The organism is Pseudomonadota bacterium, assembly GCA_039024915.1.
In the GTDB taxonomy this organism is placed as follows: domain Bacteria; phylum Pseudomonadota; class Alphaproteobacteria; order Rhizobiales; family MH13; genus MH13.
The window spans coordinates 346,029-576,714 of the sequence record JBCCPK010000002.1 but is presented as its reverse complement, the minus strand read 5'-3'; the positions used below and the strand labels follow the sequence as shown (position 1 = coordinate 576,714).

Genomic DNA, 230,686 nt, shown 5'->3' with positions numbered 1-230,686 from the left:
ACCGTCGATTATTCGGGCTCTGCGGCTGGGGTCACCGTCACCGTGGGTGGCGCTAACACCGGTGGTGATGCCCAAGGTGACACGCTGACCAATATCCAAAATGTGCGCGGTTCGTCATCGGTCGATACGCTGACGGGCGATGCCCAGGTCAATGAGCTGTTTGGCGGGGGCGGCAACGATACTCTGGCAGGTCTTGCGGGTTCGGACGTTCTCGACGGTGGCGGGGGTATAGACACGGCCAATTACAGCGCGTCGACCGCCGTGCAGATTGACCTTGAAACGGATACGACCGCTGGCGGTGATGCCGCTGGCGATACCCTTGTCAGCATTGAACGCATTCTCGGTTCTGACACCGAAGGCGACACCCTGGAAGGAGACGACGACGCCAATCAGCTTTTTGGCCAGCAAGGCGATGACACGCTGCGTGGCCGCGGTGGTGCCGATATCCTTGATGGCGGTGCGGGCACCGATACAGTCACCTATTCGGATTCCGTCCAAGGGGTAACGGTCGATCTCGAGGGCGGGTCGGCCGCAGGTGGTGACGCGGCCGGCGACACGCTTTTGGGCATCGAGAACCTGACCGGTTCAAATGCCGCTGACACCCTGACGGGCGATGACAATGCTAACGTATTGCTTGGTGGCGACCAAAACGATGTCCTGGATGGCGCGTTGGGTGCTGACACGCTCAATGGCGGCGACGGCATTGATACAGCTGATTATCGCAACTCCGATCTTGCGGTGCAGGTTTCGCTGCAAACAAACACCGGAACCGGTGGTGACGCTGCGGGCGACACGCTGGTGTCGATCGAGACGGTCCGTGGTTCAGCCTTTGGCGACACACTGACCGGAGCTGCGACCAACGAAAATCTCTTTGGTGAAGGCGGTGCTGATACGCTTGTCAGTTCGCTCGGCAACGACCAACTCGACGGCGGTGCGGGCACCGATACGGTCGATTATTCCGGCTCGGCAGCAGCTGTGATTGTCAACCTTGATGATGGCTCGACATCAGGCGGTGACGCGGCAGGCGACGTTCTGACAAGCATCGAGAATCTCATCGGAACAGGCCTGGCTGACCAATTGACCGGGAACGCTATTGCCAACCAGATCGACGGTGGCGATGACAACGATACCCTGGTGGGTCTGGGCGGTGACGACACGCTCAATGGCGACGGCGGTAACGATATCCTGATCGGCGGTCAGGGTGCCGATGCATTTGACGGCGGAACTGGGAACAACACAGTCAGCTATGCCAGCTCGGCAACAGGCGTCCTTGCTTCGCTCCTTGATAATGTTGGAACCGCTGGTGATGCGATCGGTGACAGCTTTACCAATATCCAAAATCTCACGGGTTCGGCCCAGATCGATACCCTCGTTGGTGATGCCAATGGGAACATCCTCAACGGGGGTGCCGGCAATGACACGCTTGACGGCCAGGCGGGCGCTGACCGTTTGGTCGGTGGTGGCGGCTCCGATACCGCCACCTACGTTGCCTCCGATTCTCTGGTGACCATTGATCTGGCCGCTGGTACGGGTCTTGGCGGGCATGCCCAAGGCGATGAACTGATCAACATCTCCAACGTTATCGGGTCGAACTTCAGCGACAGTCTGACGGGCGATGCGAACGCGAACAGCCTGTTTGGCGGAGCGCTCAACGATACGCTTGATGGTGGAGCCGGTGCTGATGTGCTGAATGGCGAAGCTGGCAACGATACCGTCAGCTACCAAGCGTCAATCGGCGGCGTTACGGTCGATCTAGCGAACGGATCGGGCGTTGGTGGTGATGCCCAAGGCGATACGCTCATCGACATCGAAAACGTGATTGGGTCAAACCTTGGTGACACAATCAACGGGACAACCGTCGCCAACGTGCTTGAAGGGCGCGGCGGAAATGATGTGCTCTCTGGTGGCCTGGGCGCGGATACGCTCGATGGCGGCACGGAAACCGACACGGCCGACTACAGCGATTCCAATGCCGCGATCACCATCGATCTGACCAACCAGGCCAATAACGCCGGCGGGCACGCCGCTGGTGATACTCTTACCAGCATCGAGGCTGTGGTTGGGTCGGCGTTCGCGGATACGTTGACCGGCAATGCTGACGGCCAAGAACTGCGCGGTGGTGCCAACAACGACCTGTTGATCGGTTTGGGCGGCGCGGATGTGCTCGATGGCGATGCCGGGTTCGACACCGTCGACTACAGTGCCAGCGTCGATGCGGTCACCGTATCACTTGATACCGGGACTGGTGTCGGCGGCGATGCCGACGGCGACACACTCAATGGGATTGAACGGGTTATCGGCAGCAACGCGGCCGCTGGTGACACCATTTTCGGCAACGAGGTTGCCAACACGCTCGAAGGTCGGGCTGGTGATGATACGTTACGCGGCGGACTGGGCGGCGACGCCCTGTTCGGTGGCAGTGGAGATGACCTGATCTACGGGGGTGGGGGAGCCGATGTCATCAATGGTGGCGCCGATACCGACACGGCATCTTACGATGATTCCGGTACGGGCCTTACCGCCAGCCTGACAACCAATACCGGTACGGGTGGTGATGCAGAAGGTGATACGTTCGTCGGCATCGAGAACCTGACGGGCTCCCAAGGTGCGGACACGCTCGAGGGCGACGGCCTCGTGAACCGGCTCGATGGCCAGGGTGACAACGATCTGCTGCGTGGGCGCGGCGGTGCGGACGTCATTGTCGGGGGTGGAGGCGTCGATACCGTCGACTACAGCCTGTCGACCGCTGTCACAGTGAACCTGACCACCAACGTCAACACCGGCGGTGAAGCGCAGGGCGATGACATCAGCCAGGTTGAGAACATTCTTGGCTCTGCCGAAGCAGACACGCTCACGGGCGATGCCGTTGCGAACATTCTGACCGGTGGAGACCAGAACGATACCCTTGCTGGCCTAGGGGGCAGTGACCAGTTGTTCGGTGGGGACGGCATCGATACCGCCGACTATTCGGCGTCTATCGCCCGTGTCCAGGTCAATCTGCTGAGCGGAGCCGGGCTTGATGGCGATGCCACCGGCGACATTCTCAATAGTATTGAAAACCTCATTGGCTCGGACGGCGACGATATCTTGACCGGCAACGCCGTCGTCAACGTTCTGACTGGCGGTCTCGGTGCGGATACCCTTGAAGGCGGCGTCGGCGCCGACACGCTCGACGGCGGGGCGGGCAACTTTGACTGGGCGCAGTACCTTGGCTCGAACGCTGGCGTCACGGTGAACCTGACCACCGGAGTGAACACGGGTGGCCATGCTGACGGCGATACCCTTATCGGCATTGAACGCGTTCGAGGTTCGCTGTTTGTCGATGATATCACTGGCGATGGCGTTGCCAATGAAATCGAAGGGCGTGGTGGTGACGATACGCTGCGCGGTCTTGCCGGAAACGACACGCTGTTCGGGCAGGATAATGATGACACGCTGATCGGTGGCGACGGCGCGGATATCCTGATCGGCGGCTCGGGCACCGACACTGCGGACTACTCCGATAACAATGTGGCCGTTCAGGTGCGCACGGACGGCATCGCTTCAACCGGTGGCCATGCAGCAGGCGACACGCTCAACAGTATCGAAGTTGTTATAGGCACCAATCAGAATGATGCTTTCACGGGCTCTGATGTCGCCACTGAGGCGTTCTTCGGTGGTGATGGCGACGATTTCTTCGAAGGCATGGGTGGCGCGGACGCCTTCGATGGAGGGGGCGGCACGGCCGACGAGGTAACGTATGTCTCGTCTGGTGGAGGCGTTACTGTCTTCATGGACGGTACTGCGGGGATCGGTAACGACGCGGAAGGCGATACCCTTACCAATATTGAAGTTGTCACGGGCTCCGGCTTTGCCGACAACATCACAGGGACCAACAACGATGACACTATCAATGGGTCCAACGATAACGACGTCCTGACTGGTCTCGACGGTATTGATACGCTCGATGGTGGTGGTGGAAACGACGTTATCGATGGTGGTGATGGCGACGATCAAATTCAGGGCGGTCTCAACGACGACATCCTTACTGGCGGGCAAGGCATCGACACTATTCGTGGTGGTGCCAACAATGACAGCCTATCCGGTGGCACCGAGAACGATGTCCTCTTCGGCGATGGCAATGATGACGTCCTGTTGGGCGGTGAAGGCGATGATCAGCTGTTTGGTGGCGATGGGAGCTGGGATCGCTTGCAAGGTGGCGTGGGTGCCGACCTGAACGATGGTGGTACCGGTTCCCGTGACCGGGTCGATTACACGACGTCTGATGCTGGCGTAACGGTTGACATTTCCACACCGACGGTTGGCGTCGGCGGACACGCGCAAGGCGACACGTTTGTCGGTATTGAGGGCATCATCGGCTCGAACTTTGACGATGACCTGCGCGGGTCATGGATTGTTGCGGGCAGCGGCAATGACATTGTTCGCGCAACGGCCGGCCAGGTGCAGGCTGTCTCCGGAGAAGCTGGCGATGACCTCTTCTTCTCCGACGCGGCAGAACATGACATCAATGGCGGCGCGGATATCGACACCGTCGACTATTCCGCAGCAACCAGCGTGATGACCCTTCGCCTTGATGGTCTCAATAGCATCGGGACAATCGCTGACGGCGATAACCTGATCAGCATTGAGCGGGTTATTGGCGGTTCGGACAATGACATTTTCTACGGACACACGGCCGCAGAGGAGTGGTTCGAAGGCCGCGATGGTGCCGACACCTTTTTCTCCAGCGCTGGTGCCGACAATTATGACGGCGGTGACGGCACTGGCGGCGGGAACGGCTGGGCGGATCGCGTAACCTACAGCGGCACGGTCGGTATCACCATTAACATGCTCGATGGTTCGCTCGGTACGGGCGACGCGGCAGGCGATACCTTCGTCAATATAGAAACCATCATTGGCACCGAGGGCGGCGACATCATGATCGCCGACAACACCGGCATGCGTCTGGTTGGCGATTTGGGCAACGATGTCATCACCGGTGGGACAGGCAATGACATCCTGATCGGCTGGAACGGCGATGATACGATTGATGGTGGCAACGGGGACGATACCATCTACGGTCAGGGTGGCGCTGACGACATGGATGGCGGCGCCGGCATTGATACGCTTCACTTCTCCCTGAACCAGGAGGGTGGCGCCGGGCCCAATGACGCGATCAACGTCAACCTCCTGACCGGAGCGATGTCTGGAGGCTGGGCACAAGGCGATACGATTGCCAACTTTGAGAACGTCATTGCTGGTGCGAACGACGACGTCATTACCGGTAACAACGTCGACAACGTTCTCACGGGGCGTGCAGGCGACGATGTTCTCGCCGGTCTTGTGGGTGCCGATACGCTGAATGGTGAGGGTGGTAGCGATACCGCGGACTATTCGGCGTCCAATGCTGCGGTGGATCTCAATCTGGCCACCAATACATTCTCGGGCGGTCACGCGGACGGTGACACACTGTTGGGCATCGAGAACCTGACCGGTTCCAACTTCAACGATACGCTGGTGGGGACCGGGGCCGCCAACACGCTTGATGGCGGCCAGGGCATCGACACAATCGATGGCGGCGCTGGGGCTGACGAAATCAGCGGCGGCGCAGGCAATGACGTCATCACCGGTGGTGCCGGTGCCGATGAAATTAACGGCAACGGTGGCTTTGATACCGTTCAGTATCTCCTGTCTGGCGCTGGCGTCACGATCGATCTGAACAATGGCACCGGCATAGGCGGTGACGCCGAAGGCGACACACTCGCCGGAGTTGAGGCCGTCGAGGGCTCGGCCAACGATGACACTCTTATCGGTAATGGCCAGATCAATACGCTTATCGGCAACGATGGTGACGATACGATCGAAGGTGGGGCGCTTGGCGACACCTTGTCAGGTGGCGGCAACACAACGGTCGGTGACACGCTTTCCTACAGCAATTCCGACACTGCGGTGGATGTCAATCTTGGCACCGGTGCAGTGAGTGGCGGACACGCGGTCGGTGATGTCATCTCCGGTTTCGAAAACCTGCGCGGTTCGGTCCACGATGACATACTGACGGGTACGGGCGGCGTCAATGTCCTTACGGGCGGAGACGGGAATGACACGCTTGCCGGACTTGGTGGTGCCGATGTCCTGGATGGCGGTAACAATGATGACACGGTGGACTACTCGGCGTCTGCCGGCGGTGTGACGGTCGATCTGGGCGGCGGACCGGGTGCTGGTGGCGATGCCCAGGGTGATACCTACACGTCTATCGAAAACATCATCGGTTCTGGCCAGACGGACAATCTGACCGGTGATGGCAACGCCAACGTGATCGATGGTGGGGGCGGTGCCGACGTTATCGATGGCGCTGGCGGCGACGACTTCATCACCGGTGGTTTGGGCGGCGACCAGATCGATGGTGGGTCGGGCACTGATACCGTTAGCTTTGAAGATGAAGCGGCCATCACGCTCGATCTGACGACACCGGGCAACAATACTGGTGCGGCCGCGGGTGATACCTTCACTGAAGTTGAAATCTTCATCGGATCTGATGGTGGCGCTGATCAGATGACCGGTGACGCCTCAAACAATGAGCTGCGCGGTCTGGGCGGCACGGATTTCCTCTTCGGCCTGGGCGGTGAAGATACTCTGCAGGGTGGCGAAGATAATGACACGCTGCGCGGTGGTGCTGACAACGATACCCTTCAAGGTGGCGAGGATAACGATACGCTTATCGGTGGCGCGGGGGCCGACGTTCTGGAAGGCGGAAGCGGCACCGACACCGCCAGCTACTTGGACTCCGGCATCGGCCTGACCGTCGATCTGTCGAACACCGCCAACAGCACGGGTGACGCTTTCGGCGACACCTATGACGCCATCGAGGTCATCGTCGGCTCGAACTTCAATGATACGCTCATCGGCACAACGGGCGTCGATAATCTCGACGGTGGCGCTGGTGATGATACGGTTCGTGGCGGCGCTGGCGCCGATACACTTGCTGGCGGCCTCAATGGGGGCGCTGGTGACACCGTCGACTACACCGGCGACACCGCTGGTGTCTCGGTCGACCTGGGTACCAACGCGGTGTCCGGTGGTCACGCTCAGGGCGATACGATTTCCGGCTTTGAGAATGCGACCGGTGGTGGCGGTAATGATGTGCTGACCGGTGATGCATTCGCCAACACCCTCTCCGGTGCGGGTGGCGCAGACAGCCTCGCTGGCGGCGGTGGTGCCGATACGCTGCAGGGTGGCGGCGGCAATGATACTCTCGATGGTGGTGCCGGTGCAGACGCATTCGAGGGCGGAGGTGATACGGACACGGCAACCTATGCAAGCTCGACGGCGGGTGTCGTTGTCGACCTGTTCAACGCGGCCAACAGTACCGGTGACGCGGTCGGTGATACGTTTGCAGATATCGAACGCATCGTGGGCTCAGCACAGAACGATACGCTGCGGGCGTCTGCCGCAGGCGGCCTTGAGCTGGATGGCGGCGACGGTGACGATGTCATACGCGGGAACGCCGGTACCGATGTTCTGCGCGGGGGCGCCAATACAGACACGCTGACCTATTCGGCCGATACGGTGGGTGTGACCGTCGATATCGGTGGCAACACAGCGTCCGGCGGCCATGCGCAGGGTGACACCATTTCAGGGTTCGAGAACCTTATCGGCGGCGCTGGCGTTGACGCGCTCACCGGCTCGGGCGCTGCAAACCTCATCCGAGGACAAGGCGGAGGCGACACCATCATCGGTCTTGGTGGTGCCGATGATCTTCAGGGCGAAGCGGGCGCCGATATCATTGATGGCGGCGCTCAGAACGACACCATCGATGGCGGCAGTGAAAATGACACGCTCACCGGTGGAGCTGGCGACGACAATCTCGATGGGGGCACGGACACGGACACCGCAGTCTACGCCGCAAATCTCACGCAGGTCTCTTTTAGCATCCAGGATGACGGCAGCAACTTCCAAGCTCTTGCCGGCGCAGTGGGACTTGGCACGGACACACTGGTGAATATCGAGATCATCGATCTGACCGATACCGATCTTGATATTCAGCTCGGCACAGCCATCGGAAACGTTCTAACTGGAACTGGAACTGGCGACCTCCTGATGGGTGCCGGTGGCAACGATACGCTGACCGGCAATGCCGGGATTGATTATCTCGACGGCGGCACCGGTAACGACCTCATCGAGGGCGGCGTCGGTGGCGATGTCCTCATTGGCGGTGCCAACACCGATACGCTGTCCTACAGCCTCGATACGACCGGCGTGAACGTCAATCTCAACACCGGCGTTGTGAGCGGTGGTGATGCGGCAGGTGACACGATTTCCGGCTTTGAGAACCTCACAGGTGGCTCAGGCGCTGATACGTTGACGGGTACGGGCGGAGCGAACACCGTTCGCGGCGGTGTGCAAAACGATAGCATCGCTGGTCTCGGCGGGAACGATGCGCTGTTCGGTGAGGCCAATGACGATATTATTACCGGTGGTGCTGGCAATGATGACTTGGACGGCGGTAGCGGAACGGATACGGCCGCTTATATCGGCACGCGCGACCAGATAGACGCAACGACAGATGGTACAACGCTGACGATCAATGCCACGGCGTCGGGTGAAGGTACGGACACCCTTACCGACGTCGAGCAGATCGAAATCAATGCGGTTACCCATGCGCTCCAAACTGGAGACAATAGCGCTAACGTTTTAGGGGGTGCAGGTAGCGCAGACTTCATTGTTGGCGGCGATGGAAACGATACGCTGACCGGCGGTGCAGGTGACGATGTTCTGTTCGGCAACGATGCTGACGATCTCATCACCGGCGGCGGCGGAGCGGACCGCATGGTCGGTGGTGCCGGCACGGATACCGTCTCTTACGCCGGTACAGCCAGCGCCGTGACCATCAATCTTGCGTCGCAAACCGTGTCTGGTGCCGGTGCCACTGGCGATACGATCAGCGGCTTTGAAAACGCCATTGGCGGTGATGTTGCCGACACCATCACCGGTTCGGGCGCAGCAAACGATCTGCAGGGCGGTGCCGGTGGTGATACCATTGATGGCGGCGGCGGCGCGGATGCGATTGACGGCGGCGACGGGAACGACCTGCTAACAGGCGGCGCTGGCGATGACGATATTGATGGCGGCGGGAACACCGACAGAGCGATCTACAGCGCAAGCGTTACCCAAGTTGGCTTCACCGCAGCCAGTGATGGTTCTTCAGTTACCTTCAACGCAACAGCCACGGGCGAAGGCACCGATACGCTGACGTCGATTGAGGAGCTGAGTCTCGGCGGCACGATTTTCACCCTCGGCGTGGGTGACGCCGGAAACAACGTTATCACGGGCACGGCTGGCAACGACATTCGTCTTGGTGCTGACGGCAACGATACATTCACCGATACCGCTGGGATCGACATCTATGTCGGCGGTATCGGCAATGACGTCTTCAACGAGGCGACCGGCGATGCCGTCGACGCTTTCATTGGCGATGGTGGGACCGATACGATCGTTGTGACGTCAGCGACCGCCAGCACTGTCAACCTTGCGACCAATAGCTGGACCTACATAGGCGGTGCAGGCTCGAACACCATCGAGTCCATCGAAAACGTCGATGCATCGGCTGTCTCGGCCAGCATGAACATCACCGGTTCTTCGGTTGCGAACGTTTTGACCGGTGGGTCCAGTACTGACACGATTAACGGCGGCGGCGGCGACGATACCGTCGACGGTGGCGCCAGCAGCGCTGATATCCTCAATGGTGGCGAGGGCTCCGATACCTATCTGATGCGCGGTGACGGCATCTTGGACACCGTGAGCGATAGCGGCAGCTCCGGTACTGACACGATGCAGCTGCAAAATGGGACTGGTCTCAACTTCGATATTGCGAACAATTTCTCGCTGGCCAACAACGGGATCGAAGTCATTGATGGTGCGGCGGTGACGGGTGAGAGCCTTGTCGCGGCATCGTCTGGCGTCGCAGTGAATTGGAGTTTCACAGGCATTACCTTGAATGGCGTAGACGCCATCACAGGCTCCGAGCAGGGCGACATCATCGGCGGTTCTGCCGGCAACGACACAATCAATGGCAATGACGGCGCTGACACCATTGTCGGCGGTCTGGGCGGCGATACGATCAATGGGGACGGCGGCGACGATCAGCTCGCTGGCGGGGCTGGTAACGACGCAATCGACGGTGGAGCTGGCGCAAACGACACCGCGGTGTTCAGCGGTAACCGAGCCAATTACACCGCCACCGATCTTGGCGGCGGCATCACACGGGTCGTCGATAATCGTGGTGGCTCGCCCGATGGTACCGATACCTTCGAGAATGTGGAGTTCTTCGAGTTTGCGGACATGGTCGTCAACCTGCCCGAACTGCTCAGCGGCGCGATCAACGGCGATGCCAACGACAACACACTGAACGGTACATCTGGCGATGACATCATCAACGGTCTTGGGGGCAATGACACCATCACCGGTGGTGGTGGCAATGATGATCTCGATGGTGGCACTGGCTCGTCCGATGTCGCTGTCTACGATGGCGACGCCGAAGAATTTTCGGTCGATGCATCGGGCAGCACCATCACTGTCGTCGACAATCAGCCTGGTCTGAACGGCGACGAAGGGACCGACACGCTGGATGGGTTCGAGATCATCCGGTTTAACGGCGTCGACTACAATGTCGGGAGTTTTGTTACCTCTGGCACATCGGCCGCCGAGACACTCATTGGAACCTCTGGCAACGATGCTTTGAACGGCGGCTCTGGTCCCGACGTTATGTTCGGCGGCCGGGGTGCCGACACGCTGGAAGGTGACTCGTTTAACGATACGCTTTTTGGCGGCTCGGGTAACGATGATCTTCGCGGTGATGCCGGCTCGGACAACCTGTATGGTGGGACTGGAGACGACACGCTCGATGGCGGCGCTGGCACCGATTTTCTTGACGGCGGTACCGGGACCGATACCGTCAACTACTTCAGCTCGAGTGCTGCGGTGACCGTCAACCTTTCGACGGGTATTGGCTCTGGTGGGTTTGCAGCAGGGGACACCTACAACAGTATTGAGAACATCCAGGGCTCAGACAGTTTTGGTGGTGACGTCCTAACCGGCAATGGCGGCGCAAACGTCATCACCGGCAATGGTGGCGATAACACCATGTCTGGCTTGGGTGGCAACGACACGCTGGTCGGCAGCACCGCTAATGACCGAATGGAAGGTGGTGCCGGCAACGACACGCTCGATGGTGGCCCTTCCGGCAACGACACCGCCGTCTACAGTGGCAACCTCGCTGACTATACGGCCACCGATATCGGTGGCGGTCAGATCCAGATCGTTGACGACCGCGGCGGGTCACCGGACGGTACAGACATCGTTGAAAACGTCGACTTCTTTGAATTTGCCGATCAAACCATCAGTACCGCTGATCTGCTCAGCGGCGCGATCAACGGCGACGCGAACAACAACACGCTCAATGGTACATCCGGTGATGACACCATCAATGGCCTTGGGGGTAATGACACCATAACCGGTGGTGGTGGCAATGATGATATTGATGGTGGGACTGGCACCTCGGACGTTGCGGTCTACGCGGGCGATGAGGAAGAGTTTTCCGTTGACGCTTCCGGCGGCACCATCACCGTCATTGATAACCAGCCGGGACTGAATGGCGATGAAGGCACTGACACGCTCGATGGATTTGAAATCATCCGCTTCAACGGCGAAGATTTCGACGTCTCCAGCTTCGACACGTCCGGGAACGGATCGACCCAAACCATCATCGGTACCAGTGGCTCCGACTCGATCACGACCAATGGCGGGGACGATATTGTCTTCACGGGTCGCGGCAACGATACCATCGACATGAACACAAACGACAGTGTTCGGATTTACGCGGGATCGGGCGACGATGTCATCATCAACTCCTGGGATACCGGCGCCAGCTATCTACCCACCTTTGACGGCGGTACCGGAACAGACACGTTCCGTTACAATGGTGGGACGGCGCCAGATCCTCGCGTTTGGGATCTGAGTACCGGCGAAATTACCTATCGAGGCGATCCGCGCGGCACGATCTCGAACGTTGAGAACGTGGAGATCCTCACCGACGGCGGCACGGTTATCGGTGACGGGAATGACAACGTCCTCACCGGCGGCAGCGGGAACTTTGTGCATACCTTTACCGGTGGCGGCGGCAACGACACGCTCGACGGCGGCGGCGGTTCAAACGACGTTGCTGTATTCGCTGGAGATCGTACCGAGTTTTCGGTGGATGCCGCGGGCGGGACCATAACGGTCACCGATGACCAAACTGGTCTGAACGGGAATGAGGGTAGCGACACGCTCACCAACATTGAGCGACTTCTGTTTGACGGCATCAACTACACCGTCGGTGGTTTCATTCAAACCAATGGTGGGGCCGGAAACGATACAATTATCGCGACGAGCGGGAACGACACCCGAAGCGGTAACGACGGAAACGATATCATATTTGGTGGTCGCGGCGCCGACACGCTTTCCGGCAACGGGGACACGGATGTCATTTTCGGTGGTTCCGGAAGTGATATTTTGAACGGTGGCAATCAAAACGACAGTCTGTTTGGTGGTGCCGGGGACGATACTCTACGTGGCGGCAACAACGACGATTTCTTGCGCGGTGGCGCGGGAGATGACGATCTTTACGGCGATACTGGCAATAATAACCTTGATGGTGAGGACGGCTCGGACGACTACTTCGTGAGCGAACGGAACACCACCGGCGACGTCAACATCAACGACACTGGCGCCTCCGGTACCGACCGCATCGTCCTGCTGGATACAAACGGCAACGATCGCTACAACCTCGGCAACAATTTCTCAGCCGCTACCGGTATTGAAGAGATCGTTGGCTCTGGTGTTGCAAATATCCTTGAAGGAGACGGCGGGGTTCCAATGAATTGGGACCTGACCGGTATCACGCTCACTGATGTTGGTCTGATTGAAGGCACCAACAACAACGACACGATCGTGGGCTCAGCAGGTGCCGACGCAATCGATGGCGACTTTGGCAACGACATCATCACTGGTGGTGCTGGCAACGATATCCTCGATGGCGAGCAGGACATCGACGTGGCCAATTTCGCTGGTGATGCCAGCGAGTTTTCCGTCGATGCATCGGGTTCCACAATTACGGTTGTCGATGACCAGGGATCTGTGAACGGCAATGAAGGCACTGACACGCTCGATAACTTTGAAACCTTGCGCTTCAACGGCGTGGACTACGATGTTTCGACGTTTGTGACGACTGGCGGAATCGATAACGACACCGTCATAAATGATAGCGCCGGCAGCAATGGCATCAGCGGTTTCGCCGGCAATGACGTTGTGTTCGGCGGGCGAGGCGACGACATCAATCTGAATGGTGGCACCGGCAACGATACCGTTTTTGGCGGCTCGGGCAATGACAGTGTCTTCGGCGGCGGGGACAATGATACTCTGTACGGCGGCACCGGCAACGACTTCATCGATGGTCAAGGGGGCGACAACACCATCTTTGGCGGCGCAGGCGATGACACCATCGATTTTGGTGGCGCTTCTGGCGATACCGATGTTGCGTTTGCCGGAGCGGGTAACGACACCTTCCTTATAGACGAAGATCACTTCATCAACCTGGCCGCCGATAGCGCGAATGGTGGAGCCGGTACCGATACCGTTGAAATACAATCGTCGGGATCGCTGGACGAAGCTGCGATGGTGAACGTCCTGAGCAACATCGAAGTCATCGACTTTACAAATGCGGGCGTCGACGTCTCGATCGATCTCGATGCCAGCGAGATACAAGCGATGACCGATGGCTCCAACGTCCTGAGGATCGAAGCGAACATTGGAAGCGGCGACAGCGTAGGCGCACAGACCGGCAGCGGTGCCGCATCCATCGGCATCAGCAGCGCCGGCAGCGAGACCACTTACACCTACTGGTCGGGCGCCGGCGAGACCGGTTCGATCATAGCGCAGTTGATCGTCAACGATGTGGCGTAACCGGTAGGACACGTGAAACCAAATGGCGGTGTTTGGGCCGCCATTTGGTTTGGACCTCGTGCCGGTTGCGCTGTTCTTGCTCTTGAGGGGGCCTTAGTGGCCTTGGACCGCGATTGAACCGCTATTGCCGAAGCGCGTTGTCTGAAATGCGCTGGACGGGTGTCAGGATGGTCGACAACACCGTCTTTTCACCGGTGATGATATCAACATCCGCCGTCATGCCTGGGACAACTGGCAGGTCTGGCCCGAAGCCCCCGGCCTCGGCCTCAAGGCGCACGCGGAAATAGGGTTCGCCATTTTCGTCGGTCAGAACGTCCGGCGAAATATCGGTGATGCGGCCGTCTAGCCCCCCGTAAACTGAGAACTCATAGGCCGTGATCTTGATGACGGCTGGCAGGCCCGGCCAGATTTCCGCGCGGTCGGCGGGCGATAAACGCGCCTCCACCACCACAGCTGCATCGGCGGGCACCAGTTCCACCAGCGGCTCTCCGGTACGCACCACGCCACCGACGGTCGTCAGGAACAGCTTGTTGACGATGCCGTCTATCGGCGCCGTCACTTCCGATCGGGCGGACCGGTCCTGCATAGCGTTGGCCGCTTCTTCCAGCTGGGCCAACTCAAACTCGGCCTTCACCAGATCTTCCTGCGCTTCCTGGCGTATGCGGGCGTCGGCCTCGGCGATGCGCTGACGTATCTCTTCAAGGGCCGCTTCCGCCCGGGGTACGGCAAACAGGAGGTCGGACAGGCGTGTCTCGATCTGTTGCAGGATGCGTTCATCCTGAAGCAGCGCATTGTTCGAGACGGCGCCACGTTGCGCCAGCCGCCTCAAGCTTTCCACGCGTTCGCGAACCAGCTCGCGTTCGCGCTGGGTGTTCTGCCAGCGTGTTTCGAGCTCGGACAGTTCAAGCTCTTTCTGTTCAAGCTGAGCCTGCAGGATCTGCATTTCCGCAGCGCGCTCCTGGCGTCGCGTTTCAAACAGTTCACGCTCCTGTGCGACGATTGCTGGGATGACCGCTTGAAGCCCCTGTTCGAATGTCACGCTATCAAGACCAGCGACTTCCGCCCGCAAACGTTGGGCCCGCGCGCGGATCGATGTGATCTCAAGGCGGGTCTGGGATAGCTCGGCTGTGGAGAAGGAGTTCTCGACGCGCATCAGCACATCTCCCGCCTGCACCATCTGCCCCTCTCGCACGAGTATGGCGGAGATGATGCCACCCTCGAGATGCTGAATAAGCTGGTTCTGAACTTGCGGGACGACGCGCCCACCGCCGCGGGTTACCTGGTCGACCGATGTCAGGCTCGCCCACAGCAAGATGGCGGTGAAGGCTCCGGTTAAGGCATACAGCAGTGTCGTATCGGCCTTACGCGCCAGGCTATCGCAGCGGCGCGGGTAGGGTAACGGGGTGTCGCCGTCAGTGGATGGTTCAAAAGCAAGGGACATGGTTTGGGCCCGGATGGAAAAGCCTAGGGAACCACTTTGCCCCGCAGGCGGTTCATGAAGTCTTAAGCATACTGGCGCATCCGTTGGTTGGGCGTGCTGAGAGCTTGATGACGGGCTCAACCTGAACCAGGGAAGGTGGCCGCCTGTTTTGTGTCGTTCGCGCTCTCCGGTTTGCGCGACCATATGTCGGGCTGCGCATGAACGTCGATCGCATTCAGCAGGTGCTTAGGCGGCCGATGGCCGGCTCGCAGGATCGGACCGAACCCGCCATCCATTCAGACGCCCGTGCTGGCTGTTTCCCGCCCGAAGAGCACCTGCTGGCAGCGATTGATCGCGTGGCGCGCCAATGGTCAGGGCCCAACGCCAGCGCGCCAGAGGGTACCCATGATGGCAAACCGGTACCCACTGCCCAGGAACTGAGGGCACACGCGCAGGCGCATGATCTCGCCCTGCGGTACGAAAGCCGCGTTCTGGGAAGCTTGTCCCAGGATGACTTTCCCTGCTTGGCGCTGCTTGCGAGCGGCCGGTGCGTCCTGCTCGTCGCTCGTGATGATCATGGTCAGTTTCGTGTCGACCGCTCGCGCGATGTCGCTATCTGGGTGGACGGCGCCCAGCTTCAAGCGCGTTATTCCGGTACGATCTTTTTCCTTAAGCCCAAGGTCCGGGTGGCGACATCCCAGGCCGCGACGGCCCGCATCGGTGCGGGCGGTGCTGATGTGGCATCGCAAGGCGGGCCGACTGCCGAAGAGGCTTTATCGGATGCCAAAGGTCTGTACCGCAGGGTTTTCGACTTGTGTCTTCACGATGAGCGGCAGGCGCTTGGGAAGCTCGGTCTGGCCGCTGGCCTTTCCAACCTCCTGGTTCTCGCGCTGCCATTCTTCACCATGGCTGTCTATGACCGTGTGATCCCGCATGGTGCCATGGAGACGCTTTGGGCGCTCTCCATAGGTGTGTTTATTGCGCTTGCCGTCGATCTCACCTTGCGGATTGTGCGGTCGCGTTTTGCGGATGCGGTATCGTTGAAGATTGGCCTTGATCTTCAGGCCTCCCTTTATGACAGGCTGATGGGGGCAAAACTGAGCGAGGCGCCCCGCTCCCCCGGGGGCTTGTCGCGGCTGGCGCAGGAGGTTGACGTCATCACGCAGGCGGTACCGCAATTCTTCATTTCACTTGCCGTGGATGTGCCTTTCTTCCTAATCCTGCTATTGCTTTTATATTCGCTTGGTGGACCTGTTGTTGTCGCGCCGCTTTTGGGCGTTTGCGCGCTCCTTGCCGTCCATATTTATGCCCATGTGCGGGCGCGCCCGTCGATTGAAGCGGCGGCGGAGTTCAACAGGCAGCAATCCAACCAGTTGGTCGAGACATTGGCCTCACTGCCGACTGTCAAAGCGGCCGGCGCATCAGGTGAGTTGCTGCGATCATGGGAGCGGACGGGCGATGATGCCGGTTATGAGGGGCATCGCACGCGACTGTGGCTCAACATGACCCACTCCTCTCAGATCATCATCACACAGTTCGTTGTGGTGCTGACAATGATCATCGGCGCTTATCTTGTTGCCGGCGGTGCGATGACGGTTGGCGCACTGGCGGCCTCGACGCTGTTGGTCGGGCGGTCTCTGTCGCCGGTTGGCCAACTGGTTGGCCATGGCGTTCGTCTCCTGCACATGGTGCCAAGCGCTGATGTGATTGCCCGTTTGATGGATAGTGAGCAGGAAGTAGGTGGAGAGAGCAGAGCGGCCCGGCGTCGTGCCCTCAGCGGTGCGATCGAAGTCTCCGGATTGTCGTTTGTCCACCCTGGGGCCTCTCGCTCGACGCTTGAAGGATTGAGCTTCTCCATTCAGGCGGGGGAGCGCGTGGCGGTCATTGGTCGCATTGGTTCGGGCAAATCAACATTGCTGCACACGCTTTTGAGGCTGCATGAGCCCAGCGTTGGCTCGGTTCTGTTCGATGGTGCGGATGCGCGCCAGTTTGCGCCTGACCATATCCGTCGACACTTCGGCTACATGGCCCAAGACAGCATCTTGTTCGACATGAGCCTGCGCGAGGCGATCACGGTCGGTCTGGGTTCCGTCTCGGACAAAGCTTTTGAGCGTGCCGTCCAGCTATCGGGTGTCGCAAGCTTTGCATCGACGCTATCGCAAGGCTACGCAACGCCGGTCGGACCACGCGGCAGTTTCCTGTCTGGTGGTGAACGTCAGGCCGTCGCCTTGGCTCGTGTCTTGGCGATGGAGCCGGCAGCATTGCTGCTTGATGAGCCCACAGCGTCGATGGACAATACGCTTGAGCTTCAGCTGATCGATAATCTCAGGCGTTACATCGATGGCAGAACATTGATCCTCGCGACGCACCGAGCAGCACTTTTGGCACTGGTGGATCGGGTTATCTGGCTTGATCGCGGACGTATTCTCGCAGACGGCCCACGCGATGAGGTCCTTGCTAAGATAAATCGGCCCAGTGGACCGGCGGCAAACGATACGACGTCACTTGGCGAACGCCGATCGGGCTCACGCCGGCAAAGCGACGGACAGCGTGATCCCGCGCAACCCGCGATAGCTGAGCAGCGTTCGCTCTGACCTGTCTGGCCAGCCAAACTTAACGCTCGCCTAACGTCTCCAGCCTATTGTCTGCCAACGCCCGCTTGCGCAGAACGGTTCCCACAGCATGGCTGACGATCCCCAGGAAGAAGAGAACTATTGGCCTGGTTATGTCGACGCGCTGTCGACGATGACCATGGTTCTCACCTTTGTGATGATGATCCTCGTCATCGTGGTTTTCATGCTGATCCAATACACATCTCGCTCCGTCGTCGATGACCTGGTTGCAGAGGCAAACGTCGGTACGGGTGGCGGCACCCAGCAGGTGGAACGTTTGGCTGATACCGATGCCGATACGACGACAACCGCCCGCAACACCGGTTCGCCGCCGATTGTCACAAGCTTGGATGACCGGCAGCAGGAAACAACCGTTCAAAGTGTGGCTGTGGAGGTCGAAGTTGAGGCTGAATCGCAAGAGCAAGCCGAAGTGCGCGATACGGGCAGCCAGGACGCGGTTACTGTGTCGCAAGCCGGATTGGTCGTCACGTTCCTCGGCAACAACACAACCCTCGACGACCCTGCCATGGACGTGATCCGCGATTTCGGTGCCAATAGCGAGCTGGGTCAGTCGGAACGCACCCTTGAGTTGATCGGTTACGCCAACACGACCCAAGGCAACGCGACCGATCTGCGGCGCATCGCTTACTATCGTGCCATGATGATCCGAAACGAATTGCTCAGTTCGGGGATACCGCCGGACAGGATCTCGGTTGGCGTGCGCGACGTGACCACCGAAGAAGAAGGGCAGGAAGTCAAGGTCTTCGGCCGGTAAGGTTTCGAGCGTTTCTGACGACGCGCAATAAATGTGACTTAACGCAATTTTATGACCTGCCGTTCACTTTAAGGCGTGTGCGGCCGGTGTGCGCGTCGGTCGTGGGTAAAAGGTTTTGTGTTCCCGTGATGCGCCAGCTCATTCAGCGTCAGATATGGAAGATGCTCGCCATAACGGTTGGCACCGTCGCCCTGGTCGCTTGGCGGTGGGAGTTCGTGTGGACGGGTATCACATCCAACATCTATCTCAATGTTACGATTATAACGCTCTTCTTGTTTGGGCTGACGCTGGCTTTTTCAAGCGCGATGCGTCTGAAGAACGAAGAGCTGGCGTTTGTGGCGCTGCAGGAAGCGTATGACGATATCCGCTTTGCCGACGAACGCGCGAAGTCTGCGCCGTTTTGGCGTCACTATCGATGCCTTGAGCCCGGCATCACCTTTGCAAAACCGCGGCTGCTGAGCCACGTTTTCGATCTGACCTACGAGAAGATGATGCGAACTCGGGAGATCACAATCTCCATCGGGACGATGCAGAGCTTGGTCTCTGAGTTCAAAACCAAGATCAACGAAGACCGTGCGATGCTCACCTACCTGACGGGCATCCTGGTCTTTCTCGGTCTGATCGGTACGTTCATCGGCCTGATGGACATGGTTGGCTCGGTCGGCGGGATCATCGGTTCGATCGCCAACATGGATATGAGTGATCCGACGGCTGCCTTCACCAAGCTCATCAACGATCTTCAAGCGCCCCTGGTTGGCATGGCCACCGGTTTCTCGTCATCTCTGTTTGGCCTGTTCGGATCGCTGCTGTTGGGGCTTCAGGGCCGGTTTCTGACTGAAGCAACCGGAATCTTGCGCGGTGGCCTGGAGACTTTCCTGTCGAGCATGGCCGATCTTGATGGTGACAAGGACGATACCGAGGAAGAGCAGCGCGAGGCTATGCTCGATCTGTTGGATACCCAGGCCACGCATCTTGAAGGGTTGCAAACGGCCGTTCAAAAACTCACCCAGGTCACAGCGCAGGGCGCGCTGGCGCAGCGAGAAGGCCTCGAAATCCTTCGCGAGATTGCCGACGGGCAGAAACGGCAAGCGATGGGGAGCGCAGGCGGCGCACCAAATGAAAGCCCAACCTCCTACCAGTCCAGTGCGGTCGACTATGAGGCAGTTGAGCGGCTCAACGAGACGCTTGAGGTTGCGATGGCCGGCGGCATGTCGGACATGTCGCAAGCCATAGAGACCGCGTTTGTGGGCTACGCTGAGCTCTTGCGACAATCGATGGCACTGTACCGGACGCAGGCGATCCGAACTGATGAAGACCGGCTTGATGCGCAACTGGAGGCAACGGGCCCATGACCCCTGAAGAAGCAGCGCGCTTGGGCGGATTGCCTCCCAGCCATGAGGTCTACCGTCGCAGTGCAAAGTTCTCGTTCAAGTCGCTGCTGCCAAAGCTCGGCAAGAAGCAGAGCTTCTCGCGTCGGCACCGCCGATTTCCGTGTTGCGTTATCGCCTCGATGGACATCGTAGACAGGGCTTACTCGCTGGATGGCACGGTGTTGGAAATGAGCCAGGGCGGGCTAATGTTTCGCGCGGCCTCCAACTACGTTCTCGACAGAACGGGCGAAAAAGTCGTTGTGCATATCGATGGGGTCGAGCTGCCAGCTCAGATTATGGCATCAAGGCCAGAAGGATACGGCCTGAGGTTGTTTGAGGACCTCGACCTGACGACCGTCTCTTCTCTCGTGGAAGAATTTGGCTATGACGAGCTCTCGAGCGCTGACGAGACCGCTGCCGACGAGGACTAGCCTTGTCATGTTGCGGACGCGCCGACTGCGTTTGCAAGGCGCGTGACAGGTCTGTGTTTTCATGTTGCTTTGGCCGGTAAGCCGCTCCACTTTGGTGTGGCGACAGGGTAAAGCGGATCATCCATGCGTGGACTAACAGCGCCCGGTTCGGTGCAGGCCAACCGCCGGTTGACGACCGTCGACTGCTCGGAGCGGCAGAAGTTGTTCGTCCTGATCGTGGCCATCCTGGGGTCCGCGCTCGGTTTCATGGATGGTTCCATTGTTTCGATCATCGCTCCGGACATCCGAGGCGAGTTTTACGCGTCACTCGCTTCCATAAGTTGGTTGGTCAACGGCTATACGCTTGTTCTCACCGCCTTCATCCTCATCGGCGGCGCAGCGGGCGACGCCTATGGCAAACGGCGCATCTTTGCTTGGGGCATTGGTATCTTCGCTGCCGCATCGCTCGTTTGCGCGGTGGCTCCTTCCATCGGAGCGTTAATCGCGGCGCGGATCGTGCAAGGCTTCGGCGCGGCGTTGATGGTGCCGCTGTCGATGGCTCTGATTGCCACCTATTACCCGCGTGAGGAGCGGGGGCGCGCGGTTGGTATCTGGGCTGCGGCGTCCGCGGTCTCTGCTGCGCTTGGACCTTTGGTTGGCGGTGTGATGGTCGACTCGCTGGGCTGGCGGAGCACCTTTTATATCAACCTGCCGCTCGCCGCGGTGACCTTGTGGCTTCTGTTGGCGCGCGTGCCGGACGATTCCCACACGTGTCGTCCCAGGTCGCTTGATTGGACGGGCGGGCTGCTGGCGAGCGCATCGCTGGGGTTGATTGCGCTGTCGTTGACGGTCCTTACCGACATGTTGACGGGCGATGGTATAACGAGCGCTGCGGTCTTTTTGGTCGGCGGTAGTCTGGCGCTCGGCCTGATCATGGGTGCCGCGTTCATTTGGGTGGAGGCGCGCGCCGAGCATCCCATGATGCCCCTCGGACTGTTCCGCTTGAACGGTTTCGCCGCCGTCAACCTCGCAACCTTCTTTCTGTATGCGGCTCTTGGTGGGCTGTTGTTCTTCCTGCCCGTGACTTTCATCTCCGCGTTTGATGCACCGGCAGTATCTGTTGCCGCGCTGTTTGTTCCCTTCACCGTGATCATGGCGCTTCTCACGCCACGTGTTGGCACTCTTGTGGACCGCATTGGCGTCAGATGGCCTTTGGCTGGCGGCTCGTTGATCGCTGCATGCGCCTTCGTGGCATCTTGGCCTGCGGTCGCGAGCGGGTCGCTTTGGGCGGTTGGCTTGACGATGGCGTTGCTTGGGCTTGGCATGGCGTTGTGCATTCCGCCTCTGTCCACGGCCGTGCTCAATGCGGTCGATGACAGCCAGACCGGCGTCGCGTCGGGCATCAACAATGCGGTTTCGCGGGCGGGTGGTCTGGTCGCAGTGGCGGTGTTCGCGCCGCTGGGCGCGTTGAGCTATGGCGCGGCTGACGCTTTACCCGGTTTCGGGGCAAGCGCCTCCGGTGACGCATCTGCGGCTGTCATTGAGGCGCATAAACAGGCGAGTTTCGCAGGTTATGGGGCTTTGTCGCTTGCCGCGACGGCCCTGGCGGTGCTTGCCGCATTCATCATTCTCGTGAAAATTCCCGCGGCCAAGGCGGATCAGGTGCCTTGAAGCATCGCTAGCCTTGTGTAACGGGAATTTGCTTGGCAGAAGAGGCGCCCGATGTCGGCGCTTTGATCACGACCGACATGCAATGTGGCCCTCCCATGAGGGATCGCAAATAAACCGAGGCCGGACTGCGGCCCAACAGGGAGAGAATTAAATGAAATTGTCTGCATATTTGGCGGCTGGCACGGCCCTTACGCTGCTTGTCATGGGCGGCGCAGCCGTTGCACAGGACGATCGCGAAGGTTGGCCGGAGAGCTTCACTGTGGGCACCGCGTCGCAGGGCGGTACCTACTTCGCCTATGGTTCGGGCTGGGCAAACCTTGTTGCTGAAGAACTCGGTTTGTCGGGCGGCGGTGAAGTCACCGGTGGTCCGATGCAAAACATGGCGCTGGTCCATACCGGCGATGCCCAGTTCGGCATGACGACGATGGGCCCAGCAGCGGAGTCGCTCGCGGGTACCAACCCCATCGCACCGGGCCTTCAGATGGACAATGCGTGTGCGATGTTCCCGATGTACCAGACCCCGTTCTCGGTGACGGCCCTGTCCTCCTCAGGTATCAGCTCCATCGCTGATATTCCCGAAGGTGCGCGCATCGGTTTCGGTCCGGCGGGTTCGACGTCCGATACCTACTTCCCCCGGATGATGGAAACGCTTGGGGTCGAGTTTGACCGCCGCAACGGTGGCTGGTCCGACCTCGGATCACAGCTTCAGGACGGCCTTCTGGACGTCATTGCCTTCGCTGCTGGTGTGCCGGTTCCGGCGGTCTCTCAGCTTGAGGTGCAGACGGACGTGAACATCATTGAGTTCACCGAAGAGGAGCAGGGTACCATTCTCGAGGCTTTCCCGGTGTCCGAGTTCGCAATCTCGGCTGATACCTACACCACGCTTGAGGCGGACGCGCGCTCGGTATCGATGTGGAACTTCGCGATTGCCAATTGCGATCTGCCGGCAAGCTTCGTCAAAGCGGTTGTCGACGTCGTCATGAGCGACAACGAGCGGATGGTGAACATCCACCGCGCTGCGCGGTCAACCTTGCCTGAGAACTGGGACAAGAACGGCGTTCTTATGTGGCATCCCGGTGCTGCAGAATGGTTTGCGGAAAACGCTGGCGCCGACATTCCTGCCGACATGATCCACTCGGGCATGTGATGCGTCTTGCGAGGCTTTAGGTCTCGGTGACTATGGGCCGCCCTTTGTATGAGGGGCGGCCCGTTTTTTTTGTGCATGCGATATGTCATTTTCGACGCATGCAAACCGGGCCATGAAGACCCGAGCGATAAAGCGAGACTTGGGGGTCGACCGGGATGGCGAATGACGACAAGCAGGAACACCCGCAAAGGGTGTCCGATGAGGCCATCCGCGAAGGCTCGATGGTCCATCAGCCCGTGATGGACGACCCGGTCGTCATCGCCGAAGGCGTTGATGAAGAGCCGATTGAAGGAAATCGGCGTTTGTTTGAAGGCGCCGGGCTGACGATTATCGCAATCGTTTCCGCCGTCTATGCGGGCTTCCACATGGCCGCTTTGAACGGTGTTTCGATTTCGGCATGGACCGGGATCGACATACCGTTTTTGCCGGAATTCCCGATGGAAACCTGGAACTTCCGCATCGTGCACATCGCCGGTGCGCTGATCCTTGGTTTCCTCCTCTACGCAGGTGGCTCGTTTGCGAGCGATGACAGAAAGCCCACGACCTTTGTGGGCTATCTGGCTTATGGGCTCGCGCTTCCAGCTTTGTACGCACTGTTCACCGCAATCACGTTCGCCAACGATATCGCGGGCGGGGTGATGTGGAACGGTATCGATGAGGGGATCAGAAGCCGCGAGATCTATCATTTCGGGCTTCCGCTGATCGTCGCGACAGTAGGTGGCATCGTCCTTGGGTGGGTTCACCGTCTGCCGCGCCACCATTTTTCGGCGCCAGATGCGGTTCTGGTCATCTGCGGGATCGCGGTGGCCGTGTACCTGGTGACGATTTACGGCACCCCCATGCGCAATTCGACCGGTACGCCGTTTGCGCCGATCGGTATGTCGATTGCCGCCGTCGCGGGCACGCTGCTCATCATGGAGCTTACGCGCCGCGTGGCCGGGCTGACGCTCATCGTGATCGCGGTGATATTCTTGATCTACGTCTTTGTTGGCGATCAGCTACCGGGCTTCCTTAACGCGCCAGATATCAGCTGGCAGCGCTTCTTCAGCCAAGTCTACACCGATGCTGGTATCCTCGGTCCGACGACCGCGGTCTCGTCGACGTACATCATTCTGTTCATCATCTTCGCGGCCTTCTTGCAGGCGTCGAAAGTCGGCGACTATTTTGTCAACTTCGCCTTCGCTGCCGCAGGGCGTGCGAGGGGTGGTCCCGCCAAGGTCGCCATTTTTGCGTCCGGTCTGATGGGCATGATCAATGGCACATCGGCTGGTAATGTCGTGGCCACGGGTTCGCTCACGATCCCGCTCATGAAGAAGATCGGCTATCCGCCGAAATCAGCGGGAGCCATTGAGGCAGGCGCATCGACAGGCGGCCAGATCATGCCGCCGATCATGGGTGCTGGTGCCTTCATCATGGCTGAGATCACCGGTATTCCCTATACCGAGATCGCACTGGCCGCCGTGATCCCCGCCATCCTGTATTTTGGCTCGATCTTCTTCATGGTCGATTTCGAAGCCCGCAAGCTTGGGATGCGGGGCATGCGCGAGGATGAGCTGCCCAAGTTCGCGCAGCTCGCCAAGCAGGTCTACCTCTTCATTCCGATCATCATTCTCATCGTGGCTCTGTTCATGGGCTACTCGGTGATCCGTGCGGGCACGCTGGCGACCGCGGCCGCAGCCGTTGTCTCGTGGATGCCGGCGATCGTCGCCAAGCTTTTCGGCGTAAGCGCTGCCGGTGGCACGAAGGAAGGGTCCTTCAATGGGATGGGGCCGCGCTCGATCTTCAAGGCCTTTGATCTCGCAGGGGTCATGGCGATCCAGATCATCGCCGTCTGCGCCTGCGCGGGTATTATCGTGGGTGTCATTTCTCTGACCGGGGTCGGCGCGCGGTTCTCGGCGCTTTTGTTGGGGCTAGCCGATACGAGCCAGATTTTGGCGCTGTTCTTTGCCATGTGCATCGCCATCCTTTTGGGCATGGGCATGCCAACGACTGCCGCTTATGCGGTCGCTGCCTCTGTGGTTGCACCCGGCCTTATCCAGCTCGGAATCCAACCTCTCACGGCCCATTTCTTTGTGTTCTACTACGCTGTGGTTTCGGCGATCACGCCGCCCGTTGCGCTCGCCAGTTATGCGGCCGCAGGCATCTCGGGTGCGAACCCAATGGGCACATCGGTAACCTCGTTCAAGATCGGGTTGGCCGCGTTCATTGTGCCGTTCATGTTCTTTTACAATCCGGCCCTTCTGGGCGAGGGAAGTTGGTTTGAGATCACACGTGCCTTGGTGACCGCGTCCATAGGTGTGTGCCTGTTGTCCGGTGGCGTGCAAGGCTTCTTTTTCACCGGTCGCTTGCCGCAAGTTGCCCGGATCATGCTTCTCATTGCCGCCCTTTTCCTCATTGAAGGCAGCCTGATTTCCGATGTGGTTGGAGCCATTTTGACCGCCGGCGGTCTGTCCCTTGCCAGGATGGCTGACGGCAAGCAGGAGACGAAACCGGCGGAGTAGCGCCTGCAACGCGATGTGCTAGGGGTGGCCCGCAATGCCCTTGTGGATCCCCATCACCATCGCTGCCGCCTTCCTGCAAAACGTGCGGTCGCTCTTGCAGAAGAACCTGACCGGCCGGTTGTCGGTGGGTGGGGCGACGTTCGCACGGTTCGTCTTTGCTTTCCCACTCGCGCTCACCTACGCCTTGGCGGTTACCATGGCCACGGGGTCGGAGGTACCGCCTGCCAATTGGCCTTTTTTGGGTTTCCTGATCCTCGGGGCCGTCGCGCAGATTTTGGCAACCTATGCGTTGCTTGCGAGCTTCCAGCACGGCTCCTTTGCCGTGGGGAACAGCTATGCGAGTACCGAGGCCCTGCAGGCTGCGGTCCTGGCTTCTATCCTTCTCGCTGAGTGGCTTTCCCTGTTAGGCCTCGTTGCCGTCCTTCTTGGCTTTGCCGGTGTTGTGTTGACCCGCTTGGGACACGTCGATGCGTCGCGCGCGGCCGAGGCGGTCAGGTTCGGACCCGCCGTCTGGTGGGGCGTGGCAGCTGGCACACTGTTCGCTTTCGCTTCCGTAGGCTATCGCGGTGCGTCGCTGAGCCTGGGTGTTGACTCAGTTTTTGTCAGCGCAGGCTGGAGCCTCGCCGCAGCGACGCTGCTGCAGACGGTTCTGATGGCGGTCTACCTGTCTTGGCGAGAACCGGGCACGGTCACCGCCACACTGAAGCAATGGCGCCAATCGGGGCTGATCGCGCTGGTTGGTGTTTCGGCGTCCATCGGTTGGTTTACCGCTCTGACCTTGCAGACTGCGGCACTTGTGAAAGCGCTGGCGCAGATCGAGCTGGCCTTCTCCACGCTGACAAGTTGGCTGTATTTCAAGGAACCGATCTCGGCGAGCGAGCTGGTGGGCATCGTGCTGATCGGTCTTTCGGTGGTGATGATCGTGCTCGTCGCTTAGTTTTAATGTGTCCCGCAGAGCCGGCTGGTTGGCGGGCGATTGTGCGTCTCGGGCAGGCCGTGCTACCCAAAGGGTCTTCTCCACATTGGTGACGCGATGGCCGGTCCTCGGCGCCAACCGCTGCATAAAGATATTGGTTTTGTGTTCATCCTCGTCCTGTCGGGCGGGGCGGCCGTTGGCGTCTATGTGCGCGACGGCCTGAGCCGCTTTCAGGAGATTCTATGGGACGATATACTACTTTGGCTGACGATCCTTCCCAAGGTCATCGGCGGTGTGCTGGTAGCGGCCTTTCTGCGGGTCCTGTTGCCCAAGGAGGTGGTGGCGCGCTGGATCGGAGAAAGATCCGGCCTCAAGGGGTTGGTGGTGGCGACGCTTGCGGGCGCAACGATCCCCGGCGGCCCCTTCACGATCTTTCCAATCGCCACATCGCTTTACCTTTCGGGAGCTGACCGCGGCTCGACGATCGCCTTTATCACCGCGTGGTTGACGGTTGGCATCAATCGGGCGATCGTCTGGGAATTGTCCTTCTTCGGAACCGAGTTTGTCATCGTCCGAACGCTGGTATCGCTTCCGGTCCCCATCCTGTGCGGGGTTGCTGCGCGTCTCTTGCCAGGGCGAACGGATGATGAGCGTGATGCCGATAGCCGTAAGCCTAAGCCGGAGATCGATGAATGATCGTTCTTGGCTTCGCGCTGTTTCTCTACGTGCTTGCGGCGGGCATGATCGTAGCCGCAGCGCGGCGTGACCGCGTTCTGGTTAGGGAAGGCTTTGCGGAAGCGCTCGACCAGTTCATTCGTATCCTGCCTCAGCTTACTGTCGGGATCCTGGGCGCGGGCTTCATCGCTGCCCTCGTTCCGTCCGAACTTGCGCAAACCTACCTTGGCGAAGGCGCCGGCGTGAGTGGATACGCGATCGCCTACATCATTGGTGTTTTGGTGCCCGGCGGTCCAGTCGTTGGCTTCGCCCTAGGCGCCGCTGCGATCAAGGCGGGTGCGTCGGTGCCTATTATTGGTGTGTTCGTTACCGCTTGGGCGTTGGTCAGCCTGCAGCGCACTCTGATCTGGGAGATCGCTATTGTCCCTCGGCGGGTTACCGCGATGCGGCTGCTTGTATCGGCGCCCATACCCATCCTGACCGGTTTGGCGATGACGCCGTTCTTTTAAGCAACGCGCCGCTTAGCGACTGAGGAAGCCCTGCATGCGATCCAAGGCCTCTTCGATCTGCTCCGCAGAAGCCGCATAGGACAGGCGCACGAAACCCTCCCCAAGGGTGCCAAAGTCCGGACCTCCAACCAAAGCAACGCCTTCTCGCTCCAGTAGTTCGGAGGCGAGCGCCTTCGCCTTGAAGCCGGTGTGCTTTACGTTTGCAAAGGCGTAAAAGGCGCCTTCGGGCTCGATGCAGGATACACCGGGCAGCGCATTGAGACCGTCGATCACAAGCCGCCGGCGCTTGGCGAACGCTGCCATCATGTCGTCCACGGGGTCAGTAGGACCCTCAAGCGCTGCCAGACCCGCCCATTGGCTGGGGGCATTCACGCAACTCCAGCAATTAACCGCAAGTTTGCGGGCCTTATCGATCAGCGCGTCGGGCCAGATTGACCACCCCATTCGCCAGCCTGTCATGGCCCACGTTTTTGACCAGCCGTTCAGGACGATCAGCCGGTCGCGAATGGATGGATAGCTCAGCAGGCTGATGTGCCTATCAGCGGGCTCATCGCCATCGTAGGTCATGCGATCGTAGATTTCGTCCGAGAGGATCGCCACATCCGGGTGTGCCTCGAGCCCCCGTACCAGCGCATCGATCTCAGCCTTTGGGGTCACGCCACCGGTCGGATTGGCCGGCGAGTTGATGATAACCAACGTCGTGGCGGGGGTGATCGCCTCCAGCACGTCCTGGGCCCTGAAGGCAAACCCGTTTGCTTCGGTGATGGGAAGCGGAACGGCGGTGGCGCCGGTAAACTCGATCATCGACCGGTAGATCGGAAACCCCGGATCGGGATAGATGATCTGCTTGCCCGGTCCGCCCATCATGAGGATCGCAGCGAACATTGTAACCTTGCCGCCCGGCACGATGAGAACGTTATCCGGCGGGACATCGGTTCCCGTTCGAGCATGGGTATAGGCCGCCACTCCCTCACGAACCTTTGGGATACCGCGCGCATCGGTGTAGCCGTGATGGCCGTCTCGCAGGGCCTTTATCGCTGCGTCGACGATAAAGGTTGGCGTCGCGAAGTCCGGCTGTCCGATGCCTAGATTGATGACAGCTTTGCCATCGACGCCGCCCGAGGCGGCCAGCGCTTGCGCCCGCGCCAGAACGGCAAAAGCGTTCTCTTCGCCAATGCGATCAAAGGCGGAATTTGTATCAATCATGACGAAATCTCTTTGGAGGCGTTGGAGGCTGGTGGCCTGCGCCCAACGATGGTTTCGCGATAAAGAATGTACAAGCCCGATCCAATGATAATCGCCGCGCCAATCAGCGTCCAAGATGTTGGGATGTCGCCGAACCACAACCAGCCAAGGCCGATCATCCAAACGATCTGGGTGTAGATGAACGGCGAGAGGGTGGATGCGTCGGCACGCTGATGTGCCTTGACGAGAAGCCAATGCCCGACGCCGCCGACCAAGCCTGTGCTGAGAAGGATAAGCCAGGTAAGACCATCGGTCGGCCAGACCCAGACAAAGATGCCGATTGGCATGATGACGATTGCAGGAACAGCCGCCGAGTAAAACACGAGCGATGCCGCATCTTGACCAGTCGCAAGCAGGCGTGTGGTCAGCGAATAGAAGGCAAAGCAGGTCATCGATGCCACGGCAATAAGCGCAGGCCAGCCCAGGCCATCGAGGCCTGGCCGCGTGACAATCAAGACCCCGATGAAACCCACCGCAATCGCTGCCCAGCGGCGCACGCCGACATGCTCGCCGAGCAACGGAACCGCCAGCGCAGCGACCACAATCGGCGCACTGAACATGATGGACGCGGTCTCGGCGAGCTGGAGATGCTGGAGCGCAAAGAAATTGAAGACGGTGGTGCCAAGCAGCAGCAGCCCACGCGTGATCTGAAGCCAAGGGCGGTCGGTTTTGAGTCGACCGGGGTGACGCCAAAGCTGCAGGAATGCGAAACAGAACAGCAGATGCGTTGCAAACCGCACCCAGGCAACCTGCAAGATAGGTAGCGATGCACCCAGATGCTTTCCCATCGCATCGAGCAGAGAAAACAGTGCCACGGCCATGATCATCAAGCTGATCGATAGCATTGTGGCTGCTGATGAGGGTCCTGTGGGCTTGGCTTGCGCGAGCGGCATGGCCTGCGCCCTATCATTGCGGGCGCAGGCCGTCCATTGAACGCTCGGTTTTGGCTAAGTTAGCCCGTGGCGAGTCGGCTTGGCGCCGTGTCGTCCCTGCCGCCGCGATCAGCGTTAGGCTGCCCATTGGTTCGACCGAGAAGGTTGTCCTCGACCTTGCGCAGAAGTGTTCTAAGCTTATCGCTCTCGCGCGGATCAATATCGGTCAGAGCCTCATTCTCCAACGTTGCGAGCGCACCGTCCAGCTCACTGATAAGTGCACGCCCATCGTCCGTCAGAAAGACACGTGCCGCCCGCGCATCGGAAACAGACTGCCGTCGCTCCACGAGGTTTTGTGCGCTCAAACGCGCCACCATTTTCGTGATCGTTGGTGGTTGGACCGAAAGCGTCAGCGCCAATGCGGTCATTGACTGACCATCCTCCTCAGCAAGCGCTTTGAGGATCTGATCCTGCCCAGGATAAATTTTCAATTGGCCAAGCACCGACGCTGCGCGATGGCGGTGAGCCTTCGCAGCTTGGGCGAGATGGTACGTGACCGACTTGCGTAGATTGTAGCTCATGTTGCCCCACTGAAGTTGTGACGCTGTCTTACAACAAGCCGGTTAAAAATCGATTCGAAAGCACTTCTATAGTTATCTTTCTAGATTAACGCGAGCTTTCATCGAACAAGCTCTGCAATTTTAACCCCTACATCCGACTAAAACCCCGCTTTCTTCGGAATCGTAAACTCGATTACTGAATGAAGATGGATAATCTATATTTCAATTTTTCGCTAAATATTGATTTTTATTCGATTTATATTTGAATTTATATTATATCAAATTCGATTGAAATGCTGGCATTTCGGTTTTCGAGCGGAGCGAGCCGGGTTTTTCTCCGCGTTCGGAAATGATGCGTGCGATGGTTTGGTTGGGTCTTGGCGCGCTTGGCTTGGGTGCGGAGGCGCTCTAAACAGCGAAGCCTGCACCATGAGGCGGCGAGACCTCGTCATGGGTCCGGCAGTTTCGATGCATAGGGATCAACGGGTGAGCCAAGGCAGCGTCAGCTTTTGGTCAGATCTTAGGGCGAGCGACTTTGAGCGTTCTCGGTTGGGAGAAGCTGTCGCTGTTCTTCCTCTGGGTGCGATCGAACAGCATGGCCCGCATCTGCCTGTTGGCACCGATGCGCAAATCAGCCAGGGAATGATCGCAGCGCTTCGAGGCGCGCCTTTGCAGTCTGCCGATGTGCTTGTCTTGCCTGCAATGCAGATCGCCAACTCAGTCGAACACGTCGATGCGCCCGGCACCGTGTCACTGGGGCGCGAATTGACGATTGAAATGGTCTTTGCGGTTGCTGCCAGTGTTCACCGCGCGGGTGTGCGCAAGCTTGTCCTTATCAACGCCCATGGCGGCAATGTCGGGGTGATGGTCGATGCAAGCCACGCGATCCGGCAAGAGTTCGGCATGCTGTGTGTTGCCACCAACTGGATGCGACTGGGGCTTCCCGGAGGCATCATCGCCGAGACCGCGCGTGCTGTTGATGTGCATGGTGGCCACCTTGAGACCGCTCTGATGCTGGCCTTGCGACCCGACTATGTTGCGATGGGCGAAGCAAGATCCTTTCCCAGTCTGCAGGGAGACCTCGCCGAGCGCTATCATCTCTTGCGTGCTTATGGGCCAATCGGGTTCGGTTGGATGGGCCGGGACCTGAACGCCGCCGGGGTTGTCGGTAGCGCTGCCGCGGCCACCGCAGAACAGGGGCAGCGCATCATTGCCCATCAGGTTGAGCAATTTGCCCTGCTGCTTGATGAGGTGGCTGACTTTACGCCCGGCTGGTTTGCCCAATGATGTCAGAAGATATCGAAAGATAGACGCTCGCCTCTTTTACAGGCGGTGCTCAAAAGCAGGGCATTGAGTATCGTTGTTGTGGGTGACAAATCCCTTGGGTTGCGATTAACTCGCGCAATCATCGCAAGCCAATCGCCCGCGTGGGTCAAAAGCCGGCAGCGATGCAACAGGGAGTCCACTTTATGAAATCCACACTTATCCGCACCGCCGCCGTCCTTATGGGGGCGACCATGCTGGCCGGTGCCGCCAACGCTGAAACGCTCCGCTGGGCGCGCGTTGGCGACTCGTTGACGCTCGATCCTCACGCGCAGAACGAGGGGCCGACCCATACGCTCGCGCACCAGATTTACGAGGGGCTCTTGCAGCGCGACATGGCCGGGCAGATCATTCCCGCGCTTGCCACCGACTGGGCACCGCATACCGATGATCCGACCGTTTGGGTTTTCACTCTGCGCGAGGGCGTGACCTTCCATGATGGCGCCGAGTTCAACGCCGATGATGTCGTATTCTCGCTTAACCGGGCGATGAGCGAGACGTCGGCGATGAAAGAGCTTCTGGCTTCCGTTGCAGAGGTCACCAAGGTTGACGATCTTACCGTCCACATCCGCACCGAAGGACCCAATCCGCTGTTCCCCAGCAACCTCACCAACCTGTTCATGATGGATGAGGGGTGGGCAGAAGCGAACGACACGGTCAATGTGCAGGACATCGCAAACGGCGAAACCAACTTCGCCACGCGGAACGCCAACGGAACGGGCGCCTTCCAACTCGTTAGCCGCGAGCCGGAAGTGCGGACGGTCCTTTCAGCAAACCCCAACTATTGGGGTATCGGCGAATTTCCGCTTGAGGTGACGGAGATCATTTACACGCCGATCCAGAACCAGGCGACGCGCGTTGCTGCGCTTTTGTCGGGCGAAGTTGACATCATCCAGGACATTCCGGTGCAGGACCTTGGGCGCGTGGCCGAAACCGACGGTTTGAAGGTGGTCACAGCGGCGCAGAACCGGGTCATCTTCCTGGGCATGCAGCAAGGGGAAGAAGACCTTGACACCGACAGCGTCGATGGCGCCAACCCGTTCGCCGACGTGCGCGTGCGCCAGGCGGTGAACATGGCGGTCAACCGCGATGCTATCCAGACAGTCGTGATGCGTGGTCAGTCAGCGCCGACCGGCGTTATCATGCCGCCCTTCGTCAACGGGTGGACCGAAGAACTCGACATGATCCCCGAAGGCGACATGGATACCGCCCGGACGCTCATGGAAGAGGCGGGCTACGGCGATGGTTTCGAGATCATCTTTAACTGCCCCAATGACCGTTACATCAATGATGAGGCGATCTGTCAGGCCGTTGTAGGGATGCTGGCGCAAATCGGCATTACGGCAAATCTTGAGGCACAAACCCGCGCCAACCATTTCCCGCTGATCCAGAACCAGGAAACCGAGTTCTATCTGCTGGGCTGGGGCGTGCCGACGTTCGACAGCGAGTACATTTTCAACTTCCTGGTCCATTCAACGACGGATGAGTATGGCTCGTGGAACAACACAGGCTACTCGAACCCTGAAGTTGATGAGATGATCGTCTCGCTGGCGTCTGAAACTGACCTCGATGTGCGCAATGCGACCATTTCCGATATCTGGGCCCAGGTTCAGGAAGATGTTCTGTACATCCCGATCCACAATCAGGTTCTCAATTGGGGCATGAAAGAAGGGATCGACTTCCCCGTGCAGCCGGAAGACCAGCCGCACTTCAAGTTCCTCCAGTTCACCGGGATGTGATTGGGCTTGCAAAGCCAATCCAATAAGCTGTTGGGGCGAGCAACACGGTTGCTTGCCCCTTCGGCGGACCAGGTGTCAGTCGGATCAGGACAAGCGGGCGCCGACGCTGACGCTTTCATATTGTGCGCGACGCGATCCCCAGCATCGCGCCATCAACCAGGGTAGGAAACTCATGGCCCTCAGACGCAAGTCTTCACACTCTTCCCGCAGATCATCTCTCGTTCTTTCGCTCTCCGCATTGGCGCTCGCGACAGCTTTCACGGCTACCCCGGCCAGCGCTGAAACCTTCCGCTGGGCGACAACGTCTGACCCAAACACGATGGATCCGCATGCCGCCTCGTCGGCGCCGGTTTTGGGCTTTCTCAACAATGTTTACGAAGGCCTGGTGCGCCGCGACCGCTCGATGGCGATCGAGCCGGCTCTTGCCGAGCGCTGGGAAGCGTTGGGCGGCGAAGGCTGGCGCTTCCATTTGCGCCAAGGGGTTACCTTCCACAATGGCAATGCGCTGACAGCAGACGATGTGCTCTTTTCCTATGAGCGTGCTTCCGGCGAGACGTCTGATGTTCGTTCCTGGTTCGCACCCGTGACCGAGGTTGTTGTCGTCGATGATTTCACCATCGACTTCATGACGTCTGCACCCAACCCGATCTTCCCCGGCTCCATTGCCAACTTCATGATCATGGACAGGCAGTGGACCGAGGAAAACGGTGCCGCGACGCCCGCGACCGATGAAGAGCGTTTCACGACCCTCAACACGAACGGCACCGGTGCTTTCCAGATGGTCGAGCGGTCGCCCGGTGTGCGTACGGTGCTTGAGCCCTTCGATGGCTGGTGGGGCGAGGTCGAGCACACTATCACCCAAGGCGTTTACACGCCGATCCAGTCGGACGCGACGGCGCTGGCGGCGCTCATTGCGGGCGATGTCGACTTCATCAACCCGGTGCCGATCCAGAATGTCGCCCGGCTGCAAGAGACCGATGGCATCGACGTCATCGTCGGCGAGGAAGCCCGCGTCATGATGCTTGGCTTCAAGCATGACGCCGACACATTGGTCTTTGATGGCTCGCCCAACCCCTTCCAGGATTCCCGCGTCCGGCAGGCGGTCTATCACGCCATCAATGTTGATGCGATCAACACGACGATCATGCGCGGTGCGGTCGAGCCGGTTTCGCAGCTTGTAACGCCCGATATGCGCGGCTTCTCAGAAGGGCTCGGCGATCGGCTTGAGTACAACCCCGATGGCGCTCGCGCCCTGCTTGCCGAGGCCGGCTACGAGGACGGCTTCACTTTCTCGCTGGTCTGCCCCAACGACCGTTACATAAATGACGCGGCGGTCTGCCAGGCAGTTGTCGGCATGTTGGCGCAGATTGGCATCACCGCCGATCTGACAACCATGCCCGTCGCCAACTACTGGCCAGAACTGCGTGCCGATCAGTTCGATATGTACCTGCTGGGCTGGTCGCCGGGTACGTTTGACCATGAGCACCCGATCCGGTTCCTTGTTTCCACGCCCAATGAGGAGGCGCGGCTGGGGTCGTGGAACTTCGGTGCCTACTCGAATGTCCGCGTCGATGAGCTTCTGCCCGCTGTTCAATCCGAAGTGGACGAGGCCACACGGCAGGCCATGCTTGATGAGATCACTGCTCTCTATCAGGAGGAGGTGGCTTATGTGCCGATGTATTCCCAACCCATTCTATGGGGCGTTCGAGAGGGCGTATCGCTATCGCCGCGCTCGGATAACTTTTTCATCCTGCGTTGGGTCACGGTCGAGTGAATACTGAAACTGACCACGGGCGGCGTCTTAAAGCGCCGCCCTTTCTTTATCGATTGAAGGAGCGGCACGTTTGCTGACAACCATCTCCGCTCTCGCCTTGTGCGTGCAAGTCGCCGACTACGCGGCGTTTCACCTGAGCTATCATCCGGCGCGGGAGGAGCAGTCCGATAGATTGTACGACCAAAGCGATGAGTGGGCGCGGCAACTCAGCGAAATGGTATCTGATGACGAGGTTTTCATTGCAGCGCTGCACGACGCAACGCGCGCGGCGAACGAACTGTCCGGTGACGCCTTGAATGCGGAACTGGCTCGCTGCCAGCAGGCTGATACCGCTCAACCTTCGCGGAAAGGGTAGGAGCGCACAAATGTTGGGCTACATCATCCGCCGCGTTCTTCAGTCTTTCCTCGTCCTGCTGGTCGTTGGGCTGATCGCGTTCCTGATGTTCCGTTATGTCGGCGATCCCATCGAGAGCCTTCTGGGGCAGGAACGCACGGTTGAGGATATCGCCAATCTGCGCGAGCGCCTTGGCCTCAATGACCCCTTCATCGTGCAGTATTTCAACTTTCTTGTCGGCGCTTTGCGCGGCGAGTTTGGTATTTCCTATCGCGCGGGCGTGCCGGTCTCGCAACTGATTGCTGAGCGGCTGCCGGCCACCCTAGAGCTTGCGTTCGTTTCCGGTCTTTTTGCGCTGGTGGGCGGGCTCGCATTGGGGGTCTACACCGCTTTGCGGCGCAAGGGCGTGATGGCGACAACCATCATGACGGTGTCGTTGATTGGTGTGTCGCTGCCGACGTTCCTGATCGGGATCACGCTGATCTGGATTTTTGCAGTCGAACTGCAATGGCTGCCCTCCAACGGGCGTGGGGAGGTGGTCGCTCTTGGCGGCTGGACCACCGGCTTCCTCACCGAATCCGGTCGCGCATCGCTTATCCTGCCGGCCATCACCCTTGGCCTCTACCAGCTTACGCTGATCATGCGGCTCGTCCGATCCGAGATGCTCGAAGTGCTGCGCACCGATTATATCAAGTTTGCCCGTGCACGTGGGCTGTCATCTAGGGCCGTGAACTTTGGGCATGCGCTGAAAAACACTTTGATACCTGTGATCACGATAACCGGTCTTCAGCTTGGCTCTATCGTCGCGTTCGCGATCATCACCGAGACAGTTTTCCAATGGCCGGGCGTCGGCCTGATGTTCATCAACGCCATCAACTTCGTCGATATCCCGGTGATGGCGACGTATCTGATGCTGATCGCGGTGTTCTTCGTGATCGTCAATCTGGTTGTCGACCTTCTCTATTTCGCGGTCGATCCAAGGCTGCGCGTCGAGCGGTCATCGAGCAAATAGGATGGGTGGGTAATCATGACGGACGCGCCGATCGAAACCAAACCGACACCCGTTTCCGTTGAGCCGGAAGCCATCGTTGGCGATCCCCCGTCCTTGTGGGCACGCATTGCCGCGTCTGATGTCTGGTACTCGTTCACCCGCTCGCCTGTGGCCATCGTCGCAGCCATTGTGGTGCTCGTCATTGTCCTTGCCTCTCTTCTCGCGCCGCTGATCTCGCCGCAAGACCCGTTCAACCCTGCGGAGCTCAATCTGATGGACGGCTTCACGCCGCCCATGGAAGCCAACCAGTTCACAAGCAACGTTTACTGGCTTGGCACGGATGATCAGGGCCGCGATATCTTTTCAACCATCCTGTACGGTTCCCGGATATCCCTGTTTGTTGGGGTGTCGGCGGTACTCCTCGCCATGGTGATCGGTATTCTACTCGGGTTGCTCGCTGGCTATCGGGGCGGCTGGACCGATACCATCATCATGCGGATCGCCGACGTTCAGCTCACCTTCCCCTCCATTCTTATTGCGCTTCTGGTCTTCGGCATCGTCCGAGGGTTGGTCCCTCCAGACATGCGCAACGATGTGGCGGTCTGGATTTTGATCGTATCGATCGCCTTGTCAGACTGGGTGCAATACGCACGGACGGTGCGCGGCGCGACCCTTGTGGAGCGCAACAAGGAATATGTTCAGGCGGCGCGCGTAATCGGCGTTCGACCTTTCACTATCATGATCAAGCATGTGCTGCCCAATGTGATGGGTCCGGTGCTCGTGATCGCGACCATCGGCCTTGCCCTTGCGATCATCGCTGAGGCGACCTTGTCGTTCCTTGGTGTGGGCATGCCCAAGACCACCCCGTCCCTGGGCACTTTGATCAACACGGGACAGGATTTCCTGTTCTCTGGCGAGTGGTGGATTCTGTTCTTTCCCGCTGTTGCGCTGCTGGCGCTCGCCTTGTCGGTGAACCTGCTTGGTGACTGGCTGCGCGATGTCCTCAACCCGAAGCTGAGGTAGCGCACGATGGCACTTCTCGATATTCAAGGGCTGACCGTCACCTACCCGACGCGCCATGGTGTGTTCACCGCAGTCGATACAGCCAACGTGACCATCAACCCTGGTGAGATCGTCGGTATCGTCGGGGAGTCCGGGGCCGGAAAGTCCACCATTGGCAATGCGATCATGGGCCTTCTGGAGCCGCCTGGCCAAATCTCCGCCGGGACTATTGAGCTGCAGGGCAAGCGTATCGATGCGCTGGATCGCGACGCGATGCAGGCGCTTCGCGGGCGCGCGGTGTCCATCATCATGCAGGACCCGCTGACCGCGCTGAACCCGCTTTACACGATAGAGCACCAGCTTGTTGAGACGATTGAGCATCATCGGACGGCGGGCGGTACGTCTGCGCAAAACAGAGCGGTTGAGCTGCTGGACGCTGTGGGTATTCCCGACCCGGAGATCCGGATCAAACACTATCCGCACCAGTTTTCCGGCGGCATGCGCCAGCGTGTCGTGATCGCGCTGGCGCTGTCGACCGAACCCAGCCTGATCATTGCCGATGAGCCGACGACGGCGCTTGATGTGTCCATCCAGGCGCAGATCCTTGAACTCATCAAGAAGCTGGCGCGTGAGCGCGATGTCGGCGTCATGCTGATCACCCACGATATGGGCGTGATTGCGGAAACGACCGACAAGGTCGTCGTCATGAAAGACGGCAAGATCGTCGAGCAGGGACCGACCACGCAGGTTCTCGGATCACCCGATCATCCGTACTCGCGGAGCCTGATTGCGTCGGTGCCGCGTGCTGATGCGCGGTTGCACCGGTTTCCCAACCTCCAGGGCGAGGGGGACGCATCGTCGAAGCTGCCGACCATTGACGTGTCCACCCACTGGTTGGGCCAAAGCGGCAACCAGAACCTGCAAGGGAGCGGTGAGCCTGTGATAGCGGTGCGGGACCTGCTGATGGAGTTTCAGACGGTCTCCTCTTTTTTCAAAAGCAAGCGCCGCTTCATGACCGCTGTCGATCATGTCTCGTTCGACATCAAGCCGGGTGAAGTCTTCGGGATTGTGGGGGAATCCGGTTCGGGCAAATCAACTGTCGCGAAGATCATCGCCGGATTGCTGTCCCCGTCGGGAGGGTCGGTGCTGCTTGATGGGCAAGACCTCAAGGCGCCTGCGAATTCTGAGGTTCGTAATCAGCAGCGGCAGGCGATCCAGATGGTTTTTCAGGACCCGTATTCTTCGCTTAATCCGCGGATGCGCGTTGATGATATCGTCGCCGAGCCGATCAGACTGCACAATCTGACTGCCTCTGCCGCCGAGACGTCACGGATTGTCACGGAGCTTTTGGGTCTCGTTGGGCTGCCGCCCGAGGCTGGCAAGCGCTACCCGCATGCGTTCTCTGGTGGGCAGCGTCAACGGATCTCGATTGCGCGAGCGCTCGCGACGCGTCCGCGCTTCCTGATTTGTGACGAACCAACCTCCGCCCTCGACGTTTCGATCCAGGCGCAGGTGCTCAACCTGTTGAAAGACCTGCAGGAAACGCTTGATCTGACCTTGCTATTCATCAGTCACGACCTGCCGGTCATGCGCCAGATGTGCGACCGTATTGGCGTGATGTACCATGGCGAAATGGTCGAGCTTGCGGACACCGACAGCCTGTTCAACCGGCCACAGCACCCGCACACACAAGAGCTTATGGCCTTGATGCCAAAGCTCGACATGCTCTCACGCGACGGCATCGAGATCGCTGCCTGAGTGCGGTCCTCGCCGCCGTCAATTGAGATCGGCGCGGGCCAGTAGCTTGGGAATGGCTTTTTTCAGCTTGAAAAACCCGGCGGTGGCGCGCGGGAACGCGTGCACATCCCAGGACCTTTGAACCGGATGAAGTTCCAAGCCGGAATTGGCCGGAATTGTCCGGTCTTTTGTCGCGACAAAGGCCGCCGATGGCCCTGCCATAGCCATCGGATGGCACAGACATGACAGCCCATGGTCGGCGCAGGCTTGGTTGATGGCGTCCCAGTCGGGCGCCAACGCGACATGCTGGGTACCGTCTCCGTTCGAGACGATCCGATCGGCTGCCTCAGCGAGCGCCGAACGGGTAAAGGCGGTCGCCTTATCCCCGCCGTTGAGCTCCGCTTCAAGCGGTAGCTGCCCGACAGTGATGATCAGTTTGGGCGGGTTGGCTTGCCAGCCGGGCCAGCTCTCGGGATTGAGATCATCGGTGGTCAGCAGCAGCGCATAGTCCCCATCGGGAACGCGGGTCCGGCCTTCGGGCGGAGGAAGCGGTGCTGGGTGCTCCAGGTCTTCGTCAAGTGGCTCGGCGAACGCGGCCAAGTCGGTCGGACGAAAGCGGCCATTGCTGAACTTGGCGATGTTATCGGGGCGGGCGAGGTAGGTCTTACCGCGGGTGTGAAGCCCGCCAACCCAGCGCCAGGACAGCGTATTGCTCGCGGGGTCAGCGTCGACGAGGTGCTGGTAAAAGAAATCCGCACCAAGCGCCCAAGGCAGACGCAGGGTGAAGATCCAGATCGACGCGAACCACATGCGGGCGTGGTTGTGTAGCCACCCCGTTTCGACCAGTTCTTGCGCCCAATCGTCGAACCCCTCAATTCCGGTCTCGCCTGCGATCGCAGCTTCGTAGTCGCGTCGGAGCGCACCATCCTTTTCAAGATCGCGAAACCCGTTCTGTCGCTCGATGAGATAACGATCCCAGACGCTTGGCCGCATCTCGAGCCAGCCTTTGAAGTAGGCGCGCCAAAACACCTCCTGGATGAACTTCTCTGCCGCTTCCAGGCTATGGTGTTTGAGCACTTCGGCGACGACTTCGCGCTCGGTGATCATGCGGCGGCGCAGATAGGGCGAGAGCATCGAGACCGCTTGCGGCTTGCCTGGCCCCGGATCGGTATTGCGGCCTGATGCATAGGCGCGGCCCGCCTGAGGTGCATAAGCGGTGAGGCGTTCTCGTGCCGCCGCGCGGCTGGGCGGGAAGTCATGCAAGGGATTATGCAGCATCGTTACGCGGTGCTTGCTTGGGCGCGGCTATCAGCTTTTTCAGCGTGGGTCTTAGGGGCAGAAACAGCCGATAAGCACCCTCTGCAATCCACGGGATCGGTGGCACACTCAACAAGCTGCCCAACCAGCGCAACCGTGGAAGAGTTTTCATGACCTCAAAGAAACCACGCGCGCCAGAGACCAGGGATCCATCGGCTCGCCGGACATGAAACCTGGCCATCGCATCGGCCGTTTCGAGGTCGCTTGCTCCTGTGCCGGTCACCGACACGTCGTGCCACCGGATCGCGTCCGATCCCTCCATTGACTGATACAGAGCAATTTCGCGCTGGCAAAGAGGGCAGGCCCCGTCATAGTAGACGGTGCAGGCGGCTTCGTTCGTTTGGTGACCGGTGGTATCGATTTCGGATCGATGTGTCTGAGATAAATCTGCCATAAGCTGCCATATAAACAGTAGCCTTTGGCTGACGAGTGTTTGGAGTGAATTGAGGATGGCGCTTGATGTCGCAGTGATTGGTGCGGGCATGGCGGGGCTGGCAGCGGCGCGGACCCTGGCTAGCGCCGGGCATGCGGTTGCTGTCTTTGATAAGGGGCGCGGGATCGGTGGACGCCTTTCGACGCGGCGCACCGAATGGGGGGCGTTTGACCATGGCGCTCAATTTGCCACCGTGCGTGATCCCGCATTCTCCGCCTACATTGCAGACCTGCATACAGCAGGCATCGTCGAAGTCTGGGACCCAGCGGGCCATCTTCGGGAAGACGGTGCGATGATCGGCAAGCCGGGTATGGCTGAGCTGGTCAAAGCCGGGTTTGCCGATGCGCAAGGTGTGACAGTCACGACCAGCTTCGAAGTTGCGCATATCGGCAAGGTCGCTGAAGGCTATGTCCTTTCGGACAAGGATGGTGCCCACTCGGTGCCCTTCGACAAGGTGATCGTGACCGCACCAGCGCCCCAGGCCGCCCATTTGCTCGACGCATTCGGTGGGCCCTTCGGGGCGCTCAATGATGTCGCCTATGCCCCTTGCTACACATTGTTGGCCGCTTTCGATGGCTATCTGGGCGCGAAAGACGTACCAGACCTCGCCAAAGGTGGTCCTCTTGGTTTCGCCTGCCGTCAGGCGTCACGCGGAGCGGACCGGCAAACCGACAAGGACCTTTGGGTGGTGCAGGCGTCGGCTGACTTTTCCACCGAGCATATTGAGCGAGAGCGCCCCGAGATGGTGCCGGTGCTGTTGCGCGCGTTTCAGGAGGCGTTGGGTATTCCCGTGCCTCAGCCCGTTTACGCTGCCGGCCATCGCTGGCGCTACGCTAAGGTGACCAACGCCCATGGCGAACCGTTTATTCTCTCAGCAGATGGCACTTTGGGCGTTGCGGGCGACGGCATGCTCGGGCCACGCGTCGAGCTTGCTTTCCTCTCAGGCGTTCGGCTTGGCGAAGCAATGACCTGATTGCCAGCGTGCCTTTCGCCGCTGAAAAGCGAGATCAGAACCTGAAGGTGGTGCGGATCGTGCCAACATACGTCCAGCTGTCTGGACCATCCAGTCTACCAACGCTGGGCAGTGCCCCAGCACCGTTTGAGTCGGGACGGAGGATGGTCGGGTTCGCGTATTTGCCATAGTCGGCTTCAGCACCGAGCATGATCGTCAAGCCATTACCGAACGACAGCCCGACGCCAGCGTTGGCGCCGACGCTGAAACGCCACTCATCGTCATCCAAGTCCGTGGTGACAGACGAGTTCAAAATGCCCAGGCCGAAATCGAAGCGATCAAGCGAGTCCGTTCCATCGAGCGTGGAATAGTTGAGACCAACCTCACCGCCTAGAATGCCGAAAAGGACGCTGTCTCCAAGGACCGGCTGGCCGTAGGCAAGTTGGACGTTGGCGAAAGCGCCATAGGTGTAGGTGTCGAGGTTCGTATTGTAGTTGAACTCGGCAAAGCTGCCGGGATCGGCGCTGAAAGCAATCCGCCCGTCGAAATCCTCGTCGTACGTTTCCCCGATGAAACGCGTACCGGTGTTCAGCTGGATCGCGAAGTTGTCGCTGAGAGACTGTTGTAGCCAGTTCTTTTCCAACTCGAGCTGATAGCTTTCATACTCTATATTGTAGCGAGAGGTGAAAAGGTCTGCCGACCGGAAAATAGGCGGTTGCGCATTCCCTCCGACATAAAAACCGGGATCAAGGCCCACACCGGGGATCCCGAGTCCATCGGGAAAAGCGACCGCATCGTAACGCTCATCTCCGTCGGCTTGGGTGTAGTTGAAGCGGATCGAAAGCGAATTGGGAAATCCGTCACCAAAACCCAAGTCATCAAGGCCAAATCCCGCTTCGATCCCATAGGTCCAACCATTAACGTCGGTGTCCTGATTGATCGCGGTGACCAGCGACGGGACGGCATCCTCTGTGACCAGGAGGTTTCGATCGAGGTTGCTGAAGAAAGCGCCGATCTCCGCGGAGGCATAGAAATCTGCAATTCCTGCTGCAGGCGCATCTGTCCTGGTCGTCCCTTGGTTGAACGTCTCTGGCGTAATCAGGTCGTCATCGAAGGGCGACTCACCAAAAAAGATGTTGGAGAAGAAAATACCAAAATGAGCTTCGTTGGCCTGCACTGTCTGTGGCGCCATAATCGTGGCCGTCAGGGCTGTGCCTGCCAGACCGAAAACCGTCGTCCGTAAAAAGTTGTGCCACTTCATAATCGCACCCCACCATGTGCCTAAAGGCTGCCCGCCCGATCAAAATGTAAACGCACGTTAACGAATTCGCGAAACACCGCCAGATTGCGAAAGACAAAACTGTGTCTAATTGGCATCAGGCCTGTGGCTGCGGCGCCATTAGATGGCGGGAGTCGCAAAATGATCACAGCTTGAGTGGGTTTGTTGTGGCGGTCGCGGGGCTGCGCGCGGCCTATCAAATAGTGTGTATCTGAGCTTTAGGGCCTTGGTCGCCCAAAGCGTCGCCGCAAAACACGAAGAGCCGATGAGGACAATTGCCGCCGTGCGTGGGGAAGGATCGCATCCGCTCTGACAACAGATTGCGGAGGCTGTTTTGGGGTTTCATGCGCCCCACGGTTGGCGAGCCGAGGGGCGCATGACTGTGCGCTGGTCAGACGACCTGTACGACGCCGTCGCTGATCAGCCCGCCGAGCGACAGATCATCGCTGAACGCAACGCCATCGACCTCAATGGTACCGCCGGGGTGGGTTACAAGCAGATCGCCGTCCGACGATGCGCTCAGACCCCAGCCTGTCTCCGCGTTCAGATCATCGAGACCGAAGACTCCATCGTCACCAAGGTTGCCTTTGAGCGAGTCAATGATGTCCTGGCCGGCAAGAACGATGCTGTCGCCAGCCCCGAAATCGCGGATGACGTCGTCGCCTAGCCTGCGATCAGACGGGTCAAACACGAACTGATCGGCCCCATCGCCTCCGAAGAGCTGATCGTTCCCGCGCCCCCCTTCGAGCACGTCGTCACCTTGTCCACCGCGCAAAATGTCCGCGCCGTTGTCGCCGGACAGCTTATCATTGCCCTTACCACCGTTCAGGATGTCGGTCCCGTTGCCGCCAGACAGCGCATCGTTACCCTTACCGCCGCGCAGGAGGTCTGTTCCGTTGCCGCCGGACAGGTCGTCGTCGCCTTTGCCGCCACGCAAGATATCTGAGCCACGTCCGCCGATGAGGATGTCGTTGCCGCTTCCGCCCGCAAGGCTGTCGCTGCCTTGACCGCCGAACAGCAGATCGTCTCCTGCGCGCCCGATCAGGACGTCTGATCCCGTTTCACCAGCCAGCGCATCGGAACCGGAACGGCCCAACAGCACATCGGTTCCCTCAAATCCGACGATGACGTTGAACGGGTTGGCGGCGTCGGCGGTGAGGACATCGGTGCCGCGGCCGCCCGCCTGAACGGTCGGGGCAAAATCGGCGTTCAGCGCGCCGACCAATGCCTGCGCGGCTTCGCTGGTGAATGGATCAACGCCAGCGTCAATCGCTTCGGCAATGACCAGACTATCGGCGAGAAACTGGTCGATCTGGCTTTGAGTTGGATGGCTCATGGTGGGCTTTCTCCTTGTGTTTGTGGGAACACCAAGCTTGCGTGTTTAAACAGATCATTTCGGCCAGGTGTCGGATATCAGGCGGGTCAAAACTGAGGACCGCCTCAGGATCGGGATGACGGTTGGTCAGGTTTCCCGAAAGGTTCGGCCGACCGCGAACAGCAGCGGTTCGAGCAGATAGGTCAGAAGCGTTCGATCTTCGGTCCGAAGGAACACATCGGCGGGCATGCCGGTGACCAGATTAAGGTCGTCGACGATGGAGGCATCGTCCGCGATCTCCACCAGGACCCGGAAGAACGGGGCGCTGGTTGCGGGATCGGTGTATGTGTCCGGTGAGATGCTGCGTACGGAGCCTTCAAGCCGGGGCGTTGAGCGTTGGGGCAGGGCGGAAAGCGCGATCATCGCTTCCTGGCCGACCGTAACAAGATCGATATCCTGTGGCCGGATTGCAGCTTCGATGACCAGGGCCTCTTCGGTTGGAACGAGGTCAAAAAGCGGATCGCCCTGGGCGATTACAGCGCCTTCGGTCACATCTCTGAGATTGCTGACCTGCCCGGTGACCGGAGCGCGAATGATCGCGCGCTCGACGGCATCGGTCTGAATGGCGAGCTCCTGTTCGAGTTGAAATCGACGGCTTTGCGCCTGTGCAAGTTCGCCATCCAACTCGCGTGCCCGCTCATCCTGCACGGCGGCCAGCTCCAGCTGAGACGCACCGATGGCTTCGCGGACTTCCGCGATCCGCGCGTTAAGCAGCCCGATTTGACCGCCAAAAGAACTCAGCCGACGCTGCAAATCGTAAATGCGGGTTGCGCGAACCAGACCACGTTCGAACAGGGGAGTGAGCATGCGCTCTTCTTCGGTGGTGATACGTGCCTGTTCCTCAAGGCTTATGATCTGCCGCGCGAGACCTTCGATCTGGTCTTCCTGCTGCTCAACGCTGTGGCGCAAAAGCGCCAGCCGGGTGCGGATGGCGGTCCGGTTCGATTGGAAGCGTTCCCTTTCGGCAGCGACAATAGCCAACAGGTCCGGCGCATTGCCGAAGCGGTCTTCCACCGGTGAAAAGTCCGGTGCGTCGCTGCCCAACCGTTCCGCCCGCAGCCGAATCTCTTGGGCCATGACTTCGATCAGGCTGCTTTGCGCGGCGTTGAACGATGCCTGCGACAGCGCGTTGGAGATCGTGACCACGGTCGATCCCGCCGCCACGAGATCCCCCTCGGTGATACCGAGACTTGCCAGCCGCCCAGGGCCCGGTGCTTCGACGGTCCGTGTTTGACCGGCAGGGCTTATGCTGCCGGTTGCGATGACAGCGCCAGAGATTGGCACCGCGACAAGGAACGCTCCAGCGACGGCAAGGGTCCCCAGCAATGTTCGGTTCGCCGAACGCAATGGGACTGCCAGTTTGCCACGCAGGCCGGCATTGTCGTTGGACGCGCCCGGCGCTTGTCCAGTAGAACCCAGAAGCTCACGAAATTGTTTCATGCTTCTTGTCCTTTCAGGCGTTTCAAAGGCGTCTGGTCGGGCTGGCTGTTGGCCGAAGCGCTACGCTGACTTGCCTCGGCAAGCCGTCTCCAGGCGTCGCGCGCCGCGAGCAGCTCGCGCAGCCCGCCAATCATCTGTTCGAACGGCGCGACCGCGCGCGCGAACAACAACAGTGCCGCGATCAGACCGCCTGCGCTCAACGCGCCACGCGTCACAAGCCACGCGCCCGTAGCCAGCAGGAGCAATTGAAAGCCCAGGCGGATCCCTTTGACCGTTGCCGTAACGCTCCCCGTCATCTCAAGACTGGTCGAGAGCAGCGTCATTGCGTTGCCGCGCAGGCCGATCGAGGCATCGAGCGAACGCTGTGTTGGCTGGGCGGCATGAATTTGCAGCGCAACGTTGCCCTGGTCGAGAACGAGGCGCGATGCGGCCACGTTTCGCCCATCGCGCCGGTCCAGCCATAAGGCTGCCCCTGTCAGCAGGGCTGCGAGGATCAAGGCGTAGAGCGCAAACAGGGGGTGTAAAAGCGCCAGAGGCACAAGAAAGATCGGTGTCCACGGGCCATCAAGCAGCATGGTACCGCCCCGCCCGCATATCCCCGCCCGCAACAGGCTCGCATCCTGGCATGTTCTTTTGGCCTGGTCGGGCGGCAGTGTCTTGAGCAGCGACGCGGTCAGCGTGCCGTCGATCCACTGCGATGATCGCACAAGGATCGCGTTGCGTGTCGCCTCAAGCCGGGCGCTAGCGAACAGGGCCAGCAGCGCGATACCGGTCAGCGCGATCAGCGTTTCCATCGACCCTGTCGACAGGATGCGGTCAAAGACCTGAAGCATGTAGATCGGCAAGGTCAAAGCCAAGAGACCGATGACCAAGCTGATCAGCAAAAGCGTGATGAGATGGGGACGGATGGTGGCCATGACGGCGTCTGTCGGGTGCATCTCGAAACCTCTGGTCAACGCATGATCAAAAGTTTGAGGGAAAATTTCCCACAAAACAAGACGTGTATTGATTCTTGTCTGTATTTTTTCTGACTTCTTCTCTTATCTATATGATTTTAAATGATAAAAAATTTATATGACTGGCAGCGTTTTCAGGGTAACCCGAATTTTTTTGTACCCTTTGTATCGATAAAATCGTGCGAATTCAGCCCGAGCCGCCTTGCAACGCAGGGTCGTTGATTCAACCAAATCAGTCGTAAAGAGCGGCGGGGCCGCACACACACCGCTGATCTTGGGATAGGCGTCTTAAAAGTGCTGGCGAGGCGCTAGCGGCTCGCCAAGGCGACCGCAATCTGTGCTGCAATTTTTGCATTGTTACGAACAAGTGCAATGTTGCTGCGCAGGCTCCGACCTCCTGTGATCTCGACCAAGCGGCCGAGCAGGAATGGCGTGACGTCCTTACCGGTGATCCCCTCCTGTTCGAGGTCCGCCTGAGCCCTGTCGATGAAGCCCATCATTTCGGCCTGGGGTATCTCGGCGTCCGAGGAAATTGGATTTGCCACCAACATGCCGCCCGGGCCGTTGTCTCGCTCCCCGAGCATGGCGGCCAGCGCTTCCCGCTTGCGCTGAAAGTTGGCAATCTCGCGCGCGTTGTCGGCGCGTAACGGAGCGGCAAGTCCAGACGTTCGTGACCAGAAGGCGGGCATATCGTCGGTCTGAAAACCGATAACGGGCACCCCGTTGGTTTCCAGCATTTCGAGCGTTTTTGGAATGTCGAGAATGGCCTTTGCGCCGGCTGCCACGACGATGACATTGGTGCGAGCCAGCTCGATCAGGTCTGCCGATATGTCGAAGCTTTGCTCAGCACCCTTGTGAACACCGCCAATGCCGCCTGTCGCAAATACCTTGATGCCGACCATTGCGGCGATCATCATCGTGGCCGCAACCGTCGTGCCGGCAGTTTCGCCGCGGGCGATTGCGTAGGCCAAATCGGCCCGAGATACTTTGCGTGCGCCTTTGGTTTTGGCCAAGTCTGCACGATCATCGTCACTGAGGCCAACCTTGATGCGCCCCTCCAGAACCGCCAGTGTCGCTGGTGTTGCGCCTTCATTGCGGATGACGGTTTCGACACCCGATGCCATGTTGAAGTTCTGCGGGTAGGGCATCCCATGCGTGATGATGGTGCTCTCAAGGGCGACCACCGGTTCGGCGGCTGCGAGTGCCCGCCCAACATCGGGCAGAATATCGATTGGCAAGTCGGCGGTCATGACTGTCTGGGATCGTTGTCTTTGGCGGCAAGCATACCAAGGGAAAGGCCGGGAACGACATCCTGATCCGACGCAATGGTCAATGCGGCAAGACAGGCGCCGGTTTTTGACGCAGTCGCCAGATCGTGTCCTCCGACAAGACCGTGCAACGTTCCGGCGATCATGGCGTCACCTGCTCCGGTTACGTCGACAACCTCGGTTTCGAGCGCCGTCATATCGGTCATTTCATCAGCTGTTAACACGCAATGCCCCTCCGCGCCCCGGCTAAGGACAATGTTCTTGGCCCCGCGCTTGCGGAGAGCGGCGATCAGATCAACGTCCCGTGCAACCTCCAGTCCCGTCAATGCGTGCGCTTCGCCACGGTTTGTGAACAACACCTCGACCCCTGACAGGTCGGCCGGGAGGCGCTGTGCCTTGGCCTGCGAGACGGTGTCGATGACCAGTTTGGCGGGCTGTGCCATGAGCATGGAGAGCGCGTCTGCGGGAAGGTTGCAATCAGCGAACACCCACTGCGACGGACCGGTGGCGAGGCCCGCGAGCGCTTGTGACGTGAGGCTATCGAAGATCGCCATCGATGCAACGCCTGTTACCAGTTCGCCGCTTGGTTCAAGGATTGCCGTGTAGTCAGCGGTTGGCGTCGCGGGATCAACCATTGCGTGCTTGAGGCTCACCCCCGCCGCTTCGGTGACGGCGCGAAGTGCTTCGCCGCCCGCGTCGTCACCAAGTCGCGTGATCAGGCTAACCGTGTGCCCCAATCGCGCCAGCGTTTCCGCAACGTTGCGTGCAACCCCGCCGAAGCTCGTGGTCAGCGTCGCGGGGTTGGACGTACCCCGGCGATGGGGTTCCTTCAGAGTGTATTTGCGGTTGATGACCGCGCCACCAACGCAGGTTATCACAGCGGATTTTTGGACGGTCACCGTCGACATGCCTGTATCTATCCGGCCGATGGGTTGAGCGACAATGCCGCTTTCAAGACGGAATTTGCAACCGCTTGCAAAAATGCTGATGGTGCGCGCACAGGGCGTGACAAACGAGCTTTCATGTGTCCTATTGCCCGCAAGCCCGGCTCGGGCTTGAAGCAAGACGCGGTGTGAAACCGCGCGAGCAAGGTTCTTAGGGAGACCACAATGACCAAATCTTTGAAACGCGCCCTGTTGGGCACGGCCGCCGCAGCTATGCTCGCAGGCGGCGCCTTCACGGCGGCGCAAGCGGACCACCACGTGGTGACCGAATTGCATTTCCTTATTCCTGGCGGTGCCGGTGGTGGTTGGGATGGTACAGCCCGCGGCACAGGCGAGGCTCTGACTGGCGCAGGACTGCTGGAGTCGGCGTCCTATGAAAACATGTCCGGTGGCGGCGGCGGTGTCGCAATCGCGCACCTGATCGAAACCGCTGATCAGCAAGCCGGTACGTTGATGGTCAACTCAACGCCCATCGTCATCCGGTCCCTGCAAGGTGTATTCCCGCAATCCTTCCGCGACTTGACGCCCGTTGCCGGTACGATCGGGGACTATGCTGCGATCGTGGTGAACACCGACAGTGATATCCAGTCGATGGAAGAGCTTATCGCCGCGTACCAGGCTGACCCGCGTTCGGTTGGTATTGCTGGCGGTTCGGTTGCAGGTGGGATGGACCACCTTGTTGCGGCGCTGGTGATGAAGGCTGCCGGCGCAAACCCGACTGAAGTGAAATACATTCCTTATGATGCCGGTGGTGACGCCATGGCAGGTCTTCTTTCGGGCGAAGCCCAGGCCCTGTCGACCGGTTTCTCGGAAGCCGTGGAGATGGCCCGTCAGGATCAAGTCCGAATCTTGTGCGTGACTTCTCTTGAGCCCGTTGCAGCTGCTCCCGACGCTCCGACCTGCGACAGCGCAGGTGCTCCAGGTGCCGAATTCGTCAACTGGCGTGGTTTCTTCGGTGCACCCGACCTCGATCCAGCGCTGTCTGCGGCCTATCAGAACAAGCTTGCCGCGATGTACGACACCGAGGAATGGGAAACCGTGCGTGCGCGCAACGGTTGGGTTGAAATCTTCAACCCGGGTGACGAATTCACCGGCTTCCTCGAAGAACAGGAACAGGTGATCGGCGATCTGATGCGGGAATTGGGTTTCCTGTGATCGTATGAGCGAAAAGCGGCGCTGGGGGATCCCGGCGCCGTTTTTCGATAGCAGGGAGGGGTTCATGTCGCGGGATCGGGTCGGCGGGCTGCTGCTGCTGGTGTTCTTTTGCGCTTATGGCTATCTGAGCACCAAAATCACGCTGCTGCCGTTTCAGCTCAATCAAGCCTTTCATGCGCGCACGGCGCCGCAATTTCTGACCTTCGCCGGCGTTGTGCTTGCGTTGGTTCTGGTGCTGAAACCCGGCGACAAGCGACCAATCGACACCACCGGGATGACCTTTACGCGCGTTGCGGTCCTGTGCGGTCTGATGGTCTTCTACGGGCTCACCGTCCGGACGCTCGGCTTCATCATTTCCACCAGCATCTTTCTAGCCGGTGGGTTTTTCATCATGGGCGAGCGGCGCCCGTTGATCCTCGTTGGCGCATCGGTCCCGATTGTGATCGGCTTCTGGCTCCTGATGACCCAGGTGCTCGACGTGTTCGTTGCGCCCTGGCCGGACTTTTTAAGGTAGGCGGTTATGCTGGAAGGTATTCTCTCTGGCGTCAGCGTCGCCGCTCAACCAATCAATCTGCTGATGGTGATGGTGGGGTGCTTTGCGGGCACCTTTATCGGGATGCTGCCGGGGCTCGGCCCGATCTCGGCCATCGCGCTTATGATTCCCATCACCTATGGCTTTGACCCATCGACGGGCCTGATCCTGATGGCGGGCGTTTACTACGGTGCGATCTTCGGCGGCTCGACGTCCTCGATCCTGATCAATGCACCGGGTGTCGCGGGCACCGTGGCCTCATCATTCGACGGCTATCCGCTGGCCAAGTCAGGGCAGGCGGGAAAAGCGCTGGCAATCGCGGCGTATTCGTCGTTTTCGGGCGGTACCATCGCCGCCATCTTCCTGTTGATTGCCGCACCCGCGCTGGCGCGGGTTTCGCTGTCGTTCCAGTCGACCGACTATTTCGCTCTTATGGTTCTGGGGCTTACGGCGGTCGCGGCCTTTGCCGGTAAGGGCAACTTGATCAAGGCGCTGTTGATGACGATCCTTGGCCTGATGCTGTCGACGGTTGGGACTGATCAGGCGCAGGGCGTTCCGCGCTTTACCATGGGGATGCTCGACCTGATCGACGGAATTTCCTTCCTTTTGCTCGCCATGGCGACCTTTGCGCTGTCCGAAGCGCTGACGGCGGTGCTGAAGCCGAAGTCCAAGGAGGATCAGGCCAAGGAACTGGAAGCGCAGAAGAATCTCGGCTCGATGAAGCTCTCCCGCGAGGAGGTCAAAGAGATCGCGCCTGTTGTCGGTCGGACATCGGTCCTTGGGTTCTTCATCGGCGTGCTGCCTGGCGCCGGCGCGACGATCTCTTCGTTCCTCGCCTACGGCATCGAGCAGCGCCTCGCGGGTCCGGAAAAAGGCAAGGAGTTCGGCAAGGGTTCAATCCGCGGTCTTGCAGCGCCCGAGACAGCGAACAACGCAGCCTGTTCCGGTTCGTTTGTGCCGCTGCTGACGCTGGGTATTCCCGGCTCGGGCACGACCGCGATCATGCTCGGCGCGCTTTTGTCTTACGGCATTCAACCCGGCCCGCGTCTGTTCATCGACAACCCCGAAGTGTTCTGGTCGGTGATCATCTCGATGTATATCGGCAACATCGTGCTGCTGATCCTGAACCTGCCGCTGATCCCCTACATCGCGCGGGTGCTGGCGCTGCCGACCGCCGTGCTGATCCCCTACATCCTGTTCTTCTCGTTGATCGGCGTCTATTTCGTCTCGTTCAACACCTTCGATATTCATCTGATGGTGTTGTTTGCCGTCGGCGCGCTTGCCTTGAGGCTGATGGATTTTCCCATGGCACCGATGCTCCTGGGGTTCATTCTTGGCGGGATGATGGAAGAGAATTTGCGCCGCGCGCTGATCATCTCCGACGATAGCTGGGCCTTCCTTTGGGAGCGGCCGTTGACCGCGTCCATTCTCGCAATCGCGCTGGTAATCCTGTTGGTGCCGATCATCACCCCGCATTTGGCGAAGATGAAGAAGAAGGTCTACGACAAGGCCGCCGAGGGCGGTTGAGCGGGAAGCAACCATGTTTGATGTGATCGCAGACACAGCCTGAGACGTTTCGTCGTGATCCTTAAGGTCAACTGCCCGTTGACCTTAAGGAACCACGATCATGTATCTCCAACTTGTCGCCACCTCTAAATTCGCCATGCCGTTCTGGACCCCGAACATCATCTACGGGACGGCGTCCGATGACCGCATCCGCACCACCGATGACGGCGACATCGTCTACGCGGGCGATGGTGACGACATCATCATGGGCAGCGAAGGCGGCGACGCGATACACGGTGGCGATGGCAACGACACCGTCATGTATAACCGATCAGACCACGCCGTTGTTGTGAACCTTGAGGCAGGCGTCGGCGCACGGGGTGTCACAGGCGGTGGTGATGCTTTTGGCGACACATACACCAGCATCGAAAACGCCGTTGGGTCGCGCTTCAGTGATCGGCTCTACGGCAATGACGGCGACAACATGCTGGCTGGTGGCGCCGGAAATGACCAGCTGAGTGGCGGAGCAGGCAACGACTTTCTCATGGGTGAGGATGGCGACGATTACATCTGGGGCGACGCGGACAACGATATTCTGATCGGCGGCGCAGGTGCCGATGAGCTTAACGGCGGCGATGGTGTGGATCTGGTTGCCTACATCAGCAGCGCCGACATCATAGAAATGCTCATGTTCCAGGATGAGAAAAAATCGAAGCACATGATTGACGGCGTCTCAGTCAACCTCACAACCGGTCGGGGCGAGGGTGGCGACGCGGCGGGAGACCTCTTTCGACAGGTTGAAGACGTCAGCGGGACTTTTGGCGACGACACCCTGATCGGTGATTCAAACGATAACGCGCTGTATGGAAGCGTCGGCGCGGACGTCATCAACGGCATGGGTGGCGACGATGATCTGTACGGCGACGCCATGGCCGGCGTGGATGATTTCTTCGAGATGTTCGACAACGTGGCCTTTGAAGGCGAAAACGACAGTGACACCTTCGTGTTCATCAACGAGAGGATCCCCGGCCCGAACAACGACGTGTCGCACGGCAATGACACCATCCATGATTTCGACGTCGATGCAGACATCATCGATCTGTCGCAAACCGAGGTGCGCAACTTTGGCGATCTGTTCAACCGTGGTGATCGGTACATGGAAGATGACGGTTTCGGTAACACAGTCATCTACACCATTGACGGCGATGACGGAGATTCCATCACGCTCTTGGGTGTCGCTATGAACACGCTGACGGAAGACAACTTTCTGTTTTGATCTTCGCGCTCAGACCTGTTTCCACTGGGCCCGCCCCCGAGGCGGGCCCTTTCATGTTTTGGCTCACTCCAAACCCTGCTAGATATATGCGCCGGACAGCCTTCTGATGCACGCCATGAGTGAAGTCGTCGTTCTGTTGTCATCCCTCCTTCTGGCCGACCTTCAGGCCGGATCGCCTGAGACGCGCGCGGGCGTGGCGGTCTTGCAGGAAGTGCAGGCGGCCAAGGCCGATGTGATGTACGACACAGCCTTCCCCGACCCCGATGATCCAAACTTAATCCACCTAACCATTTTCGTTGAAGATGGGGCGGAGCAACTCGCCTTGGCCCTGCGCGGGCTTTCGGGCGTGCATGCAAGCTATGTGAAACCGGCGGCTGACCTGCCCTGACAGGCCATCGCCTGACCAGAAAATAGGGGAATACGTCATGCCAGATACCATCAACGGCGCCGAAGGCGCTGAGTTCGAACTCATTGCAGTCGCCAAGCCTTCCGCAGGGTTGCGGGCTTCGGAATCCGCACTCGCCTCCGAAGCGGGTGTCGCCACCGACGCGGCTCAAGCGACCCTGAACAAGTTCAATGCGCGGCTGCGGCCACTTTTCGGCGCAAGCGAGGCGCGGGTTGAAGCTGCGGTGGAGAGTTTGCAGCCGCAAGCCTCCAGCGCTTTGATGCCGCTTTCGAATTTCTATCGGGTCGAAGCAGCCGCCGAAGACCTCGAAAGCATCCAGCAGGAACTGCTAGAAGGTGATCTGTTTGAAGGTGCCTACATCAAGCCGCCTGCTTCGCCTGCGGAAGAGTTCAGCATGGAGCAGCTGAACACGATGGAGGCCGTGTCCGCGCTGCCTCCGTCGACGACAGCCAATTTCATGGCGCGTCAGATTTATCTCAACCCAGCCCCTGAGGGCGTTGATGCCCATTGGGCGTGGACCCAGCCGGGCGGTACCGGTGCGGGCGTCCACATTGTTGATCTGGAAGGCGCATGGCGCTTCACCCATGAGGACCTTACCGAGCGTCAGGGCGGTGTGATCGGCGGCAACGTCATCAATGATCTTCGCTGGCGCAACCACGGCACGGCGGTGATCGGCGAGTATGGCGGGGACGCCAACGGGTTTGGCGTGAAAGGCATCTGCCATGATGCTGTCACGAGCGCGGTCTCCTTCAGCGGGATCGGTACGGCAGCCGCGATCAACCTCGCAGCGTCACGCCTCAGTGCCGGTGATATTCTGCTGCTTGAATTGCACCGCCCCGGACCGCTGCACAACTTTTCAAGTCCGCGCGGTCAGCATGGCTACATCGCCATCGAATGGTGGCCGGACGATTTCGCTGCGATCCTCAATGCCACCCGTCGGGGTATCATCGTGGTCGAAGCGGCTGGCAACGGATCGCAGGACCTCGATGACGATATCTACGAGGTACGGCCCACGGGCTTCCCATCGAGCTGGACCAACCCATTCCGTCGTAGCAACCGCGACTCAGGCGCCATAGTCGTTGGAGCCGGTGCGCCGCCTCCGGGAACGCATGGCGCGGATCATGGGCCGGACCGGTCACGACTTGGCTTCTCCAACTTTGGTGCGCTGATCGATGCGCAAGGATGGGGACGTGAAGTCACGACCTGCGGCTATGGTGACCTGCAAGGCGGGCCGGATGAGGATCTGTGGTACACAGATCGCTTCTCCGGTACCTCGAGTGCGTCTCCGATTGTCGTCGGCGTTGTGGGCTGCGTGCAGGGGATGGCCAAGGCGCGTGGCCGCATGCCGTTCACGCCGGCAGAGATCAAGGACGGCTTGCGCACGACCGGTTCGCCGCAGCAGGACGCTCCTACCCGGCCCGCCACCGAGCGGATTGGTAATCGCCCCGATCTGCCTGCACTGGCGTCGGCGTTGTTCCCAGCTGGTGGCCGCAAACGGCCGGCCGCTTTCCGCCGTCAAATTGATACCAGTCGACCGCTTGAGATTCGGGCGCTGATTGATGCCAGCCCTAAGCTTACGGCTGCATACTCAACCACGGTCATGCAGGCGGGCCTTATCTCGGCTCAGGCTCTGAAGGCCGGCGCGGTTGATCTCAAGGATCTCGCGATCCTGTTCCGCTTCTCCGATGTGGCGGGTCAGGCCATCGAGATCATGGGGCCAATCGGTGGAGATCGTTATCGCCACTGGGGCACCATCGCGGCCGACGGCCTTGGTCAGCTGTATGTCGATGAGGGCTTCTCCTCGACGGGTAGCACCAATGACGATCTGATCGCCGAGATCCAAGGCGTCGAGACGCGGTACGCCTTTGACACCACGTTGCAGCAGTACAAACCGGTCTAGGCCAAATGCTGTCCGGCATATGGCATATGCTGGATTGCCAAACTGGTCCGTGTAAGGTGGCCCCTCAACGATTGAGGGGCCACTTTTCATGAGCGAGGCAGGAGGCGCGGCGACGCAAGAAGATCAGCGTGATGCTTCCGCGCGCCGCTCGAAGGGCGAATTCGTTCGCGGCGTCAGCGGATTTCGTCACGTGATCGGCGACCCTGATTTCCCCGTTGAACCAGGTCGCTACCACCTGTTCGTTGCCCTCAACTGCCCGTGGTGCCACCGGGTCACGCTGGCGCGGGGTATCCTCGGGCTCGAAGACGCCATCAGCATGGACATCGCTTTTCCCAACCGAACGGGCGACGATGATCCGGTTGCGCCCAACCTGTGGGAATTTGCCCCGAACCGGGTCGCGACGCTGACCGGGACGACGCTACCCGAATGTACAGGCGAGACCGGAACGGGCGAACGGCTGCGGCTTGCGAAGCAAATCTATCAGGCCGAGGGGTCGCAGGAGCAGTCCCTGCCGGTTCTGTACGATAAGAAGACGGGCCGGATCGTCAGCAATGAGAGCGCAGAGATCATCAGGATGCTCGACGCTCAGGCGGGCGGCCTGCGCGGCGGGTCGGACGCCGATAGGGAGCTGGTTCTCTATCCGGCCGACACCGAGATGCGAGAGACCATTGATGCGCTTAATGAGCGGATCTACGTCACCATCAACAATGGTGCCTACAAGGCTGGTTTCTCGTCCGATCAAGCTGTCTATGCAAAGGCGTATGACGCTTATTTCCAGTCGCTGGCATGGCTCGACGACCTGCTCAGCGATGGCCGGCCGTTTCTAATTGGTGACAATTTCACTGAGGCCGATCTGCGCCTGTTCCCGACAATTTACCGGCACGACCCGGTGTATTACCTCCGCATGAAGCTCAATGGCGCGCGCATCCTCGATTATCCGGACTTGTGGCGCTGGTTATGCCGGGTCTACGCGCAGCCCGGTGTGCGCGAGAACAGCTCGCTCATCCATTGTCGGCAAGGCTATTTCGGGCGGTCCTGGAATGGGGTCGTTCCGCTTGGCCCTCAGAAGCCGATGACCTACCCGGAGGCGTACGACCATCCGGAACTGGCGGTTAAGTCCATGCGATAACTGAAAGCGACGCCCGATGGCGAGGGCGGTAGTTAGGGGTTCTATCCGTGGAGCCGCAGAGATTTATGGAGATTGCACATGACTGATCCTGTCCGCTGGGGAATCTTAGGCACAGCGAACTTTGCGCTCGAACAGATGGCGCCCGCCATCCATGCCGCGCGAGGTGCACAGCTGTCCGCGCTGGCGACATCGAGCCCCTCCAAGGCCGCCGCTTTCGAAGCGTTCGCGCCGGGCATCAAGGTGCACACCAGCTACGATGCGCTCCTTGCCGACCCGGAAATCGATGCGGTCTACATTCCCTTGCCCAACCATCTGCACGTGGAATGGACGAAGAAAACGCTTGAGGCCGGCAAGCATGTCCTCACCGAGAAGCCTATCGCCATGAAAGCCGAGGAAATCGACGCGTTGATCGCTGCCCGCGACGCATCGGGCTTGCTGGCGGCGGAGGCCTACATGATCGTCCACCACCCGCAGTGGCAGCTTGCACGTAAACTCTACCGGGACGGTGCGATTGGCGCGCTCACCCATGTCGAGGGGATGTTCACCTACGACAACCGCAGCGACGCAGCTAACATCCGCAACCGCCCAGAGACTGGCGGCGGCGGTATCCCCGACATTGGCGTGTACACCTACGGTTCAACCCGCTGGTTCACCGGGCAGGAGCCGGTGGCGATTACGCATGCCGATGTTGATTTCGAGAATGGCGTGGACGTGCTCTCGCGGGTTTCCGCGCGATTTGACGGGTTCACCGCGCATTGGTTGAACTCGATGCGCATGCACCCAATCCAGGACATGATTTTCATCGGCGATGCCGGCGTCATAAAACTGTTCGCGCCCTTCAACGCGAATGTGTTTGGGCCGGCGATTGTCGAACTTCATCAGGTCAGGGATGGTCGTTTCACCGTCACCGTTGAACGCTTCCCCAGCGCCAATCATTATATCAACCAAGTTGAAGCTTTTGGCCGAAGCATACGGGATGGCGAAGCCTATCCCTGGACCCTTGAGGATGCGCGGGGCACACAGGCGGTTATTGATGCTGTGTTCGCGAAAGCCCGGGCTTCCTGATTTCCCGCTGATGCGATCCTTCAGCGTCATGCAAGGTGATTAAGATAGATGGACACACTTTCCCGCATGCGGTCGTTCGTCGATGTGGTGCGCTCGGGCGGATATTCGGCGGCGTCCCGTGCTAGCGGCCGGTCGAAGGCGATCCTGTCCAAAGACGTCCGCGAACTGGAGGACTATCTGGGTGTGCGGCTTCTGACCCGTACGACGCGCTCTGTCGCGCCAACCGAAGCGGGGCAAATGTACTTTGATGAAACGGTCGCCCTGCTTGATCAGATCGATGGCCTTCAGGATCGCATCCGCGAGCACGGACAGGAGCCTGCCGGAACGCTGCGCGTTTCGGCTCCTCGGACCTACTCGGAAGGCAAGTTGGGTCAGGCGATCCTCGCTTTCGCGGAAGCCTATCCGCAAGTGGAGCTCGATCTGGTGTTTGAAGACCGCTTCGTCGATATGGTTGCCGAGCGCTTTGACGTCGCGATCCGCATTTCCGAGCTCGCCGACTCCAGCCTGATTGCGCGGAAACTGATGCCCTTCAGGATCGTCGTATGTGCATCTCCAGAGCTCATCGAGCGGGTGGGCCTGCCCAAGACACCTGATGAACTGGCGGGCCTGCCCTGCATTGTCGACAGCAATCACCGGGTCAAGCACGCCTACACTTTCGACACGCCGGAGGGACGCCAGTCTGTGCGGATTGAAAACCGGATCGCAATCAATGCGCCGTCGATCATACGCCTTGCGGCCCTTCGGGGGCTGGGCTTCTGCCAGACCCCCTATCTGTCGCTTGAAGGTGACATTGAAGAAGGGCGGCTGGTTCCTGTCCTCGAGCCGTTTGAGTTACGCGGGGTGGCGATCTACGCGGTTTACCCAGAGCGGCGCCATATGCCGGTCAAACTGCGCGCTTTCGTCGACTTTCTAGCCGCGCAGTTCGCCTCCGAGCGGTCCTGAATGGCGGTAACGGCTATTCGATTAGGATCATTGCAACACTTGTGCGCGCTTGTTTATGCAAACGCCACACTGTGGCCACGAGTGCGAATCACAGGGCAGACATGCTCCGGTTGATCAATTGCATTACTTTTTGTTTCGGGATGCTGGTGATGCCCGCTTCGGCGCACCCGCATGTCTGGGTCGATGCGTCGGCGCGTGTCATGTTCGATGATGTCGGTGCCATATCCGCGATCCGGCATAGCTGGAGATTTGACGAAGCGTTTTCCGCCTATCTGATGCTTGGCCTGGATGTCGACGGTGACGGCATTTATAGCCGCCAGGAAACCGCCGAACTTGCAGAGCTGAATGTTACGTCGCTGCAGGAGTACTTTTATTTCACCTCCATCGCAGGCGCCCAAGAGACCGATCGGTTGGGCGATCTGTACTCACTTGAGTTCGATGCGCCGCGCGATTATTTCCTCGACTTCGACGGGACCCACACCACGCTGCATTTCACCTTGCCGGTTCAGGGGGGTGTCAGGCCAGGCGAGCATGATTTCGTAGTGCTCGATATCTTTGATCCGGAGTATTTCGTTGCGTTCTCGTTGGTTGAAACTGCGCCTATCGAGTTGGCGAGCGCACCCGATGGCTGCTCGGTGACCCTTGACGAACCGCCGGAACTCGACACCACTTACGCCAATCTCCTGTCGCTTATTCCTGCAGATGGGTTTGTGCCTGAGGAACTGCTTGCGGTGACAAACGAATTGGCAAATCGGGCCCGCATTCGCTGTGCGTAGCTATGGCTCCAAACTGCTGGTGGGCGGCGTTTTCGCCAGCGTCGTGGTTTTGGCTGCAGCCGCTCCTGCGCTTGCCAACCCCTTTGGCGTCGGCATTCCCGCTGAGCCCGTAGTCGGCGGTCCGTTTGACCAGCTTATTGCATGGACTGCCGGAGCGCAGGCACAGTTCTACCAGGGGCTGACCGGCTCGCTACGGTCAGTCGAGAGTTCGACTGCCGCCCTGTGGTCGCTCCTGGGGCTCTCCTTTCTCTACGGTGTGGTTCATGCCGCCGGACCGGGTCACGGCAAGATCGTGATCGGTTCGTACATGTTGGCATCAGGGGAGACGGCCCGAAAAGGCGCCATGCTGGCGCTCGCTGCTGCGATGCTGCAATCCACAATCGCCGTTGCCTGTGTGGGGCTATTGGCGGGGGTTTTCGGCCTCTCGCAAGCGGTGTTGGTTTCTGCGACGTTGAACCTGGAGCGCTTTGCTTACGCTTTGATCATTGCGCTGGGCCTGTACATCCTGCTCAAGGCCTTGCGCTCGCTTGTCCCTTCAAGACCATTGCCGATGGTTGTCGCCGCTGGCCATCACGGTGAAACTGTTCACCATCATGCACACACCGAGCATGCGCACGGCCCCGATTGCGGCTGCGGGCACGCCCATATGCCGGATGCCAAATCGGTCGAAGGCAGTCGAAGTGCTGGCCAGACCCTCGCGCTGGTCGCAAGTGCTGGCCTGCGGCCGTGCACCGGTGCGTTGCTGGTTCTTGTCCTCGCCTTGAGCCAGGGGCTTTTCTGGCAAGGGGCTGCCGCGAGCTATCTGATGGGGTTGGGAACAGCGTTGACGCTGGCCTTGATGGCGGCCTTCGCGAGTGGGCTGAGCCGCTTCATTGCGCCGAACGGTGCCGGAGCCACGGGCTGGGCACGTGCAGCAAGCCGCGCATTGCAGGTCGTCGGGGCAGCCTTGATTATCGGGTTTGGTGCCTTGCTTTTGGCTGCATCACTCGGTCGCTAAGCCCGAAAGGCGCGGGCAGCGTCTCCGAAAGCCCTGAACAGGCGCGTGGACGGCTCATCGATACCCGGTCCCTTTGCAGCCCAATGCTCGGGGTGCCACTGCACGCCCAGCGCAAACGATGACGCGCTACGGACGCCGATGGCTTCGATCGTCCCGTCATCTGCTGTCGCTTCTACCTCGAGTCCGTCGCCCAGCGTCCCGACTGCCTGGCGATGGACCGAATTGACCAATGTCCGGTCTGTGCCGAGGATCTTTGAGAGCTGGCCGCCCCGTGTGACCTCGATCGTGTGGTTGAGGCGAAAGCGAGTTTCGACCGGTGTGTCGAAGGATCCGCCGCGATGATCGAACCGTCCGTCTTTCTGCTGGATTTCGCCGTCGATGGTGCCGCCAAACGCAACGTTGAGTTCCTGATGGCCCCGACAGATTGCAAACAGCGGCATGCCGAGCTCCAACGTCTCATGGATGAGCGGGAGCGTCGTGCCATCGCGGTCAGGGTCGAACGGCTCGTCGCGCTCGAGAGCCGTTTGTCCGTAACGCGACGGGTGAACGTTGGAGCGCGCCCCCGTGAGGAGGACGCCCGACGCGGCCGACAGTGCTTCCTTGACGTTCGATAGACCGGCAAGTGCCGGCAGCAGCAAGGGAATACATGCGCCGACCGTAGCGACCGACCGGACATAGGTGTCCATCGCCGTGTGCACTGTGTAGCCGTCTACCTGTTTCAGATCACAGCTTACCAAGACGATCGGTGGCGTCGTGTTTGGCATTGTACGCTCCCAGTACGCTCCCAACAGGACCGCTCGGCGGCGGATGGTTATTCGTTACACTGTGTTAACGCTTTGAATATGCTGCCGAAAGAGTGGGCGTGCCCATTCTTTACCCCAGCAACTGATTGGCTCTTGTGCAGCTTCGGGCTTTGGGGTTTAAGTGCGCCCGGCTGCATGAGGCCTATGCACTCAGTGCATGGCTGCTTCGTTCCGCTCTTTAGCAAACTTCCAAAAGACGTTCGGGAGGAACTCTGTATGGATCGTCGTTCATTTATCAAGAAGGCTGGTTTCGTAACCGCTGGTGCGACCGCCGCAACAACCCTGGCCACGCCCGCCATCTCGCAGGGCATGCGCGAACTGACCATGGTCACCACATGGCCGAAAAACTTCCCGGGCCTTGGCACCGGCGCACAGCGTTTCGCTGATCGTGTCACCGCCATGTCCGATGGCAAGCTGACAGTTAACCTGCTCGCCGCCGGCGAACTGGTCCCGGCGTTCGAATCGTTCGACGCTGTGTCGACCGGTGCCGCCGACATGTATCACGGTGCTGAGTACTACTGGCAGGGCAAGCACAAGGGCTTCAACTTCTTCACTGCGGTTCCGCTTGGACTGACCGCTGCTGAACTCGACGGCTGGGTCAACCACGCTGGCGGTCAAGCACTTTGGGATGAGCTGGCAGCTGGCTTCAACGTCAAGCCGATCATGGCCGGTAACACCGGTGTGCAGATGGGCGGCTGGTTCGCACGCGAAATCAATTCGCTTGAAGATATGCGCGGTCTGACCATGCGTATGCCAGGTCTGGGCGGCGAAGTTCTTCGCCGGCTTGGCGCATCGGCTGTTGCGCTTCCAGGTGGTGAGATTTTCCCGTCGCTCCAGTCCGGCGCCATCGATGCCACTGAGTGGGTTGGTCCTTGGAACGATCGTGCCTTTGGTTTCCAGCGCATCCTGAAGAACTACTACTATCCCGGCTTCCACGAGCCCGGCTCAGGTCTTGCAACGGGCGTCAACCTTGATGTCTGGAATTCGCTGACCCCGTCAGAGCAGGCGATGATGACAGCCGCTGGCCTTGCCGAGAACAATGATATGTACTCTGAGTTCATGGCAAACAACGGCTCGTCGCTCACCGCGCTGATCGAGGAAGACGAAGTTGTCCTCAAGAAGTTCCCGGCAGACGTGTGGGCCGAGTTCGCTCGCCTTTCCGAGGAAGTCGTTCAAGAAGCGCCGGAAGATGATATCGGTCGCCGCATTCTTGAAAGCTACATGACCGCCCGCAAGAACATCGGCGGCTGGTCGGAGATTGCTGAGCAAGCCTACTCGGGTGAGCGCAGCCTGAACCTGGCTGGTTGATTGTATTCACCTGTGAATAGTGAGAGGCGCGGCGGGCCAACCTGCCGCGCCTCTTTTGCGTCAAAGGCGGCCCGTCTTAGCCTGTTGATCTAGTAGTGGGGGCTGCCGAAGGCTGTTAAACCAAGTTCAACGAAAAGACTGGCGCGCAAGCGTCATCATCTAACGGCTTGGTCCGGGGGGAAGTATGCGTGGTTTGGCCAACGCTATTGATGGGCTGAACGATGTCTTGGGCAAAATTCTTGTTTGGCTCACTCTAGGCATCGTCATCATCCAATTCGTCGTCGTGTTGGCGCGCTACCTTTACGGCGCACCGAACATCGCCGGCCTGCCCATGATCATGTGGCAGGAATCGATCACCTATATGCACGCATTTCTCTTCATGCTGTGCGCTGCCTACACGCTGCTGAAAGATGGCCATGTACGTGTCGACATTTTCTACCGCGAGGCGCCCTTGCGCCGGAAGGCGCTGACCAATCTGCTTGGGTCACTGTTTCTGTTGCTGCCGATGTGCTTTGCGGTCTGGATCTTTTCGTTTGATTACGTGGCGCGATCCTGGGCGCAGTTTGAAGGTAGCCAAGAGACCTCCGGCCTTCAATTTGTTTACATCCTTAAATCCGCCATCCTTGGTTTCGCGGTTCTCATGGCGCTTCAGGGGGTGTCCATCGCGATCCGCTCTCTGCTCGCTTTGCAAGGCGATAATGATGAACTGCAGAAGCTGAAACTCAGCGGTGGAGGCCATTGATATGGACGGCTTGATCCACACGCTAGACATTCTGATGTTCGCCACAGCCTGCGTTCTGCTGATGGCAGGCTTCCCGGTCGCCTTCACCTTGGCCGGTGTCGCAATTGTCTTTGCTATTCTCGGCCATTTTGCTGGCGCCAACATAACACTTGGCGCGATGCCCTCGCGTATTTTCGGCACCATGACCAACACAGTGCTGATCGCGGTTCCGCTGTTCGTTTTCATGGGCGTCATGCTTGAGCGGTCGCGCGTCGCCGAAGAGCTGCTTGAGACGATGGGCCGTTTGTTCGGCTCTTTGCGCGGCGGTCTTGGTATATCCGTGTCGCTTGTTGGTGCGCTGTTGGCTGCCTCCACTGGTATTGTTGGGGCCACCGTGGTTACGATGGGCCTGCTTTCGCTGCCGACCATGCTGCGGAACGGATACAATCCGCGTCTCGCATGCGGGTCGATCGCCGCCGCCGGGACCTTGGGGCAGATCATTCCGCCGTCCATCGTGCTGGTTATTCTCGGCGACCAGATTTCAAATGGCTACCAACAAGCACAGCTCGAACTGCAGCAGCGCGCCTGGGCAGAAGGTGACTTTTCCTTTGTTCCCGGCACAATCTCGGTGGGTGATCTGTTCGCTGGCGCGTTGATCCCCGGTCTCGGTTTGGTTGGGCTGTACATCGTCTGGCAGATCATTGTTGCAATCATCGATAAGGAAGCATCTCCGGCGATGATTGTCCCCGAAGATGAGAAGCCTTCTGTCGGGCAGATCCTGCACGCGCTCCTGCCCCCGATCGTACTGATAATTGCCGTTTTGGGGTCGATACTTGCGGGCGTTGCGACGCCCACAGAAGCGGCCGCGGTCGGGGCCATAGGCGCCATCCTTCTTGCGGGATATCGGTCCGATGAATCGAAACCGTGGCCAGTCTATCTGACCGCGGCATCCATCATCATTGTCCTTGGGATGACGGCGACCCTCGATCTTCGCATCTCGCGAGAGCAGATTCCGCAAAGCGACCAGATCGCCATCTATATTTCAGCGTTTTTCTGTGTGGTTATCGCGTGGGGTTTATTGAATTGCCTGCTGCGTGTCTTCCGATCGGGCGTTCTGTCCGAGGTGATGCACTCGACGACGCAGATCACCTGTATGGTGTTCGTCATCCTTATCGGAGCGGCATTCTTCTCGCTGATCTTCCGCAACCTCGGCGGCGAGGAACTCGTTGAACACGCCTTGCTGTCGATGCCGGGCGGCACAATCGGCGCGATCGTTGCGGTCATGCTGCTGATGTTTGTGCTCGGGTTCTTCCTCGACTTCCTTGAAATCGTCTTCGTCGTTGTGCCGCTGGTCACGCCGGTTCTGTTGGCAATGGAGATGCCCGATGGCAGCACCATGTCACCGGTCTGGCTGGGGATTATGATGGCGATCAACCTGCAGACATCATTCCTGACGCCGCCCTTTGGCTTTGCCTTGTTCTATCTGCGAGGCGTTGCGCCGGAAAGCATCAAGACCATGGATATATACCGCGGCGTGATACCGTTCGTGCTGATCCAGGGTTTGATGCTTGCCATTCTGTGGTGGTTCCCGGCGCTTGCGACCTGGCTGCCCGAGGTCATCTACGGCCCGCAAAGCTAAGTCGCCCAGTCAACAGACGCAAGCAAGCCGCGCTTCTCTGTCGGGGGGCGCGGCTGCTTCATTTTTGGGGAGACAATCATGGCTCGAACAGCCCTCGTCACCGGAGGTAATCGCGGTATTGGTTACGCGATTGCCGAAGGCCTGGCGCGCGAAGGTTTCCATGTCCTTTTGGGTTCGCGCGATGCTGTGAAGGGCGCCGCGGCAGTCGATGCGGTGGAGCACGCGACCGGTCAATGCCCTAAATTGGTCGTTATCGACACCAGCGATGTTGCGTCTATCCAAAGCGCGCTGGAGGCATTGCCGAGCGAGGTTGATGTTCTCATCAATAATGCCGGTATACTGCCTGACGGCGATTTGATGACCATGCCCTGGGGCGATATCGAGGTGTCGGCTCGCGTCAACGCCCTTGGTCCGCTTTACCTCATGCGCGCTGTGATTCCGCAAATGGCGAAGCGCGGCTACGGACGGGTCGTCAATGTTTCGTCCGGGTGGGGTTCGCTCAATGGCCTGGGTCCGGGTGCTTACGGCATAACCAAGGCCTTCCTTAACGCTATAACCGTCAAGATTGCATCGGAGGCGCCGCGATCGGTCCTCGTCAATGCCATGTGCCCGGGTTGGGTTCGTACCGATATGGGCGGCGCAGGCGCGTCACTCATCCCCGAGCAGGGTGCGGACACAGCCCTGTATCTTGCAGGGTTGCCTGACGGCGGACCGAGCGGGCAAATCTTTCGTGAGCGTCGGCCCATTCCTTGGGATGAATAGCGCAGCCAGACACCGGAACTGTCAACGGCGGGGTCTACCGGTTGGTAACGGTTACGCGCCATATTACGTCGCAAGCAGGTCAGTTAGTTGGGAGTCGCTGCGATGCAGGCCGCCGAGGCGGGCGATGGCGGTGCGGTTGGGCGGTTGGTTGGTGCCCTGGCGCACGCGCAATTTCCGTCGCCCACAATCGCGCTGAACGCGTTCTCCAGCGCATGGCCCGAGCTTGCGAAATGGAGCGACGCCGCGCTGGCTGACTATGGCCTTGAGGTTGTTGACCCGCAAACCCTGGCATCGAGCGGGCAGAAACCTCCAACCGTGTTTATCGGCCCGCCGGACCGGCTGCACGCGCTCTGCAAAAGCGGATACGCACGTGTCTTCTCGCATGCTTTGGTTGCCGGTGGCCCGGTATTCCCGGTTGTCAGGACGCGCGCCCAGCTGAGCAAGCTTTCGCTGTCAGAGGCTATGGTTGCTTCCGAGTTTGGTCCTTTTGCGATCCGGCTTCCCGATGGGCCGCTGTATCGCGTGCTCGATGGCGTGGAGGCTCAGATCATGCGTGCTGGCACGTATGATCGTTTGCCTGCAGGCGCGATTGGCGAGGTTGCCGTTCGCAGCGACCCGCACGGCCCTTGGACCCTAAGTGGCATTCTTTCGGCGTTCGAGATGGTTCCGCATCGCTTTCGGGCGGCACAGCTTCTTGGTTGGCTTGGTGACGCGGATCCACAGGTGAGCTTTGACCAGCAGTCAAGTCCACCAGGCAAGCCGGTGGGGCCAAAGGAGATGGCGGCCTTGATCGCTTTCCACGAGGCGGTGCTCGACGCGCGGCTTATTGTCGAGGAGCGGGGCCAAGCGCGGCGTCCGGTACTGCAGGTGGAAACAGAAGCCGGCGACTGGATTGAGAGCGAATTGGCTCAGCGCTTCAGAGCGATGACCGGCCTACAGCCGGCCATCGAACGCGTGGTGCCAGGGCGCTTGCCGCCCACTGGCCGCGCGGTGGGATATCGCGCGGCCTCGTGACTGTCACCAATCAGCGGGTCAGTGTGATGCGCCCATCCGTCGCCGGTGCGAACTCACCCAGTTCGCGAACATGGACCATAACGTCGTTGGCCATCAGCTTGGCATCTTCCTCGCGCACAACACGAGGTGCCTCGGCAAACGTCGCATAGCCGTCGCCACCGCGACCCATGAAGTCATTGGTGGAGACGGTGTAGGTCGCCGCCGGATCGAGAGGCCCACCACCAATCATGACCGACGTCACGCGGCTTCCCGGCTCCTGGGTGAGGTCGGCTTCGATGGTCATGCCGGAGACCTGCGGGAAGCGACCTGACCCATCTTCGACGCGGCTGAACCCGTTCTCAAGCGCTTCGAGGATCTGCGCGCCTGTTTGTTCAATCATGATGTTGACGTTGCCGAACGGCAGTTCGGTGAGGATATCACGCCGGGTGATTTCTGAGCCCGGAGGATAGACCTTATCCGCCCGTATGCCGCCGCCATTGGTGATTGCGACATCCGCACCCACCGCTGCGCGCATCCCGTCGGCGACGAGATTGCCCATCGTGGCTTCCTGACTGCGGACCGAGGCACGGCGCGAATCAAGCTCCGAAGTGATCGTCCCGATGACGACGTTCAACTCTTCATCGAGTATGGCGTTGAATTCATCGACACGGGCCTGGACGGCAGCGTCTTGCTCCATTCCCATCGTTGCGATGGGACGGAATGCGAGCGCAAAATCGACATCGCGCTCATCCCCTTCGATCTCCATTTCAGCCGTTACATCGACGGCGGTGACATAATCAGCCTGCTCGCGCGATTCGACGAGTGCGGAGCGGCCATCGTAGGAGATGGTCAGAAGGTGATCATCGCCTGAAAGGATCAGGTCGTACGTGCCCGATTCCATCATCTCGCGGTCGATCCCGATATGATTATGCGTGACGGCGACGATCATGTCTGCGCCGGCTTCGCGCAGTGCTGCGGCCTGCGCCTCGCCAGTTTCGACGGTGCCGGCGATCTGCAAGGTCCCAGGTGATGATTTAACGGTGGCATCTTCCGCCGTCAGCCCGATGATCCCGACCATGAAGCCTTCGACATCCATCAACATGGTGTCGTTGAAGCCTTCGAGAACCGAGCCGTCTTCGTTGCGCAGATTGGCGGCGAGCAGCGGTGCATCAAGCTCGCCCATGCGTGCGCGGAACGCCTCTTCGCCAAAGTCGTACTCGTGGTTCCCGGGAACAAAAACGTCCGGACCGATCATGTTGAACAGTTCGATAATGTGTTCGCCCTGATCAAAGGAGGACAGAAGGGAGGGTGAAATGACATCTCCAGCGACGGCAAACACGACGTTTTCATTGGCGGCACGCTCGGCATTTACCACCGTTGCCAAGCGACCGAAGCCCCCTTCGCTAGAGCGATTGTCGACCCGGTCTATGTCGTTGACCAGCAGAAACGTGACCGACACGGTGGTTGTCTCTTGTGCCAGTGCTGGAACGCTGACCAAGGCGGTGCTCAGCGCAAGCGTGGCCAGAAAACGGGATAATGAAAGTGTCATGTAGCAGCCTCCCTCAAGGCAAAATCGATAATCGCGCGCGGTTTTCTCTCGGCGATCCATACAGGCGCAGCGTGCGCCGCTGCGTGACAATACCATGACAGATTGGTGACGGCCTGCAAGCTGTGCGGGCTGGCGGGATGCGTAAAGATGCGGCAATCGGGCACAACATGTGTGTCGTGCCATCTGTTTGTCTTGCTGGTGCGTAAGACGTAAGAGTTAATCAAGGCCGTGCGGTTCAAGACAGTCGCGCGTATCGGGAGCCTGAGTGTGAACACGCAAGATTTTAAATCGTTTGAAGCGCGCTCCATCGCGCCGGCTGGGCTCAACCGCTCGGCGGAAGTGTCGGTGATGCCCGCCGAGCATCCCGGGGTTAAATTCGGCAAGGTGGGTGTTTTGCTGGTCAATCTGGGGACGCCGGACGGCACCAGCTATTGGCCCATGCGCCGCTATCTTTCGGAGTTTCTTACAGACAGCCGGGTCATCGAGTGGCCAAAGGCGCTGTGGTACCCAATTTTGTACGGCATCGTTTTGCTGACCCGTCCGGGGCGCAAGGGGAAGGACTACGCGACGATCTGGAACGAAGACCTCGATGAGAGCTATCTTCGAACCTACACGCGTTCACAGTCTGAACTGATGGCGCAGGCCTTCGCAGAAAACGATTCGGTCGTTGTTGACTGGGGTATGCGTTACGGCAATCCATCCATCGCATCTCGCTTGGAGGCCCTTAAGGAACAGGGTTGCGATCGTATTTTGCTGTTCCCGCTTTACCCGCAATACGCCTCGGCGACGACCGCCACGGTCAATGACAAGGCATTCGAATACCTCATGAAGCAGCGCTGGCAACCGGCGATCCGCACCGTGCCCGCTTACCATGACGAACCGGTCTACATCGATGCGCTTGCGCGCTCGATTGAGGATCACCTTGAGACGCTCGATTTCATCCCGGAGGTGGTCGTCGCCTCCTATCACGGCATCCCCGACAGCTACTTCAAGAAAGGCGACCCGTACCATTGCCATTGCCACAAGACGACGCGCCTGCTGCGCGAGCGGTTGGGTTGGTCGGAGGATCGCCTGATCACAACGTTCCAGTCACGTTTCGGCCCCGAAGAGTGGTTGCAGCCCTATACTGACAAGACCGTTGAGCAATTGGCCAAGCAAGGTGCGAAGGGTATTGCTGTGTTCAATCCCGGCTTTGTGTCGGATTGTCTGGAAACCCTGGAAGAAATCGCGGGTGAAGCGCACGAGATATTCGAAGAGAACGGTGGCGAACACTTCACCCATATTCCGTGTCTCAACGACAGTGACCACGGGATGCGCGTGCTAGAAGCGATTGTGCGCCGCGAGTTACGTGGTTGGGTGGAATAGCGCACCGCGTCGACGGCAATTTTCTCCGGCGTATAAGCCAAAAATGATGGTTCGGTGACGACTTAAAGGCTTCGTGCCCGAGCATCGCGGGTCTGCGGTCCACAGATCAGAGGGTCCAATCCGAAGCTTTGACCCACACGTGCCGCTGGGCGTCACAGCTCGTGATCGTGGGGTATCGGCGGCTCTTCGCGCATCAAGAGAATTGAGATTCGGCGGTTTGCCGGTAGTTGGGGATCGTTGGTGAACAGCGGTTCGCTATCAGCCCGGCCAACCACGGAATGGAACCGTTCGGGCGGAATACCAGATTCCTGCAAGATTCGCCGCGCGGCGTTGGCCCGGTCTGCAGACAGCTCCCAATCGGTGTAGCCACTATTAAGGGGTGGACTGGTAGACAGCGCGGTGTGACCGGAAATCTGCAAACGGTAGGGGAACTGCCGAAGCACAGGCGCCATCCGCGCAAGAAGAAGACGTGTAGTCTCATAAGGGAAGCGCGATCCCTCCGGGAACATTGACCGGCCATCCTGATCGACCAGCGAGACATTCAGCCCGTCCTTGTTCTCTTCGATAATCAGATGCTGCGACAGCTCGGTGATCTCGGGAAGCGTCTGCCAAGCTTGGCGCAGGCTGGCAGCGGCGGTGGCGAAGCGCCGTGGGATTTCCGATTCTGCCTGTTCGATCGTGTGCGTATTGGCTTCGGGTCCTTGCAATGGGCGCATATCGTGGCGCTCGTTGGCAAATTCGGAATCCTCCGGTTGCACCACGATGCCGACGCGGCGCACATAGTCCCGCATCGGCGCGCCTTCCATCTCGATCATTCCCGCTCTGCGCACCACATCCTGGCTACCGAATGCGTCGCGCATGGAGCCAGCAACGACTTGGAGTTTCTGCTGATCCTGGATCGAAAAGGAGATGATCAGAACGAAAAAGCAGACAAGAATCGACATCAGGTCGGCAAATGTCACCAGCCACTCAGGGACACCTCCCTTCGCTTTTGCCCTTCTCGCCATCGTGTGCGCTCCGCTACGCCGCTTCGGCCAACTCTGTACGGGCTTTTTCAGGCAGGTAGGCCAGCAGCATTTCCCGGATCAGCGCAGGGCTTTTATTTTCTCTGATCTGGCCAACGCCATCGATGATCAGCGACAAGTTCACCTCTTCCACCGCAAACTTCGATTCAAGTTTGTCGGCGATGGGAAGGCAGACGAGGTTGGCTAAGATGGCGCCATACATGGTGGTCAGCAGGGCGATCGCCATGGCTGGACCAATGGTCGAGGGATCGTCCATGTTTGCCAACAACTGAACAAGACCCACCAGAGTACCGATCATTCCGAAGGCGGGCGCAGAATCGCCCAGCGCCTTGAAGACGCGTTGCCCCTCAGTCAGCCGTTCAAGCGAAAGGTCGCGTTCACGCTCAAGGCTCTCGCGGATGAACGCAGGATCAAAGCCATCGGTGACATATTGCGTCCCCTTTTGAAGCATGGGGTGTGAGACCTCCACGCTTTCAAGGCCAAGTGGACCGTTCTTGCGAGCAACATCGCCGAGCTCCGCAATTTCTTCAACGAGCTCAACGGGATTGGATTTTTTGTGGGTGAAGGCCGTCTTGCCGCCAAGCACCAAGGCTTGACCGATACCAGAAAGAGGAAACCGGATCAGCGTTGCAGCAAAGCCGCCACCGAAAACGATCAGCAGAGAGGGCAGATCGATGAATTGGCCGATACTGCCGCCCAAAAGCATGGCGGTGACGACGACGGCGAGGCCGGCAACGATGCCGATGATGGTTGCAAGATCCATTCTGGGTCTCTCAAACGAAAGCTCGCGGGGCCGCAAGCCAGGTGTCAGTTAGCCGGCAGCCTAGTCGAATGATGGAAAACGAGTGCTAAAGCGGGTCAGCGAAAAGCTGCGCTATTGGGGAAAGCTCGCTTTAAGGTAAGCAAAGCGTAAACCGCGCAGATACCAGCCGTTAACCATCCGTATTTACATCTGGTTCAGACAATTTGTGCGTCTGACACGGCAGTACGATCTCAATGAGCGTGATCCAATTTCTTGCTTGCGGTGGCGCATTGCGATGCCGAGCGCACGTCAAATCTATGCTCGCCGTAGCGCTCGCCTTGGGTATCGTCTCACCCGCTGTAGGGCAGGACATTGATCCGCCTACTGCTGCTTCGGCCGGGGTTGGTGAGCAAATTATCGATCCTGACGCTCCCCTATTTGCACCGCGCAGACCCGTGGGTGCCGACGAACCTATCCGTCCGGGTGAGGAGATCGCCGACCCCGACGATCCCCGCATTTTTGACGATAGCCAAGCTCAGCGGACCGCTGCGCAAACAGCGCGTGATCGTTTGGTGCCGCGAGGCGGATTGCGCAGGCTTGAGGACGATGATCCTGCCGGTGAGACACAGCCGGGGGATCGGTTCCGAACTGCCACGCAGGTTCGTGCCGATGCGTTATCGGAAGAACAGCTGGAGCGGTTGCGTCGGTTCTCAGTCGTTGACGACGACGCGTTGGTCACGGGCGGCTTCGCGTCCGATGACGCAGCAGACCAAGGTGCTGCGCTCCGCGGCGGGTTTGATGCCGAAGAGGAGGACCCGTTCTCGCCACTGGGAATTCGCCGTGGCCCGCTTACATGGTTTCCAGCAATTGATGTCCTGGTAGGCTACGATAGCAATCCGGACGAAGCCGCAAACGCACGGGACGTACGGACCTTGCGCCTCGCGCCGCAATTGCGCGTCGAGACCGATTGGAGACGGCACGGATTCAATGCCGAACTGGTTGGATCGATCCTTGTGTATGACGATGATCGCGATGTTGAAGCGAGCTTCGATGCAAACGCGGACCTGCGCCTCGATGTTGGTCGTGAGACGGTCGCCAACTTGCGGGGAACCTATGTTCTCGATGGTGAAGACATTGGCGATGTCAATGCCGTCAACACCGCATCCGACCGAACATTGACTCATGAGATTGGCGCGGAAGGATCAATCGAGCGTCGCTTTGGGCCTATTGCGGTTACCGCGGCAGGGCGTGCTACGCGTTTCTTGTTTGATGAGACCGACCTGACCGGAGGCGGGACGCAAAACAACGATGACCGGGAGCGTACCGATCTCGGCGCGTCGCTTCGCCTTGAACGCGCAGATGGTCCAATCCTTCGTCCCTTCGTGGAGGGCGCGGTCCTGTTGCGCCGGTTTGACGATAGCGTCGATCGCAACGGGTTTGAGCGCGATAGCCTGGGCTATGGGCTGCGCGGCGGTTTGACGATTGCTGATGGTGCGCCCCTGCGCGGCAGCGTTTCGGTTGGCCTCGTCGGTGAGACGTTCGATGATGCGGCACTTGATGATGTGACCACCCTCGATGTGCAGGCCGCGCTCACATGGGACGTCACGGGTTTGACCAGTGTCACGCTCGACCTTGGTACCGAACTTGATCCAACCACCGTTAGCGGTTCTGGTGTTAGCATAACCCGATCCGCAGCGGTCGGTGTCAGCCATCAGCTTCGGCGTGACCTTGAGGTTCGGCTGGGAGCATCCGTTAGCGAGGAGGAGATTTCCGGTGCCGGAACCGATGAGACAACGTACACTGGAACGGCCGGCGTCACCTGGAACCTGTCGAGGGTCGTAGCGTTTCGCGTCGATGGAACGTACTCGCATCAGCGCCAGTCGCCCGATGATATCGACCGCTTTACGATTGAAGCTGGCGTAACGCTTCGCCGCTAGCTGCTCGAAGCTACTCTGCAGCGCGGGCGGAGATGATGTCGCGCAACGCGTCTTGGAAATCGGGTGCAATATCCGGCCGGGACAGGGCAAACGCTACGTTGGCAGCCAAGAACCCTGCTTTTGAGCCGCAGTCATAGGTCGTGCCGACAAAGGGCATGGCAAAGAAGTCCTGGTTCTCATGAAGCGCAAGCATTGCGTCTGTGAGCTGGATTTCTCCACCTGCGCCCGCTGCCTGATTCTCCAAGATGCTCATCACTTCCGGCTGAAGGAGGTAGCGCCCGGTAATATAAAAGTTCGAGGGCGCGGTCCCCGGTGCGGGCTTTTCTACCATCTCGGTTATCGCGAACCCGCCACTGACATCCTCACCGCGACCTACAATGCCATACTTGGACGCTTCTTCAGGCGTGCATTCCTCAACTGAGACCACGTTGCCGCCGGAGGCTTCATAGAGATCCATCATCTGGCTCAGGCAGCCACGCTTGGACTGCATGATCATGTCGGGCAACAGCACGGCGAAGGGCTCGTCTCCGACCATTTCGCGCGCGCACCAGATCGCATGTCCGAGGCCCAGCGGCTCCTGTTGACGTGTGTAGCTCACCGATCCCGCGGCCGGCATCTGCGCGTCCAACGATTCCAGCTCCTTAAATTTGCCCCGTTTCCCAAGCGTGTCTCGGAGTTCCACCTGAATGTCGAAATGATCTTCGATTACCGATTTGTTTCGACCCGTCACAAAGATAAAATGCTCGATACCGGCGTCCCGCGCTTCCTCGAAGACATATTGAATCACAGGGCGATCAACGACCGTCAGCATTTCCTTGGGCATAGCTTTGGTCGCAGGAAGGAACCGGGTGCCCAAGCCTGCAACAGGAAACACTGCCTTGCGGATTTTGCGGGTCATAGTTCATTTACCTTGTTGATTCACATGTGGCGGGAAATCCCTTACGGCATGCAGCCGGTCATTTGCACCCCCGACCTTCGGGAGTGGCGCAGGCGATCAAACGGAAGCGATGGAGAACGAACATGGCCGTTTTGGTGACCGGAGGGGCGGGGTATATCGGCTCTCATATGGTTCATGCGCTTGTCGATCGCGGCGAACGGGTCGTCGTTGTGGACAATCTCACCACAGGCTTCAAACCAAATCTTCCTGAGGACGCGGTCCTCGCCGTTGGCGATGTCGGTGATCAGATTTTCCTTGAGGCGCTGATACGAGAGCATGAAGTGGATGCCATCGTTCATTTCGCTGGCTCCATCGTTGTGCCAGAGTCGGTTTCCGATCCGCTGGGCTATTATGCGAACAACACCGTCAAATCACGGTCGCTTATGGCTGCGGCGGTGAATGGCGGTGTCCGGCACTTCATTTTCTCTTCGACCGCCGCTGTTTATGGAATGCCGAGCAGTGACATCGTCGAAGAAGGCATGCCCACCGTCCCCATCTCGCCCTACGGTGCATCGAAGCTGATGACCGAGATGATGCTCGCTGATACGGCACATGCCCACGATTTTGCCTACACGGCACTGCGCTACTTCAATGTTGCGGGCGCTGATCCGGATGGCCGCACGGGACAATCGACGCCCAAGGCGACGCATCTGATCAAAGTCGCCACACAGGCCGCACTGGGCCAACGCAGCCATGTCGACATTTTCGGTAGCGATTATGCGACCGAGGACGGAACCGGGGTCCGCGATTACATTCACGTGACCGATCTGATCTCGGCCCACTGTTTGGCGCTCGATCGGTTGCGCGATGGTGGCGATAGTCTGGTCGCTAATTGTGGGTACGGGCGCGGGTACTCGGTCAGGCAAGTGATTGACGCCGTGCAGCGTGTGTCAGGCACGTCGTTTGACGTGCGTGAGGCGCCACGGCGTGCCGGCGACCCCGCTGCGTTGGTGGCGCGTGCAGATCGTGCGCGACAGGCGCTTGGCTGGTCGCCCGCATATGATGATTTGGACACAATCGTGGGCCACGCGCTTAGCTGGGAAGCGCGCCTGTATGGTCGAAATGAAATGAAAGCCTAACTGTTTGGCGGCAGGCTTTGGAATGGTTAATGTGCACCCGTGACCCTGAGGAGGTCTGGACAATGCTATCTTTCGATGTGGTTTTCCCGCGTGAACTGTGGCGGCGCTGTTGGGTAACGTTTGCGGCGCTTTTGGTCCTCATACCCATGACTGCGAAGCACGCGCAGGCCGATGTCGGCTTTCAAACGTGGATCACGCAGTTCAAGTCCGAAGCACGCAGCATTGGTATACCTCCGCAGCTTATTTCGCGTGCCTTTGCCGGTGTGACGTCGCCAGACCCAGAAGTCCTTCGAGCGGCGATGTCGCAGCCGGAGTTTGTGCGCCCGCTTTGGGAATACCTTGATAGTGCCGTCTCGCGCGCGCGCATCGACGATGGTCAGGAAATGCTCCGCCGGTATGCGACCGAACTGGATCGCATTGAGCAGGCTACAGGGGTCTCGAAGTACGTCATTGTTGCCATTTGGGGCATTGAATCATCGTATGGCGCCGTCCTGGACAATCGCGGCGTTGTGCGACCGGTCATTCGCTCGCTGGCAACGCTGGGGTACAGTGACCCCGATCGCAGCGAGTTTGGTCGCAGGCAGCTCATAGCCGCCTTGCAGATTTTGCAGCGTGGCGACACCACCGCCGACAATTTGTTCGGTAGTTGGGCGGGCGCTATGGGCCATACTCAGTTCATTCCGACCACATACCTCGAGTATTCTGGCGATTATGATGGTGATGGGCGCTCGGATATCTGGGAAAATGTGCCCGATGCGCTGTTCTCAACAGCGAACTATCTGCGGCAATCCGGTTGGGTAGCGGGCCACACGTGGGGCTATGAAGTGCGGGTTCCAGCGGGCTTTGACTGGCAGCTGGCCGACGAGACCACAGAACGGTCGCTCGCAGAATGGCAGCAGCTTGGTATAGCGCGAGCGAGCGGAAGTGCATTTCCTAGGCCAGATGATCGGGCAACGTTGATGGCACCAACGGGCGCGCGGGGTCCCGCTTTTCTGATGCTGCGCAACTTTGATGTCATCAAGGTCTACAACAACTCCACCAGTTACGCGCTCGCAGTTGGTCATCTGGCTGATCGGCTGAAGGGATTTGGCGGGTTTCGCAGCAGCTTTCCTCGCGATGTCGAACCCCTGAGCCGCGACGAGGTTCGCCGGTTACAGATGCTTCTGACGCAGCGTGGTTTCCCTACCGATGGCGTAGATGGAAAGATTGGCCCCAATACACGCGGTGCGATCAGGGACTTTCAGGCTTCCGTCGGTCTCACGCCAGATGGCTTTGCCTCATCGGCGCTGCTGGGCCGGCTCAGCGGCAGCTGATGAAGGCTGAGCGCTTCGGGCGCAGGTTCACCGCTTTTCCCCGCCATGCTTCCGAAACTGTGCCGGTCATGCTAGCTGGATAGGCATGCAATACTGCGACGCTCACCGGGGACTGACTGTGCACTCCAAACGCTTTGTTTCATGGAGTAAATCTACAAGGGTCGGTCTTGTTTTGAGCGGTCGCCACGCGCTGGCATTTATTATTTGCCTTTCGATGGTAGCCATCCTGCCACCGCTGCTGCCTGTCCCCGCCGAAGCTCAAAGTTGGCGCCAGAGCGACCCCAGTGCGATTGTTTTGCCTGGGCAGCCCGGCAATAGCCAGAGCAGCGGTGAAAGGGGCGGACTGTTTCGGCTTTTCCGGTTTGAGCCACGTCGGCAGAGCCAGCCCCGCCAGCCGCAAAGGGGAACCACGCGCAGCACGACATCGTCTGGAACCTTCCAGAGCGCGCCAGCACAGCGAGCCTTGCCCCCTCCACCCCCTCCTAAGGATTTCGATGCGCGATCCGTCGTCGCAATTGGCGATGAGTTTGCCGATCAGTTTCACGTCGGCATGGTCGACCGGCTCGATGGAAACCGCCGGATGCAATCGTTCGGTGTTTCGATCCCAGGGACGGGGCTAACCAATCCAGAAGCGTTTGATTGGGTTGCTGAAGCGCCAAGCAGGATCAACCGTTTTGAGCGCGTGGCCGCTGTTGTCGTGGCGCTTGGTTACAGTGACGCTCGGACGCTTATCAACGGTGACCAGCGCCATGCGTTCGGATCGTCGCAGTGGCGGCAGTTCTATCGCAACAGGGTGACCACGCTCGCGCTCACATTGTTGGGGGAGGGCAATCCTGTGATCTTTGTCGGTTTGCCGCCGATGGCCGATCCAACTCGTAATGAGGAAGTCCGACTGATCAACCAGGTTCTGGAAGAAGGCGTTGCACCGACACTCGCTCGCTTTGTTTCGGTGTATGAAGGTTTTGCAGACGAACAGGGGAACTATGTTCGGGCAGGACCAAGCCTTGCCGGTGACGTGGTCAATCTGCGTAACCGTGATGGTATCTTTCTCAATCGTGCAGGGCGGCAAAAATACGCGCAATTTGCCGAGAGGTTCATCCCGCTGGAAGGACAGGAAGTCCTTGAGCCGCAGGTTTCGTCTATCATCTACGAGGGAAGTGCTCGTTCGGCAGATGGGGTCGGGCCTGTCATCTTGTTGACATCCGGTTTTGCAGATCCCACGGCAAGTCTTATCGACGATGTGGAGCGGATCGTTCCCGAGGAGCGAGAAACGCTTGACCGGCTGACGCGCGGCACGCTTATCGAGGCACCGCCGACCCGCGCCGACTTTTTCCGGGCACCCGGCTAAGCTCTAGTGCCAGAGCATCGAAGATTTCTGTATTTCACGGTTTCGTGAAGACAGATCACGCTGGTGCACCACGGCGTGAGTGCGCCGTGCCCAAACTCTCCCGCTCTTGTCATTTCACCTTGAACGCATCGTCAGGCAGCTTGCTGTGTATGGAGAGCTTTAAGTTTTCCTACGTATGCTGATCCTCTCAAAGAACCATCAAGGGAATACAGACCAATGAGCCTCACCCGACGTACCGTTTCCGCCGCCGTTCTCGCAGCTGCTGCTGTTGGCGCCGCCGCTTCCGTAACCGCCGTTGCTCCGGCCCATGCTCAAGGCCAAGAGAAATGTTATGGCATTTCAATTGCTGGTGCTAATGACTGCGCTGCAGGCCCGGGCACCACTTGTGCTGGCACATCGACGGTTGACTATCAGGGCAACGCCTGGACGTTCGTTCCAACCGGCACTTGCGAGCAGTATGGCTCTGCCAGCATGTCAGACGATGAGCTCTTCCTGCCGGATGGCCGTATGGGCTCCCTGACCGAACTCGATCGCGACCTGCCTGCATAAGGTTGCTCACACCAATTGCCGGGCGGACTTTTTGTCCGTCCGGCAACCCTCCAACCGTGCCTGTTCTGAAAGTCTTCGCCATGCCCGCTCCAATGATCACCGATAGTGATGCCGGCCTCGGCTTCAAGCACGCCCATGCCGAAGAGATAATGGCCGGTAGACACGATGTCCGCTGGTTCGAGGTACACCCCGAAAACTATATGGGTGCTGGTGGTTTGCCCCACCGGATGCTCACTGATTTGCGCCAGCGCTATGGGCTTTCACTGCACGGTGTCGGTCTGTCGATCGGAGGCGAGGGCCGCTTGGATTCCGACCATCTTGCGCGCCTGGCAGAACTTAACCGACGCTATCAGCCCGACCTGTTTTCAGAACATTTGGCATGGTCGAGCCATGATGAAAGCTACTTGAACGACCTTCTGCCCGTCCCGTACACCGAGGAGACGTTGCAACGCGTTTGCGATCACATCGACGAAGCGCAGACCGCGCTCGGTCGGACGATCCTGCTTGAAAACCCTTCTACATATGTCGTCTTCGAGACGTCCGAGATGGAAGAGACTGAGTTCCTTACCCAGATCGCGCGGCGTACTGGATGTGGTTTGCTTCTCGATGTGAACAATGTGTTTGTTTCGGCAACCAATCATGCCACCTCGCCGCAAGCCTATCTCGATGCTTTCCCTGTGCAGCATGTCGGAGAGGTGCATCTGGCCGGGCACGCGTCGGTCATGTTGACCGATGGAGCGCCCCTTCTGATTGACGCGCATGATCGCGAAGTGGCAGATCCGGTTTGGGAGCTCTACGGCTCGCTGATCGAGCGTATGGGTGCGCGCCCCACGCTGGTTGAATGGGACACCGATATTCCTGCTTTCCCGGTGCTTCAGAAGGAAGCTGCGCGAGCGCAAGCGGTCCTTGATCGCCAAAGTCCGCTGCTTGGCCGTCGCCATGTCGCTTGATGCAATGACACACGGCGGACCTTCCGACGACCAGTCCGTGTTCGCGCAGGCTGTGCTCGACCCCGATGCGCCCGTTCCGGCAGGGATTGCGCGTGCTAACGGGGCAAACCCCGAGGAAGCGTTCGCCGTTTACCGAAACAATGTGATGTCCAGCCTGATTGAGGCGCTTGCCGACAGCTTTCCCATAACAGTGAAGCTCATTGGAGATGAGCCTGCCCGAGCAGTTATGGCAGGCTTTGCGCGCACACACCCGCCACGAACCGCAATTCTTGCCGAGTTTGGGGCCGATTTTCCGGACTTTCTCGCAAACCATCCGGTTTCTGCCTCGCGACCTTTCCTCGCCGATCTTGCGCGTCTTGAGATGCTGCAGTTGGGCGCATACCACGCGGCTGACGCGCCTTGCCTTGATGGGGCGACGCTGGCCACAGTCGATCCAGAGACCCTTTCGAGAGGGCATTTGCTCGTCCATCCAGCGGTTCGACTGCTCAATACCAAGTTCGCCATCGTCAGTGTTCATGCCATCGAAAAAGCTGCAAACTCCGGCGCGGACCTCGGGGATGCCCGAGCGCGCCTTGATATCAATCGACCGGAACATGCCATCGTCACCCGCCCGGTGTACGAACCAATCGTGCGGGCAGTAAGTCCTGGCGGATATGCCTTTTTCGCCGCCTGCAAAGGGAGCGACACCTTCGCCGACGCGGCGGAAAAAGCGTTCGAGGTTCAACCGGATTTCGATCTGCAGGCCACGCTGGCGTTAGGCTTGTCCGTAGGCGCCTTCAGGGCTTTCTCGGCCGAAACACCTTCACCTTCGCCCAAACACACCGCATAAGGATAGCTGACCATGGCCAGCCTTGACACACACGCCGTCGGCCAGATGGCTGATGACGATCAAAACAGAACAGGCCCTCTTGGCACCGTAATCGCTCTTCACAATCGGTTATTCGGCGTTCTTGAGCGTGCAACGTCCGCTTGGCTTCCTGGTGCGTTGGCGCGCTTCACGTTCGCCGCCGTGTTGTTCGGGTATTACTGGAATGCCGCGCAGACCAAGTTGGATGGTGGTCTGTTTTCCCTGTCCATCGGTGCCTATGCGCAGATTGTTCCGCCTGTGATTGAGGCGGTAGGGTATGACGTCACACAGATAGCGTGGCCCTGGACCCTGCTGGTCTATGCAGGAACCTACGCCGAGTTTCTCCTGCCGATTTTGGTGACGATTGGTTTGTTCACCCGTTTATCGTCCTTGGGCATGCTCGGTTTCATTGTCGTCCAATCCTACGTTGATGTTGCCTTCCATGGCGTTGCCGACGCCGATATCGGGGCATGGTTCGACCGTTTCCAGAATGCGATCATTCTTGATCAACGCCTCCTGTGGGCTTTTCCCCTGATCTATCTTGTTATCAAGGGACCAGGTCTTCTTTCCGCCGATAGCGTGTTGGGTCGGGCGCTGAAACGCGAACGCTGACACGTTTGCATGGTCAATGGGCGAAGCATATTGATGCGCCTATGACGCGTGGATATGAGTTGGCCATGCCGAAGGTCCGGTGCTACATGCACCGGACCTTCTTTGTTTTGGGGCTGCGATGTATTTTGGAAGTGACAACTGGGCAGGCGCAGCACCGGAGGTGACCGATGCTCTGCGTGCGGCGTCCTCTGGGTTCGCCGCATCCTATGGCGCCGATGACCTGACCAGCCAACTCAAGGACACGTTGGGCGCTTTTTTTGACCGGCAAGTCGATGTTTTTTGCACGGCCACGGGATCGGGCGCGAACATGTTGGCGCTGAGCGCCATCACGCGACCCGGTGGAGCGATTCTCGCCCATCGTGACGCCCACATTCTGGTCGATGAAGCCTGCGGGCCAGAATCGCTTGTTGGCATGAAGTTGCACAAACTGCAGGGACGTCAGGGCCGTATCAGCGCCCGCGATGTACTTGACGGATTGGCTGCCTATCCCGACGGTGCGATCTATCGTGGACGGGTAATCGCTGTCTCGATGACCCAGGCAACCGAGTTTGGCACCACGTATTGTGTCATGGATGTTGCCGCCATCGGCTCGATTGCGCGTCGTAACGGCGTGTTCCTACACATGGATGGTGCGCGTTTTTGCAACGCCTTGGTGGCGCAAGATGTTGCCCCCAGCGCGATGACCCATGAGGCGGGCGTGGATATGCTCTCTCTCGGCTTCACCAAAAACGGCGCCTGGGCATCCGAGATGGTGGTCAGTTTCAGGCCTGATCTCCACGACGATCTTGCGTATCGCAACAAGCAGATGGGCCAAGTGTTTTCAAAGAACCGGTTTGCTGCCGCACAAGCGCTGGCGATGTTGCGCGACGACACCTGGAAGAGGCTTGCCAGCCACGCCAATACGATGGCGGCCGACCTATCGAATGGCTTGTCAGCGCTGCCAGGTTGCCGGCTCGCCGCGCCAACTGAAGTCAATGAGGTTTTCGCGATCGTCCCAAATACAATGGCGGATAGCCTGGCGAGCGCAGGTGCGATCTTTGCGCCCTGGCCGTCGGACGCAGCGGACGATGGCGCTCGGCCAGCAGACGATGAGACCCTGATACGTCTCGTCACCAGCTTTGCGACGACGCAAGATCATGTCGATCACTTTCTCGAAGCCGCAAGCCGCAGCAAGGCCGCTTAGACAAGCGCCAATAGAGGATCAGCTGCTTGGGTTTTTGGATTGTTGCCGGCCTGGCCGCTTTCATTTTGGGGCTGTCCAAGGGCGGAATGCCAGCGATGGCGATCCTCGCGGTCCCGCTGCTATCGCTGTATATGGATCCGATCCTGGCGGCCGGGCTGCTGCTGCCACTCTACATGATCGCTGATTGCTACGCGGTCTACCTGTTTCGCAAGGCTTTCTCCCGCCGGAACCTCATGATCCTTCTGCCAAGCTCGGTGTTTGGTATCATTGGAGGTTATTTCGCCGTTTCCACGGTTCCGACGAACGCGATCAAGCTGCTGCTGGCGTTTATCGGCTTTGCCTATCTGGCGAATGCGATCTTCAAGCGATTGAGAAAGCGTGAGGGGCCGCCGAGGCCGGCTGATGTGCCGCGTGGTGTGGTCTTCGGGGCGCTCGCGGGCCTGACGAGTTACATCGCCCATGCTGGCGGTCCCCCGTATCAAGCATATGTTCTGCCGCAGAAGCTTGAGAAAATGGCCTACTTGGGCACGACCACCATTTTCTTCACCTGCGTCAACATCATGAAGATGCCAGCATTCGTTCTGGCCGGTCAGCTCACTTGGGAAACACTCATGCAGGTTTTGTGGCTGGTCCCGTTTGCTCTGGGCGGCGCATGGAGCGGAGCACAGATCAGCCGTTGGCTACCGCAGAAGGTCTTCTTTGCGTTTGTCGAAATCGCTCTGGGACTGGTGTCCTTTAAGCTGCTGAGCGACGTCCTTCTGAGCTAGTCACAAAAAGGCCCGGCAAGTGCCGGGCCTTTCCGTCGTAAGGTAAAGCAGCCTTACGACGCTTTTGCATCCACATCGATAGCCGGCGTTTCAGAGCCGTTCGCAATCGTGATGGTGCGCGGCTTCATCGCTTCAGGCAATTCACGCTTGAGGTCGATGTGCAGCAAGCCGTTCTCCATTGAGGCACCTGCGACTTCGACGTAGTCAGCTAGCTGGAAGCGCCGCTCGAAGTTGCGCGCTGCAATGCCGCGATACAGCAACTCGCGACCCTCGGCGTTCTGCTCAGCCTTGCGCTCGCCGCGTACGTGCAAGGTGTGGTTTTTGGTTTCCACGGTCAACTCATCGGAACCAAAGCCAGCGACCGCCATGGTGATACGGTAAGCGTTCTCGCCGGTACGTTCGATGTTGTAGGGCGGGTAGGAATTCGTTTCGTTCGAGACCGATTGGTCCAGCAAGGAAAAGAGCCGGTCGAAACCGACGGTCGAACGGTAAAGCGGTGAATAATCAACGCGCATGGATGTGTCCTCCAAGTGAAGCAACAAATGATAAGCTTTGCTGGCCAGCGACCTCTTAAATCAGGCTCACGACCCCGTTTGGGCATCGGCTGGACAACGATCTGAAGGCCCGTCTGGCGCCTTCATTTCATCAGATCGTCATTGCACTTGCGCTTTTCAAGGGGGCGAACGCGGCAACGCAAATGCCCCCTAAACCGGGGCAGCCGAGCGCTGTTCTTTCGATGAATGCAACATGAACAAGCACTTCCAATTGGGTTCAGGGGGTCTGCTCTAGATTGCCTCCATCGCTCCTGATCACGGGCATCAAGGTAGATGTCCAGATCAACCCATGACGTGCCATCGGAGGAAACTGAGATGAGCTACCGGAAGAACTTGATGAAGAGCGCCGTCGTCGTCGCGCTTGCTATGGCCACCCTTGGTGGCGGTGCCGCGGTTGCCAATGCTGGACAGGTAACGTTCTCTTGGTCGACCCCGCACGGTACCTTCGTGATTGGCCCGGGTCACCACGAACGCGTGGTTCGGCACCGTGCGCCCGTTAGGGTCAGCCCTCGGCACGTGCGGCCTTATCATGACCTGCAGCGCCATTATCTTGGGCCGCGCCAAGCGCGTCGCATCTTGCGACATGCAGGCTTCCGCAACATTCATCTGCTGCGTGATCGTCGACACACCTATCTGTTCGAGGCCCAAGGCCGACGCGGCCAGCGAATTGTTGCCGTCAACAAATACAATGGTGAGATCATCTGGCGCCCGCGCCATCGCTTCCATCGCTAACCCCAGCGATCAGCAACCCAGAGCTTGAACGTCGGTCCAATCCGCCCTCCGGATCGATGTTCGAGAAAGGAGCCGGCCACCCCAAGGGTGTGTCGGCTCCGGCATTTTCAGCATGGTGTGACAGCGGTCACAGGGTTGTTTGAATGCATGTGGCTAGAAGGACGCAACGTTAACAGTAGTGCCGCGGTGCCGTTGAAACATAGGGGTCCTTGGGGCAAGAAAAATCATGGTTCATCCTGCGCCGATTCTTGATGACGATATCCTCTTCGCTCCGTCGGTTACCTCACCGGAGGTTGATCTGGCGCCTCAAGCATCGGCTGCGTCGATGGAGGATGCCGTTGGATCCGACGGGGCGCGGCTTTATGCCGTCCCGGGGATGCCCATGGACCGGCTTCACCGTGTGTTTTATTTGTCAGTCGGGCTCCGCCGCCATGCCAAGCTGCGCGTCGCTCATTTTCGTCCGCTAGGACACGCGATCGGAACCCTGGTTCTGATGCAAGGCCGAGCCGAGTTTATCGAGAAGTATGCCGATGTCATTGGCCGCTTCGTGCGGCTTGGCTTTTGTGTGGTGGCGTTTGATTGGCGCGGGCAGGGACTATCATCTCGCATTTTGCGCGATGAACCACGCAAGGGACATATTCACGATTTCGACGCTTATGTGCGCGACGCCCAACTGGTTATCGAGCGTGCCGTTTTACCGGACTGCCCGCTTCCCCTGATGGGGCTAGCCCATTCCATGGGCGGGCTCGTTGCTCTGCATCTTCTCGTTCGGCGGCCCTTGTGGTTCGACCGCATGATCCTGTCGTCACCATTGCTTCGCTTTAACGTCGCCCAAACGTCCCATGAGTCGATCGCACGCATGTCGCTTTGGGCAACGAGGCTTGGGTTCGGGCAGCGCTATGCGCCCCGGACGAGCGAGGAGGTCGGGGCAACCGGGCCATTTGAAAGCAATGTGGTGACGTCCAGCCGCGTACGGTACATGCGGGTCGCTTCGATACTGGCAGATCATCCCGAACTGGGTTTGGGCGGACCGACGATCGGATGGCTCAATCAATGCGCCAGAGGTATGGATCGCATATGGGACCAACGTCTTCTGAATCGCATTTCCACGCCGTGTCTGTTTGTACAAGCTGGAATGGATAAGTTGGTGTCCACCGAAGCGATCGAAAGGCTGGCCGCCGCTGTGCCGACCGCCACTTTGGTCCGCTTACCGATGTCTGCTCATGAGCCGATGTTCGAGACTGACGATTCGCGCGATATGTTCTTTGCGGCCGCCGATGCGTTTTTGTCGGTGCCCGAGATGCGGGAGGCGCGGCTCACCCGCTCACTTGAGAACCTTAATCTATCGCTGCTCTAAACTGCCGCGTGCCGGAGGAGTTTCAGGGCTTGCTGATGCAAGCCGCGGTCCCCCGCTGCAAGGACCTGGCCGGTGAAGCCGGTCTCGCGCAGCGGAGCGCCACCCCAGTCGGTAACGATGCCACCTGAGCCCTCTATAATCGGAACCAAAGGTAGAATGTCGTAAAGTGCGAGCCCGGTCTCTACGACAAGATCGCACGTGCCCGCAGCAACCAACGCGTATCCGTACCAGTCGGTGCCGTAACGAACATTCCTGCACGCGGCTTCAAGACGATCGTAAGCCGCCCTTTGCTGTCCCTGAAACAAGCTTGGGGTGGTTGTCATGAGTGTGGCCTCGCTGAAGCTTTGGCAGGCGCGGGTTTGAAGTTCACGCTCAGCCCCGCGCATCTTCCAAAGCGCACCGGCTGCCGAGCCTTCGAAGCTTTCATCGAGGAAGGGCTGATAACCCATCCCTGCTACCGGTGTTTCCTCATAGACGATACCGACAAGCGATCCCCACAGGGGCACGCCGGCCACATAAGCACGCGTGCCGTCAATGGGGTCGATGATCCACTGAACAGACGCTTCAGGACGAACATTGCCGTACTCCTCGCCGATTATGCCATCAGTGGGAAACGCCTGTTCGATGAGGTTGCGCATGGCGCGTTCACATGCTCGGTCTGCCTCTGTGACAGGGTCGAACGCTCCTTGATTGGCCTTGTTACTGATTTCCGGCGCAGCGCGAAAATGTGTCAGGGTTTCCGCCCTTGCGAGTCGTTTGAGATCTTCAAAGCGCGCGACACGCTCAGCAAGGCCCGAATATTCAGAAAGCTGCGATGGCAATGCAGAGACTCGCTGTTGCGGTGCGAAGGCACCTAAGTGGTCGAACAACAGGCGTACGCAGCGCGAATTCAACACCCAACGCTACTTGTGTTGCGGCTTTGCAACAAGAAATCTGGGATCGCTTCAGCGCCATTTGGTTATCTCGGTGTCCTATGAGGTCCAGAAACGAGCTAAAATTACCGATCTAGGACCATGATTTTACTGTTGTGGCACGCCCATGAAATATTCTTGCGCAAACGGTCATGATGCAACGAAATTTGAGCAATCGGTCAAAAACGACTTTGGTCTTGTTGACTTTTTGCGCCGCACACATAAATTTTGCAGTGCGTCATGGCCCTCCCGGCGTGACGCAATGCCCTCTTTGGGCGTTTCCTCCCTAGACTTGAGCCGTTCGGTTTTCCGGACGGCTCTTTTTTTTGGATTACTCAGCGGCCGCTCGATCAATGGGGAGTAGTTCGCCGACATCGAGTGCGAACAGACAGTGTGTGAGCTCACTCAGAGTTTCCATGACATCAATAAAGCCATCATTGGGAACAAGCGTTCGCTCGTTCATGTACAGTCCGCGGTTGATCTCCAACTGTACGGCGTGGATCCCTCGGGTCGGACGCCCGTAATGTTCGGTGATAAAGCCGCCAGCATACGGCTTGTTTCGTGACACCCGATATCCCATGCGTTGCAGTGCTTCCGCCATGGTGTCGGCAATGAGCGACGAACAGCTTGTGCCAAATCGGTCACCGATGACAAAGTCAGTCGATAGCGCTCCGTTTGAGGTTCGAATGATCGACGGCATGGAATGGCAATCAACGAGTATTGCCGCGCCAAACCGAACGTGGGTTCGTGCCAAGGTTCGCCTCAGCGCCGTGTGGTAGGGCTTGTAGAGAGTTTGAACCCGTTCAAGCGCGCTCGCCACGTCAAGCTTACCTCGATAGATCGACTGCCGATCGCCAACTAGTCTTGGGATTGTCCCAAGACCACCAGCGACGCGCAACGAGGCGGTATTCGCAAAGGCGGGAAGCGGTTCGTTGAACATCCGCGGGTCGAGTTCATAGGGCTCGCGATTGACATCGCAATAGCACCGCGGGAAGCGCGCCGCGATCAAGGGCGCGCCCTGTTGGACTACACCTGCAAAAAGCCTCTCAACATACGTATCTTCCGAGCGCCGTAACTCGCGCGGATCGAGTTGAGCCGCCTCCAAGAATGCGCGTGGATAGAATGTGCCGGAGTGGGGCGAGCTGAAAACGAAAGGCACCGTCTGATTGACGGGTAAGGTCAGGTCAATTGCCGTCGCTTCGGAAAAGGCTTCAATCGTGTCCATTCAGTATGCGGCCAACGAGGGCGGCTCCTTTCACCGAAGACATGGTCACGACCGGCACATTGGTCGCATCAGCGATCACTTATTCTTCGTTGAAGGATCGCAGGTTCACGCAATGAAGTCCACATGGGCGCGTGCGAAACCAGACGCCGCTTATGCCCGTTCCGTCAACGCTTGCTTTCGAGGATGCCAAACGCAAACAACGCGGTATCGGCTTTCCTCCTGTGGTCAGATATGATCCTCAGGTGTAAGGAGATTCGTACTCGTTTGAACTAGCGACCGCCACGCAAACAGGTAGACCATGACACGTATCTTGCTTGCCGAAGACGATAACGATATGCGCCGCTTCCTGGCAAAGGCGTTGGAGAACGCTGGATACGATGTGGTATCGTTTGACAATGGGCAGAGCGCTTATTCGCGTTTGAAAGAAGAGCCTTTCACGCTGCTTCTCACCGATATCGTCATGCCTGAAATGGACGGTATCGAACTGGCACGCAAAGCTACTGAGCTCGATCCACAGCTGAAGGTCATGTTCATAACGGGCTTTGCCGCTGTCGCCTTGAACCCCGATTCCAACACGCCAAAAGATGCCAAGGTTCTTTCGAAGCCTTTCCACTTGCGCGAATTGGTCAATGAAGTGGAAAAGCTCCTTGCTGCCTAACCTACGGGCGTATTGCCTCCTTTTTTGATGTCGCTTGCATCGCCCGGAACAACCCGATAAGACCTCGCCACCGTTGAGGGCGCGTAGCTCAGCGGGAGAGCACTTCGTTGACATCGAAGGGGTCGGCAGTTCGATCCTGCCCGCGCCCACCACCGGCCTGACATCGCTGAAATGCCGATGTCTAATACTCCGCGTGCCGTCCGCCTCAGACCGTTCACCGTTTGCGTTGCGCGGTGTTGTCTAGCCCAAAGACCGCTGATCGACTTGACATTTTCGTGCTTATTGGGGCATTTCACGACCCAGGATTGTTGGCGCGCTTCGGCGCGTCTTTTTGTTTGCCCGGCTGCGGCGCGCATTCATAAAGGTTCGGTAAGATGAAGATCAAAAACTCGCTCAAGTCGCTCATGAAGCGTCATCGCGACAACCGCATGGTCCGTCGCCGCGGTCGCGTTTACATCATCAACAAAACGCAGGGCCGGTTTAAGGCGCGCCAGGGCTAGGGTTCGACCAAGCCAAATTACGGCGAGGCTTAAGAGAACGCCTTTCTCTCTGCGTGTTTTGACGAGCCGCGTCGGCTGAGGCACACTCAGCCGATGCGGTTTTTCTTTGCTGACTATGCTGATTCGCTTCTCAGCGGTTTGATGCCCTCCTTTTTGCGAAGATGCGCGGCTGTCATCTTCGCATGTGTCGTGTTCACCGGCGGCGCCCTGGCGACGGATGGTGAGGGAGCTGATACCGGCGAGCCGGGGTCAGTCGGCAGCTCAGCTGAACCCGACGTGCTTTCCGAACAATCTGACACGCCGCCCACCGTTGACAGCTTGCTGGATGCGTTGGCTTCCGCCGAAGATTCAGATCAGGCACGGACGTTGGTGCGGGACATACAGCGTGGCTGGAACATGTCTGGCAGTTCTTCGGTCGATTTGTTGATGCGCCGTGCTGAGATAGCGATGCGCCAACGCCGGTTCCCGCTGGCACTTGATCTGCTTGATACGGTTGTCACGCTTGCGCCGGACTTTGCGGAGGGTTGGAACCGTCGAGCGACCGTACACTTTATGCGCGAGGACTACGCGCTTTCGATTGCCGATGTAGAACAGGTCCTGCGGCTCGAGCCTCGGCATTTTGGCGCTCTCAGCGGTATCGGCATCATGCTTGATGAGTTGGGCCGGTACCGCCAGGCACAGACCTTTTTGAAAGCAGCCTTGGACGTCCATCCCTATCTGTCTGGAGCCCAACAAAGGCTTGATGCCATCGAAAGGCGTTTGCAGGGCGCGCCTATTTGACGACGTTCTGGATTTCGACTGGCGTCGTACTTGCGGCGATCGCAAGCGCTCTGTGGTTGGTCACGCGATGGGGCACGGCTAGGATCGAGGCGCGGTTCCCCGCGCCAGGAAAATTCGTCTCCACATCAACAGCTCCGCTCCATCTGGTCGAGCGCGGGTCGCTCTCCGACAAATGCCCAAGTCTTCTGTTCGTGCATGGGGCGAGTTCTAACCACCGGGAGTTCCAGATTGCGCTTGAGGACAAGCTTCAGCAAAGATTTGGTGATGATCAACATAGGGTCTTTGTCGATCGCCCGGGACAGGGGAACAGCCCGCGAAAGTGGGGCGATCACAGCCCGCGGGTTCAGGCAGACCGCATTGCGGAAGCTGTTCGCCGCCTGGGCGTGGACCACGTCATTGTTATCGGCCATAGCTGGGGAGGCGCTGTCGTTGCGCAGCTGGCCGTGCATCATCGAGAGCTTGTGCGGGGCGCGGTTTTCGTTGCGCCGGCAACGCACCCTTGGGAGGGTGGGGGCTGGGGCGGTGTAACCTGGTACTACGGTACCGCCTGCCTGCCGGTCATTGGGCACCTTTTCACCGAACTTATAACCTTGCCGGTCGGCTGGAACCAGATCAACGATGGCGTTGAAAACGTGTTTGCACCGGAGGTACCGGTTCAAGGCTACGCCAGCGAGCTGGGCGCTAGGCTTGTTCTGCGACCATCAAGCTTTCGTGCGAACGCTCAAGATGTGTTTCAACTAAGACCCTTTGTGCGTGCCGAGTCTCACAGCTACGCATCAATCCAATGTCCGGTGCATGTCATTACCGGTGATCAAGACGGGGTGGTCTGGCCGCACATCCATTCCGATGGCCTGGAACGCGACATTAAAGGAGCGACCAAGACGGTTATCGCGGGTGGTGGACATATGCCCCACCATACTCATGGCGATCTGATCCTTGATTGTATTTCTGAGGTGTATAGGTCGGCATCTGCCAACGCCTAACCGTCTCAAATGTCAGGCGTGATCTTCCCGCACGAAGGCAATGCGCAACATGTTTGTCGCGCCCGGCGTACCAAACGGCACGCCAGCCGATATGATAATGCGGTTTCCAGGGTCCGCGAAACCCTCGTTCATTGCAAGCTGGCAGGCACGCTCAACCATATCGTCAATATCGGCTGCGTCATCGGTGGCCATGGGGTGCACGCCCCAAATGAGGGTCAGTCGCCGCGCAGTCCTCTGGCGCGGGGTGAGCGCAATAATGGGTGTTTTTGGTCGCTCTCGGGCTGCGCGCAGCCCGGTTGCGCCTGAAGAGGTGTAACAAACCAGCGCCGATAGATGGAGCGTCTCGGCGATCTGACGCGCTGCTGCAGAAATCGCGTCAGCGCCAGTTGCCTGCGGCGGGGTCCGTTGCGCGTCGAGGATTGAGCGGTAGTACGGATCTTTTTCCGTTTCCGCTGCGATCGTGTTCATGGTCGAGACCGCTTCGACCGGATAGTCGCCAGCAGCGGACTCAGCTGACAGCATGATCGCATCGGCACCTTCGTAGACGGCGACCGCCACATCGGAGACCTCAGCGCGGGTTGGGACCGGTGATGAGATCATCGATTCAAGCATTTGCGTTGCGACCACGACCGGCTTTCCTGCTTTGCGCGCCGCCCGGGTAATTCGCTTCTGCGTACCCGGCAGCACCGCAAGCGGCATTTCGACACCAAGGTCGCCACGCGCAACCATGATCGCGTCGGAGAGCTCGATGATTTCCTCGATCTTTTCGACGGCCTGAGGCTTTTCGATTTTTGACAAGACGCCCGAACGACCCCGAACCATCTTCCGCACTTCAGCGACGTCTTCCGGGCGTTGGATAAACGACAGGGCAATCCAGTCAGCTTCAGCTTCAACGGCAGCCGCTAGGTCGCGGCGATCCTTCTCCGTCAGCGATCCGCTGGTAAGGATGGTGTCCGGCAGACTGACACCCTTACGGCTTGAAAGCTTGCCGCCAACCATGACTTCGGTGTCGATGAAACTGGCGTTATCCGTCGCAACGCATTCCAGGCGCAGCTTGCCATCGTCAAGAATGAGCGTGTGGCCAACTTCGATTGTTTCAATAATATCGGGATGGGGAAGCTGAACGCGCTCGACGGTTCCGGATTTTTCGGAGGTATCCAGCCGAAAGCGCGCGCCCTTTTCAAGCATGATGGCGTCGTCTTCGAATGCGCCGACGCGCAGTTTTGGGCCCTGGATGTCCACCAGGATGCCTATCGGTCGACCGATGTCTTCTTCGACTTGCCGGATCTTAGCCATCATTGCCCGCATCTTGTCCGGGTCGCCGTGACTCATGTTGATCCGGAATATATCGGCGCCAGCGAGATGAAGCGCTTTGATCTGTTCGAACTCGGAGCTGGACGGACCGAGGGTCGCGAGAATCTTGACGCTGCGGTCTCGCTTGAGCATGTGCGGTGCCTATTGCTGAAGGGAGTCCTCAGTGAGTTGCACCGTCCAGCTGGATTGACCCGCGGTGTCGACTTCAAAAAAGCCGGTGGTCTCCAGCCCGCGTTGGGCGCAATCTTCGAATCCCCGAATGGTGAAGATGCGCGCATGTGTACACATATAATGGCGGCCTTTCCACTCCCCGCCGCGCTCATAATCAATTGCGTAAACATAGTAGAAACGAGCGACGAGCGCGCCTGAACGCAAGGTCTCGCAGGTGTCCGTCGGTAGGTTCCACCAGCCCTCCGATACCCAGCCCTGCCGCGTATCGTAGCCTAAAGCGACCCCAATAGTGCTTGATGTCTCGTTGCAAACGCGAAAACCGGTTGGCCCACTGCCGAGACCCGGCACGGTGTTTGCCTGCTCCATTGCATCTGAGCCTTGGACAACTCTCCCCTGGACGGCGTCTGGTTCCAACGCCTCGCCAGCGCTCTGGGTTCGGCTGAATGTGTAATAGCCACCAGCAACGAGCCCCGCGACGACCAGCGCGGTCACAAGAAAAGCAAGAGTAGGACGAGAGCCTCCGGTTTGTCCGGTGGCCGGTGACAGCAGACGCATGTCAGATCCTTGCAAGCCGAATTATACGCCAATGCCTAGCGCGTTGTATTCTTTGCCGCGTGCTCGACACTGGTCAAGCGTTTGGCACGCTTCGATGATGCAGAAGATGCGGCGACATTTTGACGATGGGGCGTAGTCGGCGTATCGATGATCGGTGTGAAGCAAACGCTCACTCTCTATAACTCCCCGCCGGATCTATCCATGGACGACGCATCCAATCGCGCCCAACCCTCAACCATGTCCGATCGTGGCTTAAGTCCCACAGCCGGTTCTGCGGACGGGCAGGCGCCGTTCTCCCTGCACCTGAGCAACGCAGGTCACGGCTTGATCATCTTGTGCGACCACGCCGAAAACACTTTACCGGCACCCTATGGCACGCTCGGTCTGCCGCGCGAGCAACTGGAGCGCCACATCGGTTTCGACATCGGTGCGAAAGGTCTGTGCCAAAAACTTGCAGCTGCGTTGGATGCGACGCTCGTCATGAGCAAGTTTTCGCGCCTGCTGATTGATCCCAATCGCGGCATCGATGACCCAACTCTTATCATGCGCTTGTCCGACGGGGCAGTGGTGCCGGGAAATGCGCGCCATACACCAAAGGAGCGAGCGCACCGGATCGAGCATTATTATAGGCCTTATGATGACGCGATTTCGCGCGCCATAGATCATGTGCACCATGTGACCGGCCGGCCTGCGGTCTTGCTATCTATCCACTCGTTTACACCGCACTGGCGTGGTGTTGCGCGCCCATGGCATGCGGGTGTTTTGTGGGATAAGGACGCCCGGCTGGCACGCCCGCTCATCGATAGCCTAAGCGCCAGCGGGGATATCGTCGTGGGCGACAATGAGCCATATACCGGAGAATTACCCGGAGATACGATGAACCGGCACGGTACGGTTAAAGGCCTGCCTCATGCCCTGTTGGAGGTAAGGCAGGATCTTATAGCGGATGGGGGTGGAATTGATGCTTGGGCGCGCCGCTTAACACCGCTGGTTGAAGCAATTGTGGCGGATCGTGCCATCAGGATGCCGCTGGTTGAATGAGGAGAGTTTTGGTGACCGAACAAACGATGCGCGATCTGGAAGCGGCAGCGTTCCGACGGCTTTTGAACCATCTTCGCAAGCGTGACGATGTGCAGAATATCGATCTTATGATTCAGGCTGGCTTCTGCCGGAACTGCTTATCGAACTGGCTGGTCGATGCTGCAAACGAGGCAGACCAGACACTCGATTTGGAAACAGCGCGTGAGCATGTTTACGGCATGCCTTACGGCCAGTGGAAGGCAGCCCAACCCGAGGCAACGCCGGAACAGGTTGCTGCCTTCAAGGTAGCATCTGCCCAGCACGATTGAAGAACGCCCGGCATGCCTTTGAGTGGCGGTGCTAAGATCACGATTGTCCCCACAATCCTCGAGGCTTTCCGCATTGGGGGCTGCGGGCCAGCTTGACCTGCTTGGGTTCAGACCGCTAGCACTCACCTCGCGCTGCGCAGCTTCTGCTAGCTGCCCGACACCTTCATGCATACCGAGGAGATTTCCATGGCCGACACGGCTGTTGCAGCTGGTCAGCTTCGAGCGCTCATCGAGCGGATCGAACGGCTTGAGGAAGAAAAAAAGGCGATCGCCAATGACATCAAAGATGTTTACGGCGAGGCGAAGGCCAACGGCTACGATACCAAGGTTTTGCGGCAGGTGGTCAGGATTCGAAAGCAGGACCAGGCCGAGCGACAGGAGCAAGAGGCGCTGCTCGACCTCTATTTGGGCGCCTTAGGAGGTGCCGCCGTTGTGGCACCTGAGAACGACCAAGACTAGCTCCACGGACACGGGCGGAACTGCATCTACCGCCCGTTGAACGTCGAGGTGAGACCTTGCGGCTCGAAACGATCCGACCGGGCGCCGAACGGACGGGTTGGTTGGAAACCGGCATTGCGTAGCACTGCCGGCGTCAGGTTCAGAACATCCGAAGGCGGAACTAGGCCGGCGTGCGCCTGGCCACGAATTGAGTTCTTCGCCAGCGATGCGGTTGCTGGCTCCGAAAGTGGATGCAGCAAGCCTACGGGACGTGCCGGCGCTGAGCCGGTCACAATCTGTGAAACACCGGTGCCGTTGAGGCCCGGAGCATTGGCCAAAGATGTGGCGCTGGGAGCGGCAATACTGGCTTGCGAAGCACGGGCGAGAGCATCGATGGCGTCCTGGCCAGCCGATTGTTGGTTTGAAACCGCGGTGAAGGCCGATGCTAATGATGTCGGTGAAGCCGGAGGCTGCGGTGCCGCAGCAACCGCGATCGGAGCTTCAGTTGGCTGTGATCGTTCAACCGGTGTTGGAGCGGGCGGTATGATGCGAGGCGCTGCCGCAATGTCCGTGGGCTGTAAAGGAGCCTCGGCTGCCAGCGTTTGGGGAGCACCTGGCTGATCACCAGCCAAAGTGCTGGCGCGTAGAGCGGATTGAACTTGACCGCGAAGGCTGGCGTCCATCGCTCTTTGCTCGGCAAAACGCGCTTCGATGAGGGCGGCAATCTGTCCGGGAGCCGCAACCGTCTGAGCTATTTGCTGAGCCCTGGTGATTGGCGGTAGCTGAGAAGCGCTGGGAAGTGGCGTTTGTGCATCCTGGGCAGCGGCAAAAGTAGAGTCGATAGCGCCAAACCGATCCTGGGTTGATGCCTGTTGTACTGGGAAAGCCTGCTCTTCCGCTGCCGCAATCGTTACCGGTGGCTGAGCTGCCGCAGCAGCGGCAATCTGTATCTGATCAATAGTTGGAGCCGGAACAGGGGGTGGTGGAATGTCGACCGCTGCAAGTTCGGTTTCCTGCTCTGAGGGAGGCGTGTCTGCTTCTGCGGTCAGCACGACCGCGTTTGGCGGAAGCACCGGTGCCGGTGCGGCAAACGGCGCTCTGCGTTCTGGTCGTGCGGGTGCGGCTTCGACCTGCGAAGGCTGGGCTGCAGCCCGTGGGGCAGGCGCTGCCGCGGGTTCGCTTTCACGGCCCCCACCGAACAGGCCCGCGAAAATATTCCCGTCGCCGTCATCGCCTTGCGCCGTTGGAAGAACCACGGCACTGGCGTCTTCGGGGCTTGCCGACGAAGCAACTTGAACCGTTGAACGCGTCGAACTGCGTCCCCCGCGCTGGAGATCCCGTTGCGCCTGTTCAAAGCCAGCCATAGGACGTCCGTCAGCTGGAACATGGATGGTGCGCCCGTCAGGGAACACCCGCGCGAGCTGCGACCGGGTCATGCGGGGCCACATTCTCACTGTGCCTGTATCGAGATGGACAAACGGTGTGTTTGAGCGCGGGTAGTAGCCGACCCCGCCCTGCTGCTGTCGCAAGCCCGCAGCGCGGATGGCGGCCGCGCTTACGCCGGGGATAAAGAAGTCCATCGCGCGGCCCTGCGTGTGCTGCGAGTTGCGCGCCACGCCAGATGATCGCCGCCGAAGCATGTTATTGGTTGCCGGTGAGCGGTAAGCAGAGACAACGTGGATCGGTTGCGAGGCCCCAACTTCGCGGTACACGTTCCAGACGATGTCGAACAGATCGGGATCGATCCGCGTAACTTCATCACGGCGCCAGTCCCGCAAAAAGCGGTTGAGCTGATCTAACCCTCCCTGAACAAAGCGGCCATTGCGTTTGTAGGTAACGGTAAGGCGCTCATGGGTGTGGGTGTTGTAGAGGGTCAGGGTGCGGTTTTGGGCTTCCGCTGCTGACGGGAAAAGCAGCATGATGGCGAGAGGCAGGAGAAAAGCACACGAAACGAGGGTGGATAGATTGCACAGCCTACCACCCGATCGCGCTGCTGCTGCCGCTTTACCTACGCCGTCCAAATTACCCTCACTCGAGCCCATTGCCTTCGGCCCGATTAGGCGCACACTGTCTATCAGCTGCTTGCCCGAAATTGCCGCCAGCCCAATACGAGTTCAGCGACCATACCAAGTGTTCTGATACAACAGTCCCAGGTGCCACATAACTCTCTTGCGCATCTCAAACTCAAACTGTTGCCGAAGCGCTTGAGAAACGCATCATTTGTCCGATGCTGCAAAGTTGTTAAAATTGGGGCACGAACCGTTAGCTCTACGTCACCGCCCGCTACGATGCAGCTTTTGGGTTAAAAGATGGTTACGGGTTAACCCTTTTTTACCAAATGGCGCCAGCGGAAACCGAGGGCCGATTGGCCACGATCACGAGTTATCCAGACCAAGAGCCGCCAAGACGCGTCCATGGTGGCCGTACAGGTCGTTCGACATGATCAGATCTCCATCATCATCCACACGCGCTGTGAAATAGGTGATGTGCACCGGGATGTGTTGATCAAGAAGCATCGTGCGCTCACGCGGCCCTTTGAGCGAACGCAGCCGCGCCAAGTTCCAATCGGGTTCGTTCTCCAGCAGAGCTTCCGCGAACGCCCACGGATCCTGCACCCGGACGCACCCATGCGAAAAGGAACGCCGATCCCGGCCAAAAAGGCCTCGAGATGGTGTATCATGGAAGTATATGGCGTGCTGGTTGGGGAACATGAATTTGATTTCGCCCAGCGCGTTGCGTGGACCTGGTCGCTGGCGAATCCTGGGTGAGCCTGCGCCGTCTGCCACAGCCTGCCAATTGACTGCATAGGGATCAATGACACGCCCGTTGTAGAGCACCTCGTAGTTGCGCGCCGGCAGATAACCTGGATTGGCTAGGATGTTTGGCAGCAACTCACTGCGCGTAATCGAACTGGGCACATTCCAGTACGGATTGACGGCCAGATATTCCATCTCATCGGAAAAAATCGCTGTTCGGTGGCGGTTTCGTCCCACAATGGTTCGCGTCGTGAAGATGCTTTCACCATCCTGCATCACCCACAATCGGTACTCTGGTACATTGGCGAGGACGTGAAAGCGCCCCAGCTCGCGTGGCATCCAACGCCAGCGCTCCATATTTGCAATGATGTGAGGAACCAAGTCGCCCGACTTGGCATTCAGTGCAGAGAAGGTAGCAGGCCCAACTATGCCGTCGGTAACGAGGTTGTGCGACGCCTGAAAGTCGCGAACGGCGCGATCAAGAGCCTCGTCGAACACCAGCACATCGGGTGCGTTTGCTGCGCCCTCGGCGCCCGTTTCATCCGGTAGAGAGGATGCGAGAACAAGCTGCGCTTCTCCCGTACGCGAAATCTCTTCTGATGATGCTTCGGGTGCTGGAACGCCAAGGCGCTCGCGAAGTAACGGCACGCGGTCATCTCGATCTCCGACACGCAAGGTTCCGCCTTCTGGGATCGCAATGTACTGCTCGTCTGCGCTCTCAGAGCGCAATTCGGCCAAGCGAAGCCGCAGCGCGCGGAACTGATCATGTTGGGGATGAAAACCTAGCAGCGCTTCTGCGGTATCTGACGCGTCGACGAGGGCGGGCAAAACGGTACCCGGATCGACGAGATTTCGGTCCAACGTGATGTCCGCGCTTATTGTTGCGGGGTTTACACGCCCTGTCTGTGCATGGCGTGCATAGCGAAGGGCCCACAAGGCCATGTTGATGTCTGCGAGGGCGGCCTTGGCCGCATCACCGGTCTGCTCGCCTTCTTCGAGGAACGCCGGGTTCACAAAATCGGCCGGCTCTAAGCCGTATTCATCAGCCGACGTAAAAACTCCAATAATCGCCGTACCGCGAGCGTTTAGCGCGCCGGCTTCCAGGAAAAGCGGTTGAAAGGCGCGCGCCGCGTAAAAGGCTTCGGCAGCCTCTCGCTCAGCCGCGGTCGTCTCACCATCATTCCCCAAACCCTGGGTAACATGATGCTCAATCAGTTGCCGGGTAAGTGTCGCCAACATACGGGCATCGCGCGCTTGCAAGGCCGCAACGTCCACTGCTGCTGTCTCGACTGAGGGTTCAGGAGCCGAGATACGATCTGTGCGGGCTTGTGAGGGCGCGGGGATGACATTCCCGCGCGCAGGAATGCTGTCTACCTGATCGTTGCGGATGCTAGTTTGTTGAGGATCGACAATCCGTGCGACCGCACGCGTTCCGGCGGCGCAGGCAGGACTGATTTCGCATTCAAGATCAATGGCGGGAAGGGCAGTCTGTGCACTTGCCAGCTTTGTTTGCAGTGCACCCGCCGCAAGCACTGTCGTTGCCAGGAGGCATACTACGCCACGTGAGACGCCCGGTTTCGATGGTCTTCTGCTGCTAACAAACCTGCGCATGAGGCGCCCTCTCGATAGGTTTGGCGCCAGCTTCTCTTGAGCTTCGCCACAGTTAGTGCGTGTTTGGCAGATCGCGCTAACTCACGAAAGATGCTCAGAAACACACTTCCAACCAAAATATGACAAACGATTAGCGCTGCGCCGCCTGGCTCGCCTCGGATTGGGCATCCCTTGTCCTGCTATCGGTACCAGTCGGGTCTGCCGGGTCGATCTGATAGTCAGCAAGTTTCCGGTAGAGCGTTGAACGACCGATGCCCAAATGCCGCGCGACATCGCTCATATGGCCACCCAGATGGCCGACGGCGAAGCGAATGGCGCGCTCTTCGAGGTCTGCCAGGCTTCGGGGATTGCCTTTGCCATTGGTCAGATCAACGACGCCGTAATCATTTGCACCAAAACTCGCGTCGATTGATCCGATGACGGCTTCGCCGACGACGTTCTGATCAGCCTGCCTGCCGTTTGCGCCTGCTCTCGAGGCATCGAACGCAATCACCTTGCCACCGGCTGTGGGCTGGGTTTCAGATACGAGCAAACCTTCGCGGCCTTCTGTCAGCGCTCGGATCTGGGGAAAGTCCGCTGGCGAGAGCGAGTCCTGATCGCACAGGACAACTGCACGGAAGATTGCATTTTCAAGTTGGCGGATATTTCCAGGCCATGTGTACTGTAGGAGCATCTGCATGGCATCGTGGGAGATGCCTTTGAGGTGACGTTTGCCTTCTTCGGCGGCAAACCGAACGATGAAGTGTTCGACCAGGTGCGGCAAGTCATCAAGACGTTCGCGCAGAGGTGGGATCCAAATAGGAAACACATTCAAGCGATAGTACAGGTCTTCGCGAAACAGCCCCTCGCGCGCAAGTTCTGTCAGCGAGCGATTTGTCGCGGAAATCAACCTGAAGTCAGCGCGTACCGGCGCTTTTGCGCCAACAGGGTCTACCTCGCCGTTCTGCAGGGTTCGGAGAAGTTTGACTTGCACCTCAAGTGGCAGCTCTCCAATTTCATCGAGGAACAGCGTGCCACCATGCGCTTCGGCAAATCTTCCAACGTGCTTTTCGTTGGCGCCGGTGAACGCGCCTTTCTCGTGACCGAATAGTACCGATTCGACCAGTTTCTCCGGTATCGCGCCACAGTTCACGGTGACGAGCGGTTTGTTGCGCCTCTGGCTTGAGCCCTTGATGGCATGAGCCACCATTTCCTTACCGACACCCGACTCACCTTCAATCAGGATTGGTATCTGTGACTTGGCAGCTCGCTCGGCGAGTTGGACGACCCTCTTCATCGAGGCGGACCGCGTGATGATGTCGGTAACCGTCAGGCGGCCTTCGATTCGCCGTTTGAGTTGGCCAACCGTATCTTCGAGGGCGCTCATTTTAAGCGCGTTTGATAGGCACACGCGAAGCCGTTCCGGCGCGACTGGCTTCACAATAAAGTCCGTTGCGCCCTCGCGCATGGCCGAAACAACAGTGTCGATTGAACCTTTCGAGGTTTGAACGATCACCGGGACCTGATTCTGTCGTTCCTTGAGAGCACCAAGAACCGCCATCCCGTCTGTGTCGGGCATCATTAGATCCAGAAGAACTGCGCGAACCGCACGACCCTGACCACTTGCCAGAAGTTCCAGAGCGGCGTCACCGCCTTCCACTGCTATCGGCGTGTGCCCCAGCCGACTTACCGCTGCCTCTAAAAGGCGTCTCTGAACGGGGTCATCATCAACAATCAGAACTTGGGAACGCGAGCTCACGCATACATCTCCACGCAATCGTAGGGCTCTGGCGGAAACGCCATGACCCGGGCTGTCTCGTTATCGGACATCATCGCGGGATAGGGTAAACGGGCGATTAAGCATATCAGCGAGCATTTGTCGCTGTCAGCGCGGCTGACTTTGTCCGGCCTGGGGTTGCGCGCCGGTTGGGCCACGATTACCCGTAGCATCAAACTAGCTCTAGCGACATTTATGAGGGAAACGCATCAATGTCTGCCGCCAAAACTGACCTTGGATCGCTGCCCAATTGGGACTTGTCTGCCCTGTACCCGGGCATCGATTCTCCCGAAGTGGCGCGTGATTTGCGCAAAGCGCTGAACGATGCGCAGGTCTTCGAACGCGATCACAAAGGTACGCTGGCCGCCAAGCTGAACGAGGGCGGTGCTGTCCTTGCGTCTGTTGTGGCGCGGTATGAAGCGCTCGATGAGCTGCTCGGCCGCCTCTATTCCTTTGCCGGCCTGGTTTACTCTGAAAACACGACCGATCCGGCGCGCGCGAAATTTTTCGGTGACGTTCAGGAGAAGCTGACCACCGCGACCTCGCATCTCGTCTTTTTTACCCTTGAGCTGACCGCGCTCGATCCTGATGCGCTGGAGGCAGGCTACAGCGCCCCGGAACTTAAGGCTTACAAGCCTTGGATTGACGATACGCTGCGTGAAAAGCCTTTTCAGCTGGACGATAAGCTTGAGCAGCTTTTTCATGAGAAGTCGGTCACCGGTCGGTCTGCTTGGAACCGCCTCTTTGATGAGACGATTGCTGCATTGCGCTTTGAGGTTGATGGTCAGGCTTTGTCGCTGGAGCCAGCACTCTCGCTTTTGCAGGACAATGACCCCGCGCGCAGGAAATCGGCCGCGCAAGCCCTTGGGACAACCTTAGGCGAGCATCTGCGAACTTTCACCTTGATCACCAACGTCCTGGCGAAGGACAAGGAGATTTCCGATCGTTGGCGGGGCTTCTCGGACGTTGCGGACAGCCGTCATTTGGCCAACCGCGTTGAAGGTGAAGTGGTTGATGCGCTTGTAGACGCGGTGCGCGCGAGCTTCCCGAGACTGTCCCATCGGTATTACGCACTTAAGGCAAAGTGGATGGGCGCGCAGGCGATTGACTATTGGGATCGCAACGCCCCGTTACCGAATACCGATAAGTCGCTTGTCCATTGGAACGATGCTAAGAGCATCGTGCTCGACGCGTATGCAGATTTCTCGCCGCAAATGGCCGATATCGGTAAACGCTTTTTCGATGAACACTGGATCGATGCCCCATCGCGCGAAGGTAAGTCTCCAGGCGCCTTTTCCCATCCAACGGTCCCCAGTGCGCATCCTTACATCCTTTTGAATTATCAAGGTCGCACCCGCGACGTGATGACCCTTGCGCACGAGTTGGGACATGGCGTCCACCAGGTTCTCGCCGGCGGGCAAGGGGCGCTGATGGCGCAGACGCCACTGACGCTGGCAGAAACGGCGAGCGTGTTCGGTGAGATGCTGACTTTCCGCTCGGTGTTGGCCCAGACGCGGGATCCTGCAAAACGCAAAGCGCTGCTTGCAGGCAAAGTCGAGGATATGATCAACACGGTTATCCGGCAGATCGCTTTCTACACCTTCGAACGCAAGGTGCACGTCGCTCGAAAAGAGGGCGAACTGACGTCAGAGCAATTGTGCGATCTTTGGATTTCGGTTCAACATGAAAGCTTGGGAGATGCGATCCGCTTCGACGAGGGCTATCGCCCGTTCTGGACCTATATCGGCCACTTCATTCATGCGCCGTTTTATGTGTACGCCTACGCTTTTGGTGATTGCCTCGTAAACGCGCTTTACGCCCGATACGAGAACGCACATGAAGGCTTTACCGAGCACTATCTCGATCTGCTCCGTGCTGGCGGCTCGAAACCTTACTCCGAACTGCTCAAGCCATTTGGCCTCGATGCCCGCGATCCCAACTTCTGGCAGGCAGGTCTCAATGTGATCTCCGGGTTCATTGACGAGCTTGAAGCGCTTGAGAGCTAAACCTCCAAGCCTATCTGTGCGTACAGGAAGCTTCCCAAGCATAGAAAAGAGCTTATGGCGGACAATCAGACAGACGCAGAGCGCAATCGTTTTTCACGGCGGTTAGGGCGGTACGCGCAAGTTGGAACTTCCGTTGGCGGTGTCGCTGCCACGATGGCACGTCGGCGCCTGTTCGGTGGCGCGAAGGTTAACTCTGCTGACGCGGAGGCGCTCGCCGATGCCTTAGGCGGGCTAAAGGGTCCGTTGATGAAGGTCGCCCAGCTGATCTCGACGATCCCGGACGCTGTACCCGCCGAATATGCGGCAGAGTTGCAGAAGCTTCAGTCCGAGGCTCCCCCCATGGGCTGGGCGTTCGTCAAGCGCAGGATGCGGGCCGAGCTTGGCGCAGATTGGCAGTCGAAGTTCGGCAGCTTCGAGCATGCGCCGACGGCTGCGGCTTCTCTGGGTCAGGTGCACAAGGCAACAAGCCATGATGGTGCTTCACTCGCGGTGAAGCTTCAATATCCCGATATGGCGTCCGCCGTTGCTGCCGACCTGAAACAGCTCGATTTCATGTTTTCCATGTTCAAACGTGTCGATGGGGCTGTCGATGCGTCTGCCATGAAGTTGGAGATCGCCGAGCGACTTCAGGAAGAGCTCGACTACGAGTTGGAGGCCTCCCACGCGCGCCTCTACCGCAATTATTTTGGTCAAACTGATGCGTTGGTGCGCGTGCCCGGCGTGGTCGATGAGCTGTCAACGTCACGGCTGCTGACACTCGAATGGCTCGATGGCGAGAAGATCCTCAACTTCAAAGACGCTAGCCTGGAAGTTCGAAACCGGCTCTCAACGGCCATCTTCCACGCTTGGTGGAAGCCCTTTGCACATATCGGCGTGATTCATGGCGACCCGCACCTTGGCAATTACATGGTGTTTCGCGAAGAAGGCGAACCGCAGGGCATCAACCTGCTGGACTATGGCTGCATTCGCAAGTTTCCCGCACGCTTCGTTCAAGGTGTCCTCGACCTCAATGAGGGGCTGATGAACGACGACGAAGACCAGATCGTTCACGCCTACGAACTGTGGGGCTTTGAAAACCTGACAAAAGAGCTTCGTGACGTCCTCAACATTTGGGCGCGTTTCATCAATGCGCCTTTGCTTGAGGATAAGGTCCGTGCGGTGGCCGATGGTATTAACGCAACGGAGTATGGCCGCGAGCAGGCGATCATGGTTCGTAAGGAGCTACAAAGGCTTGGCCCGGTGAAGATACCGCGCGAGTTTGTCTTCATGGACCGCGCTGCGATCGGCTTGGGAGGCGTGTTCCTTCACCTGCGATCAGAGCTCAACTTCTATCAGCTTTTCCAGAAAGAGATCGCAGATTTCGACCGCTTCGAGTTAGTCGACAAGCAGACCCGCGCGATGCAGGCGGCGGGCCTTGCTCCGCTTTCAGCTGATTACCATGGCGTTGGTGACCCGGCGACAGCAGTTGCGGCTCAGTGAGTTCTGACTGAGGTCGATTGCCCCACGTTCACATTCCTTGCGCACAAGCATTGAAGTGCCAGCCTGCGGTGTTGTAAGCGCTATCCAACACGATTGTGGTGCAGCAGGAAACAGATAATGTCGCAAGTTACCGAACCATCGTCTGAAGTCTCGAACGACTATGCCGAGCACAATCGGACGTTTGCCCTGTTTACCGCTTTGTTGAAGTGGGGAACAGTTGCGACAGTGATCGTTCTGATCCTGATGGCGATTTTCCTGCTCTGATACCGTTTCGCTCCGAATTACCAACCGTTGGCGGCTTGCAACGCGGCGGCTGCAGTGGTTTTGAAAGCGCCTGATCTTTCCCGTCCCCGTTAAGGATTTCACACATGGTGAAAATTGCCGTCCCGCGTGAGAGCGAAAGTAATGAGGGCCGGGTGGCTGCCACACCTGATACCGTCAAGCGCTTTAGGGCTTTGGGGATCGATGTGGTTGTCCAGGCGGGCGCGGGCGAACAATCACGAATACCCGATGCGGCCTTTGAGGCGGAAGGCGCTTCAATCGCTAAAGACGCAAAGGCAACCGTATTCGGCGCAGATATTGTGCTGCGCGTTCGCCGCCCATCGGCGGCTGAGTTAAAGGCGATGCCCAAGGGCGCAATGGTGATTGCGCAGATGGACCCTTATGGCAACGAAGCCGATGTCAAAGCCATGGCAAAAGCCGGGCTTACGGGTGTGGCTATGGAGTTTATGCCGCGTATAACGCGCGCGCAGGTGATGGATGTCCTGTCGTCGCAGGCAAACCTCGCGGGTTATCAGGCGGTCATTGATGCAGCGGAGATTTTTGATCGCGCACTTCCCATGATGATGACCGCCGCCGGCACGGTTCCCGCTGCTAAGGTTTTCGTCATGGGTGCGGGCGTTGCTGGCTTGCAGGCCATTGCGACTGCGCGACGCCTGGGCGCCGTTGTGACGGCGACCGATGTGCGAGCTGCCGCCGGTGAACAGGTCGAATCGTTGGGTGCCAAGTTCATCATGACCGAAGCCCTGAAGGATGCGTCGGGCGAGGGCGGCTACGCGCGCGAACTGACCGCCGAGGAGCAAAAAGCACAGGCGGAGTTGGTGGCAGAGCACATCGCCAAGCAGGACATCGTCATCACGACCGCGCTTATCCCGGGTCGACCGGCTCCGCGCCTTGTGACCAAGGAAATGGTTGAGAGCATGAAACCGGGGTCAGTACTGGTTGATCTTGGCGTTGAGCGTGGTGGCAATGTCGAAGGCTCGAAAGCAGGCGAGGTCGTCGATTCCGGACCTGCAAAGATCGTCGGCTACTTGAATGTGCCAGGACGGATCGCCGCGACTGCGTCTCTGCTGTATGCGAAGAACCTTTATGCCTTTGTCGAGACACTGATCGACAAGGAAAGCAAAGAAATGAATGTGAATTGGGAAGACGAGTTGGTCGCGGCGACAGTGCTGACCCGCGAAGGCAATGTCGTCCATCCGAACTTCGCCCCGAAAACCGATGCTCCTGAAGCGGAGGCAAGCTGATGAGTGATGCACTGAACCAGGCCGTTGAGGCCGCGCAGGAAGCAGCGGCGGCCGCAACAGAAGCTGCAGCGGAAGCTGCACGGCTAGCGGCTGAGTTGGCGACTGAAGGCGGGGCCGCTGATGCCGTCGCAGCTGCAGCTAGCGGCGCCAGCGGCGGTGCGATTGACCCCTTTGTCTTCAGACTATCGATCTTCGTGCTCGCCATTTTCGTTGGCTATTACGTCGTTTGGTCGGTGACGCCTGCCCTTCACACCCCGTTGATGAGTGTGACCAACGCGATCTCATCGGTGATCGTTGTTGGCGCACTGCTTGCTGTGGGCGTCGATATGGCAAGTGCTGAAGGTACCGGTCTTGCGCGAGCGTTTGGGTTTATCGCGCTGATCCTCGCGTCAGTGAACATATTCGGCGGCTTTCTCGTCACCCAACGCATGCTTGCCATGTACAAGAAAAAAGAACGCTAGGGCGGGACGACGACAATGAGTGCTAATCTTGCAGCCGTTTTCTACCTGATCGCAGGCGTGCTTTTCATCATGAGCTTGCGGGGGCTCTCGAGTCCTGAAAGCTCGCGGCAGGGCAACCTGTACGGCATGATCGGTATGGGGATTGCGGTCGTTACGACCTTGTTCCTGACCAATCTTACGCCGGGCTCGGTCGTCCTGATATTGCTTGGTATCGGCATTGGTGGTGGCCTTGGTGCTGTAATCGCCCGCCGAATTCCAATGACGGCAATGCCGCAGCTTGTGGCTGCGTTTCACTCGCTGGTGGGTCTTGCAGCTGTCCTGGTTGCTGCGGCGGCTCTTTATGCGCCTCAGGCGTTTGGGCTGGGCGAAGTTGGCACCATCAAGGTTGCCGCGCTTATCGAAATGGCGTTGGGGGCAGCGATCGGAGCGATCACGTTCACGGGCTCGATCATTGCGTTTGCGAAGCTCGATGGGCGCATGTCTGGCAAGCCGATCATGTTGCCCATGCGGCACTTCATCAACATCGGTTTGGCCGTCGCCCTTGTGGTTTTGACGATTGTGCTGGTGTCCACCGAAAGCCACTTTGTGTTCTGGCTGATCGTTCTTGCCGCGCTTGTGCTCGGCGTGTTGATCATCATCCCCATTGGCGGCGCAGATATGCCGGTCGTGGTCTCTATGCTGAACTCGTACTCCGGCTGGGCTGCCGCGGGAATTGGTTTCACGCTCGGCAACACAGCTCTGATCATTACCGGCGCGCTGGTCGGCTCTTCGGGCGCAATCCTCTCGTACATCATGTGCAAAGGCATGAACCGGTCCTTCTTCTCGGTCATTCTCGGTGGCTTTGGTGGCGACGATGCAGCGGCTGGTGGCTCCGGCGAGGAGGAGACACGGCCGGTCAAACAGGGCTCGGCGGATGACGCCGCCTTCATGATGAAGAATGCGGGTAAGGTGATCATCGTACCTGGTTACGGCATGGCGGTTGCCCAGGCGCAGCATGCGCTTCGCGAGATGGCTGACAAGCTCAAGGATGAGGGTGTTGAGGTCCGATATGCGATCCACCCCGTTGCCGGTCGCATGCCCGGTCATATGAATGTTCTGCTTGCTGAAGCTCAGGTTCCCTATGATGAGGTTTTTGAGTTGGAAGACATCAACTCCGAATTCTCGACCGCTGACGTTGCCTTCGTTATCGGTGCAAATGATGTAACCAATCCTGCGGCGAAAACCGATCCTCAATCGGCCATCTACGGGATGCCCATCTTGAATGTTGCGGACTCCGGCACCGTGTTGTTCATCAAGCGCGGCATGGCCTCCGGCTACGCTGGCGTTCAGAACGAACTGTTTTTCCGGGACAACACCATGATGCTGTTCTCCGACGCCAAGAAGATGGTCGAGGATATCGTCAAGGCGTTGTAACGGCGACAGCGCTTATCTGGCGCTTGCTGAAGGCGTGACATCGACGGCATTCTCTGCGACAGACAGTGCCCGAGTGGCACGTGCGCTGAATTACCCCTATGTACGCCCGTTTCACGCTTTCGAGTTCGATAGGGGCAACGCGCGCGGCACCGTCTGTCGCAATGCAGTTGTCCGCGACGATGGCCTGATCGATGTCGCAGGTCGGGGCCGATACGCACCCGTTCTGGCTACGGGCTCGAATGCATCAGTAGAAGCGTTGCGCCGCAAATTCGGCTGCCGACCTTTGGGTCTGTTCCAGCTACCTTGCCGCGTTCAAGGTCTCACGGTCGCACATTCAGCACACGTCGCGCGATATGGTGCGGTACCTGCCACGGCAGTCCAAACGCCAATGCGCGCAACACCACAGACTGCCTTTCTTCAGTTGGTACCTATACGGGCGCTGTCAGTGCTGGATCAAAGTGAATCGATCGGCATAAATTATGACCGTGTCTGGGTGCCTGGCTGCCCGTTACGGCTTATCGCATCACCAATTCGCTTTCGGGGCGTAGTTCGAGGGTTTTTCGTCTATCGTTCTCGCCACGGCCCTATCTTGAGACATGGGTATCCGTTACCGCTAGGTCCGCAGAAGTGGATATTCGCCCAGCTGGCTGAACGGCTTGGGACGCCAATAACACTGGAGCAGTTGGCCCTGCGGTTGGCGCGTGATGTCGGATTTAGACATGTTGCGAGTGCTGCACTGAAGCAGGCATGGATCGCCTAATTGACGCGTCGCAATCCTTGGAGCGCGTCGCGGTTATTCTCATCGATTGCCAGCGCGCGTTGATAAGAAGCTAGGGCGTTTTCATTTGCCCCCGCGGCTTCGTAGGCTAGTCCGCGGTTGATCCAAGCATCGCTGTTGCGCGGCTCCCTGCCGATCACAGCGTCAAAGTCCTCAACGGCAGCACCAAAATCGCGGACAGCCAAATAGCTAAGCCCGCGTGCCATGTACGGCTCGGCCGCGTTTGGATTGAAACCAATCGCCGTCGTGAGGTCTTCGATGGCCAGGAGGTGATTGTTTTGCGCCTGAAAGACGAGTGCGCGGTTATAATAAGCGCGCGCATCGGAGGAGTTCAGCAGGATTGCACGCTGATAGTCCGACAGGGCGAGGTTGTACTGCCGCTGGTCGCGGTAAATGTTGCCACGACCAACGTATGCAGCATCGTATGCGGGGTTTGCGACAATTGAAGCAGAGTAGTCGGCAAGTGCCAGCTCATCATTGCCCATCTCTCGATGGACAAGGGCTCTATTCGCAAGCGCTTGGTAGAAGCGCGGATTGAGCGCGAGCGCGTTGTTGAAATCGGCAAGAGCATCACGGTAGCGGCCTTCCCGACCGTAGGCGGTGCCGCGAACATTGTAGGCACCGGGATCGTTCGGGTTTGCGGCTATGACTTCGGTGAGGGACGCAATATTGACGGCCTGGTTGGGTTCTAGCGGTCCAACGGCATTGAGACCCGCAGTCTGGCAACCCGCCAAAGCAAGTCCGCCAACAAGTATCAGTACAAGCCGCTTCAAGCCCCGTACGACACGCGCAGCCTCAACCCACCAGTGAGGCCGAGCAGCTGCGCCGCGTTCGTAAGCTCTGCTGTTCATCGTTTGACCGGGTAACCACAATAGGCTGAGGCCGTGTGAGCGCTGCTCGAATGTAAATTCTAACGGCGGCCTTTGGCCGGAATCAAGCCCTCACGCTGGGCGCGTTTGCGCGCCAGTTTGCGTGCACGTCGCACGGCTTCGGCCTTTTCGCGAGCCTTCTTTTCGCTTGGCTTTTCGTAGTGCCCACGAAGTTTCATTTCCCGGAAAATGCCCTCTCGTTGCATTTTCTTCTTAAGCGCTTTGAGCGCCTGGTCCACATTGTTGTCGCGAACAAGTACCTGCACGTGTCGTCCTGTCGTTGTTTCCGTTACCCAAAGGCCCATGGAGCGCCAATGGAGATAATTGGTGTTTGGCAACGTGATATGAGCGGCCAACCCGGTTGCAAGAGCGGGCGCAGCAAATCACACCGTCATGACTGATGATGCTGAGCCGGATACCAGAACCCATGCACGGTGTCCACACGCATAACCATCAAGTAGGCCTGATTACGCAGTGATCTTGGTTTGTTTTGGCCAGATCAGCCTGGCGTTTGGACATAGTTGACGTGTCCCATTTTCCGCCCGGGCCGAGGTTCCGCCTTACCGTACAAATGGACGACTGCGTTGTCTGGCAGATCACTCAGGACGCTCGGTTCAGCCTCTGCGCCGATCAGATTGACCATCTGCACGTCGCTATGCCGGACGGTAGAGAACGGATCGTAGCCGCTGATGGCGCGTATGTGGTTAGCAAACTGATCATGCAAGCAGCCATCAAGCGTCCAATGGCCGGTGTTGTGAACGCGAGGCGCAATTTCGTTGACGATGAGCTCGTCGGTCTTTGTGACGAAAAACTCGACAGCAAGCGTCCCGACATGGCCCAAAGCGTCCGCGATCTTCTTCGCGGCTGATTGCGCCTCGTGCGCGAGATGTTCAGGTATCTGAGCGGCGAACGCTGCGCCAACCGAACTGTGAACCAATATCCCATCTGAATGCCGATTAACCGGCAGATCATAGAAAACCGAACGCCCATCCATCCCACGCGTGAGAACGACGGAGGTCTCATAACTGAAGGGGATAACGCGTTCAGCGATCGCAGGCACCCCGCCGAAACGCCGCCAAACCTCCTGCGCGTCGGCCGGTTCCGCTCCGAGCCTTACCTGGCCTTTGCCATCATAGCCAAGGCGCCTGCTCTTCAGAATAAATGGTCCGCCCAGCTCATCTTGTGCACGCTCAAGCGCGGCAGCATCGTCAATAGCCGCAAACGGGGCGACACCTAGTCCCAGGGATTGAATGTACTGCTTTTCAACCAGCCTATCCTGACTGACGCGCAGCGACTCTAAGCTTGGTCGCAATGGCGCCCGCGCCTGCAAATACTGCAGTGCGTCGGTTGGAACATTCTCGAATTCGAACGTGACGACATCACACATCGTTGCAAAGCGCTCGAGGGCGTTGATGGTGTCGTACTGTGATTGGGTGTGGATGTTGGCGACCTGTGCCGCCGGCGGGTCGATTTCAGGGCCAAAGACATGAACGCGAAACCCCTGTTCGGCTGCGGCGATTGCCAGCATTCGCCCCAGCTGACCGGTCCCTAAAATACCAATAGTCCGGCCAGGGTGCAGTGGGGTAGGAGCGGCGTTCATCGTGTCTAGGCAGAGCGTTCCGGGCGCGCTGCAACGGCCTCGCTGCGGGTCTGCCGCCAGGCATCGAGCCGCTCTTGAATACCTTGATTTGTGAGGGCGAGGATCGAAGCCGCCAGAAGCGCAGCATTCTTTGCACCGGGTTTCCCAATGGCCAGGGTTCCGACCGGAACACCCGCTGGCATCTGGACGATTGATAGCAAAGCGTCCTGACCTTGTAGCGCAGTCGCACCAACCGGCACGCCAAGCACCGGTATGGTCGTCATAGATGCTACCATTCCCGGCAGATGGGCGGCACCGCCGGCACCAGCTATGATGACTTGAAACCCCGCCTCGCGCGCGGTTTTTGCAAAACTTACCATTCGGTCAGGCGTCCGATGGGCTGAAACGATCTGCACGTCATGTCCAATGGACAGCTCATCGAGGATAGTGGACGCATGCTGCATGGTGGCCCAGTCCGACTGGCTTCCCATGATGATTGCGATGGGTTGATCTGACATAGGACTCATAACTGCATGCTGCCGCTCAGGCGATTATATCCGGGAGAAGCTGGTCCTCTAAAGCCGCAATGCGATCCTTGAGGATGAGTTTACGCTTCTTCAGACGTTGAATTTGCAAATGATCTGCCCGGCCCGTCTGGTACAGGGCATCGATGGCGTGGTCGAGGTCCCTGTGTTCCTGTCGGAGTTGCGCCAGTTGTGCTTGCGGATCCGCATCATCGTTTGAAACCGTCGAGCTCATAAAGGATTACGCTGCCGCCAGTACTGCTTGGGCGCACGTGCTTACGTTTCGCCGCTCCAACTTCCTCGGACATCTACCATGCGGCGCAACAAGATCAAATCGTGCAGTGCAGCGTCGAATATCAAGGAGCAATGCCCCACAAATGGGCAGTTTTTGCGCTTTCACGCTTGTGCTGGGAATCTCCTTCGGGCAGCCTGACCTGGTCAATCAATTAGGAGGTCTTGATGACGGTTGAATCACATCTCGCTGAACTCCAGCGGCGTCATTCCGCTATTGATTTGAAAATTGCGGATCAGGAGCGTCGCCCTGCAGCGGACCGGCTGCAATTGGTATCCTTGAAGCGGCAAAAACTCAGTTTGAAAGATGAGATTGAACGGGTGAAACGATCGGCTGTACCCTTGTCGGGATAGCTGCCGGCCCCGCCGGACCATTTGAGTTTGTTCGGCAAACACCCAGCGTAAGCGGGCTTCGCATGGGCTGTCCGGTACCCCGGGCGGCCCTTTTTGCATTTCATCGGTGACAAAACAGGCAAGTTGTGCGTTCGCCATACCCCCACCCTTTGCTCAGCTTGCTCATGAGCGCGGGGCTGGCCATAACCGTGAAAAAGCTCTTTGGCTCAAGGGGAACGCACGATGCACGGGGAAAGCCGCTACCACGAAGTTTATAATTCCTGGAGCGAGGACCCGCTTGGCTTCTGGGCTCAAGCGGCGCAGTCGATCGATTGGATCAAGCCATTTGATAAAGTGTTTGACCCCGATGCGGGTGTCTACGGCAGATGGTTCCCAGGAGGCGTTTGCAACACCGCGTTTAACTGCGTTGATCGGCATGCTGAATCTGATCGAGGCGACCAAGCGGCCTTGATTTACGACAGCCCGGTAACTGGTCAGAAGCAGACATACACATTCAAGGATTTGCGCGACGAGATCAGCACATTGGGCGCCGTTCTCAAAAGCTTGGGTGTTGGTAAGGGCGACCGCGTGATCGTTTACATGCCAATGATCCCTGAAGCGGCCATCGCTATGCTGGCTTGTGCCCGGATTGGCGCGGTCCACTCTGTCGTTTTTGGTGGATTTGCTGCCAGCGAGCTTGCCACGCGTATCGACGATGCGCGCCCCACGGCGATCATCTCAGCATCCTGCGGCATCGAACCCAACCGACTGGTTGCTTACAAGCCTTTGCTTGATGAGGCGATTGAGCTGTCTGCCCACAAGCCGGACGTTTGCGTCATCAAACAACGTGAGCAACTGGTCTGCGAGCTCATCGACGGTCGCGATCATGACTACGAACATGCGATGGCGAACGCACGCGCTGGTGGGCAGTCGAGTGATCCCGAGCCAATGTTGGCAACGGACCCACTCTACATCCTGTACACGTCCGGGACGACAGGTATCCCCAAGGGCGTTGTTCGGGACCAGGGTGGTCATATGGTGGCGCTCAATTGGACCATGGACGCGATCTACGACATGAAACCCGGCGAGGTCTTCTGGGCAGCATCGGATGTGGGTTGGGTCGTGGGCCACTCCTACATCGTCTACGCTCCACTGCTCGCGGGCTGCACCACAATCCTTTACGAAGGAAAGCCAGTTGGCACGCCCGATCCTGGGGCCTTTTGGCGGGTCTGTGCGGAACACGGGGTCAATGCACTGTTCACCGCGCCAACGGCTTTCCGGGCTATCAAAAAGGAAGACCCCGAGGGCAATTTCATCGGAAATTACGACCTTGGCTCTTTGAAGTCGCTGTTTCTCGCTGGTGAGCGTGCAGATCCCGACACCGTCAAATGGGCGGAAGACAAGCTCGGCCTGCCGGTGATTGACCATTGGTGGCAAACCGAGACGAGTTGGGCAATTGCCGCCAATCCGCTGGGCTTGGGGCAGTTGCCGATCAAACATGGCTCACCCACCGTTCCAATGCCCGGCTATGACGTTCAGGTTCTCGACGATGCCGGTCACCAGGTCCCAGCCGGTACGCTCGGCAATATAGTCGTGAAGATGCCCTTGCCGCCGTCCTGTCTGCCGACTTTGTGGAACAACGACCAGCGCTTCAGTGCAGCTTACCTTGAGGAGTTTCCCGGCTACTACAAAACCGCCGATGCCGGGATGATGGATGAAGATGGTTATTTGTTCATCATGGCGCGTACTGACGATATCATTAATGTGGCGGGCCACCGGCTCTCAACCGGGGGAATGGAAGAAGTCCTCGCGGGCCACCCGATGGTTGCAGAAGCGGCGGTCATTGGTGTTGGCGATGCCCTGAAGGGGCAACTGCCGGCCGGCTTCGTTGTTTTGAAATCTGGAGCTGACACAACGCCCGAAGCCGTTGAAAAGGAACTGATCGGTCTAGTTCGAGAGACAATCGGACCGGTTGCAGCTTTCAAAACTGTGATGGTTGTTGACCGATTGCCCAAAACACGTTCAGGCAAAATCTTGCGCGGAACCATGCGGCAGATAGCCGATGGTGAGCCTTACAAGATGCCTGCGACCATCGACGATCCAGCAATTCTCGATGAGATTGAAGGTGCCTTGAAAACGAAAGGCTACGCGGTAGCCTAAAGGCTGCCGCCACCTTGAGCGGTCTGAGCAAGCGCCGGTCGATGGAGAGTGCATGTCGGTAAGATTCGGGCTGGAGCGCAAGACAGCGATTGTTACCGGCGGCGCACAAGGTATCGGCTATGCGATCGCCCAACGATTTGTTGAAGAAGACATGGCGGTCGTCATCGCTGACGTTGACGACAAAAAGGGATTGGAAGCCGAGGAAACCCTTCGGAAGTTGGGCAGTGTCGCTTATGTTCACTGCGACGTGTCCGACCGTCTCGACGTACGCAACCTGTTAGCAAAAGCGGTCGAAGGTTTTGGTGACATTGATGTTGTGGTCGCCAATGCTGGCACCGTTCACACCGCAGATTTTCTTGAAATTGAAGAAGCGGAGTTCGACCGTGTAATGGCGGTCAACGTGAAGGGCGTTTTCCTGATTTGTCAGAGTGTCGCCAAGCAGATGGTGCAGCAGATTGAGAATGGATCGAGACCGGGATCCATCATCACGATTTCAAGCGTGAACGCTGAGTTGGCATTACCCAACCAAGTTCCCTACACCACGTCAAAAGGTGCAGTCCGCCAGTTAACGAAGGTTATGTCTCTGGCTCTTGCGCAGTATGGCATTCGTGTGAACGCCATTGGACCCGGAACAATCATGACCGAGCTCATGGAGAAAGTTATAGAAGACGAAGAGGCTCGTAAGAAGGTGCTGTCACGCACCCCCATGGGCCGTATCGGCGAAGCTGATGAGATCGCTTCGCTGGCTGCGTTCCTCGCCAGTGACCAATCAAGTTATATGACCGGCCAGACAGTTTACGCCGACGGCGGTCGCCTTGCGCTGAACTATACGGTGCCCGTGGCACGGGACGAGTAGAAGGTCGAAGGTCCTGATCAGGTCTCGTCGTCCGCTCGCTCGCGGTCATCAATCTTAAGCTCTTTCAGCTTGGCAAACACGGACTCGGCATCAAGATCCTCATCGGATGTCTCGGCAGCCTCTTCGTCTGGTGTCGCATCAGGCTGGACGCCGAATACGTCCTCAATGCTGGCATCTTCCCCAGTAGTTGTGGCTTCGGTATCGTCGCCGCCACGAGCCGCAAGCGCTTCTTCTGCACTGAGCAAAACTGGCCCGGTTGGTTCCACCTTTGGAACGGAGCCGCGCGATGCTTTTTCGACTTCGAGATCGAGTTCAATCTGCTTGCACAGGCCGAGGGTCACGGGGTCCATCGGCGTGAGGTTTGCGGCGTTCCAATGCGAGCCGGACCGAATAGCTTCGATGGTGGTTTTCGTCGTTCCAACCAAACGGATGATCTGCGCGTCCTTGAGTTCCTTGTGGTTGCGCAGCAACCACAGAATGGCGTTCGGTCGATCGTGGCGACGCGAGACCGGCGTGTAGCGTGGGCCACGCTTCTTGCTTGACGTTGCAACCTGCGTTTTCGCTGGCTGGACCTTAAGTGCGATTTCCGGGTTGTTCTCGGCTTCGGTAATCTGTTCGCGCGTCAACTGCCCCGTTTGTAAGGGGTCAAGACCCTTGATCCCTTGCGCTGCCTCTCCATCGGCGATCGCCTTCACTTCGAGGGGGTGCAGTGCACAAAACTTGGCAATCTGCGCAAAGCTCAACGCGGTGTTGTCGACCAGCCAAACGGCGGTGGCTTTCGGCATCAGAGGCAATTCGGACATATCGGGATCCTGACAAAAAGGGTTCGTGGTCCCGTCTGAATATCTTCAGAAGCGGGGCCGAGCATCGAAGCAGCGATGTCGGAAGAACCTTAGATATAGCTAAAGTAGGAGGCGGTTGCAACGACCTGCGTTGCCAGCCGCTCCTCATGGAGGCATCAGTTGCTCACGGCTTCAGGATGATCTTGCCAATATGCTGAGAGCTCTCCATCCGCCTGTGCGCGTCCGCCGCTGCGTGCAAGGGGAACACCGCGTCGATTGGAACTCGGACCTTGCCATCGTGCAGCAGCGGCCAGATATGGTTTTCCACCGACTTTGCGAGATTCGCTTTGGATTCCGCATCCCGCGCGCGCAGAGTCGAGCCTGTGTGGGTCAAGCGTTTGAGCATCAACCGGGTGAAATCAGCTTCGACGACCGCCCCGTTCAGAAAAGCTATCTGGACAATTCGCCCTTCGACGGCGGCTGCTTTCCAGTTGCGCTCGATGTAGTCGCCCCCGACCATATCGAGGATAACGTTGGCGCCCTTTCCTCCCGTAGCGGCCTTCACCCCCTCGACATAATCAACCGACTGATAGTTGAAGGTATGGTCAGCGCCCCACTCGCGCATGGCCGTGCACTTTTCATCGTTGCCCGCGGTGGCCAGAACCGTTGCACCATGCGCCTTTGCGAGCTGAATTGCCATGGAACCGATCCCTGAGGTACCCCCATGAACGAGGAAGGTCTCGCCTGGTTTAAGCCCAGCTCGTTCGAACACGTTCGACCAAACGGTAAAGGCCGTTTCCGGGGCCCCCGCCGCCTCCTCAGCGCTTAAGCCTGGTGGGATGGGGAGCGCATGGCGCGCATCGGCAACGCAATGGCTTGCATAACCTCCGCCCGACACAAGGGCCATGACATCGTCGCCTATTCGAAATCGTATGTCAGCGGTCGCCACGGCAACCACTTTTCCAGCGACCTCCAGCCCTGGAATATCAGTCGCGCCCTTCGGTGGGGGATAGGCTCCAACCCGTTGGAGGATGTCCGGCCGGTTGACCCCGGCGGCTTCGACATGGATTAAAATCTCATGGCCGCTCAGTTGCACCGGCATGGGTCGAGAGCCCTGTACCAACACCTCGGGGCCACCGGGCCGGTCGATCTCTATCACCTGCATGGTTTCGGGTAGTTCGAGCGAAAGCGCCAAAAGGGGAGCTCCTGTTCACTTTGGTAGGCTTTTTGCCGTTTGATGAGATTTGTAGAGACAGCTACACTTGGTTTCGCTTCTGAGCCATTGGTCTTGCAGGGGAGGCAAATAAAGATGGACGAGGATCAGGAGCGCAAGCTCAGAGCGTCAGTCGTTCTTGGCGAAGATCTCTCCGAGATTTCCATAAGTGAACTTGCCGACCGTATTGCACTCCTGAAACGGGAAATTGAGAGGCACGAGTCCGCGATCGTGGCGAAGGATGCCGCGCGTCTCGCAGCGGACGCGGTTTTTGGTTCAAAAAAAACTGAATGAAACCAATTGGTAAGATGACTGAAGTCTGAAAAAACGCTCGATATTTTTATTTGTTAACCGGTTAATAACCTTTCCCACTTACTTATAAGGATAGTTTTTGAGCATTGGCTGCTCATTGACGCCTCCCTGTTTTCCAACTTTTTAGCCGCGGGTCTCCCGCGGCTTTTTTTTGTGCCATCGAGCTGCAAAGCTGCCACAAATGTGGATTGTCTTTTGTCGTTAACTGGTTCTGAACAGCGGGCCGCTATTGTGAAATCGCGATGGCGGTCATCCGATTAAGCGCTAAAGTTGTGTCAGTGGAGCGCGCGTACTCATATGGATCATAGCGGTGGTGGAAAGGGCGAAAGCCCGATGGCGGCAGTCGGCGGTCCGGTGTCATTTGCAGATAGGCTGGTTGGGTCGAATGCCTTCCATGAGCTGTTTGAGCAAGGGATGACGCTGGTCGAGGAGACCGCTGCTTATCTCGAAGCCGAAGGCAAGCAGGCGTCGCAACATCTCGATCGCCCGGCGGCTATGGCTTACGCCACGGAGTCGATGCGGCTGACGACGCGGCTTATGCAACTAGCGTCATGGCTTTTGCTGCAGCGAGCGGTTCACGAGGGCGAATTGACCTTAGAGCAGGCCGCGAAGGAGAAAGCGAAAGTCCGTATCCACGGCCTCTCCTCGCCGAAGCGTGGGCCGGGATGGGATGAGCTTCCTGAAAAGCTGCGTTTGATGGTGGAGGCGTCCATGGCGCTCCAATCACGGGTCCAGCGCCTCGATGCAATTTTTTACACCGGGCAGGACCCCGAAGCATCACGTGACGGCGGCCAGCTCAATCCGGTGGCGGAGCAGATGGCCAGACTGTCCGACGCTTTCAAAGGTTGATGCATTGTTCGGCCGGCAGACATAAAAAAACCCGCTGGTCGGGTGTTTTTTTGTTTGGCATCTGCGACCTTAAGGAGCGCAGCTCTGCAAAGCTGCGGCTTACTTTGAGCCCAGAAAACCGTCGAACTTGTTTTTGAACTTCGAAAGACGACCACCTCGGTCAAGAAGGGTCTGCTGCCCACCAGTCCAGGCGGGGTGCGTTGTCGGGTCAATATCGAGACGGAGAGTATCGCCCTCTTTACCGTAGGTCGAGCGGGTCTCGTACTCGGTCCCATCATTCATGACCACTTTGATCATGTGGTAGTCTGGATGAATGTCTTTCTTCATAACTAATCGGTCCATCACGGTTTGAGGTTCGCGCAGGTCATCGGCGGCCCCCTAGGGCAGGTCGCCAAAACGAGTGAGCTGATGGGAACACGCTTAATCGCAAATTCCGTGGCGGGCACTTTGTCACTGGCGAAAATTTCAGTGCGGCGAATACACCAAGCTGATGCGCGGCGCAAGAAGCCCAACCCTGGCAACCCCTCGAATTCAGCTTGGTTCGCGCCGGATGACACCTTTCGTCATCTTGCAAGCATTGTTGCCCCATGTTTGGGAGAAGCATGAGTGATCAAGGCGCCTCTTTGAGCAACACCGCACCGCGTTCTTCTTCCATCGAACCGGCGGGCCGGTATGGCGTTGGCGGTGGTCAAAAGATGTCCTTCGACAGGAAGCTGGCACGTAAGACACTTGCGCAGCTCTGGCCCTTCATTGCGCCTTACAAGTTGATGATCGTCTTGGCCTTTTTGGCGTTGGTCGGCGCGACGAGTGCGACTCTAACGATACCGCTCGCTGTGCGCATGGTCATCGATCAAGGTTTCACAGGAGCTGATGGCGCGCCCATCGATGCGGTCTTCTTTGGTCTGATCGCTGTGGTTTGCGTGTTGTCCGTTATGAGCGCTTTACGGTTCTATCTCGTGACATGGACGGGCGAGCGCATCGTCGCTGATCTTAGAGCTGCGGTGTTTGAGCGGATTATGCGCTTTGATCTCGCCTTCCACGATAAGGCGCGCTCCGGTGAGTTGATCTCGCGGCTCACCAGCGATGCAACACAGATGAAGTCTGCGGTTGGTTCATCGATCTCGATTGCCTTGCGAAATGCCTTCATGTTCGTGGGCGCGTCAGTGATGATGGTTGTCACAAGCCCTGCTCTGTCGAGTGCCGTGCTCCTTGCCATCCCGCTTATAGTGCTGCCGCTCATAATATTTGGCCGAAAGGTGCGATCTCGCTCGCGGATTGCGCAGGACGTTTTGGCTGATGCGTCCGCAATGGCAACCGAGGCCATCAGCTCAGTACGGACCGTACAAGCGCATGCAGCCGAAAGCCGTCTGTCGCGGAGCTTCCGTGACGCCGCCCAAGCCGCATTTGAAGCCGCACGGCAATCGATTATAGCGCGGGCTTTGCTGACCTGCTTTGCGATTTTCATCATCTTCTCGTCGGTTGTCCTGGTACTCTGGTACGGCGCTGAATCGGTCAGTGACGGCCGCTTGACAGCCGGTGAGCTTGGTCAGTTTCTTTTGTACGCTCTGTTTGCCGCCGGAGCCTTGGGCGAAGTGAGCCAGGTCGTTGGGGATGTTGCGCAGGCCGTCGGCGCCGCTGACCGACTGTGTGGGCTTCTCAAGATTGATGTCACCATTTTGAAGCAGGATTCGTATGCCGAAAGCGTTGACGATCGTCAGATCGTTGGTCGCATCGAGTTTGATGATGTGCGGTTTGGCTATCGCGAGGGTGGTGACAACGCCGATGCTGTTTTAAAGGGGGTGAGCTTTGACGTTCAACCCGGCGCAACGGTGGCCTTGGTCGGGCACTCGGGCACTGGCAAGTCTACGGTTCTCCAATTGCTCCTGCGTTTCTATGACGTCGACGGCGGCTCCATTCGTGTCGATGGAAGTGACATCCGAAATCTCGATCCGCGCGCTTTGCGCGAGCACGTTGCGCTGGTTCCGCAGGATGTCGCGATATTTGCAGCAACCGTTCGGGAAAACGTTGCCTTCGCCCGACCTGGCGCGACGGACGAGCAAGTGCGTGACGCGATTGCCGCCGCCAATGCCTCGAGCTTCGTGGACGCGCTGCCACAGGGCCTTGATACGCCTATCGGCGAGCGTGGTGTCACCCTGTCAGGCGGAGAGAGGCAACGCCTCGCAATCGCGCGTGCAGTCCTGCAAGATGCTCCCATACTGCTGCTTGACGAGGCCACCAGTGCGTTGGACGCGGAAAGCGAGATGCTCATTCAGGAGGCTCTGGATCGCCTTATGGTCGGGCGGACGGTCGTGGTGATTGCCCATCGCCTTGCAACGGTGCGCAACGCCGATGAAATTATCGTGCTGGATAAGGGGCAAATTGCGGAGTGCGGCACGCATGCAAGCCTCATCGGCGAAGGCGGCATCTACGCTCGACTTGCGAACCTGCAGTTTACAAGCCAGGCGGCTTAGGTCAGCCGCTAACGCTCCGTAAGCTTGAATTCGATCCGCCGGTTGCGCGCAAAGTTCTCGGGATCATCCCCCTCGACCAACGGCTGGAACTCGCCAAAACCTGCGGCCATCAGGTGATCGGGTGCTACACCTTGGCCAACCAGAAATCGGACAACTGACGTGGCGCGGGCGGTCGACAGCTCCCAGTTTGTTGCAAAGCGGCCTGCACCAGAAAGAGGCTCTGCATCGGTGTGGCCATCCACCCGAATGACCCAATTTATCTCGCTTGGGATTGCCGCTTCGAGCTCCACGATCGCGTCGGCAAGGCGCGACAGTTCTTGTGTGCCGCTCTGGTTGATTTCGGCTTCGCCAGACCCAAAAAGCACTTCAGATTGAAAGACGAAGCGGTCGCCAACGACCCGGATATCGGAACGTTGGGAGAGGATTTGCCGCAAGCGACCAAAAAAGTCAGAGCGATAACGCGATAATTCCTGAACGCGCTGCGCGAGCGCGACATTGAGGCGTCGGCCCAGGTCGGCAATGCGCGTCTGGCTCTCGCGATCGCGCGTTTCAGACGCATCAAGAGCGTCCTCCAGTGCGCCTATCTGGCGGCGTAGCGCTGAGATTTGTTGGTTGAGAAGTTCTACCTGGTTCAGCGCTTCACGCGATACAGCCCGTTCTTCGTCAACTTCCGCTTCAAGACCGGCAATCACATTCGGGCTGTCATCTACTATCGCGGGTGTATCGACGATGCCGCGCAAACGGTCACTCTCCTCGCGGGCATCATCAAGGCTGACCTGGAGCGTTGAGATGCGACTTTGCAGCTCCTGGCCCGTGGCGCGTTCAAGGGCGAGTAACTCGGTCAGTTCCGCAATCTGCTGATTGAGCCGGTTGAGAACCGTATCGCGCCCAGTGATCTCTTGGCTCAGGAAGAACTGCGCCAGCATGAAGATCGATAGCAGGAAAATGATAACTAGCAGCAGCGTCGCCATAGCGTCGACGAAGCCAGGCCAGTAATCGACCGTTTGGGAACGCCGCCTGGCGCGTGACAAAGCCATTTCGGTTTACTCACCCGGCTCAGGGTCAGGGCGGCTTCGCAACAGGTCGCGGTCGCGTTGATCTAACGCGTCCGTTACGCGTTCCATGACCCTGGCAAGACGACGATTTTGATCACCTTGGTCCTCGACCCAATCCCGCAACAATTGTTGTTCTGCCCGCATATGTTGGACCAGAGACTGGACGCCGTTTGCGAGATTGTCCAGCGACTGCTGGATGGTCTGCGACGAGCCATCCGGACGCACAACTGTGTCCTCCAAACCACCCTCTTCCTGCGCAAGGCGCGCCTGCGAGGCTGCCAGCTGGTTTTGAGCTGCGACTTGCCGGGTGAGGCGATCCATGGACCTTTCTAGCGAAGCCAGCGCGTTTTCAGTTGCCGTGCCCGTTGCGGCACCGGAAACATCAACGCCGGTCATGTTGGACATCCAGTCTTCAAGCTCGGTGTAAAACCGATTTTGAGCCTGTCCCGCTTGCAGGTCCAGGAAACCGAGAACCAGAGAGCCAGCAAGACCAAACAGGGAGGATGAAAAGGCTGTCCCCATACCGTCGAGTGGCGCTGACAAGCCCGTCTTCAGATTCTCGAAGATTGTGCCGAAATCGCCCGATGTGACGTCCAGCCCGTCGATGGTTTCGCCAACCGATGAAATCGTTTGTGTCAGGCCCCAAAAGGTGCCCAATAGTCCCAGGAAGACGAGCAGTCCGATCATATATCGGCTTATCTCACGGCCCTCATCGAGCCGTGTGCCTATGGACTCAAGGATCGAGCGGGCCGTCTGGGTCGACATGGCTGGTCCAACGGCACCGCCCTGGCCCTGCAATTCTCGTAAGTATGCGGCCAGTGGGGACAGCAGCCTTGGTGTTGGCTGGCCGACATCCGCGCCAAACTCAACCAGTCTGAAGGTGTTGACCCATTTGATCTCCGGCAGCAGCCTCACCACTTGGAAGATTGACAGGATGATGCCGACCACCAGTACGCCGATAATTAGCCCGTTCAGTCCCGGGTTAGCCAGAAACGCCGTCGCTATCGCGCGGTAAAGGATCAACACGACAAACCCAGCAAGGCCTATGAAGACCGCCATCAAGGCCAGGTAAATTGCGGGCCTGGAAAGGCTGTAAGGGTCTATGTCGCGTTCAGCCATCGGCGGCCTCATGTATGGTCGTCGGCGGGAATGCCTGAAATCGGTCCAAACCGATGTGGCCTTGTGAACATGGAGTGTTGCTGTTGCGCAAGTCAATGCAAGCGCTTGTTTGGGCTTAACTGGCTGACTAAGCGTTATCTGAACGGTTGGTCTGCGCCTTGGCGTGGGCCGCTTGCGCCTCCGATAGGACTTTGCACAGTTGGCCAACGATCAGATCGTTTCCCGCCACAAGGTTTCCAGACTGCATAGCGTTCTCGCCCCCGCGCGTATCTCGGATTATTCCGCCAGCCTCTCTGACAAGAATAACCCCGGCGGCGAAATCCCACGGCGACAGGCCTTCCTCCCAGTAGCCATCAAACCGTCCCGCGGCGATCCACGCCAGATCCAGCGCCGCTGCACCGAAACGCCGCATTCCGGAGGTCTTTGACATGACCATGGCTGCTTCGCGAAGCCACAAACCATGATCGCCGCGCCCCCGGTGCGGAAATCCGTTGACGATGACGGCGTCCGTCAACCTGCGCCGTGCCGCCACGCGCAACCGGGTATCGTTGAGGAACGCGCCTTTGCCTTTTTCGGCGGAGAACATCTCATCGCTGATGGGGTTGTAGATCAGGCCGGCAACGATTTCACCGTCTCGCTCAAGCGCAATTGAGACCGCAAACTGCGGGATCGAGTGCAGGAAGTTCGTGGTGCCGTCCAACGGATCGACGATCCAGCGATGTTGCTTGTCCGCCCCTTTGTTTATGCCAGTTTCCTCTCCGAGAAAGCCCCAATCCGGTCGAGCTTCATTGAGTATTTCGTAGATGGTTTGCTCAGCACGTTTATCGGCGTCTGATACAAAATCTCCCGGACCCTTTGTTGAAACCTGCAAGCGTTCGACTTCGGTGAAGTCGCGCGCAAGCCGGCGTCCGGCCTTGACAGCCGCTCGTTCCATAATGGTGAGTATCGCCGATTTGGCCACGCTGCTCAGTCCGCGCGCTTGACGTAAGTGATCTCGCCAGTGTCGACGATGATGCGTTCGCCGGTCTTGATGAATGGCGGCACCATGACCCTCAGTCCATTCTCGAGCATTGCCGGTTTGTAAGAAGACGACTGCGTTTGCCCTTTCACAACAGCGTCCGCTTCGACGATCTCTAGCGTAACTTGGCCCGGTAGCTGAAAGCCAATCGGGCGCTCGCCGTGAAGCTCAACCATCACCTGCATACCATCTTGCAGAAAGGCCGCGCGGTCACCGACAAACTCCTTGGAGAGATTGATCTGATCGTAAGTTTCGGTGTCCATAAAGACCAGCATATCGCCCTCTTCATAGAGGTACTGGAACTCCTTGGTATCAATGCGGGCACGCTCAACACGCTCGTCCGAACCAAAGCGATTGTTGAGCTTTCGTCCATCGATCAGATTTTTGAGTTCAACCTGATTGTAAGCGGGTCCCTTGCCCGGTTTCACGGCACCTGCTTTGACGGCGACCCAAAGGCCACCATCATATTCGATGACCATGCCGGGGCGGATCTCGTTTCCGTTGATCTTCATTCGTTCACTCAATTGTCGGGCTATGGACTGGCCGCTTAAAGCTCAAGCCTGTCCTTGGATCTCACCACGCGTGTGGACCATACCCAATGCACCTTTACAAGAGGGGTGCCCCAAGCCTCGCCGTGGCGATCAATCAAAGGGATTGGGCGGGGCGTTGTCGCGTGCGATCAAGGACTGCGCAGCCGATCGCTGTTCGTCGGTCAAGCTGCCAACGAAACTGTCGAGTGCCGCATCGGTCAACCCACCAGACACCGCACGCGCATGGAAGTATGCGGCTTGTACCGGATCAAGCGGTACGCCGAGCCCCTGAGCATACGCATGCGCGAGGCGGTTTTCAGCGATCGGATTACCTGCCTCGGCTGCTCGGCGCAGCCAAAAGATTGCATTTTCAATATTCAGTTCATCGGAAAGCTCTGGATCGGATGCGATGCCCGAGATGATCCCAAGGGCGAAGACGACCTGCGCTTCAGAATCCCCACCTCGGGCCGCGCGCTCATACCAAATGTAGGCGCTCTCGCTATCTTGTAGGACACCCAAGCCTTCTTCGTACAAAACGCCAAGTGTGTATTGGGCCGCTGGATTACCCGCATCTGCCGCTTCGCTGATCATACGGGCGGCGCGTGGTATGTCGCGATCGACGCCGCGACCCTCGAGCATGAGCATCCCGAGCATCTGTTTGGCTTCCACACTGCCGCCCAGCTGCGCCTCGCGTAGCAGTTTTGCGGCGCCGGTTTCGTCCAGCTCGATGTCAACGCCATCAAGTTTCATGGTGGCTAGAAGAACCTGCGCTTCCGGGTCGCCAGCTTCCGCTGCCAGTTGATACCAAGCGGCCGCTTCCTCGGCATCGCGTGTAATGCCTATCCCATTCTGATAAAGTTGGCCTAGCAGTCGCATTGAAGGTATGTCGCCGCGACCGGCGAAGGTGATGGCAAGGTCCAGCGCTCGGGCGTGATTACCAGCCAAGAAGGCTTCAAACGCGAGAGCTGGATCGAGTTCAAAAACGTCGTCGTCAGCAGGTTGCGACTGCACTGAACCATCGGTGGTAGTGGGTTCATCCGCTTCCTGCGCCCGGCCTTCGGCAAGGTTGAGGGTGGCGAGGAACGCCATCACCAAAACAGTCTTGAGTGCGTGGGTCATCATGCGGCGGCGTTCATGCGTTTTTGAGCAACCTTATCGAGCGCGCTGTTATACCGGCGAACACGCTCGGCAGGCGCCGGATCATCCCAGATTTGATCACGAATCGCGATGAATTCGACGCCGCTTGCTGCCAGCTCCTCGAATGCGTCGTCGGACGATCCGCTGATTGCCACGCAAGGGACTGTCATCATCTGCGCCCACCATGACGAGAGGCTGCGTGTCTTGGGATGTGTATCGCGATCGATGGGTCGATCGGTCCGTCCGAAGAACAGATAATCGAAGCCTCGTTCGCCCATTTCGAGCGCGAGGTGACGCGTATTGATGCCAGCGCATCCAACAATTTCGCCGACCTCTTGCCGTTTGGCGATGTCCGCGGCAGGCAGCTGCTTGGGGTCAGTCATGTGTACCCCGTCGGCGCCAACGCGGCCCGCAAGCTGTGTATCGTCGGCAATCAGCACAGCAATGCCCTGGGCCTGCGCGCTGGCCGTCAGATCTTTGACCCGGGTCTGATCTGGAGTGCCCTCGAGGAGGATGCATGCGATGTCTCCGCCGCTGAAGGCCGCTTCGGCTCGATCTTCAAGATCGTCGGGCCAAGCCTGCGGCGTGATCAGAAAGAGGCGGGAGCGATAGTCAGTCAGTGCCATGGGTCGTTGAAAGCGCAAGAAAAAAGGCGAAAGCGGGGCGGCGCTCACGGGCTTTGCACCCGACAATCGCTTGCCCCTGCTTACCGAGTTAGAGCCGGACTTGCGCCAGACATATGGAGCTTCGGCTGTTGCAAACGGCGAGCATACTTCTTTCTGATGGCTCCTCGGCTTCCTGGCTTAGCCCGCCACCGATGCAGCGTAGATTGCATCGATGGTTTTGGCGATTGCTGCGTTGAATTCCGCATCATTTTGCTGGGCTGAAAGCCCTTCAGTCAGGGCGCGTGAGAAGCTGGCGATAACTCCGGTATTCTTTGCGAGGACGGCATTGGCTTCATCACGCTCATATCCGCCGGACAGTGCAACAACGCGCATCACCTTGGGATGGTCAACCAGCGGCTTGTAGAGGTTGACCTTCGTGGGTAGCGACAGCTTCAGCATGACCTTCTTATCTCCGGGGAGAGAGTCGAGATGTCTGCTGATCGAATCCAAAAGCATGTCTTCTGCTTCCGCTTTATCAGCAATCGAGATTGTGACTTCAGGCTCGATAATCGGCATCAGACCATGCGACAGCACCTGCGCACCGAGCTCGAACTGCTGGGCAACCACGGCATCAACACCGCTCTGCGATGCCCGATTGATGACCGAGCGCTCCTTGGTGCCGAAGATACCGTGTTGGACCGCCCGGGAAAGCAGATCGTCAAGGCCGGGGATCGGCTTCATGAGCTGCACGCCATCCGCCTCGTCGGCCAAGCCCTTGTCGATCTTGAGGAATGGAACCACGCGGCGGTCTTCCCACATATACCGCGCCGTTGGCTTACCGGCTATCTCGCGGTCCATGGTCATCTCGAACAGGATCGCTCCGACCACCTTGTCGCCGGTAAAGGCCGGTGCGGTGGCAATTCGGGACCGCATGGCGTGGATAAGGTCGAACATTTCGCTTTCTGAGGCATAAGCGTCTTCGTCGATGCCGTAGAGCTTCAGAGCCTTCGGTGTTGACCCCCCGCTCTGGTCGAGCGCCGCTATGAAGCCTTTGCCGTTGGTCATCTGCTCAGTCATTTGATCTTTGGACATTGGGTCCCCCGGTCCGTTGTTCATTTTTCACGATAAGTCAGCGTCTCGGATCGCAGCAAGTGCGTTCCGGGCTTGCCTATTGCTTCGCCGCATCTTCCAGTGCTGCGACACCGGGAAGGGTTTTGCCTTCCATCCACTCGAGGAAAGCCCCACCAGCGGTCGAAACATAGCTGAATTGGTCGATGACGCCGGCGTGCTTGAGCGCAGCGACGGTGTCACCACCGCCAGCCACCGAGAGCAGGCGTCCGGCGCGTGTTGCTGCGGCGGCGGCGCGCGCCGCGTTCACCGTCGCCGCATCGAAGGGTGCAATCTCGAACGCGCCAAGCGGGCCGTTCCAGACAAGTGTCTTCGACGCGCTGATCGTTTCAACGACGTTTTCGATCGTCTCGGGACCAGCGTCGAGGATCATGGCGTCGGGTGGGCATTGGTCGACTGGAACGGTTTTTGACCAAGCATTTGCGGCGAACTCCTGCGCCACGACGATGTCGGTGGGCAGGTGGATCGTACAATTCTCGCTTTCCGCCTTCTCCATGATCCCGCGCGCTGTTTCAGCCAAATCATGCTCCGCCAGCGACTTGCCCACCTCGATACCTTTAGCGGCGAGAAAGGTGTTGGCCATGCCCCCACCGATAATGAGGTGATCAACTTTTGACAGAAGGTTCGATAGCAAATCGAGCTTGGTCGAAACCTTTGCTCCGCCAACGACTGCGGCAACTGGATGCTGCGGGTCCCCCAGGGCCCTCTCGAGCGCAGTCAGCTCCGCTTGCATGAGGCGTCCAGCGCACGCCGGCAGGAGGCGTGCGACCCCCTCGGTGGACGCATGGGCGCGGTGCGCCGCAGAAAAAGCATCATTGCAATAGACATCGCCGAGGGAGGCGAGGAACTCCGCCATTTTGGGGTCGTTCTTCTCTTCCATCGGTGAGAAGCGGGTGTTCTCGACAAGGACAACGGCGCTCGAAGGCAGCGCTTCTAGGGTCGCCCGGTCCGGCTTTTCGATGAACTCCACGCCCTGGCCCAGTGCACTCTCAAGGGCAGGGACAGTCACGCGCAGGGAGTAGTCCGGGTTCGGTTTGCCCTTTGGACGACCGAAATGCGCCAGCAGCACCGGCTTACCCCCTTTGGATTGGATATCTCTGATTGTTGGAACAATCCGTTCAATCCGCGTGGCGTCGGTGACTTCGCCGTTGTTGGTGGGGACATTGATGTCGACGCGGGTGAGGACGATCTTGCCGTCCATGTTCATCTCATCGAGGGTTCTGAAGCTCATATTTCCTTTTGCTTCCAGTCGCCGCCGCTCCGCGCCCCGTTCGGATAAGCGATCGTTGAGCCGCCCAAATTTTCCCGACACCCGGAAAAGGAAGAAGACGTTTATGGCGATCGCAGCGAGAAAGAGGATGAAAATGATTGTTTGCATAGTCCCTAAAGCGTCCCTTGAGTGCGAGGCTTGATCCCAACCGCTTTATTCTCGTTTGTCGCGACAGTGGTCGCATGCCCTATCGCGAACACGCACCCCGGTCTGGAAGAATTGGTCGTCACCAAAACTAATCGGCCGTTCGGATCAGTGCCATTGCGCTATTCGCCGCCACCACCACTGCTGGTGTCGCCGAAGCTACCGTCGTTACCGCTACCTCTTCGACAAGGTTTTGAAGGACGCTTAGGTAAGGCTGCCATCACGCCAAGCGCCAAAGCAAGTACAGCTGCACCAATTAAAAGGGGCGAGCAGTGTATTGATGGATCACCTCCGCAAAAAAAGCGCGGACAATGCCGCGCTTTTTTTGAAGTTAGATCAGCTTCGCCATCGCCACGGCAGTGTCCGCCATACGGCAGGAAAAGCCCCACTCATTATCGTACCAAGACAAGACGGAGACAAAGCTACCGTCCATGACCTTGGTCTGATCCATGTGGAAGATGGATGAGTGCGGGTCGTGGTTGAAGTCAATGGAGACGAGCTTGTCTTCGGTGTAACCAAGAATGCCCTTCAGCGGGCCATCGGATGCAGCGGCCTTGATAGCGGCGTTCACCTCGTCGACCGACGTCGCTTTCGACGCGATGAACTTGAGATCGACCACCGAAACATTGGGGGTTGGAACGCGCATCGCGAAACCGTCGAGCTTTCCGTTGAGGTCGGGAAGGACCAAACCCACCGCTTTTGCAGCGCCGGTCGAGGTTGGGATCATCGACATCGCAGCTGCGCGGGCGCGATACAAATCCTTGTGCATTGTATCGAGCGTCGGCTGGTCACCGGTGTAGGAGTGGATGGTCGTCATCATCCCCTTTTCGATGCCGATCGCGTCATGCAGAACTTTGGCGACGGGCGCCAGGCAATTGGTGGTGCACGAAGCATTGGAAACAACCAGATCGTCAGCGGTCAGCACTTCATGATTCACGCCGTATACGATGGTCTTGTCAGCCCCAGCTGCAGGCGCTGAAACCAGAACTCTTTTTGCACCAGCTTCAAGGTGCATGGAGGCCTTGTCTTTCGCCGTGAAGATGCCGGTGCATTCCATGACAATATCGATACCCATCGCGCCCCAGGGGAGCTTGGCAGGGTCACGCTCAGCCAGAACCTTGAAACTGTCACCGCCCTCGATCTTGATCGTGTCGCCATCCACTTCGACGGTTTTGGGAAATTTCCCATGCACCGAATCGTAGCGCATCAAATGCGCATTGGTTTCGACCGGCCCAAGATCGTTAATGGCGACGACATCAATGTCCTTGCGGCCTGATTCATAGATGGCCCGGACCACGTTCCGGCCGATCCGACCAAAACCGTTGATGGCAACTTTCACTGTCATGCTTGTGTCTCCCCCTAAGGACTGAAGCGCTTCCGCGATCGACTAGGTTCGATCATGGTTCACCTTTGGGCGTCACCATAGTTGGCGATACCTGTTCAATAAAGAGCATCCCATGCAGGGCTGCTATGCGAGCACAGTCCCCGATAACCGTGCCTTAGTCCGCGAGCCTCGCCCTTGCGGCTGCCGCAGCAGCTTCCGCGGTAATACCGAAGTGCGCGTAGACCTCCTGGTAGGGCCCAGAAGCACCGAATGATGACATCCCGATGAAAATGCCATCCTGGCCGATGTAGCGACTCCAGCCCAACTCGACACCGGCTTCGATCGCGATGTTGACGTCGGTTGAGCCTATCGTGGCCGCTCGGTAATCATCGTCTTGCGCCTCAAAAAGTTCAAACGATGGAACCGATACAACGCGTGCGGCAATTCCATCTTCGCTCAGGAGCGCACGGGCCGCCATCGCGATCTCAACTTCGGAACCCGAGGCGAACAAGGTCACGCGAGCGTCCGATCCACCTGACGCCAGTTCATAGGCACCACGTGCGGATCTGTTCTTACCGCTGTCCTCATGCCGAAGGCACGGCAGCCCTTGCCTGGTCAGCGCGAGAACCGAGGGACGGTCCTCTGATTTGAGCGCAAGCTGCCAGCATTCTGCGGTTTCAATCACGTCGGCTGGCCTGAAGACGTTGAGGTTGGGGATCGCACGCAAGGCCGCCAAGTGCTCGACGGGCTGATGGGTGGGACCGTCTTCACCCAGACCAATCGAATCATGTGTCAGCACGTGGACAACTCGAATACCCATCAGAGCGGCCAGTCGGATCGCAGGACGTGAGTAATCCGAGAAAACAAGAAAAGTTCCAGAGATCGGAATGATACCGCCGTGCAGCGCCATTCCGTTCATGGCCGCGGTCATGCCGTGTTCGCGAATGCCCCAATGAACGAAGTTGCCGCCATAATTGTCCGCGCTGACAGGCGTCATGGTGGTCGTGCGGGTATTGTTAGAACCGGTTAGGTCAGCCGATCCAGATACGGCCTCAGGAAGTGTCGGGACGAACGCCTCCAAGGCCATCTCAGAGGCTTTGCGGGTGGCCACTTTTGGCGCGGTTTCGGCGAGCGATGCGACATAGGTTTCTATCACACTGTCGAGTGTAGCGGGCAGGTCACCGCGCAAGCGGCGCTCGAACTCGGCCTTGGTTTGCGGATCGGCAGCATCCAGTCTCTTTTGCCATTCCGCGCGCTCGTGGACCGCCTTCACGCCGGTGATCCGCCAGGCGTCAAGGACGTCAACGGGCACCTCAAACGGTGGGTGATCCCAACCCAAGGCTTCCCGCGTTGCGGCGATCTCTTCGTCACCCAGCGGCGAACCATGGGCTTTCGACGTGTTCTCTTTGGTTGGTGCGCCAAAGCCTATCCGGGTCTTGCAGGCAATCAGGCTGGGCTTGTCAGATGAGCGGGCGCGCTCAATCGCTGCTTCAATATCTGAGGGATTGTGACCATCGATGCGCACCGTGTCCCAATTGGCGGCTTCAAAACGCTCCAACATGTCACCGGTTTCTGACAGCGTTACGGGACCATCGATTGAGATGTTGTTATCATCGAAAAGGACGATGAGGCGGTTCAGTTTGAGATGACCCGCAAGGGATATCGCCTCGTGGCTGATGCCCTCCATAAGGTCGCCATCAGACGCTAGGACATAGGTGTAATGATCAACCAATTCGGAACCGAAGCGCGCCGCTAGGATGCGTTCGGCGAGCGCCATGCCGACGGAATTAGCGAGACCTTGGCCCAGCGGCCCGGTTGTGGTTTCGATTCCCGCTGCATGACCATATTCGGGGTGGCCGGCCGTTTTCGAACCCAACTGCCGAAAATTCTTCAGATCATCAAGCGACATGTCCTCGACGCCAAGCAGGTAGAGAATCGAATACAGCAGCATCGATCCATGCCCCGCAGACAGCACAAAGCGGTCGCGATCTGGCCAGTTCGGCTCCGTTGGATCGAACTTGATGAACTTGGAAAACAGGACCGTTGCAATATCGGCCGCACCCATGGGCAGCCCCGGATGACCGGAGTTCGCCTTCTGAACGGCGTCAATGGAAAGGAAACGGATGGCGTTTGCCATCTGTTTGTGGCGATCAACATCGGTCATGGAGACAATTGCCGGTGGTTTTTGCAGAAGACGTCTTGCGGCCGCAGAACGTTTTGAGCGGCGAGCCGGCTGCCTTCTAGACGAACGGACAAAGGTTGAAAAGGGAGCATTGCCGATGTGCTCCATCAACGAGAAAGTGAACGGCCGCCGGCTTGGAGCGTTGACGCACGCCAGTCGACGTTCGTAAATGCGCGCAAGGCGTTGCACAAGAAACTTCCGGTGGTGGGTGCGCAAATGCGAGGGGCCGCATGATGGCGGATGAATTGGACGCGGTTTTTGATCGCCTGGACCGGGCGATCGGCGCGATTGAAACAAGTGTTGGTCAGCGCCAGGCCCTCTTGGCCGAGCGAGAGCGTCTATACGCCGAGGTTGCCCGATTGAGTACGGACCGTGCACAGCTTGCTCAGTATTTGGATAATGCTCGCGCTGAGACCCGCGCAATGGAGGCTGCGAATCAGGCGGTTTCGCAACGCTTGATCGATGTCATAAACAGCGTCCGCTCCGTCCTTTCAGGTGAGAACGCGTCTTCGGAAGTCCGAGGGTCCTAGGGAGCGAGGGAAACAGTCGGCGTGGGTCAAGTTGTTGTGAGTATTGCGGGCAAATCATTCCGTCTCGCCTGCGAAGACGGTGATGAGGAGCGTTTGGCTGGCCTTGCAAACACCTTCGACGGCACCGTTGACGAGCTCAGGTCATCGTTTGGCGAGATCGGTGATACCCGACTGGCGGTTATGGCCGGCTTGATGATGACCGATCGGGTTGGCGAAGCAGAAGAAAAAATCGAGTTGTTGACTGGGCAGGTTCACAAGCTGACCGAAGCATTGAATACTGCGGCGTCGTCGCAACCGCTCGATCCCGAAGCCGTCAGGGCACGCCTTGATGGCGTTGCGGCCCGACTGGAGGCCTTGGTTGGCGCCCGTGAGAATGGTTAGAACAGTCTGTGTCCAGAGATTGAATGCTGCAAACCGGCCGTTATATTAGGGTTAGAGGCTGCGCTGCTCGTGTATCGGCTTTTTCCCTGGGGCCTTACCGATCCGAACGGGAGCTGTCCCTGGACCGGTCCGTGGACCGGATCACACGGCGCCCACCTACTTTGTAGGTTTCCCAGGATCGACGCTGACACGGCTGTCGCGGCTTCACCTAACTGTTTTCCCGTTACAAACTCGCGGCTGACATGCCTGTAAGCGAATCGAAGTCGCTTGTGCGGGCGCGTGCGCTAGCCCGTCGCTCGGAACTCTCACCGGCGGATCGGGATGCAAGCGCTCTTGGACTGGTCAAGCATTCTGCGTGGCATGTGGAAGGCAAGGTCGTCGGGGGCTATCACGCCATCGGCCACGAGATCGATCCGTTGCCGCTGCTTGATCGGTTCAATGCCGCCGGAGCGATTTTGTGTCTGCCGGTCCTGCTCGATCAGACCACCATGGTTTTCAGGCGCTGGAACCCGGCTCGGCCTTTGGTACCGGTTGGTTTCGGCACGCTTGGTCCCGATGAGACGCAGGCGCAGTGCATACCTCAGATTTTGCTGATGCCCTTGGTTGCCTTTTCCGCCTCCGGGAACCGCATCGGCTATGGTAAAGGCCATTACGACCGCGCAATCGCGAAGTTCCGGCAAAACGGTGCTGATCCAGTGCGTGTGGGGATAGCCTATGCCTGCCAAGAGGTGGCGGACATAGTGAATGAGCCGCACGATGTTCCACTAGACGGCATCCTGACGCCTGATGGATTGATCATTTGCCCAGCAGGCGAGACTCGCCTTGCCCCATTCATAAGTGATAGCGGTGGACGATGAGCTTCCACTGTCTGTTTTTGGGTGATGTGGTGGGCCGCGCTGGCCGCGATGCCGTTGAGGCCCACCTGCCGGATCTGATCCAAAAACAGGATATTCATTTCGTTGTTTGCAACGGCGAGAACGCCGCACACGGTTTTGGTATCACCGAGAGTATCTGCGAGCAGTTTTTCGACTGTGGCATCGACGTCATCACGCTTGGCAATCACGCTTTCGACCAGCGCGAAACGCTCGTTTACATTGAGCGGACGCCGCGCCTTTTGCGGCCGATCACATTTCCCGATGGAACGCCGGGCCGAGGCAGTGGGCTGTTCAAAGCACGAACCGGCGAGCAAGTTCTGGTGATCAATGCGATGGGCCGTTTGTTCATGGATGCCATGGGTGACCCTTTCGCACTTGTCGATCGTGAGCTGGAACAGTGCCCGATCGGTGCGGTTGCGGACTGCGCAATCGTCGATTTCCACGCAGAAGCGACCTCAGAAAAGCAGGCCCTTGGTGCTCACCTTGATGGCCGCGCATCGCTGGTTGTTGGAACGCACACGCATGTGCCTACCGCTGATCACAGAGTTATGCCTGGAGGCACCGCGTACCAGACCGACGCTGGCATGTGCGGCGACTATCACTCCATCATCGGAATGGATCGGACGGAACCGGTCCGGCGTTTCGTGACCAAGCTCCCTCAGGGGCGCTTCAGCCCAGCGGAGGGCGAAGGGACCGTTTCAGGTATAGCCGTTCTGGTTGACGCGAAGACCGGACTGGCGGAGCAATGCGGCCCTGTCCGTATGGGCGGCAGACTTGATCCCATCGCGCCCAGTTTCTGGGCATAGGTTCGCCGGAAGGCCCCAACTGCTGGATTTTCGGTCGGCCAGCGATTATGTGCGGGAAATTCAACCATTTGTCGTGAGTCGAGGTTGCCGATGGCTGGCCACAGTCAGTTCAAAAATATCATGCACAGGAAGGGCCGCCAGGATAAGGCGCGGTCTAAGCTGTTCTCCAAGCTCGCCAAGGAGATCACGGTCGCAGCGAAGATGGGGATGCCCGACCCCGATATGAATCCGCGGCTTCGGCTTGCCGTCCAAAATGCCAAGGCGCAATCGATGCCTAAGGACAATATCGAGCGTGCGATCAAAAAGTCCCAGGCTGGCGAAGGCGATGATTATGAAGAGATTCGCTATGAGGGCTATGGGCCCGGAGGCATAGCGGTGGTTGTTGAAGCGATGACGGACAACCGCAATCGCACAGCCAGCGCGGTCCGCTCCTACTTCACCAAACATGGTGGTTCGCTCGGTGAGACGGGTTCTGTCTCTTTTATGTTCGATCGGGTCGGAGAAATCCGCTATCCGGCCGATGCGGCGGACGCAGATACGGTCATGGAAGCCGCGATCGAGGCGGGGGCCGAAGATGTGATCTCGGACGAGAACGGCCACACGATCTATTGCGCCTTCGGGGACATTAACGAGGTCTCATCAGCTCTTCAGGCCCAGTTGGGTGAAGCTGAAAGCGTCAATCCGATCTGGAAGCCGCAAAACCTGATCGATGTGGATGCCGACAAGGCGGGAACGCTCATTAAACTCATTGATACGCTTGAAGATGATGATGACGTGCAGACCGTCTACGCCAACTTCGAGATGTCCGACGACGTTCTGGAGCAGCTCGCCGGTTAGCCACGTAAGACCGGATCGAGTAGCGGCATCGAAAGAACTGCCGCCACCATGATCATGATCAGTGCGGCGCGCCGGAACAGCGTTTCATTTGCCCTTCCGAACAGTCGCGCGCCGACGAAGAGCGCAAACCCGTAAGCGGGCGCTAGCCAGAGGGCCAGTCCGATCGGCTCAGCGCCGAAAATGCCGTTGAGCGCAAAGGCCACTGCGCTGCCCAGCGTTGCGAAAAAGAAGAAGCAGATCACATTGGCGCGGATGACTTCTGCCGGTAGCGGCCCAGAGGTCCAAAACGCTACCAAGGGTGGTGCGGAGACCTGGCTGACGCCACCCAGGACACCGGACGAAACGCCGACTCCGACCGAAAGCAGCGGCGCAGGGCGTTTTCTGTAACGCCAGCCGGTGGCCATGAACGCGACCAGGACGATGATGATGGCGCTTATGGACCAACGAAGCGCGAGGGGATCAGCCGTGGCGAGGATGTACGCGCCAAAGCCGACGCCCAGCCAAGATCCCAGTGCGCACGGTAGCACCGTGTGCCAGTCCCAGTGTTGGAACGCTCGCCGCACGAGCGGCAATGTTACCACCGAATCGATCAGGAAGAACGCGACGACGGCGACACGTGGTTCGAACAGGAAGCTGCCGAAGGGAATGAACAGCATGCCACCACCGAAGCCCGCAAAACCACGAATTGCCCCCGCTGCGGAGATAACGAGTAGTGCTGGAACAAGCGATGGGTCTTGAGCGAGGTCGGCGAAGGCTTCAAAAACGCTGTGCATGATGGTGGATTGACGGGCGGTCTGCTTTACGGAAGCGGGTGCGGTACGCGATTGGCCGTGCCAAAACAAGCGCCATGGCAATTGAGACGATTCGTATTATCGGTGTGGACCCAGGCCTCCGGCACATGGGCTGGGGTGTCATTGATTGCGCGGGCACCCAGCTCAGCTACGTAGCCAGCGGCGTTGTCTCACCTGCATCGGATCAGGAGTTAGCGATGCGGCTTGCCGCACTCCATGCAGGGCTTACAAACGTCATTGTCGATCATGCGCCCGCGGAAGCCTCGGTCGAGGAGACTTTCGTCAACAAGGACCCTCTGTCCACCCTGAAGCTTGGACAGGCTCGTGGCGTGGCTCTGCTGGCGGTCGCCCAGCATGGGCTTCAAGTTGGCGAGTACGCGGCCAACAAGGTGAAAAAGACAGTCGTCGGTGTCGGGCATGCCGATAAACGACAGGTGCAAGCTATGGTCGAGGTTTTGCTGCCGCGGGCGAAGGTGTCGCGGGCCGATGAGGCCGATGCGTTGGCGATCGCCATTTGCCATGCCCATCAAAGATCGGTGCGCGCGCTTGAAAGACTAAGATGATTGGCAAGCTTACCGGCCGCGTTGACAGCGTTTTGACTGAAAGCCTGATCCTTGATGTGGGTGGCGTAGGCTATGAGGTATTTGGCACCTCCACGATGCTTGGTCGCTATGCTGCTGGCGAGGAGGGCGTCACGCTTTGGATCGATACGCTGGTGCGGGAAGACCTTATCCGGTTGAACGGGTTCGCTTCCGAAAGCGAGCGGGCATGGTTTCGGCTTTTGCAGTCTGTTCAGGGAGTTGGCGCAAAGGTTGCGCTCGCAATTTTGGGGACGCTGTCGACGTCGGATCTTGCCTCAGCGATCGCACTGCAGGACAAGGCCATGGTGGCGCGTGCACCTGGCGTGGGTCCCAAGGTTGCTCAACGTATTGTCAGTGAGTTGAAAGACCGGGCACCAACTGTTTCGGCCGCCGAGCCAGGCGCAATTAGCCTGCAAGCCGACCATCACGAACCGGGTGCGGGCAGCGCCATCGTTGATGCCGTATCAGCCTTGACCAATTTGGGTTATTCCGCTCAACAGGCCTCTGGTGCGGTAGCCAAAGCGAAGGGCGAAGCGGGCGACGGCGCGTCAGCGCAAACGTTGATCCGGCTTGGTCTGAAAGCTCTGTCCTCTTGAGGTGTTCATGGCCCTATTCGACGTGCCTCGGGCGTGGGTTATCGGGCTCGTTTGCGTGTTTGCGATCCTTCCCGTGGGGATGATGGCCCTGCTCGTTCTGCGTTCTTGGTTTAATCGGAAGATGTTTGGCCGGGTCTATGTATGGGATCGCCCATGGTCAGTGATTAGCGAAGACGCACGCGTTCACGAGACCTTTGGCTGGCTGCGTCTGGGCGTTTTGACGATCGTCGCTGTGATGATGCTGAGCGTGGGGGCCTTGATTGCCTTTGTCTGAGAACCCGATGCCAGATCGCGCGATAGAGCTACCAGACAAGCCGTGGCGAAACCTCGCCTTGATTGTTGGTCTGTTCGCGCTCGTCGGTCCTTGGATCGCGGCGTTAACGGGCGTGCTGCTGCTAATTGTATTCGCAATGATCGGTTCCGACGCAACGTTTGGCGTCGCATTGGGGACTTTTGTGACCGGGGTATCGTGGCGCGCGCTCTTGACGTTTCATGGCCCACCCTATTGGGGAATACTTCCGGGTCTCGCAGCTGGCCTGATCGTCGGTTGGTACGAGGGGTGGCGTGGACCGGTGACAATGTTCTCTGCGTTTCTGCTTGGCGCCGCCGTCGGTGCAGTATTCTACATGATCAGTGAGTTCGCGGGCTGGCAGAGTGCGGTCTATGGGGCGAGTTTTGGAGCTGCGGTTACCATCCCCGCTTCGGTGGCTCTCACAGGCCTGCTTCGCCTGTTCTCCAAGCGCCCGCCTACCGCCCGAACCGCGCCATGAAGCTGAGGTTAGGCAAGCGCGTTACGGTAATTGCGATCATTACGCTGGTTTTGATCGTGGTTATGCCGCCGTTGGCCGGTATCCTGTTTCTAGTGCTGCAGTTGCTGGGTGACCCGTCCTACGATCTTTCGCGCTTCGGCATCAGCGATCTACCGCGCGCCGCGCTCGGGGTGTTCTTGTCGGGCTCGGTTTATAGCTATCTTTTCGGTTTGTTTCCTGCGCTCGCGGCATCTGCCGCTGTCGCGTGGCTTGTTGCCATGGGGCGCACACTGTCTCTGCCGCTGGTGCTGATCTGTGTTTTTCTGGGCGGGTCACTTGGGGCGTTGCTTGCCTCACCGATCGTTGGGGTGGTTCAAGCGATGGGCATCGTTGTCTTGATGATAGGTGTTGTGGCGGCAGCTTGGCCGATCGTTCGTTTGAGCGGTTTGCTTGAAGCGGAGGTGAGCGGATGAGCGAAGGCGCCCCCGTACGTGACGTTGACCGGCGCGATGGCGATGACCCCGTTCTACGCCCCCAAACTCTTGACGACTTCACGGGTCAGGCTGAGGCGCGAGGCAATCTGAAAATATTCATTGAGTCCGCTCGAGCACGCAATGAGCCGCTTGATCATGTCTTGTTCGTCGGGCCACCTGGATTGGGAAAAACCACTCTCGCACAGATCGTTGCGCGAGAGTTGGGCGTGAGCTTCCGTGCAACGTCGGGCCCGGTCATTGCCAAAGCAGGCGATCTGGCGGCAATCCTGACCAATCTGGAGGATGGTGATGTCCTCTTCATCGATGAAATCCACCGTCTCAACCCCGCAGTGGAGGAGATTCTTTATCCTGCGATGGAGGATTTCCAGCTTGATTTGATTATCGGCGAGGGCCCAGCCGCCCGATCCGTGAAGATTGATCTTTGCCGTTTCACCCTCGTCGCAGCGACGACCCGCCTCGGCCTTTTGACGACGCCGCTGCGGGATCGCTTTGGCATTCCCATCCGCTTGCAGTTTTACACCCCCGACGAGTTGGAGCGGATCATTAAGCGCGGTGCGCGCCTGTTAAGTGTCCCCATCGATGACGCTGGTGCCAAGGAGATTGCCAATCGGTCGCGCGGCACACCGCGCATCGCAGGCCGTTTGCTTCGGCGCGTGAGAGACTTTGCGCTTGTTGAGAGTAACGGTGCGATCGATAAAGCGATCGCCGATGCCGCACTCACCCGCCTCGATGTGGATTCAATTGGCTTGGATGTCCTCGATCAGCGCTACCTCAACCTCATTGCAACGAAGTTTGGTGGTGGGCCAGTGGGTATCGAGACCTTGGCCGCAGCTCTGTCGGAGCCGCGCGATGCACTGGAAGAAATTGTTGAGCCCTTCCTTCTGCAGCAAGGATTGATCCAGCGGACGCCGCGTGGGCGGCTGATGACGCCCACTGCGTTTGCTCATCTTGGGCTGACGATGCCGGAAGCAGTGGCGACCGCGCAAATGGCGTTGTTCGGTGCGCCAGCATCCTCCGAGGACACGTAGCACCGAGGTGTGCCTAGCGTCGGCGGCAGCGCTGATATGGGTACTGTTCCGGGTTTTGATCTTCGGCGTGACGCAGTAACCCAGATGTAAGGGATCAAGGTCTTTTTGGTGCCCCCTGATTTGCGTCTGGTCGCCTGATGTCAACTGTCACAAGCCCTACCGCTAGCCACACGGTTTGCGTTGGTCAGATTACGCTGACGCAGTTGAAAGATGGGTCTGTCCACCACGCCCCTTCTCAGGCCTTCTTCGGCATCAACGCTGAGCCAGGCGACTTCCGAGCTGTTTGTGCTGACAACGCGCTTGATCCGGGAGGCTTCGATTTCCCTGTTACCGTTACACTGGTTGAGACAGCTGGGCACAGGGTATTGGTCGACGCGGGCTTTGGGCCGGCACAGCATCCTGTAGCCGGTCAGCTTCACGCATCGCTGCTTGCCAACGGCATCCCGGCGGACAGCATCGATACGGTTCTGATCTCGCATCTGCACCGCGACCATGTCGGGGGGCTTTTGGACGATCGGGGCGGAATTTCCTTTCCCGCTGCGCGCCACCTCATAACGCAAGCCGAGATCGACTACTGGCTGTCGGAGACGGCGGAACCGGGCCTGTGCGCGCTTGCCGAGCGGCTTGTTGAAACGCTGGGGGATCGGTTGCAGGTGTGTGCGCCCGGCGATGAAGTCGCACCTGGCGTGACGGTGCTCGACGGTGCCGGACACACGCCCGGGCACGTCTGCGTTCTGATCGAAAGCGACGGTTCGGCTGCCCTGGTTATGTCCGATCTCGCCAACCACGCCATCTGGTCGATGGCTCATCCCGACTGGTACATGAGCCTCGATGTCGATCCGCTTGAGGCTGCACGAGTTCGGCGCGAGCTTCTCGATTTTGCAAGCGACAGGCATTTGCTGATTGCGGGATACCATCTGCCTTTCCCGGCGCTTGGTTACGTTTCGCGGGACGGAGATGGCTTTTGCTATGAGCCGCTTGCTGCCGATTGACGCTCCACTCTCCGCGCGACGAGCATCAAACCGCTTGCGATCGCCGACATCACGATAGAACCCGTCACGATGGGCATAACGCTCATATCGAATTGCGAGCCGATAAACGCCGCAACGCTTACAGAAATCAGCGTTTGGATTGAGGCCGTCACAGACGATGCCAGACCCGCAATCCGCCCCAATGGTCGCAGCGCAATCGCGTTGTAGTTGCCAAACGTCATGCCGACGAAAAACAGTGTGACGGAGATGAAGACCATCCACAGCCATAACGGTGGTGTGCCGATTATCGCTAGCAGGATCCAAAAGCCGCTGGACCATCCCATCTGAACAGCAATGGCGGTTGCTGTGACTCTCTCCATGGCGAAGCGGTTAAGAAGCCAGGCATTAACCGACGACGATACGGCTAAGAAGGCTGCCGTCAGGCCAAAGTAAAAGGCGAAAAGTTCACCGGTGCCATAGAGATCTTGCAGGACTTGCTGCGAGGACACGATGTAACCCAGCAGCGTTCCAAAAGCGCACCCCGATGCCAATGAGTACAGCATGGTCACCGGTGTTGTGAGAACCGTGCGAACGCCGCCGATCAAGGTTGATGCGTTGAATGTTGGCCGCTCGAGATGTGTTTCCGGTTGCCGAAGGGTCAACCAAATGCCGCCCACCAACGCCATCAGCACAAGGGCACCAAATAGCGCCTGCCATGGAGCAAACAGGAGAATGAGCTGTCCAATCGCCGGGGCAAAGGTCGGCACAAGAATGAACACGGTCAGAACGATGGACATGATCTGACCCATCGCTTGCCCCTCAAAGCGATCCCGTACCATGGCGACGATTGCGATGCGGGGGGCGGCGCCTCCAAAGCCCTGGAGGAAGCGGCCCAGCAATAGCAACCAAAAGTCCTGAGCCACGATGCACAGGAGCGACCCGAAAAGATGAAACCCCAACCCGATGAGGATCGAGGGTTTGCGACCGATATAATCGGACAGGGGCCCGAAAATCAGCTGACCGAACATCAGTCCGGCGAAAATGACTGTTATGATCGCTTGCCGATCATTGTCGTGCTGCAAGCCGAAGAATGCGCTCATCTCGCCAAAGGCTGGCAGCATGATATCCACCGACAGGGCGATGATGGACATCAGGATGGCGACCATAACAATAAATTCAGGTCGATCTGGCTGGGACGGCATAAGCCTGCCAACGCCACGAGGGGGCCGCGTTGCGGTCATTGAGGTTTGGTCCCGGTTGGGAGGGTGAGCATGCCCTTGGCAATGCACCTGCAAGGTTGTTTCACACTCGGTTTGGCAAGTCGAGCAAGCCCTACTGCTTGCAAATGCCCGGTAGGGGACTGACAATGACAGGGATGACTGATCTGCCGCTTCCCCACCTGTTCAAAGTCCGCGTCTATTACGAAGACACCGACCTTGCCGGCATTGTCTACCACACAAACTACTTGAAATTCATGGAGCGCGCGCGGACAGAATCCCTGCGTTCGCAAGGGATCGATCAGACCGGTCTCGAACAGCAGGACTGTTTCCTTGCGGTCCGCAGCATGGATGTCCAGTTCCTTGCTTCAGCGAGGATCGATGACCTTTTAGATGTCACGACGCTGCCCGTCTCGACCACCGGCGCTCGGGGCGTTCTCGATCAGCGCGTGGTTAAGGACGGCCAGGAGCTTTGCACTGCGATGGTGACGGTCGTGTGTGTCAACGGGGCGGGACGGCCGATCCGGATGCCAGCTGATGTGCGGGCGATGTTCAACACATAGGCCGCCGCGTATTAACCTCTTGTTAAGCTTTTAGCTTTGCCTGCTAACCGTTGATTAACCATGTCTTAGTGTTGCCGGTCTAATGTGCCGTTTAACGCGATGCGACCGGTTTCGGCACCCGCTGGCTGGTCCTTTTGCTGACACAATCGCAGCGCACGTGCCGCCGCTTGATAATCGCGATGCACAGCGAAGCTCGGCTATATTTGACCCCGGAAGGCACCAATGGACGGAACCGATGTTCTGACAAGTAACTTGGCCATGCAAAGCCACGATTTGTCGTTGTTGGGCTTGTTTATGCAGGCGCACATCGTCGTTAAAATCGTGATGATTGGCCTCGCCCTTGCCTCGGTTTGGTGTTGGGGGATCGTGTTCGACAAATACATGATGTTTGGCCGTAACAAGAAAGCAATGGACCGCTTTGAGAGGGTCTTCTGGTCCGGTCAGTCGCTGGAAGAGCTTTATCAGTCCACGCAAAGCCGCTCGAACAACACGACGATGGCGGCTCTTTTCGTTGCCGCGATGCGCGAATGGAAGCGCAGCCATGAGCGTAATGCCCGCTCAGGGATCGGCCTGCAGACGCGCATAGAGAAAGTGCTTGATGTAACGATCGCTCGTGAATCCGAGCGGATGGAAAGCGGGTTGTTGGTGCTGGCCTCGGTCGGGTCCGCAGGCCCCTTCATTGGGCTGTTTGGGACGGTTTGGGGAATCATGACGGCGTTCCAGGCCATCGCAGCGACCGAGAACGCCAACCTTGCGGTCGTCGCTCCGGGCATCGCAGAGGCCTTGTTTGCGACGGCTCTTGGCCTTGTTGCGGCCATTCCTGCAACAATTTTTTACAACAAGTTTGTGGCTGATGTGAGCCGGCAGACCACGCGCTTGGAGGGCTTTGCTGATGAGTTCTCGGCCATCCTTTCGCGTCAGATCGATGAACGCGCGGCGGCGAACCGCCAAGCGGCCGAATAGCCAGAGCAGAGGCGGGATCGGCGATGGGAATGGGGATTGCCAGTGGCGGTGGGGGCTCGCGGCGCAGGCGTCGTAGCAGGCCCCGGGCGATGAGCGAGATCAACGTCACGCCCTTTGTGGATGTGATGCTGGTGCTTCTGATCATCTTCATGGTGGCGGCGCCGCTGCTGGTTGTCGGCGTGCCAATCGACCTGCCTGAGACGTCGGCCAATCAATTGGAGAGTGAGGAGGAACCGATTACTGTTTCGATCACCTCCGATGGCGTGGTTTTCCTGCAAGAAACGGAAGTCTCGCTCGAACAGCTGCTTTCGACGCTCGAAGCCATCGCCAGTGATGGTGCGGAGACACGCATATTCGTGCGCGGCGATCGCGGAACGGATTACGGGACCATCATGCAGGTCATGGCGCGTATCTCTGGGGCGGGCTACACGCGCCTTGGGCTGGTCACCGCTGATGAGGAAGGATCTTAGCGGGGCTCGGTCCCGCGCCGGTTGCTCATGCGGTTTGGCGTTCCCACCTCTTTTGTGCTGCACGCGGCTTTGCTTGGCGGGATGGTATTGAACCTCTCGCAACCGGACCCCTTTGAGGTCGTAACGGCTCAAGCGGTTCCCGTGGATATTCTATCGCCTGAAGAGTTCAGTGAAATCACACGGGGCATGCGCACAGCCGAGCCGCTACCCACGCCGGAAGCGCCGCCTTCTGTCGGTCAGTCTGAACAACCCTCCGATACGGCGACTGAGGGGGAAGGGCGCCAGGATGCAGCGACCGCTGCGGATAACGCTGCGGCGACGCCCGATACGGCAGCACCACCGCCACCACCGCCTCCTCCCCCGCTACCAGAGCCCGAGCCTCTGCCTGAGCCCGAGCCTCTGCCAGAGCCGGAGCCTTTACCGGAACCCGACCCGCTACCGGAGCCAGAACCTCTGCCCGAACCTGAGCCCGAGCCTCGACCGGTTGTTGAACCGGAACCGACACCGACCGTTGAACCCGAGCCTGAGCCACAGCAGCAGGCGCGGTTTACGCCACCGGCCCCTTTGGCACGGCCCGATATCGCGCCCCAGCCAGTCCAAAGGCGCGAGCCTCCACGCGAGCAGCCCCAGCAACCGCAGCAGGAGGAGTTCAATGCTGATGAGATTGCAGCGTTGATCAATCGCGACGACAATCAAGGCGGTGGCGGCGCCGCCGATCAAGCACCCGCGACGCGCGGTGCTGCCGATGGCCGCGATGCGCGATTGTCGGAGTCGGAGATGGATGCTCTGCGGCGCCAGATCGCCCGTTGCTGGAACCCGCCTGTCGGCGCAGTCGGCGCTTCTGATCTTGTCGTGCGCGTTCGCATGGACCTAGCGCAGGACGGCTCGTTGAGCGGACGCGCACAGGTCATCAATTCGTCCGGCAACCCTTCGTTCCAGGCGGCCGCCGATAGCGCGTTGCGCGCCGTTCGCCGCTGCGCGCCATATTCTCTTCCATTTGAGAAATATGCTGCCTGGCAAAATGTGATTGTGAATTTCGACCCGCGCGAGATGCTTCGCTAGCATAAGCGGTGGTCCCAAGGAGACTATCTGATGAGCAGTTCGACGATGATCGGCCAAACCGCAGTGCGGTTGATGGGCCTCCTAACCGCCCTGTTGATCATTCTTGCCATGGTCCGGCCGGCACATGCTGTGCTCGAGATTGATATCACTCAAGGTTCCTTGGAGCCGTTACCAATCGCCATACCTGGTTTTGGCAGTGGGACTGACCCACAGATTGGCGCTGATATCGCCCAGGTGATTACCAGCAACCTTCGCCGGTCTGGGCTTTTCAGGCCGCTCGAGCCGGCGTCTTTCATCCAGCAAGGTTTGGGCGTGGATGATGGCCCCAACTTCGCAGAGTGGCGGGTCGTCAACGCCCAGGCTCTGGTCGTTGGCGCTGTCGAACGCCAAGGTGATGGGCGTCTTCGCGTTGACTTCAGGCTCTGGGATGTTTTTGGCGCTGAGCAGGTCATCGGGCAGCAATATTTTACCACCCCCGAAAATTGGCGCCGCGTCGCGCATATTATCTCGGATGCTATCTATCAGAGACTAACGGGGGAGAGCGGGTATTTTGATACCCGCGTGGTGTTCGTGGATGAAACCGGACCGAAGGATAACCGGACCAAGCGGCTCGCTATCATGGACCAGGACGGTGCAAATTTGCGCTACCTGACTGGCGGAGGTGATCTGGTTCTGACCCCGCGCTTCTCTCCCGGCCGCCAGGAGATCACGTACATGTCCTTCGACGGAGGCCAGCCGCGTGTTTATCTGTTGAACATTGAGACGGGTCAGCGACGCGCCGTTGGCAACTTTCCCGGCATGACCTTTGCCCCGCGCTTTGCGCCAGATGGCGGACAGCTCGTCATGAGCCTGCTTCAGAATGACGGCTATTCAGACATCTATCGCTTCGATTTGCGCTCGCAGACAACAACACGGTTGACGAATTCCGCATCGATCGACACCTCACCAAGCTACTCGCCAGACGGCTCGCGGATCGTTTTCTCGTCCGACCGTTCGGGCTCCGGCCAACTTTACGTCATGAACGCCGGGGGCGGCGAAGCGCAGCGCATCTCTTTTGGGTCCGGTGTGTACTCGACGCCTGTTTGGTCGCCACGCGGCGACCTGATCGCCTTTACAAAGCAGCAGGGCGGTCGGTTCCTGATCGGCGTGATGAGCACCGATGGTTCCGGTGAGCGCATCCTGACTGAGGGCTTTCACAATGAGGGGCCGACATGGGCACCAAATGGCCGTGTGCTGATGTTTTTCCGCGATACCCCGGGTGCCACAGGTGGGCCGCAACTGTGGACGATTGATTTGACCGGTTTCAACGAGCAACGGGTCGCCACCCCCGCATTTGGTTCTGATCCGGCATGGTCGCCGCTCCTGAACTGATCTCCGTTAAGGCCTTGTTCACCAAAGGTTCAGCTTGGAGCAGCCATGCTGACGCTTGCCACAAAATCGCCTGCGTTTACCATGACCTGCAAGCCATGCTTAACGTTGCCAATTCATAACCAGGAACGTTCAAGTGACTGCCTTTTTCCGTGGCGGACCGGTCGGCCTGCCTGCTTTTTGAAGAAAGTTCACCGCTATGGCCTTCGCCAATGCCTCCATGATTTCTCGGTTCGTAACAGTCCTTTTCGCCACATTGTTCCTTGCGGCCTGTGCGTCCACGACACCTGATCAGCTTCCGATCAGCCAAGGAACCGCTCCTCCGGGCTCCGCGCAGGACTTCACCGTGAATGTTGGAGACCGGGTCTTCTTCGAAACCGATTCGTCACAGCTGACAGGCGAGGGGCGTTTAACGCTCGATCGGCAAGCGGCATGGCTCATGCAATATGCCCAGTACTCTATTCAGGTCGAAGGCCATGCCGACGAGCGCGGTACGCGGGAATACAACCTTGCACTGGGAGCCCGACGGGCGGCAGCAACGCGCGACTACCTGATCTCACGTGGTGTTCCGCCTCAGCGTTTGACGACGATCTCCTACGGTAAGGAGCGTCCGGTCGCCACCTGTAACGACATCACATGCTGGTCGCAGAACCGCCGTGCCATTACCGTGTTGCAGGGCACTGCGAGCTAGTAGGGGTCTGCGCATACCGCTGGTGCGGCTTGCTTGAGCTGTTTACGACGCAGCCACGCATCGATACAAAAATGTGCTGGTCGTTGCCCGCCTGACGTGACGCGGCATGTATTGAGAGTACAGGTAAATGAACCTGTCCTCATAATTGCCGCGTTTGCCGTTAGAAGCTCATAGCAAATCGCCGACAGCTGCCCAAACGCCATGACATCGACACTCTTCTTTCTTCCCTGCCAATGCTTCGGTGCTCGGTGTCGAGCGACCGTGATGGGAATGGTGGTGTTGGCCTTGATCCCATCAGCGCCCGCGTTGGCACAGGTCCCGTCTGCCGGAATTGCCGAGACCAATATGCGTATTGATCGGCTCGAAGGTGAAATGCGAGCGATCACCGGGCAGATGGAACAGCTCATGTTCCAGATGCGTCAACTCCAAGAGGAGTTGCGGCGAGCTCGCGAAGACACCGAGTTTCGGTTGCGTGAGCTTGAAGGTGTCAGTGCCGCGCCATCGAACGATCGAGGGGCCGCTGTGCCCGGTCAGTTGGCCCCGCAAACGGACTTGGCTCCTCAAACAGACCTGGCTCCTCAAACAGATTTGGCCCCACAAACCGGCACGCCGCCGCAGGATCTGGGGACGTTGCAATTGGACGCAAGCGGTCAGGTTGTGAACAACCCGTCAGCTTTGAACGGGGCCGCGCCGCTTGATCTTTCAAGTCTTACACTCAATGGGGAGCCCGCGAACCGTCTGCAGCAACCGGTCAATCAACCGGTCGCGGCACTCGATCCGGCGATCGCCGAAAGCTCACGCGCCGCCTACCAGCGCGGCTATGATGAGATCTTGCGGGGCAACTACATTGATGCTGTGACTCAATTTGAAGTGTTTCTGGCTCGCTACGAGGGTGATCCTCTGCGGCCAAACGCTCATTTCTGGCTGGGTGAATCGCATTTCGCGCTCGGTGAGTACACTCCGGCGGCGGAACAGTTCCTGACAGTCTTTAATCAGTACCCAGAGGACGTCAAAGTTCCCGATGCCCTTCTAAAGCTTGCGATGAGTTTGGACCGGCTGGGCGCAAACGAGCAGGCGTGCGCAACCTTCGGCAAGCTAATCAGTGACTATCCACGCGCGCCTCAGATTGTCCTCGATACAGCCATGACGGAACGGGGCAGGGCAGGGTGCTAAGCAGCGAGTTGAAACTCGATGGCTTGTCCGAACAGCTGAGCCCGCTCTGGGGTAACGCAAAGAACCTCATTTCTAAACAACAGACGGCTATTCTTGCGGTGTCCGGGGGACCGGACTCGATGGCCATGCTTGTGGGTTTTGCGATCCTGCGGGCTTCCGGCATGTGCGACACGCAGTTCCTTGTTGCGACCGTGGACCACGATCTGCGCGAAGGTAGCGCTGATGACGTCGCTCTGGTCATGAAGGTCGCCAAGCTTTTCGGTCTGCCTGTTGTCGCCAATCGTCTGTCACCCGAAAAACGGCAAGGCAATCTGCACGACTGGGCAAGGCGTTCCCGTTACAGCTTCTTTGCCCGTCTTTCTGCCGCAGCGTCTAACGCACCGATCCTGACTGCCCATACGCAAGACGATCAGGCTGAGACGTTTCTCATGCGTGCTGCACGTGGGACCGGCGCGGATGGATTATCAGCGATCCGGTCATCAATTGTGATTGAAAGTCAGCCGGTGCTTCGACCTTTCTTGACGTGGCCAAAGCAGGTGCTTCGCGACACCCTGCAAATCGCTGGAGTGCAAGCGGCTATCGACCCATCCAACAACGATGCTCGGTTCACGCGCTCTCGCTTCCGGAGATGGCTGGAGGCGGCGCCTCGACCCGATAGTGGGCGTTCGATCGTGGCAGGTTTTGCCGAGAGTGCGATCATCGCGCAGCAAGAGGCGGAAGCTTTGCGCCATTATGCGCAGGCTAGCGTTGATCGGATCATTGGTATGGAGCGTGGATATGCATGCGGGCCGCTGGATCGATCCGTGCCGTCTGTTGTGCTCGCTCGGGCGGTAAAGATGCTGGTGGATGGCATTCGTCGTAAGGATGAACCGGCGCAGCAACTCGATTTGGCCCGCGCACTTTGGGTTGCGCAGCGTTTATCCGAAGAGGAGACCGGCGCGTGGGTCGGCTGTGGTGCCGCGCTGCGCTGGGGTAAGGCTAAGGGGACTAACGTTTCGCCGCAGCATGCCCACATCGAATTGTACGCTGAAGCCGGGCGCTCCGGCTTTCCATCGCAAACTTTCAAGGCCGACGAAAACGGAATTTGGGACCACAGATTTGCAGTGATCAACGGGTCAAGCCAACCGGTTATGATCCGGCCATGGTCGCCGGAGCTTGCGCCATCAGGTGGTGCATCGCCGCACAGTCCCACCGGTTTGTCCAATCGAGTTGCCCGCTCGCTGCCAGTTGCATGCTCGCTTGATGACGGCCAGCGCATGATCGCTGCTCCCTGGGGTTTGGAAGCCGTTTTTGGCATTCCTAAGAACGACGAGGTTTCGATCCGCTTTGGCGTTGTGCGTTAGGAAGATCATGTCGGCGCGCCGCAACTTTTGTAGCAATCGGGGTCAGCGACGCCGTGTCGCGTGCGTATTTGTTAGCGATTTCGAGCGGAAACGGGTTCGATTGCTTGGCAAGCGGCGACTGTAGACCTATCTTCGTGCCAACGTCCGAGCCTTCTTGGTTCTTACTTCGCTGACTGTTTTAAATCGGCGTCCTCGCCACACCCGGCGCAAACCGCCGTTCAGAACTGGACTTGTCCATGAACTCGAATTTCCGAAATTTCGCACTGTGGGTTGTCATCGGTCTTTTGCTGGTGGCTCTTTTCAACATGTTCTCCGGGCCAACGCGGCAAAGCGGTGGCAGCGAAGTCGCCTACTCGCAGTTCGTGCAAGACGTTGACAATGGTCGCGTTCGCGACGTGACCATCGTCGGCTCACAGATCACCGGCACCTACACCGACGGTGGCCAGTTTTCGACCTTTGCGCCGGACGATCCGGCACTCGTGGAGAACTTGACCGACGCGGGCGTGCGCATCACCGCTCAGCCCAACAGCGAAGGGTTCTCGCTGTTTTCGGTTCTGATTTCCTTCGGACCAATGTTGCTTCTGATCGCGGTCTGGATCTACTTCATGCGCCAAATGCAGGGCGGTGCGGGTGGCAAAGCCATGGGCTTTGGCAAGTCCAAGGCGAAGTTGCTCACCGAAGCGCATGGCCGTGTGACGTTTGAAGATGTCGCTGGCATTGATGAGGCCAAGGAAGATCTGCAGGAAATTGTGGAGTTCTTGCGCGATCCTGGCAAATTCCAACGCCTGGGCGGTCGTATCCCGCGCGGGGTTCTGCTGGTTGGTCCTCCGGGTACCGGTAAGACGCTGACTGCGCGCGCCGTTGCTGGCGAAGCGAATGTTCCGTTCTTCACCATTTCTGGTTCTGACTTCGTGGAGATGTTCGTCGGTGTTGGTGCGAGCCGCGTCCGCGACATGTTTGAGCAAGCGAAGAAGAATTCGCCTTGCATCATCTTCATTGACGAGATTGATGCCGTGGGTCGGCACCGTGGTGCAGGCTTGGGCGGCGGCAATGACGAGCGTGAGCAAACGCTCAACCAGTTGCTGGTCGAGATGGATGGTTTTGAAGCCAATGAAGGCGTCATCATCATCGCGGCAACAAACCGCCCCGATGTCCTTGACCCCGCCCTGCTGCGTCCGGGTCGTTTCGACCGCCAGATCGTCGTTCCGAACCCTGATATCGTTGGTCGTGAGAAGATCCTCAAAGTTCACATCCGGAACGTGCCGCTGGCGCCGGACGTGAATCTCAAGACGCTGGCGCGCGGTACGCCCGGATTCTCGGGTGCGGATCTGATGAACCTCGTCAACGAGGCGGCGCTTCTTGCGGCGCGTCGTAACAAGCGGCTCGTGACCATGAACGAGTTCGAGGATGCCAAAGACAAGGTGATGATGGGTGCCGAACGGCGAACGCTCGTCATGTCGGAGGAAGAGAAGAAACTCACAGCGTATCACGAGGCTGGACATGCTCTCGTAGCGCTGCGCATGCCGGCATCTGATCCGGTTCACAAGGCCACGATCATTCCGCGCGGTCGTGCGCTGGGTATGGTGATGCGCCTGCCTGAGAAGGACCAGGTGTCGTTGACGCGTGCCAAGTGCTACGCCGATCTCGCGGTTGCCATGGGTGGTCGTGTCGCTGAAGAGGAGATCTTTGGCTACGAGAAAGTGACCTCGGGCGCATCGGGCGACATCCAGATGGCGACGAAGCTGGCCAAAGCGATGGCAACCCAATTCGGCATGTCCGACAAGCTTGGTCCGCTGCTCTACGGCGAAAACCAGCAGGAAGTCTTCCTTGGGCACTCTGTTGCGCAGAGCCAGAATGTCTCCGAGCAAACGCAGCAGATGGTCGATGAGGAAGTCAAAGCCTTCGTCGAGCAGGGTTATCAGACAGCCAAGAAGATCATCACTGACGATATCGATGATCTTCACACGATTGCGCAGGGTCTGTTGGAGTACGAGACGCTTTCAGGCGACGAGATTCTTGCGCTGCTTGAGGGCAAAGCTCCGGTGCGTGAGGACGACGCCGATGATACGCCAACTCGTTCGCGTGGTTCGGCGGTGCCATCGGCAGGCGCAAAGCCGAAGGATAAGGGCGGTGACGCTGGTGTCGGTGGGATGGAACCCCAACCCAGCTAAGCTTTGAGTTCTTTGGTAAGCATATCAGGAAGCCCTGGCGGATAACGCCGGGGCTTTTTGGTATGAGGTGAACCTGTAAATCTTCGATACGATGTTTGAGCGAGCTGCGATCTGCAAGGGGTCGCCAAGCGGTGGGTATCTGCTAATGCCGAGCGCGTAAGGTCACGTAGCTTGAGTTCAGTGGGGTTATGGCGATGGTAAGACGGTACTTCGGAACCGACGGGATTCGGGGTCGGACCAATGCCGGTAAAATGACGGCGGCGACCGCCATGCAGGTCGGCATGGCTGCCGGCAAGTACTTCCGAAATGGCGGGCACCGACGTCATCGTGTCATCATCGGCAAGGATACGCGGCTGTCAGGTTACATGATCGAGAATGCGATGGTGGCGGGGTTCACCTCCGTTGGCATGGATGTGTTCCTTGTTGGACCTATGCCGACGCCTGCGATTGCCATGCTGACGCGGTCATTGCGCTGCGATCTTGGCGTGATGATCTCCGCATCGCACAACGCCTATTATGACAATGGCATCAAGCTTTTCGGGCCGGACGGCTACAAGCTGTCGGACGAGATCGAGCTTCAGATCGAAGACTTGATGGAGGCGCCGCCGACTGAACTGCTCGCAGCGTCTGCTGATCTTGGGCGCGCTAAGCGTGTGGAGGGCGAGCAGGCCCGCTACATCGAATTCGCCAAACGGACCTTGCCCCGCTCGCTTAGCCTGTCGGGTATGCGCGTCGTTCTCGATTGCGCCAATGGAGCGGCTTATAAGGTAGCGCCTGCGGTGCTTTGGGAGCTGGGCGCCGAGGTCATCACGATTGGCAATGAGCCCAATGGCATGAATATCAATGCGGGGTGCGGCTCGACACAGCCCCAATCGCTTTCGGCAAAGGTGCGCGAGCTCAGGGCGGATATCGGGATTGCTCTGGACGGTGACGCTGACAGGGTCGTGCTGGTTGACGAGACCGGCACCCTTATCCAGGGTGATCAGCTGATGGCGGTCGTTGCTGATAGGTGGCACGCCGAGGACCGGCTTACGCAGCCGGGCGTCGTTGCCACCATCATGTCGAACCTCGGGTTGGAACGTTATCTCGGCGATCGGGGTTTGATCCTTGTGCGCACCCAGGTCGGCGACCGATATGTCGTCGAACATATGCGCCAGCACGGTTACAATGTTGGCGGCGAACAGTCGGGCCACATCATCCTGTCTGACTATGTCACGACCGGCGATGGACTGGTTTCTGCGTTACAAATTCTCAGCGTCGTCGCGCAACGGCAAAAGCCCGTGTCCGAAGTGTGTCATAGATTCGAGCCCGTCCCGCAGATCTTGAAAAATGTGCAGTTCGATGGCGACAGCCCGTTGGGCGATGATGGTGTGCAAAAGGCGGTTGATCTGGCGCGCGACAAGCTGGGCAACCGTGGAAGGTTGGTCATACGGCCTTCCGGGACCGAACCGCTGATCCGGGTCATGGCGGAAGGCGATGACCGCACGTTGGTTGAGGCGCTGGTCGACGATTTGTGCCACACGATCCGAAAAGCCGCGTAACTGCCCTTGGCACCTGCACGGTTTTACAATTACCACTGAAGACTGCATGATGTTTTACTGTTCAGCAATAAATCTTACTATGCGTTAACTGTTTCAATTAACGGTAAAAATTAAGCTTAAACCTGTCTTAACCTTCTTCGCTGATAGTTCGCGACAGAAACGGCCCATCGCAAGGCGCGGCGGGAGCACGTTCGATAGCGAAGAAGGAATTCTTGTGATGGGTAATCCCTCCAAATCTCTGGTCATCGGTGCGCTCGCTACGACCCTGCTTGCAGGTTCAGCGTTTGCCGCAGACCTTACCCCCCCTCCAGTGATCGACTTTGAGCCGGAATATGAGGCCGAGTTCGGCGGTAATTTTTATCTGCGCGGCTATGTTGGATTCTCAAACCAGCAGGTCGACTCGGTTGATAACGCGATCTATAGCGATCCGGCGGTTTTCGATGTTGATATCCTGAACTCAGAATTTGAGGCGGGTGGTGTCTTCGGCGGTGCTGTTGGTTATCGCCTCAACCAGTGGTTCCGCGCGGATGTGTCTGCCGAATACCGCATGCGGACTGGGTATAGCCAGCTAGATCGTTATTCTGGCGCTGCCGGCGGTGTTCCGACCAACTCAAATTACATCACGGCCAACAAGTCTGAGTTCCTTTTCCTGGCGAACGCATTCGTGGATTTGGGCACCTATTACAAGCTGACACCTTATATTGGTGCCGGCGTTGGTGCGACGTACACAGAGATTTCTGGCTTCTCTGACCTTAACGTTCCGAACGCTGGCGTTGCCTACGCTGAGGACAATGGTGACTGGGAGTTTGCCTGGGCGTTGCATGCCGGCTTGGCCTACCAGGTCACCGATCATTTCGCCGTTGAACTTGGCTACCGTTATTTGAATCTTGGCGATGCTGAGTCGGGCGACATCATCAGCTTCGACGGCACCAATGTCATTGACAACCCACTTCAGTTTAATGAACTGACATCGCATGACCTGCACCTCGGCATGCGTTGGGAGTTCGGTGGTTCCGACTATCTCGGGTACTAAACCTCCACTCGAAGGTTAACCGCTTACGACACCTCTCAAGTTGAGAAGTACATTCAGATGCCGCCCGGTTCACGTTGAATGGGCGGCATTTTTGCGTTCAGCGACCTTTTGAAGTTCGTTCACAGAATCAGCTTTTGTCGTCGTTGTCTGGACCGTGATCGGTTTGCACCTTTTGGCGCACCTGTTCGATGCCCAGAGGCATTGCGCTTGCGTTCGAAGGTCGCCGCCTGTATGCGCAGCGGTGGGACACCCCTCCCCAACGAGGGGCTTTCTATCTGGAAGGATAGCCATTGTGAGCACACAGATGCCCGGCACGCGGCCGGTCAATCCGCGTTTTTCGTCCGGCCCCTGCGCGAAGCGCCCCGGTTGGAGCCTCCAAACTCTCAAAGATGCAGCGCTTGGGCGCTCCCATCGCTCTGCGATTGGAAAGTCGAAGCTAAAAGACGCAATCGACCGCACCGCTGCCATCCTCGGCGTTCCAGAGGGATACCGGGTGGGTATTGTTCCAGCGTCGGATACCGGCGCCGTGGAAATGGCCATGTGGAGCCTGCTCGGCGCGCGCAAAACCACGATGGTGGCCTGGGAAAGCTTCGGCGCTGGCTGGGTGACTGACTGCGTCAAGCAGCTTAAAATCGATGCCGACACAGTAACAGCGCCCTATGGCCACCTGCCGGATATGGCGGCCATCGATTACGATACCGATGTCGTGTTCACCTGGAACGGTACGACGTCTGGCGTGCGCATGCCGCATGGCCACATGATCCCCGATGACCGCGCCGGACTGACGATTTGCGACGCGACCTCGGCGGCCTTTGCGCAGGATTTGCCGTGGGCCAAACTCGATGTCGTAACCTTCTCGTGGCAGAAGGTTCTTGGCGGAGAAGCTGCGCACGGCATTCTCATCTTGAGCCCGCGCGCCGTCGAACGCCTTGAGAGCTATACGCCGGCTTGGCCGCTGCCGAAGATCTTCCGCCTCACCAAGGGCGGCAAGTTGATAGATGGCGTCTTCAAGGGCGAAACGATCAACACGCCATCCATGCTGTGCGTCGAGGATTATCTCGATGCGCTTCATTGGTCGGAAAGCGTCGGGGGCTTGCAAGGGCTCATTGCGCGCGCTGATGCGAATGCCGCCGTCATAGACAGCTTCGTTGAGGCGACGCCGTGGATCGATTACCTCGCGGAGGTCTCGGAGACACGATCAAATACGTCGGTGTGCCTGAAGATTGTCGACCCTGATGTTCTGGCCCTCGACGATGGGGCACAGTCAGCGTTCGCGAAGGCGATCGCCAAGCGGCTTGAAGCGGAGGGCGTCGCGCTTGACATAGCGGGATACCGCGATGCGCCTGCTGGCTTGCGCATCTGGGCTGGCGCAACGGTAGAGGCTTCCGACATGGAAGCGCTGATGCCGTGGCTCGATTGGGCATTTGCGGCAGAAAAATCCGCTCTGAAGCAAGCCGCATAAACCGCTGTAAAATCTTCTCTTCTGGTGCGCGCCCCAGCGCGCACCGATCCCTTAATTCACGCAAATTCTCAAGATTGGAGTGCCCAAGATGGCGCCACGCGTTCTCATTTCCGACAGCCTTTCCCCCACAGCGGTGGAAATCTTCAAATCCCGCGGTGTCGACGTGACGTTTGAGCCCACACTGGGCAAGGACAAAGACAAGCTGCTGTCCATGATCGGCGAATTCGACGGTCTCGCCATCCGCTCTGCAACAAAAGCCACTGAAAAGCTGATCGCCGCCGCCGACAATCTCAAGGTGATCGGACGCGCGGGCATCGGCGTTGACAATGTGGATATACCGGCTGCCACCGCGCGTGGGATCATCGTGATGAACACGCCTTTCGGTAATTCGATCACGACCGCTGAGCATGCCATCGCGATGATGTTCGCTTGTGCCCGTCAAATTCCAGGCGCGGACGCGTCCACGCAGGCCGGCAAGTGGGAGAAGTCGAAGTTCATGGGCGTTGAGGTCACCGGCAAGACGCTGGGGCTCATCGGTTGCGGCAACATCGGTTCGATCGTTGCCGAACGCGGAATAGGCCTGCGCATGAAGGTGATTGCATACGATCCATTCTTGACGCCAGAGCGCGCCATCGATCTTGGCGTGGAGAAGGTCGAACTTGATGCACTGTTCGCGCGTGCAGATTTTATCACCTTGCATGTCCCCAAAACTGACAAGACCGCGAACATCGTCTCCGCTGAGGCGATCAGAACAATGAAGCCCGGCGTCCGGATCATCAACTGCGCGCGCGGCGGCCTTGTGGATGAAGCGGCGCTGCGGGAGGCCCTCGATTCTGGTCATGTGGCGGGAGCGGCAATGGATGTATTCGCAGAGGAGCCCGCGACGGAGAACGTCCTGTTTGGTGCGCCGAACCTGGTTTGCACACCGCATCTGGGCGCCTCCACGTCGGAAGCGCAGGAGAATGTGGCGCTCCAGGTGGCCGAGCAAATGGCGGACTATCTCACGACCGGTGCCGTGACCAATGCGCTCAATTCACCGTCCATCTCCGCGGAAGAAGCGCCGCGGATCAAACCCTATGTCGAGCTTGCCGAGTACATCGGATCGTTCGCGGGCCAGCTTACCGAGACCGCAATAACCGGCGTCACCATCGAATATGCCGGCGATGTTGCGGAGATGAACACAAAGGCGCTGTCGTCGGCGGCGCTTGCAGGGCTGTTGCGGCCGCTTCTGTCAACGGTGAATGTGGTTTCAGCGCCCGCGATGGCGAAGGAAAGAGGTATCGCGCTTGAGGAAACGAAACGCGGCCAGGAAGGTGCGTACGAGACCTACATGCGCCTCACGGTCACCACGGAACGGCAAAGTCGCTCGGTCGCTGGCACCGTTTTTGCCGACGGCAAACCGCGCCTCATCCAGGTCAAGGGTATCGATATGGAAGGCTCGTTCGGCGAGCATATGCTGTACGTCACCAACCACGACAAACCGGGCTTCATTGGCCGACTTGGATCTGTGCTTGGTGAAGCGCACATCAATATAGCCACCTTTAATCTCGGTCGTGCGGAGAAGGGCGATGATGCCATCGCGCTGGTTCAGGTCGATGAACCGGTTGGGGACGACGTGATCGCTCACATCACAGCGCTCGAAGGTGTGGTTTCGGCGAAAAAGCTCAGCTTCTAGCCAGCCCGAAAGCTCGACGGGCTGCCGCCAGAGGTCGCCCGTCGAGGACCGCCATGCCGACGGCGATGATGAACATGCCGGCGATCTTAAGTGCGTCGACACTCTCGCCAAGGAGCGGGACGGCGATCAGGCCGGTGAAAACGGGGACGAGCATCGTCACCAGCATGACGTTGGTCGCCCCCGCGACTTTGAGAATTCTAAAAAACAGAACGTAGGCGAAGCCGGTCGATACGATCGCAAGCGCCAGCACCGAAGCGACAACGGTGGCAGACGGTGCTGGCAAGGCGAGCGGATCGTCAAAGATCAGCATGATTGGGAGCATGATGATCGTTGAGGCGGTCAACTGACCAGCGGCGGTGGCGAGAGGGTGTTCGCCTGCGAACCGGCGCCCCCAAACGCCTGCAAATGCGTAGGAAATCGCGGTTCCGATCAACATCAGCTCGAAGATCAGGTTCTCGCCCATGCCCAAAAGGTAACGCGGGCCTATGACCACAATCACGCCTGCGAACCCGACGATCAGCCCGGCGATCCTGCGGGCGCTGAGGCGTTCGTCCGCAAGTAGCAAGCCTGCGACGAGCAATGTGAAGAAGGGCGTTGACGCGTTGAGGATCGCCGCAAGAGACGCGCTGATCTGGGTCTGACCGGTGAACATCAGCGAAAACGCGATAACGTTATTGAACAAGCCCATCACCGCGTAGTTGAGGGCGTTTCGAAGCCCCCATTTCATGCGGATGCGAAGCGCTAGCCGAACCAGATGCAACGTCGCCGCGGCCAGTGCGACCCGCAGAAAGACCAGCGTAAACGGCGGGATCTCTGCGACCGCGATTTTGGCAAACACGAACGAACCGCCCCATAAGAAGGATAGCAGCAGCAGAAGCGCCCACGCTGAGGTGGACATCGTTTTCTGGCCGACGGGATTTGTCATGGTAGAGCTCGTGGCAAGCAGGCGCTGTATTGTTCACTAAGATGCCGGAGAGGGTAGCGACACCCGATAGCGAACGCCGTTAGAATAGATGGTTGAGGCGCTATCTCCGCTGAGTGCCCAAAACCGGGTCGACCGCGCGGATCGGTCCGCCCTGCGCTTCGTTTATCGCTTGTTGCCAGTGACGCCGGCAAAGCGAAACGTAACGGTCGTTGCCGCCAACCTCGATTTGCGCGCCACCGGTCACCGCACGGCCGTCATCGCCTATGCGCGCGACCATCGTTGCTTTCTTGCCGCACCAACAGATCGTGCGCACCTCGCGAAGCTCATCGGCGATCGCAAGCAGGGTTTTCGAGCCGGGGAACAATTGTCCCGCAAAATCGACGCGCAGCCCGTAGGCCATGACCGGAATACCGATCTCATCGACAACCCGGGCCAGCTGCCAGACCTGGTCGTCGGCAAGAAACTGGGCTTCATCAACGAGAATGCAGGCTGGCCGCTCCTCTTGGGCCGCAACAAGCTTCGCCAGATGCGCGATCACAAATGCGTAGATGTCCGTTTGTGTATCATATGTCTCGGCCACCGCATCGATCCCGATGCGTGAGCCGATCGTGCCTTGCCCGGCGCGGTCGTCGAGCTGCGCGGTCAGGAGCACCGTGGTCATACCGCGTTCGGCATAGTTGTGCGCCGCTTGCAGCAGCATCGTCGACTTGCCAGCGTTCATGGTGGAATAGTGGAAGTAGAGCTTCGCCATCCCTAATTCGCCGACTGCGTCACGGGCGCTCTCGCCAGCGTTTGCCGCGCCTTGCGGCGGCTGGACCACTCCGCAAGTGCAATGCCGCCCAGAACGCAGACGAGGCCGACCATGTGATACCACTCGAAAGGCTCACCCAGCAGCGTCACCGCAAGGATGGTCGCGAAGACCGGTATCAGGTTGATGAACAAGCTGGCGCGGCCAGCCCCGATCAGTTCAACCCCTCGGATCCACAGCACTTGGCTGACAAGGCTGGGAAAGATGATGACGTACGCAAGGACGCCGACAACCCGCCACTCCGGTTCGGGATAGCGACCATTGACCAAATCAAGCGCAAAAAACGGAATGCTCGCGATCAACCCTCCGACCGATAGCATGAAGAAAAACACTTGCCAGGGCAGGTCGGGTTTGCGCCGCAACTGGATCGAGTAAAGTGCAAAACACAACACGCCGACCATCATGATCACATCGCCAACATTGAACTGCAGTGCTGCGAGCCGCTCAATCGACCCTTGCGATGCAACCGCAATCACACCAGCGATCGCCAGCACAACGCCAACCGCCTGAAGCGCGGTTATGCGTTCGCGGTACACCACAAACATCAGGAACAGGATTACCGCTGGGAACGTTCCCTGCTCGATGCCGACATTGATGGCCGACGTGTAGTTCAGCGCCGAGTACAGGGCTGTATTGAACAACGAGAAGCCCAGCGCGCCCATCGTCAGCAGCAACAGCGCATGCTTGGCGATCGTCTGCCGATGCGCGGCGAGTAAGGGGCGGGCCAGCGCATACGCAATCAAAGCCACGCAAGCCCAGCGGACAAAGGTCAAGGTGAAGGGCGGAATGGCCCCGGCTGCTATCTTGCCGGCAATGGTGTTGCCGGCCCAGAAGAGATTGGTGAGCGCAAGCACAATGTAGGGATTGGAGAGTAGGCCCATGAGCTCTCTCCAACATTGTTTGACAAGGCATGGCAAGCGCATCGACTGCCGACCTTGAGCAGCTTGTGAGTAAACGGGAGGGGGTTACACCGGGACTGGGTGTGATAAGGAACCTGACGCGCCCCGGTGCATTGCCTCTGGCCTGCATGCGGGGCGTCGGTGCGTTTGATGAAGAAAGTTCGGAAAGGCCCCATTTATGGCCAACGTGGTTGTTGTCGGTTCCCAGTGGGGTGACGAGGGTAAAGGAAAAATCGTCGACTGGCTGTCGGAGCGCGCCGATGTGGTTGTGCGCTTTCAGGGCGGGCATAACGCTGGCCATACGCTTGTCATCGACGGTGTGACCTACAAAATTTCGCTGGTGCCATCCGGTGTGGTGCGCGGAAAACTCTCCATCATTGGTAATGGCGTGGTGTTCGACCCGCACTTTTTTGTGCAGGAGATTGAAAAGCTGCGCGAGCAAGGTGTCGACGTTTCGCCTGATACCTTGAAGGTCGCCGAAAACACCCCGCTCATCCTGTCACTTCATCGCGAGCTTGATGGGATTCGAGAGGATGCCGCATCGAACTCTGGTACGAAGATCGGAACCACGCGCCGCGGCATCGGTCCAGCCTACGAGGATAAGGTGGGCAGGCGCGCGATCCGGGTGATGGACCTTGCCAATCATGAGACACTGCCCGCCAAAGTGGATCGTTTGCTAACTCACCATAACGCCCTTCGGCGTGGGCTGAATGAACCGGAAATCTCACACAGCGCTATCATGGATGAGGTTACGTCGGTCGCGGACCGCGTGCTGCCGTTCATGGATAAGGTCTGGCGTGTCCTTGATGACAAGGCGCGGGCCGGTGAGCGCATCCTTTATGAAGGTGCACAGGGGACGCTGCTGGACGTTGATCATGGGACCTACCCGTTCGTCACATCCTCCAATGTCGTTGCTGGCGGCGCATCCGCAGGCTCCGGCGTCGGTCCCAACCGGATCGATTACGTTCTGGGAATTACGAAGGCCTATACAACCAGGGTCGGCGAGGGGCCGTTTCCGACCGAACAGGATAACGATGTCGGCCAGCTTCTTGGCGAGCGCGGCAAAGAGTTCGGCACCGTTACCGCGCGAAAGCGGCGCTGTGGATGGTTTGATGCGGTGCTGGTCCGCCAAGCGGTGGCGATCAATGGTATCAACGGTATCGCGCTCACCAAGCTCGATGTGCTCGACGGCATGGAAACGCTGATGGTGTGCACTGGATACGATTTGGACGGCAAAGCGATTGACTATCTGCCGGCCAGCCAAGGCCAACAAGCGCGGGTCAAACCGATTTACACCGAAATGGAGGGGTGGAACGAACCCACAGTTGGCGCGCGCTCGTGGGCGGATCTCCCCGCTCAAGCGGTCAAATATGTGCGTTTCGTTGAAGAGTTGATCGGTGCGCCGGTTTCGCTTTTATCGACCAGTCCGGAGCGCGACGATACCATTCTCGTGCACGATCCCTTTAAGGATTAGGTCGAACCGTAGGCTGCTTTTCGTGCTCAATGAGAGGGGTTTTCACCAAGTCATTGACCGCGAAGCGAGATTTTGCTGATAGGTTGGCTTGCATACGGACGGAATTGCGCTGAATTCGGGCGGTGTAAGCGCGCAAAGGTGAAGAGCCCAACTGTTTGTCAGATGAATTGCCTTCATCTGGCCTGTAAATCGAGTGTGGTAGGACATCATGGCGGATTTCAATGCGATTCTGCGCAAGGCATTGGCCAGTCGGCCGGATGCTACGGGCGAAGAACGTCGCAAGATCTACGAGCGTGCACGCCAGGCGCTCATCCGTCAGTTGAGCGGCTTTGAGCCTCCCCTGCCTCCCGAAGATATTTCACGCCAGCGGCTGGCGCTTGAGTCGGCGATCCGCAAGGTTGAAGCCGACGTTGCCAGCCAGGGAAGCTTCGCGGCGAGCGGCCGGTCGGCTGCCTCATCCCAAGCGCAAGATGCCGCTTCGGTAGCCACAGGCACTGGCGTGGACCAGGCCACGCCATCCAGCTCCGCCAACGCGCCCGCGCCGGCTGCAGAACAATTGGCCGCTGCCGTCCAAAACATGCAGCCCGCCACCGCAACTGCTGCAGTGTCCGCACTAAAACCTAAGCCCGCAAAGGAACCGCCGCTTGCTGCGTCCGATCCCACGCCAGCTCTTGTGGGTGACCCTGATCCGCAGTCGCTTCCAGATTTCGAACCCGAGCGAAGCCAAGCAGCTTTGGAACGTACGACGAAGCGTCGCTCCAGTGGGGGGTGGATTGGAGCCCTTGTTGCGCTGTTGGTGATAGGCGGCGGAGCGTATGCGGTCTGGTTCTATGGTCTTCGGGATCAGGGGCCGGTTGCCGAAGCTCCAGCGGTGGAGGAAGAGCTTCCCCCGGCTCCGGAAGCTCGGCAAGTGGGAGCAGCGGATCCGACCCGCTCCAGCGAGCGGCTGTTGCCTGATAATCAGGGGACTGTTGAGGAGCCACTGCCCACTGCGGAACCAGAGCCGACGGCCCAGGATGACGACGCTGCAGCAGGCGATGAAGTCGCTGAGGAAGAAGCGCCTGTAGAAGCGGAACCGGAGGTCGCTGCCGTTCCTCAGGCGCCGGAAAACGGCACTCTGCCAGTCGCGCAGAACGCGGTTCTGTATGAAGAGGGTCTGACGCCTGAGGCGGCCGGGTTTACTGCACCAGGGCGGGCAATATGGCGTCTCGAGACGGTCGACGGCGTGCCCGTCATCGTCGGGACGATTGAAGTGCCGGGGCGCGGTATTTCGCTTGATTTGCGGATAAGCCGTAATCTCGACGAAACGCTGCCCGCGTCGCATCTGCTCGAGTTTTCATTCAATACCTCTGAGAGCTTTCCAACCGATGGCATTGCTGAGCTTGTCGGCGTCGTTGTGAAACCTGAGGAACAGGCCGGCGGCGATCCCCTTCGCGGTGCCATTGTGGACCTTGGCTCAGGCGTTTTCTGGCAAGCGCTCGCAGCAAGCGAAACCGATTTGTCGGTCAACTTGCCGCTCCTCCAGGAAGGACAGTGGTTCGACCTTCCTATCCTTTACTCGGACAACCGCCGTGCCATTATCTCATTTGAGAAGGGCGCGGATGGTGAGCAGGTGTTTCAACAGGCATTGACCGCTTGGAGCCAGTGATCAGGCGTCAAGCGCCTCGTCAAACATGCGGTAAACGCGAACCGCTTTCTGGCGTCCTTTAACTTTGTGTTCGCCCGCGAAAACAAGCGCTTGCTCGTTGGCAGGACCCTCGCCGTCTTGCTGTGCATGCGCTCGCGTTGCTTCGGTAATAAGCAGTGGGGCGCCGGTCATCGAGGTCAGTCCCTCCACACGTGCTGCCAGATTGACGGTGTCACCAATCGCCGAGTAGGCGAAGCGACGCTTCGACCCCATGTTTCCGACAAAAGCGTCGCCGGTGTTGAGCCCGACACCAATGGAAAGTGGTGGGTCGAGTTGCAGGCGCTTGTTGGTATCGTCGACCACGGCGACCATCGCCTTACCCGCTCGGATTGCCCGCTCAGCATGGTCGGGCTGATCGAGGGGCGCGTTCCAGAAAGCCATCATCCCGTCGCCCATGAACTTGTCGATGGTTCCTTCTTCGGCCAGCACGGCTTCGGACAGCGGGTCGAGAAGCGCGTTCAGCAGATCGACCGCGTTTGTTGGCGCCATGCTTTCCGACCGCGCAGTGAAGCCGCGTACATCCATAAAGAGCACCGTCAGGACGCGTCTTTCGCCGCGCAGGCTCAGAGCATCTGGATCGCGCTCCAGCCGCGCGAGGACCGGCTCAGCCAGATAGAAGGTGAAGGCGTTACGGATGAACCGTTGTTGCCTTTCGGTCAGCAAAAGACGCGGCACTGTCACCGCAACAAAGGTCAGAATCGCGGTAACTGCCGGCGCTGAGGCGTCGATCAACATCTGAGGGTTGGAAAAGGCCCAGACCGATCCGTAGCCGACCAGCCCAATCACCACAGCGGTGATGAAAGCGCCGAGTGCTGGGGGTGCGAACAGTGCAAGGGCCAGGGCCAGACAGCCCACTAACGCGATCGCGACGATCTCAAGGCCGACCGCCCAGTCGGGACGGGCAAGACCAGCGCCGGTGAGCACGCCAACAAGTGCCTGGGCGTGGATTGTTACACCGGGAATGAAGCTGCCTAAAGGTGAAGCGCGTAGATCGAACAGGCCAGGAGCGGACGTCCCGACAAGTACAATCGTCCCATCGACGCGGCTCGAAAGGTCGCCTGGGGTACCGGCAGATTGGAACACATCGACTGCGGAAATCGTTAGGGCAGGGTCGAGTTGACCGTACAGCACACGGTACGCGCCCGTCGGGGTCAACGGCACGTCAAACGCGCCGATCCGTGCGATTTCGGGTATGCCGATGTCAGGATTGTTGGAGCTGGGATTGGTCCGCAGAATAATGCTCTGCTCGCCTTGTGCGACGCGCAACGCCTCGGCAAACAGGCTTGGCAGCAGGTTGTCGCCGATCGCAATAAAGGCCGGTATGCGCCGGACGACGGCGTCGTCGTCGAACAGCGATACGTGAATTCCGCCCAGACCATCGGCAGCCTGCTGGAGCACCGGAACGTTGTCGAGGACCCCAGATGCGTTCAGCAAGGCCGCAAGCGGTGGGGGACCTAGGGTGGCGAGCCCAGCGGATGGGGAAAAATCGGATGGGTTCGACGAGGGCGTCAGGCCAAGGACGGTCGGCCCGGCTGCAATCGCTTGGGCAAAGGCCTCATCATTGTCGCCAGAATTGGCAAGAGCGGCATTAAGCTGCCGCCGAACCTCTGCGGGTATATCAAGGTCGTCCAATACCCGCTGGGGACTAGAGCGGTCAGGCTCTGGAAACGTCATATCGAACGCAACAACGGCGGCGCCGGCGGCATGCAGCGCGCTGAGCATTTCACCAAGCTGGTCTCGCGGCCAGGGCCACTGGCCGAGTGCCGCGAGCGACCTGTCATCAATGTCGACGATCCGCACCGGGACGTCGGTGCCGATAGTTGGTGGGTCGATCCGCTGGTAAAAGTCGAAAAACCGTTCGCGGGCGTTTTCCAGTGGCGCAGGGTCCGATACGCGGACAAACAGGCAGAGCAGGACAACAACAAATCCTGCGCATGCGGGAATCAGATAGCGGGAAACACGGCGAACCATTGTCACTCGGTGGGAAAGCTTGGGCCGCCAACTTGCGGTAAATCGGTCACAGGTTTTCAAAAAGCTGGCGTAACGGCAAGCTTTCTACGGCTTGCTCTTTGAGGTGGCTTTGCATGGAAGGCGGGCTTGCCCCTAGTGTATGCGTAAACCTTTTATTAACGCTCATTTAGGGCGTTCGACGACCAATTGAGCATGCTCTTCCCAACGAAAAAAGCCTCCCAAGTCCTAAAGCAGGCCCGCGTAGCCGTTCCGATCGCTTTGGCGGCAGCTACGGGCGTTGTCGGTGGCGCCGTCGCGGACCAACTTGAAACGGCATCCTACGATACCGTTCTGACGGCACCCGATGACCTGAACGTCAATATGCGCTTCTTGAACGCGCAGATGCGCGCGGGCGATTTTGAGGGCGCAGTTGTGACGTTGCAGCGCCTGTTATTGCTCAACCCACAATTCGACAAGGCCCGCCTTGTCCGCGTCGCGGTCATGATCCGGCTAGGGGATGATCGCGCTGCGCAATCTGATCTCGATTTTCTGGAAAACCGTCCTTTGGATGCCGCTGACCGCGCTCGAGCAGACCATCTTCAATCCCTCGTTTCTTCGCCCGCAGGATCCGCTAGGGTTTACGGAACGCTCCGCACGGGCTTCCTCTATCAGGGTAACGCTCAGCTGCGGCCAGGTTCAGGCCTTTTGAACGGCGTACCGTTCGCCTTTCCCGATGACGGAGCATTTGGGGGTGTTGGCCAACTAAGTCTGTTCGCTGAAGTGCCTTTTGCTGCTGGCAGCGGCCACGCGTTCATCGCCGAAAGCCGCTCAAGGCTTCGTGTGCTGGACGATGCGGACGCGCGTTCGGGCAGTTCAATTGCGCTGGGACCACGTTTCGATTTCGGAAGCGGGACAGTTGATCTGCTGGCAATTGGCGCCATCGACTTCATTGGAAGTGACTTTTACGGCAGCACATTGGGCGGCCGTGTTCGGCTGAACTTCGATCTCAGTGATCGCGTTGAAGCCGGGTTTGCCACCACCTTGGCGCATAAGGGCGCCGATGTTGGCGTTTTATCGGCGGCGAATGTCGGTGATGCGGATGGACGGTACGCGTCGTTCCGACCACATGTCACCTACCGGTTCAGTGATCGGTGGCGCACGACGGTCCACGGGTTGGTGATTGACCATGACGCTGACAGTCCCTGGTACAGCTACACGGCTTTTGGCGGTGGTTTAACCGTTGGCTTTCGCAGCTCCGAAGGCATCAGCCTGCGGCTTGGCGGTCATATTCGTGATGCTGATTATGAGGCGACCGATCCGCGTTACGGCGGGCCGGCGCGGGAAGAGACGCGTTACGTTCTGGATTTTGCAGTTGCAGTTCCATTCGATCAGATCGCGCGGGGCTTCGGCGTCAATGATGATCGGCAGATTGCTCCGCTGTGGGCTGCGGAAGCGACCGTCAAATATTCCGTCAATCAGTCCAATGTTGCGATTTACGACAATGCGGGCTGGACATTCGGCTTGGCGATCGCACGCCGGTTTTCGTTGTGAGGGCCGAGCAATGATCCATCAAAAGGTCTCCGCTTTGATCTCTCTGCTGAACACGCGATCGGTGCTTCCTGCTGTCGCAACGGTGGTCGCAGGGTTGGTTTTGGTGCAACCGGCTAGCGCCCAGCAGGTTGGCGTGAGCGCTGCCGTTCGCGGCTCGGTTTCGATCAACGCGTCATCCGCCAGTAGCGGTCAATCGATGTTTCTGGGCGACCGTGTCCTCACGCAAACCTTATCTGGCATGCAAGTTCTTTTGCTGGATGAGAGCGTGTTCACGATTGGCGAAAACAATGATCTGACCATCACCCGGTTTATTTATGATCCTGATCGATCCGTCGGTCAGATCGCAGCTTCTGCGACGCGCGGCGCCTTCCGCTTTGTCTCGGGCTCCGTTGGAGCTGTGGCGCCCGACAGCATTGAAATGACCACACCTTCAGCCACGATCGGTATCCGCGGAACGTCTGTAGACATTGTGGTTGGTCAAGAGGCGGTCGACCTCGCGGTCCGCCTTGGTGTTGCGGTCGGTCTTGCTGGGATCGATCCGGCCACCGCAGTTTTTGTCATCTTGGGCGGCCCGTCTGTATCCTATCAGGGACTGACGCAGCGTGGCCGGGTCATTGTGCAAACCGCGGCTGGTCGTGTTGCGATCCGTAGGGAAGGCTTTGGTGTTTTTGTCCCGGGTCGAGGTGCCGCACCGACATCGAGTTTTGCGGTACCAGATGACATCGCCGCCGACGTTATTGCGAAGATCGAGATACCAACGGTCGGCGTGACAAGTACCTTGCCGAGCGTAAATGTTACGACGCTTCCGAATGTAGAGCCGTTACCGGGCGTCGTACCGGACCTTTCCGGTGCACCGGTGGATGAGATCGACACGTTCGAACTTGAAGTGCGCGTCGACGAGCTGATCGAAGAGCTTCTTGGCAAGGGGGAAGGCGAGGAGTTCGGCTTTAACCGCGATCCTGAGCCTGCGGATCCCGATCTCAACAACTTCAGCGACCTGATCGATAGCGATCTAAGCGACCTGCTGATCTCCGACCCCGACAACCTGGGCTCCTCGTTAGACTAACGGGCAAATAAGCCAAATACAAAAAGCCGGGCGGTGTTCATGCCGCCCGGCTTTATCAATGATCTAAGGCGTCTCGCTGTTAAGCCCCAGGGAATGCGCTTGCCAGGGAAAGCGGTTGTCAGACAGCCGGCCTTTGTTCGAGCGTCTGCGCAGCGGCAACGACTGCTTCTTGCACTTTCTCGAATGCCCGGACTTCGATCTGTCGGATGCGCTCCCTGCTGACGCCAAACTCTTGGCTGAGCTCCTCTAGCGTCAGAGGGTCCTCCGACAATCGCCGCGCTTCAAAAATGCGGCGTTCGCGATCGTTCAGGACGTCAAGCGAGTCAACCAGCATGGACTTCCGGTTGTCGCGCTCTTCAGTGTCGATCAACATCGACTCTTGGCTGTCGCTTTCGTCGACCAGCCAGTCCTGCCACTCCAGGCTCTCCGAATCCTGACGGACTGTCGCATTCAGTGATGTATCACCACCCAAACGCCGGTTCATGGACACAACTTCGTCTTCAGAAACGTTCAGACGGTTGGCGATCTCGGTCACCTGCTCTGGGCGCAGATCGCCGTCCTCCAGCGCCGAGATCTTCCCTTTGACCTTGCGCAGGTTGAAGAAGAGCCGTTTCTGATTTGCAGTCGTCCCCATTTTCACAAGGCTCCACGAACGCAGGATGTACTCCTGGATGGATGCCTTAATCCACCACATGGCGTAGGTTGCAAGGCGGAAGCCCTTGTCGGGGTCGAAGCGTTTGACGGCCTGCATCAGTCCGACATTGCCTTCAGACACGACTTCACCGATGGGCAAACCGTAGCCACGGTAGCCCATTGCGATTTTTGCGACCAAACGCAGATGGCTTGTCACCAGTTGGTGGGCAGCCTCGGCGTCACCATGCTCGGTGAAGCGCTTTGCCAGCATGAACTCTTGATCTGGCTCTAACATCGGGAACTTGCGAATTTCGTTCAGATAGCCCGATAGACCCCCATCAATGGAGGGAAGTGTCGAGATAGCTTGAGCCATGTTTCCACGGTCTCCCTTTCTTTACTCCCGCCCTTAAAGGCACGGGATTGCGGCCCCTTTCGCGTAGGTTTACGCGGTTAGCGACGATTTGGTTGACGTGTATATAGGCTTTGCCCCCGAAAAATATCAGGGGTCTTGTTCATTACGAATTGTTCACGCTTGCTTGAGGTGCTCTTCGAGCTCGACCATATCGGCGTCGGGATTGACCTCAAACCGCACGGTTTGCTGGGTTTTTGGATGCGAGAACTGCAATGATCGTGCTTGCAGCGCTTGCCGGCCAAAGCCTTGGACAAAGGATCTTGCCGGTTCGGACAACCTATTGCCCCGCGTACGATCCCGGAGACCATAGTCCTGATCACCAATCAGGCCGTGACCGATATGGGCGAGATGAACGCGAATCTGATGTGTTCTGCCGGTTTCGAGGCGGCAATCGATTTTCGCTGCGACCGGACGATCTTTGTTGCCAAAGCTATCTAGGCGTTGGGTGTGCGTGATTGCAGCGCGAGATCCTGGTCCGTCACGAACCTGCATTTTGAGCCTGTTGGCGCGATCGCGTCCGATCGGCGCATCAATGGTCAGCCTTGGCTTTGGAGAGCCCCAAACGAATGCCGTGTAGCGGCGATCGAGCCGGTTGGTGCGGCCATGGTCCGCGAATTGGGCGGCCAGATCGGCATGGGCCTGATCGGTCTTTGCCACCACCATCACACCGCTGGTATCTTTGTCGAGGCGATGGACGATACCCGGTCTGCGAACACCGCCTATACCCGATAGGCTGCCACCACAGTGGTGAAGCAAAGCGTTGACGAGGGTTCCGGACGGGTGGCCTGCGGCGGGGTGAACGACCAGGCCCGCTGGTTTGTTGAGAACGACGACCGTCTCATCCTCGAACAATATCTCCAGCGGGATTGCCTCCGGCTCCGGCTCCGCCGGTTCGGGTGGCGGAATGCGAAGCGCCAGGACCTCAGTGCCGCGCAGCTTCTTCGCTGGGCTGCGTTCGACTTGACCATTGACCTTGCAAAGCCCTTGGCGGATCAGCTCAGCAACCCTGCTCCTTGATAGCGGACGCTCGGTTGCGGCAGCGGCGGTCAGAACCGCGTCAAGTCGCTTGCCGTTATCGTCGCTGGATGCTTGAAAGCGCACAACGTCGCCCTCCAATCCACCCGAACGCGGAACATCGTCATCCATGGTTCAATCCGCGCGCCCGCAACCGCAGCTACCCGATGATGAAGAGCCGCTCGACCCGCGCCTCGAAGCGATGGCAGCAAAGATGCGGCGGCTTTCCCTGGTCTCGTCTGGGATCATGTTTCTTGGGATTTTTGCTGTCCTTGGGGTGATCCTGTATCGCTCACTTGCCGACCCGTCCAGCGCACCGCCTGCAGAGAACTACCCAGTCCCAATTCCGGCGGAACAGGTTCGGCAGCTGATCGCGTCAGAGTTTCCCGGCGCGGTCGTGACGGCCTTGAGCCAGGACGACAGGTCGTTGTTTGTCGCGACAAACGGCCCCCAATTCGCGACAATAATCGAGGTTGACCGAGCCACATGGCAGGTCGTTGGCGTTATTCGTTTGGGTGAATAAGTCCGCTCAGTGGTCCGAAAGCGTCCGTTTGACGGCATCCTTCCAGCGCGCTGCATGGATCTGCCGGGTTTCATCATCAATCTGAGGCTCGAACGTGTCATCGCGTTTCCATGTTTGCGCGAAGGTTTCGAGGTCCGGGCATATACCCGCCTGGAGCCCAGCCAGATAAGCCGCACCCAACGCGGTTGTCTCAAGGTCGGCGGGCCGCTCGACGGGTGCATCCAAACTGTCTGCGAGAATCTGCAGGAGAAGGTCAGACGCGGTCATTCCGCCATCCACGCGCAACACCGACCGTTCGCCCTCGGGCCAGTCGCGGGCCATCGCATCCAATAGGTCAACTGTTTGCAATGCGACGCTTTCCAAGGAGGCCAACGCAAAATCCGCGGGACCGGTGTCACGCGTTATGCCGAAGATCGCACCGCGCGCATCAGGGTCCCAATACGGTGCCCCCAGGCCCACAAACGCCGGCACCATGGTGATCGAACCGCGTTCTGCAGCTGCGGCCAATGTGTTTACCTCGGGCGCCGATCCGATTAACTTCATCCCGTCTCGCAGCCATTGGACCGCCGCACCAGCAATAAAAACCGACCCCTCCAGCGCGTAGGTCGGCTTTCCGTTGAGCCGATAAGCGAGCGTCGTCAGAAGCCGGTTCTTCGATGCTACTTTCTCACTGCCCGTGTTCAGAACTGCGAACAAACCCGTTCCGTAGGTCGCCTTCACCATGCCGGGCGCGAAGCCTGCCTGGCCAATAGTCGCGGCGTGCTGGTCGCCAGCAACACCGCAGATGGGGACCGCGGCTCCAAAGACTTCCGGTGCGGTTGTGCCAAAATCGGCCGCGCAGTCCAGGACCTCGGGAAGCATTGAACGTGGGACCTTGAACAAGTCCAGGAGATCGTCGGACCATTGTTGCGTGTTGATATCAAACAGCAGCGTGCGGCAAGCATTGGTTGCGTCCGTAACGTGGCGCTTGCCGCCGGTCAGGTTGAAGATGATCCAGCTATCGATGGTGCCAAAAGCCAGTTCTCCGCTTTCCACCCGCGTGCGAAGGCTTTGATCCTGTTGAAGAATCCAACCAAGTTTTGAGCCAGAGAAATAGGGATCCAGCAGCAGCCCCGTCTTCTCCTGTACCATTGGCTCAAGACCGTCCGCCTTCATCTTGTTGGTGACAGACCCGGTGCGCCTGTCTTGCCAAACGATAGCGTTGCCGACCGGCTCTCCGGTCTTGCGGTCCCAAACCACCACCGTTTCGCGTTGGTTCGTGATACCGATTGCGGACACATCGCTGGGCGTCTTCCCCGCTTTCTCAATCGCGCTGCGGCATGTTGATAGGACCGCCTGCATAATGGTGGTCGCGTCATGCTCAACCCATCCATCTGCGGGGTAGATCTGCGGAAGCTCCTCCTGCGCAGCCTTCAAGGGCTTGAGGTTTTCATCATAGACGATGGAGCGCGTTGATGTTGTTCCCTGGTCGATCGCAAGGATGAGCGTCATGAATTGGTCTCCCTGAAAGCCCGTGCTCTTTCGGCACGTGACGAGTAGTTTTGGCGCTGCTGAATCAGGCTGCGCGCTTGTCGGAGCGCATCGTGCTTATCAGCGTATCGACCTCCGCGATGGCGTTCTCAGCGAGCCCAATACCGAGTTTGCAGCGCCGGAACAGGATATCTTCGGCGGTACTGGCCCACTCATGGTCGACCATGTGCTCCACCTCATGCGGGAAGAGGCCACAAGCCATAATCGCCTTGTTCTGCCGCGCAATAATCCCGGCAAGGGACTGCGCAGACCGGCCGTACATGCGGATGAGCCGCTCTGCCTGGACGGTGGTATCTGAAACGCTCAGTACCTTGGCCAACTCGGCTTCAACACTGGCGTGCGTTTCCTGACGGCTGACATCGTCCACAAAAGCGTCGTCAAAAGGCGTGTATCCCGTCCAACCCTTGTCCAACCCTGGTTTCCCAGGAGGCGTAACCGCGCTGAGATCGTCTACCACTTTCTGGCTCAGTGTTCGGAAGGTGGTAAGTTTGCCGCCGAAGACGTTTGTCAGGCCCGCCATGAGGTGCCTGGTCGTCTCAATCTTGTAGTCCCGCGTAACCTTCGCCGCTTCGTCAGAGCCGTCGTCTATCAGGGGTCGAACCCCTGCATAGGTCCATACAATGTCGGTCTCACCTATAGGCGTTTCGAGGTAACGATTGGCAGCCTCGATCAGATAATCTGTTTCCTCCGGCGTGATCGCCACCTTTGCAAGGTCCTCATGGTCCTCATCGGTCGTGCCGATAAGCGCGAAATCGTTCTCGTAAGGGATGATGAAAACAACGCGACCGTCCGGCTGCTGCATCAAATAGGCGTCATCAAGGTTCGCCGGGCGGGGGATGATGATGTGGGAACCGCGAACAAGACGCAGCTTAATTCCATCATTTGCGCCGGTTAGGATATGGGCAACCCGGTCAGCCCACGGGCCGGCTGTGTTGACGACATGCTTTGCGTGCACCTCGTACTGGCTGTGGTCCGATTGCCGCTCAAGCGTGAGGCGCCAGATGCCATCGCGCACATCAGCGGCGATAAGTTTCGTATGGGTTTTGATCGAAGCCCCACGATTCGCCGCGTCCTGCACATTTGCGAGGGTGAGGCGCACATCATCAACGCGGCAGTCGAAATAGGAGAAACCCCGGGTCCTCAATTCCGATTTCAACACCCGACCGGATGGATCTTTCGCGAGATTGACGCTCTTGGATCCCGGAACCTTCCGGTTCATCGCGAGATTATCATAGACGAACAAACCAAGCCTTATCAGCCAAGCCGGGCGCATGCCCGAACCATGGGGCAGGATGAAACGTTGAGGGCTTACCAAGTGGGATGCGACCGACAGGAGCCGTGCACGCTCGATCAGCGAGGCCCGAACCAGGGCAAATTCGTTATGCTCGAGGTAGCGTAGCCCGCCATGTATAAGCTTTGTCGACCAACTTGAGGTCGCTGATGCAATGTCGCCCATCTCAACGAGCGTGACGGAATATCCTCGGCCTGCGGCATCTCTTGCAACTCCGGCACCGTTTATTCCGCCGCCGATTACGCAGAGGTCGACCGCTTCGTGCCGCTCACTGTCACTCATAAAAGTCCTCAACTTCACTCCATGCCCGCCAACACTGCTTTTGAAAGCTGTCGTGCCACTTGCGCGGCCGCCTGAAATCCGGTTCGCGAGCGATAAACTTTAGTACTAAATCGATTGCGCGCCTCTGAAAACCGGCAAGTGCCACCCTTACCTAACGACCTTTCGTGGTTTACGCTGCGAAATTGACGCACAAAGCAAATTCAAGACGTAACCTAAGCCGGAGACTGGGATGGCGCGTGCCAAATTTGAAGAGCTCGAGCGCGGAATCGCTGAAACGCGTGCGCAGGTCCAAGAGATAAACTCCACGCAAGCGACCATAGACGAGCGCCTGGGTGCGGTCTTGGGCGAAAGCGAGATGAAGACCATTGATGTCAATATCAATGATCAGGACTTCAAAGCCGTGGTCGAGAACGAAGATAAGCTGCAGGGCAACATCGCCTCGCTTGTCTACGGACTTGATGAGATCACCCAGACGTTTGGGTCTGAATTCAAATCAATGAGCGAAAGCACTTTCGGCGAAAAGTTGACGGCTATTTTTTCAAAGAGACGCGCGGAGGAAATGAAAACCTCCCGAATTCGGAATGCTGATATCCGCTCCAACCTCAATAACCTTATCGATAAATCGGAGGTCATTCGTGGTCTTCTTGAGGAGCAACTGGCCGTTATCGACGACCGCCTCGAGACGTCGAAGACGGCCCAAGGCAGCGTACTCGACCGGGCCCAGACAACGGCGCGTTCCATTGAAGAAACAGATAGCTTGCTCGATGAACTCGGGCCGAAGATCTCCGAAATTGATGCAAAGATCGCTGATGAAACGGGTGAAGCGCTGAAGGCTCTTCAGGCCGAACGGGCGGACGTCGCCAATGCGTACAACGAGGCGAGCGCCAAGAAGCAGGAGCTTGTCGCAACGCAGCAAAGCTTCGAGCGGTATGCGGCGATCTATTCCAACTATGTTGAGAGCCTCGCCAAACAAAAGGCTGCGCAACAGACGCTTATCTCAAAACTGGCAATCGATACCGAGCAGCGTACGATCATGTACGACGCGCTGGTAGAATCCCTGCGAACATCGGCACAGCAAAACATCGGACACCGGATCGATGATGTTGGTCGGGAAACGGACGCTCAGGCCGAAGCCATGATCACACAGATCGGGATCTCCTCTGAGAACCGCATTGTCTCGATGATGGAAGCGCATGACATCTACATGCAGCGAACCGCTGCTATCCGCCAGAAGGCCGATCACGCCAATGCTGAGTTCGCCCGCCGTTTCGGGGCGATAGTCGAGAAGGTAGAGGCGGGAAAGTACGTCGAATAAAGGCTCACCAGTGACCGCCCAATTTCGCCCGCAGACGGATGTCCGGCGGGTTTACTTTCAGACCCTCAATCGCGTTGTTGCCGGGCTTTTGCAGTCGTCAGATGATGTGATGGTCAACATCGCGACGCGGCTCGACTCGCTTTTCAAGTTGCTCGACAAGCGCGACGCGGGCGGCCTCGCGGTGCGAACGGATCGCAACGATAGCGGATTGCCCATACTTGCAGATATTATCGCACTGGCCCGCGATGTGTCTGCACGCCAACAGCCAGAGACCAGTTCTGCTGCGTTGAGGCAGGCGGTACTCGATGAAATGCTGGCACGACGGCGAATGCCCCGTGCGCTGCGGTTGCAGGAGATCGGTCGTGCCGTTTATGAGGAAGCGGTTCGCCACGCCTTGCCGATTTTTTGGCCCGAAATCCGCACCTTCGAGCCGGTCAAACAGGGTGGACTGCGCTATACAAACTGGGACCATTGGGACGGCGGGACAAATCGTCCGGTCTTTACACAGGTCTGGCTAAAGCCGCGCACGCAGCACGAAATCGAGTTTTCGCACTTCTTGGCCCAGGCCCGCAAATTTTCAGGGTCAGGCTTCACGCCGCTCGCCGCCGCCATTGAGTTTGACGACACCTTGCCGACGGTCGCGCTGAAACGTCTGAAGCGCTGGACGCTGGGGCCGTTATATTCGCCCATCTTCATGGATTTACCGGCGCAGTTCGGCCCCCTGTTTGATGACTTGCCGCCAGACGATGCCTGGATGTTCGCATGGCACGAAGACGAGGTCCTTTCGGTGGGCACGGAGGCGACAAAGAGCTGGTTCCTCGCACCGACGGTTTATCGTGAGACCTATGCGGTGGATTCCACCGAGCCGATCGCAGTCGAGCGCGGGGCTTCGGCGTCCCGTGGGCACGCGTTAATGCCGCACCGGGTGCATCAGAAGCTGCTGGGAATGGGCGGGGCGATTGAGACCATCACGCGTGGTATGCGTCTGCATTCGCTTAGCGCAAACGGTGATCTTTTCGAGGATGTCTGAACTCTGTCAGCGAGGGCCGCGGACCTTTGTATGCAGGACAGTGCGAGCGAGATGAAGAACCATGATTGATGCGAGCCTGGTGCGTATTCCCGAAGCGCGGATCAAAGAAGCCTATGCGGCGGCGCTGGGCCTGATGGAGAACGCGCAGGTCGAAGAGGCGATAGAGCGGCCTGCACCGCAGCTCGGGCGGACGCGGTTTGTCTCGCCGGTTGCCGGTGCATCTGCACCACGGCGGATGGTCAAGGCGAACCTGGAAAACGCTTTACGCAAGTCTGGCGGCGACGATCCACTGCTGACACTGCGTGAACACGGTATCTTGGTGGCTCTGCGCCGCGCGCTGGCCGTTGGCATGACGGTATCAGAGTTTTTCATCGAACCGCTGGGCTATCTGGATCTCGGCGACAAAAAGCGCAAGGGCGGCCTATCTGCGGGGGATGAGGCTGCGTTCCGGTCCCTCGTGCGCACCCGCGCCGTTGTGGCGTTGTTCGTTGCATCGGCGCATCTGCTGCACGGCATGGGAGATGCGCCCTCGGGCGAACCGCAAGCGCTCGATGAGCCCGGATATGACACTGCCCACGATGCGCTGTCTTTTCTTGTATCGGCAATCGCAAAGGCAGCGACCGACGCGGTTGACGACGACGATCTGGGCCCTCGCATTGCCCGCGCGGTAGCCGATGTGATGGACCGCGTTGAGGGGGATGCACACCGTCTGATGGGCGACCATTTGGCCGCCTATGTGGCGCGCAGTTACGCCATTGAGGCCGACGATTTCACCATCCGTGGCTTCGAACGTTCGGCATCGACCAAGGGGCGCGAACCGCTCGTCATGCAGTTCAAGCAAGTGCATGAGGTTGTCGGCAACCACATTGCAAAAGCTCAGGCGATCAAGCTCGCGAAGATGCTGGTGGCCTACGATTTCGAGCGCCAGAAAAATCCGTTTGTCGAGCTTGGAGGGTTCTTGTTCACGTTTATCGGTGACGGTTTTCCCGGCACCGGCAAGACCACACTCATTCAGATGACGGCCGGTCTGGTGAAGGAGTACTGTGATCTCGCAGGCTACCCCTTCGTCTACGAGAATTTCGGGATCGACCAGATCTCCGAGTATCAAGGCAAGTCTGGCCAGAATGCTCGCGCGTTCATTGACCGGGTTCTTGACCCATCCGTCATTGGTTTTGGCACCATCGACGACATCGATCAGGTCGCCGGCAAGCGTGACGACCGGCAGTCGTCGTCCGGTCAACAGGAAGTCACCGGCGTCCTGATGGGCGCGTTCTCCGGCGCAAGCACTGTGGTCCGCGGCAACTGCTCGTTCGGGATGTTCTCGAACTATCCCGAGAAGGTCGATGACGCGCTGCGTCAAAGGGCAGGGGCGCGCTGGTTGGTGGATGGGCCGCAGACCGAGAACGACTATATCGACATTTTCCATCTGCTCCTTGGCAGTAAACACGACGTCCCGCACGGGCAGGAGTCGTTCTTCGCCGATCAGGCGTTGCAAAAGGCGGTTGCCAAGAGTTACGCCCAGCACGACCAGCCACAGCAAGAAGGGCTTTTGCGCGTTTGGGATCAGCATGTGCAAACGCACGGCGAACCCAAAACTATCCGCGATGTCGGGCTGTATCTGCACGCGATCAAGGAAGCCGAGCCGCGCTTCACGGGCCGTGCAATCAAGAATGTCACCGATGCAATCAAGTACCGCGCGATGGATATCGAACTGCCGGACGCTTGGTTCGAGCAGCCTGATGCCTTTCTCGCCAAGGGATATGACGACAAGCTCGCGATGATCACCGAGCTGCAGAAACCCATCTCGATGGACATGATTTTGCAGGAGATCAACCGCTATGCGGACTCCGAGTTCCGCTACTCCGACAAGTCCGACGAAGCAGCAATCAATGAGCTGATCCGTGACCATCGGGTTCGCCAGAAGGCGCAAGACAGGCTGGATAGCCGGCGGCTGGGAGACGCCTAGTGCAGAGGCTCATTGAAGAAGGCCTCAGGTTTGGCGGATTGCTCCACATTGACGCGAGCCATCTGGTGGAGCGCTACAACGCGGCCCTCGCGGGCTTTGGGATCGCGCAGACCAAACTGACAGACTTTTACATTGATGCCTCGGGCTATTCCTACGAGGTCGCGCTGGAAATCGGGGACGCCGCCTATCTCGACCCGGCGGGTATCAATCGGCGGTTCATCATCCTGTCGCCGGATCAGGCCGATCTGCCCCTCATCCGGACATCGTTTTCTGCCGATGGGCAGATGATCCGGGCCTTCTTTGCGGCCAACGACCGGATGATCCGAGCGGTCACACTTAAGGATACCCTCTACGGCGAGATCGAAAATCTGGTTTTCCAGGTGGATCGGCCGACCGACATTCTCGGTTTGCGCGACATCCGTTTTCTGGTGCGCACACCATCCGGCCTTCTGGAAGAAGCCGAACTATTGAAGCGCAAGATCGACCGCTTTACGGGCGAAGACGATGCCTGGCAGGATCATCGGCTTCTGCAGGCGATCGTCGACGGCGCCAACCGCGTAGGCGATGTGCGCCGGAACGGGTTTTTGCCGCAGCAGTTATCGTTCAAATGGCCGGACACTTTCTGGACGAGCCATTTTGGCGGGGCCTACGTGCTTAACCGGTCCGATGGTGCTGTGATGATCGGTGATGCGGACCAGTTGCAGCCCAAGCCCTTCGGCGCGTCGATCGTGGCGTTGCACGAGACACCGGTTCTTTTCTCTCTGCTGGAGGAGGAGCGGCTCCTCGAGCCATTTAACCCCCAATGGCTGAAGCAGTCGGGCATTCTCGACCACCGTCTGAGACTGCTGATCGCAGAACTGTTGATGCTGGGCGACCACGACTTCGATGCCGAGCCGATGATTGATGACGCCTATCTGACGCGCTGGATCTCGGACAATATGGCCAAGCTGAACCCAGACCGGCGGTTCCGGGTGCTCAGCCAGATGCGCGGCCTTCTCGATACGCCGCAGGAAGCAGCGGCTTACGAGCGGCGACTGCCCGCGGAGCAGCGCTTTTATTTCCGGCGTGCGATGCCAGACGTCCCCGGGGCGGCGGACATCAACCGGATCGTCGTCGAGCACATGCCGTTCGACCTGCTTTCGACGTTCATCCTCAACAAGCGTCGCTTCTATGACATCTATGAGACTTACACCGAGCGGCAGAAGGCGTTTGCGGTTCGCTATTTGACGACCCACTATGCGCCCAACACTTATGACCGCTGGCGTATGCGCGCGAAAGTGCGCGAGGCGTTCTTCGGATTACACTGAGTGAAGCCCGGAAAGGGTTAGCCGGTCTTGCGTCCGGCTTCACGAACAAGGAACCAGAGGCCGGACATTATGCTCGATCCGCTTTTTGACGTCATCGCAAAGCTCTGGCGGGGCTTCATCGCGCTGTTCAAGTTGCGGCTGCCCAAGCCCGAAGAAGGCGGCCCGGAGAAGATGCGCGGCATGCGGGCGACGGGCCGCATAGCGTGGCGCGGCGGGCTGCTGATCTTTGTCATCCTGTTTCTGATCTGGAACATCACTTTCTTTTGGCATGTCCTTTGGACCCGCGGTGACACGCTCGCCTACCCGCAGGATGTGCTGCGGCAGACCGCGATGGTGGACGCAGGCCAGACGACGAGCCCCGATGGCGGCGGCGACGCCAACCGTACCTGTGACCGGTCGCAGATCGTCGATATGCAGATTTATCTCCTCGACCTGATGGTAAACCGCAACGAATGGGTCCCATCGATGCCGCAATACAAGGTCGGCATTGCGGGCATCGTGGAATGGGAAGCGACCCCGTTCTTCGACAACAAGGCCGCGTTTCAGACTGGCGTTCTGATCGCTATGCGCCGGACGGCTGTGGAGCTTGTTGATGTGCTGGGCCGCGAGCGCGGCACGTCTGGCGCGGATGAGGACCTCGATACGGCGCGCGGGCGGCTCCAGTCCGACGAGCAGCTGTGGTGGTTTAACCCGTTCGATGATCGTCGGCCCTTTGGCCCTGTTCAGCCGGCTTCGCGCCTGTTTGCCGGAGCGATCCCGCTTTACGCGGATTACAATGACCGGCTCGAAGCCTGCGACGCGCTGTTCGACGCGCGGGCGGATAATTTGATCCAGTTCCTCGATCGGGTGGCGCGGGATATCGGCTCTTCGGTCGATCAGTTGTCGCGCCGTTCAACGGGCCGGCAGTATGACGCGTCGGTTGATGCGTTTGTGCCGGGCGAGGGGAATGATCGCGGCTGGTTCGACTTCCGCGCGGACAATTTGTTCATGGAAGCCAAGGGGCAGATGTTTGCCTATCACGGGCTGTTGCAGGCCGCCCGCGAGGACTTCTCCGACGTCGTCGCCCAGCGGAACCTCGACAGTGTCTGGGACCGGATGGAACAGCACATCGCCGAAGCCGCCGCCCTCAATCCTCTGATCGTCTCAAACGGCCGCGAAGACGGCGTGCTGATGCCCGATCATTTGAGCATCATGAGCGAGAATATCCTACGGGCGCGGACGAATATGAGCGAGATCAGGGATATTTTGCAGCGGTGAGCCCAATGCTGCTGTACGACGGGAGAGATTTTTTATGATGTACCGTGCTATTCAATTCAACTTGGAATTCGTTGAAGGTGAAGGCAACGTTTCACACATGCCCACGCATGGCGGGATTTACGCCGAGATCCACTGGCCAACCAGGTCTATTCGCATCGGCGAGACCGGGAACTCGATGCGCGGACGCAATCGCTCTCACATGCGGTGGGCGGACAAACATCGGATGGGGACCCACAATGCGCGTGAGACAGCGCGCCAAGGCGTAATCGTGGAGCTCGCCAAGCAATGGGGCTCAGAGGGGCTGGAGTACTTCGTCATCACGGACGATCCGATCATTCGAGAAGACCGAGAGATGCGGGTCCAGTGCGAAAAGTGGCTGCATGAATGGGCACGAGTGCAAACGGACTTTCAGAACGTAAACGCTCAACGGGGATACCGAACACGAAACTGAGCTTAGTCTCCGCTGCCTCGAGCGTTTCAGTGTAGCGGCTTCGCGCACGGCCCGAGGGCTGAAGCGTAGCGCCCGCCCATTGGGGCGGGACGGGCGCTATCCATCGCGATGCGATGAAAGAGTCGGTGTGTGGCAGCATCCTCGATTGTCATCACCGGCCTTGAGCCGGTGATCCATCTCGAAGAAGCGGTACATGCACGAGAGTGCAGATCGAGGGCGATAGGGATGGATGGCCGCCTCAAGGGCGGCCATGACAAGGTTAGTGAGACGCCTTTAACGCCAACCTCGCCCGGTGCAACAGCGGTTCGGTGTAGCCCGATGGCTGCTCGACCCCCTTGAACACCAAGTCACATGCCGCTTTGAAGGCGATGCCGTCATAACTTGGTGCCATGGGCGTGTAGGCCGCGTCGCTCGCGTTCTGGCCGTCGACGACCACCGCCATGCGCTTCATTACGTCCATCACCTCGTCCTCGGTGACGACGCCATGAGCCAGCCAATTGGCCATGTGCTGCGAGGAGATGCGCAAGGTGGCGCGGTCTTCCATCAGGCCAACATCGTTGATGTCCGGCACCTTGGAGCAGCCGACGCCCTGATCGACCCAGCGCACCACATAGCCCAGAATGCCCTGCGCGTTGTTTTCCAGCTCGGCCTTGATTGCGTCGGGCTGCCAATTGGGCCGGTCAGCGAGCGGGATGGTGAGGATATCATCGAGCGAGGCCATGCCGCGTGACCTAAGCTCCTCCTGACGGGCGAACACATCCACCTCGTGATAGTGCGTCGCGTGCAGCGTTGCGGCGGTGGGCGAGGGCACCCAGGCACAGTTTGCGCCAGACTTGGGATGGCCGATTTTCTGGTCGAGCATGGCGGCCATCAGGTCCGGCATAGCCCACATGCCCTTGCCGATCTGCGCTTTGCCGGGCAGGCCGCAGGCGAGGCCGACATCGACATTGCGATCCTCGTAAGCTGCGATCCAAGCCGACTGCTTCATGTCGCCCTTGCGGATCATCGGGCCGGCCTGCATCGAGGTGTGCATCTCGTCGCCCGTGCGGTCGAGGAAGCCGGTGTTAATGAAGACCACCCGCGATTTGGCGGCGCGGATGCACTCTTTGAGGTTCACCGTGGTGCGGCGCTCCTCATCCATGATGCCCATCTTGAGGGTGTTTGTGGGCAAGCCAAGATGGCCCTCGATGGCGCCGAACAGATCGTTGGCGAAGGCCACTTCGTCGGGACCGTGCATTTTGGGTTTGACGATGTACACCGAGCCTTCCGCCGAGTTGCGATAGCGATGGCTCGCATCCTTCTTGAGGTCGTGCATCGCGATCACAGAGGTGCATAGCCCGTCGAGAATGCCCTCGGGGATCTCATTGCCGTCGGCGTCCAGCACCGCCGGCGTTGTCATCAAGTGACCGACATTGCGGACAAGCATGAGCGACCGGGTCTTGACCATGAACGGCTCGCCGTTCGGGGCCTTGTACTCAAAGTCACCGTAGAGTTTGCGGGTGATGGTTTTTCCACCTTTGGCAACCTGCTCTTCGAGATCGCCTTTCATCAGCCCCAGCCAATTGCGGTAGGCCAGCGCCTTGTCCTCAGCGTCGACCGCAGCGACGGAATCTTCACAGTCCATGATGGTTGAGATGGCGGCTTCGAGATTGATCGCCGCGATCTGCGCCTTGTCGGTTTTGCCGATTGGGTTTTCGCCGTCGAAGATCAGCTCGAAATAAAGATTGTTGTTTTTGAACAGCAGCATGGACGGCGCCATCGGGTCGCCGTGATAGCCCTTAAACTTCGACGGATCTTTGAGCTCGGTGACCGTTCCGTCTTCGAGCGTTGGCACCAAACGATCGTGGGCGACAACATAGGTTGTGACGTCGGCATGACTGCCGATTTCAAGCGGAATGGCTTTATCGAGGAAGGTTCGCCCCCAGGCGATGACGCGTGCGCCACGTGTGGCGTCATAACCGCCAGCGGGTGGGCCATCGCCCATCGCATCGGTGCCGTAGAGCGCGTCGTAGAGCGAGCCCCACCGCGCATTCGCCGCGTTGAGAGCGTAGCGCGCGTTCATGATTGGAACGACGAGTTGCGGCCCTGCAATGGATGCTATCTCGGGGTCGACTTTCACAGTGTCGATCTGAAAGTCTGTGCCTTCAGGCACGAGATAACCAATGTCCTGCAGGAAGGTCCGATAGGTATCGGCATCCAGAGGCTGACCTGCACGTTCCTGATGCCAGTTATCGATACTTTCCTGCAGGTGGTCGCGCTTTTGAAGGAGGTTCTGATTTCGGGGGCCAAACTCGCCAACGAGCACGGCCAGAGCGCTCCAGAAACGATCCGGTGTGATCCCGGTACCTGGCAATGCATGCATCTCGATCAGTTCGCACAAAGCTTGGCCGATCCGCATGCCAGCTCTGGGTTGGTAGGCATTGGCCGTATCGCTCATCATAGTCTCTCGAGTTTCAATTCGTTTCGCTGGACCGTACCCGTGCAATCGCCGGGGTCAACATAGCGATCGAGCACATCACCTTTTCCCGAACGGCATGGTTGTATGCTTTTGTCTTGATTGTTGCTCATCAGATAGCGGGCTTTACCAATGCTTATCCTTGTTCGCATAGGGATAGGGGATGCATATGGATTGCTCGCTCCTCGATATGATGGTGGTGGACGATTCGGCCTACATGCGCCGTATCGTGGCTGCGATGCTGCGCGGCTTTGGCACGCGTCGGATCATCGAGGCGGAGGATGGCGCGGAGGCTCTTGAAAAGATCGAGATGCAGCCCCCCGATCTCATTATAACGGACTGGGTTATGCCGGTTCTCGATGGGGCTGAGTTGGTCCGCCTGATCCGCAACCCGGATTCAGTATGCGCTTATTCGCCAATCATCATGCTGTCAGGGCATTCCGAGCGCAGCCGAATTCTGACTGCGTCGAAGCTTGGCATCAATCATTTTCTCACGAAGCCGATCTCCGCAAGCCTGCTGTATGAGCGTATCGCGGACTGTGTGCTCAACCCGCGCAAATTTGTTCAGACTGATGATTACTTCGGCCCCGAGCCCAGGGAGTCGAGCGAGGCGATTGCCCGCGATCGTGTCGGCGTGCTGCTCGACGACAATGGTGCACCCGTAGAGTTGGCAAGCTGAGTTAGACCAGCTGGGGTTACGCTGCCGCCGACGTAGACTCGGTCGCGAAAGCAGGTTGACGCAGCGCGTGTAAGATCAGCACTGCTCCGTCACCGCAGCGCGTGGCTGTCAGCGCCCTGAACTCATTGTCCTTTAAGGAAAAGTTGCCGTTGAAGCGCGCTCGTCCCTCGTCTCGGTAGGCAGTCACTACCGTTGGGAAGAATGGCGCTGATAGCGGATCAGGCATGAGATCGGAAAGGTGAACATGCCGTGCCCCTTTCATCCCTAAAAGTTCCTGGGCCCGAAAGTTGGAGGCTGTGACCCGGGCGTCGACCACCTCTGCTGCACGGTTACGCACGAGCTCAATCACAAGAGTGGCCTCGTTGTTGGCTTCAAGCAAGGCATCGGCCATGCATTGTTCGTTCGAGCGTGCGCTTAGGACACCAACGATGTTGATCTGTTGCGCCTCATCGCGAACGGGAAGAAGCAGGCGTGTCCAGCTTCCAACGTTTGGGGCAAGCACAGCAGCATTTTCCGCCAGCATTGGCTGCCGATTTTGAACCACTTTGCCATAAGCTTCTCGAAAAAACGCGAAGGGCCTTCCATGGCCGGAGCTAAGCCGCTTCCCAAGCATCGAAAACCCGGCTGCCTCAATCACTTTGCTGCCGAACTCGTGATAGATAAAGTCTCCGTCTTCCAAGACTGCAACGCGTACGACCCACGGTTGAAGGCCCAAATAGTGTTCTGCGCCCACCACGCTCAAGGCGGGCAAGGTTGCGCCTTTTTTCGTGCACTCGGAGAGTTCCGCTTGGTAGAGATTATACAATGCCCGAAGGCGTGAATCGGGCAGATGGCGCGAAATATCGCTGGTGCGCATCTGGGCAAAGAAGGGCAAGGCAGCCTCACAACGTTCGTGTACAATTTAAAGTTGTGTAGCATGGCTGCGGTAAATGATCAGTTGATTGCAAAAAAAAGCGCCCGGAGGCGCTTTGGTGCAGTTTTAGGGAGGACTTAAGCGAAAGATTGCTACGTGCTGTCGATCGCTGCTCACCTGTAAAGTCTGTACTTCGCAGTTCAGCTTTACAGTCGGTGCAATACCGTTGGGGCACGCTCGTAAATCTAATGGGTAGTCGATGCCTACAAGGGTTTTCGCCTCGCCGCGGGCGAGGTTCCGGCGGTGCGGCTTGATGGGCGTCTAGAATGACTGATGCCGCCGTCAACTCAGCCGGGACGTGACTGCTAGGCGTCAATCGACCCCAAGCAGTGCTCCACTAAACGACGTTCAGGTCGTTTTCGCTGGCCTTGGGCATTTGCCGGCGGCGTTCAGCGCCCCGGTTACCAGCGGTATTGCGAGCCGCCGTGTTGGTTTTGTCATGGTTCGACGTATCGCTCAGCTCAGCAGCTTTTGCCGCCAAGGCCGTTCCTGCGCCCGCAATTTCGTCAAGGCCAACTGCCTGGGCACCCAACTTTCCAGACAGTGATGCCGAGGAAGATGGGCTCTTTTTGTCCGATGGTGAGTTGCGGGAGGTCAACTGGGACGCTTTTCGACGGCGTAAACGCTCGCGAGCCTCAACAAGAGAAGTGACCAGTGCGCTGTCGCCGCCGCTTTCTGCAGCTTTATCGATAAGGGCGTTGATCTGGCCAGAACCGTCGGTTTCCAACGCTGCCTTCGCAGTAATCGTGGCAGTCATGGCATCAATTGATGATCGCAGACCGTTGATATCGTTTTGGCCGGTTGGCCCGTCAATCGGGCGCGCCAATTGTGCGTCGCCGTCAACTGAACTCGCATCCGAAACCAGTCTCGGCTTGCGGATAGCCTCTTCAAGCTCTGCGATCTGAGCCTTAAACTGTCGACGCTCGATTGCAAACTCCTCACGAGCGGCGCGTAAAACCTCGTTATCATCGCGAGCGTCCAAAAGAAGGCGCGCCCTAGCCGCCGAAGCTTCGGCAGCTGTCTTCTCTGCGCGCAGCTGCCTGACGGACTCGCGCAATTGTTCAATCTGCTGTCTGGCAATGGCGGAGGCGCTGCCAGATTTGACTGCGGCTGACGCAGCTTCTTTGCTCAAGTCGGTGCCAAGCTGGCTAGCCAGCTCCGCCCGGAGACTTTCGGCTTCCTGTTCCGCGCGGCGGGCATCTTCGTCTCGCATGACCGCATCCTGGCGCGCTTCGGCGAGTTCGCGCCGAGCCACACCAAGATCGTTGTTGCGACGCACCAACGCATCCTCATGCTCGCGAAGGCGAGCACGTGTGTTGTCGAGTGTTTCTGCAAGGTTGACCAGCGCCGACTGTGTGTCATCGCGCTCTGCTTGCGCGAGGTTTGTTGAGGACGACATCTGGTCAGCCATAAGACGCGCTTGCGCGGAAATCTGCCGCTCACGTTCGAGCGCTCGCTCCAATTCGCGGATGCTGACCGCCGCTCGTGCCTGCGCACCGGCAATTCGGGCTTCAAATGATCTCAGCGTCTGGGGGCGATCCAATTCAATTCGGGCACGGGTCACGCGCACGGCGCGAATCCACACCATACGGGCGGCGACCAGCCCAAGCAGGCATGCCGCCAAAAACCCCAAAAAGAAGATAAATATATTAGCGACAGTCACTGAACTCAAACCTGCTGCTCACGCACCAGATATCAATCGCGCATCGACTTCGGTTGCGCAAGCGTTTGCCGCCTTAAGAATTCAGTAACACTTAACCCACAGCCAAAGAGGCGGTTTTTATGCAACAGGTTTTCTGGAGCAAACGACTGCGGGGCAAGTGTGTGTTGTCCCAGAAGGGGTCAGGAACGCCACGCCTTGGGCGCTCTGCGAAGCTCTTCGCTATCAGAACGGATTCCAGGTGGGCTGGCGAGTGAGCTTCAAGTAACCCACATTAATCCCCAGCCTTGCACCAATCCCGGCACGGATCGGTGCGATAACGACCTGTGCCGATTGGTTCGCGGAAACTCCGAGCCCACCGACGACGAAAGCCGACCCGCTTGCGCCCGGGAAACGCTGATACAGGGTATCGACCGACGGTAGGTTGTAGACAAGCATCATGGTGCGAGCGCCTTCGACGCCACCGTCGAACCCGATGGACGGGCCCTGCCAATAAACACGATGGGTGCCGGCGTTGCGTGTGTACAACGTGCCTTCGCCATAACGAAGTCCACCGATAAAGGCCGCGCCAGCCTCTTCGCCAAGAATGTATCCGTTTGGTTGCCCATAACGAGCGGTCAAAGTTTCAACCACCTCGGCCATTCCGCGTGCAACGTTGCCGAAGAAAACGTGGCCGGAAACGAGGATTTCTTGCGATGTGAAAGCGTCGTTGGAGTGGGGCGCCATCTGCGTTTGAGCAAGAGCCGGTCGCGCAAATGTCATTGCGGCGAATGAGACTGCTAACAGGCTCGCCAAGACAAAAAGCGTCCGTGCACTCCAGATCGACGCTTTCACTTCAACACGGGGCTTAACGTTCAACATGTTAGTCTCCTCGATGTTCGTGACCATTAACGGTCCGCTTAGCTCTGGGCTTTAAAACAGCCGCATAGAGCGGGAGCCTTCGCCGACCCAAACTGTCTGCTGCGTTGCAGAGTACCGGGAAGATGGTGAACGAATGGTTCCAGTTGGGCGATAAATGTTGCGTATGACGTCAAATAATGGGCAAGGCCGCGTAGCGCTGCGTTTGGGCAGCGTCATTTGGGTTGCAGCTTTATTCCTGGGCATTTCTCAGGCGGGCATTTTGCGCCCACAACCGGCTGCCGCCAACGAACAGATCCTCTCGCACCCCGCACACCAACTTGGCCTGTTGGGCTACGATGCAGTTGCTTTCTTCGCAGATGAGGGGGCGGTCCTGGGAAGTGCGGACCACGAACTGATCTATCGGGGGCTGGTTTGGCGCTTTGTCCATGAGGCCAACAAGCGGGCCTTCGCTGCCGACCCCGCGCGCTACCTGCCAGCCTATGGCGGTTTCGACGCCCGCAAGGCGGCCAGTGGAATTGCCGCCGCATCTGACCCGCGTGTCTACCTTGTCCTGGGGCAGCGGTTGTTTCTGTTTGCCTCACCGGCTTCGCGGTATGCGTTCCTTCTCAACGCCGAACGAACAATCGTCCAGGCTGATAACCGTTGGCCGGAATTGCTGAGAACGTTGGCGCCCTAAGGCGATTAAGTTGAGGAACGCGTGGGCTAATTGCGGCCACGCGTTTGATGTGTCTTCCGTCAGGCGTCGCAGTTGATAACATTGCGCACGATTCGAACGCAGCAGGAAGGCACCATCGATGGCATCGTACACCGAACCTGACCCGATGGAACTTGCGTCGCTTATTGTCTCCAAGACATGTCACGATATCATTTCTCCAGTAGGCGCATCCGCCAGTGCCATGGAGATGTGGGAATCGAGTTCCGATCAGTCCACGCGTGAAGTGGCGCAAACCCTTATGCAGCGTTCAAGTGCACAAGCGGTCAACAAGCTCAGCTTCGTTCGCATCGCCTACGGGGCTTACGGCGATGTTGGTGGCGACGTCGATCTCGGCGAAGCGCATGACGCCGCCAAGCCTTATATTTTGGACGATCGGACTACGCTCGATTGGCAACTTGAGCGAGCCATCGTTCCAAAGACGGTGACAAAACTTGTGTTGGGCCTACTGGCGCTGGCGAAAGATGCGGTCCCACGTGGCGGTGAACTGACAGTCTCGGGTCGTGAGCTTAAAGGCCAGGCACAAATCACTGTTCGAGCTGAGGCAAAGAAAGTGATTATACCGCAGGGCGCGGAAGATGCGCTGTCCTTGAGGTTCTCTGAGGGCATACATGCGCGCAATGTTCACCTGTATCACCTGGTGAAGATCGCTGAAGCAGTCGGCGTTCGGATTGTCCCGGACATGGACGATGTATCGGTCACGTTTCGCACCGAAGCTCGCTGAGCTTGCTCATCGAAGATATCAGCTTTCTCTAACGGAAAGTACCATCTACTCGGCCAATGGTTGCCCTAAACCCAAATGGTGCGTCGCCACGCACCTGTAATCGTTGTCTTTTTTAAATTACTAAGCCGACAGTGAAACTCTGGCGTTTCAACCAAAATTAACCGTTCCCAGTCACTACTACGTAGACGGAGTGCACCCGTGTGGGAGCACACGGACATTTCTAGAACCGCGACCTTCTGGGTTTGCGGCAAGATCATGGGTGCGTGGATGGACGATCTGCTGCTGGAATTTCTCACCGAGACCAACGAGAGCCTCGATGTGGTTGATGTCGAGCTGGTAAAGTTCGAGCAGGAGCCCAACAACGCTCAAATTCTCGATAACATTTTTCGACTGGTTCATACCATAAAGGGAACGTGCGGTTTCCTTGGTCTCCCTCGGCTTGAGAGTCTTGCCCACGCTGCTGAAACGCTGATGGGCAAGTACCGTGATGGCTCGCCCGTTACAAAAGAGGGGGTGAGCCTCATCCTGCTGTCGATCGATCGGCTCAAAGCCATCCTGGCAGACTTGGAGGCCTCCGGTTCTGAGCCCGCGGGTGACGATAGCGACTTGATCAGCGAATTGGAGCGCATGTCGGTCGCGAGCGACGACCCGGCACCTCAGGTTGAGGAAGCTGGGGAACCAGCTGCGGTTGAAATGGATGAAGAGCCCATCAACGTGCTTGAGCGCGAGCTTAAGCCTGGCGAGGTGCCGCTCGACGAGCTTGATCGCATCTTTGCGGAAACCCCTAGTGAGTTCGACGCTGAAGCTGCGGCCAAAAAGCAGATGGCTGATGCCCTCGCCGAGGTTCAATCAAACAACAATGAAAGCAAGGGTGAGCCCGCTGAGGTGAAACCCTCTAAGGCCAAGAGGTCGAAGAAGACCAAAGAGGCGGCAGCTTCCGCCAAAGAAACTGCGCCCCCTGCTGCCGCACCCGCGAAAGCAGCTACACCGCCCGCAAAGGCACCTGAGAAGCCGGCAGCTGAGAAGTCGCTCGCGTCTCAGTCGATCCGCGTCTCTGTAGACACGCTTGAGAACCTCATGACGATGGTCTCTGAGCTTGTGCTCACGCGTAACCAGCTGCTGGAGATCGTACGCCGACACGAGGACTCCGAGTTCAAGGTACCGTTGCAACGCCTGTCGAATGTGACCGCTGAGTTACAAGAAGGCGTGATGAAGACGCGCATGCAACCCATCGGCAATGCATGGCAAAAGCTGCCCCGGATTGTTCGTGACCTTGCGGGCGAACTGGGCAAACAGATTGAATTGGATATGGTTGGTGCCGAGACCGAGCTTGACCGTCAGGTCCTCGATCTCATCAAGGATCCCTTGACCCACATGGTCCGCAACTCAGCCGACCATGGTCTGGAAATGCCGGATGTCAGGGCGGCTGCCGGCAAGCCTGAGAAGGGAACAATCAAACTCTCTGCCTATCACGAAGGTGGGCACATCATCATTGAGATTGCCGATGATGGAAAAGGCCTGCCGACTGAAAAGCTAAAAAACAAGGCGATCGATAACGAGCTGTACACTGAGGCCGAGATCGAGCGCATGTCCGAAGCGCAGATCCACAAATTGATCTTTCATCCGGGACTATCGACCGCTGAGAAGGTGACAAACGTTTCGGGCCGAGGCGTGGGAATGGATGTCGTGCGCACAAACATCGAAGCGATCGGCGGGACGATCGACCTGAAGTCCAAAGAGGGCGCAGGTACGGTCGTGATGATCAAGATCCCGCTTACACTCGCGATCGTGTCCACGCTCATCGTTGAATCAGCGGGCGAACGGTTTGCAATCCCGCAACTAGCGGTCGTTGAACTGGTACGGGCGCAAAAGAATAGCGAGCACAAGATCGAGACGATCCGCAATACGCCGGTCCTCCGCTTGCGTAACAAGCTTCTTCCGCTCTCGCCGCTCGCCAGCTTGCTGGGAACGCGCGTGGGAGAGGCAGCGGAGGTCGGCGAGGAAGGCTTCATCGTCGTGATGCAGGTCGGAAACCAAACGTTCGGACTTGTTGTCGATGCGGTCTTCCACACCGAGGAAATCGTCGTCAAACCGATGTCGTCTATGCTTCGGCATCTAACGATGTTCTCTGGAAACACCATTCTGGGTGATGGCTCTGTCATCATGATCCTCGATCCCAACGGTATCGCGAACGCAATCGGGTCTGCGATCGACGAAGAGGTCGCGGATCAGGCGGAGGCTGAAGAGGTGGTTTCGAAAGGTGACGGCGAGGTCCCTGTATCCCTCCTCGTTTTCCGTGCCGGAGGTCAGGAACCGAAGGCCGTGATGCTATCTCTTGTGACCCGGCTTGAAGAGATTCAGGTCGAGGCCATTGAGCATGCAAACGGTCGTGACCTCGTGCAGTACCGTGGGCAGTTGATGCCGCTGGTCAAGGCTGAGACCACCATGTCGCTGCAAGAGCAGGGTACGCAACCCATGCTGGTGTTTGCCGACGAGCATCGCTCAATGGGGCTCATCGTGGATGAGATCGTGGACATCGTTGAAGAGGTCCTTGAGATAGAAGTCACATCCGAAAAGCCGGGTCTGTTGGGGTCAGCCGTGATCAAGGGCAAAGCCACAGAAGTGATCGATGTTGGTTACTTCATGCCGCTCGCGTTCGATGATTGGTTCTCGATGAGCGAAGCCGGTCCAAAAACCGATAGTTTCGACGTGCTGCTCGTGGATGACTCATCGTTCTTCCGCAATATGCTCGCACCGGTGCTGCGTGCTGCCGGATACACCGTCACAACGTGCCACGATGCCCACCAAGCGCTTGAGACGCTTGAAGACGGCCGCCGCTTCGATGCGATTGTATCAGATATCGAGATGCCCGGTCTTTCTGGATACGAGTTCACCGAAATCGTGCGTCGTGATGAACGGTACGCTCGGACACCCATCATCGCGATGTCAGCACATGCGTCCCCCTCCGCAGTTGAGCGAGGTCGCGAAGCCGGCTTCTCCGACTATGTCGCGAAGTTTGACCGCACCGGTTTGATCGCTGCGCTGAAGGAACAAACCATAGAAACGGAGTTGGCCGCATGACCGCTTTGCGCGACCCCCAAGCCGACACAAGTCGCATTGCCTCTGGATTAGACGTCCTGTCCGCGGACGTAACGCAGTATGTGACTGTCACAATTGCTGACCAGCTTTTTGGTCTGCCGATCGCCAAGGTGCATGATGTGTTCATGCCGGAGACGATGACGCCGGTTCCTATGTCCCGCAATGAAATCGCCGGTGTGTTGAACCTACGAGGCAGGATCGTAACGGCCGTGGATATGCGGTGCATGCTTGGTTTGCCCAAACGCGAGGATGATGATGGGCTGCGTATGGCAGTCGGCATCGACTACAAGGGCGAAAGCTACGGTTTGATCATCGATCGCGTGGGTGAGGTGTTGAACCTTCCCATCGCAGAGCGCGAACCGAACCCCGTCAATCTCGATCCACGTTGGTCAAACCTATCTGCCGGTGTTCATCGTTTGGAAGGAACCCTCATGGTAATTTTGGATGTTGATAAACTGCTTCAATCCATGACCGAAGCGACTGCCGCATAGCTCGGCTTTGCTTCCGCCAAGACGTTCGAGAGGGAACAGGCGATATGAAGACTTGTCTGGTCGTTGACGACTCAAGTGTGATCCGCAAGGTCGCAAGGCGCATCCTCGAAGACATGGAGTTCTCCGTCGAAGAGGCCGCAGATGGGCAGGAAGCGCTTGATAGATGTCGTATGTCGATGCCGGACTCCATCTTTCTGGATTGGAATATGCCGGTGATGGACGGCCTTGAGTTCCTGCGGGCTCTTCGCGCGGAAGAGGGCGGCAACGAACCCAAGGTGGTTTTCTGCACGACCGAGAATGACGTTGCGCACATCGCAAAGGCCATGCGTGCTGGCGCAAACGAATACATCATGAAGCCCTTTGATCGCGAGATTGTCGAAGCAAAATTTGCTGAAGTTGGCCTCGCGTAGGCGAGCCAGGTTCGGCCCGGCCTGCATTCGCTGCAACGCGTTTGCCGAGTTGCTCATGATCGACGGTTCCAGTCGCTCGGGATTTAAGGACATCGATAAACCATGGCCATGACCTCGCCAAAGAGCTCGGCGCAGCCCGTCGCCAACACAGACCCCGTCCGTGTGATGGTTGTAGATGATGCCGTTGTAGCTCGTGGCCTGATGACGCGCTGGCTGGACGCGGATCCTGAACTAGCCGTTGTCGAAACAAGCCGGACCGGCAAACTCGCCGTTGACGCAGTCGAACGTGTCGCCCCGGACGTCATTGTTCTCGATATCGAAATGCCCGATATGGACGGGCTGACGGCTTTGCCGCTGCTGCTCCAAAAGCGGCCAGGCGTGCAAATCGTTATGGCCTCAACGCTGACGCGCAGGAACGCAGAGATTTCGTTGAAAGCTCTGAGCTTGGGCGCTGCGGACTATCTTCCAAAGCCTGAAAGCAACTCTGGCGTCTCCACCTCTTCTGAATTCCGCACCGATCTCATCGCAAAAGTCAAAGCGCTTGGGGTGAGGGGGAAACGGACCGCTCGCCGAGCCTCGATGGCAAATGCTCCTGGCGTTCGGACGGCGCGGCCAGCTGTGCCCGCTGGACCTGCTACCAATACGCTTGGCCCGATGCGCCGATGGTCACCGGCAGCCCCCCGTGTCGTTGTGATCGGCTCGTCAACAGGTGGGCCTCAAGCACTCAGCAAGGTCGTGACAGCTCTTGGAGTGATTGACGTTCGCGTACCCATACTGATCACACAGCACATGCCAGCGACGTTCACTGCGATACTTGCTGAGAATCTTTCGAAAGCCTCCGGAATTCCCGCGGCGGAAGGACGCGACGGTGAGCCGGTCAAACCTGGCCAAATCTACGTGGCGCCGGGCGGCAAGCATATGATTGTCGAACCGGACGGTTTAGGGGTACGGATCGTGCTTACCGATGGTCCACCCGTGAACTTTTGCAAGCCCGCCGTTGACCCGCTGTTTGAATCTGTGGCGCGCAACTATGGACCTGCCGTGCTCGCTGCCGTTCTGACAGGCATGGGCAATGACGGAGGCAAAGGCGCTTTGGCCATTGCAAACGCAGGTGGCTCTGTGATCGCTCAGGATGAAAAGACCTCCGTTGTCTGGGGTATGCCTCAGGCAGTGGTTGAGGAGAAAGCCTGTTCAGCTGTTCTTCCTATCGACGACGTGGCCGCAACAATCGCACGTATCTTGAAAGGTGGGCGCCCATGATCGCAGCCGATTACGATTTTCTGCGCACATTCCTGAAGGAACGGTCGGGACTTGTTCTGTCGAACGACAAACAATACCTGATCGAAAGCCGTCTTCTGCCGATTGCCAAAGAGTTTTCCTTAGACGGGATTGGCGAGCTTGTGGCGAAGCTCCGGTCTCCGCTGGGCCGTTCCATCGGCGAGAAAGTGGTCGACGCAATGACCACCAATGAGAGTTTCTTCTTTCGCGACAAAACACCATTCGATCATTTTGAGAAGCACATGCTTCCTTCGCTGATGGATGCGCGAAAGAGCGAACGAAAGATCCGTATATGGTGTGCGGCGGCGTCCACTGGACAGGAACCCTATTCCCTTGGAATGATCCTAAAGGAGCTGGGCCTCAAGGTTTCGGCGTTCCGGTTTGAGATCATTGGTACGGATATTTCACGCGAGGTTCTGGACCGGGCAAGAAAGGGCACCTACAGCCAGTTTGAGGTACAGCGCGGGCTGCCCATCCAGCTCCTTCTCAATCATTTCACGCAAAATGGTGAGCAGTGGGAAATCTCAAGCGCAATCCGGCAGATGGTCCAGCTGCGTCAGCTCAACCTGCTTGATAGCTTCGTCGCATTGGGCAAGTTCGATATCGTCTTTATTCGAAACGTTCTGATTTACTTCGATCAGGAAACCAAGATTGATATCCTGCAAAGGATAGCAAAGCAGATGGCACCAGATGGATTTATGGTCCTGGGCGCCGCTGAGACCGTTGTTGGGCTGACAGATGCCTTCCAATCGGTCCCAGGCGCACGCGGCCTATATCAGCCAAACCCTGATTTTGTGGCTGGCGGTCGTTCAACTCTTGTACGGTCTGGCGCGCGCACCGATCCTCTATCTCGCAAGATTGCCTGAGTTCCGGCCTACGTGGGATTGGGAAACCTCAGCGGGCGATCCTGACCAAACGTTTTCAGAACAAAAAAACGCCGCCCAGTTTGTGGGCGGCGTTGTTTGTTTATCTGTAGGGTTGGGCGATCCGTCAGGCGCTCTGCTTGACCGTTGATTCATCAGGATCACGCAGCACGTATCCCCGGCCCCATACCGTCTCAATGTAGTTTGAACCACCAGTGGCCGCAGCGAGCTTTTTGCGCAGCTTGCAGATGAAGACGTCAATGATCTTCAACTCCGGCTCATCCATTCCACCATACAGATGGTTCAGGAACATTTCTTTGGTCAGCGTGGTGCCTTTGCGCAAAGATAAAAGCTCGAGCATCTGGTACTCTTTACCGGTGAGGTGAACGCGCTGTCCGTCCACCTCCACAGTTTTGGTATCGAGATTGACCGTCACATCGCCGGTCGTGATCACCGATTGAGCGTGTCCCTTCGACCGCCGGACGATCGCATGGATGCGCGCAACCAGCTCATCCTTGTGGAACGGCTTGGTTAGGTAATCATCTGCACCAAAACCAAGCCCGCGCACCTTATCTTCAATGCCCGCAAGCCCTGAAAGGATCAGGATCGGTGTCTTGACCTTCGCCAAGCGCAGTGTCCGCAAGACTTCGTAACCTGACATGTCCGGCAGGTTTAGATCGAGCAGGATAATGTCGTAATCATAGAGTTTACCGAGATCCACGCCCTCTTCGCCGAGGTCAGTGGTGTAAACATTGAACGCTTCTGATTTGAGCATCAATTCGATGCTCTCAGCGGTTGCGATGTCGTCCTCGATCAGCAAAACGCGCATGCCAATCCCCTTTGCCCTATTCTGGGTTCGCGTGCTCAAACAACTCGAGCATCTACTGGGCATAGTTCTGCCCTCACACAAACGGTAACTCGCAGGTGTAAGCGAAAGGTTAAGACACCCTTTCTCACCTGAAAAAACGCAAGACTTTGGAAAGCATACGGGCTGATTCGCCCCGAATGCGTTAACGATTACCAGACGGCGAATCACCGCTGCAAGGGGTTTCGGTGGAAATAGAGTTCAACCTTTGGAACCGTGTCAGGTAGGGCCACACAATGCATGATCTGAGTGATCAGATTGCCGATCTGCTTGAACGTGATGTGTTCGGTCGCGTGACGGGGCTGCAAGGTTTGTTGGTCGAGATTGCCGGGCCCTTACACCTGCTTGCAATTGGCTCTCGGCTCTCGGTTGAAGTCTCTTCGTCACGTAAGGTGATGGTCGAGATTGTCGGCTTCCGCAATGATCGAGCGGTCTGCCTGCCTTTCGACGCTGTGGAAGGCATACGGCTTGGGTGTCGGGCACTTCTGGTGTCGACCCATGCAACGGCAAAGCCGTGTCGCCACTGGCTCGGTCGTGTCGTCGATGGTCTGGGTCGACCCATTGATGGTGCCGGTCCGCTGCCTAGCGGCCAGCAAGCTTTCGACCTTCGGGCGTCCCCTCCACCTCCTGCCTCCCGTCGTCGGGTAGGCTCTCCGCTTGATCTTGGGGTCCGTGCGCTGAATACTTTTGTCACGTGTTGCGAAGGTCAACGATTGGGGATTTTCGCAGGGTCTGGCGTCGGAAAATCTGTCCTGATGTCGATGCTGGCAAAAAACACGTCGGCCGATGTCGCTGTGATTGGCTTGATCGGCGAACGTGGCCGTGAGCTGAAAGAATTCCTTGAAGATGATCTCGGCCCCGATGGCCTTAAACGGGCGGTGGTCGTTGTCGCGACATCAGACGAAAGCGCACTGATGCGCAGGCAAGCGGCTTACATGGCGACGACTGTGTCTGAGTATTTTCGCGCCCAAGGATCAAACGTACTTCTGATGATGGATTCGGTCACCCGTTTTGCCATGGCACAAAGAGAAATCGGGTTGGCCGGCGGCGAGCCGCCGACAACCAAAGGTTACACGCCCACGGTGTTTACCGAGCTTCCTCGACTGCTGGAGCGCGCAGGTCCTGGGGTGGAAGGAGAAGGGACAACAACGGGGTTGTTCACGGTTCTCGTTGAGGGTGACGATCATAATGAGCCGGTGGCTGACGCTGTCCGTTCAATTCTTGATGGTCACATTGTCATGGAGCGCGCGATTGCAGAGCGCGGCCGCTACCCCGCCATCAACATTTTGAAGTCGGTTTCGCGGACAATGCCGGCCTGTGTTCCCGAGCATGCGCGAAAAAATGTGCTGCGTGCTCGCGGTTTGTTAAGCTCTTTCGGCGATATGGAGGAAATGATCCGCCTTGGTGCGTACCGTCAAGGGTCGGACAGCGATGTTGACGAGGCCATCCGGCTGAACCCTGAGCTCGAAGCCTTCTTGAGCCAGGGCAAGGGGGAAGCAACGTCGCTTGAGGAAGGTTATGGTCTGCTTGCTGACATCCTTGGAGGTGAGCAGGACGCGTGATTAGGAGTATTGAGTAATGAAATCGCGTGAGTCTCTGATCCGCCTGAAGCGCTATCAGGTTGATGAAAAGCGCCGCCAGCTGGCTCAGATCGAGGCAATGATGGCGGACTTCGAACGCATGGCTGCCGAACTCGATCGTGAAGTTGCCATAGAGCAAGAGAAGTCCGGCATCACTGATGTAGGGCACTATGCCTACCCGACCTACGCTAAGGCGGCGGCACAACGCCGCGACAACCTGCGCGACTCTGCGGAAAACCTGCGCGGGCAGCTTGAGGCGGCGCAGGATCAGTTGGCGGAAGCGGTTGAAGATCTCAAGAAGGTTGAGCTGCTTGAAGAGCGTGATCAGGAAGCGCATCGGACGGCTGTTGCCACTCGAGAGCAGTCCGAGATTGAGGAACTTAGCCAGGTGCGCCGAACGCGAACCGGCATGATCGGTTGATTAATTGGGCTGCGCACCGATGCAGCCCTTTTACGAAGCCTCAGTTGAGGTTTGACGGCTCAAAGCGCGTCTGACAAAACCCGTGCCTGACTTTTGCCCGGGGTTTGAATGTTCGCCGAATTGAATTGGTCCGAGCCAGGGATGCACGAGCTGCTCGTGATCCTGTTCAATCTCGGTAATCTTCTTGCGGTCATCGCGTTTGCCGTTAGAGGCCCCATCATGCTGAGGGCCCTGGCTGTGGTCGGTACTGGCCTTCAGGCGGTGTTTTACGCCTACATCGATAATGATCCGATCTGGTTTGGTCTTTTTTGGAAGACCTTGATGGCTCTTGTTGCCGCCGCCTTTATGTTGCTGTTGATACGCGAGCGCATGGGGCGGCAATTTGCTGCAGAAGTCAGGCCATTTGTGAATGCGCTCGATATTCTGACGCCTGGCCAGATGCAAAAGCTCATAAAGGTCGGTGAGGTCCGCCGCGCTTCGGCGGAACAGCGGATACTTGTACAAGGGGAAATGCCTAGCGAACTGTATTACATGCTTGCTGGGGAGGCCTTCGTCGTTAAAGACGGTCGGCAGATTGAATTATCCGCCGAAGCGTTTCTTGGCGAGATCGCATTCATATCGGAGAACCCCGCGACGGCAGACGTAGTCATGCGTCCCGGCGCCGTTTATTTGGCTTGGTCGGTCTCGCGGCTGAGGCAGCTCCTGGAGAAAGAGCCACAAATCGATATCGCTGTTCGTGGTTTGATGAATCACGATCTAGCCCGGAAGATCGCTCGCCAGCCGCTTACCACGTTGCCCACGAGCTCCGATAAAACGCGTCTATCCGCTTAGGACGTCTTGCCATTCTTTGTGACGGGCGATCTGGGCTTTTGCAAAGGGGCACAAGGGCATGATCTTTGTACCGGAGGCTCGCGCGTCTTCCACGGCGCGCTTTACCAGCGCGACGCCAACGCCCATACCGCGCAGTTCGTCCGGAACGCCCGTATGGTCGATGATAATCAGGCTCTCGCTTGCGCGACTATATGTCAGCTCAGCTGGCGGTTTGCCAACAACACTTGCTGTGTAAGCGCCTTTTGACCCTTCTTCTGAATGGGTTATTGCAATCTCTGGCGTTGATTTTTCCATCACGTGCTCGCTTCAGGATCTGAGAAATCCGCTAACGGTATATGGGGCGCAGCCGTCCGAGGCAAAAGGCCTGTCAGCCGCGGGTCGGTCGCGACTTCGATGCGTTGCTTAAACGGTCGGAAGCCCTGACGCCGGTAGAAGGCTAGGGCATAGGGACTATCGAACGTACACGTGTGTAGCCAGATGCGCTTAATGCCAGAATGCCAGGCGGCGGCAAGGCCATGCTCCATAAACGGGCCGCCTAGCCCCTTGCCCATCACATTGCTGCGAAGGCCAAAGTACGTCACCTCCAACGTATCGTCGCCTTGCTGCTGTGCTTCAAACAATCCAACGGGGTCGGCAAAACTGTCGATGAGGTAGCGCAACGTGGTGTTCTGGTCGGTGAGAATGGATTGCATATCCTCATCCGTCTCCAGCAGCCGTCCAAACCACAGCCAAGGCTCGCCAATGTCGCTGAAGAGCGCTTTGAAGGCATCGAGGTCGACCGGTTCAGGTTGAACGAGCCTAAAACCGGAAGGTAGTCGATAGGCGCCGGGATTTGGAGCTGTGTCCCGTTGTAAGCTGGTTTCGACAGTTGCGTGAAGGCCTATTGGAACCTCGGCGAAACCATCTTCATCGATTTCAAGGTGCCATGGGATGTCTGGTTGGTCGATCATTAGCTGATCTGTCCGAAGGTCTTGAGTTTTGCGCGCGGATGGATTTCAGCCTGGCTGAGGATCGCAGTCTGCGGCCGGAACCGTTCAATGATTGCACGGATATGGCGCCGGATACCGGGTGAGGTCAGCATCACGGGTACCTCACCTTGCTCGGCTGCATGATTATACGCCGAGTTGACCGAGGTAATGAACTCTTGAAGCTTCGATGGTGCCATTGCGAGATGCTTCTCCTCATCGTCGCTGCCCACAAGCGCGTCAGAGAAAGACTGCTCCCATTGGGGGGAAAGTGGAAGGAGTGGGACATATCCTGCAGGCGATTGGTGTTGGGCGCAGATTTGAAGCGCCAGCCGGGTCCGCACGTGCTCGACAATAGCTTGGGGTGTGCGGGCGAAGCCTGTCGCCTCGGCTATGCCCTCGAGGATTGTTGCCAAATCTCTGATGGAAATTCGCTCGGCGAGCAGCGTTTGCAGAACGCGCTGGATGCCTGAAACCGAAATCTGACCGGGGACCAGGTCATCGACCAGTTTCTGCTGGGCGGCTGGAAGCTCGTTCAGGAGGTTTTGCGTGTCCGCATAGGACAGCAGATCCGCTGTTGATGACTTGATGACTTCGGTGAGATGTGTCGAGATCACGGTCGCTGGATCGACAACCGTATAGCCCTTGATCTCTGCCTGATCGCGAAGTTTCTTTTCAATCCACGTCGCCGGAAGGCCGAAAGTCGGTTCGGTTGTGGTGCGGCCGGGAAGTTCAACCTCACCACCGGTTGGGTTCATTGTCATGAACTGCCCAACGAAGACTTCGCCAGTTGCGGACTCCACTTCCTTGACCTTGATCGAATAGGTGTTGGCATCGAGCTGCATGTTATCGAGCAGCCGCACCGACGGCATAACGAATCCGAGTTCGGCGGCGAGGGCGCGTCGGAGAGCCTTGATCTGTTCTGTGAGACGGTCCGAACCTTCGCCGTCCTCGATGAGCGTCAACAGTCCGTACCCAAGCTCAATGCGCAAATCATCAATCCGCAGCGCCGATGAGATCGGCTCTTCTGCAGGCGGCGCATTTTTCGCTGCCTCTTCGATCACCTCCTGTGCCCGGGCTTCGGTCTCGGCTTGCTTCAGTTTTTGCGTTGATCGCAAGGCAAGGTAGCCTGCGCCCGCCGCTAGCCCCAGAAAGGGCAGGGGTGGTATACCGGGCAGGAGCGCGAGGACGACCATCACGAATGACGACATGCCAAGGGCCTTGGGATACCCCGATAGCTGATCAACCAACGCCTTGTCAGCTGCGCCGCTAACGCCGGCCTTTGAAACAAGTAGGCCCGCGGCGGTCGACACGATCAGAGCTGGAATCTGGCTAACCAGCCCGTCGCCGACGGTCAGCAAGGTGTAGGCTCGGCTGGCGTCGCCGAACGACAGATCCATCTGCGCGACACCGATTACGATGCCGCCAATGATGTTGATGAAGGTGATGAGCAGGCCGGCGATCGCGTCACCGCGGACAAACTTCGACGCACCGTCCATTGCGCCGAAGAAGGAGCTTTCATCCTCGAGTTCCTTGCGGCGTCGACGCGCTTCGCCTTCGTCAATTAATCCTGCCGACAGGTCGGCATCAATCGCCATCTGTTTTCCGGGCATCGCGTCGAGGGTGAAGCGCGCGGCGACTTCCGCGATGCGTCCCGAGCCCTTTGTGATCACGACGAAGTTCACAATGACCAAAATGGCAAACACGATCAGACCGATCACGAAGTTGCCACCCATAACGAACGATCCAAACGCCTCAATCACATCGCCGGCGGCGTCAGGACCTGTATGGCCCTCAGAGAGAATGAGGCGGGTAGATGCGAGGTTGAGCGCAAGACGGATCATGGTCGCGATCAGCAAAACCGTCGGGAAAGCGGAAAACTCCAGAGGTTTGTGGATGAACAGCGCCGTCATCAACACGAGTACCGAAAAGATGATCGACACAGCCAGAAAGATGTCCAGCATGAACGGCGGCATCGGCATGATGAGAACCACGAGGATCGTCATCACGCCGAAGGCAAGCGCAAGATCGCCGCGCAGCAGCGCGTCCTTCAGCTGTTGAGCACTAGGCAATGCGAAGGGGAGCGCTGTGCGTCCCGGTGGCGCTGAAGGTGGAGTGGCGCTGGTATCGGCCATAAATGCTGCTCGTTGTGCGCCCTCAAGGAGCTGGGCACGGTCGGCATTTTTTGCCGCCTTTAGGGTAAACAGCCGGTTAACTGAAGCGGGGAGCTTATCAGTTTGAGTGCGCAGAACGGCGCTCTTTTGTGACGTTGATCACAGGCGAAACCGAGGATCGGTGGTATCATTACCCGATCGAAAATTACGGAGAAAAGGCATGTCCGTCACACTCGACATCCAACAGCCACAACCGTTCGATCTGGTCGGCTCAAAAATCCTTATCGCCGGGAACGCGGCTGCCTTCGAAGGGACGCTTTCAATCAGAGTTTCCGATGGCCACGATGAATTCAGTAGCTTTACCCAAGTTGGCGCATTGGGGCTGCGACAATTTCAAGGATCAATTGATATACCCGAAACCAACAGCTTTCAGCTGACCCGCCTCTTCCTGACCTTGGCAGATGATACCGCGACGGCGGACGGACCTTCGGTGGTGATCCCAATTCTGTTTGGGCCGAAGATTCTGCCCGGCTATGATGGATGGCAACCCTACACGGTGCAGAGCGGCGACACACTTACAAGCATTGCCCAGAACCAGTATGGAAGTGGTAACTTCCAGCCGATCTTTCAGGCTAATCAGGACGTCATATCAGACCCCAACGTCATTTTCCCGGGTCAGATCTTGCGCATCCCAAGGGCGGACCTAGCCTAATGTCAGCCGGCGATTTGGGTGCGTGCCTGGCCCGGCTGGGGAACATCTAAGCCTTGCGCTGTGTACTCATTAAGCTTGTTTCGCAACGTTCGGATGGAAATCCCAAGGATGTTGGCCGCATGGGTGCGGTTGCCGAGGCAATGGTCGAGTGTATCGAGGATCAAATCCTGTTCCACTTCTGCAACGGTCCTTCCCACCAGAGCGCGGGTCACCGCCTCTGCAGTCATCGCAGCCTTTTGAACAGCAGCAGATGATGCTGCCGGTTGCCGCACGACGAAATCGGCACCATCGGGTGCGATAAGCGCCTCGGCACCGATTTCCGATCCAGAAGCCAACAGGACCGCCCTGTGAATGGTGTTTTCCAGCTCGCGAACGTTCCCCGGCCACTGTACCGCCATAAGTTGGGCTTCAGCGGTTTCAGATAGCGGCCGCAGAGGAAAGCCGTTGGCTTTGGCGTATTTGCGGGCGAAATGATCTGCCAGTTTGAGAATGTCAGCCGGTCGTTCGCGCAGCGCCGGTAGAGCGAGGTTGACGACGTTTAAACGGAACAGAAGGTCCTCCCGAAAAGTCCCTTTCTTGACTTCTTCCGTCAGCGAACGGTTGGACGTTGCGATGATCCGAAGATCGACGGGTACGGGTTTGTTGCCACCCACCCGGTCGATCACGCGTTCCTGCAGAGCCCGCAAGAGCTTGGCCTGTAGGCGTACGTCCATCTCGGAGATTTCATCGAGCAAGAGAGTGCCACCCGACGCCTCCTCGAATTTGCCAATTCGTCTGGCCAAGGCACCCGTGAAGGCTCCTTTCTCATGTCCAAATAGCTCAGATTCCAAAAGATTCTCTGGTATCGCTGCGCAGTTGACCGACACGAACGGCATTCCCGATCGGCTTGATTTTGCGTGAACATGGCGCGCCATTACTTCTTTGCCGGTCCCTGACTCGCCGGTTATCATGATGGAGGCGTCCGACGGGGCAATTTGCTCAGCAAGCTTCACCACGCGCGCCATCGCAGGATCGTGGAATATCAGGTCCAGTTCCTCTGCGGTAACGGCTGCGAGTACGGCAGCAATCAACGCGGGATCTGGCGGTAGCGGTATGTATTCCCGTGCGCCAGCCTTGATTGCGCGCACAGCCGCGTCGGCGTCGTTTTTGACGCCGCAGGCGACGACCGGGGCGGAGATATGCTCTCGCTCCATTGCGCGAATAAGGTCACGAATGTTTTCGGCAACATCGACCATCAGCAGGTCCACACCTTGCCCGCCTCGCAAAACGTCCAGTGCTGCCGCCTGATCATCCGCATGCATCACCTTCGCGCCGCGTTCCATCGCCATGCGCGTCGCCGATGCCATCTGTCCACCGAGGTTCCCAAAGATAAGTAGCCGCATTGCTGTCGTCCTGACCTGCGTTATTTGTCGCTTTTAATGATTTCGGTCATGGTCACGCCAAGCTTGTCTTCGACCAAGACAACCTCTCCACGCGCAACCAAGCGCTCGTTGACGAATATGTCGATCGCTTCCCCGACCCTTCGGTCGAGTTCGACGACGGTCCCGGGCCCAAGGTCGAGCAGGTCAGAGACCCGCATGTTCGACCGGCCCAAAATTGCCGACACTCTCACCGGTACATCGAAAACGGCCTCAAGATCGCTCGCATCTTTTGGGCCATGAGCGCCGTCGTCGGAACTGTTTGCTTCTGGACCCTCAAGTTGGTCGAGTTCCAGGTTCTGCTTGCTTGCGACGTCATCTGTTTCATCGCTCATAGGTCATCTCCGTGTTGCCGCGATGGCGCGTCGGACGGCATAGCTTGCGACTGGTTGACGTTTCGATCGAAGTAGTCGGTCACCAATTGATCGATAGCGGCTTCGAGCTCACGCTGACTTCGCGCAAGGCCACCATCCGCCCACTCAATTTGAGCGTCGCCGGGCGCCATGTCTTCATCTCCGATATAAACCAAGCGGCCTTCAAACCCCTGGACCTGGGCGGCTGCTTCCAACCTCTCACGAACCGTTTCGAGGTGCGCTTCGGGCATCCGTATAACGAGGTGAGACGCATCAAACATGGGGGCCAGGCAGGCCCTAAAAAGCTCTTCGACTTCTCCGACCGGTTCTTTTTCCATCAGCCTGCGTGCGAGTTTTTTCGCTGCGGCCAATGCTAGGGTGACCGCTCGCGCTTCTCGCTCGGCGATCTCGGCGTCCAATCGTGTCAGCAGTGTTGAGACGATGCCCGTAAGCCGCTGGGTTTCTTCCGCCACAGCTCGAGAACCTTCTGCGAGCGCTTCTTCCCGCCCGGCATCATGTGCTTCTTGACGAACCTTCCGCTCCAGCGCTGCCATGTGCGCTTCGTGCTCGTAAAGGCTGATAGTCGGCTCCGCTTCCTGCTCATCTCGCTTTCGCGCTTCGGCGTCGAAATCCAGATCAAACAGGTAACGCGCGGCGGGGGATGTGGTCGGGTTCATCAGTAAACCACCTCGTCGTCGCCCGAGTTTTTGGCGATGACCATCTCGCCTTTGGCGGCCAGATCCTTCGCAATGTTGACCAGGGCCATTTGAGCCTCGTCCACCTCGCGCAGACGCACAGGTCCAAGAATCTCCATTTCCTCTCGAATTGTCTGCGCTTGGCGGGTAGACATATTTGACAGGAAGTAGTCGCGAAGTGTTTCGTTTGCGCCCTTGAAGGCAATTGGCAGCTGCGTGAGGTCGGCGTTGCGTAGAAGGACTTGGATCGACGCGCTGTCCACCTTGCCGAGATCCTCAAAGGTAAACATTAGCGCCTTGATCTTTTCGGCGGATTCGCGGTTGTCTTCTTCAAGGGTTGCGAGGAACTTTGCCTCGGTTTGGCGGTCGAAGTTATTGAAGATCTCCGCCATAGTTTCATGGCTGTCACGCCGGCGGGTGTGGGACAGGTTGGACATAAATTCCGTCCGCAGGGTCTCTTCGACTTTATCGAGAATCTCCTTTTGGACAGACTGCATGCGCAGCATGCGCTGAATGACCTCCAGGGCCAATTCTTCCGGTAAAAGGGACAGCACTTTTGCAGCGTGGTCGGGCCTGATCTTGGAGAGGACAACGGCGGTCGTCTGCGGGTATTCATTTTTCAGATACGAGGCCAGAACGTTCTCTTGGACGTTTGAGAGTTTCTCCCACATGTTACGGCCAGCCGGGCCGCGGATCTCTTCCATGATCGCGGCGACTTTGTCGGGGTCCATGAACGATTGAAGCAGGCGTTCGGTCGCATCATAACCACCAGAGATCGATTTGTTGGTGGTGACGTTGTCGATGAACTCAATAAGAACCGCTTCGATGACGTCGGTCGACAGGCGCCCAACCACAGCCATTGATTGGGAAATTTCGCGCAGTTCTAGATCGTCCAGCCCCTGCCAAAGCGGGGCGCCATGTGTGTCCCCAAGGGCTAGCAGAAGTACAGCTACTTTCTCGGTGCCCGAAAGCTGCTCGATGGTAACCTGTGACTGATCTCCACCAGCGGTCCGCTGTGCGGCTGTTTGCTGTGCGGGGGCGAGGGCAGTGCTCATGTGCTTGCTATCCCTCTAGTTTTGCTGCGCCGGCGTGGACATCCAAGCGCGGAGCACACCTAACGCGTCTTGTGGTCGTTCTTTAATCAGGTCGCCGACTTGGTCGAGCGAGTGCTTTTGGACCGCACCAAGCGCCAACGCGTTCTCGAGCGCTTTGGTCGTGGTGTTCTCCAACGCAATTTCCGGGACGTTGGGCATAGGTGACTCAATGACCTCGCCATTGGGCCCTATGACCACGCCTTCCGCGTTCGGCCCACCGGCAAGAAGAGCTTCCGCAGGTTCATCAGCTTCAAAAACGCGACCAAGCAGCGGTCGTACGACAAAGAACAGAACGATCAGAGTGAGCACTGCGATGACTGCGAGCTCGACGGCGCGCATGATGTCGTCCTGCGTGAAATTAAATAAGCCTTGATCGTCGGGAAGCGACAAGTCCGGTCGAGCGGCAAATTGAAGGTTGACCACCTCCACAACATCGCCACGGGTCTGGTCAAAGCCGACCGCGGAACGCACCAGTGCTGCGATCTGCTCGAGCTCTTCGTCGGGGCGCGGCGCATAGGTTGGTGCGCCTTCCTCGCTTTGTGCGTAGGTTCCATCAACCAAGACCGCAACGGACAGTCTTTGCAAGCTTCCCGCCTCTACAATCTCAGTCCGGCTCGTAGACGAGATTTCGAAGTTTACGATCTCCTCTGCGGTTTCGCGTGCTTCCTGGATTCCGCCTTGCCCGGAAGCGGGGTCTGCGCCTGGAAGTTCATTGCCAACCGTGACTTCGCCCGCAGTCGTGTCACTGGTTGACCCGGTCTCTTCTCGGCTCTGTGTGGAGCGAACAACCTGCCCATCGGGGTCAAACACCTCCGAGGTTTCGGAGATGCGGTTATGATTGAGTTCAACCGCGACACTCACACGCGCCCGACCGGGTCCGACGACCTCGCTGAGAATGTTTTCAACCTGCGTCCGGACCCTGTTCTCCATGGCGATAGCGCGTTCATCAAGGGACGCGGCCATCATGGCTTCTTCGTTCTCGCCTGCACCGGACGCAAGCAAAGCACCGGTCTCATCGACGATAGAGACCCTCGATGCGCTCAGGCCGTCGACGGCTGATGCTGCGAGGTGTTGAATTGCTCGAATTTGGCCGGGGTCGAGCCGTCCTCGTACGCGTAGGACGATTGAAGCCGTCGCCTCGCGTTGATCACGCTGAAAAAGCTCTCGCTCCGGCAGCACAAGATGGACGCGAGCGGCTGCAACTTGGTTGATCGACGAAATGGTCCGAGCCAGTTCGCCCTCGAGTGCTCGAAGCTGATTGACATTTTGGACGAAGCTGGTCGCCCCGAGCGTCGATGACTCGTCAAAAATCTCATATCCAACGGTACCGCCGGTCGGTAAGCCCTGCTCAGCGAGACCCATCCTGAGCCGCAGAACCCCCTCTTGCGGTACCAGTATGGTTGTTCCGTCATTCCGCAGTTCAAACGGAATGTTCTGCGTTTCGAGTTGGCGGATCACCTCTGATGAGTCCTCAAAACTCAAATCAGTGAAAAGCGGCACCAAGACCGGAGCGGTCACCCGCATTGTGATAAAAATGAAGAAGGCGATCAGCAATGCCGCCACGACGCCCATGGCGCCGAGCCGCGCAGGCCCAAGATTCTGAAAAAATGCCAACATTGACGCGTGTCACAACCCCACCAGCCACCGAGAGCCGGCGGCGTGATCCATTAGGCAAGAATTGCCCACCGCATGGTAAACAGGCCGTTAATCGGACGCCGTACGATGCAAGAATTCGGATCGGCCGTTCAGAAAAGTCTTAGGCAAACGCATAAAAGCCGGCCAAAGGGCCGGCTAAAACGCTTGCGTATGGGCTTAGTTTAGCTGCGGTACTGTTGGATTCGCGTAGTCCGTAAGCCAGCCAGACCATGCCGGTCGATGGACATCTGCCAGGACAGGAACTCTTCCACCGTCAGCCGGTACCGCTCACACGCTTCTTCCAACGACAACAGGCCGCCGCGTACAGCCGCAACAACTTCCGCCTTCCTGCGAATGACCCAACGACGGGTCGAAGTTGGCGGGAGGTCCGCGATCGTCAGCGGGCTACCATCGGGCCCAATGACATATTTCACGCGGGGACGCTTGAATTCGGTCATCGTACTCTCACTCAAACACTCGATAACTCAAGTGCGAGCATAGAGGACGGAGCTTAAGGAGGCCCTAAGGGCACAGTCACGAATTGTTAGGAACTTTTGTGACCTCGCCAAGGTATCTGGAACGATTGTTTCACCACGCCCAAAGTCCTTAGCCGCCGGTGTCAACGCTCTGGATGGATGATAGTCGGACGTCCACATCGCCTATGCTCAGAATAGGTTCAGCACCGGTAACATTGATACTGGTAACCGTGCCTGTGACTGCTGTGTTGACGTCAACAGGTGAACCATTGGCAGTCTCTCCGACAACCTGGATCGTGTAGACGCCCTCCGGCGCAGGGTTGCCTGTGTCCATTATGCCGTCCCACTTGAACTCTGACGTCCCAGGATCGACCGAAAGGGGTGTGGTGAAGACCTGCTGACCGCTGGCATCAAAAATACGGACTTGCGAGCCTTCTGCGCGCCGATCTGAATTGAGCGACCACGTTGCGGTTCCTTCCGAGAGGTTTGCGGCGACGCCCTCCGCCGTCACCGTCGCTCCCAAATAGCCGACGACCGCATTCACTGCCTGCGCTTGCGACGATGTGATCAACTGCTCAAGATACGAGTTTGATTGGATTTGCTGTTCGACCGACGAGAACTGCACCAACTGATTGGTGAACTCATTGGTGTCCATCGGCTCAAGCGGATCCTGGTTCCGCAATTGCGTGGTCAGCAACTGCAAAAATGTATCAAAATCGTCCGCCAGCATCTGACTGTCGCGCTCAGAGTTGGCGACGGCGACTTGCGCAGCGCTACTGCTGGCCAGTTGCTCAAGAGTGCTCACAACCGTTTCTCCTTCGAAATCATCTAAACCCTGCTGAACTCAGACCCATACATCCACATGGCCTCTAACGCTGATGTGGAGGTTTGCCACTTCACCGGGATCTGAGTCGACCGGCTCCTCGTTGGCATCAAGCACGCTCGATGTGGCCTCTTCTGCCCCTTCCTGATCCTGCGCATTTGCTTCGCGATCAAAGGTGCCGTTGAAACCTTGTTCATGTCCGCCGCTCTGTTCTCCCGCTAGCTGAAAGCTAACCGCCCCTGGTTCCGTCTTAAGCCCAGCCTGTTGCAGTGCGCGTTCCAAACCGCGCGCATCTGTTGTCAGCATTTCCAGCGTCTCAACGCGCTCAACGATCAAATGCGCTCTGGCCTTGCCTGCTCCATCAACTTGAAGCCTTACGGTCAGCGCTCCGAGCTCTGGCGGATCAAGTCGGATATCGAACTGAGTGCGGCCCTGCGCGGCCTGCCGGACAATCTCTACCGCGAGCGCATTCATAGGAACGGCGTTCCCCGCCAGTGTCGACGGTGCTCCGGGCAACGATGATAGTCCTAGCCCTTGTTGGGTAGGTTGTTGGGTCTGGAGAATCTGAAGTAGCTGCGGCCCGTCATTTTGGTTGGTGAGATTGGTCTGGTTTGAAGGGTTCAAGAGCTCCATACCGTCAAAGGTATCGGAGTTGGCTGCGGACCAACTGGTAACCTCGGCAGACGTCTGTCGACTGGTTTGAGAGTTGGAGTTGGCTGCGGACCAACCGGTAACCTCTGCAAACATCTGTCGACTGGCTTGAGAGTTGGAGTTGGGTTCGGGTTGCACGGGCGCTTTCGGCTCCCCAGCAATCAGGTTGCCTGACGCACCGGTACTTGTCACGGAGACCGGTGCTTCGCTGCCTTCCACTTGCGTCAGTTGGGCGCCGGAAAGTGGAGTTCTAGCTTGGGCGCGCTCAAGAGGTTGGGTTTGGCCGGTTAGATTTCCTGGCAGGAATGCGTTCTGCCAATCCGTTACCGGCGACCGGCGTTCAACTGGCGCAAGCTTTGCGTACAGATCGGCGAGTGCTCCGGAACCGGACAGGTTGCCTGGACTGACGTCAAGGCTTGCCACCGTTGTTTGCCCAAGTGAGCCACTGGTTACCGGTATCGCCGGCAACTCTTCTACCATCGTGAGCTCGTCAACCTCGGTTGTTTGGCGCTCCAAAGTCCATGCTGAGACGCGTTCCTCTGCGGGGGCTACGGGTTCTGCGAGGCCTTCCTCTACCGCTTCGGCACCATCAATTTGCTGCTCGGTCTGTGTTTCATCGATGGATAGTTGTTCAAGCGGAACAACCGGCTCAATGCGCAACATTGGCTCCTCTATCGCCGTGCTCTCCACTTGCTCGGGTAAAGATGGTGCGTCGTTGATTTTGATTTCTTGTTGAAGGCTCTCGTCAAAAGCTCGTTGATGTGGTGGATCGCCACTGACGCCGTTTTCGGCCGAGCGCTGGCCGCCGGAAGAGAAGTCCTTGGGTCCAGCCGGAACCTGCAGCAATGTCGGTAATGGGGATGGAGCAGACAAATCAGAGGCCCTCAAAAGCGCAACGTACGCGTCAGCTTTCAATTGCCGTGCCAAGATCTTTCCTTCGTGAAATCAGGTCACTACGGTAATCCCTGGACCTCAACCACCTGCTTCTCGGCAGGCATTGCCTAGCGCTGGGACAAATCTGCCTCCCACCGTTTGCCCCAAGTGCGATAGTTGGCTAGATACGCCTTTATTGTACCGATCTTGATAGCGAGCACAGCGCGCTCATGAAGCTTCATTTGCCTGGAAACCCGGATCCGGCTGCCACGCGTGTCGTGGTGGCCATGTCTGGCGGTGTCGATTCCTCCGTTGCCGCAGGGCTCGTTCGGCGGGCGGGCTACGACACGGTCGGAATCACCCTACAGCTCTACGATCATGGGCAGGCGCTCAAGAAAAAGGGCGCTTGCTGCGCGGGGCAGGACATCCACGATGCACGAAACGCCGCTGACCGGCTCGGAATTCCGCACTATGTGCTCGACTATGAAAGTCGTTTCAAAGAGCAGGTAATCGACACCTTCGCCGATGCGTACATGACAGGCGAAACACCGATCCCCTGCGTTTCGTGTAATCAGACCGTCAAATTCTCAGACCTGCTTGCGACTGCGCATGAACTGGGAGCGGCTGCCCTTGTAACCGGGCACTATGCAGTTACCCGTCCGGATGCCGCGAGCGGGCATATGGCGATGTATCGCCCCGCCGATCTGGCGCGTGATCAAAGCTACTTTCTTTTTGCGACGACACAGGAGCAGCTGGATTACGTCCGCTTTCCTCTTGGCGATCTGACCAAAGATGAAACGCGCCAGATCGCAATGGAAATGGAACTGGACGTCGCCAACAAGCCGGACAGCCAGGACATCTGTTTCGTCCCGAACGGGTCATACGCTGATATCATCGCCAAGCTGCGGCCGGAGGCTGCAGAGCCGGGTCCGATTGTTCATGTGGATGGGCGGGAGCTTGGGCGTCACGATGGCATCATTCATTACACTGTTGGTCAGCGCCGCGGGCTGAAGGTTGCAGCTGGCGAACCCCTTTATGTTGTGAAAATTGATGCTCCGCGTCGGACGGTCGTTGTCGGGCCCAAAGCTTCACTTGGTGTGACGCGCATACTGTTGAGAGACTTCAACTGGATTGGTGGGCAAACTGCGCAAATACAGCGGCAGCTTGTTGCCCGGGTGCGGTCCTCTCGGCCACCTCAACCTGCCACTTTGCGGATCGAGGATGGAGTGGCTGTCGTCGATCTTGCTGACGGCGAAATAGGTGTTTCTCCCGGACAGGCGTGCGTCTTATATGCTGACGATCAGCCTGGTGCGCAGGTGTTAGGCGGCGGCTTTATAGACAAGACAGTGGCTTGCTTCGAGCGGGCGGCGGCGGCCTAACGTATGCGGGCAAGTTGAGGTTGACGCAGCGGGTGGCGATCCATATACGCGCTGTTCGTACATAGGGCGTGTTGTTACATGCTTATGCGTGGCGGAGTAGCTCAGCAGGTTAGAGCAGCGGAATCATAATCCGCGTGTCGGGGGTTCAAGTCCCTCCTCCGCTACCATTTTTTCTTATATATTGCAGATGGTTAGATGTTGTCCCCTGCGGGCGCATTCGCGCGTGGAGCGTCCGGGGTTGCATTCTGGGTTTCAGAAGCGTGCGCTTGGATGCGATGGTTTGCAAGTTGCTGGCCAAGGTTGCGGCAGGGCGTCACTTCTTGGCACGAGTACTTGCAGGGCCAACACTGAAGACTGCCACAAAATCCTGCAATCGCCCTTTGTTGGACGGGGCGGCCCGGCTACAGAAGACTGAGAACAACAGTGGACACAGCGCCACCAAGTAGCCGAGTGGGCATCAATGGATAACGCAAGAAATGAGTATAGCGAGTTTGTCCTTTTCTCAGAGGACGAAAACAACGCACTTGATCACCGGAGTGAGACCCGTGAGGTAAGAGGTAAGCCGACCACTTATGTGAACTGCCTCGTCCGAAACAAGGCTGTTCAGCTAAAGCCCGAAGAGCGGACCCGCCAACTTTGGTTGGCTCGATTGATTGACCAATACGGCTATGCGGCATCTCGTATTCAAGTCGAGTATCCCATCACATTTGGGCGCGACAGCTCGAAGCGCGCGGATATCGTGGTCTTTGATGCAGACCGCCCAACCGTCCCCTACATTATCATCGAAGTGAAGGCTTCCAAACTACGAGACGGCAAAGAACAACTGCGCTCTTACACCCACGCTACAGGCGCGCCTTTAGCGGTATGGAGTAACGGCATTCTGGCCGAAGTCTGGCATCGCAAGAACCCCAACTACTTCGTTCCCATACATCACCTGCCACAGGCGGCGCAGACGATTGAAGATATCGTCGATCAACCCTGGACCATTCAAACCCTCATCGACAAAGAGAACGAGCGGGAGCGCGAAGGGTCCAAAGCTCGATCACTGCGCGAATTGATCGTGGACATGGAGAACGAAGTGCTGGCCAATGCTGGCGTCGATGTCTTCGAAGAAGTGTTCAAGCTCATCTTCACCAAGCTGCACGATGAGATGACATCACACCGTAAAAGGGTGCCACTCCGTTTTCGAAACACCAATACTGCGGCCCAACTCAAGGAGAAGATCCAGGGTCTGTTCAACGAGGCAAAGCAGGAATGGCAGGGTGTGTTCCTTGATGATGAACGCATCCGTCTTTCACCTGATCATCTGCAAGTCTGCGTCGGATCATTGGAGGAATGGAAACTTTTCAACTCGAACCTTGATATCATCGACGACGCGTTCGAATACCTCGTGGGTAAGTCTTCCAAGGGAGAGAAGGGCCAGTATTTCACTCCTCGTTGGGTTATCGACATGTGTGTGAAGATGCTCAATCCGCAAGAGCAAGAAACTGTCATCGACACTGCTTGTGGTTCCGCCGGGTTCACCGTGCACACCATGTTCCATGTATGGCGGCAGATCTATGCAGACATGGGTTTGCCCGAAACTGACCTCTTCACAATGGAGGAAAAAGAACCGCGCGCAATCGATTACGTGCGGAAGAATGCTTTCGCCATCGACTTCGATGAGAAAAGTGTACGCGTTTCCCGGTGCCTCAACCTTATTGCAGGGGATGGCCAGACCAACGTCCTGCACTTGAACACACTTGACTGGACGAAGTGGGACGAGACCGTTCAGCAGGAAGACTGGCGAGACGCCTACAACGATGGCTGGAAGGGGCTACGGCGACAGCGCAACAGCAAAGCTAAGGGTGACTATCGCGACTTCAACTTCGATATCGTGATGGCCAATCCACCCTTCGCTGGTGATATCAAGCAGTCGGACATGCTTTCCCCGTTCGACCTGGCCCACAAGAAGACGGGCAAATTGGAACGCTCAGTGGGCCGAGACTTGTTGTTCATCGAACGCAATCTGGACTTCCTAAAACCGGGCGGGCGCATGGCCGTCGTGCTACCTCAAGGACGCTTCAACAACTCATCAGACCAGCGGGTGCGCGAGTTCATAATGGAACGCTGCCGCATCCTCGCCGTGGTAGGTTTGCACCCCAACACCTTCAAACCGCACACCGGCACAAAGACGAGCGTTCTTTTCGTGCAGAAATGGAACGACGATCCTTCAGTGGGGCCGCTTTGCCAAAGGGCGGGGGACTACAACATCTTCTTCGCCACGCAGCAGGTGGAAAGCGTCAACAACTCGGGCGAGAAGGTCTATGTGCGCCGAGATGACGGCACACTGATGCGCGACACGCATGGGCACTTCATCGTCGCCCATGACCTCTACAATCACGAAGGGCTGACGCAGGACGGCATAGCCGAAGCCTTCCAAGAGTTCGCCGCGCAGGAGCAGTTCAGTTTTTTTCGCCACGCCCCTTCGACAGCGGCCGCCTAAGCACACTGTTGGAGGGGCTGGAAGCCTCAGTACTACCCTTCTCGGAAGTGAAGTCGGACAATCGCGATATCCGCATCGATAGCCCCTACTTCTCTCGTGACGCGCTTGCGGCGGATGCTCTGATCGCGAGCCGGAACCCAGAGAAGGTCAACGACATCGCTTCCGACGTGCGTAGCTTCGGCGCGTATGCGCTTACAAACGAGTTCGAATATCAGGATGAGGGCATCCCGTTCCTGCGGGGAACAAATTTTGCTGGTGATTTTATCAACTTCGCCGATGTGCTTCGCATATCGCCGGAGGCCCACACTCTATTGCATAAGTCAGAAGTGACCCCCGGTATGGTCCTTCTGTCCATGTCAGGGAGTGTGGGAAGCGTGGCAGTCGCGCTCGATACTTGGGAATATCCCGTCAACTCCAATCAGGATATCGCGAAGATCATTCCGGCCAGCGTTTGCCCCTTCTATCTGGCCGCTTTCTTGTCTTCATCATTCGGTCAAACACAGGTCGACCGCCTGCCGGTAGGCAGCGTTCAGCAGCATATTTTCCTATGGATGATCGAGCGCATCAGTGTTCCCCGCTTTTCAACGGCCCTTGAGGAAAAGGTGGGGGCGCTAGCGAAGGATGCCTATGATCGGAACGAAGCTGTCGGGCAGTTCTTCACTCAGGCCGAAGAAACTCTGCTTGAGGCGCTTGGGCTGGCGGACTGGACGCCACCGGAACCGCTCAGCTACTCCGCCCGCGCCAGTAACGCCTTCGCCGCCGGGCGCTTGGATGCGCAGTATTTCATGCCCACCAAGGAGCAGGTTCGGCAATCGCTCGCGGCGCTTCCGGGGCAGGCGCTTGGCGACCGCGTGGACAGCATCCGCGACATGTTCGTGCCCGACCGTGCGCCACGTGAGAAGCTGGTCCGTAACTACGACGTAACCAATGCTCTGGTGCCGTTGCTGGACGCCGAGAAGGAACCGCAGGCCGCAGGCGAGATCGGCAGCGTCAAGAAGAGCTTCAAGGATGGCGATGTCGCGATATCCCGGCTGCGGGCATACCTGCGGGAAGTGGCCGTGGTGCGCACGGGTGACGACATACCCTCGGTCGGCTCGTCCGAGTTCATCGTGCTGCGTCCCAAGACGGGACAGGCCAATATCTCCCCTGAAACCCTCATGGTGTTCCTGCGTGCGACCCCGGCGCAGACCATCTTGAAATGGTGTCAGGACGGCTCACAGCACCCACGTTTCAGCGAACGGGATTTGCTGTCGATCCCCGTGCCGGACGCGGTGGCCGGTGTCTCTGACCAGATCACAACCATCGTGCAGGACGGCTTCGCCGCGCGCCACAAGGCCCGTCAACTTCTCGAAGCCGCAAAGCGCGCCGTCGAGATCGCCATTGAAGAAGGCGAAGACGCGGCGATGGCCTTCCTCGACGAAGCAGAGGGGGCAGAGTAATGGCGCTTCCTCCCCACGCTCAAGAATGGATGAACCGGGCCGAAATCGACTACATCGGTCCGTTTGTTAAAGCATGGGCCGCATTCAATGCATGGTATCGGCACGACAGCGGCGAGACCACGGAACGCGCGATGCTCAACTTTGCGGTGCGCCACCACAACAGCCGACTACGCCGCCGGGTCCTGCCTTTGCTTGATAACGGCAACGGAACGGCCGAAGCGGAACGGCTTAAGCTGGCTGTCTGCGACCTGCAACAGATGCTTGATGCCATCCACTTCGAAGTCACTCCCAAGGGTCGTCGAGAGCGGGTGTCGCTTAGGCAAGTTTGCATCAATCCGCTTGTCGGCTGGCGCAGTGATGAGACGGAACGTAGCGGGCAGAGATACACCGCGCGTAAAGCTGGCGGACAGTATGAAATCACTGTTGTGTCGATCCGCACCGGGCACGTGAAACTGCAACACACGCAGCCAAGCTACGACCCAAACGAGATTTACGCACTGCCTGCGTTCAATGACGCTTTGTCGGAACCACAGCGCACCACCCTTCGCCAGTTCTACGACGCTTGCAACCCGCGCCCAATGATGGACCTTGTTCAAGGTAGTGGTCCGGCTCTGGATATGTCGACCATGCAGTTTCAGTGTACAGCTGAAGACCTTTTGGCTGGGCTGGTCGAAACGCTTTACGCCATGCGGAACGCCCTACTTCACGGCGAAGTCGATCCAGACGAACAGGTCTTGGCCTGCTACGAACCTGCCTATCGGATCGTCTTGTGCTTTCTTGAACGCATTCGGTAAAAGAAGCTCGGTTGAATGTGTCCGAGAGGCAGCTTGATTGATCCGCTGGAAATCACCGTCTTACGCTCAATCGGGCTTGCTGGGACATTTGCTGCAGAACAACAAGCGAAGCCGAAGCACCCGGAAGATTACGCGCGCCGGATGTCCGGGTGAAAAGACGGATAGGCCGTCAGAAGGGTGATGGATAAACTCTACCGTTTGTCGTCGGACAACGCTCGTGGATCTAGTCGTCGATGTTCAAGTTGAATGCGCCGTCCTGTCGTGCATCTGAGCGCTCACCTGCCGCACACTGCTTAAGCGCGGCAGGCAGTGACGGCGGCTGGGTTGTTAGGCCTTGGCAGCGAACAGCGCACGCGCTTCCTTCTCCCCAGCCGATCCTTTGACCCAGCTCCACGGGGCACGCGGTTTGTGCAGCTTCGCCAGTTCGGGGTGCTTTTTCGGTTCACGGGCAGCAGCACGTAGGCGTTCACGGGCCTCCCTGGGGTCAAGCTTCAGTTCGGTGCAGAGCTGCTTGAGGGTGATGATGTCAGCCATTGATCGTCTCCTTGGTTGGTTGGACGATCATTCTGATAAGATGACCTCGGAAGCCTTGTCAGGGAAAAGCCCGTTGGGAGAGCGAGTGATGAACTCAGAGCAACAGAAAAAAGAAACTGAGCGAGTGCACCTCAATCACTTTTTGTGGGCATTCCGGCAGGTAACGGCAGAGGAAGTATTCGACATCATAGACAACGAAACTCCTGATTTCATTGGCAGAGACACCAGGGGCAGGCGAGTTGGGATCGAGTTGACGAGGCTAAAGTTTGATCCTCGAGATATGAGCCACCGGCGTATCATCGAAGGAGAAGAATGGGCCGATGACGAAGACGTCTTTTGGGAATTGCTGCGGTTGATCGATACGAAAAGCCGCAAATTAGCAGCTAAGTCATGGTCGGGGTGCGATCGAAAAATCCTGGTGATCGTGCTAGAAGACGTTCCGATCGAGTCATTCGTGCATACGACTGACACCGATGAGCCAGACGACGCAGGCTTTGACGAGATTTGGCTGGCGGACGCCACAAAACTCGACGCGTTCTACGGCTTCGATTTGTTGCCGATCGTTCATTCGTCGTTGTCGGGCATTTTTCCTGTTGCATCGAAAGACAGGAAACCTTTCGGCTGATCAGTGCCACTCGCTAGCGAGCATGCTGGTTAGATTATCGACGTCTCATTGAGACGACGGCCTCGGCCTGCGCAATAGCTGCCTTCAGGTCATCTTCGTTCATCACATGGGCAACGGCCTGTAGTCGCTCCAACAGCGTTTCTCTTGCGCCTTTGGCCTGCGTGTGATCGGCAAGGCTTAGAAGATCGTTCGGCGTCGACTGCAGCACTTCAGCGATTTTTAGCAGCATGGCCAAATCTGGCTCATTTCGGCCACTTGCGTAGTGCGCGTATCGGCGTTCGCTCAACCCAGCACGACGCGCTACCTCCGCGTTCGATAGCCCAAGCTCTTGCGCCCGACGTTTCAGGTTGTTCGCGAATATCTCCATGCGGAACAAAATGTTCCTGACGGCCTGACTGCGTCCATGTAGGATACGTTCTGTCTAACCAGAACAAATCCTGTGGCTACCAGATGCTTGTGCTATTCGAGTTCGTCAGTTCGCATCCAATGGTCGTCTTGGTTGCTGGCGTTTTTGGGCTGGTGGGTCTCTGGCAGCTCTGGCGCTTTCGCCTCAAACCCCTCTTCATCCCGAAGGCCGATATCGATCGCATGGTCGATGCATTGATCGCCGAGCATGGCGAACGCGCTGAGGATGTAGCGATGATGGAGGAAGATCGCGCATGGCGTCGGAGCGAGGCGCTGAAGCAAGGCATCTGGCGACGTGTTCGCCGTGAGCTATGGCGCAGGTATGAAGCTGGCGAGTGGGAATAGCGTCTGTAACCAATCCAGCCGGGAGACGGGCTTAGGCGCGTGCGGCAGCGTTGCGTAGGCTCTTTTCGGCGAGCAGGAGAGCCAGTAGCGCCATTCGCACTGATTTCCGAGGTTCACCTACCGGCGAGCGCCTTAGCGCGCCTCCTGGGATGAAAATGGACGTTGCTCCTCTGTGGCGCTGTCGGCTCGCGTCCATGGGCGCTGGACGGACTCGACCGACGCCGGATGCATCCCAAAATACCCATTTTGCTACCCAACCGACACCCAGGACAGGTAGCCCCAGGTGATGGCCAGACCGGACCTATTGATCGGGTTGCCTAATTCGCGGTGCCCTCGATTTCGATAGGCTGATCATTAGTCAGCGTGTCGGTCTTGATGGTCATGACCTGCTCACCTGAGAGCGCTGGATGTGATCAACCACAGGGGGATGGGGGAGGGCGTTTTTTTAATCGCGACCTCCCTAGGCGCGGACAAGCAGGCATATCGACTGCTAAGGTTTTGGACCTGTAGCCGATTGTGGTTGTTCACAATGATCCTTCATGCACATTTTTGAGAGACTGCATGTGCCTCATCGGCTGGAGCGCTCACTTGTTCAAAAGGGATGCGCATGACCGAGTTCTGAACAAGTGGGCACAAAAAAACGCCCGCCTAAGGTGACGGGCGCTAATGCAGTTGGTTTTCCAGGGTTACGGCAGCGACCATACAGATCGTCCCTTTTCTGCGCGGCGTTTGATGATGTTCATATCATCAGCTGCACGCCTCAAGGTTTCCGATGATATTGATCTAGCCTCTGCCGCCTGGAGGAGTTTGCGCTTTTCAACTGGGCCTTTGGACAAGGCTTCGCGCAAGAACTCCTTGGCAAAGTCACGTTCCTCACTTGGTCTGCCGACTGTTCCCGGCTGTTTAAACAGAAGGTCATCTTTGGTGATGTCCGGGTCGACCTCGTGCCACTTCACGACGGGTGGGCGCCCTTTTTTCTGACTATGCAGTTCGAAGACGATTGTTGGACCTTCTTCCGAATAGTTGGCTTTTGCATGCGCGATGGCTCGTTTCGATGGATCATACGGGTGTATGCCCAGGATGAGGCCAGACCGGACCCGTGCGGAGATGGCAATTGAGCCAATGCCCTGGTGCATTGCGTTGTCCGCGCGGGCTTTGCGCAGATGCCTAACAATCAGAATAGAGACATCATATTCGCGGGCGATGAGGTCCAGCTCGACCATAAAACGCATCGTGTCGTTGGCTTTGTTCCCATCGATGCCAGCATCCATGTAGGCGATAATCGGATCAATAACGACCAGCACAGGCCGATGCGCTTCGATCTCCTGACGCAGCATCATCATGCCGTTGGCATCCAGGGTGAAGGCCTTTTCTTGGTAGCGGACCTTCGAAACGTCAGCACCGTTTTCCACCAGACGCGGTTTTAAGACCCTCGCTGGGTCGTCCTCTGCGGATAGGAAAAGAACGCCGCCTTGCTCAATGCTCTCCAAAAATGGCGGTGGCTTACCCGTCGTCACGGCTGCTGCAAGTGCTGCAGTAAAGGTCGACTTTCCTTGGCCCATATTGCCGTCGAGCACGGTGGTTGTCCCTTTCACAACGTAGGGGTCGGCGAGGTACTGAACCTCTTCCTCTTCGACATCGACGAGGCTGCCGAAAGCATCTTCAAACCCAGCTTGGTAGTTGCCGATGCTCTGCACAATCTGACTGACTTCAGCCCCATCTAATGGAGGGCTGCATATCTGTTGGTTGAGCGTGCCGAGGACCCGCTCGAGCCCCATTCCACCAAGGCCCTTATGCCGGAAGTACCCGGCATAGCTTGCAAGCGCACTGTTGCGGCCGCCCTTGGTGACGACACCGGACTGATCGAGATTGACCGTTGCGGACCGCTTTGGCCTCAAACCGTTAATGAATCTGTTGGGCAACAGCGCCATCTTCGCCGTCGAGCCGGACCTAACCCTGTAGCGTTTGCCAGAATGGTGCTTGCTCGGTGGGGCAACGATGTAGCCAGCTCTGCTATCTTTGATGTCGATCCCGTCTAGGCTTTGGCGCTTCTCGGGGAGCGGCTTACCCGTCCGAAAATAGCGGTGCGTCCCCCTCCCGGTTTGCACTGTGGCCGTTTTTGGAAGGTTTAGCTGTTCGTATGTTTTCCTTCCCGCTGGGCCATCGACATCAAGGGCCACAATGTCGTCAGGAAGTACGACGCCAAGGTTGGAGTCAGGATAGGACTTCAGCACACGCTTAATTTTGGTCTTTGATCGCGTTGCGCTGTGCTGACCGCGAGGGAACTCGGCGGCAATAGGATGCTTGCCCGGCGACTTGCATTGCTTGTTGCCGCATGTGCAATGGCCATTCTCATTGATACCGTGCAGGGCCAACACGTGCGCTCCCGCATCGATCCATGCGCAGGCCGCTTTTGTTTTTGACGAGGACGCAAGATCCCCGTCGATGCGAACGGTGTTCGTCATCGTTGGTCTCCAATTTTTTGTGGGAAATGAGCGGCGGTTAGGCCGCTCTAAGTTTCAGTACTGCGTCCAAAGCCAGTCGCCGCCTACGACGTCCACCTCCGAAAACGCGTCGAACAACACTTCGGCGGTGTATGGTGGAAGGCCGGGTCGGTGAATCAATGAGCCGGGCACATAGAGCAGTTCATCACCGGGCTGCTGGAGCCTGTGGGCTCGAGACAGACCGGCGTTGTCCATAAGCTCGATCATGTCCTGCACCTTCATGGGGTGAGGCATTGAAGCAAGAAACTGATAGGCTGAAACACCGATCGCCCAGAATATTGTTGGGCTGGGGAGGTAGTCGAACGGGTGTTCACCAACGATGGTCCGAAAAGCTAGCCGTGTCCGCTTCGACCGCTTGCCTTTCTTCCAAGGCACAGGATCGAACATGATGTTGTACCCGGAGTCGATGGCCCAGTCGTACAGTACATTCGCGATGGCCATGTCCTTGACTGGGTTCAAAAACCGCTCGGCTTCGATCCCGCCCTTGGGGTTCACGGCACGCACACGAACACGGTTATTGCTGTCGCATTCACCAACCTTCTGAAGGAAGATTTCTGCGTCAACGGACCAGCCTTCCGGCTTAAGGTGCTGGTGGTAGTAATGTTGAATCCACCCTTTGTGGACTGACTTTCTGTAACCATATCCGCCTGATTTTACCTTGTATTCGGTTTCGGAAAGCAGCACGGAAGGTTGCGTGGAACGCATGGTTTCCATGAGGAAACTCCTTGTAAGATAGGTTTTGAAATGGGGTCAGAGGACGCGACTAGAATTCGGCGTAAACGAATTTGTCGCGCTCGCTGATGCGATCCTCACACCACTGAAGGATGAGGTCTCGTGGCCAGGCGACGGTCGTGCCGCCAAGGCGAGCCCGTTTGGGGAAGCGCCCCGCTATCTCCCACCGGATCAGCGTGCTCGCTGAGACCTTGATGCCAAGATCTTTGAGGTCTTTCCGGGTTAGAAATACTGGTTGGGTTTGGATTGATTGGCCGGGCATTGATGTCTCCTGTTTTGAAACGCCTGGAGACAGTTGGGCATGAATCTAATTGGTCGTGGGTGGTTGTTTTCTCTGGTTTTCAACGGGCCGTTCTGCCACCGCAGAACTCCTTAGAGAATCCCGAAATTCCTTCATCTGATCCATCAGGCCGTGCTTTTTTCCGATGATGGGCTCAGCCGACTGTCTAATGAACTGCATATAAGGGCTGTTTTCCGGGTACCGTTTATTCAATCCAACGGTGGTTGGAGCTTTGTAGGTCAGATACACCTTCGATAATCGCTCCACGACATGGAGCAGATACTTTGGTTTAGGAAGCTTTTGCTCGACCAGCTCCAACTCCTGAATTCCCGCTGACGCCAAACGTTCTAGTTTCAGCAGTCTGCTTTCGAGGTCTTTGAGGAAGAGACGTGTGGCGCCAACGCTTTCGGATTGTGGGAGCAGTTGTTGCAAGTCTTGAAGGTAGCCATTTTTCGGATTCTCAAGCCTATGAATCGACTGAAGCAAGGCGTGTGTTGGCACCTGGATATCTTTAAGCAACGAGTCCGCCCTTGATGATGGGTACTCGTCTCGCGCAAATTCGCTGCGATATCGGATGCAACTGGACGCAGCGTCTCTCAGCCGTCGGCGCAGTGTCACAAGCTCACGTGATTGAGACACACCAATGGCCTTACCGATGTCGATGACATCTTGGGTCGAATAGAGATTGTAAGGGTTAGGCGACAGCGATGCTGAAACTCTTCGAAGCTGTCGGGTCGTCAGTCGCGTTCCCATGACTCAATCCCGCAGTGGTTAGAGTTCCAACCCTTTCGGCCCACAACTCCAGCGCCTCGCGTTTTTCATCCAGATAGGCATGACGATTGTAGACGGCGGCGACGCCGGAGACGATCCCCGTCTTATGGTTGAGGATAGCTTCGATAATGTGCGGCTGAACGCGCATCATAGCCATGTTGGTTGCCATGGTTCGGCGCAGATCGTGGAAGCGCCAATCCTCGGCGTCCAAGCCAACAGCCAGATCAAGGCGCTCCTTCAATCGACCGAAGCCCGAAATCGGCGTTTTGCCGTTGGTTGTAAAGACAAGATCGCTGTCCAGAAACCGAGGCACAGACTTGAGGATGTCGATCGCCAAGGGTGCCAAGGGCACGATGTGCGAGGAGGCGTTCTTGGTGCGCTTGGCTGGAAGCGTCCAAAGGCCTTTGTCGAGATCAAGCTCGGCCCATCGCATGCCTGCGACCTCGCCACGGCGTTGGCCGGTCAGGATGAGCAGCTGAAGGAACGCCTCGAACGGAAAGCCTTCGTCGGTCGCAGCATTCAAACACGCCGCTAGTTCGGTGTCCGTCAGCACACGCTCGCGGGCGACCTCCTTTGTGGGAGGCTTCAGAGCAGCCACAGGTGATGTTTCGATGATGCCGCGATCGATGCACCAGTTCATGAGCTTCTTGATCGCAGCCAGCGCCCGGTTCGCCCGTGTCGGTGCGCCATCAGCAATGATCGTATCGAGCACGCGGTGAACGTCGGCGCGCTTGATCTGATCCATGGGCGTTGAGTTCATTGCTGCGAACTTGGTTAGGATGCTCTCGGTGCCCTTCCAATCGCGATTGCGCGGCTTCGCGTGCAGTTCGATGAATTGAGGGATGACCTCGCCAAGGGTAGGTACCGGAGCCTCAGGTGAGCCAGCATCGCTTTTTTCGAACGTACCGATGTCGATGTCGCGCAAAACGTCCCGAGCACGCTCACGCGCGTCTGAGAGCGAAAGGGCCGGGTAGCTGCCAAGCTTGATGCGCCGGTTGCGACGATCAACACGCGTAGAGAGATTCCAGACCTTCCCACCTGTGGCTGACACACGCAGGTGCAGGCCGGGGATCAGGGTATCGCGAGCCTCGTAGCGCTTGCCCGTCGCTGGTGGCAGGCTTTCGATCAGCTTGGTGGTGAGCTTGCGTTTCATGCCCACACCGTAAGACACCAAACATCCGCGTGTCAGGGTATGGTTTGGGGCACGATGACAATGGCGGCACTTATGAAGGCCCGAAAAAGAGGCCGACCTCTACAGCAACTCATTCACAAGCCGGAAACACGTTTGAAGTATTCGCCTATCGAAGGCCGACGTCGGCTTTCAAGTCAAACCTCACAGCGCTGGGGTCTAGCAATTCTGTGTTACCCATGTGACGATGACCGAAGATCGGCGCACTCATCAATATAAACGCGAACTTATTGTGTTTAATAGGATCTTATACTCGATCCAGTGGGGATATTAACAGAATATTAAGGGTAGATATGTTGTAGTTATTCTGAAATTTAAAGTACAAGCAGTTTGGAGTAAAATAGCTATGCGCATTTAGATTTGAAATCGTCGTTTAACTTATTGATAACAAACAAAATTGACCCATTGAAGCAAGCATGTTATAATTTTGAAAAATGGCGGTTTCCTATGGCTTCTCCCGATCTACGGTTTATCAAAAACTTGGAAATGACTCCGGTTTCTGTTGAATATCCAGTATCGTTGTATGCCGTTGACGAAGGTGTACGTGATCGCATAGTTCAAGAAATAAGGTCGTCAGGACAAGCTAAAGGTCAATCTTGCATAGATAATATCTATTTTGACTGGAGAGTTGCTTGGCTTGGAGAGGACCTTCAAGAATTATCTGGCGATGACGTAAGGCCTGATAAAGTAAAGCGCAGAATAGTTGTGGTTAATGAACTAGCCGAAAGCGCTTAACCAAATTGTTCTGCTTGGAACAAAATTTCACCGTCATCAGATTCTATCATCCCCTTTTTGTCCAATTCGAATAAAGAAGTAGTTAGAATTTGGCGTTTTGCGTGCTGTTCAAGAATGTGCTTCCCATCTGATATCTTTTTTAGAAGATCTGTGTATCTATGATAATCATTGACAATCATCCGATACATGACTCCGATTTGCGTGTCTTGGTCACCTAAGTCAGTTACTTTACACTGATAGCTGCTTACATTCTTAATCGCGCTATCCCTTAGACTTGCATGACCTTTGACTATATGATCGCACTTTTCGTGGAATGTATCCCAGGCTTCGTCTGATAAGTTTTCGCGGTTTGTGAGAACAAATAGGAATACGCGGATCGCGGTTTTCCCGCTACGATCGTCGGCAATCCGCGAGTTGACCAGTCCCAACCGTTTCAGCCGAGAGAACTCAACCTGGCTATCACGATCTCTAGATTGAGCAACCTCTAAGAGAACTTGCTGTTTAGTTTTTGCAAATTCCGTTTTTTTGTCACTAAATGTTACATACTTTCGAATATCAATTTTGGATACTCTGGCGGAGAATCTATTTGGATGTATATACTTATCAATTGCGCGATCAATTAATCGTTCATTTCGATTAGAGCGCCAAATGCGAAGCATAAAGTCATGCGTTCCCACAAGTCGGTATAGAGAGTAACCTCTAATGCCCGACATAGCTAGGTTTTTTCTGATTACTTCTTCATCATCATATGGTTGTTCAGATTTTACAACAAAATACACTGGCGTCTCATCTAAGGCCTCGTGTACAGATTTGGCCCAACGATACGTTCGTGGTCGGACCGTGTTTTTAGGTTCCTGCGTGTCTTGAGTCTCACAATGGGCCAAGTTTTGCACGACAAACGCTAAAGTCATGGAACCATCACCTTTAGGTGAAGTACTTTCGAGCATCAGATTTGTCAGCGTGACCAACTGATCGCGACGTCTTTGAGACAGCGTCACATCTTGATCGATCTCTGAGATGTCGAATTCGCGTCGCGCTCGCAATGCACCAACTACTGCGTTCTTACGCTCATCTGGCTTTAGGTTATCAGTGCCCTCTACGAATTTTTTCCCGGTGAGGAACTCATAAAATACTGCGCCGAGTGCATAAATATCTGTTTTTGTCGTCGCACCAATATCACCAGTTAGAAAAGCGATTGGTGAATATTCGGGTGTGCCAATAAATCCGCCAGAAAAACCGAGGCTGGCGTCCATCGAAAGTCCAAAATCCATGAGTTTTGGAGACGGGTAGTTGCCTGCAGAGACATTTAGCAGAATGTTTGATGGCTTGATGTCGCCGTGAATTCTGCCCGCCTCGTGTCCTTCTTTTACAGCAGACACTAGTAGTCGAAGGAATGCGGGAATCTTTTGGTCTTGGCCAATGAGCTCAAACAGGTGTTTTCGTTGCTCTGTTGTTAGGTACTCATCTAAACTTCCGTACGGAAGATATTCCATTGATTGAATGAACAAATCAAACTTGCCATGCTCTGTCTCGTGTGATGGCACGAAACTAGAATCACGAAGGTTCACGACAAAAGGATTTGCCTCAAACTCTCTCCAGATTGCGGTCTCCTTTTCTAAGCGACCCTTCCACTCTATCCAGTTCGCTGTTCCCTTCTCACCTGATGCGATATAGTTTATCCTCACAGCAAAGATGCCATCTTCGGTCTTGAGCGGGGTCGAAGCTTTCCATACTTCAGCCTGGGTACCTGCACTGATGTAGTCAATAAGCTGGCATTGCACGACATCAATGAAGTCATGCTTTTTAAAAAGTGACGAAGGCATATTTTTAACCGGATTCTGCCGAAAAGTCTCTAAACCAGTGCAATAGTCCGCGATGGTCATCGCCTCGAGTATACTCAATTACCTCGAGTCCAAAATCTTCCCTCCAACGGCGACGTTCTACGTGGCTCGTTTCACCTTCTCTAAGTAGAATATAGTGTGGACTTTCTAGATAACGGAATGTGTGTCGAAGATTTTCGATGGTTGAAATCATCTCTTTGTCTCCCATCGAAAACCCAATAAATAACACAGTATAAAGTGAGAATATCGAATCCATTGCCATTCGGTAATCGGACAAATCGTACATTACATTTCGATAGTCCTTCTCCGAGAGAACTACGTTGGAGGGCGTTCTTACGTCCCCGTGAATTTTAAATAGTGTTTGATAACCATTATTACGTGTTCGCTGAAGTGCTTTTATTACACCCACAGATTCCTGATGGGTCTTAACGTCCATGTTTCTTCTTTTAAGACGCGCATATGAGTCCTCTATCAATCGATCATAGTTAGTTGTGATCATTATTGGGGGATTCATTTCGAATAAAATTTCATAGATGGAGAGATCTGCTTCTTCATCGAGTATGATGTCGAATGTCTCGATGAGTACATCTATGTAGTAGTCGCTGGGGAGCACTTCCTTTAGGTGCTCCGCAACTGTAAGGCTTTTTCCAGCGGCAGCGAGCCGGCTCAGGTCCCTGAAATCATGATCCGGTAGGTGCCCATCAGCTTTTGCTTTCGCAAGGAAATTTGATATGAATTCTGCCCACGTGGGGAAGAGGTTAGGGGCTGCGAATTTTGATACACCCGCTCCTATGAATGGGACCATTTTCTTTAGTGACGTTGCTTCCACTAAGCGAGATGGATATCGCATCTAGTACTCCGCGATCATCATTGTGAAATTATCGTGCGGATCTGCAAGCAGTGTTTCTCTTCGGATAGATTTTGTGACGCTTGTGATGTCATTGGCCCAATTCCCAATATTATCAAGTAATTTCGCCTTGGGGAAATAGTCGAGAAAGCCATCTGTCGCAATTCCGATCCGGGTTTTATGTGGCACAGTCCATTGAACTAACCGTGGGAATTGATCGCCTTTCGCTCCAAGAGTATTGGTGACAAGCGACCCGCCTGCTGATGGCTCGGCGACAAAATAATCAGAAACACCATCCTCGCCCACCTTAAATGCAGCGCAATCTCCCACTCCACCGATAGTAATTTCTTGTCCATGGCACACCATACACAGTGCACATGCGCCGGATTTATAAGGATCACCAACGCGTTCCAACGAGAGTTCTTTGATGGCTTGGTTTGAGGCGCCGAGTGCGCGACAGATTGCGGATGAGACTTCGCTTGGATTCCGGAAAACTTTCATATTTGACTTTAGAAAAGCGAGAGAGGTCTCGACAGCTAAGCTTGCGGCTTCATGCCCCAAAAGCATTGACCCCACGCCATCGGCGATAACAGCGACAAATCCATCGCGGAGGTTCTCACTTGAGGACCAAGTAGCGATGGCGTCCTGGTTCGCTGCCCTATGTCGCCCACATTCTGAAAAAAATTCGACAGTCACTAGCTTAATAGCAAGGAATTGTTCCTAAATGTCAAAATAAAAAAGTGCGAAATCATAGGGCAGTGAGTCTACATAGTGTATGGCGTTATCGTGAATTTACATACATTGTATTTCGTCGGAACACCCACAATTCTGGGCAGCGCTATACGGCTAAATTATAATTACCGTTCCTAGTTTACGATTCCAAGCTGCAGGATAGGCGTTCGCGGTGATTGCACTTACCGAATTACGAGATGGATTGATGCGGTACAGCTTTGGGCTCGAACTGGAAAATTGCGGCGCGCTGAAGATTGGCATGCCCCCACCGAGTGGTGCGAGTTGATTGTTATTGCATGACCGGCCTGAGCTGCTACCGGCTTTTGGACCACCCGGCAGGAGATTTTCCGGGGTTATGGCTCAGGGCGGCAATGCCGCTATCGAACCGTTGATCAGCGATATCGGCGGCTTGTTGCCGATGGCGCTGTGTGGTCGCACTTCGTTGTAGTCTCTGCGCCATTCCTTCAGTTTCGACCGAGCATCGTCAAGGCTCATGAACCAATGCGTGTTCAGGCAGTCGGCACGGAACTTTCCGTTGAAGCTTTCGATATACGCGTTATCGGTCGGCTTTCCGGGCCGCGAGAAGTCGAGCACGACGCCTTTCTGATACGCCCACAGATCAAGATTACGGGAGACGAACTCCGAACCTTGATCGACTCGAATGGTCTTGGGATATCCATGCCGTCGACACACGCGCTCAAGTGTCTGCACCACATCCTCGCCTCGATAGCTAAACCGAGGATCGGTTGCTGGTGAGAAGCGTGAGAACGTATCAACGATAGTCAGGATACGGATCTTGCGACCTGTGACGAGTTGGTCATGGACGAAGTCCATCGCCCAGGTCTCATTGCTCACAGTCGCCTCGGACCGATCATCCCTCAGCTTGGCTTTGACCCTTCGCTTTGGCGTCTTGTTGCGCAGTTGCAGCCCCATCTCCTTGTAGAGCCGATAAGTCCGCTTCGGATTGACCTGCCATCCCTCGCGCCGCAGCAGGACATGAATGCGCCGATATCCATAGCGCACCCGCGTCTGTGCAACCTCCTTGATGCGCTTCTTAAGGTCGGCCTGGTCTTCGCCATGCGGTCGATAATGATAACTGGATCGCTGCGCCATCAGCACAAGGCAGGCGCGGCGGACCGAAACGCCCCAGATCGATCTGAGATCATCGACAAGTTCACGACGGAGAGCAGGCCTCAAAGCTTTCGCTTAATGACGTCCTGCAGCATCACTTTGTCCAAAGACAGATCGGCAACTAGCCGCTTGAGCTTGCCGTTCTCTTCCTCAAGCTGCTTCAACCGCCTCATCTCAGACGGCATCAACCCTGCATACTTCTTGCGCCAGTTGGAGAATGTCGCTTCGGCAATCCCCGCCTTGCGACAAACTTTGGCAACCGAAGTCCCTTCTTCGGCCTGCTTCAACACAAATGCGATCTGCGCATCCTTGAACTTCGAACGCTTAATAGAATCCTCCTTCTCCCAAAAACGGGATCATTAATGGAAAATTCCCGCTTCAAATGGTCCAGTTCTTAGGGGGAGGGTCAAGAGAAACAACTTCGAGCCCACGTTCATTACAAGTAGAAGCCACAATTGAGCCTATTGTTCTCTGGTTGGTAGCCTTTACTAAGTCTCTTATCGAGCGAGGTCGGCATGACACGAGGTGACAAAGGTCCGCATCGAGGTGATGCTGCGACCAGCGGGCGCAGACCGGTTGGCCTACTGAACGCCCGTGTTTTGGCGGCTAAAGGTGATGTAACAGTTCAGCTCGGCGATTTGCTGGTCTTCATGGGCTACTTTGGCCTTTGCCTTTATGCTGGGGGTGTGGCCTATGCAGAAGCGTATAACGATGAACTGCGTCTTGCGATCCTGTCGACTGATAGCGTCATTGCTACGGCACAGCTTTATCTACAAGAAGCTATCGGCCTTTTTTGGTCGGGCCTCGGGCTTCTGTTCAGCGTG

The 230,686-nt window shown here is 58.0% G+C and carries 203 protein-coding genes, 2 tRNA genes and 1 other RNA gene (2 of these 206 only partly in view); 126 read left to right on the top strand and 80 right to left on the bottom strand.

Annotation, left to right across the window (positions count from 1 at the left end; genetic code table 11):
* A protein-coding gene (locus tag AAF739_05935) for a hypothetical protein (GenBank protein MEM6382196.1) crosses the window boundary here: on the top strand, positions 1 to 13,977 show its 3' portion. Its footprint begins 14,259 nt before the window's first position; only the last 13,977 of its 28,236 coding nucleotides appear in the window; the start codon falls outside the window, past its left edge; the stop codon is at positions 13,975 to 13,977.
* Positions 13,978 to 14,098: 121 nt separating this feature from the next.
* On the opposite strand, the gene AAF739_05930 is transcribed toward AAF739_05935, so the two are convergent.
* Positions 14,099 to 15,418 carry an HlyD family type I secretion periplasmic adaptor subunit gene (locus AAF739_05930; protein MEM6382195.1) on the bottom strand — a complete coding sequence of 440 codons (1,320 nt, stop codon included), beginning with the start codon at positions 15,416 to 15,418 and terminating at the stop codon, positions 14,099 to 14,101.
* Between the two features lie 197 nt (positions 15,419 to 15,615).
* Here AAF739_05930 and AAF739_05925 point away from each other — a divergent pair, with 197 nt between their 5' ends.
* The 10 genes from AAF739_05925 (at position 15,616) to AAF739_05880 (ending at position 27,983) form a co-directional block, all read left to right on the top strand.
* Positions 15,616 to 17,991, top strand: coding sequence for an ATP-binding cassette domain-containing protein (locus AAF739_05925; GenBank protein ID MEM6382194.1), 2,376 nt, complete (start codon positions 15,616 to 15,618; stop codon positions 17,989 to 17,991).
* Between the two features lie 88 nt (positions 17,992 to 18,079).
* On the top strand, positions 18,080 to 18,784 hold the full coding sequence (locus AAF739_05920; GenBank protein ID MEM6382193.1) for a hypothetical protein: 705 nt from the start codon (positions 18,080 to 18,082) through the stop codon (positions 18,782 to 18,784).
* 128 nt (positions 18,785 to 18,912) lie between these two features.
* Positions 18,913 to 20,136 (top strand): hypothetical protein, encoded by a 1,224-nt coding sequence (locus AAF739_05915; GenBank protein ID MEM6382192.1) that lies wholly within the window; start codon positions 18,913 to 18,915, stop codon positions 20,134 to 20,136.
* Positions 20,133 to 20,585, top strand: coding sequence for a PilZ domain-containing protein (locus AAF739_05910; protein MEM6382191.1), 453 nt, complete (start codon positions 20,133 to 20,135; stop codon positions 20,583 to 20,585). Before AAF739_05915 ends, AAF739_05910 begins: the two co-directional genes overlap by 4 nt.
* 123 nt (positions 20,586 to 20,708) lie before the next feature.
* Positions 20,709 to 22,235 carry an MFS transporter gene (locus AAF739_05905; protein ID MEM6382190.1) on the top strand — a complete coding sequence of 509 codons (1,527 nt, stop codon included), beginning with the start codon at positions 20,709 to 20,711 and terminating at the stop codon, positions 22,233 to 22,235.
* A 151-nt stretch (positions 22,236 to 22,386) separates the two neighbouring features.
* Entirely contained in the window at positions 22,387 to 23,382 is a 996-nt protein-coding gene (locus tag AAF739_05900) for a TAXI family TRAP transporter solute-binding subunit (GenBank protein ID MEM6382189.1), read from the top strand.
* Between the two features lie 221 nt (positions 23,383 to 23,603).
* A complete protein-coding gene (locus tag AAF739_05895; protein MEM6382188.1) occupies positions 23,604 to 25,883 on the top strand; it encodes a TRAP transporter fused permease subunit in 2,280 nt (759 codons plus the stop codon).
* 34 nt (positions 25,884 to 25,917) lie between these two features.
* Positions 25,918 to 26,820, top strand: a complete 903-nt coding sequence (locus AAF739_05890) for a DMT family transporter (protein ID MEM6382187.1) — start codon at positions 25,918 to 25,920, stop codon at positions 26,818 to 26,820.
* Positions 26,821 to 26,916: 96 nt separating this feature from the next.
* Positions 26,917 to 27,495 carry a permease gene (locus AAF739_05885; protein MEM6382186.1) on the top strand — a complete coding sequence of 193 codons (579 nt, stop codon included), beginning with the start codon at positions 26,917 to 26,919 and terminating at the stop codon, positions 27,493 to 27,495.
* Entirely contained in the window at positions 27,492 to 27,983 is a 492-nt protein-coding gene (locus AAF739_05880; protein ID MEM6382185.1) for a hypothetical protein, read from the top strand. Before AAF739_05885 ends, AAF739_05880 begins: the two co-directional genes overlap by 4 nt.
* 12 nt (positions 27,984 to 27,995) lie before the next feature.
* Here AAF739_05880 and AAF739_05875 read toward each other — a convergent pair whose 3' ends face one another.
* The 3 genes from AAF739_05875 to AAF739_05865 are packed head-to-tail and all read right to left on the bottom strand — an operon-like array spanning position 27,996 to position 30,681.
* Positions 27,996 to 29,189: a pyridoxal phosphate-dependent aminotransferase gene (locus tag AAF739_05875; GenBank protein MEM6382184.1), complete on the bottom strand. Its 1,194-nt coding sequence runs from the start codon at positions 29,187 to 29,189 to the stop codon at positions 27,996 to 27,998.
* Positions 29,186 to 30,121, bottom strand: a complete 936-nt coding sequence (locus AAF739_05870; protein ID MEM6382183.1) for a DMT family transporter — start codon at positions 30,119 to 30,121, stop codon at positions 29,186 to 29,188. Before AAF739_05870 ends, AAF739_05875 begins: the two co-directional genes overlap by 4 nt.
* Positions 30,122 to 30,180: 59 nt before the next feature.
* Complete coding sequence (locus tag AAF739_05865) at positions 30,181 to 30,681, bottom strand: MarR family transcriptional regulator (GenBank protein MEM6382182.1); 501 nt, start codon at positions 30,679 to 30,681, stop codon at positions 30,181 to 30,183.
* Positions 30,682 to 31,146: 465 nt separating this feature from the next.
* Between AAF739_05865 and AAF739_05860 the strand changes: the two genes are divergently transcribed.
* From AAF739_05860 to AAF739_05830, 7 genes are all read left to right on the top strand, one after another.
* On the top strand, positions 31,147 to 31,947 hold the full coding sequence (locus AAF739_05860) for a creatininase family protein (GenBank protein ID MEM6382181.1): 801 nt from the start codon (positions 31,147 to 31,149) through the stop codon (positions 31,945 to 31,947).
* 182 nt (positions 31,948 to 32,129) lie between these two features.
* A complete protein-coding gene (locus AAF739_05855; GenBank protein ID MEM6382180.1) occupies positions 32,130 to 33,722 on the top strand; it encodes an ABC transporter substrate-binding protein in 1,593 nt (530 codons plus the stop codon).
* Between the two features lie 172 nt (positions 33,723 to 33,894).
* The gene (locus tag AAF739_05850) at positions 33,895 to 35,496 is read left to right on the top strand and encodes an ABC transporter substrate-binding protein (protein ID MEM6382179.1); all 1,602 of its coding nucleotides are present in this window, start codon (positions 33,895 to 33,897) and stop codon (positions 35,494 to 35,496) included.
* 70 nt (positions 35,497 to 35,566) lie between these two features.
* Complete coding sequence (locus AAF739_05845) at positions 35,567 to 35,851, top strand: hypothetical protein (GenBank protein MEM6382178.1); 285 nt, start codon at positions 35,567 to 35,569, stop codon at positions 35,849 to 35,851.
* A gap of 10 nt (positions 35,852 to 35,861) precedes the next feature.
* Positions 35,862 to 36,842, top strand: a complete 981-nt coding sequence (locus AAF739_05840) for an ABC transporter permease (protein ID MEM6382177.1) — start codon at positions 35,862 to 35,864, stop codon at positions 36,840 to 36,842.
* A gap of 15 nt (positions 36,843 to 36,857) precedes the next feature.
* A complete protein-coding gene (locus tag AAF739_05835; GenBank protein MEM6382176.1) occupies positions 36,858 to 37,844 on the top strand; it encodes an ABC transporter permease in 987 nt (328 codons plus the stop codon).
* Between the two features lie 6 nt (positions 37,845 to 37,850).
* The gene (locus AAF739_05830) at positions 37,851 to 39,581 is read left to right on the top strand and encodes an ABC transporter ATP-binding protein (GenBank protein ID MEM6382175.1); all 1,731 of its coding nucleotides are present in this window, start codon (positions 37,851 to 37,853) and stop codon (positions 39,579 to 39,581) included.
* An 18-nt stretch (positions 39,582 to 39,599) separates the two neighbouring features.
* Here AAF739_05830 and AAF739_05825 read toward each other — a convergent pair whose 3' ends face one another.
* Positions 39,600 to 40,838, bottom strand: a complete 1,239-nt coding sequence (locus tag AAF739_05825; protein MEM6382174.1) for an FAD-binding domain-containing protein — start codon at positions 40,836 to 40,838, stop codon at positions 39,600 to 39,602.
* Complete coding sequence (locus AAF739_05820; protein ID MEM6382173.1) at positions 40,828 to 41,271, bottom strand: DUF393 domain-containing protein; 444 nt, start codon at positions 41,269 to 41,271, stop codon at positions 40,828 to 40,830. Before AAF739_05820 ends, AAF739_05825 begins: the two co-directional genes overlap by 11 nt.
* 55 nt (positions 41,272 to 41,326) lie before the next feature.
* Here AAF739_05820 and AAF739_05815 point away from each other — a divergent pair, with 55 nt between their 5' ends.
* Positions 41,327 to 42,283, top strand: coding sequence for an FAD-dependent oxidoreductase (locus AAF739_05815; protein MEM6382172.1), 957 nt, complete (start codon positions 41,327 to 41,329; stop codon positions 42,281 to 42,283).
* A 34-nt stretch (positions 42,284 to 42,317) separates the two neighbouring features.
* Here the strand turns inward: AAF739_05815 and AAF739_05810 are convergent, their stop codons facing one another.
* The 6 genes from AAF739_05810 to AAF739_05785 form a co-directional block, all read right to left on the bottom strand.
* The gene (locus AAF739_05810) at positions 42,318 to 43,523 is read right to left on the bottom strand and encodes a hypothetical protein (GenBank protein ID MEM6382171.1); all 1,206 of its coding nucleotides are present in this window, start codon (positions 43,521 to 43,523) and stop codon (positions 42,318 to 42,320) included.
* A 409-nt stretch (positions 43,524 to 43,932) separates the two neighbouring features.
* Entirely contained in the window at positions 43,933 to 44,877 is a 945-nt protein-coding gene (locus AAF739_05805; GenBank protein MEM6382170.1) for a calcium-binding protein, read from the bottom strand.
* 126 nt (positions 44,878 to 45,003) lie between these two features.
* Positions 45,004 to 46,356 (bottom strand): HlyD family type I secretion periplasmic adaptor subunit, encoded by a 1,353-nt coding sequence (locus AAF739_05800; protein ID MEM6382169.1) that lies wholly within the window; start codon positions 46,354 to 46,356, stop codon positions 45,004 to 45,006.
* Entirely contained in the window at positions 46,353 to 47,294 is a 942-nt protein-coding gene (locus AAF739_05795) for a hypothetical protein (GenBank protein MEM6382168.1), read from the bottom strand. Before AAF739_05795 ends, AAF739_05800 begins: the two co-directional genes overlap by 4 nt.
* A gap of 326 nt (positions 47,295 to 47,620) precedes the next feature.
* Complete coding sequence (locus AAF739_05790; GenBank protein ID MEM6382167.1) at positions 47,621 to 48,562, bottom strand: pseudouridine-5'-phosphate glycosidase; 942 nt, start codon at positions 48,560 to 48,562, stop codon at positions 47,621 to 47,623.
* Entirely contained in the window at positions 48,559 to 49,488 is a 930-nt protein-coding gene (locus AAF739_05785; GenBank protein ID MEM6382166.1) for a PfkB family carbohydrate kinase, read from the bottom strand. The genes AAF739_05790 and AAF739_05785 overlap by 4 nt, the downstream gene beginning before the upstream one ends.
* A 201-nt stretch (positions 49,489 to 49,689) precedes the next feature.
* Between AAF739_05785 and AAF739_05780 the strand changes: the two genes are divergently transcribed.
* From AAF739_05780 to AAF739_05730, 11 genes are all read left to right on the top strand, one after another.
* Complete coding sequence (locus AAF739_05780; protein ID MEM6382165.1) at positions 49,690 to 50,679, top strand: tripartite tricarboxylate transporter substrate-binding protein; 990 nt, start codon at positions 49,690 to 49,692, stop codon at positions 50,677 to 50,679.
* A 64-nt stretch (positions 50,680 to 50,743) separates the two neighbouring features.
* Positions 50,744 to 51,193 carry a tripartite tricarboxylate transporter TctB family protein gene (locus AAF739_05775; protein MEM6382164.1) on the top strand — a complete coding sequence of 150 codons (450 nt, stop codon included), beginning with the start codon at positions 50,744 to 50,746 and terminating at the stop codon, positions 51,191 to 51,193.
* Between the two features lie 6 nt (positions 51,194 to 51,199).
* A complete protein-coding gene (locus AAF739_05770) occupies positions 51,200 to 52,738 on the top strand; it encodes a tripartite tricarboxylate transporter permease (protein ID MEM6382163.1) in 1,539 nt (512 codons plus the stop codon).
* Between the two features lie 100 nt (positions 52,739 to 52,838).
* A complete protein-coding gene (locus AAF739_05765) occupies positions 52,839 to 53,993 on the top strand; it encodes a calcium-binding protein (protein ID MEM6382162.1) in 1,155 nt (384 codons plus the stop codon).
* A gap of 115 nt (positions 53,994 to 54,108) precedes the next feature.
* The gene (locus AAF739_05760; protein MEM6382161.1) at positions 54,109 to 54,381 is read left to right on the top strand and encodes a hypothetical protein; all 273 of its coding nucleotides are present in this window, start codon (positions 54,109 to 54,111) and stop codon (positions 54,379 to 54,381) included.
* A 37-nt stretch (positions 54,382 to 54,418) separates the two neighbouring features.
* Positions 54,419 to 56,299, top strand: a complete 1,881-nt coding sequence (locus AAF739_05755; GenBank protein ID MEM6382160.1) for a S8 family peptidase — start codon at positions 54,419 to 54,421, stop codon at positions 56,297 to 56,299.
* Between the two features lie 88 nt (positions 56,300 to 56,387).
* The gene (locus AAF739_05750) at positions 56,388 to 57,428 is read left to right on the top strand and encodes a glutathione S-transferase C-terminal domain-containing protein (GenBank protein MEM6382159.1); all 1,041 of its coding nucleotides are present in this window, start codon (positions 56,388 to 56,390) and stop codon (positions 57,426 to 57,428) included.
* Positions 57,429 to 57,506: 78 nt separating this feature from the next.
* Positions 57,507 to 58,493, top strand: a complete 987-nt coding sequence (locus tag AAF739_05745) for a Gfo/Idh/MocA family oxidoreductase (GenBank protein ID MEM6382158.1) — start codon at positions 57,507 to 57,509, stop codon at positions 58,491 to 58,493.
* Between the two features lie 48 nt (positions 58,494 to 58,541).
* Positions 58,542 to 59,435, top strand: coding sequence for a LysR substrate-binding domain-containing protein (locus AAF739_05740; GenBank protein MEM6382157.1), 894 nt, complete (start codon positions 58,542 to 58,544; stop codon positions 59,433 to 59,435).
* Between the two features lie 149 nt (positions 59,436 to 59,584).
* On the top strand, positions 59,585 to 60,211 hold the full coding sequence (locus AAF739_05735; GenBank protein ID MEM6382156.1) for a DUF1007 family protein: 627 nt from the start codon (positions 59,585 to 59,587) through the stop codon (positions 60,209 to 60,211).
* Entirely contained in the window at positions 60,204 to 61,208 is a 1,005-nt protein-coding gene (locus AAF739_05730; protein MEM6382155.1) for a hypothetical protein, read from the top strand. The genes AAF739_05735 and AAF739_05730 overlap by 8 nt, the downstream gene beginning before the upstream one ends.
* Here AAF739_05730 and AAF739_05725 read toward each other — a convergent pair.
* Positions 61,205 to 61,972: a gamma-glutamyl-gamma-aminobutyrate hydrolase family protein gene (locus AAF739_05725; GenBank protein ID MEM6382154.1), complete on the bottom strand. Its 768-nt coding sequence runs from the start codon at positions 61,970 to 61,972 to the stop codon at positions 61,205 to 61,207. The genes AAF739_05730 and AAF739_05725 overlap by 4 nt on opposite strands.
* Before the next feature lie 255 nt (positions 61,973 to 62,227).
* Between AAF739_05725 and AAF739_05720 the strand changes: the two genes are divergently transcribed.
* The 5 genes from AAF739_05720 (at position 62,228) to AAF739_05700 (ending at position 67,455) form a co-directional block, all read left to right on the top strand.
* Positions 62,228 to 63,319, top strand: a complete 1,092-nt coding sequence (locus AAF739_05720; GenBank protein ID MEM6382153.1) for a TRAP transporter substrate-binding protein — start codon at positions 62,228 to 62,230, stop codon at positions 63,317 to 63,319.
* A gap of 184 nt (positions 63,320 to 63,503) precedes the next feature.
* Complete coding sequence (locus tag AAF739_05715) at positions 63,504 to 64,061, top strand: TRAP transporter small permease subunit (GenBank protein MEM6382152.1); 558 nt, start codon at positions 63,504 to 63,506, stop codon at positions 64,059 to 64,061.
* Position 64,062: 1 nt separating this feature from the next.
* Positions 64,063 to 65,679 (top strand): TRAP transporter large permease subunit, encoded by a 1,617-nt coding sequence (locus AAF739_05710; protein MEM6382151.1) that lies wholly within the window; start codon positions 64,063 to 64,065, stop codon positions 65,677 to 65,679.
* 78 nt (positions 65,680 to 65,757) lie between these two features.
* The gene (locus AAF739_05705) at positions 65,758 to 66,441 is read left to right on the top strand and encodes an SDR family NAD(P)-dependent oxidoreductase (protein MEM6382150.1); all 684 of its coding nucleotides are present in this window, start codon (positions 65,758 to 65,760) and stop codon (positions 66,439 to 66,441) included.
* 102 nt (positions 66,442 to 66,543) lie between these two features.
* Complete coding sequence (locus tag AAF739_05700) at positions 66,544 to 67,455, top strand: hypothetical protein (protein ID MEM6382149.1); 912 nt, start codon at positions 66,544 to 66,546, stop codon at positions 67,453 to 67,455.
* Positions 67,456 to 67,465: 10 nt separating this feature from the next.
* Here the strand turns inward: AAF739_05700 and AAF739_05695 are convergent, their stop codons facing one another.
* Positions 67,466 to 68,983, bottom strand: coding sequence for a 5'-nucleotidase C-terminal domain-containing protein (locus tag AAF739_05695; GenBank protein ID MEM6382148.1), 1,518 nt, complete (start codon positions 68,981 to 68,983; stop codon positions 67,466 to 67,468).
* A 348-nt stretch (positions 68,984 to 69,331) separates the two neighbouring features.
* Between AAF739_05695 and hemH the strand changes: the two genes are divergently transcribed.
* Positions 69,332 to 70,348, top strand: a complete 1,017-nt coding sequence (hemH, locus tag AAF739_05690) for a ferrochelatase (protein ID MEM6382147.1) — start codon at positions 69,332 to 69,334, stop codon at positions 70,346 to 70,348.
* Positions 70,349 to 70,500: 152 nt separating this feature from the next.
* Here hemH and AAF739_05685 read toward each other — a convergent pair whose 3' ends face one another.
* Positions 70,501 to 71,355: a flagellar motor protein MotB gene (locus AAF739_05685; GenBank protein ID MEM6382146.1), complete on the bottom strand. Its 855-nt coding sequence runs from the start codon at positions 71,353 to 71,355 to the stop codon at positions 70,501 to 70,503.
* Between the two features lie 13 nt (positions 71,356 to 71,368).
* The gene (locus AAF739_05680; GenBank protein ID MEM6382145.1) at positions 71,369 to 72,136 is read right to left on the bottom strand and encodes a MotA/TolQ/ExbB proton channel family protein; all 768 of its coding nucleotides are present in this window, start codon (positions 72,134 to 72,136) and stop codon (positions 71,369 to 71,371) included.
* A 233-nt stretch (positions 72,137 to 72,369) separates the two neighbouring features.
* Here AAF739_05680 and AAF739_05675 point away from each other — a divergent pair, with 233 nt between their 5' ends.
* Entirely contained in the window at positions 72,370 to 74,052 is a 1,683-nt protein-coding gene (locus AAF739_05675) for an outer membrane beta-barrel protein (protein ID MEM6382144.1), read from the top strand.
* A gap of 10 nt (positions 74,053 to 74,062) precedes the next feature.
* Here AAF739_05675 and galU read toward each other — a convergent pair whose 3' ends face one another.
* Complete coding sequence (galU, locus tag AAF739_05670) at positions 74,063 to 74,950, bottom strand: UTP--glucose-1-phosphate uridylyltransferase GalU (protein ID MEM6382143.1); 888 nt, start codon at positions 74,948 to 74,950, stop codon at positions 74,063 to 74,065.
* Positions 74,951 to 75,072: 122 nt separating this feature from the next.
* On the opposite strand from galU, the gene galE reads away from it, so the two are divergent.
* The 9 genes from galE (at position 75,073) to AAF739_05625 (ending at position 83,637) form a co-directional block, all read left to right on the top strand.
* A complete protein-coding gene (galE, locus tag AAF739_05665; GenBank protein ID MEM6382142.1) occupies positions 75,073 to 76,068 on the top strand; it encodes a UDP-glucose 4-epimerase GalE in 996 nt (331 codons plus the stop codon).
* A 62-nt stretch (positions 76,069 to 76,130) separates the two neighbouring features.
* Positions 76,131 to 77,381: a lytic murein transglycosylase gene (locus AAF739_05660; GenBank protein MEM6382141.1), complete on the top strand. Its 1,251-nt coding sequence runs from the start codon at positions 76,131 to 76,133 to the stop codon at positions 77,379 to 77,381.
* Positions 77,382 to 77,844: 463 nt separating this feature from the next.
* Positions 77,845 to 78,729, top strand: coding sequence for a hypothetical protein (locus AAF739_05655; GenBank protein ID MEM6382140.1), 885 nt, complete (start codon positions 77,845 to 77,847; stop codon positions 78,727 to 78,729).
* 216 nt (positions 78,730 to 78,945) lie between these two features.
* Positions 78,946 to 79,278, top strand: coding sequence for a DUF2282 domain-containing protein (locus tag AAF739_05650; GenBank protein MEM6382139.1), 333 nt, complete (start codon positions 78,946 to 78,948; stop codon positions 79,276 to 79,278).
* Positions 79,279 to 79,358: 80 nt separating this feature from the next.
* Positions 79,359 to 80,228 carry a DUF692 domain-containing protein gene (locus AAF739_05645; protein MEM6382138.1) on the top strand — a complete coding sequence of 290 codons (870 nt, stop codon included), beginning with the start codon at positions 79,359 to 79,361 and terminating at the stop codon, positions 80,226 to 80,228.
* A complete protein-coding gene (locus tag AAF739_05640; protein MEM6382137.1) occupies positions 80,218 to 81,057 on the top strand; it encodes a DNA-binding domain-containing protein in 840 nt (279 codons plus the stop codon). Before AAF739_05645 ends, AAF739_05640 begins: the two co-directional genes overlap by 11 nt.
* Before the next feature lie 12 nt (positions 81,058 to 81,069).
* Entirely contained in the window at positions 81,070 to 81,687 is a 618-nt protein-coding gene (locus tag AAF739_05635) for a DoxX family protein (protein ID MEM6382136.1), read from the top strand.
* Between the two features lie 118 nt (positions 81,688 to 81,805).
* Positions 81,806 to 82,870 carry a beta-eliminating lyase-related protein gene (locus AAF739_05630; protein MEM6382135.1) on the top strand — a complete coding sequence of 355 codons (1,065 nt, stop codon included), beginning with the start codon at positions 81,806 to 81,808 and terminating at the stop codon, positions 82,868 to 82,870.
* Between the two features lie 26 nt (positions 82,871 to 82,896).
* Positions 82,897 to 83,637, top strand: a complete 741-nt coding sequence (locus AAF739_05625) for a sulfite exporter TauE/SafE family protein (protein MEM6382134.1) — start codon at positions 82,897 to 82,899, stop codon at positions 83,635 to 83,637.
* A 53-nt stretch (positions 83,638 to 83,690) separates the two neighbouring features.
* Here AAF739_05625 and AAF739_05620 read toward each other — a convergent pair whose 3' ends face one another.
* A complete protein-coding gene (locus tag AAF739_05620; GenBank protein ID MEM6382133.1) occupies positions 83,691 to 84,152 on the bottom strand; it encodes an Hsp20 family protein in 462 nt (153 codons plus the stop codon).
* Between the two features lie 312 nt (positions 84,153 to 84,464).
* On the opposite strand from AAF739_05620, the gene AAF739_05615 reads away from it, so the two are divergent.
* Together AAF739_05615 and AAF739_05610 are read left to right on the top strand one after the other, a co-directional pair.
* Positions 84,465 to 84,923: a hypothetical protein gene (locus AAF739_05615; protein MEM6382132.1), complete on the top strand. Its 459-nt coding sequence runs from the start codon at positions 84,465 to 84,467 to the stop codon at positions 84,921 to 84,923.
* A gap of 226 nt (positions 84,924 to 85,149) precedes the next feature.
* Positions 85,150 to 86,280, top strand: a complete 1,131-nt coding sequence (locus tag AAF739_05610) for an alpha/beta hydrolase (protein MEM6382131.1) — start codon at positions 85,150 to 85,152, stop codon at positions 86,278 to 86,280.
* Here AAF739_05610 and hisN read toward each other — a convergent pair.
* Positions 86,277 to 87,101, bottom strand: coding sequence for a histidinol-phosphatase (gene hisN / locus AAF739_05605; GenBank protein ID MEM6382130.1), 825 nt, complete (start codon positions 87,099 to 87,101; stop codon positions 86,277 to 86,279). The two genes, AAF739_05610 and hisN, sit on opposite strands and share 4 nt — an antisense overlap.
* Before the next feature lie 421 nt (positions 87,102 to 87,522).
* Positions 87,523 to 88,416 (bottom strand): N-formylglutamate amidohydrolase, encoded by an 894-nt coding sequence (locus AAF739_05600; GenBank protein MEM6382129.1) that lies wholly within the window; start codon positions 88,414 to 88,416, stop codon positions 87,523 to 87,525.
* Between the two features lie 298 nt (positions 88,417 to 88,714).
* Between AAF739_05600 and AAF739_05595 the strand changes: the two genes are divergently transcribed.
* From AAF739_05595 to AAF739_05575, 5 genes are all read left to right on the top strand, one after another.
* On the top strand, positions 88,715 to 89,074 hold the full coding sequence (locus tag AAF739_05595) for a response regulator (GenBank protein MEM6382128.1): 360 nt from the start codon (positions 88,715 to 88,717) through the stop codon (positions 89,072 to 89,074).
* A 77-nt stretch (positions 89,075 to 89,151) separates the two neighbouring features.
* Positions 89,152 to 89,226: transfer RNA gene (locus AAF739_05590), tRNA-Val, on the top strand.
* Positions 89,227 to 89,448: 222 nt separating this feature from the next.
* Entirely contained in the window at positions 89,449 to 89,574 is a 126-nt protein-coding gene (gene ykgO / locus AAF739_05585; GenBank protein ID MEM6382127.1) for a type B 50S ribosomal protein L36, read from the top strand.
* Between the two features lie 93 nt (positions 89,575 to 89,667).
* A complete protein-coding gene (locus AAF739_05580) occupies positions 89,668 to 90,354 on the top strand; it encodes a tetratricopeptide repeat protein (protein MEM6382126.1) in 687 nt (228 codons plus the stop codon).
* The gene (locus AAF739_05575; protein MEM6382125.1) at positions 90,351 to 91,337 is read left to right on the top strand and encodes an alpha/beta hydrolase; all 987 of its coding nucleotides are present in this window, start codon (positions 90,351 to 90,353) and stop codon (positions 91,335 to 91,337) included. Before AAF739_05580 ends, AAF739_05575 begins: the two co-directional genes overlap by 4 nt.
* Positions 91,338 to 91,349: 12 nt before the next feature.
* On the opposite strand, the gene pyk is transcribed toward AAF739_05575, so the two are convergent.
* Both pyk and AAF739_05565 read right to left on the bottom strand, forming a co-directional pair.
* Entirely contained in the window at positions 91,350 to 92,783 is a 1,434-nt protein-coding gene (gene pyk / locus AAF739_05570; GenBank protein MEM6382124.1) for a pyruvate kinase, read from the bottom strand.
* Positions 92,784 to 92,792: 9 nt separating this feature from the next.
* Positions 92,793 to 93,377, bottom strand: a complete 585-nt coding sequence (locus AAF739_05565; GenBank protein MEM6382123.1) for a DUF1036 domain-containing protein — start codon at positions 93,375 to 93,377, stop codon at positions 92,793 to 92,795.
* Between the two features lie 201 nt (positions 93,378 to 93,578).
* On the opposite strand from AAF739_05565, the gene AAF739_05560 reads away from it, so the two are divergent.
* The 3 genes from AAF739_05560 to AAF739_05550 all read left to right on the top strand — a co-directional run bounded on the left by AAF739_05560 (position 93,579) and on the right by AAF739_05550 (position 95,185).
* Entirely contained in the window at positions 93,579 to 94,418 is an 840-nt protein-coding gene (locus tag AAF739_05560; protein MEM6382122.1) for an N-formylglutamate amidohydrolase, read from the top strand.
* Between the two features lie 26 nt (positions 94,419 to 94,444).
* Positions 94,445 to 94,726 carry a DUF1244 domain-containing protein gene (locus tag AAF739_05555; GenBank protein ID MEM6382121.1) on the top strand — a complete coding sequence of 94 codons (282 nt, stop codon included), beginning with the start codon at positions 94,445 to 94,447 and terminating at the stop codon, positions 94,724 to 94,726.
* Positions 94,727 to 94,912: 186 nt separating this feature from the next.
* Positions 94,913 to 95,185 carry a DUF2312 domain-containing protein gene (locus AAF739_05550; protein MEM6382120.1) on the top strand — a complete coding sequence of 91 codons (273 nt, stop codon included), beginning with the start codon at positions 94,913 to 94,915 and terminating at the stop codon, positions 95,183 to 95,185.
* Positions 95,186 to 95,211: 26 nt separating this feature from the next.
* Here the strand turns inward: AAF739_05550 and AAF739_05545 are convergent, their stop codons facing one another.
* The 3 genes from AAF739_05545 to AAF739_05535 all read right to left on the bottom strand — a co-directional run bounded on the left by AAF739_05545 (position 95,212) and on the right by AAF739_05535 (position 101,269).
* Positions 95,212 to 97,185 carry a DUF882 domain-containing protein gene (locus tag AAF739_05545; GenBank protein MEM6382119.1) on the bottom strand — a complete coding sequence of 658 codons (1,974 nt, stop codon included), beginning with the start codon at positions 97,183 to 97,185 and terminating at the stop codon, positions 95,212 to 95,214.
* Positions 97,186 to 97,539: 354 nt separating this feature from the next.
* On the bottom strand, positions 97,540 to 99,453 hold the full coding sequence (locus AAF739_05540) for a L,D-transpeptidase family protein (protein MEM6382118.1): 1,914 nt from the start codon (positions 99,451 to 99,453) through the stop codon (positions 97,540 to 97,542).
* A gap of 208 nt (positions 99,454 to 99,661) precedes the next feature.
* Complete coding sequence (locus tag AAF739_05535; protein MEM6382117.1) at positions 99,662 to 101,269, bottom strand: sigma-54 dependent transcriptional regulator; 1,608 nt, start codon at positions 101,267 to 101,269, stop codon at positions 99,662 to 99,664.
* A gap of 230 nt (positions 101,270 to 101,499) precedes the next feature.
* Between AAF739_05535 and AAF739_05530 the strand changes: the two genes are divergently transcribed.
* The 6 genes from AAF739_05530 to AAF739_05505 all read left to right on the top strand — a co-directional run bounded on the left by AAF739_05530 (position 101,500) and on the right by AAF739_05505 (position 108,172).
* Positions 101,500 to 103,293, top strand: coding sequence for a M3 family oligoendopeptidase (locus AAF739_05530; protein MEM6382116.1), 1,794 nt, complete (start codon positions 101,500 to 101,502; stop codon positions 103,291 to 103,293).
* 54 nt (positions 103,294 to 103,347) lie between these two features.
* On the top strand, positions 103,348 to 104,772 hold the full coding sequence (locus AAF739_05525; GenBank protein MEM6382115.1) for an AarF/UbiB family protein: 1,425 nt from the start codon (positions 103,348 to 103,350) through the stop codon (positions 104,770 to 104,772).
* Between the two features lie 117 nt (positions 104,773 to 104,889).
* A complete protein-coding gene (locus AAF739_05520; protein ID MEM6382114.1) occupies positions 104,890 to 105,036 on the top strand; it encodes an aa3-type cytochrome c oxidase subunit IV in 147 nt (48 codons plus the stop codon).
* A 107-nt stretch (positions 105,037 to 105,143) separates the two neighbouring features.
* The gene (locus AAF739_05515) at positions 105,144 to 106,298 is read left to right on the top strand and encodes a Re/Si-specific NAD(P)(+) transhydrogenase subunit alpha (GenBank protein MEM6382113.1); all 1,155 of its coding nucleotides are present in this window, start codon (positions 105,144 to 105,146) and stop codon (positions 106,296 to 106,298) included.
* The gene (locus AAF739_05510; GenBank protein MEM6382112.1) at positions 106,298 to 106,759 is read left to right on the top strand and encodes a proton-translocating transhydrogenase family protein; all 462 of its coding nucleotides are present in this window, start codon (positions 106,298 to 106,300) and stop codon (positions 106,757 to 106,759) included. The genes AAF739_05515 and AAF739_05510 overlap by 1 nt, the downstream gene beginning before the upstream one ends.
* A 15-nt stretch (positions 106,760 to 106,774) precedes the next feature.
* Complete coding sequence (locus tag AAF739_05505) at positions 106,775 to 108,172, top strand: NAD(P)(+) transhydrogenase (Re/Si-specific) subunit beta (GenBank protein MEM6382111.1); 1,398 nt, start codon at positions 106,775 to 106,777, stop codon at positions 108,170 to 108,172.
* Between the two features lie 756 nt (positions 108,173 to 108,928).
* Here AAF739_05505 and AAF739_05500 read toward each other — a convergent pair.
* From AAF739_05500 to AAF739_05480, 5 genes are all read right to left on the bottom strand, one after another.
* A complete protein-coding gene (locus tag AAF739_05500; GenBank protein MEM6382110.1) occupies positions 108,929 to 109,801 on the bottom strand; it encodes a tetratricopeptide repeat protein in 873 nt (290 codons plus the stop codon).
* A gap of 59 nt (positions 109,802 to 109,860) precedes the next feature.
* The gene (gene rpsU / locus AAF739_05495) at positions 109,861 to 110,124 is read right to left on the bottom strand and encodes a 30S ribosomal protein S21 (protein ID MEM6382109.1); all 264 of its coding nucleotides are present in this window, start codon (positions 110,122 to 110,124) and stop codon (positions 109,861 to 109,863) included.
* 194 nt (positions 110,125 to 110,318) lie between these two features.
* Complete coding sequence (locus AAF739_05490) at positions 110,319 to 111,419, bottom strand: 5-(carboxyamino)imidazole ribonucleotide synthase (GenBank protein MEM6382108.1); 1,101 nt, start codon at positions 111,417 to 111,419, stop codon at positions 110,319 to 110,321.
* Positions 111,420 to 111,424: 5 nt separating this feature from the next.
* On the bottom strand, positions 111,425 to 111,916 hold the full coding sequence (purE, locus tag AAF739_05485; protein ID MEM6382107.1) for a 5-(carboxyamino)imidazole ribonucleotide mutase: 492 nt from the start codon (positions 111,914 to 111,916) through the stop codon (positions 111,425 to 111,427).
* A 25-nt stretch (positions 111,917 to 111,941) separates the two neighbouring features.
* Complete coding sequence (locus tag AAF739_05480; GenBank protein MEM6382106.1) at positions 111,942 to 112,157, bottom strand: DUF465 domain-containing protein; 216 nt, start codon at positions 112,155 to 112,157, stop codon at positions 111,942 to 111,944.
* A gap of 224 nt (positions 112,158 to 112,381) precedes the next feature.
* Here AAF739_05480 and AAF739_05475 point away from each other — a divergent pair, with 224 nt between their 5' ends.
* The 3 genes from AAF739_05475 to AAF739_05465 all read left to right on the top strand — a co-directional run bounded on the left by AAF739_05475 (position 112,382) and on the right by AAF739_05465 (position 115,562).
* Entirely contained in the window at positions 112,382 to 112,567 is a 186-nt protein-coding gene (locus AAF739_05475; protein MEM6382105.1) for a DUF465 domain-containing protein, read from the top strand.
* 222 nt (positions 112,568 to 112,789) lie between these two features.
* A complete protein-coding gene (locus tag AAF739_05470; GenBank protein ID MEM6382104.1) occupies positions 112,790 to 114,706 on the top strand; it encodes a propionyl-CoA synthetase in 1,917 nt (638 codons plus the stop codon).
* A gap of 52 nt (positions 114,707 to 114,758) precedes the next feature.
* Positions 114,759 to 115,562 carry an SDR family oxidoreductase gene (locus AAF739_05465; GenBank protein ID MEM6382103.1) on the top strand — a complete coding sequence of 268 codons (804 nt, stop codon included), beginning with the start codon at positions 114,759 to 114,761 and terminating at the stop codon, positions 115,560 to 115,562.
* A 17-nt stretch (positions 115,563 to 115,579) separates the two neighbouring features.
* On the opposite strand, the gene AAF739_05460 is transcribed toward AAF739_05465, so the two are convergent.
* Positions 115,580 to 116,365, bottom strand: a complete 786-nt coding sequence (locus AAF739_05460; GenBank protein MEM6382102.1) for a cell cycle transcriptional regulator TrcR — start codon at positions 116,363 to 116,365, stop codon at positions 115,580 to 115,582.
* Between the two features lie 163 nt (positions 116,366 to 116,528).
* Positions 116,529 to 117,509, bottom strand: a complete 981-nt coding sequence (locus AAF739_05455; protein MEM6382101.1) for an NAD(P)H-quinone oxidoreductase — start codon at positions 117,507 to 117,509, stop codon at positions 116,529 to 116,531.
* Between the two features lie 144 nt (positions 117,510 to 117,653).
* On the opposite strand from AAF739_05455, the gene AAF739_05450 reads away from it, so the two are divergent.
* Positions 117,654 to 117,851, top strand: a complete 198-nt coding sequence (locus tag AAF739_05450) for a DUF1192 domain-containing protein (GenBank protein ID MEM6382100.1) — start codon at positions 117,654 to 117,656, stop codon at positions 117,849 to 117,851.
* 315 nt (positions 117,852 to 118,166) lie between these two features.
* On the top strand, positions 118,167 to 118,718 hold the full coding sequence (locus tag AAF739_05445) for a DUF1465 family protein (GenBank protein MEM6382099.1): 552 nt from the start codon (positions 118,167 to 118,169) through the stop codon (positions 118,716 to 118,718).
* A 99-nt stretch (positions 118,719 to 118,817) separates the two neighbouring features.
* Here the strand turns inward: AAF739_05445 and rpmE are convergent, their stop codons facing one another.
* Entirely contained in the window at positions 118,818 to 119,045 is a 228-nt protein-coding gene (rpmE, locus tag AAF739_05440) for a 50S ribosomal protein L31 (protein MEM6382098.1), read from the bottom strand.
* Positions 119,046 to 119,320: 275 nt separating this feature from the next.
* On the opposite strand from rpmE, the gene AAF739_05435 reads away from it, so the two are divergent.
* Positions 119,321 to 121,189, top strand: coding sequence for an ABC transporter transmembrane domain-containing protein (locus AAF739_05435; GenBank protein MEM6382097.1), 1,869 nt, complete (start codon positions 119,321 to 119,323; stop codon positions 121,187 to 121,189).
* A gap of 8 nt (positions 121,190 to 121,197) precedes the next feature.
* Here the strand turns inward: AAF739_05435 and AAF739_05430 are convergent, their stop codons facing one another.
* The 10 genes from AAF739_05430 to tkt all read right to left on the bottom strand — a co-directional run bounded on the left by AAF739_05430 (position 121,198) and on the right by tkt (position 132,683).
* Positions 121,198 to 122,226, bottom strand: a complete 1,029-nt coding sequence (locus tag AAF739_05430) for a peptidoglycan -binding protein (GenBank protein ID MEM6382096.1) — start codon at positions 122,224 to 122,226, stop codon at positions 121,198 to 121,200.
* A gap of 6 nt (positions 122,227 to 122,232) precedes the next feature.
* Complete coding sequence (locus AAF739_05425; protein ID MEM6382095.1) at positions 122,233 to 123,363, bottom strand: flagellar motor protein MotA; 1,131 nt, start codon at positions 123,361 to 123,363, stop codon at positions 122,233 to 122,235.
* Between the two features lie 127 nt (positions 123,364 to 123,490).
* Positions 123,491 to 124,324, bottom strand: coding sequence for an inositol monophosphatase family protein (locus AAF739_05420; GenBank protein MEM6382094.1), 834 nt, complete (start codon positions 124,322 to 124,324; stop codon positions 123,491 to 123,493).
* A 5-nt stretch (positions 124,325 to 124,329) separates the two neighbouring features.
* Entirely contained in the window at positions 124,330 to 124,893 is a 564-nt protein-coding gene (gene efp / locus AAF739_05415) for an elongation factor P (protein MEM6382093.1), read from the bottom strand.
* 129 nt (positions 124,894 to 125,022) lie between these two features.
* Complete coding sequence (locus AAF739_05410) at positions 125,023 to 126,033, bottom strand: tetratricopeptide repeat protein (protein MEM6382092.1); 1,011 nt, start codon at positions 126,031 to 126,033, stop codon at positions 125,023 to 125,025.
* Positions 126,030 to 126,674: a thiamine phosphate synthase gene (locus tag AAF739_05405; protein MEM6382091.1), complete on the bottom strand. Its 645-nt coding sequence runs from the start codon at positions 126,672 to 126,674 to the stop codon at positions 126,030 to 126,032. Before AAF739_05405 ends, AAF739_05410 begins: the two co-directional genes overlap by 4 nt.
* A 177-nt stretch (positions 126,675 to 126,851) precedes the next feature.
* Complete coding sequence (locus AAF739_05400; protein ID MEM6382090.1) at positions 126,852 to 127,745, bottom strand: fructose bisphosphate aldolase; 894 nt, start codon at positions 127,743 to 127,745, stop codon at positions 126,852 to 126,854.
* A gap of 76 nt (positions 127,746 to 127,821) precedes the next feature.
* The gene (locus tag AAF739_05395; GenBank protein MEM6382089.1) at positions 127,822 to 129,012 is read right to left on the bottom strand and encodes a phosphoglycerate kinase; all 1,191 of its coding nucleotides are present in this window, start codon (positions 129,010 to 129,012) and stop codon (positions 127,822 to 127,824) included.
* A 514-nt stretch (positions 129,013 to 129,526) separates the two neighbouring features.
* Complete coding sequence (gene gap / locus AAF739_05390) at positions 129,527 to 130,540, bottom strand: type I glyceraldehyde-3-phosphate dehydrogenase (protein ID MEM6382088.1); 1,014 nt, start codon at positions 130,538 to 130,540, stop codon at positions 129,527 to 129,529.
* 154 nt (positions 130,541 to 130,694) lie between these two features.
* Complete coding sequence (gene tkt / locus AAF739_05385; GenBank protein ID MEM6382087.1) at positions 130,695 to 132,683, bottom strand: transketolase; 1,989 nt, start codon at positions 132,681 to 132,683, stop codon at positions 130,695 to 130,697.
* A 248-nt stretch (positions 132,684 to 132,931) separates the two neighbouring features.
* Between tkt and AAF739_05380 the strand changes: the two genes are divergently transcribed.
* From AAF739_05380 to AAF739_05355, 6 genes are all read left to right on the top strand, one after another.
* On the top strand, positions 132,932 to 133,231 hold the full coding sequence (locus tag AAF739_05380; GenBank protein MEM6382086.1) for a DUF4164 family protein: 300 nt from the start codon (positions 132,932 to 132,934) through the stop codon (positions 133,229 to 133,231).
* A gap of 21 nt (positions 133,232 to 133,252) precedes the next feature.
* Positions 133,253 to 133,612 (top strand): cell division protein ZapA, encoded by a 360-nt coding sequence (locus AAF739_05375; GenBank protein ID MEM6382085.1) that lies wholly within the window; start codon positions 133,253 to 133,255, stop codon positions 133,610 to 133,612.
* A gap of 52 nt (positions 133,613 to 133,664) precedes the next feature.
* Positions 133,665 to 133,821: non-coding RNA, 6S RNA (ssrS, locus tag AAF739_05370), on the top strand.
* A gap of 33 nt (positions 133,822 to 133,854) precedes the next feature.
* Positions 133,855 to 134,469, top strand: coding sequence for a 5-formyltetrahydrofolate cyclo-ligase (locus AAF739_05365; protein ID MEM6382084.1), 615 nt, complete (start codon positions 133,855 to 133,857; stop codon positions 134,467 to 134,469).
* Complete coding sequence (locus AAF739_05360; GenBank protein MEM6382083.1) at positions 134,466 to 135,293, top strand: TIGR00282 family metallophosphoesterase; 828 nt, start codon at positions 134,466 to 134,468, stop codon at positions 135,291 to 135,293. Before AAF739_05365 ends, AAF739_05360 begins: the two co-directional genes overlap by 4 nt.
* A gap of 90 nt (positions 135,294 to 135,383) precedes the next feature.
* Complete coding sequence (locus AAF739_05355; protein MEM6382082.1) at positions 135,384 to 136,130, top strand: YebC/PmpR family DNA-binding transcriptional regulator; 747 nt, start codon at positions 135,384 to 135,386, stop codon at positions 136,128 to 136,130.
* Here the strand turns inward: AAF739_05355 and AAF739_05350 are convergent.
* Entirely contained in the window at positions 136,127 to 136,903 is a 777-nt protein-coding gene (locus AAF739_05350; protein ID MEM6382081.1) for a sulfite exporter TauE/SafE family protein, read from the bottom strand. The two genes, AAF739_05355 and AAF739_05350, sit on opposite strands and share 4 nt — an antisense overlap.
* Positions 136,904 to 136,977: 74 nt before the next feature.
* Between AAF739_05350 and ruvC the strand changes: the two genes are divergently transcribed.
* The 7 genes from ruvC to AAF739_05315 all read left to right on the top strand — a co-directional run bounded on the left by ruvC (position 136,978) and on the right by AAF739_05315 (position 141,361).
* Positions 136,978 to 137,484, top strand: a complete 507-nt coding sequence (ruvC, locus tag AAF739_05345) for a crossover junction endodeoxyribonuclease RuvC (protein MEM6382080.1) — start codon at positions 136,978 to 136,980, stop codon at positions 137,482 to 137,484.
* The gene (gene ruvA, locus AAF739_05340; protein MEM6382079.1) at positions 137,481 to 138,098 is read left to right on the top strand and encodes a Holliday junction branch migration protein RuvA; all 618 of its coding nucleotides are present in this window, start codon (positions 137,481 to 137,483) and stop codon (positions 138,096 to 138,098) included. Before ruvC ends, ruvA begins: the two co-directional genes overlap by 4 nt.
* 7 nt (positions 138,099 to 138,105) lie before the next feature.
* Positions 138,106 to 138,372, top strand: coding sequence for a hypothetical protein (locus AAF739_05335; GenBank protein ID MEM6382078.1), 267 nt, complete (start codon positions 138,106 to 138,108; stop codon positions 138,370 to 138,372).
* 7 nt (positions 138,373 to 138,379) lie between these two features.
* Positions 138,380 to 138,868, top strand: a complete 489-nt coding sequence (locus AAF739_05330; protein ID MEM6382077.1) for a hypothetical protein — start codon at positions 138,380 to 138,382, stop codon at positions 138,866 to 138,868.
* Positions 138,865 to 139,320: a hypothetical protein gene (locus AAF739_05325; GenBank protein MEM6382076.1), complete on the top strand. Its 456-nt coding sequence runs from the start codon at positions 138,865 to 138,867 to the stop codon at positions 139,318 to 139,320. The genes AAF739_05330 and AAF739_05325 overlap by 4 nt, the downstream gene beginning before the upstream one ends.
* Positions 139,317 to 140,369 carry a Holliday junction branch migration DNA helicase RuvB gene (ruvB, locus tag AAF739_05320; GenBank protein MEM6382075.1) on the top strand — a complete coding sequence of 351 codons (1,053 nt, stop codon included), beginning with the start codon at positions 139,317 to 139,319 and terminating at the stop codon, positions 140,367 to 140,369. The genes AAF739_05325 and ruvB overlap by 4 nt, the downstream gene beginning before the upstream one ends.
* Before the next feature lie 137 nt (positions 140,370 to 140,506).
* A complete protein-coding gene (locus AAF739_05315; GenBank protein MEM6382074.1) occupies positions 140,507 to 141,361 on the top strand; it encodes an MBL fold metallo-hydrolase in 855 nt (284 codons plus the stop codon).
* Here the strand turns inward: AAF739_05315 and AAF739_05310 are convergent.
* Positions 141,337 to 142,581 carry a multidrug effflux MFS transporter gene (locus AAF739_05310; GenBank protein MEM6382073.1) on the bottom strand — a complete coding sequence of 415 codons (1,245 nt, stop codon included), beginning with the start codon at positions 142,579 to 142,581 and terminating at the stop codon, positions 141,337 to 141,339. The two genes, AAF739_05315 and AAF739_05310, sit on opposite strands and share 25 nt — an antisense overlap.
* Positions 142,582 to 142,706: 125 nt before the next feature.
* Here AAF739_05310 and ybgC point away from each other — a divergent pair, with 125 nt between their 5' ends.
* The 13 genes from ybgC (at position 142,707) to serA (ending at position 158,072) form a co-directional block, all read left to right on the top strand.
* Positions 142,707 to 143,120: a tol-pal system-associated acyl-CoA thioesterase gene (ybgC, locus tag AAF739_05305; protein ID MEM6382072.1), complete on the top strand. Its 414-nt coding sequence runs from the start codon at positions 142,707 to 142,709 to the stop codon at positions 143,118 to 143,120.
* Positions 143,121 to 143,342: 222 nt separating this feature from the next.
* Entirely contained in the window at positions 143,343 to 144,083 is a 741-nt protein-coding gene (gene tolQ / locus AAF739_05300; GenBank protein ID MEM6382071.1) for a protein TolQ, read from the top strand.
* 23 nt (positions 144,084 to 144,106) lie between these two features.
* The gene (gene tolR, locus AAF739_05295) at positions 144,107 to 144,553 is read left to right on the top strand and encodes a protein TolR (protein MEM6382070.1); all 447 of its coding nucleotides are present in this window, start codon (positions 144,107 to 144,109) and stop codon (positions 144,551 to 144,553) included.
* Positions 144,554 to 144,640: 87 nt separating this feature from the next.
* Complete coding sequence (locus AAF739_05290) at positions 144,641 to 145,615, top strand: cell envelope integrity protein TolA (GenBank protein ID MEM6382069.1); 975 nt, start codon at positions 144,641 to 144,643, stop codon at positions 145,613 to 145,615.
* Positions 145,616 to 145,687: 72 nt separating this feature from the next.
* A complete protein-coding gene (gene tolB / locus AAF739_05285) occupies positions 145,688 to 146,986 on the top strand; it encodes a Tol-Pal system beta propeller repeat protein TolB (GenBank protein MEM6382068.1) in 1,299 nt (432 codons plus the stop codon).
* Between the two features lie 196 nt (positions 146,987 to 147,182).
* A complete protein-coding gene (gene pal, locus AAF739_05280; GenBank protein MEM6382067.1) occupies positions 147,183 to 147,674 on the top strand; it encodes a peptidoglycan-associated lipoprotein Pal in 492 nt (163 codons plus the stop codon).
* A gap of 276 nt (positions 147,675 to 147,950) precedes the next feature.
* Positions 147,951 to 148,847, top strand: coding sequence for a tol-pal system protein YbgF (gene ybgF, locus AAF739_05275; GenBank protein ID MEM6382066.1), 897 nt, complete (start codon positions 147,951 to 147,953; stop codon positions 148,845 to 148,847).
* The gene (gene tilS / locus AAF739_05270; GenBank protein ID MEM6382065.1) at positions 148,841 to 150,190 is read left to right on the top strand and encodes a tRNA lysidine(34) synthetase TilS; all 1,350 of its coding nucleotides are present in this window, start codon (positions 148,841 to 148,843) and stop codon (positions 150,188 to 150,190) included. The genes ybgF and tilS overlap by 7 nt, the downstream gene beginning before the upstream one ends.
* A 236-nt stretch (positions 150,191 to 150,426) precedes the next feature.
* Positions 150,427 to 152,361 (top strand): ATP-dependent zinc metalloprotease FtsH, encoded by a 1,935-nt coding sequence (gene ftsH / locus AAF739_05265; GenBank protein MEM6382064.1) that lies wholly within the window; start codon positions 150,427 to 150,429, stop codon positions 152,359 to 152,361.
* 194 nt (positions 152,362 to 152,555) lie between these two features.
* Positions 152,556 to 153,902, top strand: coding sequence for a phosphoglucosamine mutase (gene glmM / locus AAF739_05260; GenBank protein MEM6382063.1), 1,347 nt, complete (start codon positions 152,556 to 152,558; stop codon positions 153,900 to 153,902).
* Between the two features lie 217 nt (positions 153,903 to 154,119).
* The gene (locus AAF739_05255) at positions 154,120 to 154,935 is read left to right on the top strand and encodes an outer membrane beta-barrel protein (GenBank protein ID MEM6382062.1); all 816 of its coding nucleotides are present in this window, start codon (positions 154,120 to 154,122) and stop codon (positions 154,933 to 154,935) included.
* A gap of 304 nt (positions 154,936 to 155,239) precedes the next feature.
* Positions 155,240 to 156,397: a phosphoserine transaminase gene (locus AAF739_05250; protein ID MEM6382061.1), complete on the top strand. Its 1,158-nt coding sequence runs from the start codon at positions 155,240 to 155,242 to the stop codon at positions 156,395 to 156,397.
* 88 nt (positions 156,398 to 156,485) lie between these two features.
* Complete coding sequence (serA, locus tag AAF739_05245; GenBank protein MEM6382060.1) at positions 156,486 to 158,072, top strand: phosphoglycerate dehydrogenase; 1,587 nt, start codon at positions 156,486 to 156,488, stop codon at positions 158,070 to 158,072.
* Here the strand turns inward: serA and AAF739_05240 are convergent.
* The 3 genes from AAF739_05240 to AAF739_05230 all read right to left on the bottom strand — a co-directional run bounded on the left by AAF739_05240 (position 158,062) and on the right by AAF739_05230 (position 160,686).
* On the bottom strand, positions 158,062 to 158,997 hold the full coding sequence (locus AAF739_05240) for a DMT family transporter (protein MEM6382059.1): 936 nt from the start codon (positions 158,995 to 158,997) through the stop codon (positions 158,062 to 158,064). The genes serA and AAF739_05240 overlap by 11 nt on opposite strands.
* A 100-nt stretch (positions 158,998 to 159,097) precedes the next feature.
* Complete coding sequence (locus tag AAF739_05235) at positions 159,098 to 159,748, bottom strand: thymidine kinase (GenBank protein MEM6382058.1); 651 nt, start codon at positions 159,746 to 159,748, stop codon at positions 159,098 to 159,100.
* A 2-nt stretch (positions 159,749 to 159,750) separates the two neighbouring features.
* A complete protein-coding gene (locus tag AAF739_05230) occupies positions 159,751 to 160,686 on the bottom strand; it encodes a DMT family transporter (protein ID MEM6382057.1) in 936 nt (311 codons plus the stop codon).
* A gap of 196 nt (positions 160,687 to 160,882) precedes the next feature.
* Between AAF739_05230 and AAF739_05225 the strand changes: the two genes are divergently transcribed.
* Both AAF739_05225 and AAF739_05220 read left to right on the top strand, forming a co-directional pair.
* On the top strand, positions 160,883 to 162,178 hold the full coding sequence (locus AAF739_05225) for an adenylosuccinate synthase (GenBank protein ID MEM6382056.1): 1,296 nt from the start codon (positions 160,883 to 160,885) through the stop codon (positions 162,176 to 162,178).
* Between the two features lie 208 nt (positions 162,179 to 162,386).
* Positions 162,387 to 163,826 (top strand): hypothetical protein, encoded by a 1,440-nt coding sequence (locus tag AAF739_05220; GenBank protein MEM6382055.1) that lies wholly within the window; start codon positions 162,387 to 162,389, stop codon positions 163,824 to 163,826.
* Here the strand turns inward: AAF739_05220 and AAF739_05215 are convergent, their stop codons facing one another.
* Complete coding sequence (locus AAF739_05215) at positions 163,827 to 165,836, bottom strand: adenylate/guanylate cyclase domain-containing protein (GenBank protein ID MEM6382054.1); 2,010 nt, start codon at positions 165,834 to 165,836, stop codon at positions 163,827 to 163,829. It lies immediately after the preceding gene.
* A 192-nt stretch (positions 165,837 to 166,028) separates the two neighbouring features.
* Here AAF739_05215 and AAF739_05210 point away from each other — a divergent pair, with 192 nt between their 5' ends.
* Positions 166,029 to 167,366: a hypothetical protein gene (locus tag AAF739_05210; GenBank protein ID MEM6382053.1), complete on the top strand. Its 1,338-nt coding sequence runs from the start codon at positions 166,029 to 166,031 to the stop codon at positions 167,364 to 167,366.
* 10 nt (positions 167,367 to 167,376) lie between these two features.
* Positions 167,377 to 168,432, top strand: a complete 1,056-nt coding sequence (locus AAF739_05205) for a hypothetical protein (GenBank protein ID MEM6382052.1) — start codon at positions 167,377 to 167,379, stop codon at positions 168,430 to 168,432.
* Between the two features lie 118 nt (positions 168,433 to 168,550).
* On the opposite strand, the gene rpoH is transcribed toward AAF739_05205, so the two are convergent.
* Both rpoH and AAF739_05195 read right to left on the bottom strand, forming a co-directional pair.
* Entirely contained in the window at positions 168,551 to 169,438 is an 888-nt protein-coding gene (gene rpoH / locus AAF739_05200) for an RNA polymerase sigma factor RpoH (GenBank protein ID MEM6382051.1), read from the bottom strand.
* Positions 169,439 to 169,591: 153 nt separating this feature from the next.
* On the bottom strand, positions 169,592 to 170,623 hold the full coding sequence (locus AAF739_05195; protein MEM6382050.1) for an RluA family pseudouridine synthase: 1,032 nt from the start codon (positions 170,621 to 170,623) through the stop codon (positions 169,592 to 169,594).
* Between AAF739_05195 and AAF739_05190 the strand changes: the two genes are divergently transcribed.
* Positions 170,622 to 171,014, top strand: coding sequence for a hypothetical protein (locus AAF739_05190; protein ID MEM6382049.1), 393 nt, complete (start codon positions 170,622 to 170,624; stop codon positions 171,012 to 171,014). The genes AAF739_05195 and AAF739_05190 overlap by 2 nt on opposite strands.
* 6 nt (positions 171,015 to 171,020) lie before the next feature.
* Here the strand turns inward: AAF739_05190 and glpK are convergent, their stop codons facing one another.
* Both glpK and glpD read right to left on the bottom strand, forming a co-directional pair.
* Positions 171,021 to 172,505, bottom strand: coding sequence for a glycerol kinase GlpK (gene glpK, locus AAF739_05185; protein MEM6382048.1), 1,485 nt, complete (start codon positions 172,503 to 172,505; stop codon positions 171,021 to 171,023).
* 64 nt (positions 172,506 to 172,569) lie between these two features.
* Complete coding sequence (gene glpD, locus AAF739_05180; GenBank protein MEM6382047.1) at positions 172,570 to 174,117, bottom strand: glycerol-3-phosphate dehydrogenase; 1,548 nt, start codon at positions 174,115 to 174,117, stop codon at positions 172,570 to 172,572.
* Positions 174,118 to 174,346: 229 nt separating this feature from the next.
* Here glpD and AAF739_05175 point away from each other — a divergent pair, with 229 nt between their 5' ends.
* The 6 genes from AAF739_05175 to AAF739_05150 all read left to right on the top strand — a co-directional run bounded on the left by AAF739_05175 (position 174,347) and on the right by AAF739_05150 (position 181,443).
* Positions 174,347 to 175,432: a hypothetical protein gene (locus tag AAF739_05175; protein MEM6382046.1), complete on the top strand. Its 1,086-nt coding sequence runs from the start codon at positions 174,347 to 174,349 to the stop codon at positions 175,430 to 175,432.
* Between the two features lie 10 nt (positions 175,433 to 175,442).
* On the top strand, positions 175,443 to 176,462 hold the full coding sequence (locus AAF739_05170) for a hypothetical protein (GenBank protein MEM6382045.1): 1,020 nt from the start codon (positions 175,443 to 175,445) through the stop codon (positions 176,460 to 176,462).
* A gap of 61 nt (positions 176,463 to 176,523) precedes the next feature.
* Positions 176,524 to 178,428 carry an ATP-binding protein gene (locus AAF739_05165; protein MEM6382044.1) on the top strand — a complete coding sequence of 635 codons (1,905 nt, stop codon included), beginning with the start codon at positions 176,524 to 176,526 and terminating at the stop codon, positions 178,426 to 178,428.
* Positions 178,428 to 179,735 (top strand): DUF6638 family protein, encoded by a 1,308-nt coding sequence (locus tag AAF739_05160; protein MEM6382043.1) that lies wholly within the window; start codon positions 178,428 to 178,430, stop codon positions 179,733 to 179,735. The genes AAF739_05165 and AAF739_05160 overlap by 1 nt, the downstream gene beginning before the upstream one ends.
* A gap of 69 nt (positions 179,736 to 179,804) precedes the next feature.
* The gene (locus AAF739_05155; GenBank protein ID MEM6382042.1) at positions 179,805 to 180,992 is read left to right on the top strand and encodes a DUF2333 family protein; all 1,188 of its coding nucleotides are present in this window, start codon (positions 179,805 to 179,807) and stop codon (positions 180,990 to 180,992) included.
* 34 nt (positions 180,993 to 181,026) lie between these two features.
* Positions 181,027 to 181,443, top strand: coding sequence for a hypothetical protein (locus tag AAF739_05150; protein MEM6382041.1), 417 nt, complete (start codon positions 181,027 to 181,029; stop codon positions 181,441 to 181,443).
* Positions 181,444 to 181,702: 259 nt separating this feature from the next.
* Here the strand turns inward: AAF739_05150 and AAF739_05145 are convergent, their stop codons facing one another.
* Positions 181,703 to 183,880 carry a malate synthase G gene (locus AAF739_05145; GenBank protein ID MEM6382040.1) on the bottom strand — a complete coding sequence of 726 codons (2,178 nt, stop codon included), beginning with the start codon at positions 183,878 to 183,880 and terminating at the stop codon, positions 181,703 to 181,705.
* Positions 183,881 to 184,067: 187 nt separating this feature from the next.
* On the opposite strand from AAF739_05145, the gene AAF739_05140 reads away from it, so the two are divergent.
* Positions 184,068 to 184,577, top strand: a complete 510-nt coding sequence (locus tag AAF739_05140; protein ID MEM6382039.1) for a response regulator — start codon at positions 184,068 to 184,070, stop codon at positions 184,575 to 184,577.
* A 16-nt stretch (positions 184,578 to 184,593) separates the two neighbouring features.
* Here AAF739_05140 and AAF739_05135 read toward each other — a convergent pair whose 3' ends face one another.
* The 3 genes from AAF739_05135 to AAF739_05125 all read right to left on the bottom strand — a co-directional run bounded on the left by AAF739_05135 (position 184,594) and on the right by AAF739_05125 (position 188,011).
* Positions 184,594 to 185,451, bottom strand: coding sequence for a hypothetical protein (locus AAF739_05135; protein MEM6382038.1), 858 nt, complete (start codon positions 185,449 to 185,451; stop codon positions 184,594 to 184,596).
* 376 nt (positions 185,452 to 185,827) lie between these two features.
* Positions 185,828 to 187,153 carry a hypothetical protein gene (locus AAF739_05130; protein MEM6382037.1) on the bottom strand — a complete coding sequence of 442 codons (1,326 nt, stop codon included), beginning with the start codon at positions 187,151 to 187,153 and terminating at the stop codon, positions 185,828 to 185,830.
* Between the two features lie 222 nt (positions 187,154 to 187,375).
* On the bottom strand, positions 187,376 to 188,011 hold the full coding sequence (locus tag AAF739_05125; protein ID MEM6382036.1) for a DUF1134 domain-containing protein: 636 nt from the start codon (positions 188,009 to 188,011) through the stop codon (positions 187,376 to 187,378).
* 163 nt (positions 188,012 to 188,174) lie between these two features.
* Here AAF739_05125 and AAF739_05120 point away from each other — a divergent pair, with 163 nt between their 5' ends.
* The 7 genes from AAF739_05120 (at position 188,175) to AAF739_05090 (ending at position 195,591) form a co-directional block, all read left to right on the top strand.
* Positions 188,175 to 188,687, top strand: coding sequence for a YHS domain-containing (seleno)protein (locus AAF739_05120; GenBank protein ID MEM6382035.1), 513 nt, complete (start codon positions 188,175 to 188,177; stop codon positions 188,685 to 188,687).
* Positions 188,688 to 188,805: 118 nt separating this feature from the next.
* Positions 188,806 to 189,447, top strand: coding sequence for a histidine phosphotransferase family protein (locus AAF739_05115; GenBank protein MEM6382034.1), 642 nt, complete (start codon positions 188,806 to 188,808; stop codon positions 189,445 to 189,447).
* A gap of 267 nt (positions 189,448 to 189,714) precedes the next feature.
* Positions 189,715 to 192,528, top strand: a complete 2,814-nt coding sequence (locus AAF739_05110; GenBank protein MEM6382033.1) for a hybrid sensor histidine kinase/response regulator — start codon at positions 189,715 to 189,717, stop codon at positions 192,526 to 192,528.
* A gap of 5 nt (positions 192,529 to 192,533) precedes the next feature.
* The gene (locus AAF739_05105) at positions 192,534 to 193,037 is read left to right on the top strand and encodes a chemotaxis protein CheW (protein MEM6382032.1); all 504 of its coding nucleotides are present in this window, start codon (positions 192,534 to 192,536) and stop codon (positions 193,035 to 193,037) included.
* 44 nt (positions 193,038 to 193,081) lie between these two features.
* A complete protein-coding gene (locus tag AAF739_05100) occupies positions 193,082 to 193,447 on the top strand; it encodes a response regulator (GenBank protein MEM6382031.1) in 366 nt (121 codons plus the stop codon).
* Between the two features lie 108 nt (positions 193,448 to 193,555).
* Positions 193,556 to 194,707: a chemotaxis response regulator protein-glutamate methylesterase gene (locus AAF739_05095; protein MEM6382030.1), complete on the top strand. Its 1,152-nt coding sequence runs from the start codon at positions 193,556 to 193,558 to the stop codon at positions 194,705 to 194,707.
* Positions 194,704 to 195,591, top strand: coding sequence for a protein-glutamate O-methyltransferase CheR (locus AAF739_05090; GenBank protein MEM6382029.1), 888 nt, complete (start codon positions 194,704 to 194,706; stop codon positions 195,589 to 195,591). Before AAF739_05095 ends, AAF739_05090 begins: the two co-directional genes overlap by 4 nt.
* A 124-nt stretch (positions 195,592 to 195,715) precedes the next feature.
* Here AAF739_05090 and AAF739_05085 read toward each other — a convergent pair whose 3' ends face one another.
* Complete coding sequence (locus tag AAF739_05085; GenBank protein ID MEM6382028.1) at positions 195,716 to 196,417, bottom strand: response regulator transcription factor; 702 nt, start codon at positions 196,415 to 196,417, stop codon at positions 195,716 to 195,718.
* Positions 196,418 to 196,689: 272 nt separating this feature from the next.
* Between AAF739_05085 and fliI the strand changes: the two genes are divergently transcribed.
* The 3 genes from fliI to AAF739_05070 all read left to right on the top strand — a co-directional run bounded on the left by fliI (position 196,690) and on the right by AAF739_05070 (position 199,285).
* On the top strand, positions 196,690 to 198,015 hold the full coding sequence (gene fliI / locus AAF739_05080; protein MEM6382027.1) for a flagellar protein export ATPase FliI: 1,326 nt from the start codon (positions 196,690 to 196,692) through the stop codon (positions 198,013 to 198,015).
* A gap of 16 nt (positions 198,016 to 198,031) precedes the next feature.
* Positions 198,032 to 198,454, top strand: coding sequence for a flagellar export protein FliJ (gene fliJ, locus AAF739_05075; protein ID MEM6382026.1), 423 nt, complete (start codon positions 198,032 to 198,034; stop codon positions 198,452 to 198,454).
* Positions 198,455 to 198,595: 141 nt separating this feature from the next.
* A complete protein-coding gene (locus AAF739_05070) occupies positions 198,596 to 199,285 on the top strand; it encodes a cyclic nucleotide-binding domain-containing protein (GenBank protein MEM6382025.1) in 690 nt (229 codons plus the stop codon).
* Here the strand turns inward: AAF739_05070 and AAF739_05065 are convergent.
* Genes AAF739_05065 through flhA form a run of 3 tightly spaced genes read right to left on the bottom strand, consistent with a single transcriptional unit; the run spans position 199,274 to position 202,385 of the window.
* Positions 199,274 to 199,579: a GNAT family N-acetyltransferase gene (locus tag AAF739_05065; GenBank protein MEM6382024.1), complete on the bottom strand. Its 306-nt coding sequence runs from the start codon at positions 199,577 to 199,579 to the stop codon at positions 199,274 to 199,276. The two genes, AAF739_05070 and AAF739_05065, sit on opposite strands and share 12 nt — an antisense overlap.
* The gene (locus AAF739_05060) at positions 199,579 to 200,235 is read right to left on the bottom strand and encodes a GNAT family N-acetyltransferase (protein ID MEM6382023.1); all 657 of its coding nucleotides are present in this window, start codon (positions 200,233 to 200,235) and stop codon (positions 199,579 to 199,581) included. Before AAF739_05060 ends, AAF739_05065 begins: the two co-directional genes overlap by 1 nt.
* Positions 200,235 to 202,385: a flagellar biosynthesis protein FlhA gene (flhA, locus tag AAF739_05055; GenBank protein MEM6382022.1), complete on the bottom strand. Its 2,151-nt coding sequence runs from the start codon at positions 202,383 to 202,385 to the stop codon at positions 200,235 to 200,237. Before flhA ends, AAF739_05060 begins: the two co-directional genes overlap by 1 nt.
* A 199-nt stretch (positions 202,386 to 202,584) precedes the next feature.
* Between flhA and AAF739_05050 the strand changes: the two genes are divergently transcribed.
* Entirely contained in the window at positions 202,585 to 203,076 is a 492-nt protein-coding gene (locus AAF739_05050; GenBank protein MEM6382021.1) for a LysM peptidoglycan-binding domain-containing protein, read from the top strand.
* Positions 203,077 to 203,078: 2 nt separating this feature from the next.
* On the opposite strand, the gene AAF739_05045 is transcribed toward AAF739_05050, so the two are convergent.
* From AAF739_05045 to AAF739_05010, 8 genes are all read right to left on the bottom strand, one after another.
* Positions 203,079 to 204,458, bottom strand: coding sequence for a sigma-54 dependent transcriptional regulator (locus tag AAF739_05045; protein ID MEM6382020.1), 1,380 nt, complete (start codon positions 204,456 to 204,458; stop codon positions 203,079 to 203,081).
* A 20-nt stretch (positions 204,459 to 204,478) separates the two neighbouring features.
* A complete protein-coding gene (gene fliN, locus AAF739_05040; protein MEM6382019.1) occupies positions 204,479 to 204,829 on the bottom strand; it encodes a flagellar motor switch protein FliN in 351 nt (116 codons plus the stop codon).
* Positions 204,826 to 205,524, bottom strand: a complete 699-nt coding sequence (locus AAF739_05035) for a FliH/SctL family protein (GenBank protein MEM6382018.1) — start codon at positions 205,522 to 205,524, stop codon at positions 204,826 to 204,828. Before AAF739_05035 ends, fliN begins: the two co-directional genes overlap by 4 nt.
* Positions 205,524 to 206,597 carry a flagellar motor switch protein FliG gene (gene fliG, locus AAF739_05030; protein ID MEM6382017.1) on the bottom strand — a complete coding sequence of 358 codons (1,074 nt, stop codon included), beginning with the start codon at positions 206,595 to 206,597 and terminating at the stop codon, positions 205,524 to 205,526. The genes AAF739_05035 and fliG overlap by 1 nt, the downstream gene beginning before the upstream one ends.
* A gap of 15 nt (positions 206,598 to 206,612) precedes the next feature.
* On the bottom strand, positions 206,613 to 208,253 hold the full coding sequence (fliF, locus tag AAF739_05025) for a flagellar basal-body MS-ring/collar protein FliF (GenBank protein MEM6382016.1): 1,641 nt from the start codon (positions 208,251 to 208,253) through the stop codon (positions 206,613 to 206,615).
* A 200-nt stretch (positions 208,254 to 208,453) separates the two neighbouring features.
* Positions 208,454 to 208,729: a DUF1153 domain-containing protein gene (locus AAF739_05020; GenBank protein ID MEM6382015.1), complete on the bottom strand. Its 276-nt coding sequence runs from the start codon at positions 208,727 to 208,729 to the stop codon at positions 208,454 to 208,456.
* A gap of 148 nt (positions 208,730 to 208,877) precedes the next feature.
* Positions 208,878 to 209,552 carry a flagellar hook capping FlgD N-terminal domain-containing protein gene (locus AAF739_05015; protein MEM6382014.1) on the bottom strand — a complete coding sequence of 225 codons (675 nt, stop codon included), beginning with the start codon at positions 209,550 to 209,552 and terminating at the stop codon, positions 208,878 to 208,880.
* 39 nt (positions 209,553 to 209,591) lie between these two features.
* Positions 209,592 to 211,094, bottom strand: coding sequence for a flagellar hook-length control protein FliK (locus AAF739_05010; protein MEM6382013.1), 1,503 nt, complete (start codon positions 211,092 to 211,094; stop codon positions 209,592 to 209,594).
* A gap of 230 nt (positions 211,095 to 211,324) precedes the next feature.
* Here AAF739_05010 and mnmA point away from each other — a divergent pair, with 230 nt between their 5' ends.
* The 5 genes from mnmA (at position 211,325) to AAF739_04985 (ending at position 217,191) form a co-directional block, all read left to right on the top strand.
* On the top strand, positions 211,325 to 212,473 hold the full coding sequence (mnmA, locus tag AAF739_05005; GenBank protein MEM6382012.1) for a tRNA 2-thiouridine(34) synthase MnmA: 1,149 nt from the start codon (positions 211,325 to 211,327) through the stop codon (positions 212,471 to 212,473).
* A gap of 90 nt (positions 212,474 to 212,563) precedes the next feature.
* A tRNA-Met gene (locus AAF739_05000) sits at positions 212,564 to 212,640 on the top strand.
* 293 nt (positions 212,641 to 212,933) lie between these two features.
* On the top strand, positions 212,934 to 214,958 hold the full coding sequence (locus AAF739_04995) for an N-6 DNA methylase (protein MEM6382011.1): 2,025 nt from the start codon (positions 212,934 to 212,936) through the stop codon (positions 214,956 to 214,958).
* An 8-nt stretch (positions 214,959 to 214,966) separates the two neighbouring features.
* Entirely contained in the window at positions 214,967 to 216,397 is a 1,431-nt protein-coding gene (locus AAF739_04990) for a hypothetical protein (protein ID MEM6382010.1), read from the top strand.
* On the top strand, positions 216,397 to 217,191 hold the full coding sequence (locus tag AAF739_04985) for a hypothetical protein (protein ID MEM6382009.1): 795 nt from the start codon (positions 216,397 to 216,399) through the stop codon (positions 217,189 to 217,191). The genes AAF739_04990 and AAF739_04985 overlap by 1 nt, the downstream gene beginning before the upstream one ends.
* A 327-nt stretch (positions 217,192 to 217,518) precedes the next feature.
* Here AAF739_04985 and AAF739_04980 read toward each other — a convergent pair whose 3' ends face one another.
* The gene (locus tag AAF739_04980; GenBank protein ID MEM6382008.1) at positions 217,519 to 217,725 is read right to left on the bottom strand and encodes a hypothetical protein; all 207 of its coding nucleotides are present in this window, start codon (positions 217,723 to 217,725) and stop codon (positions 217,519 to 217,521) included.
* On the opposite strand from AAF739_04980, the gene AAF739_04975 reads away from it, so the two are divergent.
* Positions 217,712 to 218,350 carry a hypothetical protein gene (locus tag AAF739_04975; GenBank protein ID MEM6382007.1) on the top strand — a complete coding sequence of 213 codons (639 nt, stop codon included), beginning with the start codon at positions 217,712 to 217,714 and terminating at the stop codon, positions 218,348 to 218,350. The two genes, AAF739_04980 and AAF739_04975, sit on opposite strands and share 14 nt — an antisense overlap.
* Before the next feature lie 34 nt (positions 218,351 to 218,384).
* Here the strand turns inward: AAF739_04975 and AAF739_04970 are convergent, their stop codons facing one another.
* Positions 218,385 to 218,717, bottom strand: coding sequence for a helix-turn-helix transcriptional regulator (locus tag AAF739_04970; GenBank protein ID MEM6382006.1), 333 nt, complete (start codon positions 218,715 to 218,717; stop codon positions 218,385 to 218,387).
* Positions 218,718 to 218,800: 83 nt separating this feature from the next.
* On the opposite strand from AAF739_04970, the gene AAF739_04965 reads away from it, so the two are divergent.
* Positions 218,801 to 219,100 carry a hypothetical protein gene (locus tag AAF739_04965; protein MEM6382005.1) on the top strand — a complete coding sequence of 100 codons (300 nt, stop codon included), beginning with the start codon at positions 218,801 to 218,803 and terminating at the stop codon, positions 219,098 to 219,100.
* Positions 219,101 to 219,786: 686 nt separating this feature from the next.
* On the opposite strand, the gene AAF739_04960 is transcribed toward AAF739_04965, so the two are convergent.
* From AAF739_04960 to AAF739_04940, 5 genes are all read right to left on the bottom strand, one after another.
* On the bottom strand, positions 219,787 to 221,565 hold the full coding sequence (locus AAF739_04960) for a bifunctional DNA primase/polymerase (GenBank protein MEM6382004.1): 1,779 nt from the start codon (positions 221,563 to 221,565) through the stop codon (positions 219,787 to 219,789).
* Positions 221,566 to 221,619: 54 nt separating this feature from the next.
* Entirely contained in the window at positions 221,620 to 222,318 is a 699-nt protein-coding gene (locus AAF739_04955; protein MEM6382003.1) for a hypothetical protein, read from the bottom strand.
* Between the two features lie 49 nt (positions 222,319 to 222,367).
* Positions 222,368 to 222,598, bottom strand: a complete 231-nt coding sequence (locus AAF739_04950; GenBank protein ID MEM6382002.1) for an AlpA family phage regulatory protein — start codon at positions 222,596 to 222,598, stop codon at positions 222,368 to 222,370.
* A gap of 45 nt (positions 222,599 to 222,643) precedes the next feature.
* A complete protein-coding gene (locus tag AAF739_04945; protein ID MEM6382001.1) occupies positions 222,644 to 223,135 on the bottom strand; it encodes a hypothetical protein in 492 nt (163 codons plus the stop codon).
* Positions 223,136 to 223,310: 175 nt separating this feature from the next.
* The gene (locus tag AAF739_04940) at positions 223,311 to 224,540 is read right to left on the bottom strand and encodes a tyrosine-type recombinase/integrase (protein MEM6382000.1); all 1,230 of its coding nucleotides are present in this window, start codon (positions 224,538 to 224,540) and stop codon (positions 223,311 to 223,313) included.
* Positions 224,541 to 225,023: 483 nt separating this feature from the next.
* Here AAF739_04940 and AAF739_04935 point away from each other — a divergent pair, with 483 nt between their 5' ends.
* Positions 225,024 to 225,311 (top strand): hypothetical protein, encoded by a 288-nt coding sequence (locus tag AAF739_04935; GenBank protein ID MEM6381999.1) that lies wholly within the window; start codon positions 225,024 to 225,026, stop codon positions 225,309 to 225,311.
* Here AAF739_04935 and AAF739_04930 read toward each other — a convergent pair.
* From AAF739_04930 to AAF739_04915, 4 genes are all read right to left on the bottom strand, one after another.
* Positions 225,308 to 227,194: a protein kinase gene (locus AAF739_04930; GenBank protein ID MEM6381998.1), complete on the bottom strand. Its 1,887-nt coding sequence runs from the start codon at positions 227,192 to 227,194 to the stop codon at positions 225,308 to 225,310. The genes AAF739_04935 and AAF739_04930 overlap by 4 nt on opposite strands.
* The gene (locus AAF739_04925; GenBank protein MEM6381997.1) at positions 227,139 to 228,002 is read right to left on the bottom strand and encodes an SIR2 family protein; all 864 of its coding nucleotides are present in this window, start codon (positions 228,000 to 228,002) and stop codon (positions 227,139 to 227,141) included. Before AAF739_04925 ends, AAF739_04930 begins: the two co-directional genes overlap by 56 nt.
* Complete coding sequence (locus AAF739_04920) at positions 228,003 to 228,695, bottom strand: protein phosphatase 2C domain-containing protein (protein MEM6381996.1); 693 nt, start codon at positions 228,693 to 228,695, stop codon at positions 228,003 to 228,005. It lies immediately after the preceding gene.
* A gap of 396 nt (positions 228,696 to 229,091) precedes the next feature.
* A protein-coding gene (locus AAF739_04915; protein MEM6381995.1) for an IS3 family transposase occupies positions 229,092 to 230,191 on the bottom strand; the annotation gives its coding sequence in 2 pieces (ribosomal slippage) (positions 229,092 to 229,930 and positions 229,930 to 230,191; 1,101 coding nt in all).
* Between the two features lie 186 nt (positions 230,192 to 230,377).
* On the opposite strand from AAF739_04915, the gene AAF739_04910 reads away from it, so the two are divergent.
* Positions 230,378 to 230,686 carry the 5' portion of a hypothetical protein gene (locus AAF739_04910; GenBank protein ID MEM6381994.1) on the top strand. The gene runs 354 nt beyond the window's last position, so only the first 309 of its 663 coding nucleotides appear in the window; its start codon is at positions 230,378 to 230,380; its stop codon lies beyond the right edge, outside the window.

Excerpts from the sequence above, each read along its gene's own strand:
- AAF739_05930 (MEM6382195.1), bottom strand. The coding sequence starts at position 15,418 with ATGTCCCTTGCTTTTGAACCATCCACTGACGGCGACACCCCGTTACCC.
- AAF739_05925 (MEM6382194.1), top strand. The coding sequence starts at position 15,616 with ATGAACGTCGATCGCATTCAGCAGGTGCTTAGGCGGCCGATGGCCGGC.
- AAF739_05920 (MEM6382193.1), top strand. The coding sequence starts at position 18,080 with ATGGCTGACGATCCCCAGGAAGAAGAGAACTATTGGCCTGGTTATGTC.
- AAF739_05915 (MEM6382192.1), top strand. The coding sequence starts at position 18,913 with ATGCGCCAGCTCATTCAGCGTCAGATATGGAAGATGCTCGCCATAACG.
- AAF739_05910 (MEM6382191.1), top strand. The coding sequence starts at position 20,133 with ATGACCCCTGAAGAAGCAGCGCGCTTGGGCGGATTGCCTCCCAGCCAT.
- AAF739_05905 (MEM6382190.1), top strand. The coding sequence starts at position 20,709 with ATGCGTGGACTAACAGCGCCCGGTTCGGTGCAGGCCAACCGCCGGTTG.
- AAF739_05900 (MEM6382189.1), top strand. The coding sequence starts at position 22,387 with ATGAAATTGTCTGCATATTTGGCGGCTGGCACGGCCCTTACGCTGCTT.
- AAF739_05895 (MEM6382188.1), top strand. The coding sequence starts at position 23,604 with ATGGTCCATCAGCCCGTGATGGACGACCCGGTCGTCATCGCCGAAGGC.
- AAF739_05890 (MEM6382187.1), top strand. The coding sequence starts at position 25,918 with ATGCCCTTGTGGATCCCCATCACCATCGCTGCCGCCTTCCTGCAAAAC.
- AAF739_05885 (MEM6382186.1), top strand. The coding sequence starts at position 26,917 with ATGGCCGGTCCTCGGCGCCAACCGCTGCATAAAGATATTGGTTTTGTG.
- AAF739_05880 (MEM6382185.1), top strand. The coding sequence starts at position 27,492 with ATGATCGTTCTTGGCTTCGCGCTGTTTCTCTACGTGCTTGCGGCGGGC.
- AAF739_05875 (MEM6382184.1), bottom strand. The coding sequence starts at position 29,189 with ATGATTGATACAAATTCCGCCTTTGATCGCATTGGCGAAGAGAACGCT.
- AAF739_05870 (MEM6382183.1), bottom strand. The coding sequence starts at position 30,121 with ATGCCGCTCGCGCAAGCCAAGCCCACAGGACCCTCATCAGCAGCCACA.
- AAF739_05865 (MEM6382182.1), bottom strand. The coding sequence starts at position 30,681 with ATGAGCTACAATCTACGCAAGTCGGTCACGTACCATCTCGCCCAAGCT.
- AAF739_05855 (MEM6382180.1), top strand. The coding sequence starts at position 32,130 with ATGAAATCCACACTTATCCGCACCGCCGCCGTCCTTATGGGGGCGACC.
- AAF739_05850 (MEM6382179.1), top strand. The coding sequence starts at position 33,895 with ATGGCCCTCAGACGCAAGTCTTCACACTCTTCCCGCAGATCATCTCTC.
- AAF739_05840 (MEM6382177.1), top strand. The coding sequence starts at position 35,862 with ATGTTGGGCTACATCATCCGCCGCGTTCTTCAGTCTTTCCTCGTCCTG.
- AAF739_05835 (MEM6382176.1), top strand. The coding sequence starts at position 36,858 with ATGACGGACGCGCCGATCGAAACCAAACCGACACCCGTTTCCGTTGAG.
- AAF739_05830 (MEM6382175.1), top strand. The coding sequence starts at position 37,851 with ATGGCACTTCTCGATATTCAAGGGCTGACCGTCACCTACCCGACGCGC.
- AAF739_05825 (MEM6382174.1), bottom strand. The coding sequence starts at position 40,838 with ATGCTGCATAATCCCTTGCATGACTTCCCGCCCAGCCGCGCGGCGGCA.
- AAF739_05820 (MEM6382173.1), bottom strand. The coding sequence starts at position 41,271 with ATGGCAGATTTATCTCAGACACATCGATCCGAAATCGATACCACCGGT.
- AAF739_05815 (MEM6382172.1), top strand. The coding sequence starts at position 41,327 with ATGGCGCTTGATGTCGCAGTGATTGGTGCGGGCATGGCGGGGCTGGCA.
- AAF739_05810 (MEM6382171.1), bottom strand. The coding sequence starts at position 43,523 with ATGAAGTGGCACAACTTTTTACGGACGACGGTTTTCGGTCTGGCAGGC.
- AAF739_05805 (MEM6382170.1), bottom strand. The coding sequence starts at position 44,877 with ATGAGCCATCCAACTCAAAGCCAGATCGACCAGTTTCTCGCCGATAGT.
- AAF739_05800 (MEM6382169.1), bottom strand. The coding sequence starts at position 46,356 with ATGAAACAATTTCGTGAGCTTCTGGGTTCTACTGGACAAGCGCCGGGC.
- AAF739_05795 (MEM6382168.1), bottom strand. The coding sequence starts at position 47,294 with ATGCACCCGACAGACGCCGTCATGGCCACCATCCGTCCCCATCTCATC.
- AAF739_05790 (MEM6382167.1), bottom strand. The coding sequence starts at position 48,562 with ATGACCGCCGACTTGCCAATCGATATTCTGCCCGATGTTGGGCGGGCA.
- AAF739_05785 (MEM6382166.1), bottom strand. The coding sequence starts at position 49,488 with ATGTCGACGGTGACCGTCCAAAAATCCGCTGTGATAACCTGCGTTGGT.
- AAF739_05780 (MEM6382165.1), top strand. The coding sequence starts at position 49,690 with ATGACCAAATCTTTGAAACGCGCCCTGTTGGGCACGGCCGCCGCAGCT.
- AAF739_05775 (MEM6382164.1), top strand. The coding sequence starts at position 50,744 with ATGTCGCGGGATCGGGTCGGCGGGCTGCTGCTGCTGGTGTTCTTTTGC.
- AAF739_05770 (MEM6382163.1), top strand. The coding sequence starts at position 51,200 with ATGCTGGAAGGTATTCTCTCTGGCGTCAGCGTCGCCGCTCAACCAATC.
- AAF739_05765 (MEM6382162.1), top strand. The coding sequence starts at position 52,839 with ATGTATCTCCAACTTGTCGCCACCTCTAAATTCGCCATGCCGTTCTGG.
- AAF739_05760 (MEM6382161.1), top strand. The coding sequence starts at position 54,109 with ATGAGTGAAGTCGTCGTTCTGTTGTCATCCCTCCTTCTGGCCGACCTT.
- AAF739_05755 (MEM6382160.1), top strand. The coding sequence starts at position 54,419 with ATGCCAGATACCATCAACGGCGCCGAAGGCGCTGAGTTCGAACTCATT.
- AAF739_05750 (MEM6382159.1), top strand. The coding sequence starts at position 56,388 with ATGAGCGAGGCAGGAGGCGCGGCGACGCAAGAAGATCAGCGTGATGCT.
- AAF739_05745 (MEM6382158.1), top strand. The coding sequence starts at position 57,507 with ATGACTGATCCTGTCCGCTGGGGAATCTTAGGCACAGCGAACTTTGCG.
- AAF739_05740 (MEM6382157.1), top strand. The coding sequence starts at position 58,542 with ATGGACACACTTTCCCGCATGCGGTCGTTCGTCGATGTGGTGCGCTCG.
- AAF739_05735 (MEM6382156.1), top strand. The coding sequence starts at position 59,585 with ATGCCCGCTTCGGCGCACCCGCATGTCTGGGTCGATGCGTCGGCGCGT.
- AAF739_05725 (MEM6382154.1), bottom strand. The coding sequence starts at position 61,972 with ATGCCAAACACGACGCCACCGATCGTCTTGGTAAGCTGTGATCTGAAA.
- AAF739_05720 (MEM6382153.1), top strand. The coding sequence starts at position 62,228 with ATGGATCGTCGTTCATTTATCAAGAAGGCTGGTTTCGTAACCGCTGGT.
- AAF739_05715 (MEM6382152.1), top strand. The coding sequence starts at position 63,504 with ATGCGTGGTTTGGCCAACGCTATTGATGGGCTGAACGATGTCTTGGGC.
- AAF739_05710 (MEM6382151.1), top strand. The coding sequence starts at position 64,063 with ATGGACGGCTTGATCCACACGCTAGACATTCTGATGTTCGCCACAGCC.
- AAF739_05705 (MEM6382150.1), top strand. The coding sequence starts at position 65,758 with ATGGCTCGAACAGCCCTCGTCACCGGAGGTAATCGCGGTATTGGTTAC.
- AAF739_05700 (MEM6382149.1), top strand. The coding sequence starts at position 66,544 with ATGCAGGCCGCCGAGGCGGGCGATGGCGGTGCGGTTGGGCGGTTGGTT.
- AAF739_05695 (MEM6382148.1), bottom strand. The coding sequence starts at position 68,983 with ATGACACTTTCATTATCCCGTTTTCTGGCCACGCTTGCGCTGAGCACC.
- hemH (MEM6382147.1), top strand. The coding sequence starts at position 69,332 with ATGCCCGCCGAGCATCCCGGGGTTAAATTCGGCAAGGTGGGTGTTTTG.
- AAF739_05685 (MEM6382146.1), bottom strand. The coding sequence starts at position 71,355 with ATGGCGAGAAGGGCAAAAGCGAAGGGAGGTGTCCCTGAGTGGCTGGTG.
- AAF739_05680 (MEM6382145.1), bottom strand. The coding sequence starts at position 72,136 with ATGGATCTTGCAACCATCATCGGCATCGTTGCCGGCCTCGCCGTCGTC.
- AAF739_05675 (MEM6382144.1), top strand. The coding sequence starts at position 72,370 with ATGAGCGTGATCCAATTTCTTGCTTGCGGTGGCGCATTGCGATGCCGA.
- galU (MEM6382143.1), bottom strand. The coding sequence starts at position 74,950 with ATGACCCGCAAAATCCGCAAGGCAGTGTTTCCTGTTGCAGGCTTGGGC.
- galE (MEM6382142.1), top strand. The coding sequence starts at position 75,073 with ATGGCCGTTTTGGTGACCGGAGGGGCGGGGTATATCGGCTCTCATATG.
- AAF739_05660 (MEM6382141.1), top strand. The coding sequence starts at position 76,131 with ATGCTATCTTTCGATGTGGTTTTCCCGCGTGAACTGTGGCGGCGCTGT.
- AAF739_05650 (MEM6382139.1), top strand. The coding sequence starts at position 78,946 with ATGAGCCTCACCCGACGTACCGTTTCCGCCGCCGTTCTCGCAGCTGCT.
- AAF739_05645 (MEM6382138.1), top strand. The coding sequence starts at position 79,359 with ATGCCCGCTCCAATGATCACCGATAGTGATGCCGGCCTCGGCTTCAAG.
- AAF739_05640 (MEM6382137.1), top strand. The coding sequence starts at position 80,218 with ATGTCGCTTGATGCAATGACACACGGCGGACCTTCCGACGACCAGTCC.
- AAF739_05635 (MEM6382136.1), top strand. The coding sequence starts at position 81,070 with ATGGCCAGCCTTGACACACACGCCGTCGGCCAGATGGCTGATGACGAT.
- AAF739_05630 (MEM6382135.1), top strand. The coding sequence starts at position 81,806 with ATGTATTTTGGAAGTGACAACTGGGCAGGCGCAGCACCGGAGGTGACC.
- AAF739_05620 (MEM6382133.1), bottom strand. The coding sequence starts at position 84,152 with ATGCGCGTTGATTATTCACCGCTTTACCGTTCGACCGTCGGTTTCGAC.
- AAF739_05615 (MEM6382132.1), top strand. The coding sequence starts at position 84,465 with ATGTCCAGATCAACCCATGACGTGCCATCGGAGGAAACTGAGATGAGC.
- AAF739_05610 (MEM6382131.1), top strand. The coding sequence starts at position 85,150 with ATGGTTCATCCTGCGCCGATTCTTGATGACGATATCCTCTTCGCTCCG.
- AAF739_05600 (MEM6382129.1), bottom strand. The coding sequence starts at position 88,416 with ATGGACACGATTGAAGCCTTTTCCGAAGCGACGGCAATTGACCTGACC.
- AAF739_05595 (MEM6382128.1), top strand. The coding sequence starts at position 88,715 with ATGACACGTATCTTGCTTGCCGAAGACGATAACGATATGCGCCGCTTC.
- ykgO (MEM6382127.1), top strand. The coding sequence starts at position 89,449 with ATGAAGATCAAAAACTCGCTCAAGTCGCTCATGAAGCGTCATCGCGAC.
- AAF739_05580 (MEM6382126.1), top strand. The coding sequence starts at position 89,668 with ATGCGGTTTTTCTTTGCTGACTATGCTGATTCGCTTCTCAGCGGTTTG.
- pyk (MEM6382124.1), bottom strand. The coding sequence starts at position 92,783 with ATGCTCAAGCGAGACCGCAGCGTCAAGATTCTCGCGACCCTCGGTCCG.
- AAF739_05565 (MEM6382123.1), bottom strand. The coding sequence starts at position 93,377 with ATGCGTCTGCTGTCACCGGCCACCGGACAAACCGGAGGCTCTCGTCCT.
- AAF739_05560 (MEM6382122.1), top strand. The coding sequence starts at position 93,579 with ATGGACGACGCATCCAATCGCGCCCAACCCTCAACCATGTCCGATCGT.
- AAF739_05555 (MEM6382121.1), top strand. The coding sequence starts at position 94,445 with ATGCGCGATCTGGAAGCGGCAGCGTTCCGACGGCTTTTGAACCATCTT.
- AAF739_05550 (MEM6382120.1), top strand. The coding sequence starts at position 94,913 with ATGGCCGACACGGCTGTTGCAGCTGGTCAGCTTCGAGCGCTCATCGAG.
- AAF739_05530 (MEM6382116.1), top strand. The coding sequence starts at position 101,500 with ATGTCTGCCGCCAAAACTGACCTTGGATCGCTGCCCAATTGGGACTTG.
- AAF739_05525 (MEM6382115.1), top strand. The coding sequence starts at position 103,348 with ATGGCGGACAATCAGACAGACGCAGAGCGCAATCGTTTTTCACGGCGG.
- AAF739_05520 (MEM6382114.1), top strand. The coding sequence starts at position 104,890 with ATGTCGCAAGTTACCGAACCATCGTCTGAAGTCTCGAACGACTATGCC.
- AAF739_05510 (MEM6382112.1), top strand. The coding sequence starts at position 106,298 with ATGAGTGATGCACTGAACCAGGCCGTTGAGGCCGCGCAGGAAGCAGCG.
- AAF739_05505 (MEM6382111.1), top strand. The coding sequence starts at position 106,775 with ATGAGTGCTAATCTTGCAGCCGTTTTCTACCTGATCGCAGGCGTGCTT.
- AAF739_05500 (MEM6382110.1), bottom strand. The coding sequence starts at position 109,801 with ATGAACAGCAGAGCTTACGAACGCGGCGCAGCTGCTCGGCCTCACTGG.
- rpsU (MEM6382109.1), bottom strand. The coding sequence starts at position 110,124 with ATGGGCCTTTGGGTAACGGAAACAACGACAGGACGACACGTGCAGGTA.
- AAF739_05490 (MEM6382108.1), bottom strand. The coding sequence starts at position 111,419 with ATGAACGCCGCTCCTACCCCACTGCACCCTGGCCGGACTATTGGTATT.
- purE (MEM6382107.1), bottom strand. The coding sequence starts at position 111,916 with ATGTCAGATCAACCCATCGCAATCATCATGGGAAGCCAGTCGGACTGG.
- AAF739_05480 (MEM6382106.1), bottom strand. The coding sequence starts at position 112,157 with ATGAGCTCGACGGTTTCAAACGATGATGCGGATCCGCAAGCACAACTG.
- AAF739_05475 (MEM6382105.1), top strand. The coding sequence starts at position 112,382 with ATGACGGTTGAATCACATCTCGCTGAACTCCAGCGGCGTCATTCCGCT.
- AAF739_05470 (MEM6382104.1), top strand. The coding sequence starts at position 112,790 with ATGCACGGGGAAAGCCGCTACCACGAAGTTTATAATTCCTGGAGCGAG.
- AAF739_05465 (MEM6382103.1), top strand. The coding sequence starts at position 114,759 with ATGTCGGTAAGATTCGGGCTGGAGCGCAAGACAGCGATTGTTACCGGC.
- AAF739_05460 (MEM6382102.1), bottom strand. The coding sequence starts at position 116,365 with ATGTCCGAATTGCCTCTGATGCCGAAAGCCACCGCCGTTTGGCTGGTC.
- AAF739_05455 (MEM6382101.1), bottom strand. The coding sequence starts at position 117,509 with ATGCAGGTGATAGAGATCGACCGGCCCGGTGGCCCCGAGGTGTTGGTA.
- AAF739_05450 (MEM6382100.1), top strand. The coding sequence starts at position 117,654 with ATGGACGAGGATCAGGAGCGCAAGCTCAGAGCGTCAGTCGTTCTTGGC.
- AAF739_05445 (MEM6382099.1), top strand. The coding sequence starts at position 118,167 with ATGGATCATAGCGGTGGTGGAAAGGGCGAAAGCCCGATGGCGGCAGTC.
- rpmE (MEM6382098.1), bottom strand. The coding sequence starts at position 119,045 with ATGAAGAAAGACATTCATCCAGACTACCACATGATCAAAGTGGTCATG.
- AAF739_05435 (MEM6382097.1), top strand. The coding sequence starts at position 119,321 with ATGAGTGATCAAGGCGCCTCTTTGAGCAACACCGCACCGCGTTCTTCT.
- AAF739_05430 (MEM6382096.1), bottom strand. The coding sequence starts at position 122,226 with ATGGCTTTGTCACGCGCCAGGCGGCGTTCCCAAACGGTCGATTACTGG.
- AAF739_05425 (MEM6382095.1), bottom strand. The coding sequence starts at position 123,363 with ATGGCTGAACGCGACATAGACCCTTACAGCCTTTCCAGGCCCGCAATT.
- efp (MEM6382093.1), bottom strand. The coding sequence starts at position 124,893 with ATGAAGATCAACGGAAACGAGATCCGCCCCGGCATGGTCATCGAATAT.
- AAF739_05410 (MEM6382092.1), bottom strand. The coding sequence starts at position 126,033 with ATGATGACCCACGCACTCAAGACTGTTTTGGTGATGGCGTTCCTCGCC.
- AAF739_05405 (MEM6382091.1), bottom strand. The coding sequence starts at position 126,674 with ATGGCACTGACTGACTATCGCTCCCGCCTCTTTCTGATCACGCCGCAG.
- AAF739_05400 (MEM6382090.1), bottom strand. The coding sequence starts at position 127,745 with ATGTCCAAAGATCAAATGACTGAGCAGATGACCAACGGCAAAGGCTTC.
- AAF739_05395 (MEM6382089.1), bottom strand. The coding sequence starts at position 129,012 with ATGAGCTTCAGAACCCTCGATGAGATGAACATGGACGGCAAGATCGTC.
- gap (MEM6382088.1), bottom strand. The coding sequence starts at position 130,540 with ATGACAGTGAAAGTTGCCATCAACGGTTTTGGTCGGATCGGCCGGAAC.
- tkt (MEM6382087.1), bottom strand. The coding sequence starts at position 132,683 with ATGACCGATGTTGATCGCCACAAACAGATGGCAAACGCCATCCGTTTC.
- AAF739_05380 (MEM6382086.1), top strand. The coding sequence starts at position 132,932 with ATGATGGCGGATGAATTGGACGCGGTTTTTGATCGCCTGGACCGGGCG.
- AAF739_05365 (MEM6382084.1), top strand. The coding sequence starts at position 133,855 with ATGCCTGTAAGCGAATCGAAGTCGCTTGTGCGGGCGCGTGCGCTAGCC.
- AAF739_05360 (MEM6382083.1), top strand. The coding sequence starts at position 134,466 with ATGAGCTTCCACTGTCTGTTTTTGGGTGATGTGGTGGGCCGCGCTGGC.
- AAF739_05355 (MEM6382082.1), top strand. The coding sequence starts at position 135,384 with ATGGCTGGCCACAGTCAGTTCAAAAATATCATGCACAGGAAGGGCCGC.
- AAF739_05350 (MEM6382081.1), bottom strand. The coding sequence starts at position 136,903 with ATGCACAGCGTTTTTGAAGCCTTCGCCGACCTCGCTCAAGACCCATCG.
- ruvC (MEM6382080.1), top strand. The coding sequence starts at position 136,978 with ATGGCAATTGAGACGATTCGTATTATCGGTGTGGACCCAGGCCTCCGG.
- ruvA (MEM6382079.1), top strand. The coding sequence starts at position 137,481 with ATGATTGGCAAGCTTACCGGCCGCGTTGACAGCGTTTTGACTGAAAGC.
- AAF739_05335 (MEM6382078.1), top strand. The coding sequence starts at position 138,106 with ATGGCCCTATTCGACGTGCCTCGGGCGTGGGTTATCGGGCTCGTTTGC.
- AAF739_05330 (MEM6382077.1), top strand. The coding sequence starts at position 138,380 with ATGCCAGATCGCGCGATAGAGCTACCAGACAAGCCGTGGCGAAACCTC.
- AAF739_05325 (MEM6382076.1), top strand. The coding sequence starts at position 138,865 with ATGAAGCTGAGGTTAGGCAAGCGCGTTACGGTAATTGCGATCATTACG.
- ruvB (MEM6382075.1), top strand. The coding sequence starts at position 139,317 with ATGAGCGAAGGCGCCCCCGTACGTGACGTTGACCGGCGCGATGGCGAT.
- AAF739_05315 (MEM6382074.1), top strand. The coding sequence starts at position 140,507 with ATGTCAACTGTCACAAGCCCTACCGCTAGCCACACGGTTTGCGTTGGT.
- AAF739_05310 (MEM6382073.1), bottom strand. The coding sequence starts at position 142,581 with ATGACCGCAACGCGGCCCCCTCGTGGCGTTGGCAGGCTTATGCCGTCC.
- ybgC (MEM6382072.1), top strand. The coding sequence starts at position 142,707 with ATGACAGGGATGACTGATCTGCCGCTTCCCCACCTGTTCAAAGTCCGC.
- tolQ (MEM6382071.1), top strand. The coding sequence starts at position 143,343 with ATGGACGGAACCGATGTTCTGACAAGTAACTTGGCCATGCAAAGCCAC.
- tolR (MEM6382070.1), top strand. The coding sequence starts at position 144,107 with ATGGGAATGGGGATTGCCAGTGGCGGTGGGGGCTCGCGGCGCAGGCGT.
- tolB (MEM6382068.1), top strand. The coding sequence starts at position 145,688 with ATGGGCCTCCTAACCGCCCTGTTGATCATTCTTGCCATGGTCCGGCCG.
- pal (MEM6382067.1), top strand. The coding sequence starts at position 147,183 with ATGGCCTTCGCCAATGCCTCCATGATTTCTCGGTTCGTAACAGTCCTT.
- ftsH (MEM6382064.1), top strand. The coding sequence starts at position 150,427 with ATGAACTCGAATTTCCGAAATTTCGCACTGTGGGTTGTCATCGGTCTT.
- glmM (MEM6382063.1), top strand. The coding sequence starts at position 152,556 with ATGGTAAGACGGTACTTCGGAACCGACGGGATTCGGGGTCGGACCAAT.
- AAF739_05255 (MEM6382062.1), top strand. The coding sequence starts at position 154,120 with ATGGGTAATCCCTCCAAATCTCTGGTCATCGGTGCGCTCGCTACGACC.
- AAF739_05250 (MEM6382061.1), top strand. The coding sequence starts at position 155,240 with ATGCCCGGCACGCGGCCGGTCAATCCGCGTTTTTCGTCCGGCCCCTGC.
- serA (MEM6382060.1), top strand. The coding sequence starts at position 156,486 with ATGGCGCCACGCGTTCTCATTTCCGACAGCCTTTCCCCCACAGCGGTG.
- AAF739_05240 (MEM6382059.1), bottom strand. The coding sequence starts at position 158,997 with ATGACAAATCCCGTCGGCCAGAAAACGATGTCCACCTCAGCGTGGGCG.
- AAF739_05235 (MEM6382058.1), bottom strand. The coding sequence starts at position 159,748 with ATGGCGAAGCTCTACTTCCACTATTCCACCATGAACGCTGGCAAGTCG.
- AAF739_05230 (MEM6382057.1), bottom strand. The coding sequence starts at position 160,686 with ATGGGCCTACTCTCCAATCCCTACATTGTGCTTGCGCTCACCAATCTC.
- AAF739_05225 (MEM6382056.1), top strand. The coding sequence starts at position 160,883 with ATGGCCAACGTGGTTGTTGTCGGTTCCCAGTGGGGTGACGAGGGTAAA.
- AAF739_05220 (MEM6382055.1), top strand. The coding sequence starts at position 162,387 with ATGGCGGATTTCAATGCGATTCTGCGCAAGGCATTGGCCAGTCGGCCG.
- AAF739_05215 (MEM6382054.1), bottom strand. The coding sequence starts at position 165,836 with ATGGTTCGCCGTGTTTCCCGCTATCTGATTCCCGCATGCGCAGGATTT.
- AAF739_05210 (MEM6382053.1), top strand. The coding sequence starts at position 166,029 with ATGCTCTTCCCAACGAAAAAAGCCTCCCAAGTCCTAAAGCAGGCCCGC.
- AAF739_05205 (MEM6382052.1), top strand. The coding sequence starts at position 167,377 with ATGATCCATCAAAAGGTCTCCGCTTTGATCTCTCTGCTGAACACGCGA.
- rpoH (MEM6382051.1), bottom strand. The coding sequence starts at position 169,438 with ATGGCTCAAGCTATCTCGACACTTCCCTCCATTGATGGGGGTCTATCG.
- AAF739_05190 (MEM6382049.1), top strand. The coding sequence starts at position 170,622 with ATGGTTCAATCCGCGCGCCCGCAACCGCAGCTACCCGATGATGAAGAG.
- AAF739_05195 (MEM6382050.1), bottom strand. The coding sequence starts at position 170,623 with ATGGATGACGATGTTCCGCGTTCGGGTGGATTGGAGGGCGACGTTGTG.
- glpK (MEM6382048.1), bottom strand. The coding sequence starts at position 172,505 with ATGACGCTCATCCTTGCGATCGACCAGGGAACAACATCAACGCGCTCC.
- glpD (MEM6382047.1), bottom strand. The coding sequence starts at position 174,117 with ATGAGTGACAGTGAGCGGCACGAAGCGGTCGACCTCTGCGTAATCGGC.
- AAF739_05175 (MEM6382046.1), top strand. The coding sequence starts at position 174,347 with ATGGCGCGTGCCAAATTTGAAGAGCTCGAGCGCGGAATCGCTGAAACG.
- AAF739_05165 (MEM6382044.1), top strand. The coding sequence starts at position 176,524 with ATGATTGATGCGAGCCTGGTGCGTATTCCCGAAGCGCGGATCAAAGAA.
- AAF739_05155 (MEM6382042.1), top strand. The coding sequence starts at position 179,805 with ATGCTCGATCCGCTTTTTGACGTCATCGCAAAGCTCTGGCGGGGCTTC.
- AAF739_05150 (MEM6382041.1), top strand. The coding sequence starts at position 181,027 with ATGATGTACCGTGCTATTCAATTCAACTTGGAATTCGTTGAAGGTGAA.
- AAF739_05145 (MEM6382040.1), bottom strand. The coding sequence starts at position 183,880 with ATGAGCGATACGGCCAATGCCTACCAACCCAGAGCTGGCATGCGGATC.
- AAF739_05140 (MEM6382039.1), top strand. The coding sequence starts at position 184,068 with ATGGATTGCTCGCTCCTCGATATGATGGTGGTGGACGATTCGGCCTAC.
- AAF739_05125 (MEM6382036.1), bottom strand. The coding sequence starts at position 188,011 with ATGTTGAACGTTAAGCCCCGTGTTGAAGTGAAAGCGTCGATCTGGAGT.
- AAF739_05120 (MEM6382035.1), top strand. The coding sequence starts at position 188,175 with ATGACGTCAAATAATGGGCAAGGCCGCGTAGCGCTGCGTTTGGGCAGC.
- AAF739_05115 (MEM6382034.1), top strand. The coding sequence starts at position 188,806 with ATGGCATCGTACACCGAACCTGACCCGATGGAACTTGCGTCGCTTATT.
- AAF739_05110 (MEM6382033.1), top strand. The coding sequence starts at position 189,715 with ATGGACGATCTGCTGCTGGAATTTCTCACCGAGACCAACGAGAGCCTC.
- AAF739_05100 (MEM6382031.1), top strand. The coding sequence starts at position 193,082 with ATGAAGACTTGTCTGGTCGTTGACGACTCAAGTGTGATCCGCAAGGTC.
- AAF739_05095 (MEM6382030.1), top strand. The coding sequence starts at position 193,556 with ATGACCTCGCCAAAGAGCTCGGCGCAGCCCGTCGCCAACACAGACCCC.
- AAF739_05090 (MEM6382029.1), top strand. The coding sequence starts at position 194,704 with ATGATCGCAGCCGATTACGATTTTCTGCGCACATTCCTGAAGGAACGG.
- AAF739_05085 (MEM6382028.1), bottom strand. The coding sequence starts at position 196,417 with ATGCGCGTTTTGCTGATCGAGGACGACATCGCAACCGCTGAGAGCATC.
- fliI (MEM6382027.1), top strand. The coding sequence starts at position 196,690 with ATGCATGATCTGAGTGATCAGATTGCCGATCTGCTTGAACGTGATGTG.
- fliJ (MEM6382026.1), top strand. The coding sequence starts at position 198,032 with ATGAAATCGCGTGAGTCTCTGATCCGCCTGAAGCGCTATCAGGTTGAT.
- AAF739_05070 (MEM6382025.1), top strand. The coding sequence starts at position 198,596 with ATGCACGAGCTGCTCGTGATCCTGTTCAATCTCGGTAATCTTCTTGCG.
- AAF739_05065 (MEM6382024.1), bottom strand. The coding sequence starts at position 199,579 with ATGGAAAAATCAACGCCAGAGATTGCAATAACCCATTCAGAAGAAGGG.
- AAF739_05060 (MEM6382023.1), bottom strand. The coding sequence starts at position 200,235 with ATGATCGACCAACCAGACATCCCATGGCACCTTGAAATCGATGAAGAT.
- flhA (MEM6382022.1), bottom strand. The coding sequence starts at position 202,385 with ATGGCCGATACCAGCGCCACTCCACCTTCAGCGCCACCGGGACGCACA.
- AAF739_05050 (MEM6382021.1), top strand. The coding sequence starts at position 202,585 with ATGTCCGTCACACTCGACATCCAACAGCCACAACCGTTCGATCTGGTC.
- AAF739_05045 (MEM6382020.1), bottom strand. The coding sequence starts at position 204,458 with ATGCGGCTACTTATCTTTGGGAACCTCGGTGGACAGATGGCATCGGCG.
- fliN (MEM6382019.1), bottom strand. The coding sequence starts at position 204,829 with ATGAGCGATGAAACAGATGACGTCGCAAGCAAGCAGAACCTGGAACTC.
- AAF739_05035 (MEM6382018.1), bottom strand. The coding sequence starts at position 205,524 with ATGAACCCGACCACATCCCCCGCCGCGCGTTACCTGTTTGATCTGGAT.
- fliG (MEM6382017.1), bottom strand. The coding sequence starts at position 206,597 with ATGAGCACTGCCCTCGCCCCCGCACAGCAAACAGCCGCACAGCGGACC.
- fliF (MEM6382016.1), bottom strand. The coding sequence starts at position 208,253 with ATGTTGGCATTTTTTCAGAATCTTGGGCCTGCGCGGCTCGGCGCCATG.
- AAF739_05020 (MEM6382015.1), bottom strand. The coding sequence starts at position 208,729 with ATGACCGAATTCAAGCGTCCCCGCGTGAAATATGTCATTGGGCCCGAT.
- mnmA (MEM6382012.1), top strand. The coding sequence starts at position 211,325 with ATGAAGCTTCATTTGCCTGGAAACCCGGATCCGGCTGCCACGCGTGTC.
- AAF739_04995 (MEM6382011.1), top strand. The coding sequence starts at position 212,934 with ATGGATAACGCAAGAAATGAGTATAGCGAGTTTGTCCTTTTCTCAGAG.
- AAF739_04985 (MEM6382009.1), top strand. The coding sequence starts at position 216,397 with ATGGCGCTTCCTCCCCACGCTCAAGAATGGATGAACCGGGCCGAAATC.
- AAF739_04975 (MEM6382007.1), top strand. The coding sequence starts at position 217,712 with ATGATGTCAGCCATTGATCGTCTCCTTGGTTGGTTGGACGATCATTCT.
- AAF739_04980 (MEM6382008.1), bottom strand. The coding sequence starts at position 217,725 with ATGGCTGACATCATCACCCTCAAGCAGCTCTGCACCGAACTGAAGCTT.
- AAF739_04970 (MEM6382006.1), bottom strand. The coding sequence starts at position 218,717 with ATGGAGATATTCGCGAACAACCTGAAACGTCGGGCGCAAGAGCTTGGG.
- AAF739_04965 (MEM6382005.1), top strand. The coding sequence starts at position 218,801 with ATGCTTGTGCTATTCGAGTTCGTCAGTTCGCATCCAATGGTCGTCTTG.
- AAF739_04960 (MEM6382004.1), bottom strand. The coding sequence starts at position 221,565 with ATGACGAACACCGTTCGCATCGACGGGGATCTTGCGTCCTCGTCAAAA.
- AAF739_04955 (MEM6382003.1), bottom strand. The coding sequence starts at position 222,318 with ATGGAAACCATGCGTTCCACGCAACCTTCCGTGCTGCTTTCCGAAACC.
- AAF739_04950 (MEM6382002.1), bottom strand. The coding sequence starts at position 222,598 with ATGCCCGGCCAATCAATCCAAACCCAACCAGTATTTCTAACCCGGAAA.
- AAF739_04940 (MEM6382000.1), bottom strand. The coding sequence starts at position 224,540 with ATGAAACGCAAGCTCACCACCAAGCTGATCGAAAGCCTGCCACCAGCG.
- AAF739_04935 (MEM6381999.1), top strand. The coding sequence starts at position 225,024 with ATGGCTTCTCCCGATCTACGGTTTATCAAAAACTTGGAAATGACTCCG.
- AAF739_04930 (MEM6381998.1), bottom strand. The coding sequence starts at position 227,194 with ATGACCATCGCGGACTATTGCACTGGTTTAGAGACTTTTCGGCAGAAT.
- AAF739_04925 (MEM6381997.1), bottom strand. The coding sequence starts at position 228,002 with ATGCGATATCCATCTCGCTTAGTGGAAGCAACGTCACTAAAGAAAATG.